The organism is Rahnella sp. PCH160, from assembly GCF_047784855.1.
GTDB lineage: Bacteria > Pseudomonadota > Gammaproteobacteria > Enterobacterales > Enterobacteriaceae > Rahnella.
The window spans coordinates 3,968,604-4,197,549 of record NZ_JBLOGT010000001.1 but is presented as its reverse complement, the minus strand read 5'-3'; the positions used below and the strand labels follow the sequence as shown (position 1 = coordinate 4,197,549).

Here is a 228,946-nt window from a genome sequence, read left to right as displayed (position 1 = left end):
GATATCAGGTAAATAAGAATTATTCCCGAAATCGTAGTGATAATTATATCCATCATGGGGTGTAAAACGGATTATTTAAATAGGAATGATTCTTTTTAATAACGCCCGGCATGTTAATGATTATCATTAATGTATATTTTGGTTTAAATAAAATACATATAATTCAATTGGTTAAATTATATTGTTGCCTGTTTGAATAATAATGTGAATCGGGTGTTTTTATTTTGTATCGATGCGGGCATAATGCGGATAAATATCCCTATTCATCTGCCTTGATTTATTTTATGGAGCCGCATCATGCTTAAAAAAGAAATGATCGACCAGCTTAACGAACAGCTGAATCTCGAATTTTACTCCGCCAATTTATATTTGCAGATGAGTGCATGGTGCAGCGATAAAGGCTATGAAGGCGCAGCGGCGTTTCTGAAGCAGCACTCCATGGAAGAAATGGATCACATGCATCGCCTGTTCAGATACGTCAGCGATACCGGCGCATTACCTTTGCTGGGCGCAATTGCGGCACCGCCAGTGGCGTTTGAATCCCTGACTGATTTGTTCAAACAAACTTATGAGCATGAGCAACTGATCACCCAGAAAATCAACGAACTGGCCGACCTGTCCATGACGCTGAAAGACTATTCTTCATTCAATTTCCTGCAATGGTATGTTGCTGAACAGCATGAAGAAGAAACGCTGTTCAAATCCGTTCTCGATAAACTGGCTCTGGTCAGCAACACCGGAAATGGCCTGTTCTTCGTGGATAAAGACCTGAAGAACATGGTGGCACAAGCACCTGCAGGCTAAATTTTCTGCCGTGCTGGTCCATAAAAACGCAGAGTGCTCAGGCCTCTGCGTTTTTTTATGTTTTTTTGACAAACGTTTTGGATCGGTTTGCGATAAAGTGACGGCGTTATAAATTCATCGTTAAGCAAGCCAAGGAATCATCGTGTTCAAAAAAACCACATCTCTTTGCCGTGCACTGGCAGTCTCAGCTGTTTTACTGGGCGGATTTATCTCACAGCAAGCTTTGGCCCATGCACATCTGAAAACACAAACTCCTGCCGCCGATACCGTTGTCACCGCCAGCCCGTCCGAATTGTCATTGGGTTTTAGCGAAGGCATCGAACCTAATTTCAGCAAAATCACGCTGGCCGATGCAGACAATAAACCGGTTAAAACCGGGGACATGACGCTCGCCGCGAATGACAAAACACAAGTGGTTCTCCCGCTTCCGGAAACCCTGAAACCGGGTAAATACCGGGTAACGTGGAGCGTTGTCTCCGTGGATGGTCATAAAACACACGGTCAGTACCGCTTCACCGTTAAATAAACGATGAGCCTGACTGCCATGTTTGTCTTGTGCCGGTTTGTCCATTTTGCCTCGCTGATGCAAATTTTTGGGTTGAGCGTCTTTTGCTCATTACTGGCACCGGAAGGCTTCTCCGCATTATTGCTGCGTAAAAATCAGTCGCTGATGATGTGGTCCGGCATTCTGGCGGCGGTGACATCGGTGGGGATGCTGGCGATTCAGGCCGCACTGATGGGAAACGGCTGGGGCGACGGGCTGAACCTGAACGTCTGGCTGCTGGTGCTCACGACGTCTTTTGGTGATGTCTGGCGCTGGCATTTGTTACTGACGGCGGCATTATTGCTGGTCATGCTGATGGAATGGCTGCCGGGGCGCAATTTGGTCATCTTCCTGTGCGCACTCGGTTTGCTGATGAGCCAGGCGCTGATCGGACATGCGGCCATGCATGACGGCGCGCTTGGGTTGTTGCAGCGAGCCAATCATGTCGTGCATTTACTCAGCGCGGCCTACTGGTTCGGGTGCTTACTCCCGCTGCTGACATGTATGTTGTATACGCGTTCGCCTGCGACAAGTCATTACGCAATTGCCACGCTCATCCGGTTTTCTGTCTGGGGCCATGCAGCGGTCGCACTGGTCATACTGACCGGCATCCTGAACACCGCCATTGTTTTGCAGCGCTGGCCTGTCGATATGACATCGCTTTACCAGCGCCTTTTGGTTATTAAAGTGGTGTCGGTCGGACTGATGTGCGGAATCGCTATTTTCAACCGTTACCGGCTGGTGCCGTTAATGAGCAAACAGCCGGAGATTGCCCGGCGTCGTTTCATCATGATGACATGGCTTGAATGGGGGCTCGCGCTAATGGTTTTACTGGCGGTAAGCTGGTTTGCTACCCTCGCGCCTGTCTGAAAGACTTGAAGAATTTACTGTTTACTGAGGAAGAATTATGAGGAAAACACTGCTTGCCTGTGTGTTGCTAACCTTATCGGCCAGTTGTTTGGCGGCACCGCAGGTGGAAACCATCAGCCGCCTGCAATATGGCAAAGCCTGGGCTTTTACGCGTGAAGAAGTCATGCTGCAATGCCGCCCCGGCAACGCGTTGTATGTCATTAACGACAGTACGCTGGCGCAATATCCTCTGAACGACGTGGCCAAAGAGCAGGTCAAAAACCATCAGGTTCAGGCCGTGCCTTTGGAAAAGATCTGGTTAGACGACCCGGCTAATCCGGGGCAAAAAATGAGCCTTGTTCCGTTTATTGCCAAAGCCAAGACACTTTGCTAAATCGCCGTGCAGCCGTTAACTGCCTGATGTTAATCCCATGTTTTGTGTATGTTGTCACACAATGAAAATAATACATCGTTGTTATTATCACTATGTTTCAAACTGGGTGGAAAATAGTCAGGCCTCGGCTACTCTTTAAGTTGTACGGCTTAACCGCCTGCATTAATGCCAACTTTTAGCGCACGGCTCTCTCCCAAGAGCCATTTCCCTAGACCGAATATAGGAATCGTATTCGGTCTTTTTTTTGCGTGTTTTTTAAATCCGTAACATATATTTTTCCGCATTCTTCCATCATCAGCGACCTGAGCTTTCCCCGACAGATTTCGCAATATCCAATATCATTCAAGCAGTTTCGCCCGCGTCCAGGGTTCTTTGCCTGTAATTTTCGTGGAGATATGCTCGATGAGCTGCTGCGTGGGCGCTTTCTTGCCAAGACCCATCAGTGAAAGAGGAAGAATCAGCAGGATAACTAACGGAGCGAATGTGAAATTGCGCATCTCGCGGTCGCGCTGCGTATATAAAAAGATTCCGCTGCATATACTGCCAAGAATTAACCCTGATATCACCTCGCTGACGGAATGAACATGCAACGCAAGCCTGCTGATACCCACCATGGCGGCAATGAAATACCCAACAGCAATTACCAATTTGTTCCTTTTGGGGCGAAAACGCTGGCCTATGAGCCAGAACATAACAGGCCATAAAGTGGCGGACATCGTGGTATGTCCGCTGAAGCCTGTAAAATTAACTGTACTGCTGCCAATCCCCCAGGCGAGAAACAACAGCTTTGAGATACTTATCGTAAGGCCAGAAATTCCCAGAGTAATCAGCCAGATTAATGCCGTAGCTGGGCTACTTGCTTTCCATAACATAAATAAAGCGAGGGTTATTCCGGTTGGAAATATGAGCATGCTGTCGCCGAAATAGGTCAGGAGATTCCAAAACAATGCTGAGCCCTCGATGATAAATAATAAAATCTTCAGAATAATCAATCAGAAAGTGTATCAGCAGGGTGTGCTCGAACGAACAGGATTATCTGGCCCAAGATCATTTTAGGACTGTAACCCGGTTTATGGGCTGGATTGCACAATTTGCAAAACTGAGAATACATTCATAATATATTGTATTACCTGAAATAATTGGATTTTTGTTGCCGTTATGAGATGACAGACCTAACTTTGTTATTCCGCCACAATGAGAGGAAAGGAAATGAAAGCTGCTGTTGTTAATAAAGATCATTCTGTTGATGTCGTTGAGAAAACTCTGCGCGCATTAGAACATGGTGAAGCACTTTTACAGATGGAGTGCTGTGGTGTTTGTCATACGGATTTACATGTAAAAAATGGGGATTTTGGTGACAAAACTGGCGTGATACTGGGCCATGAAGGCATTGGTATCGTTAAGAAAATTGGTCCGGGCGTCACTGCGCTGAAAGTGGGGGATCGTGCGAGCGTTGCCTGGTTCTTCAAAGGCTGCGGGCATTGCGAATACTGTACCACCGGCAATGAAACACTCTGTCGTCAGGTTATAAATGCGGGTTATACCGCTGACGGTGGTATGGCAGAAGAATGTATCGTTTCAGCTGATTATGCGGTGAAAGTTCCGGAAGGTCTGGAATCTGCTGCCGCCAGCAGCGTGACGTGCGCGGGTGTGACAACCTATAAAGCGGTCAAAGTGTCAGGCATCCAGCCAGGTAAATGGATTGCCATTTATGGTTTGGGTGGTCTGGGCAATCTGGCATTGCAGTATGCTAAGAATGTGTTCAATGCCAAAGTGATCGCTATTGATGTGAACGATCTGCAACTGGAATTTGCCGCTGAGATGGGCGCAGATCTGACCATCAATATGCTGAAAGAGGATGCTGCAAAAATCATTCAGGAAAAAGTGGGGGGTGCTCATGCAGCGGTTGTCACTGCAACGGCGAAATCGGCATTTAACTCTGCGGTTGATGCCATGCGTGCCGGTGGCCGTATCGTCGCTGTCGGTTTACCTCCTGAGTCTATGAGCCTGAACATTCCTCGTCTGGTGCTGGACGGCATTCAGGTTGTGGGTTCACTGGTGGGGACTCGTGAAGATCTGGCGGAAGCATTCCAGTTTGCCGCTGAAGGTAAAGTTGTACCAAAAGTCACTAAACGTCCATTGGGCGATATCAATGCTATTTTCCACGAAATGGAACAAGGTAAAATTAAAGGCAGAATGGTGATCGATTTTACTCACAAGTAAAATTTCTATCATGTGGGTGACGCTGCCGAAAAATACTCCGGCGTCACTCATGGCATATCACCAAAATAATGCCGATTAATCTGCTGATAAAAAAAAGCCCTCTCAGAGCGGGCTGAAAGGGGTAATGCGAGGGTCTTACATGCTATGAAGGACAGTTCATAGCGGACACAGGAGAAGAAATGTTTTCCTCGGAATTAAAGGTAACAAACTCAGTGTCGATTTATGTCAAACCTAAGTAAGTTTACTCCGCAACATGTAACAGTCCGGTCGGTTATTCATCGACTAAATAGCGTTCTGCCAGACGTGTCCAGTAAGCAGCACCGAAACTCAAACTTTCATCATTAAAGTTGTAGGCCGGGTTGTGCAGAACGGCGCTATCACCATTCCCGAGACGCAGGAAACAGCCGGGTTTTTGTTGCAGGAAATACGCAAAATCTTCGCTGCCGGAAATCGGTGCCAGATTTTCGACCACGTTTTCCTCACCGATTAGCTCTTTTGCTATCTCCAGTGCGAATGCTGTTTCTTTATCATGGTTAACCAGAACCGGATATCCCGGAACATAGTCAATCTCAGCACGTGCGCCATAACCCGCTGCATGATTAGATACCAGCGTGCGGATCCTTTCTTCCAAAATTTTACGAACGCCAGCGTCGAATGAACGTACGCTCATTTCCAGGCGCGCAGTTTCCGGGATTACGTTGGCCGCATGCCCTGAATGTAAAGAGCCGATAGTGACAACGGCGGTTTCATTAGGATCGATGTTGCGGGAAATGATGGATTGCAGTGCCACGACCAGGCTGCTGGCGACCAGAATCGGATCGACAGTCATATGAGGGCGCGCGGCATGTCCACCTTTGCCGTGAATAGTGATGTTAACTGTATCGCAGGCCGCCATGAACGGGCCTGAGCGGAACATCATTTTCCCGACCGGGTAACCGGGGTGATTATGGAGGCCGTAGACGGCGTCGCAAGGGAAGCGCTCGAACAGCTGTTCGGCCAGCATGCGCTCTGCGCCACTGTTAAAACCAATTTCTTCTGCGGGCTGGAAAATCAGGTTTACTGTCCCGGAGAAGTTTTTGCTGCGCGCCAGTTGCTCGGCGGCCCCCAACAACATGGCGGTATGGCCGTCATGCCCACAGGCGTGCATTTTCCCAGGTGACTGACTGGCATAGCTAACACCCGTGAGTTCAGTGATGGGCAGGGCATCCATATCTGCTCGGATGCCGATACTGCGCTTACCTGCTCCTATTTTCAGTGAACCGACGACGCCGTGGCCGCCCACGCCTGAAGTCACTTGATAGCCCAGTGCACGTAGCTTATCGGCGACTAAAGCGGCGGTGTCGGATTCTTCGTTGGAAAGCTCAGGATTCTGATGCAGGTGTTGACGAACTTCACGCAGCCCCGGAACAAGGTCGGCCACGTCAGCGATGGTGCAAAATGATTTATTATTCATTATAAGGATCTGTTTTTGCCTGGAAGATATCCGGCCTCTATGACCGGTGCGACGTCATTACTGGGGACAGAATGCAATGCGAAAACCCGGCTGGCAATCAATTAATCAGGGCAAGAACCGGCTTTTTTAAATTATGGAATGTTCAATTCAATCACGGTATGTAATTGATGTAACAGGCTAAAGTTTTTACGCGACGTTACGCAATTAATGATTTTGACTCTGGACGGTTTGACGACATGCCTATACCGTTGTGTTGCGCTATACCGGAACAGGCAATGTTCAGAAATATCAGGCAAATACTGTGCATCCGCCTGATATGACGTCTTCAGATATTAAGGATGACTTAGAGGAGATCGCGAGGACTATGCAGGCATGTAGCTAATGGAATGCTCCAGAGAATCACATTGTGAATCGATCAGTACATTCCAGATCCCTTTATAAGGTATGCCAACGTAGGCTGTATTCTGGTCGTTAACCGTCAGAATATCGCCGAAACCTGAGTGACGTCCATTTCGCTCAATATCATTTTCACACATCAAATGGATGTGGCATCTTTCTGAACAACGAATGACGACGGTGTCGCCACCAAACAGACTCAATCTGGCTCGAACGATAGGCATGACTTTCCCCCAATGAAAATAAAGCACCTGAAATACGCTGTAACCGGACACCACCAGGTTTTACGTCACCCAGACCGGGAGTGATTTTGGTCACATAACGCTCTTTACCCTATAAAACCAGAGTAAAGCAGGGGGAATAATGACTTTAATCAAAACTTGTTAGATTCTTCCGGAGATTAATTATTCGCCAGTCATGCATCTGTAAATGAAAACGATCATACTTTTGCTAATGCAGCGTGAATGTAGTTGCGCGGTTAATAACCGGTGAGTAATTATTTTGGATGGTAACATCTGAAGCTGATCTTTCTTTGCAGTGATGGAGTGTATTCATTCGTTACAGGGTAATAAAATAGCTGCTTTTTCTTTCACAAGCTGACACCCTATAGGTGTATTGCATATGCGTGCGCTTGAAATTGATTATTATCGGATTTTTACCGTCTCACGCGCGCACAATGCGGGTGATGAAAAAAAACGTGCGCTACACTTTCTTATTTTCTCCAGTTATAAGGGCATCGGATGATTTGCTCCGAAAAATTCAAACATCTCAGGAACTTCAGCGCATTAGCCCTGGTTCTGAATGCAACTTTTAGCCTGCCGGTACACGCGGATGACTCACAGTTACAGGCATGTGGCAATGCAAAAACAGCCAAAGAGTGCCAGTTACCTTTTCAAGAGGGACTTTCCGCTGTACAGGTAGGGTTATCACGTGAGCCGCAGTGGGGATATCTCGACACCTCCGGGCACATGGTAATCAAACCCGATTTCAGCGACGCCCGCGGATTTGTTAATGATGTCGCCGCTGTTAAGAAAGGCGATCAGTACGGCTATATCGATAAGAAAGGCCACTGGGTTATTGAACCTCGTTTTACCCAAGCAACCGATTTCAATGCACAGGGTACCGCGCTGGTTGTCACGGATAATCGTCTGGCATTAATTGATCGCAAAGGCGCAGTTGTGAAAACGCTGGCGTTTGCCGTTTCGCTTGATAGCCAGGGTTTCGCAGGCGAACAGGCGCTTGCCAGTGTAAAAACGCAGGTCACCCCGGCTTTGTGGAATGCTGCAACAGACCGTTCTCTTTCTCTGCCTGATGATGTTATGGCACTCGATTTGCCGCAGTCAGGGCTTATCCCGGCGAAAAAACGTGATTCAGCGAACGATGGCTACTGGGGATATCTGGACGAAAACGGTGACTGGGTAATTGACCCGATGATCCTGAAAACCCGCGATGAACCTCAGCTCAGCGGCGATGTGGTTGCTATCAGAACCAAAAATGTGTGGGGTTTTGTTGATCGGCAGGGCGTTTCTCTAAACAAAGAACAGTATAAATCGGTCCGTCCTCTCTCCTCCGGTAGCTGGCTGGTTACGGCCAACGATAATTCGAAGCAATTGCTTAGCAGCAAACTGGAAAAAATTCAGGATATTCCGGCCGATCAGTCTGAGAATATCATCGTCTGGGGCAAGGCAACTTTGGGAACGGGCAGTAAAGGTATAGTGATTGTTGGGGCCGATGACCAGGTTGTTTCCCTTAAAGTGAATAAGCCTCAATTCCTGCAACAGAGCAACCGACTGTGGATTATGCAGACAGAGAGCAAAGTACCGCAGGTTATTCAGGTTTATGACAACAATGGCGTTGCGTTGCTTAATGATGCCACCCTTGCAGCACTGAAAGATTATCAGATGAAGCCACTGGGTGCGGCGGTGCTGACAGATAATGTCGCAGCGTTGCCGGAGGCCACGGCAGATGCCACAAATACTCTGCCATGGGCAATTCTGACACCAACTGATACGGCAAAACCCCCGGCAATACTGACTTCGCAGGGCAATGTTCTTTCCGACCCTCAGTGGGCTGCTATTGATGGCGATGTCTCTCAGGCTCCGCTGATTATCCATACACAAACGCAAAAAGTGGGTGCAGTAGACGGTGCGGGTAGATGGGTTATCCAGCCGGTTTATCAGCAGATCAACGCGTTTAGCGGCGATTATACCTGGGCGGTAGAAAACAGTAATAATACCGACACCAAACGTTTAATTGACCGTAATGGCAACGCAACGGAAGTGCCTGCTGATATCTTGCAAAATGCCCAGAGTCTTTCCGGCGGACTGCTGTATTACACCGAAGGCATCAACGATGCCCGCCGCTGGGGTTTATGGGATATTGCGAGCAAGAGTATCAAAGCTGCGCCTCAGTTTACTCAACTCGAATCTTTCAATGAGGGATATGCTCTGGCGAAAGCTGATGCCGGATGGGGCGTCGTCGGAACCAACGGCACGTGGGCAATTGCTCCAGATGCGAGCCGCAGCGGGAAATTCCAATATGTCGGGCAGGGCGTTTTTACCTTATCTGATAATGATCAACCGGGCGAGCGCGGCGATCTTTCCAGTCATTACAGCCTATACAGCGCGAGCAGCGGTCAGGTTATTGCTGGCGATCTGCTCGCAAGACCGCAATCCGTCGGGAAGGGACACTGGCTGGTGCAACCTTCGGAAGGGGGCGTGGCACTGCTCGACAGCGCAGGTCGTTATCCTGTGAGCAAAGCCATTGCGGCTTCGTCGAATTCGGTGCAGGGCGATTGGGTGATGCTGAGTTTCTCCCCTCATGTTGGCGCGATTAACGCGCAGGGTGACTGGCAGATCCCACCTCTCTATACTGCAGAATTCAATTTCATTAAGCCATTGAACTGGAGTCGTGCGATCAGCGACGGCCATACCACGCTGATTAACGCTCACGGCGCTGTTCCGCTGGAAGGTTTTGAACAGGCATTACCGCTAAATTCGCTGGTGCGCCTGACCATGAATGATGAAGTGACCGGCGAAACCGTGCTTTATGACAATGAAGGCAATGAGATCCAGCGCTTCGCCGGGCTCGACAGCCTGCAGGCAGACAAAGCCAGCGCCGGGGTTATCCCGTTGCGCGATAACAAGGGGCTTTATGGATTTGTTGATCAACAAGGTAAGAAGCTGATCGGTTCTTATTTTGATCAGGTTGGCGCAATGAACAATAATTTTGCCACGGCCATGAAAAAATCGACTTACGGAAACCTGTTCGGTTATATCAGCACGACCGGCCGTTTCGCAATTTTACCTAAATTCGATTGGGCCGATGATTTCAGCGAGAAACACGCTTGGGCGGGCGGAAAAGGCGTCGTCAGCTTGCTGAACACGGAAGGTGCCGTTCAGGCGAAAATTCAGGTGCGTTGTAATCAGCGCGTAATCGTGGATGCAAAAGGCGCTTATCTCTGGCCTGCTAAAGCGCCTTCATGCGGTTCCGGGGGTAATTAATGATTGTCAGCAAACCTTCAAGGCTACGGATAGCACTTCTTTGCGCATTGAATACCAGTAGCGCACTGGCCTTATTGACGCTGACGGCTTCTGCAAATGGGGCTGAACCTTCCGGTTGCTTTGCACCGTTGCCTGCTTCGCAAAATGATGCACAACTGCGTAACGCACTGCCGATGGTGCAAAATCTGTGTATTCGTGATGTCCGCGAAGGGCGTGCCGCCTTGCTTCTGCCTGCTGCAGATGAAACCGCTGAGCGTTGGGGCTTTCTGGATAATCAGGGGCAACTGGTGATTAAACCTGCCTTTGAAGATGTCGGTGATTATCACTATGGCGTCGCTGCTGCTAAGCAACAAGGTAAGTGGGGATTTATTGATACCACCGGGAACTGGCTGATACAGCCCGCTTTCGATACGGTACAACCTTTTACTGAATCGGGTTTAGCCGCCGTGACTGTGGCTGGACAATCACAGATTATCGATCGTAAAGGCGCGCAGGTCGGTAAGGCACTTGATGATTTAGTAGACGAGGCCATTTTGAGCAATGGCGTTCCGGCTCGTTTACAGCTGTCGTTTAACAGCGTGCTGCTTTCCCCTGATGGCGTCCGTCATGTTGCAACAGACAAAATGGAAGTGGCAGAGCCTTTTGGTTCTCAGGGGTTATTCCTCGCCTTCGATGCCAGCAAAGGCTATGGCATTGTGGATGAAAATCTAACCTGGCGTGTCGCGCCACAGTACGCCGCAATGACTCTCGACCCGCGCAATCCAACCGTTGCACTCGCGAAGAATTCCGACGGAATTACGTTAATTCGGGCAGACGGCGTTCAGGATGAGCAAAAGTATTTATCCGTGAGTGAAGAGACCGGTGCTTACTGGCTGGCAAAAACGGCCGATGGCGTGAAGTTACTGGATAACGCCGCCGTTGTTATCGCAACGTTTAGCGATTCTGACGCCGCCGCTTTGCGGGTTTCGGGTGACTATGTCCTCCACCCAACGGCAAAAGATAACCTTACCGTATTCGTTCCTGGTCGCAAACAACCTTTGACATTACCTGCCACCAGCGAACCGTGGGGGCAGACTACCGGTGAGTTTTTGGTGACAACACGGGGCGAGCAGAAAAAAGTGAACGCCATCGTGGCACCTTCCGGTGGAGTGATTGGCGGCGCTCAGAATGTTGGCTGGCTGACGCAAGTTTCCAGTGCAGAAGTCATCAATCACCGTTTATGGCTGCGCAATGATCAGGGCGACGTCGTGAATGTTGTTGATGCGACCGGAAAGGCGCTGCTGAATCAGAAGACAATCAGCGCGCTTGAAAATAGCCGGATTGAACCGCTTAACGCCGGTGACGATAACGTTGCCGCTCAGTCGCCTCTGGCTCTGATTCGCCCTGAAGCCGGAACCAGTAAAACCGGTGCAGGTTTCCTCAAGCCGGACGGAACTCCGCAAATTGACAGCAAATGGCAGGATATTGAATCTGCTGACAGCCGTGCAGATATCGGGCAGTTTATCGTCAGAACCGCCGACGGTACCGGTGTGATTGATGCGCAGGGCAAAGTCATTATTCCTCTGACTGAAGACAACATTTCTCCGTTTGTTCAAGGCTATGCGCTGGATTATCTGGACGGTAAGCTGACGGCTCTCGACTATGCCGGTAAGCACTATAACCTGCCAGATATGTTCGATCTTGAGTCGATTGGCAACGGCTGGTTCCGCTATCATGAAACGGCGGCGGAAGGGGCATTGTGGGGAGTTTACGATGCCATCAATCAGAAAATGATTGTTCAACCTACCTATCTGAATGTGGGTGATTATGCCAGCAATCAGGTTGCGGTTCAGACGCCAAATGGCCTTTGGGGCATTCTCGACGGTCAGGACAAAACGAGGGTGGACGCCAAATATGCCAACGTTAAGCGCATCAATTCCGCTCTCTGGTTGCTGACACAGCCGGCAACGGCCGACCAGCCAGAATCCGGCGTAATTGCAGAAATTATCGGCAATGATACTAAAACCCGTATTGCCCCGACGGCCGGATTAGCGGTGAATCAGTTTAGCGACGGCCGTATTCTGGCGACTTCAGCGGCCGGACAATCCTGGCTTCTGGATGCGAAAGGTAACATCGAGCTTCATGAGCAGCAAACTCACATCAGTGCACTGGGTGACTGGGTGAAATTGTCCCGTCAGCCGCAGGAAGGTTATTTATCCGCACAGGGTGACTGGCAGATCCATCCCGCTATCGGCACGCAGGGATCGCGTTTTGCACAGGGACGCGCATTGCGTTCAACGTCTGCCGGCGCTGAGCTGATTGACGACAAAGGTGCCCGTGTCGCCGCGATGCCTGATGGGAAATGGAACCTTCCTCCGGACAGTACGTGGTCTGTTTCTTATGATCCGCAAAACGCTGCACCAGCGACCCGTTATGTTGATAATACCGGCAAACTGGTTCTGACTGTGGCAGGATTTGCCAGCCGCATGGTCGACGGACATGCAGTCCTGACGCGTGCGGATGGCTCAAAAACCTGGATTGACGGACAAGGGAAACCGGCTGACGCTGTCTCTTACGCCGATCTCGGTTTGCCTCAGGATGGCCTGGCGTTTGCTAAAGCAGATAATTCCTACGGCTTTGTGGATGCTCAGGGCAACTACGTGATCGCGCCTGTTTACAGCGCGGTTTCACCGTTCGACGGTGGGGTTGCTATTGTTTCGACACCGGCGATGTCGATGATGATCGACAAGACTGGCAAACCGCTTGCGCGTGTTGACAAAGAATGCGGTATTTCTGTTTTGTACGGCGCAGGCAGTTCGCGTCAGTGGCCGCAGAAAATGCCGGATAATTGTAAGCCCTGAGCCTGATGCTTTGCGTTCAAAACCCGCTACGGCGGGTTTTTTTGTGCTAATGTTTAACTGTAATGGCAGTGAACTATCTCAATTGAAAGGATAAATTATGATCCCGCAGATCCCGCTTAAATACAGGGACGCAGAACGCTGGTCGTTTGGTGATACTGAATCGTCAGCAGATGAACTGGCCAAGCGTGTCATGGCCGGTACTAAAACAGCGACCTGCTCAAATCTTGATGACGATCCGGAACCCGAACCAGGTGAAGTGTTTGTTGTGGTCGATGGCCGTAACAATCCGGTTTGTGCGGTACAACTGACCGAAGTAAAACAGGTTCCGTTTGATCAGGTGACCGAGCAGCATGCCTGGGAAGAAGGTGAAGGTGACCGAACGCTGGCTTACTGGCGTAAAGAACACCAGCGTTTTTTCGAAGAGTACGAAATGTTTGAGCCGACGATGCCTCTGTTGCTCATGAAGTTCCGGATGATCGAAAAGTTCTAATCTCATCATGTGGCCTGATAAGGAAAATCAGGCCAAAAAACCACAAGACATAAGATCTACCTGATGTTGTCGATCTGTCGTTCAGGAATGCGTCATGTCCGCCAATTCAGCAAACCCTCATCCGCTTTCACCCCTTTCAGGAATACCGTATTTCAGCCAATGGGAAGATCCGACCTGCGCGGCGGGGATTATCTCCGGTGATATTACGCTCAGCGATATCCGCCTCTGGCATCAGTCCGGCGCTGCTTCTCAGGAGGAATTTATAGAATGGGCTAACCATGTCTGCGGAATGTGTTGCCTGAAAATGGTTCTGGCGGCGGTTTCCGGGACCGTTGTGCCCATTCTTAAGCTGACTCAACGCAGTCTGGCGTACGGTGCTTATATCCGTGAAGGGAAAAATATTAAAGGGTTAATTTATGCTCCTTTTGTGGATTATGTTTCTCAGGAGTTAGGGCTGGCCGCACAGGTCAAAGTCGATATTTCTGCGCAAGACATTGGTTCGCAGCTGGATTTGCACCGGTTTTTCATCGCCTCGGTGCATCCGTCGATTCGTATCCCGGAATCTGTTCCGCCGGGTAAGGGCGGGCATCTGGTTCTGGTCACACAGGCTGATGCCGGATTTGTGACTTTCCATAACCCGTCGGGTCACGATATTACCACGCAGCAGGATGTGACTTTGTCGGTTGAAACTTTTGCCCGCTTTTTTGCCGGGCGAGGAATTGCTCTGGTGTCCAACTCAGACTGACCGCAAGCGGCATGGCGAACTCACTCCCGTTCGCCATGCGGTGTCACTCCAGTCGCATAATCCATTCATCGTTCTGCTTATCGTACTTTTCCTTGTACAACACAGAATGACGGCCATCGACAACCGCGGGTACGCTGGTAAGGTCATCCCAGGCATCAAGCTGCATACACAAATCAGGGTCTGATTTGCACGGAATATGCACTTTATCCCCGCCTTTTGCTTCCGGCGTTGAGAGGTGTGCATCGTCAATTTCATAACTGCCAATTCTGATACTCGATTTTACCATCAGGTACTCCTTGCCAGGCTGACGTCAGTGGTTTCAGTAACATCAGGTACGACCAGTTGGGCGCCCTGATCTGAGAATAGTAGACAGCACAAAAAGTGCCACTGGATTTTTCATGGCGGTGAAGAAGAGGAATTTCAGAAAACGGTAAACGAAAGGGGGAAGATTGGGAGCCGGTGTTTCAATTACGCACAGGCCCCTTACTCTGTCTTCAAAGCGGATTGAATCTGATGGAAACCGGCATTGCGTTGATCTGATTACGGCCATTGTTTTTGGACAGGTACAGCGCTTCATCCGCCGCACTGACAATATCCGACTGATCTTCAATATCAGGATCCTGATCCGGCCTGTATGTCGCGATGCCCTGACTGATCGTCACGCGGTTAAACTCGCTGAAACTGTGTTTGATACCCAGCGTTTCAATTGATTCCATGATGTGCTGAGCGACGATCCATGCACCTTTCAAATCGGTATCCGGCAAAATAGCTGCAAATTCTTCGCCGCCAAACCGTGTCACTACATCAGTGCTGCGTTTTAGCGATTTTCGTAATGTCCTTGCAACCAGACGCAGGCAGGCATCGCCTGAAAGGTGACCGTAATGATCGTTGAAATGTTTGAAATAATCGATGTCGATCATGACTACAGTCAGCGGAGTACGGTTACGTTTTGCGCGCATATATTCGTGGCTGAGCACTTTTTTAAATTCGCGGCGGTTCGGCAGCTTGGTCAATGAATCGGTGCGGGCCTGAATTTCGAGACGACGGTTAGCTTTAACCAGTTTCAGTTCCAGCAATTTACGTTCATGAACGTCTTCGGCGGTGCCGTACCAGCGCTGAATTGAGCCGTCCGGGGCATAACTTGCCGCAGCGCGGATACGCATCCAGTTCCAGCCTCGGTCAACGTGGCAGAAGCGGACTTCGATATCCAGAGGTGCGCCGGTTTTCAGGCATTGTTCCCAGGTCTGAACCGCAGCGCGGCGGTCTTCGACATGCATACTCTGGATCCATTTATCTGCCAGAATATCCTGACGTGTCATGCCGGTGATACGCTGAAAACGAGAACTGACGTCATTGAGCATACCACGCGGGTCGGCGGTCCACGGGATTTGCGGGTTCAGTTCCACCATATTGCGGTAATGCTCCTGACTTTCGCGCAGAGCCCGCTCCATACGTTTGAGACTGGTGATGTCCGTCATCGCCACAGAAAGCCCGTTCAGCTGGCTTTGTGCATCGCAGGCCGCCTTGATGCGCACGAAGAAAACCTGATTCTTGCCAGGGACAGAAAATTCCCGGTCAGGCGTGGTTTCATTTCGCTTCGCCAGTTCCAGTGCATTATTGAGAAGAGGCGAAAGGCCGGGCAGGAATACACCGATTTTGCGGCCAATAGCTTCATAGGGTTGCAGGCCTATAATATTGGCCATCGCATCATTTACGGTGACATAACGCATTTGTAAATCAATGAAACACAAGCCTACAGGGGCATTGGAATAAATGGTTTCGAGCTGAAAAAGTCGCTGTCCCGGAGACTGATCCAGGCTGGTCAGATTGCGATCAATGCCGCGATAGCCGCGAAAATTACCGTCATTATCAAACAACGGAACCCCGCTGGTTTCCAGAATAACTTCTGTGCCATCGGGGCGGATATTGCGGTTAAGCAATCCGCCAAAAGGGGCGCGACGTGCCACAATCGCAGCAAACTGTTCACCCACGCGTTTGGCTTCATCAGGCGGCATGAAGTCAAAAGGCGTTTTGCCTAAAACTTCTTCGGGCGGAATACCAAGAAACTCGATGCACTTATTGGAGGAAAAGACGTAACGTCCTTGGGCATCGACTTCCCAGATCCAGTCAGAATTGTTATCGATAATATCCCGCAAACTGGCCATTTGCTGTAAAAGCAGGCCATCTGCTGATTCGAGTTTCATTTCATCCGACATGATACTTCTCCGACTGGCAGGTCTTTACTCAACATCAGGCGCTATGATTTATATCTACAAATGATATATCACTGGCAATGTTATCTTGAGGGCAATAATACATGTCAGGCTAGGATTTTTCCTACTTATAATTGCATTCACCTTTCTGGATAAAATAAAAAGATATCCAATATATTCAGCATAAAATTTTTTACAGTCATTTGTTCTGTGCAGTTTGTCATTCCGATTTCACCTAAAAATGTGCCTGCACAGCATCGGCTTGAACGTGTCGCTGAATTATTTTTTGTGGAATTTAAGGAAGCGTAATTAGAATAATCTGCGCCAGCAGGAGGATCCTGTGGCACAGAAAATTACGAAAAGGGTTAAATTAATTAATCGTTCGATAGCGTCTGGTGTCGCGTTGCCCCATCTCTGACCAGTTCACGTGGGAGACTGTTTTTGATACGGCTGCCGATTTTTTTGGCAAGTCCCAGTGGCTGATTAGCCCACGTGACCAGACATTCATCAGTCGCTGGCGTGTTTTCAGGATAAATATCGACGCCTCGCAGCCAGTTTTGTGCCAGTTCGTCATCAATTTCAAAACGGTTGCTGGCGTCATTAACGCTGAAAGCGACCACGGCTTCGTGTTGCCAGCGGAAACCTTTTGGAAAGCGTTCGGCCAGGCGGATACCAATTCGTGAAAATCTGACTTTGCCGAATAAGGGTTCCAGCACGGCCGGGAAGATCCAGATTTCTTTGTCGCGCTGCCACAACGTGTATTGTTTTTCCGGCCATGAAAGCCCTGAACTTGCGGCAGCTTTGATTATTTCGGCGCTGTCCTGACGCGAAAGCGGCGAGAATGGGAAGCGGCCGACTTTATATCCGGGAACCGGCAAGCGTGTTACAGAGTCTGTTTTACGAAAACGGGCAACAAAGAAGCCTTCGCTGTCATAAATTTGAGGGAATACGTGGAGATAGCCTTCCTGCGTGACCGCTTTTTGCGCGCCATCGAATAAATCCCCAAGCGATTCCGTTTCCACGGCACCTGCATAAGTTTCCAGCAACCACTGGCAAACCTGCTGATTTTCCAGAGCATTGAGGGTGCAGGTTGAATACACCAGTACGCCACCCGGCTTTAATGCGTGAAACGCGCTGTCGATGAGTTCGCGCTGCGTAGCGGCAATTTCCGCCACGCTGGCTTCTGACCAGTTGCTCATGGCGTCAGGATCTTTTCGAATCACCCCTTCGCCGGAGCAGGGCGCATCCAGCAAAATCGCATCAAACGTTTCAGGCAAAGCTGCACCGAATACGCGTCCGTCGAAATGAGTCAGGGCGGTATTGCTCACGCCACAGCGGCTGATGTTGGCATGCAGCACTTTCACGCGGCTGGCCGAATATTCATTGGCAACGATGCCACCGCGATTTTCCATCTGCGCGGCAATCTGTGTGGTTTTCGATCCAGGCGCTGAGGCGATATCCATCACCAGCAAGGGGGGCGTGTCGTGTGCAAACAGGGCTGTCACCGGGAGCATGGAACTGGCTTCCTGAATGTAGAATAGCCCGGCCAGATGTGCCAGCGCGTTCCCTAAACGGGAATCGTCCAGCGCGTGACGGTTGATCCAAAAACCTTCCGCGCACCAAGGCACCGGCTCTAACGCCCACTGATAGCCTGACGCCATTTCAAGAAAATCCGCTACGCTGATTTTCAGGGTATTTACCCGCAGACTGGGGCGGAGAGGGCGCTGGCATATCGCAATAAAATCTTCCATGGTCAGGCTGGCTGGCATGATTGCGCGCGTGGCGTCCAGAAAGGCGGCGGGTAATTTATCAGCGAAATCGCTGGCAGTGGTGAGTTTTGACAAGAGTAGGGTTCCAGAACTGAAGGGGTTTTCAGCCGGGGAGTTTAGCATAGTTACACGCAGGGGAAGGCGCGCACGTTGCCCGGATGCCATGAAAAAGCCACCCGAAGGTGGCCTCTGAAAGGGGAAAAACTTTTAAGTTCTTGGGATCGCCGTACCCCATTTTTGCCAGTCTTTCGGCGCTTCCGGATTGAGCAGGAAGTGGTTGCCGTTGGCGGCTTTCGGTGCCAGTGGTGTGGTCGGTGGCGTTGCGAAGGCAATCCCGCCACGGATAAATTGCTGGAATGTTCCGCTTTTGAACATGCCACCGGTCAGGCCAAACTGTAAATCGTAGCCTGAGGCCAGCCAGAACACGGTGTTTTCACGTACCAGATATTGGTATTTCTTACTGATCCGTAATGTCACGTTCACGCGGTCGGCCATCGCGCCCAGATAGAAGCCTGAAACCGTACCCACTTCAATGCCACGGAACAGCACCGGCGTGCCGATTTGCAGTGAGCCAACTTCTGCTGCATCAACCACAATGCCCAGACCGTCGGTGTAACGCGAATCGGTAATCGTGGATTCCTGCAAATCAAAGTTACGTGCAGGAACGCCTTTACCGGCTTCGACGTTGATGTACGGCTGAAGCAAGGTATCAAGATTGCTGACACCACCGGCCGAAATTTCCGGTGAAACGATCGAGAAACGTGTGCCACGGCGAGCAAAATTGTCGACGTATTCCGGATACAGCACGGCTTTGGCGGAAACCTGATTAAGCTGAGGATCCAGTTTCAGGGATTCCACCTGGCCGATGGTGATCCCCAGATAACGGATTGGCATCCCCGCGGAAAGTTTGCTGGCATCGTAGGTATTGAGCGTGATCTGGCTGCCCACGGCGCGTGCGGAGGTTTCGGAATCATAAAGAATGCGCTTGGTGCCTTTACTGGTCAGCACGCCTTCAAAATTATCGAAGCTGATCGCCCCTTTAAGCGCGCGATCCAGCGGCGATGCCTGAACGGTCAGCCCGCTGCCGTTCAACTGAACTTTTGCGCCGCCTTCTGCCCAGAAAATAGTCTTTTCGGTCAGCAGATTGCGGTATTGCGGCTGGATGTAGACATCAACGTCAAACTCGTTGGCTTTCGGGCGCACGTTAACAATCTGGCCTACCTGGAATTTACGGTAAAGCACAATGGAACCGGCCTGAATATCTGGCAGACTTTTCGCCGTCAGCGTCAGTGTGGCGCCGGGCTGGTCGCCCTGAATGCCTTCAGCCGCTTTTTCCGCGTTGCTGTACAACGGATATTTCTGGAGTGACTCGCCTTTAGTGCCCGGAATAATGCGGATGCCACCGTCGACCCATTCCTGCGCGCTGGCCCCCAGCACTTCCATACCGTCGATACCCAGTTTCACGTCAACGCGGCTGTTCACCACAAACTTGCTGTCTTTGTGCAGTAAGTTTTTGTATTCCGGTTTGATGGCGACATTAAACAAGATACCTTCGTCTGTCAGCGTGCGGTCGATAATCTGGCCGACGGTAATGCCATACAGTTTGATTGGCTGGCCTGCATCGATGCCGTAGCTTTGCGGCGCGATCAACTGAATCTTGCTGGTGCCCGGATCCTGAAGCAGGCGCTGGTTACTGTCGAGAACGGTGAAGTGCTTCTGCGCATCGCCATCGCCTGGGATCAGTTCCAGCGTATTACCGGTCAGCAACTGGCTGATATTGGCATTATTCAGACTGAGTTTCGGGCTGTTCATTTCAATGCGCGTACCGGTGCGCATCATATCCAGCACGGAAGGATCGACGGTCAGTTTCCCGGTGACTTTATTATCGGGCTGCAAGGTGATTTTTGTGAGTGTTCCGACCTGTAAACCCTGATACATCAGCGGTGTCTGGCCTTCGGACAGGCCGTTGCCGTTCGGCAAATCAAGGTCGATTTCCACGCCGCGCTGGCTTTGCGCCAGATCAGGATAAAGTACGTAAGACTGATCGGCTTTGGCCGGATGCCCGTCATCCGGGGAATCCATCGAGATCGCGCCATTAACCAGTGCCGCCAGACTTTCCATCTGAACTTTTGCGCCGCTCAGACTGAAATCGCCCTTAAAGCCGGAGACATTCCAGAATCGGGTATTGTCTTTGACCAGACTGGCGAAGCGTTTGTCGATGAGTAAATCAATCGTTACGCCGTCATTGCCGCTTTCAATGTCGTAATCGTAGACTTTGCCGATCGGTATTTTACGGTAATACACCAGTGAACCGGTGCTCAGCGAGCCCAGATCTTTCGAATGCAGGTGAATCATCAGTTCGCCGGTATTCAGGCGAAATTTCGGCTGCGTATCCAGGGCGACAAAGTGATCTTTCTCATTGCCGGGGCCGGGCATCATACCGATGTAGTTACCGCCCACCAGCGCATCAAGGCCGGACACGCCCGCCAGCGACGCTTTTGGCGTGACCAGCCAGAATTGTGTCCCTTCACGCAGCGCATCAGACAAATCGCTTTTGATGCTGACCTTAACCTGAATGGTACGAAGATCTTTACTCAGGCTGATGGATTCGACTGATCCGACTTCAACGCCCTGATAACGCACCGGCGTCCGGCCCGCAACGATGCCCGCAGCAGACTGGAAATCAATAGTGACAGTCGTTCCGCGCTCCTGGAAGTTACTGTAAATCAGCCATCCGGCAATCAATAAAGCAATAAATGGCAGAAGCCAGAAGGGTGAAATCCGGCGCCTGTGTTTTATCCGTGCTTCAGTCGGTGTATTCGGCGTTTCCTGTTGCATGTGCATCCCAAATCAAGCGGCTATCAAGCCATTCAACGGCAAGAATGGTGAGGATCACGGCAGAACCAAAGTAAAAGGCAGCCGGTCCCATTGTAAACGACAAAAGCTGGTCACGATTTACCAGCGACATCATCAATGAAATAACAAACAAGTCGAGCATCGACCAGCGTCCGATCCAGGTCACCAGCCGTAAGAGACGAATACGCGTTTTCAATCCCTGAATCGCTTTGAAATGGATGCTGATCAGTAACGTCAGCATCACGATAACTTTTGTGAACGGTACCAGAACGCTGGCGATAAACACGATGGCAGCAATCGGCACATTACCTGATGTGGCCAGCGACACGACGCCGGTAAAAATGGTGTCTTTCAGCTGTTGCCCGTTGGCGTAAATAATCGAAATGGGCAGCAAGTTCGCGGGGATCAAAAAGATAATTGCTGCGATCAGCGCCGCCCAGGTTTTTTGCAAACTGTGCTTATAGCGCAGGCGCATCGGCACATGGCAACGCGGACAACGCCCCCGTACATCCGGTTGTCCGGTAAATTTACAGGCCAGACACAGGCGCAGCGAAGAGGGCACGCCTTTAGGCCGACGCTGCGGATAAAACTCTTCCCACAGTTGTTCGATATTGAGATTAATCATCGTCAAAGTGACCATAAGGGTCATCATCAGATAGGCCGCCAGCGCAATACCAACATTGATGTCGGCATATTCTTTGACTTTGATACTGGCGACGGCCATACCAATCAGATAAATATCGAGCATTACCCAGTCTTTAAGGCGGTCGAGCATCAGCAAAACCGGTCTCAGGTTCATCCCCAGTTTGCTGCCAAAATGGAGATAAAGAATGGAGAGTGCCAGCGTTAGCGGCGCGCCGATGGTACAGAATGCGACCATGCTGGCGGTGACCGGATCACCCTGTCGCGACATTTGCCAGATGCCTTCCAGCAGGCTGGCGTCAATGCGTGTGCCGAGCAGGCGGATGCTGATGAGCGGCTCGGTATAGGCGAACGGCATCAGCAATAATATGCTGATGGCGATAGTGATCAGTCGCGGCAAAGAACAAACCCGACCCTTTTCAACTTTGGCATTGCAGCGTGGGCAGTGCGCCGTTTGCGTCCGCAGCAGCGCGGGAAGCGCAAAAAGGTAGTCACATTCACTGCAGCGCTGGTAGCGAACGTGCGGCAGTTGGGCTGAAATTGTGTGTATTTTCATAGTACCTGGAATAGTAAAGAATACCTGTTGTTACAATTACGCATCCCCCGAGGGGGTCAGGCGAGGCCATTGTGCCAATATCAGCCAGGTTTTTTTGACAAAATAACGTATTATGCGGTCGGCAAACAGTTATTGTAGGTGAGTCTTTTTGATGTCACACAGGATTAACCTTGTTCATATGGGCATTTAATGCTTATTTTATAGAGGTTAAGCACACCAGAACGGCTCAGTGCCCTTAGGTTATTATTGGTTACTACATGAATAAAGAAGCATTCTACACGGAATTAAAACGTGATTTGAGCGCGTTGATCGCCGGAGAAAACAATTTTATTGCGACTCTGTCGAACGCCAGTGCCTTACTTTATGAACGTCTTGACGGCGTGAACTGGGTAGGTTTTTATCTGCTGGACGGCACTTCACTGGTGCTGGGGCCATTCCAGGGTAAAATTGCCTGCGTGCGTATTCCGGTAGGAAAAGGTGTTTGCGGTACCGCGGTAGCGGAAAATGCCGTACAGCGTGTCGGTGATGTTCATGCCTTCCCGGGCCACATCGCTTGTGACGCTGCAAGTAATGCCGAAATTGTCCTTCCCGTAACGGTGAAAGGCACAGTTATCGGCGTATTAGACATTGATAGCACCGTTTATCAACGCTTCGATGAAGCTGATGAACAGGGGCTGACAGAGTTAGTCAGCGGGCTTTGTCAGCATCTCGAAAACTGCGATGCTGAAAAATATGTCAATCTGATCGTAAGTTGATCGTCGGATAACGTGGCATTTAATAATGGCGTCATTATAATGGCGCCTGTTCATGCCTGCGCCGGTTGGCAAACCCGTTGTAATCAGGAAATTTCATGGAAAATCAACCTAAGTTGAACAGTAGTAAAGAAGTCATCGCCTTTTTGGCTGAGCGGTTCCCGCTCTGTTTTACCGCCGAAGGCGAAGCACGCCCATTAAAGATCGGTATCTTTGCGGATTTGGTCGAGCGCGTGCAAGGTGAAGAGAATCTGAGCAAAACTCAGTTACGCTCTGCTCTGCGTCTGTATACCTCAAGCTGGCGCTATCTGTACGGCGTTAAAGTTGGCGCTGAACGCGTTGACCTTGATGGTAACTCATGTGGCGTTCTCGAAGAGCAGCACGTCGAACATGCCCGTAAACAGTTGGAAGAAGCAAAAGCCCGCGTTCAGGCACAACGTGCAGAACAACAGGCTAAACGTCGTGAAGCCGGTGAAACCACTGAGCCGCGTCGTCCACGTCCGGCTGCTAAAAAACCTGCGCCGCGTCGTGAAAATGCGCCCGCAGCTGTGGCTGGTCAGGAAAATCGCAAACCACGTACACCTCGCCCACCGCGTGAGGAAAAACGTGAACCGCGTCAGGTGCCAGTAACAGACATTTCAAAACTGCAAATTGGCCAGGAAATCAAAGTCAGAGCAGGTCAGAGTGCGATGGATGCAACCGTTTTGGAAATTGCCAAAGACGGTGTTCGCGTTCAGCTCTCTTCGGGTCTGGCGATGATCGTGCGCGCAGAACACTTGCAGTTCTGATACGGAGGCCAACTCAGGCATGAACAAATTTGTCAGATTAAGCGTTATCGCGGGTCTGTTAATGGCAGGGGCAGGGCTGGTAAATACCAGCTTTGCAGCGAACGAGAGTGCACCGGTGACTCTCGCTCAACTCCCTAACTTAACGCAAGATCCGCAAGATGCAACGGTAAGCGAGCGTGTGACTGCACGCTTTACCCGTTCACATTATCGTCAGTTTGACCTTAATGCAGATTTCTCAGCGAAAATCTTCGACCGTTATCTCAACATGCTCGATTATGGCCATAACGTACTCATGGCTTCCGATGTGGCGCAGTTTACTGATAAACGAGCCACTTTGGGTGAGGAACTGAAATCCGGTCAGTTAACCACGCCTTATGCCTTATTCAATCTGGCGCAAAAACGTCGCTTTGAACGCTATGACTATGCGTTAAAAGTGCTTGAGCGTCCGATGGATTTCACTGGCAACGACACGATTGAACTTGATCGTAGTAAAGCACCGTGGCCGAAAGACCGCGCTGAGCTGGATAAATTGTGGGATGCCAAAGTCAAATATGACGAGCTGAACCTCAAACTGACCGGCAAAAACGATCAGGAAATCCGCGATGTGCTCTCCAAACGTTATCATTTTGCGATGAAACGTCTGACTCAGAGCAACAGCGAAGACGTGTTCCAGCTGGTGATGAATGCCTTTGCGCATGAAATCGACCCGCACACCAATTATCTCTCCCCTCGCAGCACTGAGCAGTTTAATACTGAAATGAGCTTGTCTCTGGAAGGTATTGGCGCGGTCTTGCAGGGTGATGATGATTATACCGTCATCAATTCAATGGTAGCTGGAGGCCCGGCGGCCAAGAGTAAAGCCATTGCTGTCGGTGACCGTATTGTCGGTGTGGGCCAGGTTCAGCCCGGTAAACCAACACCTATCGTTGATGTGATCGGCTGGCGTCTCGATGACGTTGTCGCGCTCATTAAAGGACCTAAAGGCAGCAAAGTGCGCCTGCAGATCCTGCCTGCGGGCAAAAATGCTAAAAACCACGTTATCACCCTGACTCGCGAAAAAATCCGTCTGGAAGATCGCGCGGTTAAAATGACCATCAAAAATGTCGGCGCTCAAAAAGTGGCCGTGATGGACATTCCGGGGTTCTACGTGGGGCTGACGGATGATGTCAAAGTCCAGTTGCAGAAAATGGCGAAGCAAAACGTGAACAGCCTGGTCATCGATCTGCGCACTAACGGCGGCGGAGCCCTGACTGAAGCGGTTTCACTGTCAGGTCTGTTTATCCCAAGTGGCCCTGTCGTTCAGGTTCGCGATAACAACGGTCGTATCCGTCAGGATAGCGATACCGATGGCGTCGTGTACTACAAAGGCCCGTTGGTGGTGCTGGTTGACCGCTTCAGTGCCTCTGCGTCAGAAATCTTTGCAGCCGCTATGCAGGATTATGGCCGTGCGCTGATTGTCGGTGAGCCGACATTCGGTAAAGGGACCGTACAGCAGTATCGTTCACTGAACCGCATCTATGATCAGATGCTGCGTCCGGAATGGCCTGCACTCGGTTCCGTACAGTACACCATTCAAAAATTCTATCGTATCAACGGCGGCAGCACTCAGCGTAAAGGGGTTACCCCGGATATTCTGATGCCAACCGGTATTGAATCGATTGAAACGGGTGAGAAATTCGAAGATAACGCGCTTCCGTGGGATAGCATCAACGCGGCGACTTACGGCAAATTGGGTGACATGAAACCGTTCCTGCCTGAATTGCTGAAAGATCATGAAGCCCGTATCGCGCAGGATCCTGAGTTCCAGTACATCCAGCAAGATATTGCCCGTTATAAAGCTCTGAAGGACAAACGTGATACCGCCTCCCTTAATTACGCCCAGCGTGATAAAGAGGACAAAGAGGACGATGCATTACGTCTGAGTCGCCTGAACGAACGCTTCAAGCGCGAAGGTAAGAAACCACTGAAATCCCTCGACGATTTGCCGAAAGATTACGTGGCGCCGGACCCTTATCTCGATGAAGCTGACCACATTGCCGTTGATCTGGGCAGTCTGGAAAAAGCTCAGGGCGACCAGGCCGCGGCGAAGTAATCCTTCACCCGGTGGTCAGATGAAGAAGCGCACTCCGGTGCGCTTTTTTTATGCGCCAAACCGGGAAGATAGATTCGACGGGCTGTGGAAACTCCAGAGACTTCAGTGATCATTGTGAAATAAAACGCTTCAAAATGTAAAGTATTGTGATTTTAGGCCTTTAGCGGGCAAGGACTCTTGAATCTGGGCAAGAAGCCCATAGGATCACTACAGCCGGGCAGGCTATGTGCCGGTGGTGTGACTCAATCAATAACAACGAAGTAACAATGAGGAAGTAAAATTTTATGATGCGTATCGCGTTGTTCCTGCTGACTAACCTGGCGGTTATGCTGGTCTTTGGGCTGATTTTAAGCCTGACGGGCATCCAGTCCAGCAGCGTGCCGGGGCTGATGATCATGGCCGGGCTGTTTGGCTTCGGTGGTGCTATTGTCTCGTTGCTGATGTCTAAGTGGATGGCGTTGCGTTCGGTGGGTGGTGAAGTTATTGAGCAACCACGAAATGAAACTGAGCGCTGGTTGATGGAAACCGTTCGTCGCCAGTCTCAGCAAGCAGGCATTGGCATGCCGCAGGTCGCGATTTATCACGCGCCAGATATTAACGCGTTCGCAACTGGCGCACGCCGCGACGCTTCTCTGGTGGCGGTGAGCACCGGTTTGCTGCAAAGTATGAATCAGGATGAAGCCGAAGCGGTTATTGCCCATGAAATCAGCCACATTGCTAACGGTGATATGGTGACCATGACGCTGATCCAGGGGATCGTGAACACCTTCGTGATCTTCATTTCTCGTCTGATAGCGCAGGTGGCTTCTGGTTTTCTGTCCGGTAACCGTGATGGCGAAGAAAGCAACGGCAACCCGATGATCTACTTTGCTGTCGCGACAGTGCTTGAGCTGGTCTTTGGTATTCTGGCGAGCATTATCACCATGTGGTTCTCGCGTCACCGTGAGTTCTATGCGGATGCCGGTTCGGCGAAACTTGTGGGGCGTGAAAAAATGATTGCTGCGTTGCAGCGCCTGAAAACCAGCCATGAACCGCAGGAAGCAGGCAGCATGATGGCGTTTTGTATCAACGGTAAATCGAAGTCTTTCAGTGAGCTGTTTATGTCTCACCCGCCGCTGGACAAACGTATTGAAGCGCTGCGCAGCGGTCAGTACATTAAATAAAAGACCGTGGGTTTATGCGTAAAAAAATGCCTGGCTTGTGCCAGGCATTTTGCTTTCCGGAGCTTACGGTTTAGAACTTTCAGCCGCTTTTTGGCTATTGGTTTTCTGCGTCATCCTCATCAGGCTGACCAGCGCCCCCGTACCGGCGAGCGTACCCGCCATAATTAACGAAGCGTGCGTCCCGTGTGACGGGAAGAGATTAAACATCAGGGCGACCATTGCCGCACCGGTCGTCTGGCCCAAAAGGCGGGCGGTTCCCAGCAGCCCGCTGGCGCCCCCGCTGCGGTTACGCGGTGCGGAAGTGATAATGGTGTGATTGTTGGGGGACTGGAATAAACCAAAGCCCGCGCCGCACAACAACATGCGCCAGATAATATCCAGATGAGAAGGTTCTGGTGGCAGCAAAGAGAGTGAAAACAGCCCGAACGAAAAGACAATCAACCCGATACCGCCGAGCATCCCCGGATGGAAACGTTCGACCAGACGGCCTGCAATCGGTGCCATCACCATCGTTGCCAGCGGCCATGGGGTCAGCAAAAGGCCGGTATCTACGGAGTTCAGCCCCAAAGTATTTTGCAGGAAGAAGGGCAGTGAAACGAACGCCAGCATTTGAGCACTGAAAGAGCACAGCGATGTGCCCAGAGACAGGCTGAAAATCGGGTTGCGCAGTAAATCTACCGGCAATAGCGGGAAGGGTTTCGACAACTGACGGCGTACAAAGAACCAGCCAATAATCAGCAACGCAATGACTTCGCCCAAAATCAGCATATGATTCAGACCTTGCGCAAATCCGCTGATTGCACTGATAAGCAGGCCAAATGTCAGCGCATTCATCACGCTGCTGGTGATATCAAATCGTTGCCCCTGGCTACGGGTTGAGTTGGCTGGAAGAAATTTCAGACCCAGGATCAGCGCCACAATACCTATCGGGACGTTAACAGCAAACAACCACTGCCACGACGCGACGGACAAGATCCCTGCGGCAATCGTCGGCCCTGCGGCGGAAGAAACGGCCACAATCAGCGCGTTAATTCCTACACCACGCCCCAGGAAACGTTGCGGGTAAATAATGCGTATCAGTGCGGTATTGACGCTCATGATCGCCGCCGCCCCGAACCCCTGCAACACGCGCGCGACGGTCAGCGTCAGCAGTGAATCGGAAAGGGCGCAAAACAACGAAGTCATGCTGAATACCAGCAGGCCGGTCTGATAGATACGGCGGTAGCCAAAAATATCACCCAAAGACGCCAGCGAGAGCAGCGAAATGGTGATTGCCAACTGGTAGGCATTCACGACCCAGATGGAGGCCGCCGGACTGGCATGAAAATCATTGGCAATAGTGGGCAACGCGACATTTGCGATTGCGCCGTCCAGCACCGAAACGGTAATACCCAGAGCGATCGCCAGTATTGCGCCGTAACGTTGTGGAACGGGAAGCCCGTCATTGGGTGTAGGAGTCATGAGTTATGTCAATGCGTAGTCATCAGAGAGGGGAATATTACTACGCTAATGAAGTTAAAGTGACAACTGTCATATGATGTAATGAATTTTTTAATGATATCGCCGTTATGAAACGGGTTTAACAGTTCTTACATTCTCAGGCTTCGGGCCGATTGCTTCTCCACGATGCTTGCCACTATAATAAAAACCACGTTCTATTTTTTTTGAAACAAAACTCACGCGAGCAGGTAATTCATCCTATGGCTATCGCAGATCTTGATAAGCAACCCGATTCTGTTTCTTCCGTTCTGAAGGTTTTTGGTATTTTGCAGGCGCTGGGCGAGGAGCGGGAGATTGGTATTACTGAACTTTCTCAGCGCGTTATGATGTCCAAAAGTACGGTTTATCGTTTTTTGCAGACAATGAAGTCTTTGGGATATGTCGCGCAGGAAGGGGAATCTGAAAAGTATTCGCTCACTCTGAAGTTATTCGAGTTAGGCGCGAAAGCGCTGCAAAATGTGGATCTGATCCGCAGTGCGGATATTCAGATGCGTGAATTGTCCCGCCTGACCCGCGAAACAATCCACCTGGGCGCGCTGGATGAAGACGGTATCGTCTACATCCATAAAATCGATTCGATGTACAACCTGCGCATGCATTCACGCATTGGCCGCCGCAATCCGCTGCACACAACTGCTATCGGTAAAGTGCTTCTGGCCTGGGGTGATAAAGCCGAAGTCAGCGCGCTGTTGCAGGAAATTGAGTTCACGCGTAGCACTGAAAACACCATCATGAATGTCGCTGATTTGCAGACAGCGCTCGATCAGGTGCGTGTGCAAGGTTACGGCGAAGATAATGAAGAGCAGGAACAGGGGCTTCGCTGCATCGCGGTTCCCGTGTTTGACCGTTTTGGCGTGGTGATCGCCGGCCTGAGTATTTCTTTCCCAACTATCCGTTTTTCAGAGGAAAGCAAAGCACACTACGTCGAAATGTTGCATACCGCTGCGCGCAATATCTCAGAGCAAATTGGTTTTAACGACTATCCGTTCTGAATTTTTGTATCAATAATGCAGGCATAAAAAAACCGAAGCCAGATGGCTTCGGTTTTTTGTTTTGAACGAACCGGGATCAGCGATGCGCCAGTTCGGCAGTTTCTTCAGAATCCATCACCGTTTTATCTGTCTGTTTCAGCAACTGGCTGGTGATTGTCCCGGCAGTCATTGAACCACTTACGTTCAGTGCTGTACGGCCCATATCAATCAGTGGCTCGACGGAAATCAACAGCGCAACCAACGTGACCGGCAGGCCCATTGCAGGCAACACAATAAGCGCTGCGAAAGTCGCGCCGCCGCCCACACCGGCAACACCGGCGGAACTCAGGGTGACAATCCCGACCAGTGTGGCAATCCAGACCGGATCAAACGGGTTGATGCCGACAGTCGGCGCGACCATGACGGCCAGCATTGTCGGGTATAGACCGGCACAACCATTCTGCCCGATAGTGGCACCAAAAGAGGCCGCGAAGCTGGCGATCGATTCGGGGATACCCAGGCGACGCGTTTGTGCTTCAACGCTTAGCGGAATAGTGGCTGCGCTGGAACGGCTGGTGAATGCGAAGGTCAGCACCGGCCAGACTTTATGGAAGAATTTCGCCGGGTTAACGCCGGTGAAAGACAGCAGTACAGCGTGGATCACGAACATAATGGCCAAACCGAGGTAAGACGCCACCACGAAACTGCCCAGCTTCATAATGTCCTGTATGTTGGAACCGGCAACCACTTTGGTCATCAGTGCCAGAACGCCATATGGGGTGAGCTTCATGACCAGGCGAACGAGTTTCATCACCCAGGCCTGCAAGGTATCGATGAATGCCAGAACGCGCGGGCCTTTCTCTGCATCATCTTTAACCAGCTGAAGCGCCGCAACGCCAACAAAGGCGGCGAAGATAACCACGCTGATGATGGACGTCGGGCTTGCACCGGTCAGATCAGCAAACGGGTTCTTAGGAATAAAGGAAAGAATCAGCTGAGGAACGCTCAGGTCAGCCACTTTGCCTACGTAGTTAGACTGGATTGCGGTCAGACGCGCGGTTTCCTGGGTTCCCTGTACCAGACCGTCCGCCGTCAGACCGAACAGACCGGTGACGAAAATACCCACCAGAGAGGCAATAAGCGTAGTAAACAGCAGTGTACCGATGGTCAGGAAACTGATTTTACCCAGCGAAGAGGCATTATGTAATTTCGCCACGGCGCTCAGAATCGAGACAAAGACCAGCGGCATAACAATCATTTGCAGCAGCTGAACGTAGCCGTTTCCGACGATGTTGAACCAGGTAATCGATGTTTTCAGAACAGGATCGTCAGAACCATAAATCAGTTGCAGCGCCAGCCCAAACAAAACACCCAGTGCCAGACCTGCTAAAACTTTTTTTGCCAGACTCCATTGCTTGTGGCGTGTTTGCCCCAGCAGCAAAAGGAGGGCAACGAAAACCACTACGTTAATCACGAGCGGAAAATTCATACCAGACTCCAAACTTATAATTTTGATCATTAAAACGGGTGTTCCCGCAAGGGGTTGCACCATCCCATAGCATTGGGGGGAAGAATATCAGTTGGGTGCCCGATCATTTATATCCAAAAGGAATGCTTTATAACTTTTCTTCTTTATTCGTATTAATTTTCGCCAAATAGCCGATATCTTATGCTACTCAGATAAAGAGTTTTAGAATATGGTTAAAAATTTCGGGATTTATTGCACCAATAATGGGCGTCCAGTCAGGCCAGAAAAGAGTCAGCCCGACCAGCATCAGACACAATGTGCGTTCCAGCTGATTGCCTTTTTGGCTATTAATGAGAGGCAGGCGGAAACGCCAGCGACACGGCCATAATAAAGGAACGCCCGCAGGCGTCAGCATATCGGCCAGGATATGGCTCAGATAGCCGATAATCATGGCGTGAAAGGCATCGATGGGGATCACCCAGTCTTGTGGGAAATGGGTGCGCAGCAGGAAAATCCCTCCGGCGACAGCCAGCAAGCTATGCGTGAATCCACGGTGGCCAAAAGCCCGCGCAATCGGGGCGGAAATCCATTTCAGGCGTTGGCCAATCAGGGATTTTGGATGGTCAATGTCGGGCAGCAGACAGGTGAGCAGCGACCCTGGAATAATATGCCACCAGTCACCGTGAGCCAGTTCCGGAGAAAGCTGTGCCTTTTTCGCAAATACTGCACAGGCAATTGAAAAAATGAGATGGCCTTCCGCCGTCATGACGCGTCCGAACTGGATAACTGTTATTTTATCCAGTATAAGTGAAACTGTCACAATCTTGGAAGAGACACCCTGTAACTAATTGTCAACGGCATGATAAAAAAGGAAAAGACGTATAAAAATACGCCTTTTGATTGTCACTTATTGACCTGTTACCGCGCCAGCCAGCCGCCATCAACGGCAATCGTATACCCGTTGACGTAATCAGAGGCTTTCGATGCCAGAAACACCACCGGCCCCATGACATCTTCCGGCAAACCCCAGCGCCCGGCGGGGATGCGATCAAGAATTTCCTTGCTGCGGTCTCCGTCAGCACGTAATTGCTCGGTGTTGTTAGTCGCCATATAACCTGGCGCAATGGCGTTAACATTGACGTTATGTTTCGCCCATTCGTTAGCCATCAGTCGTGTGATGCCCATGACGGCACTTTTTGATGCCGTATAGGAAGGAACGCGGATGCCGCCCTGATAGGAAAGCATAGAGGCGATGTTAATGATCTTACCGCCGGTACCTTGTTTGATGAACTGTTTTGCCACGGCCTGAGACATGAAAAACAGCGTCTTGCTGTTCACGTTCATGACGTCGTCCCAGTTTTTCTCGCTGAAATCGATAGCGTCTTCGCGGCGGATAATACCGGCATTGTTCACCAGAATATCGATATGACCAAACTTGCTGATTGCTTTTTCGATGAGTTCGGGAATGCCCGCAATACTGCTCAGGTCGGCGCGAAGATCGAGGAACCGGCGGCCGGTCGCTGTGACTTTTTCGGCCGTTTCGTTTGGCGCTGAAACATTGATGCCTACGATATCGCAACCGGCCTGTGCCAGTCCCTGCGCCATACCCTGACCCAGCCCGGTGTTACAGCCGGTCACGATAGCGACTTTACCGCTTAATTCAAACGCGTTGAGGATCATATTCAAAGTCTCTTTTGCACGGCACGTTGGCCATTAAAGGATAATTTGCTCCGCCGCCGTGCAGCTGAGCATGAGAGTTAGCGCAATTCACTGACTTTGACGTGATCCATGTCGTCAAAAACCTGATTTTCGCCGACCATGCCCCAGATGAAGGTATAGTTTTTCGTGCCCACACCGGCATGAATTGACCAGCTCGGGGAGATGACCGCTTGCTCGTTATGAACCAGCAGATGGCGTGTTTCCTGCGGCAGTCCCATCATGTGAAAAACGGCGGTTTCTTCTTCCATATTGAAGTAGAAATACACCTCCATACGACGCTCGTGGGTATGACAAGGCATGGTGTTCCACAGGCTGCCTTCTTCGAGCTTCGTTAATCCCATCGTCAGTTGGCAGGTTTCCAAAACGGCAGGCACGATAAATTTATTAATTGTGCGGCGGTTGCTGCTGGCCGCATCGCCAATGGTTTGTGGCGACGCTTCGGCCAGCGTGATCTTTTTGTTGGGGAATATTGTGTGTGCAGGGGCGCTGTTGTAATAAAACTTGGCGGGTCTCGCGGTATCAATGCTACTGAACTCAACGTGTTTAGCGCCTTTGCCGACGTACAACGCTTCTTCATGCCCAATTTCGTAAGTTGTTCCGTCCACCACGATAAGCCCCGGCTCGCCGATGTTGATCACCCCCAGTTCGCGGCGTTCGAGGAAATAGCTTACGCCCAGTTGCTTGCCGACTTCATCGCCCACCGAGACTGATTTTTCCACTGGCATCACGCCACCGACGATAATGCGGTCGATGTGGCTGTAGGTCATGGTGTAGGTGTTTTTCTCGAATATTTTCTCAATAAGAAATTCGCGGCGTAATTCTGCGGTATCAAGCGTTTTTGCGTGATCGCTGTGAATGCTTTGACGAACTTGCATGTAGGAGCCCCTGATAAGATTGCGATAAAGGAGAACTTGCCGGGCGAGTCTGACCGTTGCGTGGCAGTGACAGCGTACAGAAGCAGGAGAGCTCCCGGCTCGTCCTTGTTAAACAAAGCATAGGTTCATTGGTATGTGAATTCAATAAAAATGAAATAACGTTTTATTTATTTCATGAGACAGTTCAAGGTTCGTGAATTAAACGCGGGCTGGGGGAATGTGGCAGGGAATATGCGAAGTACGACGGGGACAGGCAACGGCGCAGAAGCGTGATATTTCTGCGCCGGTTTACCTGAGGCGAGTTATCAGAGGATATGTGCAGGCATTAAAGCTTCAAGCGTTGCCAGTTTCGTGTCAGCAAGCGCCCAGCGAGGATCGTCGCGGTACTCACTGGCGGGAACGACAATCGAACGCATGCGTGCAGCTTTCGTTGCGATCATTCCGTTGAAGGAATCTTCGAGGGTCACACAATTCAGAGGATCAACCTGTAATTCTCCGGCAGCAAGCAAATACACTTCGGGATGCGGTTTGCTGTACGGCAGGTTTTCTGCCGAGGTAATCACCTGGAAATAAGATTGCAGATTAAACATCTCCAGAACGGCCCTGAGCATAAATAATGGAGACGCGGAGGCGAGGCCAATCTTCAGCCCGCTGTCACGGCACAGCTCAAGCGCCTGGGTCACCCCCGGCAGTAAAGGGCGGCTTTGCTCCACCAGTTCGATGGTGCGGGCGATGATCATGCCGGACACGTCGTCCTGGGTCGGCCCCTTCCATGGCAGCGTCTGATACCACATTCTGACAACCTGATCGACACGCAACCCGAGCGTATCCGGGAGTAAATGCCGCTGGGAAATATCAACGCCCAGGCTACTGAAGACGTCCAGTTCTGCCTGAACCCAAAGGGGCTCAGAATCAATTAACAGACCATCCATATCGAAAATTGCTGCATTAACAGGGCGAACATAAGCCATGAAAGCGGACTCCGTAAAAAAGTGAATTGATGCTTTACTCTAACACCGCCGGTTCTGTGGGTGAAATCTGATATGGCGCGTCGAAAATACCCACAAACCCTATGTTTCTGACAGGCGGCACCAGTAACTGATTAAAACATTGGGCGCAAAATACTTTCTGTGGGTAAACTTACGTGTTGCTTTAGGTGTCCTAACAAGGGGAATTCATGACGTACCAACAAGCCGGACGGGTGGCAGTGATTAAACGGATTGCAGGATGGATTATTTTTATCCCTGCGCTGCTTTCAACACTGATTTCATTGCTTAATTTTATTAATGATCATACTAAGACTGAGCAAGGCATTAATGCCGTCATGCTGGATTTCGTTCACGTAATGGTTGATATGGTGAAGTTCAATACCTCATTTCTCAACGTCTTTTGGTACAACTCACCCGTGCCTGCTCTGGCGCAGGGAGTGACCAGCGCCAACGTCGTGTTTTTTATTATCTACTGGCTGATTTTTGTCGGTCTGGCATTGCAGGCTTCCGGCGCAAGAATGTCGCGTCAGGTGAAGCATATACGTGAAGGTATTCAGGACCAGTTGATCCTTGAGCAGGCGAAGGGCGCAGAAGGGCGCACCCGACCGCAGATTGAAGAACGGATTGTGATACCCAGACATACGATCCTGGTGCAGTATTTTCCGCTCTATATCCTGCCGATTGTAATCGCCGTGGTTGCCTATTTCGTTTTGAAATTATTAGGTTTAATTGCCGGGTGAACTGAGATTACTTTTTGTAAAATCTGACTTATCTTACTCATAAATAAGGCCTGAAATTTTTCATTATTCAGGCCTTATTTTTAACCATCAAAACATTCAGCAGACTAATTAATATCGTGGTGGAGAAGTCTTTCTACCGCGCGTTGTGCGACAACAAGATGTTGCCCGCCGAATAAATTACTGCGGTTCAATAGGTAATACAGCTGGTAGATAGGTTGCCTTGAAATGAAGTCATCAGGAAGCGGTGTTTTACTCTGATAACCGTCATATAATTGCGGCGGAACATTAGGGTACAGCGGAAGCATCGCCAGATCGCATTCCCTGTCGCCCCAGTAACAGGCAGGGTCGAAAATGACCGGTCCGTCTTCTGAAAGACCACAATTGTGAGGCCACAAATCGCCGTGTAATAAAGAAGGCTGAGGCTGATGGTTCTGTAAGCGGGCATGAACCATTGCGGTGATATCTTCGATATTGCCGAACGTCATTCCTTTTTCCGCCGCCAGTTGCAACTGCCACCCGATACGCTGCTCGGCAAAAAATGTCGCCCAGCGTCGCTGCCAGCTGTTGGGTTGCGGCAGGGTCGCCAGCTCATTATCGAAATCCAGGCCGAATTGCAGTTGCTCGCTCCACTGATGTAACGCGGCAAGTTGTTGCCCTAAAAGGAAAGCGTTATGGGCATCCAGAGGCTTTTGCGGGATATATTCAAGCAGCAGGAAACTGTAGTCACGATCACTACCAACGCCATACACCTCCGGTACGCGAACCGTCTGACTTCGGGCAAGCAGGGCGAGCTGATCCGCTTCCGCCGCAAAAATCGGTAGCATTTCGCGCGCATTACACTTCACAAATACATCCCTGTCGCCGTAGCTCAACCGCCAGGCAGGGTGAATCTCTCCTCCCGGCAGTTCAACACGTTCGCGGATTTCAGCACTGCCCAGGTGTTCACTCAACAAACGATTGACGGCTTGCCACATGGTATCACCCCTTCTGACTGGCCCGATAATTCATTAAGTTAGCGTTTTTTGTGGTTCAAAAACCCGATCCCGCGCACGGCTGAATCAGATGATGCTGTTAATTTATGCGAATTACGATGTGGTTGAACTGAGAGTGTAATCAATGAATCTATTAATTTCAGAATATGTGACGTAAAAGAGGTTTTATATGCAGAATTGTCTTATCGACATGTGTCTAACCCCCTTGTTTAACAAAACAATAATAATAATAGACTAAAAATATATTCAGGTGTGGGAAGAAGATGTATATGCTACTCCTCGTCCCAGTCGCGAGAGAGAAAACGTGAAACCAAAAATTCTTTATTTGATGGCCGCGCTTTTACTGGCGGGTTGCGCTAAAGAAACACCGGTTAAAACCACGCATTTTTTGAATCCATCGCCGCCGCCACAGAGCGAAACTTCATTAATGCATCCGGGGCCTTATGGTGATGTTATTCACCAGGCGGCAAATACTTACGGCGTTGACGAAACACTTGTTAAAGCAATCATTCAGGTTGAATCTGGATATAACCCAACCGTTGTCAGCAAATCGAATGCGATTGGGTTAATGCAGCTAAAGGCCTCAACGGCAGGACGCGATGCCTACCGGATGAAAGGACGTTACGGGCAGCCCAGCGCTCATGAACTGAAAGACCCGGCGATGAATATCGATTTGGGTACGGCTTATCTGAGCATCTTGCAACAGCAACTGGCAGGGATCACTAATCCGCAAACCCGTCGCTATGCAACAACGGTGGCCTATGTGAACGGGGCAGGGGCGTTACTGAGAACCTTCGCAAAAGATAAGACGTACGCGATCGCGAAAATTAACCTGATGACGCCGCAGGAGTTTTACCAGCATGTGCAGCAAAAACATCCGGCGCCTCAGGCTCCGCGTTATCTGTGGAAAGTGAATAGCGCCTATTTGGCGATGCGTTAAGTCCCGTTTTCCGCCAGTAGCCACTCAGGTCGCTGGCGGAAAATGAGTAATAATTTCAGTCACGCCGTTAATCACAAACTGCACGCCCATACAGACCAGCAAGAAACCCATCAGCCTTGAAATCGCCTCAATTCCGCTTTTCCCGACCAGACGCATAATCCCGCCCGCACTGCGCAATGTCAGCCACAGAATCAGGCTGACCAGAAAGAAAATCAGCACCGGTGCAACCATAATCACCCAGTGAGGAAAATCTGTGCCTTCTCTGATGGTCGATGCGCTACTGATAATCATCGCAATCGTACCCGGGCCTGCCGTGCTGGGCATCGCCAGCGGTACAAACGCGATATTGGGAGAATCCTGCCGCTTCATCTCTTCGGTTTTGTTTTCCATTAGCACTTTTTCTTCAACATGTGGCTGAGGGAAAAGCATTCGGAAACCAATAAATGTCACAATGAGGCCGCCCGCAATACGCAAGCCGGGAATCGAAATCCCAAAGGTATTCATGACCAGTTGCCCCGCGTAGTAGGCGACCATCATGATGATGAAAACGTATACCGAGGCCATCAGTGATTGCTGATTCCTCTCCTGTGCCGTCATATTTCCGGAAAGTCCCAGCAACAGGGCGACGGTGGTTAAGGGATTCGCCAGTGGGAGAATTACCACTAAACCCAATCCGATGGCTTGAAATAACAGGCTGACTTCTGACATAAATTTCCCTTTTGAAAAGCGTCTCTGTTTACCTTAGCGTGTCCGGAGGGGATTACACGAAAAATATCCGTCATAAGCAACACAGGTTGCTGGAAATTCGCACTTTACGGGTGGTAAACTCCTTGCCTGTTTTCACGTCGCATCCCGATACAATTACATGATGTATTCCAGGGTGCCTATATTTGGCAAAGTAAAGCTGAATAGCGTGAGTAACTACATGAATTTAAACTCAAATATTTTTCTAGATGTGCTCTGTCGTGTGGGGCACCACTGTAGATTAAGGAATTAACATGCCTGTCATTACTCTTCCTGACGGAAGCCAGCGCGTTTTTGATCGCCCCGTTTCACCTCTTGATGTTGCTCTCGATATCGGTCCTGGTCTGGCGAAAGCCTGTATCGCTGGTCGCGTTAACGGCGAACTGGTTGATGCGACCGATCTGATTGAAACTGACGCGCAACTGGCGATCATCACTGCTAAAGACGAAGCCGGTCTTGAAATCTTGCGTCACTCCTGTGCGCACCTTTTGGGTCATGCCATCAAGCAATTGTGGCCAGACACCAAAATGGCTATCGGTCCGGTTATCGATAATGGCTTCTACTATGACGTCGATTTAGATCGCACGCTCACTCAGGAAGACATCGAACTGCTTGAAAAGCGTATGCACGAACTGGCTGAAAAGAATTACGACGTTATCAAAAAGAAAGTCAGCTGGCAGGAAGCGCGCGATACGTTTGCAAGCCGTGGTGAAGAATACAAAGTGGCGATTTTGGATGAAAACATCAGTCATGATGATCGTCCGGGCCTTTATCATCACGAAGAGTATGTGGATATGTGCCGTGGTCCGCACGTACCGAATATGCGTTTCTGCCATCATTTCAAATTGCAGAAAACATCCGGTGCTTACTGGCGCGGTAACAGCGATAACAAAATGCTGCAACGTATCTACGGCACTGCCTGGGCAGATAAGAAGCAACTGAATGCTTACATTCAGCGTCTGGAAGAAGCCGGCAAGCGCGATCACCGCAAAATCGGTAAGCAACTCGACCTGTATCACATGCAGGAAGAAGCACCAGGTATGGTGTTTTGGCACAACGACGGCTGGACTATTTTCCGTGAGCTGGAGGCCTTTGTACGGATGAAACTGAAGTCTTATGACTATCAGGAAGTCAAAGGTCCGTTCATGATGGACCGCGTACTGTGGGAAAAAACCGGTCACTGGGAAAACTATAAGGAAGCGATGTTCACCACGTCTTCTGAGAACCGTGAATATTGCATCAAACCGATGAACTGCCCGGGGCATGTACAGATCTTCAACCAAGGTCTGAAATCCTACCGTGATCTGCCATTGCGTATGGCCGAGTTCGGCAGCTGCCACCGAAACGAGCCTTCAGGTGCATTGCATGGCCTGATGCGTGTTCGTGGTTTCACCCAGGACGACGCCCACATCTTCTGTACTGAAGAGCAGGTTCGTGACGAAGTGAACAGCTGTATCCGCATGGTCTATGACATGTACAGCACTTTTGGTTTCGAAAAGATTGTGGTGAAACTGTCAACCCGTCCTGAGAAACGCATTGGTACTGACGAAATGTGGACTAAGGCTGAAGACGACCTGGCCGCAGCGCTGACTGAAAACAAGATTGAATTCGAATATCAGCCGGGTGAAGGTGCGTTCTACGGTCCGAAAATTGAATTTACCTTGCATGATTGTTTGGATCGTGCGTGGCAGTGTGGTACCGTGCAGCTCGACTTTTCATTACCTGGTCGCTTGAACGCCTCTTATATTGGCGAAAGCAATGACCGTCAGGTTCCGGTAATGATTCACCGTGCTATCCTGGGTTCCATGGAGCGCTTCATCGGTATTTTGACCGAAGAATACGCCGGGTTCTTCCCGACCTGGATGGCGCCGGTACAAGTTGTGATCATGAACATCACTGATTCACAAGCACCGTATGTCGAAGAATTAACCAAAAAACTGCAAGATGCAGGCATTCGCGTTAAAGCCGACTTGAGAAATGAGAAGATTGGCTTTAAAATTCGCGAACACACGCTACGCCGTGTTCCTTACATGTTAGTTTGTGGCGATAAAGAGGTCGAATCAGGCAAAGTTGCTGTTCGTACCCGCCGCGGCAAAGACTTAGGAAGCATGGATGTTAGCGAAGTCGTTGACAAACTGCTGGCGGAAATCCGCAGCAGAAGTCTTCATCAACTGGAGGAATAAAGTATTAAAGGCGGAAAACGAGTTCAACCGGCGCGTCCTAATCGCATTAACAAAGAGATTCGCGCGCAAGAAGTTCGCCTCACCGGCGTCGATGGCGAGCAGATTGGTATTGTCAGTCTGAATGAAGCTCTTGAAAAAGCTGAGGAAGCGGGCGTCGATTTAGTAGAAATCAGTCCGAATGCCGAGCCGCCAGTTTGTCGAATCATGGATTACGGCAAATTCCTCTACGAGAAGAGCAAGTCGACCAAAGAGCAGAAAAAGAAACAAAAAGTTATTCAGGTTAAGGAAATCAAATTCCGACCTGGTACCGATGATGGCGACTATCAGGTCAAACTACGCAACCTGATTCGCTTTCTGGAAGATGGCGATAAAGCCAAAATCACCCTGCGGTTCCGTGGGCGTGAAATGGCGCACCAACAGATCGGTATGGAAGTGCTTAACCGCGTCCGTAAAGACCTGTGTGAAGATTCTGAACTGGCCGTTGTCGAATCCTTCCCTACGAAGATCGAAGGTCGTCAGATGATCATGGTGCTCGCACCTAAGAAGAAACAGTAAGGCTTCCAAGTAATCCTGCTGCGCGGTGTTCGCACCGCGCATGCTGGATTCGCCTTTCTGATTCATGTTAATAACAATGCGAAGTGGAATTTAAAATGCCTAAGATCAAAACAGTACGCGGCGCCGCTAAACGCTTCAAAAAAACCGCCAACGGTGGTTTTAAGCGTAAGCACGCAAACCTGCGTCATATTCTGACCAAAAAAGCTACTAAGCGTAAACGTCACTTGCGTCCAAAAGGCCTTGTATCCAAGAACGATTTGGCTATGGTCTCTGCATGTCTGCCGTACGCATAAATACACTTTTTTAATCTAGAATATAAAACTCAGGAGAGCATATGGCTCGCGTAAAACGTGGTGTGATTGCACGTGCACGTCACAAGAAAATTTTAAAACAGGCGAAAGGCTACTACGGTGCCCGTTCTCGCGTATATCGTGTTGCGTTCCAGGCTGTTATCAAAGCTGGTCAATACGCTTACCGTGACCGTCGTCAAAAGAAACGTCAGTTCCGTCAGCTGTGGATCGCGCGTATCAACGCAGCAGCTCGTCAGAATGACATGTCTTACAGCAAATTCATTAACGGCTTGAAAAAAGCTTCTATTGAAATTGACCGTAAGATCTTGGCTGACATCGCAGTATTCGACAAAGTGGTATTTGCCGCTCTGGTCGAAAAAGCGAAAGCAGCACTGGCGTAAGTCAGGTAAAAGAGGGAGCTTGCTCCCTCTTTTATATTTTGTGTTTAAAAACATGCTGATTCGTTGTTTAATACTGCCATTCCCGTTTACGTCTATGCACAAGACAGACAACCGATAAGGTAACGCAAGCATGAATGCTGCTATTTTCCGTTTCTTTTTTTACTTTAGCGCCTGATTCAGGAAGGCTTTCGCGCGTAAGAGAAGAAACGAAAAGTAGCGCCTAAGCCTCCCTCGTGGAGGCTTTTTTGTATCTGTGCTTTATACACTAAGGTTCAGGGTCAAAATCGCGCCCCTGATTAATCACGGTTATTTTACATCGGGCCATATTGGCCAGAAGAAGAGGAAAGCAATGCCACATCTCGCAGAGCTGGTTGCCAATGCCAAGGCAGCCGTAGAGAGTGCTCAGGATATCGCCACGCTCGATAACGTGCGTGTTGAGTATCTGGGTAAGAAAGGCCACCTGACGCTCCAGATGACGACCCTCCGTGAATTACCCGCGGAAGAACGTCCGGCAGCAGGCGCAGTGATCAACGAAGCGAAAACGCAGGTTCAGGAAGCTCTGAACGCGCGGAAAAACACGCTGGAATCTGCTGTGCTCAATGCGCGTCTCGCGGAAGAAACGATTGATGTTTCCCTGCCCGGCCGTCGTATCGAAAACGGCGGTTTGCATCCGGTGACCCGTACTATCGACCGCATTGAAACCTTCTTTGGTGAACTCGGTTTTACCGTGGAAACCGGTCCCGAAATCGAAGATGACTACCATAACTTCGACGCACTGAACATTCCGGGACATCACCCTGCGCGTGCCGATCACGATACTTTCTGGTTCGATGCTAAGCGCCTGCTGCGTACCCAGACGTCTGGCGTTCAGATCCGTACGATGCAGGGCCAGCAACCGCCTATCCGTATCATCGCACCGGGCCGCGTATACCGTAACGATTACGACCAAACGCATACCCCGATGTTCCATCAGATGGAAGGCCTGATTGTCGACAAAGACATCAGTTTCTCCAACCTGAAAGGCACGCTGCACGATTTCCTGAACAACTTCTTTGAAGCTGATTTGCAGATCCGTTTCCGTCCTTCCTATTTCCCGTTCACCGAACCTTCTGCGGAAGTTGACGTTATGGGTAAAAACGGTAAGTGGTTGGAAGTACTGGGTTGCGGCATGGTGCACCCGAACGTATTGCGTAACGTCGGTATTGATCCGGAAGTGTATTCCGGTTTTGCCTTCGGGATGGGGATGGAGCGTCTGACCATGTTGCGTTATGGCGTCACCGACCTGCGTGCTTTCTTCGAAAACGATCTGCGTTTCCTCAAACAGTTTAAGTAAGGCGGGAATATCACATGAAATTCAGTGAACTCTGGTTGCGTGAATGGGTAAACCCAGCCATCAGCAGCGAAGCATTATCAGACCAAATCACCATGGCCGGCCTGGAAGTGGACGGCGTTGAGCCTGTCGCAGGTGCATTTAACGGCGTCGTGGTCGGTGAAGTTGTCGAATGTGGTCAGCATCCAAACGCAGACAAACTGCGTGTCACGAAAGTGAACGTGGGTGGCGATCGCCTGCTGGACATCGTTTGTGGCGCACCAAACTGCCGTCAGGGCCTTAAAGTTGCCGTCGCCACAGTGGGTGCAGTATTGCCGGGTGATTTCAAAATCAAGGCAGCCAAACTGCGTGGCGAACCGTCTGAAGGCATGTTGTGCTCTTTCTCGGAGCTGGCGATTGCAGACGATCACGATGGCATTATCGAATTGCCGCAGGATGCCCCTGTGGGGACTGATATTCGTGAATTCCTGAAGCTGGACGACACGACGATCGAAATCAGCGTAACGCCAAACCGTGCGGATTGCCTGGGTATTCTGGGTGTGGCGCGTGACGTTGCCGTGATTAACCAGCTTCCGCTGGTTGAGCCGGAAATGAACCCGGTTAAAGCTACCATTGATACCGCAATTTCTATCGATGTTCAGGCACCGCAGGCTTGTCCGCGTTATCTGGGCCGTGTGATCAAAGGCATCAACGTGAAGGCACCGACGCCGTTGTGGATGCGTGAAAAACTGCGCCGCTGCGGTACGCGTTCCATTGATGCTGTTGTCGATATCACCAACTACGTACTGCTTGAACTCGGTCAGCCAATGCATGCCTTCGACCTGAACCGTATCCACGGCGGTATCGTTGTGCGCATGGCGAAAAAAGACGAAGCACTGACTTTGCTTGATGGCACCAAAGCTAAACTGAACGACGATACTCTGGTAATTGCTGACCACGAGAAAGCACTGGCGATGGCCGGTATTTTTGGTGGCGAGCATTCCGGTGTGAACGATGAAACTCAGGACGTGCTGCTGGAATCTGCGTTCTTTGCGCCGTTGTCGATCACTGGCCGCGCGCGCCGTCAGGGTCTGCACACCGATGCATCACACCGTTATGAGCGTGGTGTTGACCCGCAACTGCAATTCAAAGCTATCGAACGCGCAACCGCCTTGCTGCTGAGCATTTGTGGTGGCGAAGCCGGCCCGGTTATTGACGTAACGTCAGACGCTGACTTGCCGAAAGCCGCAACCATTACCTTGCGTCGCGAAAAACTGGATCGCCTGATTGGGCATCACGTTGAAGATGTGCAGGTGACCGATATTCTGACCCGTCTGGGCTGCCAGGTTCAGCATAAAGGCGATCATTGGGTGGCTGTGGCGCCAAGCTGGCGCTTCGACATGCAAATCGAAGAAGATCTGGTGGAAGAAGTTGCCCGTGTTTACGGTTACAACAACATCCCTGATGTGCCGGTGAAAGCCAGCCTGGTGATGACCAAACACCGTGAAGCGAATCTGTCACTGAAACGTGTGAAAAATCTTCTGGTTGACCGTGGTTTCCAGGAAGCAATCACCTACAGTTTCGTTGATCCCAAAGTGCAGGCATTGCTGCATCCGGGCGAAGAAGCGCTGATTTTGCCAAGCCCGATCTCCGTAGAAATGTCGGCAATGCGTCTTTCCCTGTGGTCTGGCCTGCTGACTGCGGTGGTAAATAATCAAAATCGTCAGCAAAGTCGCGTCCGTTTATTCGAAAGCGGCCTGCGCTTTGTGCCTGATACTCATGCTGATTTGGGTATCCGTCAGGACGTCATGCTGTCTGGTGTGATCTCCGGCATGAAAAATGAAGAGCATTGGGATCTGGCGCGTCAGGCAGTTGACTACTACGATTTGAAAGGTGATCTTGAGGCTATTCTTGAGCTTACCGGCAAAATGAACGATGTACAGTTCAAGGTCGAATCGAATCCTGCACTGCATCCAGGGCAGAGCGCAGCAATTTATTTACGCGGCGAACGTATTGGTTTCATTGGTGTAGTACACCCGGAACTGGAACGTAAACTGGATCTTAATGGTCGTACTGTCGTCTTCGAACTGCTGTGGAATAAGGTCGCAGACCGCGTACTGCCTGATGCGAAAGAGATTTCTCGCTTCCCGGCGAACCGTCGTGACATCGCTGTTGTTGTGGCTGAAAACGTGGCCGCAGACGATATTTTGGCAGAGTGCAAGAAAGTTGGCGCAAATCAGGTAGTTGGCGTAAACTTGTTTGATGTGTACCGTGGCAAGGGCGTAGCTGAGGGTTACAAGAGCCTGGCTATCAGTCTGGTGTTGCAGGATACCGCCCGTACACTGGAAGAAGAGGAGATCGCCGCTACCGTTGCAAAATGCGTAGAGGCTCTAAAACAGCGATTCCAAGCATCCTTGAGGGATTGAACCTATGGCGCTTACTAAAGCTGAAATGTCAGAACACCTGTTTGAGAAGCTCGGGCTGAGCAAACGGGATGCCAAAGACCTTGTTGAAATATTTTTCGAAGAAGTCCGTCGTGCTTTGGAAAATGGCGAGCAAGTTAAACTGTCTGGCTTTGGCAATTTTGATCTGCGTGACAAAAACCAACGTCCGGGACGTAACCCGAAAACCGGCGAAGATATTCCGATCACGGCGCGTCGTGTGGTGACTTTCCGTCCGGGACAGAAATTGAAAAGTCGTGTAGAGAATGCCACTCCGAAAGAATAAGTGAAATCATCAAAAAGGCCGCGAAAGCGGCCTTTTTTTTGCTCTTTTTTTGTGATCGTCTTCACGCATGCACGGACACGAATTTAACGCTTTTAAGTTATTAGCACAGAAAGTGAAAAGATAGTGTTAAAGGGGTGGGCGCTTCAGGATTAGTCTGATAGATTAAATTTCAAGGCCGAAAGAGATGTGTAATTATTATTTGATGTGTAAGCGATAATAATTAAAAAGGGGCCGGAGCCCCTAAGTTAAATAACTCAATGTGTTCAGGTTAAAATGTGCACACATTTATTCTCCAGACGAGTGGCCTGAAAACACTAGAGAGAAATTAGAAACTTAAATTAGTGGTCGTAGAACATACCTGGCCCACCAGGACCACCACCGCCGCCATGACCACCACCGTGACCGCCGCCACCACCAGGGCCCCAAAACGGCGGAAATAAACAGCCGCTGAGACTGACGACGACCAGAGCTACGCTAAATAAAGCTAAAATACGACGCATAAGAGACATCCTTTGTTTGAATAAACAAGGCGAGTATAAAGAGATTGCAATAACGTTGTTGTCAGACTTGCGTTAAGATTTGTTAGAGTCGTAATAAGAATTGAATAGATAATATTTTTCATCCTGTTGAGTTATTTCAATCAGGATATATTTGTATTTTTATTGTAAGGTCTCGGCAAGTTATCCGAAAATGCGCTTATTTCTCATGTTCACTTCTATTCCCCACTGATATAAAAAACACGTCATATAAAATAAAGAAGGCGTGACCATCGTGAAAAAATCTCTCTTATTGCTTTGTTGTGCACTGGCATTGCCTGTGATCGCGCAGGCAAATGTTTCTATTGATGTTAGCGTGCCTGGCGTAACGCTACACCTCGGGGATCAGGATCAGCGCGGTTACTACTGGGATGGCTATGACTGGCGTCCACCACAGTGGTGGCGCGAGCATCAGGGCCATCATTACGGTGATCGTAATGAACGTGGTATGTACTGGCATGGCAACCGCTGGGATTCCAGACCGCCGCAGCGCGGGCATTCGAATCCACCGCCAAGACCGCAACCTCAGCAGCACAATCAGGGCCGCCCAAACGGCGGTGATCATCGTGATAATAATGGTCATCCTGGCGGCAACGGCCAGCAGGGCGGTCATAACGAGCAACACGGAAAAGGTAACGGACAACCGATCCCGCCAGAGAATCAGCAGGGGCATTAATCCCCGACAGGTAAACATTCATTCTAAGCCGGTGCTCAGTCACCGGCTTTTTTCATTTCTGCGTACCTGTTGTGGAGCTAACTGTCTAATATCGGTAGGATAGTGAAATTCCAGCCACCGGTTTTAAGCCTCAGGGATCCGATATTCATGCCTGCCCCGCAGACCTTTTCTGCTCTCGAACATCAACAGAAGTCGCGCGACAGGCTCTGGTTGTCCGCGCTGGGTCTCTTGCTGCTACTTATTGCTGTACTCAGCCTGAGTGCGGGTGAACGCTGGATCTGGCCAGACGAGTGGCTGAGCAGTGAGGCACACCTTTTCATCTGGCAATTGCGTTTGCCCAGGGCTATAGCCGTCATTCTGGTCGGCGCAAGTCTGGCCGTTGCCGGAGCCGTTATGCAGTCGTTGTTTGAAAACCCGCTTGCGGAGCCGGGTTTGCTTGGTGTTGCAAACGGCGCGGGCGTTGCACTGGTCTTTTGCGTGATGCTCAGTCACGGTTTTTTGCCGGTGTGGGTGATGAGCATCGCGGCCGTTGCAGGCGCGCTGCTCGTCACGTCTTTTCTCTTGTATGTCGCCCGAAAGCGTCTGTTAACCAATGCGCGGATGCTGCTGGTCGGCGTCGCGATTGGCATTGTTTGCAGCGCCCTGATGACCTGGGCAATTTACTTCAGCGACAACCTCGATCTGCGTCAACTGATGTACTGGATGATGGGCGGATTTGGTGGCGTTGACTGGCACCAGATTTGGCTTGGCGCAATGTTACTGCCGGTTCTCCTGTGGCTACTCTTTCAGGGCACCACGCTCAATTTGCTGTCCCTGGGCACACAGCAGGCACAGCAGTTGGGGATTTCACTGAACGCCTGGCGCTTTATTTTGGTGCTTTCGGTTGGCTGGATGGTTGGGATCAGCGTTGCTCTGGCCGGAGTCATTGGTTTTATCGGGCTGGTTATTCCGCATATTCTCCGGCTTTGCGGTATTACCGATCAGCGCCGTTTGCTCCCGGCCTGCGCCCTGAGCGGGGCGGCGGTTCTGCTGCTGGCTGATGTGATCGCACGTATTGGTTTATATGCGGCAGAATTGCCCGTTGGGGTAGTGACTGCCACGCTCGGCGCGCCGGTTTTCATCTGGCTGCTGGTGAGAAACGGACAAATTCGCTGATCCTTTATGACGGGTCGGCTATGCTCATGCTTTACCAACCCACAAAACTCAGGATAAAACGATGAGTACGCCTATTTTTGATATCTCCCTGAAAACCATCGACGGTGAAAATACCACGCTTGGTGCATACAAAGGTTCGGTTCTTCTGGTCGTCAATGTAGCGTCGCAATGCGGTCTGACGAAGCAATACGAAGGGCTGGAAAGTCTTTATCAAACTTTGCATCCGGAAGGTTTTGAGGTGCTTGGGTTCCCGTGCAACGAGTTTGGCGCGCAGGAGCCGGGTACAGAAGATGAAATCAAAACTTTCTGCACCACCAATTTTGGTGTGAAATTCCCGATGTTCAGCAAAATTGACGTTAACGGTGAACATCGTCATCCGCTTTATTCTGCGCTGATCGCCGCCCGCCCTGAAGCCGTTAAACCTAAAGACAGCGCGTTTTACGAACGTCTGGCCAGCAAAGGGCGTGAGCCTGTTAAGCCGGAAAATATCTTGTGGAATTTTGAAAAATTCCTGATCGGCCGCGACGGCACTGTGCTCGGACGTTTTGCGCCGGACATGACGCCGGAAGATCCGCTGCTGGTGGATGCCATTAAAGCTGCACTGGCAAAGTAATCCGTTACTGATTAAAAGAGCAGGGAGCGCAGATGCTGGAATGTCGTGAGGTGAGCGTAAGCGGTCGTCTTCGTGCGTTTAGCGCGCGGGTTTCGCCCGGCAGCCGGATCCACCTTATCGGGCCGAACGGCGCGGGGAAAAGCACCCTGCTGGCCAGACTGGCGGGGATTTCCGGTACAGGCGGTGAAGTGTTGATCGGCAAGGAAAAACTGACGGCTATTTCGGGGCCGAGGCTGGCACGTCTGCGCGCCTGGCTTTGTCAGCAACTGACGCCTGCGACGCTGATGCCGGTGTTTCAATATCTGTCATTGCACCAGCCGCCCGGCGCTTCTCCCGTTCTTTTAGAAAATACGATTGGCCGGTTGTGTGATGTGTTACAGCTCAGCGATAAACTTTCGCGTCCTGTGACGCATCTTTCCGGCGGGGAATGGCAACGCGTCAGACTGGCAGCGGTGTTGCTGCAGGTCTGGCCGGCGGTGAATCCTGACAGCCAGCTGTTATTTCTCGATGAGCCTGCAAACAGTCTGGATGTCGCACAACAGCAGGCACTCGACCAGTTACTGACCGAGTTTTGTGCCGCTGGTCGTTCTGTTATCGTCAGCGATCATGATCTGAACCATACCTTGCATCACGCACATCAGGTCTGGTTGATGTCGGCGGGAAAAGTGGTTGCCGCAGGGGAATGTTCCGAGGTTATGCAGGCAGAGGCACTTTCTGCGGTATATAAAGTGGCCTTTCAGATACATGCTCTGGCGGGGCGTCGCTGGATAATGACAACACCGTCATTAATCTGAGTTTAATGAATAGCAGTTTAATTATATAATTAACGGGTTTTCAACATTCCCGGCGTGCTTATATTGTTCATAAAAAACACAATGTTCATTTTTTTTAAATAAAGTTCATTTTTTTAATGAAAGAATAAATAATCTAACTTTCTGTAATGGAAGGTTTTTTGTGTTTTCCTGCTGTTTATTTCCACTCCATTTACTTTCTGTTTAACTTCACAAAACTGGAAAATCCTTAAGGTTAAATTAAGCTTAAACCGACATGATAAGAGTGATAAATTCAGGGCGGCGTTTACTTACGGTTAAATAAATGCGGTCTAAAGTCGGTATGAGTTAATTACCTTTTGGGATAGCGTAATGGAAAACTTTTTGCCTTTCTCCCGCCCGTCGATGGGTGATGAAGAGATTGAGGCTGTGGGGCAGGTTTTGCGCTCCGGTTGGATCACCACCGGCCCGCAGACACACCAGCTCGAACAGGATTTTTCTGCAGCTTTCGGTTGTAAACACGCGATAGCAGTCAGTTCTGCAACCGGTGGAATGCACGTAACGTTGATGGCGCTGGGCATTGGCCCCGGCGATGAAGTGATCACCCCTTCCCAAACCTGGGTTTCCACCCTAAACATGATTGTTCTGCTGGGCGCTGAGCCCGTGATGATTGATGTGGATCCCGATACCCTGATGGTCAGCGCAGAAGATGTGGCTGCGGCCATCACGCCGAAAACCAAAGCGATTATTCCGGTTCACTACGCGGGCGCGCCTTTAGATCTTGATCCGATTTATGCTGTGGCAAACCAGCACGGCATTCAGGTTATTGAAGACGCTGCGCATGCCGCCGGCACGCGTTACCGTGACCGCTGGATTGGTTCGCAGGGCACCGCGATTTTCTCCTTCCACGCCATCAAAAATATGACCTGTGCAGAAGGCGGCCTGATCGCCACCGATGACGACGTGCTGGCCGATAAAGTGCGCGCACTCAAATTCCACGGTTTGGCTGTTGATGCGTTTGATCGTCAGGTTCAGGGGCGTAAACCGCAGGCGGAAGTCGTTGAGCCCGGTTTCAAATACAACCTTTCCGATATTCATGCCGCAATTGCCGTTGTGCAACTGAAGCGTTTGACACAAATTAATGCCCGCCGTACCGAGCTGGCGCAGCGTTATCTCGAAAAATTGCAGGGTTCTGCATTCCTTCCGATGGGCATTCCGGCGTATCCGCATCTGCACGCGTGGCATTTATTCATGATTCGCGTGGACAAAGAACGCTGCGGGATCACCCGTGATGCGCTGATGGAACGCCTGAAAGAGCAGGGCATCGGAACAGGTTTACATTTCCGTGCCGCTCATACTCAAAAATATTACCGCGAACGCTATCCTGACCTGAGTTTGCCTAACAGCGAATGGAATACCGATCGTTTATGCAGTCTGCCGCTGTTCCCGGATATGCAGGACAGCGACGTTGACCGTGTTGTCGCGGCTCTTTTTTCCCTTCTGGAGGCGCAGTAGTGGCGCAATATGAACCTATCCGTAAAGTCTCGGTAGTTATTCCGGTCTATAACGAAGAAGAAAGTCTGCCGGCGTTACTGTCCCGGACGCAGGCCGCGTGTCGGCAATTAACGCAGCAATACGAAATTATTCTGGTCGATGATGGCAGTGCGGATCGTTCTGCCGATATGCTCACAGCAGCGGCAGAAGAAGCCGGCAGTCACATTATTGCCGTTTTGCTGAACCGTAATTACGGTCAGCACTCCGCGATTATGGCCGGTTTCAGCCATGTCTCGGGTGATCTGGTGATTACGCTCGACGCCGACCTGCAAAACCCGCCGGAAGAAATTCCGCGCCTCGTGGCGAAAGCGGATGAAGGTTATGACGTTGTCGGCACTGTTCGCGCAAACCGCCGTGATTCCTGGTTCCGCAAAACCGCATCAAAAATGATCAACATGATGATCCAGCGCGCGACCGGGAAATCGATGGGTGATTACGGCTGTATGCTCCGTGCTTACCGTCGTCACATCATTGAAGCCATGTTGCACTGCCATGAGCGCAGCACGTTTATTCCCATTCTGGCGAATACCTTTGCGCGTAAAACGGTAGAAATTCCGGTTCAGCATTCCGAACGCGAATTTGGTGATTCCAAATACAGCCTGATGAAACTGATCAACCTGATGTATGACCTGATCACCTGTCTGACCACAACACCGCTGCGCATGCTCAGCGTGGTGGGCAGCGTAATTGCCATCTTCGGTTTCCTGCTGGCCGTATTCCTGATTTTAATGCGCCTTATCAACGGCCCTGCTTGGGCGGCGGAAGGTGTGTTCACGCTATTTGCATTGCTATTTATGTTTATCGGTGCGCAGTTTGTGGGTATGGGATTACTCGGTGAATACATCGGGCGTATCTACAACGATGTTCGTGCACGTCCCCGTTATTTCGTTCAAAAAGTCGTCGGCGTTCGTTCCGAAGAAAACAGTCAGGAAGAAGAGTGATGAAAGCGATAGTATTTGCCTACCATGATATCGGTTGCGTTGGTTTACAGGCTTTAGTTGATGCAGGCTACGACGTACAGGCAGTCTTTACCCATACTGATGCCCCGAATGAAAACCAGTTTTTCTCTTCAGTCGCCCGTGTGGGTGCTGATTTGGATCTGCCTGTTTATGCACCTGAAGATGTTAACCATCCGCTGTGGGTTGACCGCATTCGTGCCTTGCAGCCAGATGTGATTTTCTCTTTCTACTACCGCAACATGCTGAGCGAAGAGATTTTATCTCTCGCGCCGCGCGGTGGCTTCAACCTGCATGGTTCCCTGTTGCCACGCTATCGTGGCCGCGCTCCGGTAAACTGGGCGCTGCTGAATGGCGAAACGGAAACCGGCGTTACCTTGCACAAAATGGTGAAACGTCCTGATGCGGGCGATATTGTTGGCCAGCAGAAAGTCGCGATTACCGCGGATGATACGGCGCTGAAACTGCACACCAAAGTGCGTGAAGCGGCAAAAGAGTTGCTGACCAAACTGCTGCCGGAAATGAAAGCAGGCAAAATCACCCTGACGCCACAAGACGAAACGCAGGCGAGCTATTTTGGCCGTCGCACTGCGGCTGACGGTGAAATTCACTGGCACAAATCTGCAACCGAAATTCATAACCTGATCCGCGCCGTAACCGAACCTTATCCGGGGGCATTCTCGTTCCTGGGCCAGCGCAAACTGACTATCTGGCGTGCGCGTCCGCTGGCGACTCAGCATGACAAACTGCCGGGCACCGTGCTTTCTTCTGATCCGCTGACCATCGCCTGTGGCGAAGGCGCGCTGGAAGTGCTGGCCGGACAGAGCGAAAACGGCCTGTACGTACAGGGTTCCCGTCTGGCGCTTGAACTGGGCATTATGCCGGACATGCGCGTTGCCACGCTGCCAACGGCCGTGATGAAACGCCGTACCCGCGTTCTGATTTTGGGCGTGAACGGCTTTATCGGTAACCACCTGAGCGAACGTCTGCTGCGCGAAGATCGTTATGAAATTTACGGTCTGGATATCAGCTCTGACGCGGTCAGCCGCTTCATGGGCAATCCGCATTTCCATTTTGTCGAAGGCGATATCAGCATTCATTCCGAGTGGATTGAATATCACATCAAAAAATGTGACGTCGTGTTGCCGCTGGTGGCTATCGCAACGCCAATCGAATATACCCGTAACCCGTTACGCGTATTCGAACTGGATTTCGAAGAAAACCTGAAGATTGTCCGCGACTGCGTGAAATACAAAAAACGTATTATCTTCCCATCCACGTCTGAAGTTTATGGCATGTGCGATGACAAAGAATTTGATGAAGATAACTCACGTCTGATTGTCGGCCCGATCAACAAACAGCGCTGGATTTACTCCGTTTCCAAGCAACTGCTGGACCGCGTAATCTGGGCTTACGGCGCGAAAGAAGGGCTGAGATTTACCCTGTTCCGTCCGTTTAACTGGATGGGACCCCGCCTGGATAACCTGGACGCGGCACGTATCGGCAGCTCACGCGCTATCACTCAGTTGATCCTCAACCTGGTTGAAGGTTCTCCAATCAAACTGGTTGACGGCGGTGAGCAGAAACGATGCTTCACCGACATCAATGACGGTATCGAAGCGCTGTTCCGTATTATCGAAAACCGCGACAACCTGTGCGATGGTCAGATCATCAACATCGGTAACCCGACCAACGAAGCGAGTATTCGTGAACTGGCCGAAATGTTGCTGAGCAGTTTCGAAGCCCACCCGTTACGCGCACAGTTCCCGCCTTTTGCCGGTTTCAATCTGGTTGAAAGCAGTGCCTATTACGGTAAAGGTTATCAGGACGTTGAACACCGCACGCCGAGTATCAAAAATGCGCGCCGTCTGCTGAACTGGACACCTGAAATCGGCATGGATAAAACCGTTGCTGAAACGCTGGATTTCTTCCTGCGTTCTGTCAATCCTGATGCTGACAAAGCCTGAAACGGTGTCTGTGATGAAGAAAGTGGGTCTGCGCATTGATGTAGATACCTGGAGTGGCACCCGTGAGGGTGTCCCTCAGCTTCTGCAAGTCCTCTCGAAACATAACATTACCGCCAGTTTCTTCTTCAGCGTTGGGCCGGATAACATGGGGCGTCACTTGTGGCGCCTGCTTAAACCGCGCTTTTTGTGGAAGATGCTTCGCTCTAATGCCGCCTCGCTTTACGGCTGGGATATCCTGCTTGCCGGAACCGCATGGCCAGGGAAACTCATTGCCCGGGATCTGGGTTATCTGATGAAAGAAACGGCCAAACGCGGGCATGAAGTGGGTTTGCACGCTTGGGATCATCAGGGCTGGCAGGCCAAAGTCGGTAAATGGTCAGAGCAACAGCTCGAACAGCAAATCAAGCTGGGGCTGGATGCACTGGAAAAAAGCCTGGGTCACGACGTCGAATGTTCAGCCGTAGCAGGTTGGCGTGCCGATGAACGCGTGATTGAGGTGAAAGAGCGGTTCCATTTTTATTACAACAGCGACTGTCGCGGGAAATATCCTTTCCTGCCGGTGCTGGAAAACGGCACGCTGGGCACGGTGCAAATTCCGGTAACATTGCCCACTTACGATGAAGTCGCCGGTGGCGAAATTAATGCAGACAACTTCAATGATTTTATTCTCAATGCCATTATTGAGGATCAGGGTGTGCCGGTTTACACCATTCATGCAGAAGTTGAAGGCATGTCATTAGCTGCGCAGTTCGATGCGCTATTAATTCGTGCCGCCGCGCAGGGGATCCAGTTCTGTGCGTTAGGCGAATTGTTGCCTGAAGACCTAAGTGTGTTGCCAAAAGGCAAAGTGGTTCGCGCCAGTTTTCCGGGTCGGGAAGGCTGGTTAGGCTGTCAGCAAGAAGGTTTTTCCTGATGTCTAAATCCCTGAAAGGCGTATGGAGCACATTGATTTTAGTGTTCTTTGCGCTGGTTTACCTTGTACCTCTTAATTCCCGCCTGTTATGGCAGCCCGATGAAACCCGTTATGCAGAGATCAGCCACGAAATGTTACAGCGCGGCGACTGGGTTGTGCCGCATCTTCTGGGTTTACGTTATTTTGAAAAACCGGTGGCCGGTTACTGGTTTAACAACATCAGCCAGATGATTTTTGGCGACAGCAATTTCGCGGTTCGCTTTGGTTCTGTGTTCAGCACTTTACTGAGCGCATTGCTGGTCTTCTGGCTGGCGAACCTGATGTGGCGTAACCGCCAGACCGCCTGCATCGCAACACTGATTTATCTTTCCTTCACGCTGGTATTCAGTATCGGTACTTACAGTGTGATGGATCCGATGATTACCTTGTGGATGACTGCCGCGATGGTCGCCAGTTATTTCTGCCTGCGGGTTTCCCGTACACCGCAGAAAGCGCTGAGCTGGATTGTGCTGGGTCTGGCCTGCGGTATGGGCTTCATGACCAAAGGTTTTCTGGCGCTGGCATTACCGGTGATTGCGGTTCTGCCGATTGTCTGGCGTGAAAAACGTTTCAAAACCCTGTTTGGCTGGGGGCCGCTGGCGATTGTGGCTGCGGTTGTTATCAGCCTTCCGTGGGTGTTGGCTATCGCCCGTGAGGCACCGGATTTCTGGCGTTATTTCTTCTGGGTTGAGCATATTCAGCGTTTCGCCGAATCCAATGCGCAACATAAAGCGCCGTTCTGGTACTACGTGCCGGTCTTGTTGCTCGGGGCTTTGCCGTGGCTTGGGCTGCTGCCGGGAGCTTTACGCGATGGCTGGACGAAACGTGTGCTGCGACCGGAATTATTTTTCCTGCTGAGCTGGACGATTATGCCGCTGATTTTCTTCAGCGTGGCGAAGGGGAAATTGCCGACGTACATCTTGCCATGCTTCGCCCCTCTGGCACTGCTTATGGCCGATCATCTTGATCAGCTCCGTCAGTCCGGAAAATTGCGGGCGCTGAAAGCCAATGGCACCATTAATATCGCGTTTGGCGTGTTGATGGCGGTTGCGGTGCTGGTGATCTCCGGTATCTTGCCGATCCATGTTAAACCGGTATTCAGCCGTGGCGAATTGCCGCGTGCGCTGATTGGTATTCTGTGCTTTGCGGTGTGGGCACTTGCTGGCGCAATGTCCCTGACTGACGTGAAAAAACGCTGGTACTGGGCGGCGGTTTGTCCGCTGGTACTGGCGCTTCTGGTCGGGCAGGCGATTCCGCAAAAAGTGATGGACTCCAAACAGCCACAAGGATTCATCGGGCAAAATGCTGCGATGTTGCAGGACAGTCGTTTTGTGCTGTCGGATAATGTGGGGATTGCAACCGGCCTGGCCTGGGTGCTTAAGCGCGACGATATCATCATGTTTGGTGAAAAGGGCGAGCTGGAATATGGCCTGAGTTATCCGGATGCTGCGTCAAAATTTGTTGATTCCGCCGAATTCCCGGAGTGGTTACAAAAAGCGCGTCAGGAAGGAAACGTTTCTGTGATCCTCAGACTCGACAGAAATGCAGGTATCTCCGGCAAACTTCCGCCAGCCGACCAGACGGTACAGATAGAACGTCAGGCGCTGTTGTTCTACAAAAAACTTCCATGACAGGATTCCTTCTGGTTCTTGCCGTAAGCATCATCACCTGTGCCGGTCAGCTTTGTCAGAAGCAGGCCGCACAGGTCGCGGCTGACGGCCTTGCCCGTGTCTTACGCTGGCTAGGCCTGGCGGTATTGCTGCTCGGCATTGCGATGTTGTTATGGTTGCGTGTGTTGCAACTGCTGCCGCTGAGCCTGGCGTACCCGATGCTTAGTCTGAATTTTGTGCTGATCACACTCTGTGCCCGCTGGTTTTTCAAAGAATACGTTGATGCCCGCCACTGGTGTGGTGTGGCACTGATCATGACCGGTATCGCACTGATGAGTGTCAGTTTATGAAAGGATATTTGTGGGGCGGGGCGAGTGTTCTGCTGGTGACAGCGGCGCAATTGCTGATGAAATGGGGCATGGTGCAGATCCCGTTGTTTTCACTGGCGGAGCTCAACATTCCTTTTTTAGTCAGCTACTTAAGCCCGCTGATTGCTGTCTTTCTGGGGCTGTGTGGATATGCTTTTTCGATGGGATGCTGGTTCTTTGCATTACGCTATTTGCCGCTGAACCGGGCTTATACCTTGCTGAGTTTAAGCTATGCGCTGGTGTATATCGCGGCGGTGACACTGCCGTGGTTCAACGAAAGCTTCAGCTTAACCAAAACATTGGGCGGGCTGCTGATCTTGTCCGGTGTCTGGTTAATTCACAGCAAACCGGTAAAAAGCGTCCATTAAAAACAGCTTTAAACGATAAAAAACATTATTAAATATTGGATGACGGATAAAATAGCGCTAAATTCTATTAGTTCTTAGATAACGGCGACTTATCCGGTCCGCGCAAATCCCCGCGTCTGACCCTGCCGTGATGCAATTCAAGAAGGAATGCACTATGCGCTGGTCATCCGTATCCATGTATTCCCTGCTGGCTGTTGCTGCGTTAATTCTTAACGGCTGTAGCAGCCACGCGCCACCGCCAAGCGGGCGTTTTGCCGATTCAATTACTGTTGTTGCCGAACTGAATGACCAGCTCAGTCAGTGGCACGGCGCGCCTTATCGCTACGGCGGATTGCAGCCCAGCGGTGTCGACTGCTCCGGCTTTGTGTTTCGCACGTACCGTGATCGTTTTGGCGTGGTTTTACCACGAACAACGGCCGATCAAACCAAAATCGGAACCAAAGTTTCCCGCGACGAACTCCTCCCCGGTGACCTGGTTTTCTTTAAAACCGGCAGCGGTGAAAATGGATTACACGTCGGTATTTATGATACCGCCGACCAGTTTATTCACGCCTCGACCAGCCAGGGCGTAACGCGTTCTTCCCTGGATAATGTTTACTGGCGCAAAGTTTACTGGCAGGCACGACGCATCTGATGCCGTGCTGTAAAAGTATTCCCCCTGATTTCGCTGCGTATTTCATCCTGTTTTTTGCTGTTATTATCGGAGCAGACTTTTTCAGGATGAATATGCGATGAAACCTCTCAGATTATTACTTTCCGACTCTTACGATCCCTGGTTCAATCTGGCCGTGGAAGACTGTATTTTTCGCGAGATGACCACGCAGCGTGTCCTCTTTTTATGGAGGAATGCCGAAACCGTGGTGATCGGTCAGGCGCAAAACCCGTGGAAAGAATGCAATACCCGTGCAATGGAAGAAGACGGTATTCGTCTGGCGCGCCGCAGCAGCGGTGGCGGGGCGGTCTTTCACGATCTGGGCAATACATGTTTTACGTTTATGGCGGGCAAACCGGAATACGATAAAAGCGTCTCGACCGGCATTATCCTTAACGCCTTAAAAAACCTTGGCATTGATGCCAGTGCGTCAGGGCGCAACGATTTGGTGGTTCAGACTGCCGAAGGTGAAAGAAAAATATCCGGATCGGCTTATCGTGAAACCGCGGATCGCGGTTTCCATCATGGCACGTTGTTGCTCAACGCCGACCTGAGCCGCCTGGCAAACTACCTGAATCCCGATATCAAAAAACTTCAGGCGAAAGGCATCACGTCTGTGCGTTCTCGGGTGGCAAATCTCAATGAATTTGTCCCGGATATCCATCACGAGCAAATTTGTCAGGCCGTAACCGCCGCATTTTTCGAATGGTACGGTGCGAGTGTCGAACCTGAAATTATCTCTCCCGATGTCTTCCCCGATATTCCCGGTTTCGCTGAACGGTTTGCCAAACAAAGCAGTTGGGAATGGAACTTCGGCAAAGCGCCAGCTTTCAGTCATTTACTCAACGAACGTTTTGTCTGGGGCGGGGTAGATATCCACTTTGATGTCGAAAAAGGCACCATCAGCCGGGCGCAAATTTTCACTGACAGCCTGAATCCTGCGCCCCTGCTGGCGCTGGCCGATGCGCTGGTGGGTACGCGTTACCATGCACAGGACGTTGCGCTGACCTGTCAGGAAATCAGCGCGCAATTTCCGGCGATGCAGGCTGAACTCGATGAACTGCAAACCTGGCTGATTCGCAATATTTCATAAGCCACTATAACCATTAGCTAAAATTTCAGTGAAAGGCTTAACTGTGCGATTGCACAATGGGTAACCTAAATTTTGTCAAAATATGTCTGATAGCGTTCACAGACGAAGTTGCGCGTTTGCATCACTGACGATAAGATTAGTCCGAAAGCCCCTTTCTGACTGAAAGATGCCTCAAAACGAAGGCGCACAGGGGATATATATTCTTACACTTTTTGGTCTCACCGTCGTTCGCGAGATCAACGCTCTACCCTTGAAACCGGATAGGCTCTTTCTTGATATCAATTTCTCTAATATTTCGGTTACGCCTCGGGGCTCCGGTATCTTTATGATCTGATTGATAGTCAAAAAAGTTATTAATCAATTCGCAGTGCCGTTGATGTTTTGGACAAAAATGAAAATACAATTCGATACGGCCTTTAACAGCAGCTATCTGTGCCAGCCGGTTTACTCAATCGAAGGAAAATTACTCGCGATAGAATTACAGTGTCGTTTTTCCAGCGCAGACAGCAAGTTAATCATGCCAACAGAGCTGGTGCTGAACCTTCTAACTCCAGCGCAGCTTCAGCGTTTTCTTAATGAGCAAAAAACGTGGGCTAATGAACATGCCCGGTGGTTTTGCGATAACCAGGTAATTTTGAATATCGGTGTGGAAGAAAAACAGGTAGCGCTATTGCTCGAAGATGAAAATCTTCGCGATGCCTTTAAAGCTCACCCTTTTATTCATCTGAACCTGAGCGAATCATTTCCACAGCTGTCTGAGGGGCGGAAAAATTCGCAACTGATGGCGTTGAAACAATACTTCCCATTGTGGCTGGAAAATTTTGGCTCGGGAAATGTCACCATGGCACCGGTTTTCGATCATCTGTTTCAGTGGGTGAAGCTGGATAAAAATCTGTTCTGGCAGCTGTATGAGGGGGAGCATTTCTCCATTGTGATGCCCTCACTCCTGAGAAATGTGAACAGGTTCTGCCGGAACGTCGTGGTCGATGGCCTGGACAGCCAGGATTATTTTGATGCCCTGCGTAAAACCGATGTTCAGGGTGTCAAAGGGTTGCTCTGGCCGGGCGTTGAACCAGCAGCGCTCGACAAGCTGCTTGTCAGACCCGCCCAATTTCATTAATCGTTAATCTCAGCGCCGATGCCATTATCCCGGTCAGCCCCGCTGCTCCGGGATTTTTTATGTCCGGCGCGGGTAATCTCCCTGCTGTTACTCCGTGTTAATCCGCGCAATGCCACCCTACACTAAAGAAAAGGGGGATTTATGCCGAAATTCGAACACCATTACGCTGACCAACTGGCCGGGTTTTATACCGCGCTTCAGCCCACGCCGCTGAAAGGCGCGCGCCTTCTTTACCACAGTGAACCACTGGCGCACCAGCTTGGGCTGGAAGACACTCTCTTTGATGCTGACCATCGGGAATTCTGGTGTGGCGAGAAATTCTTTCCGGGCATGTTACCGCTGGCACAGGTTTACAGCGGTCATCAGTTCGGTCAATGGGCCGGGCAACTGGGCGATGGGCGCGGAATTTTGCTTGGTGAGCAGGTTTTGCCTTCCGGGCAACGCTTTGACTGGCATCTGAAAGGCGCAGGGCTGACGCCTTATTCGCGCATGGGCGATGGTCGCGCCGTATTGCGCTCGGTTGTCCGCGAGTTTCTGGCCTCTGAAGCGCTCCATCATTTATCTGTGCCGACCACCCGCGCGCTGACGATTGTCACCAGCGATGAACCGGTATTTCGCGAGCAACCTGAACGCGGCGCAATGCTGATCCGGGTGGCGGAAAGCCACATCCGTTTCGGCCACTTCGAACATTTCTATTACCGCAAACAGCCTGAACAGGTGAAACAGCTGGCAGATTACGTGATCGCCCATCACTGGCCGCAGTTGCTGGAAGGCGAGCCTGACGACGCGCGGCGTTATCAGCAATGGTTCTCAGACGTGGTGGAGAGAACCGCTGCGCTTATCGCTCAGTGGCAAAGCATCGGGTTTGCACACGGCGTGATGAACACGGACAACATGTCGATTCTCGGCCTGACCATTGATTTCGGCCCGTATGGTTTTCTGGACGACTATCAGCCGGGGTACATCTGCAATCATTCCGACCATCAGGGGCGTTACAGCTACGATAATCAGCCCGCAGTGGCGTTCTGGAACCTGCACCGGCTGGCGCAAACGCTGTCCGGCCTGATGAGCACCGGACAGTTACAGTCCGCGCTGAGCTGCTACGAACCAGCGCTGATGAAAGCCTACGGAACGCTGATGCGCGGCAAGCTGGGCTTCTTCACGGAGGATAAACGGGATAACGACTTGCTGACCGGACTGCTCAGCCTGATGGCGAAAGAGGGCAGGGATTTCACGCAGACTTTCCGGCTGCTCAGCCAAGTGGAACAGCAGCAGGCACAATCCCCGTTACGCGATAAATTCATCGACCGCGCGGCGTTTGACAGCTGGTACCAGTCTTATCGCGAGCGATTACAATCCGAAAATATTGATGATGCCACCCGTCAGCAGGCCATGAAGCAAAGTAATCCACGGATTATATTACGTAATTATCTGGCGCAACAGGCGATTGAAAAGGCCGAAAAAGACGATATCAGTGCGCTGACACAGCTGCATCAGGCACTTCGCGACCCTTACAGCGATGCTCCGCAATATGACGCGATGGCGGCATTACCGCCGGACTGGGGAAAACATCTGGAAATTTCCTGCTCCAGCTGAGCTGCATTTAAAAAATGCCACAAACCAGAAACGGTGTTGTGGCATTTTCTCATTCACGCTGCGTTTACTGACGCAGAAAAACCTGAGGTAAGGCGTTTTCCGGATGCGCGCAGACGTTCAGGTCGGCCTGATACCAGTGACTCAACGTCTCCTCACTCAGCACCTGAGCCGGTGTTCCGCTGGCCACAACCTTACCGCTGTGCAGCAAAATAATTCTGTCGGCATACAGCGCCGCCAGATTGAGATCGTGCAACACGCAGCAAACCGACAATGGCGTTTTCAGGGTCAGTTCGCGCAGCAGACGCAATGCGTGCTGCTGATGGTATAAATCCAGCGCCGACGTCGGTTCATCCAGAAACAACCAGCGCGGTGCAGGAGCCGGTTGCCAGAGCTGGATCAGTACGCGTGCAAGCTGCACCCGCTGCTGCTCACCGCCGGACAAATGCCGGTAATCGCGATCAGCCAGACTTGTACAGCCGGTTTGTGTCATCACTTCATTGAGCGCATGTTGCATATTTTGCTGGCCATGCGGCGAGCGCCCGAGCGTCAGCACTTCATGCACGCTGAAACCGAACGCCATCGTGCTGTTCTGGCGCATCACCGCGCGGGTGCGGGCCAGATCCTTCGATGTCCAGTCGGACAGTCGTTTTCCCTGCAAGGTACAGTGCCCCGATTGCGGTATCAGATAGCCGGTCAGCATTCGCATCAGCGTGGATTTCCCTGCGCCGTTTGGCCCGATCAGCGCGACCATTTCCCCGCTTTTCAGGTTCAGTGAGACGTCGTCAATTAAGCGGCGTCCCCCGGCGGAATAGGAGAGATTTTCCGCAACCAGCAATGAAGTATGTTCAGACATTGCGCGGCACTCCGGGACGTAAAATTAACCATAAGAAATACGGGCCGCCCAGCAGACTGGTCAGTAAACCTACCGGCATTTCTGCCGGCGCTACCAGCGTTCTTGCCAGCGTGTCGGCCAGTAATAGTAAACAGGCACCTGCCATGGCAGAACCAGGCAACAACCAGCGGTGGTCAGCGCCCAGCCGCATGCGTAGCAGGTGAGGGATGACCAGACCAATAAAACCGATGACACCGGAAACCGCGACCGCAGCGCCTACCAGCAGCGCGCTCAGAAGTAATAATTGCAACTGAGTGCGGCGGACGTTGACGCCAAGGTAATGTGCATCTTCCTCACCGAGTTGCAAAATATTCAGGCGACGTGCCATGAACAGCGTTGCCACGCAGGCAGGCAGAATTAACGAAGCGGCTACCGCAAGTGTCGGCCATTGCGCCTGCCCGAGGCTGCCCATGCTCCACAACGAGAACTGGCGCAATTGCTGGTCATCGCTGACGTATGTCAAAACGCCAACCGCCGCGCCGCACAAAGCGTTAATGGCGATTCCTGCGAGTAGCAAACGTGATAATCCACCCTGCCCCAAGCGGCTGAGTGCGAAGACAATCGCCGAAATCGCCAGACTTCCTGCAAAGGCGCTGATCATATGACCGTAGAGCGCCAGAACGGGAGGCAGCGACAACGGCATGACAATCGTCAGCGCCACGGCCAGCGCGGCGCCGCTGCTGATCCCGAGTAAACCCGGATCCGCCAGCGGATTGCGGAACAACCCCTGCATTACGGCACCGGAACAGGCCAGCGCACAACCGACCACCACGGCCAGCAGCACGCGGGGCAGGCGAACGGTCAGCCAGATTTGCCACAGTCCGTCGTCAAAAGGCCGTGCCAGCAACGTGCGCAGTGACAGCGCCATCGCGCCGGTATTGGCCGCCAGAATAGCGAGCACCAGCAGAGCACCACCGAGGCCGATCAGCGCCCAGACCGGGGAATGGCGACGGGACGGCATCGGAGGGCTCAGGCTGCTCATTTCGCTTGTTCCGCCGCCTGACGCAGTTGTGCCATCACTGCCGGTGTTTGCAGGCCAAAGCCTAGCAGGGACATATCATCAAGCACTAAAACACGCTTGTTTTTGCCTGCCGGCGTCATGGCAACACCCGGTAATTTCCAGACCTGATCCATGCCACCCAGCGTTTTCACGCCGTCGGAAGTCAGCAACAAAATATCCGGAGCGCTGGCAATGACGCCTTCCTGCGAAAGAGGGCGGTAACGGCTGAAACCCTGCATGGCATTCTTCGCGCCCACGGAGGTGATCATCGCATCAGCGGCGGTATTCTGGCCCGCAGCCATGGACGACATTCCGCCGTGGCTCATCACGAACAGAATTTTTACCGGTAACGCATCGTGAGGGATGGCTTCAAGCTGGGAACGGTAGGTGGCGATCAGTTTGGCACCTTCTGCCTGACGGTTGAGCGCGCCCGCGATCACGTCGATTTTTTTAGGCACGGTATCGACCGACGCCGTTCCCGGTACGCGAATCACCTTCACGCCGTTTTGAGCCAACTGCTGTAAAACCAGTGAAGGTTCTGCCAGTTCGCTGCTCAGCACCATCGACGGGTGCATGGACAAAATCCCTTCGGTATTAAGCTGGCGCATATAACCGACATCCGGCAACGTCTGAACCGCCTGCGGATGCAGACTGGTGCTGTCGCGGGCCACCATTTCATCGCCCGCGCCGAGTGCATAGACAATTTCGGTCACATCGCCGCCGATGCTGACCAACTTCTCTGCGGCGTGGAGCACGGGGGCAGACAATATTGCCGCAGCGGCAATCAGTGCTTTCAAAGATGTTTTCATGCGGCGACGCCTTCGCTGCTCAGTTGTGCCAACTGGTCGCGCCATTGCGCCTGTTCTGCCGTGCCTTCGGTGCGCTGGCCGTACAACTGGGCAATCTGTGTGCCGTCTGCGGCGAACAATTCCAGGCTGGTGACAAAGCCGTCTTTGGTTGGCTTGCGGGTGATCCAGCTTTCAGCGATGGCGCTTTCCACCAGATGAAGGGTGAAGCGTTCATTGAAAACGTTAATCCATTCGCCGTGCGGCATGACCTTTTCAATCTGACCGGTGAAAATTTGCACACAGCCTCGGTTGCCAACGAAAATCATAATTTCGTTCTGATCGTCTTTTGCGATGTTCAGAAGGCGGGTCAGTGAACCGTTTTCTACGCGCCATGCCAGATCGTCACCTACCGCTTTGAAAGCCTGCTGGCGGGTCACATCATGGCGTTTGAGAAGCTGGAAGAACTGATGAACGTCGGTCATTGCACGCCAGTCAGCATCGATACTGCCTGTATCAGAAACGTTTTCCGGAACAGCAGGAACGGCCGGTTCAATCTGCAGCGGGGGATTTACGTCACTTTTATACTGAGCGATCAGCGCATCCCACGCCGCCATGTCGGTTTCATCGGTGTTATAAACTTTATGGACTGCGTCGCCGTGCGCATCAAAGAACTGAACGCTGTGACGGACACCGCGCGCTGTATTTTCAGACATGCTGAAAATGTGCAGCCAGTGCTGAAGGAAAAGACGTAAATCCAGTGCGCGTGGATTCAGGATAAGACCCGCATGCCCGCTGAGGTGCTGGTTTTCGTAGCTGCCCTGTTGTTCGTGGACTGCATAATCGTTGCGGGTGATGGATTTGGTTCCGCCCACATTTTCCAGTGCGGCCAGCAATGTACGGGCATCAACATCCAGTTTCACTGCATCATGCGAAACGCGTAAAGACGTTAACTCGGCTTCACTGATACCTAAAATTTCCGCCAGATCGCGGGCGTATTTACCGGGATTGGCTTCTTTGGCCTGTAAATAGTCCTGATAGTGAACTGAATGCATTGCTGTCTCCTCGTTGTCTCAACGTTATCCGCCATCGGGCGGATAAAAATTCGCGTTGTTATGTGAATGATTTGTGAAGTATTGGGGCCAGAGACCAGCAAACCGCGCCACTGGTAATGGGAATTAATATCAATTTGATAATCATTATCAAATCATTACCCGAACACATCAAGAAGATTTTTGTTGATGGAATGTAATTATTCGCAGATAAACCTTTCATTTACTGAGGATAAACAGCACCGGAACGCGAAGGAAGCGCTTGAATGGGCGGAGAATTATCGGGGCGTCAGGCAGTAAAAAGGGCAACGGGTGTTGCCCTCAGGAAGATGATTTTAAAGCGATCAGAATCTTGAATCCGTCGCCTGTGCCAGCATCGACAGCAGCGTTTCAGTATCTTCCCAGCTCAGGCAAGGGTCAGTGATTGATTTCCCATAAACCAGCGGTTTGCCGGGAACGATAGGCTGGGTGCCTTCTGCCAGGAAACTTTCGGCCATGATGCCTGCAACGGCGGTTGAGCCGCTGCGTATTTGCTGGCAAATGTCTTCTGCGACGTCCAACTGGCGGCGATGTTGTTTCTGGCAATTACCGTGGCTGAAATCAACCACCAGACGCTGTGGAAGGTCAAACTCAGACAAGCTCAGGCAGGCCTGTTCCAGATCATCGGCATGATAATTGGGTTTCTTGCCGCCGCGCATAATCACATGACCGTAAGGGTTGCCCGCTGTACGGTAAATGGTCATCTGACCGTTCTTATCCGGCGACAGGAACATGTGACTGGTGCGCGAGGAACGGATCGCATCAATAGCGATACGGGTGTTGCCGTCAGTACCATTTTTAAAACCTACCGGGCATGACAGCGCCGACGCCATTTCACGGTGGATCTGGCTTTCGGTGGTGCGTGCGCCGATTGCGCCCCAGCTGATCAGGTCGGCGATGTACTGGCCGATAACCATATCCAGGAACTCAGTTGCTGTCGGAATTCCTAACTGATTGACGGCAAGCAAAACTTTACGCGCAAGCTCAATGCCGTCATTTACACGGCAGGAACCGTTAAGATCCGGATCAGAAATTAACCCTTTCCAGCCCACGACCGTACGCGGTTTTTCAAAATAGGTACGCATCACGATTTCAAGACGATCCTGATATTTTTCACGCAATACGTTGAGTTTACCTGCGTAATCAATCGCGGCTTCAATATCGTGAACAGAGCAGGGACCGACGATCACCAGCAGGCGTTGATCTTCTCCGCTGATGATTTTTTCAATACGTTTACGTGATTCCATCACATGCTGGGCGACCGACGGGGAGATTGGCAATTTGTCTGCCAGTGCCTGAGGCGTAATCAGGCTGTCGATGCGCGTCGTACGCAGTTCATCTGTTTGTGACATGGTGTTCTCGAAAAATTTGTGTCTTCGCTGCGGCAGGAATACCGGGAAGTGATGGTGATCACAATAACGTAAAAACGGATGATTTCAATCACTCTCGGCACGTTATGCCATCCAAATCATTAAATGAATCAGAACATGCGACGACTCATGCCAAAGCTGTCCATAATCTTCGCCGAAATTTCCTCAACAGAATAATTCGTGCTGTTGAGATAACGAATCTGGTTTTTGCGAAATAACGCTTCAACTTCAGAAACTTCCATCCGGCACTGGCGTAAAGACGCATACCGGCTGTTTTCCACCCGTTCCTGACGGATAGCAGTCAGCCTTTCCGGGTCGATCGTCAGCCCGAAAAGTTTGTGCATGTGTGGTTTCAACGCGGCAGGAAGCTGAATGTTATCCATATCGTCGGCGGTAAACGGATAGTTTGCCGCGCGGATCCCAAACTGTAGAGCGAGATAAAGGCTGGTGGGGGTTTTACCACAACGGGAAACGCCCAGCAAAATGACCTGCGCCTGATCGAGATTTCGCAGGGAAATGCCATCGTCGTGCGCCAGCGTGTAATCGATAGCTGCAATACGGGCATCATATTTGCTGATATTGCTGGCCGTCAGACCATGAGTCCGGTTGGCCACCGGTGTCGGCTCCACGCCCAGTTCATTTTGAAGCGGAGCGACCAGCGACTGAACAATGTCCTGACAGAATCCTTCGCTGCTTTCAATAATGTGACGGATGTTTGGCGCAATAATGGAGTAGAACACCAGCGGGCGTGCACCTGTCTTTTCGAAAATCTCATTGATCTGGTGGCAGACCGCTTTCGCCCGCTCCTCGCTTTCAACGAAAGGCAATGAGTAGGTTGTCGAGTTAACCGGGAATTGCGAGAGCACGGCATGACCTACCACTTCAGCAGTAATCGCAGTGCCATCGGAAATATAAAACACACATCTGTCCACACCTTGCTCCTGAATTTATATCGGTTAACTTTCCCTTGTCGGGACTCCGTAAGTAATAACCAGAATTTCAGGAAATAAAAAGAATAATTCTTCTTAACCGTTATCTTCTGTTAATCGCTGCGAGACAGTGCGCAAAATGGCTGTAATAAATGAAATGGCATTTTAAATTTTCCGCGATATCTCGCAGCTTTATGAATTGCTTCAGCACAACTTCAGCCAATTTGTTAAGGTTAATTTAGTTACGAAACTAATAGGGATTTCTTACTGATTCATAAGGATTTATGTGAATGGCGGGTTGCTGGCGAATTTAAGTGCTCTGGAATTTGCCCGAACTAAAATAGTTTAATTTGCTGGATCGATTCACCTGTCTGTGTCTTATGGATCATTATGCTAGTCTCGAAATGACAACGCTGCTTATTGGCGGTCTGGTGGCTCAGGCAGCGGTTGCGCAACAGGTTTACACTCCTACTGACTTTTACTGTGAACAAATTACGAAAGGATTGTTTCATGGCTCATCTCGATCCCGATTTACGCAATGTTATCTGGTACAACCAACTGGGTATGAACGACGTTGATAAAGTCGGGGGTAAGAACGCATCCCTCGGGGAAATGATCACGAATCTGTCTGATCTGGGCGTTTCCGTCCCTAACGGTTTCGCCACCACATCTCAGGCTTTTAATGATTTTCTTGATCAAAGCGGCGTTAACCATCGGATCCACGAATTACTGGATAAAACAGATGTGGATGATATCGGGCAACTGACCCAGGCGGGCGCGAAAATCCGCCAATGGGTCATTGATACGCCATTCCAGCCTGAGCTGGAACATTCCATACGTGAAGCTTATCAGCAGCTTTCTGAAGGCGAGCCTGACGCGTCCTTCGCTGTCCGTTCTTCTGCGACAGCAGAAGATATGCCCGATGCCTCCTTTGCCGGTCAGCAGGAAACCTTCCTGAATGTTCAGGGGTTTGATGCGGTTCTTATCGCCGTGAAACATGTCTACGCTTCCTTATTCAACGATCGCGCAATTTCTTATCGTGTTCATCAGGGCTACGACCACCGTGGCGTGGCGCTGTCTGCCGGCGTGCAACGTATGGTGCGCTCTGATCTCGCGGCAGCGGGCGTGATGTTTACCATCGATACGGAATCAGGTTTTGATCAGGTGGTCTTTATCACTTCAGCCTATGGCCTCGGCGAAATGGTGGTGCAGGGTGCGGTCAACCCGGATGAGTTTTATGTGCATAAACCGACGCTGGCCAAAAATAGACCTGCGATTGTGCGTCGTACCATGGGCTCGAAGAAAATCCGCATGGTTTATGCACCGAGCCAGGAACACGGCAAACAGGTACAGATTGAAGATGTGCCTGCTGAGCTCAATACCCGGTTCTCACTGACCGATGATGAAGTGCAGGCTCTGGCACGTCAGGCATTATTGATTGAAAAACACTATGGCCGCCCGATGGATATCGAATGGGCAAAAGATGGTCATAATGGCAAGTTATACATTGTGCAGGCGCGCCCTGAGACCGTGCGTTCAAACGGTCAGGTGATGGAGCGTTATCAGCTCAATGGCAGCAGCAAAGTTCTGGTGGAAGGCCGTGCAATCGGCCACCGCATCGGTGCCGGCCCAGTGAAAATCATACACAACATCAGCGAAATGCATCATGTCAAAGCGGGCGATATTCTGGTCACAGACATGACGGATCCAGACTGGGAGCCGATCATGAAAAAAGCTTCGGCCATTGTGACTAACCGAGGCGGGCGAACCTGCCATGCGGCCATTATTGCCCGTGAGTTGGGCATCCCTGCGGTTGTCGGTTGCGGCGATGCCACTGAGAAACTGAAAGAAAATCAGAAAGTGACGGTGTCCTGTTCCGAGGGCGATACTGGTTATGTTTATCAGGATGAGCTGGACTTCACCGTGCAAAGTTCTGAGGTCGATGAACTGCCAACGCTGCCGTTGAAAATCATGATGAATATCGGTAATCCGGACAGGGCTTTTGACTTTGCCTGCCTGCCGAATGAAGGCGTCGGGCTGGCGCGTCTTGAATTTATCATTAACCGCATGATTGGCGTGCATCCAAAAGCGTTACTGGAGTTCGATACTCAGTCGCCAGAATTACAGGAACAAATTAAGAAGATTATTCAGGGCTATGACAGTCCGCGTGAATATTACGTTGCCCGTCTGACAGAAGGGATTGCAACTCTGGGAGCGGCGTTCTGGCCAAAACGTGTGATTGTTCGTTTGTCCGATTTTAAATCGAACGAGTACGCCAACCTGGTCGGCGGCGAGAAGTATGAACCGCACGAAGAAAACCCAATGCTGGGCTTCCGTGGTGCCGGTCGATACGTTTCAGACAGCTTCCGCGATTGTTTTGCGCTGGAGTGCGAGGCAATGAAACGAGTTCGCAACGACATGGGGCTGACCAACGTTGAAGTAATGATCCCGTTTGTCAGAACCGTGGCTCAGGCTGAAGCGGTGGTTAAGGAGCTGGCCAATCAGGGGCTGAAGCGCGGAGAAAATGGTCTTAAGGTCATTATGATGTGCGAGATCCCATCGAATGCGTTACTTGCCGAACAATTCCTTGAGCACTTTGATGGCTTCTCAATCGGTTCAAATGACATGACCCAGCTTACGCTTGGGCTGGATCGCGATTCCGGCGTGGTGTCTGAACTCTTTGATGAGCGCAACGAGGCGGTTAAAGCCTTACTTTCAATGGCAATCAAAGCCGCGAAGAAACAAGGCAAGTATGTCGGCATTTGCGGACAGGGCCCGTCAGACCATCAGGATTTCGCTCAGTGGCTGATGGAAGAAGGCATTGACAGCTTGTCGCTGAATCCGGATACCGTCGTACAAACCTGGCTGGCATTAGCTGAAAGTAAATAACCGCGTCAGGGTTTGAGGAAAGGAAATAAAGGCCATCGCTTTCGGGTGATGGCCTTTTTTTAAGGCGTTTAAACGCGAAAGAAAGTGGTGAAATAATTAATAGCGGGAGGGGGTTATAATAAAAAAAAAGCCCGTCATTGGAGACAGGCAAAGACTACACACAGCAATTTGGGGTATACATGCTCAAGGGGAAGCCTGTATATAAATCAGTGAGTTGAAATGCGAACTGTTAATAATAGTAGGTTTCTCAAGATATTTAGTCTGTAAGAATCATCCTAATAGGTATTATTCTCATACTAATGGATGAGACCGAATGTTTGCGGTGGTTTCAAAATAGGAGGAAGTCATGAGGAATATAAAAGAAGAGGGCGTTGCCTGTTAAGAACCAAGGCAACGCCGGGATGCTAATTCGCGGAACAATTATTCATCGAGGGCTTTGAGTGCTTCTTCCGGATCGGTATCCGGCTCAGGCGCTTCGTTGACCCACAGTGAAATCAGGCGATAGGACACCGCGAGAACGACAGGTCCAATAAACAAGCCAATCATACCAAAGGCGAACAGACCACCAATAACACCGGATAAAATCAGCAGCATCGGCAAATCTGCACCCATGCGGATAAGCACCGGACGCAGAACGTTATCCAGCGAACCCACGACGCAGCTCCAGACCAGCAGCACCGTACCCCAGGTATTATCACCCGACCAGTAGAGCCAGATGATGGCCGGAATGAGCACCAGCAAAGGCCCGATTTGCGCGACGCAGCATACAAACATCACCACGGTTAATACTGTCGCATAAGGGATACCGGCGATGGCCAGCCCGATACCGCCGAGCACAGACTGAACGATTGCCGTCACCACGACCCCCAGGGCCACTGCACGAATTGCCTGTCCGGCAAGAATAACCGCCGCATCGCCGCGTTCCGCCGCCAGTCGAACAGCAAAGTGGCGGATCCCCATTGCGACCTGTTCACCACGGCTATAAAGAAGGGCGCTGAATAACAGCATCAGAGAACAGTGGACGATAAACCGGCCCAGATGCCCGGCCTGCGTGACAAACCAGGAAGCCGTCTGCCCGACATACGGCTGAACTTTACTCATCAGGGCATTGCCGCCGCCGTTGATGAGGGCATGCCAGCCGCTGTAAAGTTTATGGCCGACCAGCGGAATAGCGTTCAGCCAGTTGAAATCCGGCATATGCAATGTCGATGGGTTGGTGGCGATACCTACCAGCGGTGCGCCATTTTCAATCGCGCTGCTGACCAGCAAGGCAATTGGCAGTACAAACAACAATATCAGCAACAGGGTCATCACGATGACGGCCATAAAACGCCGTCCCCAGAGAATCCGCTGTAATTTGATCATCAGTGGCCAGGTCGCGATCACCACCATCCCGGCCCAGGCAAAGCCCAAAATAAAAGGCTGAACAATCCAGATACTGGCGATGGTCATCAGTGCAATAAACAGAACCCCGAACATAATCTGGGGCAAATCGTAACGTTTAATTGGGAGATTCATTCATGTTTCTCATTTGGATAAACGAAGTAAGGCACGCGCCTTGTGCCTTAAAACAAAAGTCACATCGGGAAAGCTATAAATAAGCATGGAACATCAGGCTGCTTTTGGATAGCGCCGCACACAATAAGTTGCAACACGTTGTTGCCAGACGTGCTTTTTGCGGCGTGGCATGAAACATATGCAACAAAGGTTAACCAGACGAAGCGCTTAAAAACGAAGTATGTTAGTTTTTATTCTGGATAAATAACAGGGTGGATCTGCCTCGCAGATCCGGCAGGTCGCCTCGGGCCCGCCAGGCATACAACAAAGACAGAGTCATAATTCAATGATCCCACAGATTTCTCAGGCGCCGGGTGTCATCCAGCTGGTGCTCGATTTTTTGGAAGCGCTTAAAAGCAACGGTTTTACCGGTGATGTCACGACGACGTATGCCGACCGTCTGACGATGGCAACTGATAACAGTGTTTATCAGCTGTTGCCGGATGCCGTCTTATTCCCTGTTGCCACGTCTGATGTTGCGCTGATTGCCCGTCTCGCCGGGCAGGAACGTTTTAAAACGCTGGTCTTCACACCACGCGGTGGCGGCACCGGCACTAACGGCCAGTCGCTGAACCGGGGAATTGTGGTTGATATGTCCCGTCATATGAACCGCATTCTGGATATCAACGTTAAACAAGGTTGGGTCAAGGTCGAAGCCGGCGTGATTAAAGACCAGCTCAATGATTATCTTCGTCCCTTGGGTTATTTCTTCTCTCCGGAGTTATCGACCAGTAACCGAGCAACGCTCGGCGGTATGATCAATACCGATGCGTCCGGACAAGGCTCGCTGGTTTACGGCAAAACGTCAGACCACGTTCTCGGTGTTCGTGCGATTGTGCTCGGCGGCGATATGCTCGATACCGTTGCGATGCCGGTTGCGCTGGCGGATAAACTCGGTGAAGAAGATTCCGTGATCGGGCGGATTTACCGCACCGTGCTGGATAGCTGCCGCGATAACCGGGCGTTGGTCATTGAAAAATTCCCGAAACTTAACCGTTTCCTGACGGGCTATGACTTACGCCATGTCCTGAGTGATGATCTGCAAACCTTCGATCTGACCCGAATCCTCACAGGCTCAGAGGGTTCGCTGGCTTTCATTACCGAAGCGCGCCTGAATATCACGCGAATTCCTAAAGTGCGGCGTCTGGTTAATATCAAATATGATTCCTTCAACTCCGCGCTGCGCAACGCACCTTTGATGGTGGAGGCCAAAGCGCTGTCGGTTGAAACCGTTGATTCTAAAGTCCTGAATCTGGCCCGTGAAGATATCGTCTGGCACAGCGTGCGTGATTACATCACCGACGTTGACGGCAAAGACATGCAGGGGCTCAATATTGTTGAGTTCGCGGGCGATGATGGAGACCTGATCGAAGATCAGGTGAGTGCATTATGCGAGCGGCTGGACGGGCTGATGAGCGACAAAGAAGGTGGCGTAATTGGCTATCAGATTTGTGCGGATCTGCCCGGTATTGAACGTATCTATAACATGCGCAAGAAAGCCGTCGGTTTGCTGGGCAATGCCAAAGGGCAGGCCAAACCGCTGCCCTTTGCTGAAGATACCTGTGTGCCTCCGCAACATCTGGCGGATTACATCGTTGAATTTCGCGCGTTGCTCGACAGCCATAACCTGAGTTATGGGATGTTTGGTCACGTTGACGCCGGTGTATTGCATGTCCGCCCGGCGCTGGACATGTGTGATCCGCAACAGGAAATGCTGCTGAAGCAGATTTCAGATGAAGTTGTTGCCCTGACGGCTAAATACGGTGGTTTGCTGTGGGGCGAGCACGGCAAAGGTTTTCGCGCCGAATACAGCCCGGCTTTCTTTGGTGACGCGTTATTTCATGAATTACGCCGAATTAAAACCGTCTTTGACCCGAACAACCGCCTGAACCCCGGCAAGATTTGTGCGCCTCTGGAATGCGATGAGCCCATGATGAAGGTCGATGCACCGAAACGCGGAACCCTTGACCGCCGGATCCCGCTGGAAGTGCGCCAGTCATTCCGCGGCGCTCTGGAGTGTAACGGGAACGGTTTGTGCTTTAACTTTGATGTGAAAAGCCCGATGTGTCCGTCGATGAAAATTACCGGCAGCCGGATCCATTCTCCGAAAGGGCGTGCGGGTCTGGTGCGTGAATGGCTGCGTTTACTTTCAGAGCAGGGCGTTGATCCGCTGGCGCTGGAAAATGCGTTGCCTGAAAAAGGCCTCAGCTTGCGCAGCCTGATCGACCGCACGCGTAATACCTGGCATGCCAACAAAGGGGAATACGACTTCTCCCATGAAGTAAAAGAAGCGATGTCGGGTTGTCTGGCTTGTAAGGCCTGCTCAACGCAATGCCCGATCAAGATTGATGTTCCCGGTTTCCGCTCGCGTTTCCTGCAGCTTTATCACACCCGCTATCTGCGCCCGGCGAGCGATCATTTCGTGGCAAGTGTCGAAAGCTATGCCCCGATCATGGCAAAAGCACCGAAGCTGTTTAACTTCTTCCTCAAACAGCCTTGGGTGCGGGAAATGAGCCGCAAAAGTATCGGCATGGTGGATTTACCTTTGCTGTCTTCTCCGACGTTACGAGAGCAGTTACTGGGGCATCGCGCCAGCAAGATGACACTCGAACAACTGGAAAAAATCCCTCCTGCTCAGCGTGGCGAATATGTTCTGGTTGTGCAGGATCCGTTCACCAGTTTCTATGATGCGCAGGTGGTGGCCGATTTTGTTCGATTGATTGAAAAGCTGGGCCTTAAACCGGTTCTGCTGCCTTTCTCGCCGAACGGAAAAGCGCAGCACATCAAAGGTTTCCTGACACGTTTTGCGAAAACGGCGCGCAAGACTTCGGTGTTTCTCAACCGTGTAGCGCAATTAGGCATGCCGCTGGTGGGTGTCGACCCGGCGCTGGTGCTGTGTTATCGCGATGAGTACAAAGAAATCCTCGGCGAATCACGAGGTTCGTTCCAGGTTCAGTTGGTACACGAATGGCTGGATAACTGGCTGGGCGAACGACCGGCGCAGCAGCAAAGCGGCGAATCCTGGTATCTGTTCGGCCATTGCACCGAAAGTACCGCGTTGCCAAACAGCAGCAAAGAGTGGGGAAACATCTTTGCCCGCTACGGTGCGAAGCTGGAAAATGTCAGTGTGGGATGTTGCGGAATGGCGGGCACGTACGGGCATGAAAGCAAAAACCTTGGGAATTCTTTGGGGATTTATGAACTGTCCTGGCATACCTCTTTACAGCGACTTCCGCGCCAGCGCTGTCTCGCGACAGGCTATTCATGCCGTAGTCAGGTAAAACGTATCGAAGGAAATGGCGTTCGCCATCCGTTGCAGGCCTTACTGGATATCATCCCTTAACCGATAAGGAAGTACGATGTCATTGTGGAAAAGGAGCACAAACCTTGAAGCGCTGAACCAGCGCAGTCAGGGATGCATGGTCGGGTATGTGGGAATTGTCTTTACTCAGATGGGTGACGATTTTCTCGAAGCGACCATGCCGGTGGATGCACGCACGACTCAGCCGTTTGGTCTGTTGCACGGCGGAGCGTCAGTGGTTCTGGCCGAAACCATGGGATCCATGGCCGGGTATCTTTGCACTGAAGGCCATCAGACTGTCGTCGGTGTCGAGATTAATGCCAGCCACATGAAATCGGCCAGGGAAGGGTTTGTTCGCGGGGTTTGTCGCGCACTACGAACCGGAAAACGCAGCCAGGTCTGGCAGATTGAAATATTCGACGAGCAGGGCGGTTTGTGCTGCGTTTCCAGGCTGACCACAATGGTCATTGATCATTAAGTTCAGACGATTAAGTCAGAGCATTTTTTCAGCGTCATAACAGTATACTGAATGTAAAAGGCGGACGCATATCAATGTGTTCGCCTTTTTATTTTCCTTAAGTCTTCACCTAACTGTTTGAAAACAAGTCAAAGCTGGAACGGAACCCGCTTGGCAAAGTCAGTTTGAAATGCCGTCGCTTTTTCCCAGATGCCCATCATGGCATAATACTGACAAATGAGTTTTAGCGTGTGCCGCGCAAAATGATAGCTCTGAACACGGAAGAGTTCACAACGCACAACGCTGTTGATCTCAAGGATCAGCCGGTTGTGGAGTTTACAAAGAGCATGAAGGTAGCTGTGGTCGTCTCCGTTTTGCAGGCAAAGATTGGCCATATCCAGGCAAATGCTGTTAAAGCGCTTGAGCTGGCAAAGATGCGCGTCCGGGCGTCGTAAGGCGGCATCTGCCATATAGAAATCCACGGTGGCATCGCGGACACTCGATTTGTAGTCGTCTATCTTGCCCTGCAACCACGCATTTACCGATTGAGCCATTCTCAGTATTCCGGGTTATCTTAATGATAATCATTATCAATGAATGGGTATCATATTGGCAAAAAATCGCTGGATCAACGTTTTCATCCGGTTTTTTTGATTTTGTTGCCCCAGAACAACTAAGCAAAAAGAGCTTTAATTATTTTGATTGTGGTGAATTCATAAATAGGCATTTCCGATGAATGTTTTATAATAGACACAATGAAAGCTATTAAGCCACACAAAATGCAAGGTTAATTTTAATTTTTAACAAAAAATTGACAACTTATTCAATCAGTTGATGGTTGCGGTGTTCAAGACCCGCCAGCGGCCGGATGTAAACCCGATGCACATTGAGCGACGTTCCTCGTGCGCAATCGCTATAACCTCTTAAAACAAGAGGTTGAAGTGATAAATCTTATCACTAGAATAGAGACAATAGGTCTTGTCTATGACCATAAAAATATGAGGTAAGACAGATGCAAACTGAAACTGTCGGCTCTTTCTCTTTAGACGACAACGTATGGCAAGGTGTGATCCTGACTGATTCTGCGGCCAAACAGGTGAAGAACCTGATGGAGCAGGATCCTGAAGTCAAGGGTCTCCAGCTCTCGGTTAAACAATCGGGCTGTGCGGGCTTTGGCTATGTTCTGGATTTAACTAAACAACCGGCCAGCGATGACCTGGTGTTTGAGCATGACGGCGCTTTGCTGTTTGTTCCGCTGAAGGCAATGCCTTTCATCGACGGAACCGAGGTGGATTTCGTCCGCGAAGGGCTGAATCAGATATTTAAATTCAATAATCCTAAAGCTCAGCATGCCTGCGGGTGTGGTGAAAGTTTCGGCCTTTAAGTCAGCGCCGGGCAAACAGTCATTACGATTATTGTAAACAAAGCGATGTAACCAACATGTCACGAAGCAACGTAGAAATTCCAGATGATGTGCAGTCTTGGGTCGGCGAGGAGACGAACTATAAGGAAGGGTTCTTCACTCAGCTGGCAACCGATGAATTAGCATCAGGCATCAACGAAGATGTCGTGCGTGCCATTTCCGCAAAGCGCAATGAGCCTGAGTGGATGCTGGAGTTCCGTCTGCAGGCTTATCATGCCTGGTTAAAAATGGAAGAGCCTCACTGGTTGAAAGCGTATTACACGCCTCTCGACTATCAGGATTACAGCTATTACTCCGCGCCTTCATGCGGCAGCTGTGATGATACCTGCGGTTCTCAACCTGGCGCTACGCAACAACCTCCTGAAAATTCTCACAGCACTCCTGCGCTTGAAGGTAAAAACTACCTGACCAGCGAAGTGGAAAAAGCGTTTGAACAGCTGGGTGTTCCTGTACGTGAAGGGAAAGAAGTGGCGGTCGATGCCATTTTTGATTCCGTTTCCGTTTCCACCACATACCGCGAAAAGCTGGCTGAATCGGGCGTTATTTTCTGCTCATTCGGCGAAGCGATCCATGAATACCCGGATCTGGTGCGCAAATACCTCGGTACCGTTGTGCCTGCACAGGATAACTTCTTCGCGGCGCTGAATGCGGCGGTCGCCTCCGACGGTACCTTCGTTTACGTGCCGAAAGGCGTGCGTTGCCCGATGGAACTCTCCACGTATTTCCGTATTAATGCGGCGAAAACCGGCCAGTTCGAACGTACCATTTTGATTGCTGATGAAGGCAGTTACGTCAGCTATATCGAAGGCTGTTCAGCGCCTGTACGTGATACCTATCAGCTTCACGCAGCCGTGGTTGAAGTCATTCTGCATAAAGATGCAGAAGTGAAATATTCCACCGTGCAGAACTGGTTCTCCGGCGGCAAAGACAGCAGCGGCGGGATCCTGAACTTCGTGACCAAACGTGCATTGTGCGAAGGCGCGGGTTCGAAGATGTCGTGGACCCAGTCTGAAACCGGCTCTGCGATTACCTGGAAATACCCGAGCGTTATCCTGAAAGGGGATAACTCCATCGGTGAATTTTTCTCAGTGGCACTGACCAGCGGGAAACAGCAGGCGGATACCGGCACCAAGATGATTCACATTGGTAAAAATACCAAATCGACCATCATCTCTAAAGGGATTTCCGCAGGCCATAGCCAGAACAGTTACCGTGGTCTGGTGAAGATCCTGCCAAGTGCCGAAAATGCCCGTAACTTTACGCAGTGTGACTCGATGCTGATTGGTCCGGACAGCGCCGCGCATACGTTCCCGTATGTCGAAGTGCGCAATAACACAGCGCAGCTGGAGCATGAAGCCACGACGTCAAAAATCGGCGATGACCAGCTGTTCTACTGTCTGCAACGTGGTATCAGCGAAGATGACGCGATATCCATGATTGTTAACGGTTTCTGTAAAGATGTCTTTTCCGAGCTGCCGCTGGAGTTTGCTGTCGAAGCACAGAAACTGCTGGCGATCAGCCTTGAACACAGCGTCGGTTAATCTTCCGCACGTTTTCCTCCCGCCGCCGCGTGGTGTGACGCTGGCGCCGGGCAGGTTTGAGTTCAGCACAGTCAAAGCATAAACAGAATTATGAGCGCGCAGGCGCAAACTCAAGGATACGTATGTTAAGCATCAAGAATTTGAAGGTCCGTGTCGAAGAAAAGGAAATTCTGAAAGGACTTGATCTGGAGATCAAACCGGGTGAAGTACACGCCATCATGGGCCCGAACGGCTCAGGCAAAAGTACGCTCTCCGCGACACTGGCTGGCCGTGAAGATTACGAAGTGACCGAAGGTTCCGTAATGTTCAATGGCAAAGATTTGCTGGATCTTGCCCCGGAAGATCGTGCCGGTGAAGGCGTGTTTATGGCTTTCCAGTACCCGGTAGAAATCCCTGGCGTGACCAACCATTTCTTCCTGCAAACTGCGGTGAACGCTGTGCGCAAGTACCGCGACCAGCCCCCGATGGATCGCTTTGATTTTGCCGATTTCATCGAAGAAAAAATTGCCATGCTGAAAATGCCTGCGGATTTGCTGACCCGTTCAGTGAACGTAGGCTTCTCCGGCGGTGAGAAAAAGCGTAACGACATTCTGCAAATGGCGGCCCTTGAGCCAAGCCTGTGCATTCTGGATGAAACCGACTCCGGTCTGGACATCGATGCGCTGAAAATCGTCTCTAACGGTGTTAACGCACTGCGCGACGGCAAACGTTCATTCGTTATTGTGACCCACTACCAGCGTATCCTCGACTACATCAAGCCTGACTACGTGCATGTTCTGTATCAGGGCCGCATTGTTAAATCCGGCGATTTCACCTTGGTTAAACAGTTAGAGGAGCAGGGTTATGGCTGGCTTACCGACGAAGAGTAATGCACCTGCGGCGGGCAGTTCGCACGCCATGCAGCAGCTTTACCGTCTTTTTGAAAGCCGTGGTGGTGAACACTCTGCTCACGCGCATGCGCACTGGCAACAGGTGCTCCGCCTTGGTTTTCCACATGCGAAACTGGAGGACTGGAAATATACGCCGGTTTCTTCATTACTGGGCAATCAGTTCTTCGCTCCGCAGCAGCAGGCGCTAACGGTTGAGAACGTTAAATCACTGGCATTGCCGCTTGAATGTTACCGTTTGGTTTTCGTAGATGGTCGTTTTGATGCGAACCTGAGTGACGAAAATACCGGCGCTTTTGAAATTGAAAAACTGAACGCGGCTGCGCAGCAAACGCTGCCGGATCCGATTCAGTCCGAAGTCTTTTTGCACCTGACGGAAAGTCTGGCGCAGGATTCTTTCGCTGTGCGTTTAGCTGCCGGAAAACTGGCTGATAAGCCGTTGTATTTACTGCACCTGAGCAGCGGCCGTGACCAGTCACGCGAAATGAATACGGTTCATCATCGTTACCATATCGAGATTGAAAACGGTGCCAACGCAGAAGTCATTGAACATTACCTGAGCCTTAACGATCACGGTCATTTCACCGGTGCGCGTTTGACGGTGAAAGTGGGCGATAATGCCGGTTTCACGCATTACAAACTGGCTTTCGAAAGCCAGGCCAGCTTCCACTTCTCGCACAATGATCTGGTTATCGGGCGCGATTCCCGTGTTTCCAGCCACAGTTTCCTGCTGGGCGCGGGCCTGACCCGTAATAACACCAGTGCGCAACTGAACGGCGAAAACAGCGATCTGAATATTAACAGTCTGGTGTTGCCTGTCGATTCTGAGATTGCCGATACCCGTACGTATCTGGAACACAACAAAGGCTATTGCAACAGCAATCAGCTGCACAAAGTGATTGTCAACGATCGTGCAAAAGCGATTTTCAACGGCATGATCAAAGTGGCGCAGCACGCTCTGAAAACCGACGGAAAAATGACCAACAACAACCTGTTGCTGGGCAAGCACACTGAAGTTGATACCAAACCTCAGCTTGAAATTTATGCCGATGACGTGAAATGCAGCCATGGTGCCACTGTGGGTCGTATCGACGACGAACAGCTTTTCTATCTGCGTACCCGTGGGATTAGCGGCAAGGATGCTCAGCAAATGATCATCTTTGCGTTTGCCGCTGAACTGACGGAAGCCATTGAGAATGAAACCCTGCGTGAAGTCGTGATTGCCCGTATTGCAGGCCGACTCAATCGAGGTGTGTAATGAGTTTTCCACTGGAAAGAGTACGTAGCGATTTCCCTGTGCTGAGCCGTGAAGTTAACGGCCAGCCGCTGGCCTATCTGGACAGTGCGGCCAGCGCACAGAAACCGCGTCAGGTTATCGACCGTGAGATGTCTTTCTTCGAACAGGGTTATGCTGCGGTTCACCGCGGCATTCATACCATGAGCGCAGAAGCGACTGAGCAGATGGAAAACGTCCGTGTTCAGGCGGCTCGCTTTATGAATGCGGCCTCAGCAGAAGAAATCGTCTTCGTAAAAGGGTCAACGGAAGCCATTAATCTGGTCGCCAACACCTATGGCCGTGCTTTATTGCAGCCGGGCGATCATATTATTCTGACTGAAATGGAGCATCACGCGAACATCGTTCCCTGGCAGATGCTGGCGAAAGAGCGCGACCTGCACATTGACGTCTGGCACCTCACTCCGGACGGTGAACTGGATTTATCCCAGCTTGAAAAGCTTATTACGCCCCGCACTAAACTGCTGACGCTGGCGCATGTGTCGAATGTGCTGGGCACTGTTAACCCGATCGAAAAAATCATTCCTCAGGCAAAAGCCGCCGGTCTGACCGTTCTGGTCGATGGCGCGCAGGCCGTCATGCACCATGCGGTGGATGTGCAGGCGTTGGGCTGTGATTTCTACGTCTGGTCAGGGCACAAGCTTTACGGACCAACAGGTATCGGTATTCTTTACGGTCGTAAAGAATTGCTCGACCAGATGCCGCCATGGGAAGGAGGCGGTTCAATGATTAAGCACGTCAGCCTGACCGAAGGCACGACCTTTGCAGCAGCGCCGTGGCGCTTTGAGGCGGGTACGCCAAACACCGGCGGTATCATGGGGTTGGGCGCAGCTATCGAGTATGTGACTGAACTGGGGCTGGAGAATATCCACGCTTACGAGCAGGAACTGATGCGCTATGCGCTTGAAGCGATGGCGCAGGTGCCTGACATCCAGATCTATGGCCCGGCAACACGCGCTGGCGTGATTGCGTTTAATCTCGGTAAACACCATGCCTACGACGTGGGCAGTTTCCTGGATCAATACGGTATTGCCATCCGCACCGGCCATCACTGCGCGATGCCATTAATGTCCTTCTACGGTGTTCCGGCTATGTGCCGCGCCTCGCTGGCGATGTACAATACCCGCGAAGAAGTCGACCGGTTGGTCGCAGGACTGCAACGTATTCACCGGCTGCTGGGTTAACCCTGACAGCCCTGAGCAGGATGTCGTTATGGCTTTGCCAGATAAAAATAAGTTAGTCAGAAATTTTGCCCGATGCCCGAATTGGGAAGAAAAGTATCTGTACGTGATTGAACTGGGCGGCCAGTTGGCGGCCTTGCCTGAAGAACATCGTCAGGATAAAAACCTGATTGCGGGCTGCCAGAGCCAGGTTTGGATCGTGATGAGCCTGGATGAAAACGGCGCGCTGACCTTTGAAGGCGACAGCGATGCCGCTATCGTTAAAGGTCTGGTGGCAATCGTATTCAGTCTGTATCAGGGTTTAACACCGCGCGATGTAGTGGAACTGGATGTGCGTCCGTTCTTCACGGAACTGGAACTCAGCCAGCATCTGACGCCTTCCCGCTCTCAGGGGCTGGAAGCCATGATTCGTTCTATTCGCGCAAAAGCGGCTGTATTGGCTTAACGCCAGTCTCTGCGATACACCTTTGCTCATTAGGAATTATCTGCTAATGAGCAAAGTCATTTATTCAGTTCTCCCCGTTTGAATCTATTTACTCCTGATTTTTCAACCCTCTATCTTCTGTGCATTTCATCACGTATCCGTAAGGTAACTTTCTGATTTTCTGTGGTTTGATTGCCACCCGATTCTGCGCTGCTAGTATTACCAGACGAGATAATTGTCTTGCTTCAGATGGTCTGAATGTGAGCCGAAAAAGGACTGAGTATGAGACGCGCATTACCCCTTCTGGCAATGTTGGTTGGCACGCTTTTGACAACGCATTCTATGACCGCAGGTGCAGCACAATATCCCTTGCCGCCGGAAAACAGCCGATTGATTGGCGAAAACACCACGTATGTGGTTCCTGACGACGGTAAGCCTTTAGAAGATGTGGCAGCCAAATACCAAATCGGGCTGATTGCAATGCTGGAAGCTAATCCGGGTACAGACCCGTACTTGCCAAAAGCGGGCACTGTGCTGACTATTCCTGCACAAATGCTGTTACCGGATACCAAGCGTGAAGGGATTGTGGTGAATCTCGCCGAACTGCGCCTGTATTACTATCCGAAGGGCGAGAATAAAGTCATTGTTTATCCGATTGGTATTGGCCAGTTAGGTCGTAATACGCCGGAAATGGTGACTTCTGTAAGCCAGAAGATCCCAAACCCGACGTGGACGCCTACTGCTAATATCCGTAAAGCCTATCTGAAAGACGGCATTACGCTGCCGGGTATGGTTCCTGCGGGGCCGGAGAACCCGATGGGGCTGTTTGCCATGCGGCTTTCAGCGGGTACTGGCCAGTATCTCATTCACGGGACGAATGCGAACTTTGGTATCGGTATGCGTGTCAGTTCGGGTTGTATTCGGCTGCGCCCGGATGACATCGAGGCGCTGTTTAATTCCGTGCCAAAAGGTACCCGTGTGCAGATAGTGAATCAGCCGATCAAGTTTGACGTCGAGCCGGACGGTAAACGTTATATCGAGGTGCATCAGCCGTTGTCACATACCGAGAAAGACGATCCGCAGACCAAACCTATTCCCCTGACTGCCGCGATGAAGAAATTCGTCAAAAATGATGATACCAATGCAGAAATCGTGAAAGAGGCCATTACGCGCCGTTCAGGAATGCCAGTAGTAGTGAGTGTCGGTGACAAAGCAACGGATATGCCTCCGGTGGCGAATACCCCGCAAACTGTTTCAACGGACGTGCCCGCAGTCACAACGGCAAGTACCCAATAACGCTTTACAGAAACGTTTAAGAAGCTATCTACCTAAAGGAGCCAAATACGGCTCCTTTATTGTTTCCGAAGCTCAGGAGGTGGCAGGGGAAGCGCAGGAAAGGCCAGAGGAAGAGGAAGGCAAGGGTAAGGAATCGGAACAGAGAATTGAAACACTCAATCACAGGCAAAAAAAATGGCGCACTGAGTGCGCCATTGAACTAGAGAAGTAAATATTACTTCTTGTAAGCGTGAGCTTGGTTGTCAAGACGTTGGTTAGCGCGAGCTGCATCGTCTTTAGCTGCTTGAACGTCAGAACGGATTGCGTTCACGTCGTTGCTCAGTTGGTCAACTTTAGAGTTCAGAGTAGAAACGTCTGAAGACAGTTGATCGATTTTAGCGTTGCTTGAACAACCAGCCAGCATAGTTGAAGCCAGGATTACAGCGCCCAGTACCAGTTTAGTGCGATTCATTATAAAACCCTCTAGATTAAGTTAATCTCCATGTAGCGTTACAAGTATTACACAAACTATTTTCTAATGAGAATAATTTTTTGCCGGTAAACGCTATATTTTGATCGTTCGCTCAAAGAAGCATCTTTTTTTACGAAAAAGTTAAAAATTGCAGCGAAAACAGCCTTATTCCATGGGACTTATCCCAATTTTGAAGCTACTGCTTTTCGCGCTTTTTAAGTAAAAAGAGCTTTTTTGAAGAAACAGACGCTGCATTATGCAACGTCCATTAATGCCTTTGGTCACGTTTTTAATTAAACAACATGCACCGAAGAAGTATTGGTTGTGCCGCTTTGTACCAGCGCGCCAGAAACCATCACGACGATATCACCTTTTTGAGCCAGACCGCTTTCGATCGCCGCTTCTTTACCGATACGGTAAAAATCATCAGTAGAGGCGATTTCACTTACCAACTGAGTGACAACACCTTTGGTGAGGATCAACTGACGTGCAGTGATTTCATTGGTGGTCAGAGCCAGGATAGTGGCGTGCGGGAAGTATTTACGCACAGCTATAGCAGATTTACCACCGCTAGTTGCAACAACGATCAACTGTGCATCCAGTTTTTCTGCGGTTTCTACCGCGCCACGGCAAACGGCTTCAGTGATACGCAGTTTACGGTTATCGTTCTGACCATCAATACGGCTTTGCATTACGCGGTCAGTACGGTCGCAGATTGTGGCCATGATGGTCACAGCTTCCAGTGGGTATTTACCTTTCGCACTTTCACCTGAAAGCATAACCGCATCGGTGCCGTCGATGATGGCGTTAGCAACGTCGCCAGCTTCTGCGCGGGTAGGGCGCGGGTTTTTGATCATTGAATCGAGCATTTGCGTCGCAGTGATGACGACTTTGCGTGCGCGGTTACATTTTTCAATCATCATTTTCTGCGCGAAGATAACTTCTTCGACAGGGATTTCAACACCGAGGTCACCACGAGCAACCATGATGCCGTCTGAAGCTTCGAGGATTTCGTCGAAGTTGTTCAGGCCTTCCTGGTTTTCGATTTTGGAGATGATCTGGATGTGGTCGCCACCGTTTGCTTTCAGGTGTTCACGAATTTCCAGAACGTCAGAACGTTTACGGATGAAAGAAGCCGCGACGAAATCAACGCCTTGCTCACAACCGAAAATCAGGTCACGTTTGTCTTTTTCAGCGAGCGCTGGCAGTGCAATAGAAACACCTGGCAGGTTGACACCTTTGTTTTCGCCCAGGTCGCCGTTATTCAGCACTTTACAGGTCACTTCAGTTTCAGTGACATTCGTGACTTCCATACCAATCAGGCCATCGTCGACCAGAATGGTGTTACCAATTTTGAGGTCAGCAGCGAAACCCTGATAGGTCACAGCAACACGTTCGGTGTTACCAATAACGCTCTGATCGGTGGTGAAGGTGTAGGTCTGGCCCGCAACCAGGGAAGCGTCTTTGCCGCCTTCCAGTTTCATTGTACGGATTTCAGGACCTTTGGTGTCCAGCAGGATTGCTGCTTTATGACCGGTTTTAGTCATAACGTTGCGGATATTCTGGATGCGCTGACCGTGCTCTTCGTAATCACCGTGAGAGAAGTTCAGACGCATAACGTTCATGCCTGCATCAAGCAGTTTGGTCAGCATTTCTTCGGATTCGGTTTTTGGCCCGATGGTACAAACAATTTTGGTCTTTTTCATGACGATTTTATCTACAAGTTGTGATGGATTGGAAAAGTGTTTGCCTGACAGCTTCGCTGCCCGCGCGGAATTGAGGTGTTGCCTGATTGAATCAAATCATTACTAAGCGTAGAAGACTGTGAAAGGAATGGTGTAGTAAGTTCAGCCAAAGCATAGCGATTTGTGCGATTTATCATCGCTACTGGAGTGGTCACGCTTTTATAAGTGCGATATCGACAGATCAAGGGGCTGAAACCATTCAATCGAAGAGACGATGCGTATTATAGAGGGGAACGGGGTGGGAAACCAAATAAAAAACGTGATGCTGCGCAAGCTTAGGGCAGATGACAGAGCTTTGTTGCGCAATTATCCAAAGCGGGCAGAGTAAAAACCAGAAGGCATAACAGTTTCGTCACGGTACCTTCGAAAATGCCACATTTGAGAAATAATCTTAAAAAAATACAAACGGATGACGTCAGCGCGATTTGAAAATCAGAAAAACGGACAGGCGTAAGAATGTCATCAGATTGATTCAGCTTTTGGAAATATTCAGGGAGGATTAAAAACTGGAAGAGAGAACGTTGCTTTGGTGCGTCCGAGTGGACTCGAACCACCGACCCCCACCATGTCAAGGTGGTGCTCTAACCAACTGAGCTACGGACGCACAATGTGCAACGGTAAAGCATTTGAAGAATGGTGCGTCCGAGTGGACTCGAACCACCGACCCCCACCATGTCAAGGTGGTGCTCTAACCAACTGAGCTACGGACGCATCGTTTTCTTCTTTGTCAGCCAGTGCTGGCGACGGGGACGAATATTAACGACCTCTCTGGAGGCTGGCAAGGGAAAAAAGACATTTTCCTGTCATATTGTGCGTGATCGCCGAGCTAATGCGCATTGCGTTGTTTTTTTAGACATAACGGCGAGCCGGATGACGAAATTTTCCGCGCCTTGCAGTCAATTTGCAGCACGCGGAATGTCAAACTGAAGGATTTAAAATTCGTTCAGCGGCCAGCTTTTTGCAAAAGAGTAAAAGAGGGTTGTTTTTGCAGCCAGCGCATACGGAATGTCATCATCACTGCGGCAAAAGTCAGCCCAAGGATAAATCCGCACCAGAATCCACTTGGCCCCATTTGTGGCACCAGCAGATCCGTCAACCCGAGAACATAGCCCACCGGCAATCCCAGCACCCAATACGCGACAAACGTTATATAGAAGATAGAACGCGTATCTTTGTATCCACGTAGTACGCCACTGCCAATCACCTGAACTGCATCAGAAATCTGAAACAGCGCGGCGAATATCAGCAGGTGAGACGCCAGCGTCACCACTTCCACATTGTCATTATAAAGTGACGCAATGTGTTCACGGAAAATGATAGCGGTCAGGCTTGTACAACAGGCCATCAAAATGCCGGTCATAATGCTGGTGTAAGCCGCCACTTTGGCACCTTCAACCGACGATTCGCCTAAGCGTGAGCCCACACGTATTGTTGCCGCCACGCCCAGCGAAAGCGGAATAACAAACATCAGCGAGCCGACGTTAAGCGCAATCTGGTGGCTGGCGACGGCCACAATGCCTAACGGCGAAACCAGCAGGGCGACGATAGCAAACAGTGTGACTTCGAAGAAAAGCGCCAGCGCAATCGGCATCCCGAGCTGGATCAAACGCCGCAGCGTTGGCCAGTCAGGTTTTGCAAAGCGCGAAGGGGCGACGATATCACGCATCGTATAATTGCGGCGCACGTAAAACCGCATCATGAAGAACATGACCCAGTAAACCGTGCCTGTTGCGACGCCACAGCCCACACCGCCCAGTGCAGGTGCACCGAATTTCCCGTAGATGAAGATGTAGTTAACCGGGATATTCACCAGTAACCCGATAAACCCAAAAATCATGCCGGGTTTGGTTTTTGACAGCCCTTCACACTGGTCGCGTAGTACCTGAAAGTAAAGGTAGCCCGGCGCGCCCCACATAATCGCGTGCAAATACCCGACGGCTTTCTCTTTTAGCTCAGGATCGATATTGTGCATCAGGCCAATAAGATGGTCGCATTGATACAAGACGGCGATGATCAGCACAGAAACACCGGAAGCCAGCCAAAATCCCTGCTGTACCTGATGGCCAATTTTATCCCGGCGTCCGGCACCGTTCAGATGCGCGATGGTTGGCGTCAGAGATAGCAATAAGCCATGGCCGAATAAAATCGCAGGCAGCCAGATTGAGGTGCCGACGGCAACTGCAGCCATATCTGTCGCGCTGACAGAACCTGCCATAATGGTATCCACTACGCCCATGGAAGTCTGGGCGACTTGTGCAAGGATGACCGGAATCGCAAGCGCTAATAACACCCGCGCCTCTGCAAGGTACTTCTGCACTGATACACCTTTTTTGTTGATTATATTGAATAAAAAATGCCACGCGCGGCGGCATTAGAGAGTAGAAAATAGCCACAAGATTGTACATCTTCAATATTTTTAAGCAAACAATGCTGTTAATGGCCGGTTAAATAATGAAATCCGTCAATACGAGACTATTTTTGGCCGCAGGGATTTGGCTTTCAATTAATTCTGCGGCAAACTGACCGGAGCGTCGTCTTAATACAGCAGATTTAAACATTGAGGAAAAGGCTATGTTTACCGGAATAGTTCAGGGAACCGGAACGGTTGTGTCCATTGACGAAAAACCGAATTTCCGTACCCATGTCGTTCGCTTGCCTGAGGATATGCTTGATAACCTCCAGTTGGGGGCTTCTGTCGCGCACAACGGTTGTTGTCTAACGGTAACTGAAGTGAAGGGAGATTTAGTCAGTTTCGATCTGATGAAAGAAACCCTGCGCCTGACCAATCTGGGCGATCTTAACGTCGGTGATCAGGTTAATCTGGAACGTGCCGCCCGTTTTAATGACGAAATTGGCGGGCATTTAATGTCCGGGCATATTATTTGTACTGCCGAAGTGGCGAAGATTTTGACGTCAGAAAATAACCGTCAAATCTGGTTCCGTATGCCGCATGAAGATTTAATGAAATATGTATTACATAAAGGGTATATCGGGATTGATGGTATCAGCCTGACCATTGGCGAAGTCACCCGCACCCGTTTTTGTGTGCATTTAATTCCTGAGACCCTGCAAAGAACCACTTTAGGCACTAAGCGTCTTGGAGATAAAATTAATATTGAAATTGATCCGCAAACACAGGCCATCGTTGATACGGTAGAACGCGTACTGGCCAGTCGCGAAGCTGCAATCGCCACTGCGCAGGCCATGATTGAAAAGTCTGAATAATTATTTCAGCAGCGGATTTATAAATAGAACGAAAGGAAAAACCGGACATGTGCGTCCGGTTTTTTGCTATTAGGGTACGGCGAAACAATTGCGCGAATTAACGCGGAACGCGTATCCCGCCATCCACACCTTCAGGGCTGAAGACAACTTGCCAGAGCTGGATGTCACGTGCTCTGAAAGCACCCGCACAGGCATTCAGGTAGTACGTGAACATACGGTGGAAACGGTCGCCGTAACGTTCTGCCAGTTCAGGCCAGTATTTTTGGAAACGTTCATTCCAGGCCATCAGGGTACGATCATAATCTGCACCGATATTGTGCCAGTCTTCCATGACAAACAATGATTCACTGGTTTGTGCGATTTGCTGAACAGACGGCAGACAACCATTCGGGAAGATGTACTTATCAATCCAGGGGTCAACGCTAAGATCTGTTTTGTTAGAACCGATGGTGTGCAGCAGGAAAATACCGTCAGGTTTGATATTGCGTCTGGCGACATTAAAGTAGGTCTGATAATTTTTGGGACCCACATGTTCGAACATACCCACCGAAACCACGCGGTCGAACTGATCGTTAAGGTCACGGTAATCTTTCAACAAAATGGTGACGTCCAACCCTTCACAGCGTGTCTGTGCCAGTTTCTGTTGCTCGGCAGAAATCGTGACACCCACGACGCTGACGCCATAGTTGCGGGCTGCAAACTCTGATAAGCCGCCCCAGCCACAGCCGATATCGAGTAAACGCTGGCCCGGCTTCAGTTGCAGTTTGTCGCAGATCATCCTGAGTTTAGCTTCTTGGGCTTCTTCAAGCGTTGTAGCGTCTTTCCAGTAGCCGCAGGAATATTGCATATAAGGGTCGAGCATCAGGGTGAATAAATCATTACCTAAATCGTAATGTTCTTTCCCGACGATCCACGCCCGCTTGCGGGATTGCAGATTGGTGAGGCGTGCTGCGGCGATACGCAGAGTGTCTTTGAAATGGTGGGGGAGTTTACTTTCCAAACCTGCACGGAGAACACGTTGGAAAAATATATCAAGGCGCTCGCATTCCCACCAACCATCCATATAACTTTCACCCAGACCCAAAGAACCTTCCTGTAAAACACGCTTGAAAAAGTCAGTGTTTTTTACTTTAAGGTCGAAAGGGCGACTACCGTTAACCTGGATGTCTGCCATAGCCAGCATTTCACTGACTATCCGATACCACTGATTGTCCTGAATGCTTTGGTCTTCTATACACGATGAACTCATAGCTTCTCCATCACTTTCTCTTCTGACTTATTAACCTGCCGGGAAAAGCAAAGGCAATTTGTGCAGGTCTTTATGAGAACAGACGACTTGCGCCACGTCCGATATTCGACACCAACAGAGGAAATTTAGAAGAACACCCGCAAACAAATGGTATGCAGGAAAATCATCCTTGAAAAACGTACCGGAAAAATAGTGTGACGCGATCCTCACGCCGACGCTAAGTAACTAATAAAAGTATTGTAAAAATGCTATTTTATTGGGTTACGTTGAGTATAGGCTCGCTCGCAGCCATTCTCAATAGTTAATCGCTTTGAAAGTAAGTGTCCATTAAGTGATTGTAACATATGGTCATTATTACTATTAATTTGCGTGCCGTGCCTGCCGTTTTTGCTCGGATTCATCCTTCCCGGATTGCGCTTCTTCCTGACGCATTGACAACCAGCGGCCCAAAACAACCAACAATAGTGTAGACAGCATCGTGGTCACTGTCGCCATTAGCGGTTGCACAATAAATGCGGAAACCAGCAGACTCGCGAGGAAACACAGCCCCAACTGCAGGGTATTTTGCAACGCAGCAGCCTTACCTGTATTAGCAGGAAATGGCATTAATGCGTTTGCGACAACAATCGGATATATCGCGCCATTCACCAGAGCCATCAGGCAGAAAGGAATTAACAGACTTATCAGCCCCGCATCGGTAAATATCGCCACGCCGAACAGACTCGCCACACTGACGCCATAACCTGCCAGCAGCCACGGCAGAATCTTATTGCCATCCGTTTTACTGATCAGTACGCGACACCCGAAACCGCCGAGCAGGAAGGCAATGGTCTGAGGAACATAGCTCAGGCCAATTACGCCCGGTGAGTACCCCATGTCACTGAGAATAAAGGGAGAACCGGTCAGCCACGCAAAAAATCCAGCAGAGCATGCGGCATAAATCATCACGTTACCGCTGTAAACCCGCGAGGCGAGAAGTTGCGCAAAACCGGCTTTATCAGCAGGAGCATGAACCTCTGGAGCCTTTTCACGCAGAGTGAACGTCGTGATAAGCAATATCACTGCCACGACGGTTAGCAGGACAAAAATCGCTTCCCAGTCGAAATGGTTGAGAACCCATGCGCCCAGCAACGGTGCCAGTGCGGGGGAAAGCGCAACCAGCGGCATGATGCTGGCAAAGGTTTTTTTAGCGACATCGGCAGAAAAGCGATCCACTACCAGCGCCTGCCAGGTCACGGCGGCGGCACACACGCCCATCGCCTGCAGGAAACGCAGCGCCAGCAGGGCGCGGACATTCTCAACCCACAGTACGCCCAGGCAACCGACGGCAAACAATGCTAATCCGATCAGCAATACCGGTTTGCGGCCAATCCGGTCAGACAGCGGCCCCCACAGCAACTGGCCAATGGCAAAGCCGCCCAGGAAAATACTCAGGCTGGCGCTGATCATGCCCGGGCTGGTCATCAGGCCGGTTTGCATGGCGCTGAAAGCCGGGAGATACATATCGGTCGCTAAAAAGCCGAGCATACTCAGCCCGGCGAGATAGAGCATAAATCCTGGGGAGGGTTTCATTATTGTCTCTTTAATTTATGTATTGCAGATGATTTGACGCAGAATTCGTATCGGATGCGGAGTTTAACGCTTTGATAACAGCCTTGTGAAACGCTAATATTTGCATTCTGGTATCAAAAAAATTGAAGGCTAAGTGATGTGGTCAGAATACGCCCTTGACGTGGTAGATGCCGTCGCCCGAACCGGCAGTTTCAGCGCTGCCGCGCAAGACTTGCACCGGGTGCCTTCTGCCATCAGCTATACCGTGCGTCAGCTCGAACAATGGCTGGCCGTTCCACTCTTTGAGCGCAGACATCGCGACGTAGTACTGACGCCTGCAGGGAAAGTTTTTGTTGATGAAGCGCGGATTCTGACAAAAAAAATGATAGCTACCCGACGTCAGTGTCAGCAGGTCGCGAACGGCTGGCGCGGAGAATTGCGGGTGGCCGTCGACCGTATCGTTAAACCTGCCCGGACGCGGCGACTGGTGCTGGATTTCTACCGGCATTTCCCGGACACCGAGCTCATCATTCATTCGGAAGTCTTCAACGGTGTCTGGGACGCCCTGGTTGACGGGCGGGCAGATGTTGCTATTGGCGCGACGCGAGCGATCCCCGTCGGAGGACGTTTCAGTTTCCGCGATATGGGGTTTATGGACTGGCATTGCGTGGTCAGCGCACAGCATCCGCTTGCGCAAAACACGGGTGTATTGACTGACGAACAGCTGCGACCTTATCCGGCGCTTTGTCTGGAAGACACGTCACGGACATTGCCAAAGCGCGATACCTGGACGCTGGATAACCAGCGAAGGTTGGTGGTTCCCGACTGGACGTGCGCGCTGGAATGTCTGAACGAAGGTTTATGCGTAGGGATGATGCCGGTTCACCGGGTGACACCCTGGATTGAACAGCAGAAATTGCGGGTTCTGGCGCTGGAAAATACTTTCCCTGATAGCCCGTGTTGCCTGACGTGGGATCAAAGCAATCCGTCGCCTTCACTGGCGTGGCTGCTGGATTATATGGGGGATATGGAGACGATGAACCGGGAGTGGTTGCGCGATTGATGAAAAAAACGCCTGCATCGCAGGCGTTCATTGAAAATTAACGGCGGTAGTCGCGGAACGGGCCGTCGGCGACGGAACGGCGTTCAACCAGTTTCGGATGCACTTCAATAGTCTGCGATTCTTCGCGCTTACTGATAATTCTGTCCAGCAGCATGGTAAAGGCCATTTCACCCAGACGTTCTTTCGGCTGGTGAACCGTCGTCAGCGCAGGCGAGAAATAACGCGCATTACGCACGTTGTCATAACCAATCACGGAAATATCCTGCGGTACGCGCAGACCAAGCTCATCGGCAGCACAAATTGCGCCCATCGCCATCACGTCTCCGCCACAGAACACAGCCGTCGGGCGGTGTTTCTGCATCAGAATTTTGTGCATGGCCTGATACCCTGATTCCGGCTCAAAATCGCCCTGAACCACCCATTCTTCACGAAGAGGGATATTGGCTTCCGTCAGCGCTTTAACAAAACCCTGGAAGCGGCCGCCGCCGGTGTTTCGCGCCAGTTGCCCCGGAATGACGCCGATATCGCGATGACCGCGCTCAATCAGATAACGTCCGGCCATATAGCCGCCTTCGAACGCGTTATCGATGATACTGTCGGTGAAATTCTTACGCGCTTCGCCCCAGTCCATCACGACCATCGGGATGGAACGGTATTCTTCGAGCATATTCAGCAATTCGTCCGGATATTCCGCGCACATCACCAGTAAACCATCGACGCGTTTTTGCGCCAGCATTTGCAGGTAGGCCTGCTGTTTCTCCAGATTATTGTGTGAGTTACACAAAATCAGCGTATAGCCTTTTGAGAAACAGCTGTTTTCCACGGCCTCGATCACTTCGGCGAAGTAGGGCGCTTCGCTGGATGTTGCCAGCAGACCGATAGTTTTGGTGTTATTGACCTTCAGACTGCGTGCCACGGCGCTGGGAGAATAGTGCAACTCTTTGATTGCAAGGAGAACCGCGGCTCGGGTTTCTTCGGCGACGAAACGGGTTTTATTGATGACGTGCGACACGGTTGTGGTGGAAACGCCAGCGCGCTTTGCGACATCTTTAATCGTTGCCATGTAAAAAATGACTCCTGTGCTCACGTGTATCAGCACGTTAGCATTATGTTAATCGTTTGCTTGCGTGGATTTGACTGCTGACTTAGAAAAGGGCAGTGAAATCGTTGGGTGGATTCTTCAGGATGAGGCGTGAAATGCTCTCGGGTGAAATCGACCGGCACACAGGCGTGGTAACCGACAATTTTCACTTATAATGCAGGAAAGTGGAAGTAAAATTGTCATGAGCCTGTTGTTATTCAGCACAAGATTTTAAATGTGAATTATGAGAAAATGCGTTGGCACACATTTAGTGTGGCTAAATGAACGCCACAATTTGATCCGTAAGGGGGTTTGATGGACAGCAACCTGAAATTTTCTTTGATCACTACGATCTGCGCTTTGCTTATGATTATGGCTTTCAGCTTCACCGCAATCATGAATTGATCTGCGCGAAAGCCGCAATAAAAAAGGGCGATACCTATAACAGGAATCGCCCTTTTCAATTTTACGCAGTGGCCCTTTGCGCCGATACTCTTCCCTGCAGAAACTCTTCGTTAAATGCTATTCAATGGCTGATTAGCGAAACTTCAGACTTAACGAATTGTTTATTATCGGATCGTCTTAGGGGTCATTACCCGTCGTGCGCCAACATAATGGTCTTGCCAGTAATCTTCACCCAGTGAGGTGATTTTAATGTCTTCGCCGGTACGTGGTGACTGGATAAACTTCCCGTTTCCAACGTAAACACCAACATGGTCGGCGGCACCGCGGTTATTAATTCGGAAGAACACCAAATCGCCGGATTCTAATTCACCCCGTTTGACCGGAGCCGCATCGCGCAAGTGGTACATTTCATTGGCTGTGCGAGGCATTTTTATTCGGATCAGATCTTTGTAGGCGTAGTAAACCAGTCCGCTGCAATCAAAACCTGTATTCGGTGAGGTCCCGCCCCAGCGATAAGGTTTGCCGACCTGGTGCATCAGTTTTGTCATGGCAGTTTGCTGTGCGTGCTGATAACGTTTTTTGTGCGTTGCGCTGAGCGTTATCGGTTTACTGTCTTCTTCATGCAACTTCTTGCCTTTGCGGTGACGGCCATAGGCTTCTTTTTTGCTGACCTTTTTACTGCTGTTTTTAGCGAGAGAGCGGGTTTCCGTTTCTTTTTCTGCTTTCGCCCCGGCCCGCGTTGTCTTGAGTGTTTTTTCTTTTTTACTTTCTACTTTACTCTCGGCCCGCGTCGTTTTTACTGTTTTTTCTGAAGATGTCTTTCGCTTAACCAGTTCGGTGCTTTTGACTTTCTTCTTCGAAATTTTTTCCTGAGTTTTAGGTTCTGAAACCGGCGCGACTTTGGTTTTCTTACTGGTTTTCGCAGCCACGGTTTTTCGCTTTCGACGCTCTTCCGGTGCGACCTGGTTGACATGACTCTTTCGCTGATCGGCAGCGGCACGATTCTGTGGCGACGCATGGGCCATATTCAGAAACAGCTGGGTAAAGAGCAGCACAAAAAGCGTGAACAGTAAGCGCATAGCTTCGTTACCATGAGTGGTAGGGTTAAACATCAGGGATGTCAGAGTATTGCCTAAAAGAACCCGACAAAAAAGCACGAATTGCATCGATTCTAGATCATATTGTGAGAAAAAGTTAATAGCTTTTTTTATGTCGAAATAACCGCCATTTTTAGTCAAAAAAATAACCACTTTTCATGGTGTTAATATTTGAGTTAAAGAATGGAATTTAGCAGATCTGACATTATCGTGGAACGGCAAAAATGTTATTCTCGATGAATCTTTAATTATGTGAGCCTGAACGCAAGCGCCGAAAATTGTTTAGCTAAATGCCAGTATTGAGAAAGACCCCACAAAAATTGGCGTTTTTATCTGGTGCCTGCCATCGTTACAATAGAAGGCATTGTGATTGCGCACCGTCTCTGTGTGCTGCGCGTGAAGAGTAATGACCGTGACAGCCTGTACCGGCTTGAGGAAGCAAGAAATGACCACTCCAACGATTGAAAAAATTCAGAAGCAAGTTTCTGAAAACCCGATTCTGCTTTACATGAAAGGTTCTCCAAAACTGCCAAGCTGCGGTTTCTCTGCACAGGCCGTTCAGGCGCTGTCTGCGTGCGGCGAGCGTTTCGCATACGTTGATATCCTGCAGAACCCGGATATTCGTGCTGAGATGCCAAAATTTGCTAACTGGCCTACGTTCCCGCAGCTGTGGGTTGACGGTGAGCTGGTCGGCGGTTGTGACATCGTGGTTGAAATGTTCCAGCGCGGTGAACTGCAACAGCTAATCAAAGAAACGGCTGAGAAGTACAAATCTTCTGAAGAGTAATTCAGAGCGATTCAACGCTATTCACTGTTAACTGGCAGCCTCCCGTGGTTGTCAGTAAAAAAAGAGCGACATTATGTCGCTCTTTTTATTTGTTTTTTTGCTCAGAAAGCCGGAACAGTTTATCGCTGATTTTCTTCCGGTGTTTCTTCCGCTTCGTTTTCATCGGAAGAGATCGCCAGCGGCCATCCGCCAAGACGTTTCCAGCGATTCACCAGCTCACAGAACAGTTCTGCCGTGCGTTCAGTGTCGTAAAGCGCTGAGTGTGCCTGGCTGCTGTCAAACACGATACCGGCGCTGATACAGGCCTTTGCCAGCACCGTTTGCCCGAGAACCAGCCCGCTCAACGCGGCGGTGTCAAAGGTTGCAAACGGGTGGAACGGATTGCGTTTAAGCCCCGCGCGTTCGGCGGCGGCCATCAGGAAACTGTGGTCGAAATTGGCGTTGTGCGCCACGATAATCGCCCGGTTACAGTTCTGCTCTTTCATCCCTTTGCGGATAACTTTGAAAATCCCGTGCAGCGCTTCATATTCACTGACAGCACCGCGTAACGGGTTACTCGGGTCGATGCCGTTGAACGCCAGCGCTTCCGGCACCAGCACCGAACCTTCGAAAGGTTCGACGTGGAAATGTACGGTCTCGTCGCTTTGCAGCCAGCCGTCCTCATCCATTTTCAGCGTAATCGCGGCAATTTCCAGCAGCGCGTCCGTTTTGGCATTAAATCCGGCGGTTTCCACATCAATCACCACGGGATAAAAACCACGAAAACGACCTTTCAGGGCGTTAATGTCACTATTCTCGGCCATTAGTTTCTTATCTTCATCGAATTCAGCGCGCATTATGACAAATTTTGTCTCCCGTTGCAGGGGCACGGAGAAATTGCCAATAAAAAAGGGCGCGTCTGCGCCCCTGTCAGTGCTTAAGGCCTTTATTGTTCGGGATTAATTTCCCAGACCCTGACCGGCATGTTTGGATTCGATGAGCTCAATTTTATAGCCATCCGGATCTTCCACAAACGCGATGATGGTCGAGCCGCCTTTCACCGGACCCGCTTCACGCGTCACTTTGCCGCCTGCGTTACGAATGTCGTCGCAGGTTTGTGCCACGTTATCTACGCCCAGCGCAATGTGACCATACGCGGTTCCGATGTCGTAGCTGTCAACGCCCCAGTTGTAGGTCAGTTCGATCACTGCGCCTTCACTTTCATCGGTATAACCGACAAATGCCAGAGAATATTTATACTCAGTGTTTTCGCTGGTACGCAGCAGGCGCATGCCTAAAACGTCAGTGTAAAAACGGATTGAACGCTGCATATCGCCAACGCGAAGCATGGTATGGAGTAAGCGCATAATTTCCTCTTTATTTGCAGGATGATGATTTTTGGTTCAAGCCTAACTGATAGTGACCGTTTTGTCCTTAAAACGACAATCTGTTGCTGAATGATGAGCAAAAAAAGCGGCAACCGGAGGGCATCGGCTGCCGCAAATAAGACGTAAAAATTTATTATTGATTACAGAGTGGGGTAATCGGTATAGCCCTGAGCACCGCCGCCGTAGAAGGTTTCAGGTTTAGGTTCATTGAGCGGCGCGTGTGACTTCAGACGCTCAACCAGATCTGGGTTGGCAATATAGGTGCGGCCAAAGGCCACGGCGTCGATGTAACCTTTTTTGATCAGCTCTTCGCCTTTCTCCGCGGTATACGCGCCGGCACCGACAATCACGCCCTGATAATGCGCACGGATCACTTCACGGAATTCCGTGGTGTAAGGTTTGCCACCCGCCCAGTCAGGTTCTGAAATGTGCAGGTAGGCCAGTTTGCGTTTGTTCAGCTCATCCAGCAGATAGATTGCGGCTTCTTCCTGATCCTGACCGTTGTCCAGGCCGTTGAACGGGCCCATCGGCGAAATACGGATACCGACGCGGTCAGCGCCGATGGCGTCAATGGCGGCGTCTACCACTTCGAGCGTCAGGCGCGTGCGGTTTTGAATGCTGCCGCCGTAGTTGTCTTCACGCAGGTTAGAAGCCGGAGACATGAACTGGTGCAACAGATAGCCGTGAGCCGCGTGCAGTTCGATGTAATCGAAACCAGCTTCTGCCGAACAGGCTGCCGCGTGGCGGAAATCATTCACGATGCCGGGAATTTCACTCAGCTCAAGCGCGCGCGGCGTCGGGCAATCGACGCGAATTGCGTGGCCTTGCTCATCACGCAGACTGGTGCGCGTATTAGGATTGACCGCTGACGGCGCCACCGGTGTCTGGTTATCCGGCTGAACGCTGTTGTGTGAGATGCGGCCGGTGTGCCAGAGCTGCACGGCGATGTGACCGTTTTTCTGATGCACGCCAGCAACAATTTTTTTCCACGCTGCAACCTGTTCCGGTGTATGAAGGCCGGGTGCACCCGCATAACCTTTTGCCTGGAAGGAAACTTGCGTCGCTTCGGTGATGATCAGCCCGGAACTGTGACGCTGTGCGTAATATTCGCCCATCAGCGGCGTCGGGATATCGCCTGGCTCAATGCTGCGCAGACGCGTCAGAGGTGCCATAAATACGCGGTTGTGTAGCGTGTTTTTACCAACTACAAGAGGGGTGAAAAGCTGGGTCATTTTGAGTAACTCCGGGATTAATAGGTTGATCGGTATGACTTTAAGGAGCGAGCTCCCGGCATACGACCGTTTCTTCATCGCTCTTTCTATCGTATCCGGGGGGCTTCTGACTACGCGCAAGGTGCCTTTTCAAAAAAAACTTACCCTGCGTAGTATCACTGTACGGGCGAAAAAAGAGCCGGCGGGTGCCGGCTGAGGTGAGGGCAAACATCTGTTTTCTTGTTTACAGCGCGGGAAACAGTAGGGCTGTTTTCAGACAGTTCAAACAGCTATGCGTAAGTTATCAGCACCGTGTTGCAGTTATTTGAAAATAGAAACATCGGGTGATAAATCATCTTGCGGGATGGCGGAAAAACGTCTTGAATAAAAGTTCACCGTTATTAGCGGAGGGCGCGTGGCCCAGCAGCTTGAGTTTTTCGACATCCCCAGTCCGTGCCGTGGAATTTGTCAGGCCGATGAACGGGGTTATTGCCGTGGTTGTCTGCGCAGCCGGGACGAACGTTTTGGCTGGATAAAAATGACTGACACGGAAAAACGCCATGTGCTGCGCTTATGTCAGCAACGTTTAGCGCGCCTGCAACGTGCCGGAAAGCCGCCGGACGAACCGCTGCCGGAACAACCCGAACTGTTCTGATTATATTACGCAAATTGTCAGGGTCGTGATGGCGGTCTGCTTCTTTGCAATTCTTCCGCTTCGCATCAATACAGGGTCACAGACGTTGTGTATTCTGTCGCTTGAAAATACGAAAAACTTAAGGGAATCATAATGGAAGCACGCACCCCGATTTCGCCGCAAGGCCCGGTTTTCTCGAAACTGATTTGCGGTTACTGGCGTCTGATGGAATGGAACATGACGCCGCAGCAGGTTCTGACGTTTATGGAACAGCATATCGAACTGGGTATCACGACCGCCGATCATGCGGATATTTATGGCGATTATCAGTGTGAAGCGGCGTTTGGCGCGGCTCTGCGTCTGAAGCCGTCGTTGCGCGAAAAAATGCAACTGGTGAGCAAATGCGGTATCGCCACCAAAGCGGATCCTGACAACAAGATTGGTCATTACATTACCGATCATAAATACATCGTTCAGCGCGCCGAGAAATCCCTGAGCAATCTGCACACGGATTTTCTGGATTTACTGCTGATCCATCGTCCTGATCCGCTGATGGACGCCGATGAAGTGGCAGAAGCGTTCACGCAACTGCACAAAAGCGGCAAAGTGAAACATTTCGGTGTATCTAATTTCACGCCTGCACAGTTCAGCCTCTTGCAGTCGCGCCTGCCGTTTTCACTGGTGACCAATCAGGTGGAAATCTCACCGATTCATCAGCCTGCGATCCTGGATGGAACCTTAGATCTCTGCCAGCAATTACGCATCAAACCGATGGCGTGGTCCTGTCTGGGCGGCGGTCGTTTGTTCAGCGAGGCAGAATTCCAGCCGCTGCGTGATGAACTTCAGGCCGTGGCTGATGAAATTGGTGCGGACACCATTGAACAGGTGGTTTATGCGTGGGTGATGCGTCTGCCATCGCAGCCGCTGCCGATTATCGGTTCGGGTAAAATCGAACGTGTGGCTTCTGCTTTGAAATCTTTATCTCTTGAGATGACGCGTCAGCAGTGGTTCCGCATTCGCAAAGCTGCACTGGGTTACGACGTTCCGTAACCCGTTTTGCGTCTTAACGGTCAGGCGGGTTTTGTGGCAGTGAGCACAGGACTCGCCTGGCCGTCATCCGTTGAAATCGCCTGTTGCAGCTGTGACAGTGAGCAATATAAACGCCAGATGACTCCCGCCAGTTCACGCGCCGCCGGTTCAGGGTGATGCGCCAGTGATTCACTCATACGGAGTAATTCAACCAGCGTAGCATCCAGATTGGCATGGCTGACGCCGCGCTCGGTCATCACCCCTTTCAGACAATGAATACACACGTCACGCACCGCAGAAAGCGGATCCGAGCGCGTTTCCCATTCACGTAACTGCCAGACGATATGGCTGCAATTGAGCAACACCACGCCCCAGCGCAACAGCCAGGTCCGCGAGAGTTGATCCTTACTTTGGTTCAGCTGATTCATACGATGGTAAATCAGCGATTCAAACTGGAAATGACTCAGTGAAGGCTTACGGCTGAGCTGATCCATAAAGTCCCGGCGCAGTGCGCGAATAATACGGCGGCTTTTCCGTTTATCTGAACTCGGGCGTAAAACCTGGAACGCGATCCCCGCCAGCATGACGCCCGCAATTTTGGCGACGCCGTCATTCATAAACGATCCGTAATCGAAGTCCGGCGGGTTGGTGACAGCCAAAAACGAACCCATAAACACAATCATCTGGCCCCACAATCCGGCGTACCGTTTGTATTGCAGCTTCATCATCTGCATGGTCACCAGCATCGGCAGGAAGAATGCGCAGAATACCCAGAAATTATCGATCTGCACCATCAGACCAAATTTCAGCAGGAAACAGCCTATAAACAGCAAACCGAGCGATTTAATTAACAGCGTGATGCTGCCGATAGGTGATGCCGTCGAGGAATAAAGTACGCAACTGACGGCGGTCAGCGCCACGGCACCGGCACCGGAATCCCACTGTGTGGTCATCCAGAATGCACAGCCGATGACGATACACAGGAATGTCCGCAGGCCGTTATATGCGGCTTCAACAGTGTCAGTGTGCTGCGCGAGATGAGTGATTTTCGGCGGTTGCAGCGTTTCTGCTTCCGCCGCACTGGCGTTTTCTACCCGGCGTAACCAGCGTTCACTGCGCAGATACAACCAGCAAAAGTCACGCAGCCGCTTCCAGAATGCCTGATGGCGAAAATCTGCGGTGTCATGTGGCTGAATGTGCTGAAGGATTTTCGACAGCGTATATTTATCGGTGTCAGGTTTGCGGAGTTCATCGAGCAAAACCGACAGCACGGCGGCCAGATTCTCCGGCGGATTGGGCCAGTTCAGCAGCATTCGGCGGAGGCTGGAAATGTAGCTGGTCATCCGCAATTGCTGATGCAGCAAATAATTGAGCACGTTGTTCTGGCGGCGAAGACGGTAATGGCTCCACACAGCCTGGATACGCAGCAGATTCAGGGTCAGGATCTGCCCGATCAATCCTTCATGCGAAGTGCGGATCTGTTCAGTGATTTCGGCGCGCCACAGCAATTGCGCGTGCTCGAGCAACTGCGTGTGCATTTTGCGCAGGGAAGTGAGCAGGGCATCGCCGTCCGAGGTGCTCGGTAAAACCATCATCATGAACCCGCCGCACAGGATACCGGTGATCACTTCCCCGACGCGCGCCTGAGCGATATCAAAAATCTGCGTTGTGTCGGTTACATCGACCGTCGAAAACGCGATGATCGCCGCTGTGTAACCGGCAAGCGCGAACGCATATGAAACGTTATTTTGGTAGTGATTGGAAATATACGTACAAACGCCCAGCCAGGCGGCGATAGAGAACGTAAACAGCCACGGCTCGTTCAGGCAGTGTCCGGCGATAAATACCGCGCCCACCGCGCCCAGCAGGCTGCCAATAATACGCCCGATGCTTTTACTGATCACGCCGCCGACGGTGGGGAAACTCACGACCGCCGCCGACGTCAGCGCCCAGTAAGGCTCATCCATCTGGAATTCAAAGGCGATATACAGTGCCAGGATCATGGCGATGGAGTTGCGCAATGCATATCGCCATTGGCCGCCGGTCGCTTTGCCCCACGGCGTATTTTTCCACTCTAGCCAGGAAAGGTTCACGGCAGGGCCTTAATTACGGATTGAAATGGTGCAGGTTGTGCCTGCAACCAGAACGACATGTTCCGGGACATTTTCCAGTTTAATCCGCACCGGCACGCGTTGCGCAAGGCGAACCCACGGCACGTTGGGTTTTACGTTCATCAGGAGATCCGATGGAGTATCCAGACTCTGATCGTAAATGGCGCGACCAATACTTTCGACCCGTCCCTGAAGCGGAATATTCCCGTTAAATAAGGTGATGTCGGCCTGACTGCCCTCGCGGATATTTTTCAGTTTTGTCTCTTCAAAATAGCCGAGCACGTAGAACGAATGAATATCGACCAGACCGACCAGCGGCGTACCCGTGGTGGCGTAATTCCCTTTGCGGGTTTGAAGATTGGTTATATAACCGTCAGTCGGCGCGACAATATTGGTTTTACTCAGATTCCATTTTGCCTGTTCTAAAGACGCCTGCGCAGCCTGATATGCCGCCTGCATGGCTTTGGCGCTGATATTGGATTCATCCAGTGATTCAGCAGAAATAACGTTGGTGCCCAAACCCCGACGGCGCGCCGCCTCATGGTTGGCTTTGGCTAAGTCCGCCGCGGCTTTCGCCAGATCGGCCTCTGCATTATCGACAGCGATTTTAAACGGCACCGGATCCAGGCTGAACAGCGGATCGCCGCTTTTTATAAATTGATTATCATGGACGTTTATATCGATAATCCGCCCGGAAACTTCAGGTGTGATGTTCACAATTTCAGCGCGAACTTTGCCGTCACGCGTCCACGGTGATTGCATATAGTAATTCCACATCCACCAGCCGGCACATATTGCGACCGCTAAAACCAGCACGGTGGAGAAATATTTGAGTGTCTTAAATTTCATTTTTAGATGTTCACCATAAGCATCAATGCGGCACAAATAGAAATCACAAAAAGTGATAAATCCATCAGGGTGGGATGCCAGACTTCACCAGAATAAATCCAGTCACGCAGAACCCGGTGTATCAGCAGCCAGAATACCAGCCCCAGTAAAAATGCTTTGAACATCGGGGGAAAATAAAGTGAGGCACCCAGGACCAGATCCGGTAGGGGGAAGCCTGAGTGAAACATTTGCGCATTCACAATATTAATCTCTGCCAGTGATTGTGTTATAAACAAGTTTACCTTTGGGAGCAGACGGCCTGCTTCCGGACGCAATAGTACCTATCATTATATATAGAATTGTAATTTCTCGATTAAAGTTCCAAGAACTAAGCTAAACTCTGGGGAGTTATCTTAGCATGCTAATTATAAGGAGGGGATAATTGGAATCGAATCTGGGGTCAGATCTAGCACGATTAGTTCGTGCCTGGCGTGCGTTGATTGACGATCGGCTAAAACCATTGGAACTCACGCAAACACATTGGGTAACACTGCATAATATCAATATGTTACCTCCTGAACAGTCTCAAATTCAGCTGGCGAAAGCCATTGGGATTGAACAACCTTCTCTGGTTCGCACACTGGATCAGCTTGAAGAAAAGAAACTGATCACCCGTCAGACTTGTGCCAGCGATCGCCGTGCTAAACGCATCAAGCTGACTGAAGAAGCGGAACCGATCATCAGTGAAATGGAATCGGTGATTGATTCCACGCGCAAAGAAATTTTGTCCGGCATGTCACCTGCAGAAATTGAACAACTGGGCGGAATGCTCTCCCGGTTGGAAAAAAATATCGCTTCCCTGCAAAGCAAAACATAAGAATTGCGTTTTTTTGTCACACAGCGTTGTATTTGTTCTGCCGAAAAGCCGAACGCATAAAAAAACCGAAGCCATTGGCTTCGGTTTTTTGTTTTCAGGCTGAAAGGATCAGGCGCCCGGAGAGACAGTAATGGTGCTGCCGCTGCTGGCCATACTGACACGCTGGCCCACGCTGAATTTGGTCGGGCCTGCTTTCTGAACAACCTGAATTGTGGTGCCATCATCACGACGAATTTGCAGTTCTACACCGTTCGAACGGTTAAGTGAACTTTGCACGCCCTGACCCGCTACGCCACCGGCGACTGCACCTGCGGCGGTTGCCAGGCTGCGACCCGTACCGCCGCCGACTGTATTCCCCAGGAAACCACCGAGCACCGCACCGCCCAGAGCGCCGACGATGTTGGAATCATCCCCGCCCTGAATTTGAACTGCACGCGCGGAAACGATAGTCCCGTAGGTCACTTGTTGAATTTGCTTAGCCTGAGATGCGGAGTAAACATCGCCAGACAGAGAATTATCGTTGACGCAGCCAGCGAGGGTTGCACCGGCAAGGGCGACGACGAGTAAACGCTTAATCATAAAGAGCTCCTTTTTTATGCTACTGCACATCTTTCAGAGTAGCGACAGCAACAGAGAAAAAACAGTACACATTTCAACATCAGTGTCGAGGGTGTCTTAACACATATTCACTTCACTATCTTCAGTATACAGGAGAGGGACTCAACTAATAATAAACGCAGGTTTAAGTTTTAGACAGCCATCTGTTCAATCAAAATTCCTGCACTTAATGTTGTTGTTGATGGTTATTGCAGCGCACCTATTTTTAAAGAATAAAAATCGTAACAAGAAAAACACGGAGTCATCACACCGTGTAATAAAAAATCAGTAACTCGTGGCGTTGCTCTCTAAATACCGATTACTCTGTGGCTATTACATTGTCGGACACTTTTCCTGAGGAGTTGGGATGATATCTATGAAGTCAGGTCGCTATATCGGGGTCATGTCCGGCACAAGCCTTGATGGTGTTGACGTTGTGCTGGCCGCTATCGACGAACGCATGGTGGCGCAGCAGGCGAGCTATTCTCATCCTATTCCCCTGGTGTTAAAAAACGCCATTTTGGGTATGTGCCAGGGGCAGCAGGTCACGCTTGAACAGGTTGGCGAACTCGACACACAACTTGGGATTTTATTCGGTGAAGCCGTTTTGGGCCTGCTCAAAAGCGCTAATATCTCGGCGGACGACGTCACGGCCATCGGCTGCCACGGTCAGACCGTCTGGCATCAGCCTAAAGGTAACACCCCCTTTTCGATGCAGCTTGGGGACAACAACCGCATCGCGGCGATGACCGGCATTACCACCGTGGGGGATTTCCGTCGCCGCGATATGGCGTGGGGCGGGCAGGGCGCGCCGCTGGTTCCGGCGTTCCATCAGGCATTATTGTCTGACGCGGCAGAACGCAGAATGATCCTCAATATTGGCGGCATTGCGAATCTCTCGATGCTGCTGCCGGGGCAACCGGTGCGCGGGTATGACACCGGGCCTGGCAATATGCTGATGGATGCGTGGATCTGGCGTCATACCGGCGAGCCGTATGATAAAGGTGCGGAGTGGGCAGGTCAGGGACGGGTGAATTTGCGCCTGCTCCAGCAAATGCTCGCGGATCCGTATTTTGCGGAGCCAGCGCCGAAAAGCACCGGGCGCGAGTATTTCAATATGGCGTGGCTCGAAAAACAGCTTACGCGTTCACCTGACATTGCAGCAGTGGATGTTCAGACCACGCTGGCCGAACTGACGGCGGTAAGCATCGCCGAGCAGGTACAACTGGCGGGCGGTTGCGATCGCCTGATGGTGTGCGGCGGCGGAGCGCGTAATCCGTTGCTGATGGCGCGGCTTTCGGCGATGTTGCCGGGCACCGAAGTCTGTACCACGGATGCCTGTGGTATCAGTGGTGATGATATGGAAGCGCTGGCGTTTGCGTGGCTGGCATTCAGAACGTTATCCGGCCAGCCGGGGAATCTGCCGTCCGTGACCGGAGCCAGCCGCGAAACCGTCCTCGGCGCGATATATCCGGTGGTTTCAAGCCGTCCCTGATGCGTTCTCGGTTTTATCTCAATGTGCTGCGCCCTCTGGCGTGGTACATAACGGAGGTAAACCAGAACCTACAGGGAGCACCACATGAAAAAGGCGATTATCGCGTCGTTAGCCGGATTAACGCTGGCAGGATGCAGCCAGTTTAGTCATCAGGCTGAAAGCCCGACGGAAGAGTTACATTATCAGTGCGGCACCCTGCCGCTGACCGTCACGCTGGATAAACCGGCACAGCAGGTGAGCATGGTGCTTGATGGCGAACAGCTGAAACTGAAACAGGTCGAAGCTGCCTCCGGAACCCGTTACAGCGACGGCCGTTACACCTTCTGGTCAAAAGGCAATCAGGCCTTTGTCCAGCGCGGGGATAACGTCATTATCGACGATTGCGTCCAGAAATAATCACCCCGTCATATACCCGGATTATACAGGGGTGAAGTGAGCCTTTCCGCTTTCCAAAACCCTGCGTCAGGAACGTTGAGATCCTGACGCGTCGGGTGCACAATGCGTTTTACCTTCCTCACAGACGCATTTGAATCCATATGGCTGATAACAAAGAATTTGATATTGCAGACTCGCGCCGTGAATACACGCGTGGCGGGCTGCGTCGCGCTGATTTAACTCCCGAACCGCTTCCTTTGTTTGAGCACTGGCTGAAACAGGCCTGCGATGCGCGCCTTGCGGATCCGACGGCAATGGTTGTGGCGACCGTTGATGAACGCGGGCAACCGTTCCAGCGTATCGTTCTGTTAAAGCACTATGATGAAAAAGGACTGGTGTTCTACACCAATCTGGGCAGCCGTAAAGCGCAGCAGCTGGCGAACAATTCACGCATCAGCCTGCTGTTCCCGTGGCATATGCTCGACCGGCAGGTCATCGTCCTCGGCCAGGCAGAGCGCCTCTCGACGCTGGAAGTGATGAAGTACTTCACCAGCCGCCCGAAAGACAGCCAGATCGGTGCGTGGGTTTCGCAGCAGTCGAGCCGTATTTCGGCGCGCGGCGTGCTGGAAAGTAAATTCCTCGAACTCAAACAAAAATTCAGCAACGGCGAAGTGCCGCTTCCCAGCTTCTGGGGCGGTTTCCGCGTGAAAGTGGATTCGATGGAATTCTGGCAGGGCGGTGAACATCGTCTGCACGACCGGTTTATCTATCAGCGTGATGAAGCAGAAACAGAAACTGGCTGGAAAATAGACCGCCTCGCACCCTAACCACGAAAAAAAACGCGATTCCCTAGCGCTCGGACGACGAGCGCTTTATTCTATGTCGTTCCCCGTAAAGGTGAGAGAAAGGCACATGCGCGGCATGATGTCAGACATGAATCTGCACACATTCAGTACATAATTTCCAGTACATACAAACGGAGTCTTTGATGGCGAGCAGCAACCTGATTAAACAATTGCAAGAGCGGGGCCTCGTTGCCCAGGTAACGGATGAAGACGCGTTAGCTGAGCAACTGGCGCAAGGGCCAATTGCACTCTATTGCGGTTTCGATCCTACCGCAGACAGCTTGCATTTGGGTCATCTGGTGCCATTGCTGTGCCTGAAACGCTTCCAGCTGAACGGCCACAAACCTGTTGCGCTGGTCGGCGGTGCGACCGGCCTGATCGGTGATCCGAGCTTTAAAGCCACTGAACGTAAACTGAATACCAACGAAACGGTCAACGAGTGGGTTGAGAAAATCCGCCAGCAGGTTTCTCCGTTCCTGGATTTCAACTGTGGCGAAAACAGCGCCATTACCGCGAACAACTACGACTGGTTTGGCGGCATGAACGTGCTGACTTTCCTGCGTGATATCGGTAAACACTTCTCCGTTAATCAGATGATCAACAAAGAAGCGGTAAAACAGCGTCTGAACCGTGATGACAGCGGTATCTCCTTCACCGAATTCTCTTACAACCTGCTGCAGGGTTACGATTTCTCCGAGCTGTATAACCGCCATCAGGTGGTCTTGCAGATTGGCGGTTCTGACCAGTGGGGCAACATTACGTCCGGTATCGATTTAACCCGCCGTATCCACCAGAAACAGGTCTTTGGCCTGACTGTTCCGTTGATCACTAAAGCTGACGGCACGAAATTCGGTAAAACCGAAGGCGGCGCTGTCTGGCTGGATCCGAAGAAAACCAGCCCGTACAAATTCTACCAGTTCTGGATCAACACAGCGGATGCCGACGTTTACCGCTTCCTTAAATTCTTCACCTTTATGAGCATTGAAGATATCAATGCGCTGGAAGAAGAAGATAAAAACAGCGGTAAAGCACCGCGCGCGCAATACGTTCTGGCCGAAGAAGTGACCAGCATGGTGCATGGCGCAGACGGTCTGGCTGCCGCAAAACGCATCACGCAGAGCCTGTTCTCCGGTTCCCTGAGCGAAATGACCGAAGTCGATTTCGGCCAGCTGGCGCAGGACGGTCTGGAGCTGTTTGAAGTGCCGCGTGATACCGACCTGCAACAGGCGCTGGTGATCGCCGGTATGGCCCCGTCTAAAGGTCAGGCGCGTACCATGATTTCGTCAAACGCCGTGTCCGTTAACGGTGAAAAGCAGACTGACACCGAGTACAGTTTCACTGACGGTGACCGCCTGTTCGGACGTTACACCCTGCTGCGTCGCGGTAAAAAGAACTATACCCTGTTGCTCTGGGCATAAGTTTTAAGACCGGTATGACGGGGAGCGGAAATGCTCCCCGTTTTGACCTGTGATCTCAGCTATTCCGCCATCCACCGATGACGCTGCTATCGGAAATTCCTCATGAAAAGCATTCTTTCTATCCAGTCACATACTGTTTTTGGGCACGCCGGCAACAGCGCGGCAGAGTTCCCTATGCGTCGCATGGGCGCAAACGTTTGGCCGCTGAATACTGTTCAGTTTTCCAACCACACCCAGTACGGACACTGGACCGGCTGCGTGATGCCCGCCAGCCATCTGACCGAAATTGCGCAGGGTATTGCTGAAATCGATCGCCTGAAAGATTGCGACGCGGTGCTGAGCGGTTATATCGGCTCACCGGAGCAGGGGCAGAGCATTCTGGAGATTGTCCGGAAGGTGAAAGCGGCGAATCCGAATGCCTGGTATTTTTGCGATCCGGTCATGGGGCACCCTGAGAAAGGCTGCATCGTGGCGCCGGGCGTGGCGGAGTTCCACTGCAATCAGGCGCTGGTGAACTGCGATATCGTTGCGCCAAACCTGCTGGAGCTCGAACTGCTGAGCGGCCATGCGGTGGCCAGCGTTGAAGAAGCGGTCGCCACAGCCCGTGAGCTGATCGCCAAAGGCCCGAAGATTGTGCTGGTGAAACATTTAAGCCGCGCGGGATATCACAGCGATCGTTTTGAAATGCTGCTGGTGACGGCGGATGAAGCCTGGCACATCGACCGCCCGCTGGTCGATTTCGGTGTTCGTCAGCCGGTGGGCGTCGGCGACCTGACCAGCGGTTTGCTGCTGGTGAATCTGCTGAAAGGTGAAGTGCTGGATAAAGCGCTGGAACATGTGACCGCCGCCGTTTACGAAGTAATGCTGACCACCCATGCGATGGGCGAGTACGAGCTGCAAATTGTGGCTGCGCAGGACAAAATGGTTAAACCGGAACATCATTTCCCGGCGGTCAAACTGTAATCCTTGCAAAAATCTGCGTTGCGCAAAACATCGCGTAACGCTTCAATAAAAATGCCCCGGACTGAACATTCAGCCGGGGCATTTTTTTAATCAATGAAAAGCTTATTTCAGCCCTTCAGCCTTCATGGCCGCGTCAACCGCCGGACGCGCTGCAACGCGATCCAGATAAGTGCTCAGCTCGGTCAGCGCAGTGAAATCAAACTTCAACGCTTTCGCCCAGCCCATCACGGTGAACAGATACGCATCCGCCACACTGAAACGTGCGCCCAGCAGGAAGGTGTGGCCTTTCAGCGATTCATTTACATACGCAAATTTCTTGCTCATCGCCTCGCGGGTCAGCACTTTGAATTCCTCAGGCGTTTTCGGGTTGAACAGCGGGGAGAAACCTTTGTGTAGCTCCGTCGCAATATAGTTCAGCCATTCCAGCGCATGATAGCGGGCCAGCGTGCCTTGTTCAGGCATCAGCTGGCGGTCAGGTTTCTGATCAGCCAGATACTGAACGATAGCCACTCCTTCGGTCAGAATACTGCCATCGTTGAGCAGCAGCGTCGGGATTTGCCCTTTAGGATTGACGGCCAGGAAGTCATCACCGGTTTCAGTTTTCTTGGTCGCCAGATCGACTTTCTCGATACTGAAGTCCAGACCCGCTTCACGCAGAACGATATGTGGAGAGAGGGAACAGGCACCGGATTTGTAATACAGTTTCATAAACACTCCATTGGATGAGCAACCAGTCTGTGCACGCGAAACATGTGTGTTCGGGGAACAGTTGCATGGCTATATAAGGTCTGCTTCTATCCTAGAACCGGCGGGAGCAAAAGTCAGTGATTTAATTGTGACGGGGCGTTCAATTACTCACTTTATAACGAAGGGGATGACGGACGTTTTGCCCGTCATCCGGTGAAATCAGCGGGAACGCTGATTCAGGAAGTCGCGAATGGCGAGTTCGACATTTTCCGGCGCAGGCAGCATCGGAGAACGCAGTTCGTTGTCCATCAGCCCGTCGAGCGATAAGGCGCATTTAATTGCTGCCGGGTTGGGGCGGAGAACATCAGACGGATCATCGGCAGAAGGCCGAAAAATGTTTTGCGGGCGGCCACAATATCCTGTTCTTTGAACTGGTTAATCAGCGTAACGAACTCCTCCGTGAGGATATGTGAGGATGCAGCAATCGCGCCAGCGCCACCCAGACTTAAAGTCGAGAAGATCTGCACATCTTCGCCACACAGCACATCCAGTTCGCCGTCTGCGATCAGCGAAAGCGTCAGATCAATGCTGCCACCGCAATCTTTTACTGCGGTAATCTGCGGGTGTTTGGCCAGCTGGCGCAGGGTTTCCAGTTCCATATGTACGCCGGTGCGGTAAGGGATGTTGTACACCACCACCGGTACCGTTGAATGATCAGCAATTTCGGTAAACCAGGTCAACAGTGCGTCCTGAGAAGGACGGATATAGTAAGGCGCGGGGATGAGCAGGCCGGCGACAGGGCGCTCTAAAATGGCATCCTGCATGGCGCGGATCACCGGCATGTGGGTGCCGGAAAGCCCCATGATCACTTGCTGTCCGGGAACGACTTCCAGCACGGCGTCCAGCACCTGAAGTTGTTCTTCTTTGGTGAGCATTGGCGCTTCGCCGGTAGTCCCACAGACGACGACGCCGTCCACACCCCGTTTGAGGAACCGGGCGCATAGTGACTTGAGTGCAGCAAAGTCGATCTCACCCTGATGGAAAGGCGTGACCAGCGGGACCCAGATACCTGAAAACGATGACATGTTGTGATTCCTTAAACGGCGTGATTTATCAGCCTCGGATCATGTCAGTAAAACAGGGACGAGCGCCAATTGAATGAATTAATAAGGTGTTTTGAGTTATCTATCGTGCTTATGGTGGCGGGTTTTATGTACTGGCTAACATATCCATTTCATTACTCAACAAACTTTTTAACACTTCGACGGTGACAGGGCGGGAAAAGAGATATCCCTGCAAATGCGAGCAACCCGCTGAAACCAGGAAAGATTTTTGCAGCTGATTTTCTACGCCTTCCGCAATCACGTTGAGATGCATTTTATTGCCGAGCTGGGAAACCGCCGTGACGATGGCGGCAGTATCATTCACTTCTGTGACGTACTGCACAAACGAACGGTCGATTTTCACGCTGTCTACCGAGATATCTTTTAGCAAACTCAGGCTGGAATAGCCGGTACCGAAATCATCCAGAGAGATTTTGACACCCAATTTACGCAGTTTTGCCAGTTGACTGAGGCTGGTCGGATTGGCGTTCATGACCGAGGTTTCGGTCAGTTCCAGCTCAAGCCGGGAAGGCGGGAAATTTTCTTGTTCCAGCACGGTCAGAAAACGCGGGCCGAAATCCGGTTCGCCAAGTTGCACGGCGGAGACGTTGATCGCCAGATTAAGCTGTTCAAAGTTTTTGATATCACGGCATGCCTGACGCAGGACAATTTCACCCAGCTGGATAACCAGCCCGGTTTCTTCGGCAAGTGCAATAAACTGAACCGGAGAAACCTGCCCGAGCACGCCGTGGTTCCAGCGGGCGAGGGCTTCGACGCACACCACTTTTTCATCACTGCTGCGCAAAATAGGCTGATAAACGCAGGATAAATCCCCGTCTTTTGCCAGTGATTCGGCGAGCGCTTTCACCATTATGCGTTTACTGACGCTGCTGGCATCGAGCAATTCTGAATAGAAAGAGAACATATTTTTGCCGCGCTGCTTGGCTTCCAGCAAGGCGGTGTTACCCCGTCGCATAATTTCACCGGCGGTAATATTTTCAGCACCGAACATCACAATCCCGAAAGAGATTGTGATCATCGGATTGGCGCGGGTCAGTGTAAAAGGCTGGCGCATCATCACCAGAATTTCGAGGGCCAGATTATTGGCCATTTCGCTGGTCGGGCTGTCACGCAAAATGATGGAGAATTCGTCGCCGCCAATACGCGATACGGTACCGTTATTGCCCACTTCGTTACGCAAACGCTGACCAAACTCACATAAAATGGCGTCACCGGCCTGATAGCCGTAGGTATCGTTGATGTAGTTAAAGTCGTTAAGATTCAGCAGGAAAAGGGAATAAGGCTCTGGGCGGTACATGCGCTGCGCAGCAATCTGACTGAGTTCTTCACTCAATGCGGTCCGGTTTGGCAGGCCGGTTAAGACATCATGCCGCGCAAGGTAACGGATTTGGGCTTCTGAACTGCGCAACAGCGAGATATCCATGATGGATGTCAGAATAAAATAGCGCGTCTCCAGCGTAACGCGTGACTTACGTACCAGAACATTGCGACGCTTACCGGAAGGATCGACCAGCGTTTCTTCATTCACCGTTTTATCGCCGGTCGCCAGCACTTCATCATCACGGTCACGCTGACGGGCTGCCTGCTCAGGATCGGTAAAAAACGAGACATCCTGACCTATCAGCTCATCCCATGTACGGCCATAAAACTCACTGGCTTTTTGATTCAAAAATACCAGTTTGCGTTGATCGTCTTTGAGTACCGTCGCTTCGGGAAGAGCATCAAGAACTGCCTGGCATATCGCAATATCAGTAAGCATGAGTTAATACCCCGAGCAGGGAATGAGTGTGTCCTGACGCCATTTTTTAGCCAGTAAACCCATCAGGTTGTTTTTGCAATTATTACTCACATTTGGATGAGATTATTACCCTTGTTATTAAATTTTAAAATTCAATTGGTTATCACGCCCTAAGTAATGTATTCGCTATAATGTTCGGGTGAATAACGATCAATTCAGCGCAATTAGGGTCTTACCCGCAAATTTAGCCCGATACAAAGCATGATCTGCCTGGATTAATAAGTGAGAAATTGTGTCCTGATTAAGTTTGCTGAACAACGTGCCCAGGCGGCGGGTAACAACGGCGTCAGCATAATCAACCGGGAAAGGTTTTGATAAACACCAGAAGGCATAAATTACAGGCGTTGTTATTTTCGGGTATGCCAGATGTTATTTTGGCCGATTATCACGTTCGAACAGAAATACTTTCGTGAAAAATAGGAATTTCTTTATGAAATGATTGAGGGAAGGACAGAGAAAGCCGGGGAACAGGGCTCAGAGGTGTTTTTTTGTACCGAACTTTTCATCCCACTCGCGGCGATAGCCGCGTGATTGTTTTCTGCCTTTCAGCCACAAATAGGTACAGACCACGCAAACGCACGCGGAGAAAACGATATTACGCATATCCTGATCATAGAAAATGACCAGCACGCAGTCGAGAGCCGCCACGATGGCAAACCATTTATACATATGCAACTGTCTGCGGGTTTCCGCATTCAGGCGCTTGAGCTGACGCCCTTCATTCAGGACTTTTCCTTTATCCATCGCTATTTCCTGGTGGGTTGTGTGAAAAGTGGGGTTGCAGTCTTTAAAAGGATAGCAAATCACAAAAGTGAAAAACGTAAAGGGGATAGTAACCGATTATAAATTTATTATCGCGGACTAAACGCGCAATCAATCCGATGAATAACCCTGCTTATTGACTGATTTCACAGCCTTTTAAACGGGCTGGCCGGACGTGGAAAATAGTCATTTTAGGTGAAAAAGTATTACCAATTGCTGCTGAGGATTGATTTCTCAGTATGACGTAGATTATCGTTTAAGAATAATCTTAATTTCCGGTGAGATAATGAGCGATTCATCTTCAAGAAAGATCGTTGACGGTGCCAACATTTACCAGGACTTCGAAACCCGTTTTTACGAATGGGAAGACGGGATGTCGAGCGCCGGATTTAAACTGGAATTGCCTGACCGTCACCGCGAAGAATTTGACTGGGGCGTCACCGGCTATAACTTTGGCCGCGTTATCGGCGGCGTGCTGACGGTCAGCGAACACGATATCAGCCGTCAATATGGCAACCTGTTTTCGATGCCTGATCATATTGTGATTTTTATCATGGTCGTCGGCGGAATGTCATGCCAGTGTTTTGGGGAAGATTTCGTGCTCAGTCAGGGGGATATCCTGATACAGGATATGTCGCAGCCGATCAAAATCCACGTCTATCCCGGTGAAAGCAAACCGCGTCTGGGCTCCTACCAGTACATCATTATGCCCAAGCACAGCCTGAATTTTAATGTTGATATTGCCTCGCTGCACGGCAAACGTATCCCGGCAACTTCGCCGGTGAACATCATTTTGCGCACCCACTTTGCCACAATGGTACAGGTCTTTGACCAGATGACCGAGCAGGAAGTCCTCAGCACAGGCGAGGGCGCTGCTTCGGTGTTTTTACAAACACTGCATCTGGTGGCGGGTAAAAAAGTTGAGCATCCGTTTGAGCAAAGTGCGCGGCTGGAAAGGATTTGTTTGTACATTGAGAAACATCTTAGCAAGCCTGTCAGCATCGACATTTTGTGCAAAAACTTCGCGATATCGCGTTCCGGACTGTACCGGTTATTCGAACCGTTGGGCGGGATTGCGCAATTTATCCGCAGCCGTCGGCTGTTGCTGGCAAAACGGCTATTACGGACATCTTCGATGTCAGACCAAAGTCTGGCGGTCATCGCGCGTCATTGCGGCCTTGAACTGAGCGCGCTACGCCGGCATTTCCATGAGTTTTATGGTACCACCCCCTCGGAAATGCGGGAGAAATACCGCCGTGACGCAGAACAATCCGATCAGGCTGATGCCACACATGTGAACTGGGTCAGTTCGCTTTAATGGTTGATTTGCCGAAGTTTGTACGTTTTTTGTTAAATTCATAAGCATTTCGTGATCTGTCACTATTCTGATTTTTGCCTCTGGCGGGCGGAATCAGCGCCGTTTTTCCGGTTAAACGCAGTAGACTTGGTGGAATCTTCACCAGTAATCATTGAGAGTGCATTATGTTAGTCCCTCAACAGGCAGTTGATGAACAAGCTCGTCTTGCCATACTGGCTTCTCTGGGCATAGTAGATTCCCCAGAATTGAGGAAATCGACCGCATTACCCGGATGGCAGCCCGCCAGTTTCAGGCAAAGGCGGTCGTTGTTTCACTGATAGATTCGGAACGGCAATGGTTTTTGTCCCATACCGGCGTTGATATCAACCAGTCTCCCCGCGATACCTCGTTCTGCGGTCACACGATCCTCCAGTCAAGCCCGCTTATCATCAGAGATGCCCGGCTGGATTTGCGATTTCACGATAATCCGCTGGTTTCCGGCGATCCTCACATCGTTTTCTACGCAGGCTGCGCGCTGTACTCAAAAGAGGGTGTCGCGCTGGGGGCGTTGTGCCTGATTGATGACCGCACGCGGGCGTGGAGCGATGAAGATCAGCAGACCTTACTGGACATGACCGCGCTGGTGCAAAGCTATATTTTTCATCTCGAAAATCGCCAGTACACCGCGCGCGTGGAAGACAACCTCGCAAAAAGCGAAGCATTATTCGAGCAGACGTTTGCCCACGCGGCGGTCGGTTTTTCTCTGGTGGCGCTCGACTGGCGCTGGTTACGTATCAACCCTCAGGTTTGCAATATGTTGGGTTACGGCGAACATCAGTTGCGCACTTGCCTGCTGCATGACGTGACGCACCCGGACGATCTTTACGCTGAAAATATTCTGGTTCCGCGTCTCCTATCCGGTGAAATCAACAGTTTCAGTGTTGAAAAATTGTTGCAACGCGCCGACGGCGGCACGCTTTGGGTCACGCTCACGGCGTCTCTGGTGCGTAATGCCACCGGTGACGCCCACCACTATATTGTGGTCATCAGCGACATCACGGAACGTAAACATATCGAACAGGCGCTGTATTCCTTGCAGGAAGATCTGGAGCGTCGTGTGGCTGCCCGCACGCATGAACTTCAGATGGCGATGGATCAGCTCCATCAGGAGATAGCGCAGCGCCTGACGCGCGAACGTGAACTGACCGAAAGCAAAAATCGCCTCAGGGCCATCACCGACAACATTCCTGCCCTGATTTGCCATGTGGATGCCAATGAGCAATATACGTTCGTGAACCATTTCCACGCGAACTGGTACGGCGTGGAAGAAAACAAAGTGAACGGTCAGCAGGTCAGGGATGTGGTCGGGTATGAGAGTTACGAAAAAATTCAGCCCTATATCCGGCAGGTTTTGCAGGGTATGACGGTCAGCTACGAAATAGAATTGCCCGAAGATTCCCGTCACGGAAAAGGCGGCGTTCTGCACACTACGCTGATCCCGTGCGACGACCTCCGCAACGGTTACTACGGCCTTTCAACCGATATCAGCGAAATTAAAGAACTTCAGGCGCAGCTTGAGTTCGAGGCCAACCACGATTCACTGACCGGATTACCAAACCGGCGTGCGTTTCAGCAGTCACTGATTTATGCCGCAAAACAACAAGAAAAAGCAGATAAAGACATCGCATTACTCTTTTTAGATATTGATAATTTTAAAGCTTACAACGACACCTACGGGCACGAGTTTGGCGATTTGATCCTCAAGTTTTTTGGTCATACCTTACGGGATAATCTGCGGTCACAGGACATTGTGGCGCGACTGGCGGGCGATGAATTTACGGTGTTGCTCGGACATCTGGTGAATACCGAAAATGATGTCAGCCGGATTTGTATCAGCCTGATGAGCGCGCTGCACTCGGTTGAACGCGTGGCCGGTGTGCCGGTGGCATTGTCGGCGAGTATCGGAGTGGCCGTGGGGCGTGCGCGTCAGCCGTTATTGCCGGATACGCTGATGGCCCGTGCCGATGCAGCCATGTACCGGGCGAAGCAGAGCGGGAAGGGGCGCTATTATCTGGGGTGAAGAGTGATGCAGGTCCGGGCATTGAGCACAAAAAAACGCTTCCCGGAGGAAGCGTTCATCGGCACTGAAAAACATTTTGTGATTACTGAGCAGAAGCCAGTTCAGGTTGTTTTTCGTCAGTTTCGCGGTCAAGCGTCATGCGGTGCAGTTTAGATGCGGTAACCAGCATCAGGACTGCAATCACAGCGGTCGCGATACCAATTTGCAGGAACACGTGGCTATAGATTGCCAGTGAAGCGTGTGCATCATCGATATCAGCAGGAACCGCGGTCAGGTTCGCAACATAGCCCGCGATAATCGCAGCCGCAGCGGTGGTCAGGAACCATGCGCCCATGATGAAGCCCATCAGGCGTTGTGGAACCAGTTGTGCCACCATCGCCAGGCCCAGACCAGAAATCATCAGCTCACCGATACTCTGCAACGCATAGCTCAGCACCAGCCAGTTAACAGACACGATCCCGTGTTCGTTAGCGAGGCTTGCACCCCACGGCAGTACCAGGAACGCACCTGAACACAGCACCATACCGATCGCAAATTTATGCGGCATTGGCATGCGGTCGCCCACTTTGGTGTAAACCGCCGCCAGAACCGGGCTGGCAACCATGATCCAGAACGGGTTCAGCGCCTGGAACTGCTCAGGCTGGAAGCTGATACCCAGCAGATCATGCCCCACGTTGTGAATAGCGAAGAAGTTCAGAGACGTTGGCATCTGACTGTACAGCACGAAGAACACCACCGCCTCCATCATCAGCAGGAACGCAACAATCATCTTCCGGCGTGCGATGCCTTGCATGGCGAAGGTTTCTTTTGCAAACACAATGATAATACCGACAGAAACCACGCCCAGAACCAGTCGTGCGATGGTTTGGTTATGCAGCAACCAGCTGGAAATGAACACCAGTGCCACAACGCCGACCAGTACCATCAACAGCTTTTGGAACTGCAACGGCGCGAAGTCTGGTTTTGAACCCTGGCGTTTTACCCATTTGCGGCAGAACAGGAAGTTCACGATGGTGATCAGCATACCGACGACACTCAGGGAGAATGCGACGCTCCAGCCATACTTCGCTGCCAGCCATGGCGTGGCGAGCATAGAGAAGAATGAACCGATGTTCACCGACATGTAATACATAGTGAATGCGCCATCAAGACGCGGGTCATCTTTTTCGTAGCAGGTAGAAAGCAATGAGGATGGATTTGCTTTAAACAGGCCACTGCCGACGGCGATGGTCGCCATACCCAGATAAACCCAGAAGACTTCGTGGTTGGAATACGCAACGAAGGAATAACCTAATGCCAGCACAATCGCGCCCAGCACGATGACGCGTTTGGAACCCAGCACTTTATCGCCCAGCCAGCCACCGATAGCCACGAAGCCGTAGACCAGCGCACTAAAGGATGAGAACAGGGTGATCGATTCGGCTTCACTCAGGCCAAGTTGCTTGACCAGGTAAACTGCCATGATCCCTTGCAGGCCGTAATAACCAAAACGTTCCCACAATTCGATGGAGAAAATCAGGTAAAACGCTTTTGGCTGTTTGAAGGCGTTCAGACTCACGCTTTCGTTGTTAGGTGTTTTGTTTGCAGTTGACACTCGTACCTCTGTTTATTCCTTCCGGCCGTATGGCGGAAACGCATAAGTGGCGCGAAATAAGCACCCTTTGCATTGTTATAAGATGGGATGACGGCAGGTAATGTTCACTATCTTCGTAAATGAGGCAAGGAGTTTGAAATATATCGTTACATTTAACCTATCCGTCCTGATTAAACTATGTTCGAAATGTTATGCAGAATTAACGTTTATGTTTTCTAAATAGACAATGTGAATATGTTGTATGAATAATAATCCGCAGGAATGATTTGTTTTTATTTTTCATGAAAAGTTTTATACGGATTCTTTTGCTGATAAAGCGTGAATACGCAGTGAATATCTCTGGTTTGTTGTGGTTTTTGTGGGGTTTTATGAATCATGGTGTGGCGGGAAAAGATGTGACCAGAGCGGGAAATAACCTGATGTGATCTGCCTCTCGTTTTAACACTAAATTTCCGATTGAAAATAAGATTAGTACGACTTATGGCGGTTAGGCGGCGGAGGCATTTACATTTGATGGATTCGGCAGGCGAATATCCTGCCGAAAAGAAGGGGGAAAGCATGAATGAAAAACGTGACGGGACTTACTTGTTGAGTGTATCGCCCAGCGTCTGAATCAGACGGTTTGACCAGCTGAACAGCGCGGCGGTCAGCAGGATATCCAGAGATTGCGTGGCACTGTAACCTGCGTCAGATAAACCGTGCAGGCGGCGAGCGTCAAAACGTTCCGGTGTACGGGTTAAGGTAATCACAGCTTCCAGCAACGCCGCTTCTTTCGCGTCGGCCCGCTTTTGTGAGACATAATCGACAGCGTCATCACGATGGTTTTCTTTAAACAATTCATCGATCAGCGTTTCATCTCCCCCTGCTTCCAGATAAAGACGTCCGTGGATCCCCGCGCAATACAGACATCCGTTTAACTGCGACGTCGTCACCGCCGACAGCTCACGCCACCCGGCTTTCGGGCGCTCCCCGGCTTGCATAATATTATTAAACACAGCCGAAAATTCGCTCAGCGCATCCGCGTCATGTACCAGCAACGTATAGAAAGAAGAAGAACGGGCATCGGGCGCGATCAAATCCAGCACATCCTGCTGATGACGGCTGGCTGTTTCCGGCACCACTTCCGGCAGGCGCGACGTCCAGTGCAACATGGCCAGCGAGAAACCTTTTTGCTCGCAGCCTTCCGGCGACGGGAATCCGGGCAATACGGCTGCCGCGCGTCCCCGCAAACCATTGAGCACAGCCAGCACGCGCGCCTGATAACTGACAAACCCAATGAGCTGCGTGAAAGTCACAATATCCCGGGTACTCAGCCCCACGTCGTAAAGCTGATTGAGCATCGGCGCGGTAATTAATGTCGGCTGAGTGGCGAGCAGGCGGGCGAACTGGGTGATGTGGGTCTGGCGGATGTTACTTTCGCGGGAGGCATCAGGGCTGGAAAGCGGGGCGAGTCGGGCAGCGTAATGGCTACAAAGACATTGCACGCCGCTCACCTGCGCCACGGTCAATGCGCTGCTGAGACGGTCATATAAAGATAACGTTTCGGTGCGCGAGATGCTCAGGCTATCCGGAAACAAGGTGTCATAACAGGCACGGGAAGCGCGCAGCAAACCATGACGATCGTTAATCAGCTGGCGAAGCGTCGGGTCGAGCTGGTTTTCCAGCCCGAGTAAAAATCTGTCCTGAATCAACGCGGCATGAGGATCGAGTGGCAGGTGACCCTGCTGGCTGGATTGTGTTTCGTGATACCAGCCGCTGTGCGCGGCCTTGCGTTGTTGTTCCATGATCGGGTCCTTTGCTTCAAGCCTGTTACTCAGGCAAATTTTCAGACCCTATCCTTGCTGATACTGTTGTCGAGATAAAATAATGTTAAGTGATAAATCATAGCGAAATGGAATAGAAGACCGTGAATATTCCAGCTGAACGGATTTAGACAGACGTTTTATCGACATTTGGCGTAATTACAGCCATAAAAAAACCGGCTCAGGTTACTGATGCCGGTTTTCATGCCAGACAGGTTCCGGGATTTCTAAATCAGTTACCGTCGCGACGCCAGGCGTCAGCGGTTAAAGCCTCGCCAAAATGACTGGAGATCAGCCTTTTGGTGAGATCATGCAGCGGTGCGGCGAGAACTTCAGCCGTGTTTCCGCGCTCAACCACTTCGCCTTCGTGCATCACCAGCACCTGATCGCTTATGTGCTTCATCATGCCCAAATGCTGAGTCACGTAAATGTAGGAAATGCCCTGTTTTTCCTGCAACTCGAGCATCATGTTGATGATTTGCGAGCGCATGGACATATCGAGCGAAGCCAGCGCTTCATCGGCAACAATCACTTTCGGTTGCAGAATCAGGGCACGCGCTAACGCGACGCGCTGCTTTTGCCCGGAGGCCAGCATATGCGGGTAATAAAACGCGTGATCCGGCAACATGCCCACCAGCCGTAATGTCTGGTTGATACGCTGCTCGCGTTGCTGGGCATCCATCTCGCCATTCAGGCGCAGCGGGGCTTCAAGCAACTGACCAATACGCTGGCGCGGATTCAGAGACGTACTCGGATCCTGAAAAATCATGCGGATCTGCTGGCTGCGGAAGCGGTAATCGCGAAATTCCAGCGGATGATCATCAATCAGAATCTCCCCGCCGCTTGGCTCTATCATTCCCGACAGCATTTTCGCCAGCGTGGATTTACCCGAACCGTTCTCACCGATAATTGCCAGCGTTTGTTTTTCACGCAACGTGAAACTGACAGGTTTCACGGCATCAAGATCCATTTTACGGAACAGGCCGGTGCGGTAACGGAACGTTTTGCTCAGGTTGCGGACTTCAAGCAAGGTCTCGCCCATTATTGCTCCTCCATGTTCAGCGGGAAGTGGCAGGCAAACGCGTGAGTTTTTGCCAGACGAAGGCGCGGCGTTTCAATGCATTTTTTCTGTGCGTAAGGGCAGCGGGGCCCCAGACGACAGCCAATCGGCAAATGTTCCAGTGAAGGAATTGCACCCGGCAGCGTATTCAGGCGGCTTTTATGTGGCAGCGAACGGCCAAAGTCCGGCATCGCGCGGATCAGCGCCTGCGTATAAGGATGATGCGGCGCGGCCAGCAAGTCTTCGCAAACCGCACTTTCGACGGTTTGCCCGCAATACAGCACGTTAATCCGGTTGGCCCATTTACTCATCATTTGCAGGTCATGGCTGATGAGCAAAATGGTGGTGTTATTGTTTTGATTGAGCCGCGCCAGAAGGCGGAAAATCTGCGCCTGCGTGGTGGGCTCCATGGCGTTGGTCGGCTCATCCGCAATCAGCAGGCGCGGCTGATTGGCCAGCGCGATGGCAATCATCACTTTCTGACATTCGCCTTCGGTCAGCTCATACGGATAGCTGGCCATAATGTCTTTATGATCTTTAATCCCGACGCGGTGCAGCAGCTCAATGGCGCGTTTTTTTCGCCATTTCCAGCGCTGATACCAGCGGCCTTTATACGTCCAGCCGGGAATGGCCTGAATCAGCTGACGACCAATATTTTCTGACGGGTCCAGACAGGATTGCGGCTCCTGAAAAATCATCGATACGTTCTGGCCGACCAGCTTGCGGCGTTCACGCGGGGTCAGCGTCAGCAGATCAATATCATCAAAACGCATCCGGTCAGCGGTAACGCGCCAATTGTCTTTGGTGACGCCGCAGATAGCTTTGGCAATCAGGCTTTTACCTGAACCGGATTCGCCCACCAGCCCGCGAACTTCACCGGCATTGAGCGTAATACTAACGCGGTCAACGGCTTTCACCGGCCCGTCGGCGGTCATAAATTCGATTGTCAGGTTACGGATATCAAGTAACGGCATTATTCCACCCCTGCATTAATCGCCCGACGCACACCATCGCCCAGCAGATTGATGAGCAGCACGCTGATAAGGATTGCGGCACCCGGCAGCATCACCGTCCAGGGCGCAACGTACACCAGTTCCAGAGAATCGCCGAGCATCGCTCCCCACTCCGGTGACGGAAGCTGCGCGCCTAAATCGAGAAAACCTAACGCGGCGATATCCAGAATGGCCATCGACAACGCGCGGGTAAACTCAGTCGCCAGGACCGCCACAATATTTGGCAGCACGGCATAACGCAGAATTTGCCATGTGGATGCCCCGTCCAGACGCACGGCCACCACGTACTCTTTTTCCAGTTCGTCATGCACGGCGCTGTAAATCGTACGGGAAATACGTGGCAACAACGCCAGCCAGACGGCCAGCATGGCGTGCTCAAGTTTCGGGCCAATAAATGCCACGACCACAATCGCCAGCAGCAGGGAAGGGATGGACAGCAGCGTGTCGAGAATATGGTTCAGGATCGCCGATTTCAGCCCGCGCGTAATGCCCGCCAGCACGCCGATAACCACGCCGCACAACGACGCCGCGAGGGTAATCACCAGTGCGCCACCGATAGTCGGTGCTGCGCCGGTTAACATCCTGCTGAGTAAATCACGGCCCAAATCGTCAGTACCGAGGAAGAACGACACATTCCCGTAGCGCGACCACGACGGCGGCAGCAACTGATAACCGAGGAATTGCTGGTCGAGCGCATACGGTGCCAGCAGATGCCCGAAAACGCACAGGAACAGCAACCCCAGTACACCGTAGAAGCCGATCATCGACAGCGTATCGCGATAGAAAATCCCCCACGTATGACGCAGCGGGCTGGGAACCTGTTTTTCACGGTATACGTTATCGAAGGGCATATGCTTCTACTTGAGTTCTTTTGATTGTGGTTTGCTTTGATTTTTTTTCATTAATCATTTCATTGCCTTAAATCGCATTCATGCTTTGTTCTGCTTTATCATGCTTTAGTTTATGTGGCTTCAATTTATGACTTTTGTGTACACTCTTGTGTATATGAAAAGGAGTGTACACATTGCTTACAGATACCAAACTAAGAAAGTCACTTGGAAAGCGCCGAGACAAAGTAGAGGTAATTTCTGATGCGCATGGACTGAACGTCAGGCTTTCAATTTCCGGGGCAATAACCTTCTTTTATCGCTACCGCTGGGATGATAAGCCCGTACAGCTAAGCATAGGTGATTATCCTTCTATAACACTGTCACAGGCAAGGGAACGTAGACAGCAATTTCGCGCTTGGATTACTGAAGGTTACGATCCCCGCCGCCAGGTTAAGTTGGAGAGACAACAAAAAACCGAAGCTCTCACTGTGGAAGAGGCATTTACCTATTGGGAGACCTATTACTGTAAACCGGAAGGGATTGTTAAAATAAAGGTAAATCGCCAAAATTTCGAGAACCATGTCAAACCTGCCCTTGGAAATATGATAGTCAATCAGACAACCAAATCACACTGGCTCAGTTTGTTTGATCAGATGGGAAGACGAGTTGTGACAGGTGATGTGCTGGGTTTAATGCAGAGGGCTTTCCGATTTTGCTCGAACCGGGATGTTATAGAGAGCAACCCGCTTGAATCGTTGAAGCGTTCTGACGTAGGTTTAACGGCGGCGATGAAAGACAGAAAACTATCAGATGATGAAATCAAGGTTCTCTGGTATGCACTGGAAGGAATGCCCGCATCGCAGCAGTTAGTTATTCGTTTTCTTTTAATGACAGGCTGCAGGACCACTGAGATAAGAACAGCTAAATGGGAATGGTTCGACTACAAAGAAAAGACTTGGACGATCCCTGCTGACGATTATAAAACAGGTAAAACCGTTCGCCGGGCTTTGCCGGACAGTGCTATTTTCCTGTTGAAACAGTATCAAAACTGGTCAGTCACTAAGCATGTCCTGACGCCACCTCATTTTAAAAACCGAGAAGATAAGCCGCCATCACAACCAAGAGTTGCAGCTTACTCTGCGCAGGTGATCAAAAAGACAGGCATGAAGAATTGGTCTCTTCATGATTTAAGGAGAACGGTTGCGACACGCCTATCAGAACTTGGCGCGCCGCCCCACGTTATCGAGAAACTACTCGGCCACCAGATGGGGGGCGTTATGGCTCGTTATAACCTTCACGACTATTTGCCAGATCAACATCAGTGGCTGAAGGTTTGGCTTGAGCACTTGGAGAAGGTTGTTGGTCAACCACTAACGCCGCATTAACTTCATCTTCCCACTTCAGCAACTCAGATTTTCTCCAGCGCTTCGGACTGCCGCCAATAGTTGGTAGCGGAAAGGGGCGCTGGAAACTGGCTGGCATTCGAGCTGGCGTGCTCCAGAAGTAAAGAGTGCTACGCGATATTTTATAACGAGCCAGAACATCGCTGGTCAGCATGATTTCATCAGAGGCTGCATTATTGGTGTTGAAGTCATTCATCTTATACAGCTCCTATTGCTTTCTGGACTACCCGATAACCCCGTTTCCGGGGTTTTTTAATTGGCTCAATCTTCACCGGCGCTACTCGTGGCCGCGCCGGTTCTGGTTCATAAATGCCGGTGCGCATTCGATACTTCTCGCGCATTTTCCACGCGTTCCAGGCTGTCCAGTCGCAACCGTCATCAATTTTCACAGTCGCCTGAATCAGGGTATCGTTGACATCAACCAGTTTCGATTTTGATAGCCTGCGCAGCGTTGGCATCAATTAGGATCCTCCGATTTCAGAGCCTCTACTCTCAGCTTTGCCCGATGGTCACACGCCATAAATGCCGCACGTGGGAAGTAGCGCTTCATTTCTTCAATCAGGAACTCTGTATGAGCATCTCTGCCTTTCTCTTTGGACTCTTTCTCGCGCTGACGTAGAAGGGCAAGTCGAGCCGTAATGCTACGACGCGTGCCTTTCCATGATGCAAGTGCATGATTTGCGCGGTTACGCCATCCAGAATCATTATCGATAGCAGCCTTCAGTTGGCGCTCTATATCGATGATCGAATCTTCAGCATTAATCAGCGCCGCAAGATGGTCTGCGATGGTAATGAGTTCTTCAAATTTTACGTGTGGATTTTTCATCGTCTGCCCTCCTGCTTGCAGAGTTTCATCGCAGCTTCCCATCCCAATTCTTGAACCATGTCGCCCAACTGGTCGAAGCAGCAATCAATCCACCGGATCCCTCTTTGCTTCAATGTTGGCAGGTTCCCCCAATGAATAAACCCGCCTTTTTTTCAGCTAACATCGCGTCAAAATCCAGGATGTGCACATACCAGTTCAATCGTTGCTCCGTATTACGACCAGAATCCTCCAAGTGGGAGTCCAAGAACCCGATTATTGAGGGCTGACTCAGGAAAATGTCGCCAAACCGATGGCGATAGACGGGGCGACGATGCATGCTAATTAAGTGAAAGAGATAAGCGTCAGCCACTTGAACTAAAGCTCTTTCATGAAGCGCCTTGATATCCCGGCGTTGCGCCGGGGTCCTCGCATTGGAATTCATCATCTTTCTCCTTAAAAAGGCTTGTTGCTGAGCAGTTCGGCGTACTGCTGTTTAATTTCTTCATGCTTCTCTTGCCACTTTGCGATTGCCCGTTTGTGAGCCAATAGCAAACGAATACGGCGTATGCAGCGGTAATGAGCAGCGAAATATGAAGCGGTGTGTTCACCCATCTGGTGGATCAGAACACCATCGCGCATAACTGGTGTGTCCTCTTCATGCGTAGGCCAGCCCGAGCGGCGAAACGTCTTTGTCACCATGTAATGCGCAAGGTTGTTAAGTGCTGCGCTACGGCTCAGGCAGCGCTTACGCCAGCCGTGACGGGTCACGACAAAGACAGGTGATTGCACTGTTTTGAAAGATTCATCAATCGCACGTTGTTGTTTTGGTACCAGTTTCATTGCGTCTCCTTAATGGATCGTTTGTTCGCCGCCAAGGCCTTGCTCTTTCGCCATCATCACGGTCTGTTTGATCAGGTCGTTCATGAATGCGTTTCCAGCTTCGGTGAGCTTGTCGCCGTGTTTGGTTAAATTGTTGCTGTAGAGCTGGATGATTAGTTCTTCGGCCTCAGCCCTGCTATATTCGCCATAAGCCACGCCTTCGAAATATTTGAGGGCGTCCAGTAGGGATTGCTGACTTAACTCAACTGTCGCTAAAGTTCCGTCGGGCAGATTGACCAGAACGCAGTTGCTCCCGGTTTTCTGGATCATCGCTTCATAACGCGCAGCTGCCTGGCGCTGGCGATACCTTTCAATCTTTTGCTGTGGTGATATTTTTTCGTTAATACTCATCGCAAATACTCCGATGCTGGCCTTTAGGATGCGGATTTCCCCGACCGTTAGGCTGTAATTAAATTTCGTATTTACTTATGTCGCTTTGCGTATCCGGTGTTACCTAATATCAGTGTTTTCTTTCTGACAGGCTGAGTACTACTCGACCAATAATCACGAGATTACAATCTCCTGAAGGTTCAATTTTCCAATCTAGATAATGTTTATTATTGGGAAGAACCAAAATTCCATCAGGTAAAAATTGAAGGCGCTTAACCATGAATATTCCGTCAGCGAAGAACGCAAATATTCCATCCTCTAAGTATTTTCGTGGTTGATTATCGATAATAATAGTAGCCCGACATTCTATTTCTCCGTCCATTGTGTCGTCAGGCATCGTTGCTATTAATCGCCCTTGCGAGTCGCTAGGAAAATTAGTAACCATGTTAATATTAGGCGCTACCTGCACAGAAGAATTTGGCGTCATTTTTTATACTCCTTCTTTATTAAATCAGCCTGCTCCTCAATCAACCATGCCGCAACATTACCTGTAAGGCGTTTCAATAAAGAAACAATCGCCAATAACTCACTGTCTTCTAATTTATGCGGGTAACACTCCAAAATCATGAGGATAACTTCCGCTTGTGATGCGCGTTCCGCGGCTTGCTCTAAAGTGATATCACGCGACATTTTTCTTTTGCCCCGCCGCGGCTGTTTGTGAAATAACATCGAGAATCCCAAGCATCAAAGACAGTTGCTCTTTGTTTGTATCTAAATAACCTGCTGCTGTTGCCAGGGCTTCTATTTTTGCCAGTGCATCGGCAGCGTCAATCGGGTCGATGTTAGCCATGATGCACCTCATTTACTGGTAGGCGAGCAGCAAGCGAAATAACATATTTCTGCACCAGTTCGCGACGTGCTTCATGCTCAGAACATGCCACGATACGGATCATGACAGGTTTTGCCTTTGAATCAGAACGCTTAACCGATGCAAAAAGAAATACACTTGTGCTAATATCAGCATCAGCCTTATTAACTAATCCGCTGGTGCAGGTTTGTTTTAAGGTCAGGCTCTGGGCTTTAACGGGCGTTGAACCCAGAGCTGAATAATTACTGTTCGTTATCATCTTTATTTCCTTCTTTCAGGTTGTACAAGGCACTGGATTCGACTTCGAGCATTCTTTCTAAGAACTTAGCGTTGGCTTCAATCAGCATTCCTAAATTCTGCATATCAACTTTTACCATTTGGCCGTCGTAATCACTGTTGCCAGCCGCCCAAAACATCAGGGAGCCAATTGATTTCATCCCGCAAAGTACATAATCAATTCCAGCAGCAGCATTGTTTGCTATTTTTTGATACTCAGAAGTTGTTAGTTTTTTTTCATCAGTATCAATAATCAGGTCTGCAATATTTATCATTTTGAATACTCCATAAGACCCTGGAATGACTTTCTGAGTTTTTCAGAGTTTTTGATAATTTCTTTAGCTTCACTATTTATTTCTTTTGCTTCTGAAAAAGCGCAGACAAGTATCTCAAAATCACCCGCTTTCTTATAAATTGCGAAGATAGGAGAATCAAAGCACAGGTGTGTTACTAATCTGTATTTGAAGTCCTCGTTAGTTTTTCGGAAATGATGAAATAATTTTTTATTATCGACCACCATAAATGACTGGTATTCACCAGCTGAAATGCGAAGTGAAAAAGAATCGCATTCTATTAAGTCATAAACTTGATGTGCCATATCTACGCTCCGTTTCATGCCGTTGAAATGAGAATACTCATTTCGTTGTATTATGTAAACCACGAAAGTAGTTTTATTTGTTGTAATTAATATAATTCATTGTATTTAAACATTAATTAATTTCAAAGAGAGGTGTTTTATGGCGCGGTCTAGGGATTTATTAGCTTGAATGGCTGGAAAATAACCAATAAAAAAGCCCCCAGATAGGGAGCTTATGTTTTAGTTTTACTGCAAACTCAGTTTTAAAGGAGTCGCAATTTCGTTTCTACAGCTACACCAATGATCTTACAGTTCCCGTTGATTGGTACTAAAGGCCATGCCGGGTTAAGGCCTTTAAGATAGCGTTGACCACCGTCGATTATCAATTTTTTGAATGTAGCTTCGTTAGAATCAGTTAGTTTCGCAATAACCAAATTTCCGTTAGCAGGATCTCGGCCAGTATCAAATAAGACAAACGTACCTTCAGGAATGCTCAAGCCAACTGGGGCTGTCATCGAATCACCATCTACTTCAAGCCAGAAGGCAGCACCTTGGATATGTGCATCGGATTCCAACCATAAATCTATGTCTTTCAGTGTATAGGCTTCAATAGCTTCGTTCCAGCAACCAGCCTGAACCTTACTCAAAACTGGGTATCGCTGACCAGGGACATAGCTTCCGGCAAAGGAAACATTTCCAGCTTCTCTACCAGAAATTAGGTACTCAGGATCGCACTGAAGTGCCTTGGCTAATTCATGTAGGTAGCGTGGCCTTTTGGTTCTTCCTGATTCAACGGACACTATTCCTTGCTGGGTTGTACCAGTAAGTTCGGCTAACTCAACTTGAGTCAGTCCCAGTTCCAGCCGACGCTTCTTGATCCTGTCTGCCAATTGCATTTTCACACCCCACATAAATTTGTCCCAAACAGCATACAACAATCATTGTAATTGACAAACAACTAAATGTGTACTCAAATACTACAAACGTTGTATATGGAGATTGTTACATGACTATTTCGAACCGCTTGAAAGAACGGCGATTGAAGTTGGGGCTGACGCAAAAGCAACTGGCAATTATGGCCGGAATTAAACAACAGACAATTCAGAGGATTGAGGCAGGGACATCTCATCGCCCCCGCCATCTCCTTGAAATATCAGAGGCTCTTAACTGTTCGCCGCACTGGCTTTTAAACGGCATCAAAGACCATGCCTAGTTCAGACGAAAATCAGTAGGAATTCTGTGATGAATAGTGCAATCAAAACTTTCGACTTCAAATCTGATGCGGGTGAATTGCTGGCATCGGTGCGCACGGTGCTGATAGATAGTTCTCCGTGGTTTTTCGCGGTGGATGTCTGCGAAGCGTTGGGACTTTCCCATACCCATAAAGCGCTACTGGCAGTTGATGACGAAGATAAATGCGAACAGGAACAGTATTCCGGTTCGGGGCGCAAACCAATGTTGGTCAATGAATCCGGTTTATACACACTGATTCTCAAAAGCCGCAAACCACAGGCAAAACGTTTCAAGCGCTGGATCACCGCCGATGTACTGCCATCCATTCGTGCCACAGGTTCTTATGGTCTGGAGCCAGTTTCGGCAATGCCTGATTTTTCTGATGAGGTAGCCGCGGCGCGCGCGTGGGCCGATGAACGCGAACAGCGTCGCATTTCAGAAGGCTATGTCCAGCGTCAGGCCAAATACATTTCTCATCTGGAAAATCTGTTTCAGCCGGGCATGACTCCCTTCCAGTTCTGTAAGCAGCTTAATGGCGTCAATGTCAGCCAGATTAATGCCTTCCTGGAAAAGAACGAATGGCTTTACGACGAACGCCCGGATTCACGTCATGCCAGCTGGCGCGTTAAGTCCTACGCCCGTGATTTGTACCTTCGCGAAAGACACAACCGCGTGGATCCTTGTGATACGGAAAGCTTCGATACATGGAAGCCTATCCTGTTGCGTAAGGGAGCCGTTTGGCTTTATCGCCATTACCTCAAGGGCAACCTGCCCATGAAAAAAAGCTGGGACGGCAAATATTCCCACGATACCGATTTGGCAGGTGCCGCATGAGTATGGGGCTGATGGTTCAGGCAATGAAAATCAGGGTCGGTAACCCGCTGCGCAAGCTCGTTCTGCTTAAGCTGGCTGATAACGCCAGTGACAAAGGCGAATGCTGGCCGAGTCTTCAGCACATCGCCGATCAGTGTGAGATAAGCCGCCGTTCTGTCATCAATCACATCGACTCCCTTTGCGAACTTGGTCTGCTGAAAAAAGAACTGCGTCCCGGTGTAAAAGGGAATTCCAGCAATCTCTATTACCTGACTTTAGATGGTGCAGGAGATTCACTAGGGGATAGTGCAGGAGATTCACCACATAGTGCAGCACGTTCACCATATGGTGCAGGAGATTCACTAAGGGGTAGTGCAGGAGATTCACCCAGAATCAGTCACTCTTTTGAATCAGTCAATGAACCAGTCATTGAATCTAAAACACTTGGTGCATCTGGCGATGAACCACCTGCCAAGAAAAATAAAGACGCTTATCCAGAAGAATTCGAAAAGGCGTGGAAGGCATATCCGGCCCGAGAAGGCAGCAATCCCAAAAACTCCGCCTATAGCGCATGGAATGCCAGAAAACGTGAAGGCGTTGAGCCCGAGGCAATGCTGGCAGGCGTGATCCGCTATGCCACCTTCTGTCAGTCCAAGGGGCAGACTGGGACAACGTACGTGATGCAGGGGCAGCGGTTCTTTGGCAAAGCCCGTGAATTCGAAAATACATGGATTGTTGCCGGTCAGTCGCTACGTGCTGGTCGGACAGATACCCACAGCGGCTTTGATAACCTTGATTACGGCGATTCACAGATCAATTTTTAGGAGTGCACATGAGCAATTTTTACTTCCCAAGCCAGTACCAAACCAAATTTAACGACTTGTCCGCACGCCTGCGTGAGCTGGATTCGGCACTTGAACTCTCCAATGGTGTTATCTCCATTGATAATCGTTGGTACATCGGTCGCGAGCAAAAAACTGTGGCGTGTGAACATCACGGCGAATTTAACCAGACCATCCTGTCTCAGGAAGTGCGCGGGCGAATTCACACAGTGGAATCACGCTGTCCGGCCTGCGTTGCTGCTGAAATTGAGTCTGTAAAAAACGAGCAGAAACAGTTGCAGGTTGAACGCATGATGGATGATGCAGGTATTGCCCCGCGTTTTCAGCACTGCGAATTCAGCAACTACGAAGTGGTCAACAAGGCGGCCAGAACTAATTTAAACGCCTGCCAGAGCTACGCGAAATCCTTCCCAGAGCTTTCTAAAAAGGGGACCGGCCTGATCCTGATTGGCAAATGCGGTACCGGTAAAAATCATCTGGCCGTGGCATTGGCGAAGGAAGTTATCCGCCAGCATCAGGAGTCAGTCCGCCTGACTGATGTTATGCGCATTATCCGCGCTGTGAAGAGCACTTGGGGTAAGAATTCAGAACGTACTGAGAGTGACGTTATCGACTATTACGCTTCGCTGGGGCTGCTGATCATCGATGAGGTAGGAGTGCAATACGGGTCTGATGCTGAAAAAATCATTTTGTTCCAGATTATCAATGATCGTTACGAAAACATGCTTCCGACCATTCTGATTAGCAATCTGACCATGTCCCAGTTGTCAGAATCTATCGGCGAGCGACTGACCGACAGAATGAGCGAAGGCGGCGGTTCGGTGCTGGCGTTCAACTGGGAGAGTTATCGCCAGTCTGGAGTGAAAGCATGACCTACGAAGAAGCCGAACAAGCTGTAATCGGCGGATTGCTGCTGCGCCAGCTCGACGCGACAGTTTTTGAGGTATTTGGTTTGCTGCCTGCGGATGCTTTCTCGATCCGGCAGTACCGCGAAATCTATTTAGAAATCAAGCGCCAGTCCTTAGACGGGAAGAATACAGATCCCTTCCTGGTGGCTGACGCGCTGGGTGATGGCTATGAAGCGCTAACGGTCGCGGCGACAGGCTTAGCTTGGGCCGCAGCTGGTCTGAAGCACTACGCCGAGATGGTCAAGCGTAATCACTTCCTGCGCGACGCTGAGACAATGATGACTGGCGCTTTGGATAAGTTCGATTCTGCCCGTAATGCCGATGAAAAAATGGCAGTGATAAAGCTTCTACAAAGTGGCATCCAGCGTCTGAGTTTCAGCGATGACAGCCGTGCACCGGTTCACATCGACGAACTGCTGTCAGGAATGGCAGAAAAGCTTGAATCCAGAATGGAAGGGCGCGAAGAAAGCCGCACCATTCTCACCGGGATTGAGGAACTGGATCAGCTTACAGGTGGTTTTGATTTAACAGACCTCATCCTGCTGGCTGCCAGACCGTCGATGGGGAAAACCGAGTTTGCGTTAAACCTTATCGACAAAATAACTGAGCAGGGTAGCGGCGCATTATTTTTCAGCATGGAAATGTCAGGCGCCCAGATTGCTGAGCGTCAGGTTGCTGGCGCGGGGGGATTCTCAACCTCGAAATTGAAATCTCCACGTGCATTACATGACGAAGACTGGGCGCGGATCGGAATGGGCATTCAAAGCATGACTGGACGCCCGATTTGGATTGATGACGCCAGTACATTAGACGTGAACCAAATCGCTGAAGCAGCAGAACGCCACGCATTGGAACACCCAGAGCTTGCGATCATCTTTGTTGATTACCTCGGACTTATCGAACTCTCAAGCAGCCAGCGGCACGATATTGCAGTGGGTGAAGTTTCGCGCGGACTCAAGGCGCTGGCGAAACGGATCAGACGTCCGGTTGTTGCGCTCAGTCAGTTATCACGCGGAGTAGAACAGCGCACAAACAAACGGCCAGTAAATGCCGACCTGAAGGACTCAGGAAGCATTGAGGCTGATGCAGACCTGATCATGATGCTTTACCGCGATGAGGTGTACGACGAGAACAGTCCGGCGAAAGGGCTCGCAGAAATCAACGTGACCAAAAACCGTAACGGCCCACTGGGAACTGTTTACCGTCAGTTCAAATATGGGCATTTCCTGCCAATCGATCAGGCCGAAGCGGCGAACCGTTGCCGTCAGCAGGTCGAAGTACTATCACGCCGTTATTCAAAGCGCTAATAATTTAGGGGAATCCGATGAAACTCGAAAACGCACTGAAGCAGTTCAACCCTAAAACCCAAACGTTCACCAACGTGCCGCCAGCGACAGCCTCAGATTCTCTGACGGGACCAGACCTCGCCGCCTGTTTGGGCATGGCAGAATCTCAGGCATCTTTCGGTATGGGCGCTTTCCTTGGTAAAAATGGCATCAGCAAAGAGGACGGTCAGCGCACCATTGAACGGCTTTCTGTCTACGCCATGAAGAACGCCGGTAAGCACGTCGGTAAAGCAGCGGGCCGCCGGATGGCACAATGCATGGTGATACTCGCGAAGATGGCCTACGCAGAATATTGCAAATCAGCGGGGAGCGTGAGTACCTGCACAGATTGTGCTGGCGCTGGGTTCCTGATGGTAGAACGCGAAGTTGTGAAATATGCCGGTTACATTGGGGCTGATGGTGAGATGAAGATTCCAGAGGTAACTGAAACCCAAGCGGTGAAAGTGCTCTGCCAGTCCTGCCACGGAAAGGGGACGATTTCGCATCGCTGCCGCTGTAATGGTACCGGCCGCGTGCGTGACCTGGAAAAATCAAACCTTCTCGGAGTGCCTGTCGATAAGACTTGTGATCGGTGCGCGGGCAGGGGATTCAAACGGACACCCGGCACAACGGCCTTCAAAGCGATTATGGCGCTGCTGCCGGAGTTGCAGGAAAGAACATGGAATCGCAACTGGCGGCCGCTGTATGAATCGCTGGTGACCAAATGTGAGCAGGAAGAGAACCACGCCGACGCTGTATTCCAGAAAATCACCAGCAGATAGCGTGATCGGGGATCATAAAGACATATTTCATATTAAGTCTTGCGTTTTGTCCGAACTTGGCGTAATTTCTCTAAATCATGGGCGTTTCTGTAGATGAGCGCTAAGAAGAATCAAATGAAACCTCGCTTCGGCGGGGTTTTGTACTTTAGAAGGTTCAGTTTTTATTCTTATCGACCGAAGATGCATATGATTGAGACAGTACAAATTCGATAAAAATGCTAATACCCTTCTTTTCTTCCTCTGAAAGCAATGAATATTTATTGAAATCAATTAATAACGCTCTCGGATCGTTGCGGTCTAACAAGAGTTCAAATGGAGAAAGGCCAAAGGCGCGAGCAATTGAAGATATGTTGCTTATTGATGCGCTAGTTTCCATGTTAATTATTCTATGAATAGTAGATTGACTGACTTCAGCGGCGCGGGCTAACTTAGCCTCTGTAGAAAACGCCGGAGTTTTTGACATCAAGTTAGCAATATTTTCTGAAACCACCCTTACACACAGATCTTTATTTTCCCTGGCAAGTATCTTTTCTGTCCCGTGTGGGTTGTCCATCCAGTTTATGGGCTTGCCAGATATACTTTCCAACTTTCGGCAGAAACTACCTCCAATTTTCTTTTCCGATGAACGGCTTAAAAGGCGAGATATGTAATTGGGGCGTATACCTAAAGCCTCAGCCAGTTTTACTTGCTTTCCATCATAAAACTCATCGATTAGTTGTTGGAGATTTGATCTTCTAATTTCTTCTATGTTCATGTGAGGCCTTGGGAATATCAGTTAACTTTAGGAAATATTATCAAACCTCCTCCTTGAATAGCACCCAACACTTTAATTCTTCACAATGTGACTCAATTCACTCTGTTCTAGCCGCCAATTAAGCGGCTTTTTTTATTGCTCCTATTACCACTTACCCAACCGGCTGACCGGAGGGGGAGAACAATGAAAATGGACCAAAGCTCAGGAAACATCGTCACGCAGTTCTTTGCGTGGTTCGCTGCGATAGCGGCCGCCTGCGGTTTCACCACTCAAGACATGGTTTACATGCTGTTTGGCCTCATCGGTGTGATCATTTCCTTTGCGTCGTATGTCAGTGGTCGCCTGGACGCCCGCAAGGCACGAAAAGAAAATGAAAAGCGCACAAAAATCGTCAGCGATTACCTTGATGATGCACGCGCAAAACCCGCCCATGAGACACCCGCTGCAGCAAAGGTGATCAGTGAGGCGCTTTCAAAAGCGGAAGTCTGACATGGCAAATATCAAAACCAAACTCAGCGCGGCAATGTTGGCACTGATAGCTGCTGGCGCTTCTGCGCCCACTCTGATGGATCAGTTTCAGCAAGAGAAAGAAGGCACAAGCCTCACAGCTTACGCGGATCAAGGCGGTGTCTGGACAATCTGTGGTGGAGTCACCCGTGTTTATGGCAGGCCGGTCGTAAAAGGTTTGAAATTAACTCGAACCCAGTGCGACACCATCGACAAAACCGAGCAGGCCAAAGCGCTGGCATGGGTTGAGAAAAATATTCATATCCCGCTGACCGCACCCCAGAAAGTTGGGATTGCGTCATTCTGTCCCTGGAACATCGGCCCGGCTAAATGCTTCCCCTCGACGTTCTACCGCAAAATTAACGCCGGTGATCGCCTCGGTGCGTGTGCAGAGATTAAACGCTGGATCTGGGACGGCGGGAAAGACTGCCGAATTCGCTCGAATAACTGTGCGGGTCAGGTCATCAGGCGTGATCAGGAAAGCGAACTGACATGCTGGGGGATCGGACAATGAACTGGCTCCGAGTTGCCTTGACTGCATTCGCAGCCGGTTTTATCTCGCTGATGATATTTTTGGCATTTCATTTTTACGGAAAATCCGTAGAGGCAAAAGGGCAGGTGAGTCAGCTTCAGTCTGATAACGCGCTCCAGTCTGAAACCATTTCAACCCAGGAGTTTAATTTCCAGCGTGCAAATCAGATTGCCGGCGCCGCGCAGCTGTATGCGGTGCAAATCGTCGGAAAGAGCCAGGAGAGAGAAGTTGAATACCGAACAATTATCAAAAATGACCCGGCCAGCGGCAAGTGTGTTGATTCTTCTGTTGCTGACCGCCTGCTCGAGTACACAAACAGTCTACGTGCCAGCGCAATGCACCCCGATACCGGCCAGCCTGCTGCAAAAAGTAGCGCCGCCACTTCCACCGGCTGCAGATTGACGTACGGGCAGGCTGTTTACTGGATTGACCCGTTGCTTACGGCGATTGACCAGCTAAACAACCAACTCGACGGCATCAAACAGGCAGAGGAGGTCAGACAGAAATGATTAGCAGGTGTGAGAGTTTAATCATTGGGAGGAATGAAAAAATCTTTGATGTAAATGGTGAAGAATTTCTCACCCTTTTTGATTTTAGCTCCTCGCTCACACCAGTCTGTTGCAATGGTGAAAAACTCGTCCGTTGAAATATTGAAAGCCAATTCAACTTCAATTTTTTCCCCGGTGGAAAGGTGATTTTCTGCTTCTTGGAGGCTTGTAGCTGTGACTTTTTTCATGAGTGACTTCCTGAACATATAAATGAAAAGGCGATTTACTCTATGCGCACACTCATAGCGACTTCAAGAAATATTTAGATGCCTAATGAGGCTCAAGGGGCCAGACAGATGATTAAGCGTTTTTTTGCATGGCTGAAAAGCATCTACTTCCACTCAGTCGAACCGACTGAATCACAACCTAAGGAAAATACCGTGAAATTAGCACTCGTTTCGATTATCACCAGCATGCTGGCCAATGGCGCGGCTGCAAACACCGTTCAGGTAACTCTGACCGATAATGCCGATACAATTCAGCCCGGCGCTGTGGTGAGTTTTACTGCGGATAATGGCGCAACCGTCACCCCAACCAGCGCACTGACTGACGCAAATGGTCAGATCATTGTGAGCCTGGTCAGCTCGACCGTTGGCGCTTCGACGTTAACAGCAACAGCCGCTGACGGCACCACGGCCAGCATTCAGGTTTACTTTGTCGCAGTTCCCGCACCAGTGATTGATGTAGCAGAACCAGCGCCAGCAGCGGATGCTGTGCCTGTTGTTTTATCCCCACTGGAAGCCTTGAAAGTAGATTTCTTTAACGTGGTTGCATTCATCGAGCACGGTATCGAGGTTCTCGGTAAAGACGCAGAGGCCGATCTGGTCGCCCTGAAAAATAAATTCCTGGTCTAAGTTGGCATTATCACAGGCATTCACTGAGTGCCTGTGATAATGCAAAAAAACATTTTTGAGATAACCCTTTTGTAGGAGAATGTTACCCCACACAAACAGGAGGTTTTATGTTGAAAGGTATTAATGCTTTAGATAAATGGCTTGTACGCTCTACTTGGCATACAGGGCATTCTATCGACTTGGAAATATTCTTTCGGGCAGTAAAAGAGATTATTGCCCAAAATCCAGACGCTCTTCTGCACGAATCAGAGATTGCTGCTTATATCAAAAGCTCACAAACCGGAAAGCTACCTGCTAGTGAACTTGAACGCTTAGCAGAGGAATATTCGCAAAAAGCAGAGTTAATTTCTGAGTACGTAATACTAACTAAGTAATTCGTTTTAATTCTTATCTCGCCACTGGCATTTGCTGGTGGCTTTTTTATTGGAGCAACTATGCAGGTCACTATTGATGGTGTCCCGTATGCGCCTGCGTGCAATTCAGGTTCTCGGATTGGAATTGCCATAACTACACACAACCGGCCAGCAGTTCTGGCAAAGACGATTGAGCAGCATCTGAAGCACTTCCCGGCTGGCGCTAAATTGATCGTGATTGATGATGGTTCCGCGCCAGCAGCTATCGCTGCCGGTATTGAAATAATCAGGCATGAGAAATCACTCGGGATCGTTGCTTCAAAGAACCGGAGCCTCGAGGCGCTGATTGATGCGGGGTGTGAGCACTTGTTCCTGTGGGACGATGACGCCTATCCGATCAGCGATAACTGGCACGTTCCATACGTCGATTCACCTGAGCCTCATCTGTCATATCAGTTTCTTGATCTGGCTGGTCCTCAAAAAATTAAAGACCTGGCAATCCTGTTTAGGGATGAAAGGCATATCGCATACACAGGGCAGCGCGGGGTAATGCTGTACTACCATCGTTCAGCAATAGAACGGGTCGGCGGGTTTGATCAAATCTATGGACGTGGCATGTATGAGCATGGCGATCTGGCAATGCGAATTAATAACGCCGATCTGTCTTCATGGGCTTTTGCTGATGTAGTCAGCTCTGAAAAACTGATTCACTCATTGGATGAACACTGCGCCGTTGCTCGATCAATCCCTCCCGCAGACCGGGATGCACTGGAAAAGCACAATCGAAAAATTTTTGAATCTCGTCGGGATTCAGATTACAGCGGTTATTCAGAGTACCGCCGCAAAACCAACGTGGTGATAACAAGCCTCATTACCGCGCAGGTTGACCCTCAGCGTGGCAGCAGAATGAAAGCTGATGAACAGGTTCTTCAGAAGTGGGCAAACTCCATTAAAGATGCCAAAGCGGTTGTTCTGGCAGATGAGCTTATAAACCCACCTGCAGGTACTGAAATTGTCAGGGTGTGTGACGCTGGTATGAGTCCGTATTTCAGTCGCTGGCTTCATCTGTATCAGTATCTTCGAGCGCATCAGGAATATCACTTTGTGTGGTTCACCGATGGTACCGATGTAGAAATGCTTCGGGCACCTTGGGAAGACATGAAGCCAGGCACTGTCTATGTCGGTTCTGAACCGAGAACGTATGCCGAAAAATGGATGCATGATAATCATCACGGTAAATTTTATGCCGAGTTCCTTCATGAAAACCGTAACTGCACCTTACTAAACTCGGGTTTGTTAGGTGGCTTGCGTGAGGACGTAATGGCATTTGTTCACCGGATGATCCGCCTCTATTACTGGATAGAAAGCCATCGCTTTTGGAAAACCGAAACAGCACCGGCAACCGTTGTTGAAATGGGCGCTTTCGGTGTTGCTGCAAAAGAGTTTGGCGACCGCATTGTTACTGGTCCTCTGGTGCATACGGTATTCAAAACAGATGGAATCGGGAAGGAGCATGCCTGGTGGAAGCACAAATAAAGGTTGTGGTGGTCGGCCATCATTCCCGGCGGCATCAGGCCTGCCAACTTGCGCACCTGCTTGATGCTCACCTGCTGATGGATGAAGGGGACAATGGCGCCAACTGGAATCACCGCCGCGCTATCGAGTGGGCCGACCAGCAGGCATGCCGCGTAGTGATACTGGAAGATGATGCGCTTCTGTTGCCTGGCTTCACTGATTCAGTACGTGAATGGGTGACCCGGTTCCCCGATAACCTCATCAGTTTCTATTTGGGTACCGGCCGCCCCCCACAGTATCAGCAGCAGATAGCGGCCAGCCTGATTGATGCCGATAGGCGCCGTGGTGATTACATCACGATGGACCGCCTGATTCATGGAGTCTGCTACAGCCCGCCGGTCAGCGGACTAACCCGCATCATGCAGAACTGGAACCGTACCAAGGCAGCTGACTATGCAGTCGGTGATGCGCTGGGCGGAAAGGTCATCTATCCGTGTTACTCGCTGGTGGATCATGCAGATGGTGTCACAGTCGAACGGCATCACGATAACGAACCAAGGAACGAGCGTCGGCGTGCTTGGCGTCTTGCAATGACCCACCAACCATAAGTGAGGCAACATGAAACATATCCAATTAGCCAAGCTGTATCGGACAGGACAATTCATCGGGTTTGGTCTGGCTGTTGATGGCGAGCTTCTTGAGCAGCAGGTCGATACGAATATAAGCACCGAACCGAGCAAGTTGCCATATATCACTGCCAACTTCTACCTCAAGGAGCAGCAGGCTGAGAACCCAATCATCATTCATCTGGATTAATGCGAGACGGAATGAAAGAACCTCGGGTATACGGCAGTAGGTGGAACAAAGCCCGGCTGTCATTTCTTCAGGATCACCCTCTGTGCAGTATGTGCCAGGAGCAACACCGCATAGTGGCCGCGACAGTCGTTGACCATATCGAACCCCATAAGCTGAGCGATGCAATTCAGTCAGGTAATCCGCTGGCAATAGCGAAGGCGCAGAAGCTGTTCTGGGATAAAAAAAACTGGCAGCCGCTGTGCAAAGCCCATCACGATTCAACCAAGCAGAGAATGGAGAAGAGCGGAGCCGTCATCGGTTGCGATGCTAATGGCTATCCTCTTGACCCTAACTCGCACTGGAGCAAGTAATGACTCAAGACCAGCAAACCGTGTTGATGTTCAAAGGCCTGATTGCCTCACTGCCTGAAGAAAGCCAGGTGAAAGTGAAGGAGGCAGAGAAGAGACTCCGCGATGTGTTGCGCGACTACCCAGAAGGAGAGGCAACAGTTGCCTTTGGCCTCATAGGTGCAGAGTTTCAGGTCGGTGATATTGAAATGGTCACAAAATGAAATGATTGCATTTGCAATGATATTCGTTCTCATCTGGGCGGGGGAGGGTAAATCTTCAAAACGTTTGCCCCTGAAGACCGCTGCCAAAGTTTTATTTTAACGCTAACCCGATTTTTTTAGTTTTAAGGTGTTGACATATGGCAGAAAAAAGAACCCGTTCCGACAGTTCGTCGGCGGCAATTCAAGCCATGCAAAATGCAACAGTGGACACCATCCAGCCCCCAGCACATGCGGGTTTGGAGAAAAAAGCCGAACCATTTTGGCATGACAATATCAGATCAAAGGCTCTGGACAGCTGGACACCAGCTGACCTTCTGGTCGCAGCAGAACTCGCAAATAATCAGCTCTATATCACCGTTTTGCGTAAGGATTTGCGCAAGGAAGAACGCATGCGCGGTGAAGGGCGTGATGAGGGGTTAATCAAAGACTACCGCAAGCAAATTGTGGAACTTCAACGCACGATTCTGGCACAACGCCGGGACCTTCAGATTCATTCGCACGCCACTAATGGTGAGAGTCGCGATCAGAAAAAACGGAATCAGAACGATCAGAGTGCGAGAAAGACCACTCAACAACACAAAGAAGATGACAACAACCTGATCGCCTTCCCCAAACACGGATAATTTCTTATGACGCGAGGTGAGCGTGTTATAGCGTTCATCGAACGCTTTTGCGTAGTTCCTGAAGGGAAACTTATCGGGCAGCCGATGAGGTTAGACCCGTTCCAGAAGTTATTTATTCTGGATATCTATGACAATCCCGTCGGTACCGACATGGCGATCCTGAGCATCGCTCGAAAGAATGGCAAAACAGGCCTGATTGCAGGGATTCTTCTCGCACACTTAGTCGGCCCTGAGGCGGTACAAAACTCACAGATTGTCAGTGGTGCGCTAAGTCGTGAACAGGCATCCATTGTGTTCAACCTGGCTGTGAAGATGGTCAACCTTAATCCTGATTTACAGGAAATTGTCCATATAACGCCCAGCGGCAAGAAGCTTCTTGGCCTGCCGTGCAATGTTGAATATAAGGCTCTGTCAGCCGAAGGCAAAACGACACACGGCCTGTCTCCAATTCTCGCTATTTTGGATGAAACCGGTCAGGTACGCGGATCACAAGATGATTTCATAGATGCGATCACTACCGCACAGGGCGCGCATGAAAATCCGTTACTGATTGTAATCAGCACTCAGGCCGCCAATGATGCCGACCTGCTCAGTATCTGGATTGATGACGCTCAGAAATCGAAAGACCCGCATATTGTCTGCCACGTTTACGAAGCACCAAAAGATGCAGATATCAGTAAGCGCGAAACCTGGCTTGCGGCAAACCCAGCGCTTGGGACATTCCGGTCAGAGAAAGATATGGCGCGTCAGTCCGAAAAAGCGGGACGAATGCCGAGTTTTGAAAACACTTACCGTAACCTGAATCTCAATCAACGGGTTTCCACGGTATCACCATTTATTTCCCGAAGTGTCTGGGAGTCTTGCGGCGCACTTCCAGTAAACACAACGCGTAAATGGTATGCCGGTCTGGATTTGTCAGCGCGTAATGACTTAACGGCTCTGGTTATCGCTGGTGAGTCGGAAGACGGAATTTGGGATGTATTCCCATTTTTCTGGACACCCGAAAAAACACTCATTGAACGAGCTAAAACCGACCGCGCGCCTTATGACGTATGGGCAAAGCAGGGACTATTGCGTACCACTCCGGGGGCATCAGTCGATTATGAATTCGTCGTGAGAGATGTTGGTGAAATTCTCAGTGAGTTTGATATCACGCTCATGGCGTTTGACCGCTGGCGCATAGAGCAATTTAGAAAAGACGCTGAGAACATCGGACTCACTCTTCCCCTCGTTGAATTCGGTCAGGGCTTCAAAGATATGGGGCCCGCAGTAGATACCCTCGAATCTCTCATGTTGAACGGCCGGATCAGACACGGCATGCATCCCGTACTGACGATGTGCGCAGTAAACGCGGTAGTGGTTAAAGATGCTGCCGGAAACCGTAAGTTAGATAAATCGAAAGCTACAGGCCGCATTGACGGCATGGTCGCCATGACGATGTCTGTCGGTGCGGCAAACGGGGAGGTCACTGTACAAGGTGGTGACTTTGACGATTTCATATTTAAACCACTGAGCATGTAATGGAAGAACCTAAATACAGCATCGATCTCCGAACGAATCGCGGCTGGTGGGCTCGGGCGGCATCGTGGTTTGTCGGTGGCCGACTGGTGACACCAGAAAATGGATCACAAACCGGCCCCGTCTCAGCCAGTGGCCACCTTGGCGACTCAGTGATATCTGATGAAAGAATCCTTCAGATATCTACTGTGTGGCGGTGTGTCAGCCTGATCTCAACACTCACTTCTACGCTTCCGCTTGATGTCTTCGAAACCGACAAAAACAACAACCGAAGCAAAGTCGGAATGGATAACCCGCTTGCCAGGTTATTGCAGTTTTCACCAAATCAGTACATGACAGCCCAAGATTTTCGGGAAGCCATGACGATGCAATTATGTTTCTACGGCAACGCCTACGCACTGGTTGAGAGAAATGGTGCTGGTGATGTAATCAGTTTGCTGCCGCTTCAATCCGCCAATATGGATGTGAAGCTGGTTGGTAAGAGGTTGGTTTATCGGTATCAGCGCGACAGCGAATTCGCAGACTTCTCCCAGAAAGAAATTTTCCATCTGAAGGGATTTGGTTTTACCGGTCTGGTCGGTCTTTCGCCAATTGCCTTTGCCTGTAAATCAGCAGGTGTGGCGGTGGCAATGGAAGATCAGCAGCGTGATTTCTTTGCCAATGGCGCAAAGTCTCCGCAAATACTCTCAACCGGAGAAAAGGTGCTTACTGAACAGCAGCGAACGCAGGTTGAAGGGAATTTCAAAGAGATCGCTGGCGGGCCGGTAAGAAAACGACTTTGGATTCTGGAAGCAGGGTTTACCACTTCGGCAATTGGTGTAACTCCGCAAGATGCAGAAATGATGGCGTCGCGAAAGTTTCAGGTTAGCGAACTTGCACGTTTCTTTGGCGTTCCGCCTCATCTAGTCGGCGATGTTGAGAAATCCACCAGTTGGGGTTCGGGTATCGAACAGCAGAATCTCGGTTTCCTTCAATATACACTCCAGCCGTACATCTCCCGCTGGGAAAACTGTATACAGCGTTGGCTGCTTAAGCCTGACCAGGTTGGCGTTCTACATGCAGAACATAATCTTGATGGTCTCCTGCGTGGTGACTCAGCCTCTCGTGCAGCGTATATGAAATCGATGGGTGAGGCCGGTCTCCGTACCATTAATGAAATGCGACGGATCGATAACCAGCCTCCTTTGCCGGGCGGAGATGTCGCCTTCAGGCAGGCGCAGTATGTACCAATCACTCAACTGGGCAACAACAACGAGACTCGCGAAAGCGGGTCTTAGTTTTTATGGGGGCTATGATGCCAGAAATTAATAAAACGCTTTCCTTCGACCAGACCGAAATCAAATTCACCGGCGATGGTAAGCAGGGGATTTTCGAAGGTTACGCATCTGTCTTTAACAACACAGACTCCGATGGCGACATCATTCTCCCAGGCGCATTCAAAAATGCACTCGCCAATCAAACCCGCAAAGTTGCCATGTTCTTCAACCACAAAACGTGGGACCTGCCGGTTGGTAAATGGGATGCACTGGAGGAAGACAGCAAAGGTCTTCTCGTTCGTGGACAACTGACGCCTGGTCACAGCGGAGCATCCGACCTTAAAGCCGCCATGCAGCACGGAACTGTGGAAGGAATGTCGGTGGGTTTCTCTGTCAACAAAGATGATTACTCCATCGGTACCTCAGGCCGAATCTTCAAAAATGTATCTGCTCTGCGAGAGATTAGCGTTTGCACCTTCCCGGCTAACGAGCTGGCAGGGGTATCTGCGATGAAAAGCGCGGAAGGAATCGAAACAATTCGCGACGTTGAAAACTGGCTGAGGGATTCAGTCGGATTATCGAAGTCGCAGGCAGTGGGCATGATTGCCCGGTTTAAGTCTGCAATTCGGAGCGAGTCCGAGGGCGACCAAGACAAAACAGAAATAGCAGCTCTCATTGAGAGCATCCAATCTTTCCCTCGTAAATTAGGAATTCAATAATGTCCGAGTTAGCCACCATTCAGAAAGCCATCGAAGACTCGCAGAACAACATGCAGCAGCTTTTCGATGCACAGAAAAAAGAAATCGAAAGCACCGGTCAGGTTTCCAAGCAGCTTCAGGATGATCTGATGAAGGTTCAGGAAGAGCTGAAGAAATCCGGCGCCCGTCTTTTTGATATCGAGCAGAAATTCGCAGCTGGCCCTGAAAACCCCGCAGAGAAAAAATCATTCTCTGAACGTGCTGCCGAAGAACTGTCGAAGTCTTGGGACGGGAAAACTTCCCGCTTTGAGGCACAAACTTTCAACAAATCACTGGGCAGTGATACGGGTTCCGCTGGCTCGCTTATCCAGCCAATGCAGGTTCCTGGCATTGTTATACCGGGTCTGCGTCGTCTGACTATTCGTGACTTGCTGGCACAGGGTCGAATTTCCAGTAATTCACTGGAGTACGTTCGCGAAGAGCTTTTCACGAATAATGCAGACATTGTTGCCGAGAAGGCGCTGAAACCTGAGTCAGATATTACCTTCAGCAAACAAACGGCCAATGTCAAAACTGTCGCTCACTGGATCCAGGCATCACGCCAGGTCATGGACGATGCGCCAATGTTGCAGTCCTACGTGAATAACCGCCTGATGTATGGTCTGGCGCTGAAAGAAGAAGGTCAATTGCTGAACGGCGATGGCACTGGCGACGATCTGGAAGGTATCAACCATGTCGCCACTGCTTACGATTCTGCTCTGAACGCTACCGGTGATACTCGTGCAGACCTGATCGCGCACGCGATTTATCAGGTTACCGAGTCAGAGTTCAGCGCTTCCGGTATCATTTTGAACCCGCGTGACTGGCACGGCATCGCGCTGTTGAAAGATAACGAAGGCCGTTATCTCTTCGGTGGACCTCAGGCATTCACCAGCAATGTAATGTGGGGTCTGCCGGTAGTTTCAACCCAAGCACAGGCTCAGGGTACGTTCACTGTCGGTGGTTTCGATATGGCTTCGCAGGTGTGGGATCGTATGGATGCAAGCATTGAGGTTAGCCGCGAAGACCGCGACAACTTCGTTAAAAACATGCTGACCATTCTCTGTGAAGAACGTCTGGCGCTGGCGCACTACCGCCCGAAAGCCTTGATCAAAGGTACTTTTGAATCTGGCTCATGATAAGACGGAGCGGGGCGGGGAAACCCGCCCTGATTTCACATGACGATTGTAGTCACTGACGTCGTACCTATCGAAGAGCTTCGCCAGCATATTGAATTTGAGGGTGATGACCGTGATGCGCTGATTGTCCGCTATGCCCAAAGCGCGCTGGATCAGTGTCTACTTTGGTGCGACGAGCCTAAGTGGAAAGTGGCAGCTGATATTCCTTCACCGGTTATTACTGCGATGCTTCTGATTTTCGGCGATCTGTTCGAACACAGAACCAGCCAGACGGAAGTCCAGCTTTATGTAAACCGCGCCGCTGAGAGCCTGATGTGGAATTGCCGCAACTGGAGCAATTCCACGCCAACAGAGGAAACATCCTGATGGAACCCGGACGCTTCAGACACAGGGTCACCCTGCAAAACTTCACCACAACTAAATTGCCTTCTGGTCAGCCTCAGAAACAGTGGTTCGATGTTGCCACGAAAATTCCGGCCGAATGCAAGGCTGTCAGCTCTCGTGAACTCATGACCTCAGGGGCAGAAAAGGCTGAAGCCACAATAAGAGTCTGGATGCGTTATCGTGGTGATGTTTCGGCTGCCTCAAGGCTGTTGTGTGAGACTGGGCCTTTTAAAGGAATGACGCTGGAAGTCACAGGGAATCCTTTACCTGACGCAAAAATGTCCCGGCTCGAGATACTATGTAAACAGGGGGTGAAGGCGTGATCGACACAAAACTCGATTTCTCTGACCTTCTGGATCTCTCGGATGACCTGAACGCGCTGAGTAAAGCCGAGAACAGGAAAGTGATGCGTGACGCCACGCGTGCCGCAGCCACCATCTTTAAAGATGAGGCGGTAAAGCGTGCGCCGGAACGTACCGGAAAGCTGAAGAAGAACATTGTCGTAATGACCCAGCGAGATCGAAACGGCGATATATCGTCAGGCGTTCACGTTCGGGGAACAAACCCACGCACTGGCAATAGCGACAACAAGATGAAATCCAGCAATAGGCGGAATGCTTTCTACTGGCGATTTGTCGAGTTGGGGACTTCAAATATGCCTGCAATTCCGTTCATTCGACCCGCCTATGATGCACGTCAGGACGAGGCAACGAATGCGGCATTTGCCACTGCAAACCGGGCTATTGATGAGGCGCTATCAAAATGACGGAAGCTGACGTTTTTGCACTCATAGGTACGTTGGCCGGTGGGCAGGTTTATCCCTACGTTGCACCGCTCAATGCTGAAGGTCAAACCGCTGTCAGCGCCCCGTGGATAGTCTTCAGCATTGTTAGCGAAAACTTTGGTGATACTTTCTGCGGGCCCGCAGAGGAAACCGATTCCGTTCAGGTCGATGTTTATGCCAAGTCACCAGATGAAGCCCGCGCTATTCGTGAGCTGGTACAGACCGCGCTGGCACCACTGAATTTCACGCAACTCAACCGAACAAACGGATACGAATCAGAAACGGGGCTCTACCGTGCCATGCTGGAAATTCAGAACCAGCAATAACCCATCACCTCACCAATAGCCGCCTACGGGCGGTTTTTTTATGTCCGGAGATCACATGTCGAGTAAATACGAAGTCACAAAGGGTATGACGTTCGCCGTCACCGACGCGCCGGTTTCTGCCGCTGATTTCACTGCACCTGGCTTTCCAGGTGTTGGGATCACCTGGCTGGAAGCCGCATGCGCAACGAAAGAAATCACCTATACCGGTGGCCAGAAAGGCGACATTGATGTCACCACACTGTGCTCAGTCGAACAGGAGCAGACCAACGGCCTCGCAGCACCGGCAGAAATGTCTATCACCCGTAACTGGGTTGGCGATGAAGAAGCACAGGGCGCATTGCAGACGGCATATGAGAATGACGAATTGCGAGCGCTGCGGGTGAAATTTGCGTCAGGCAACGGCTACTACATTCTTGTCGAAGTTCGTCAGAGCTCATGGTCAGCGGCTACGTCTTCCGTCGTCGGCGCGACGTATTCACTGCGCGTACGTGGCAAGCCGATCGCTATCATCCAGGCAACCTCTTAAGCGGCTTAGGCCGCTTTTTTTTACCCTGAATTCCTTCACTTTTAGAGAACCCAACAATGAAGAAACCGGCACTCTCTGCCTCATTACGTGATCTGGCTTTGGCCCCGTCTGGCGCATATCGCACAAAGGAAGTTTCGGTACTGGAATGGGGAGGCATCAAGGTCACGCTGCGCGAACCCTCTGGTCAAGCCTGGGTTGATTTCCGCGCCTTACTTTCTCCTGAACTGCCGGAAGGTACAGAACCGCCAAAACTGACCCCGACTGAAACCTTCATCCGTAACCGTGACGCTGATGTGATCCTGTTTATCGATGTGCTGCTGGATGAGTCCGGCGCAAAAGTGTTTTCACCTGAAGATAGAGAGCAGGTCTCAAAAATTTACGGGCCAGTCCATGTGCGATTGTTGCAACAGGCGCTGGCGTTAGGCCTGAGCCAGGAATCTGCTGAAAAAAAGTAAAAGAGCCGCTGACCTTCTTCCTTTTCTCACTGGCGCTCCGCCTGGGGCGCACCGTTCACGAACTCCGCCAAACCCTTACCGCCAGTGAATTGAAAATGTGGATCGCCTATGACCGGCTTAGTCCAATTGGTGACTGGCGAGGTGATGTTCAGGCTGCGCAGGTCGCGACCGCAACTATCAATGCACAGGGCGGAAAACTCAGCTTAAACGATGTGCTGCTGAAGTGGGGCCAGACGGATGAAGAGAAAGAAATTAGTGATTTTGAAGAATTTTTAGGCGGTCTTTGATACCCGCGCAGGCGGGGTTTATAGGGTGAAATATGGCTACGCTGCGCGAACTTATTATCAAAATTTCAGCGAACTCCAGTTCATTTCAATCTGAAATTTCCCGAGCTTCCCGAATGGGGGCCGATTATTACAAAACGATGGAGCAGGGCGGGAAGAAGGCAGCGGCTGCCACCCGTGAAACACAGCGCGCAATCAGCGATTTGAGCGGTGAACTGGCGTCTGTTAAGTCATCGGCTGCCGGGCTGGCCGGTGCGTTTGCTGGCGCGTTTGCAACTCACCAGCTTATAGAATTTGCCGACACCTGGAACCAGTTGAGCGGTCGGCTGCGTTTGGCTTCCACCTCTACCGACGACTATGCGACTTCTCAACGCACCTTGATGGAAATCAGCCAGCGGACGGGTACTTCGCTTCAGGCAAACAGCAACCTTTACGCACGTATTGCGCAATCAATGCGTTCTGCGGGTTTTGCTTCTGCCGATGTAGCAAAAGTTACTGAGACGGTCGCTACATCTCTCAAATTATCAGGCGCAAGTACCGAAGAGGCCAGCTCCGTTATTACTCAGCTGAGTCAGGCGCTCGCCTCTGGTGTTCTGCGTGGGGAAGAATTCAACTCCATCATGGAAAATGGGGGCGACTGGTAAAACTGCTGGCTGATGGTCTGGGCACCACTGTTGGCGGTCTTCGCAATATGGCGAATAACGGCCAGTTGACCACGGATAAAATTGTTCCGCTGCTGACCAACGTTCAGGTATTGAGAAAAGAGTTTGAAACACTCCCAGCGTCGATCAGCGGTTCTGCGCAGAAAGTGCAAAACGCCTTTCTAGCATGGGTGGGCGGCGCGAATGACGCCGTCGGTGCGTCATCCAGTCTGTCTGGAGTTTTAGACGGTCTGGCGAAAAATATTGATACCGTAGCGAATGTTACCGGCGCGTTGGTCGGGCTGGGTATTGCACGCTACTTCGGAAACATGGTGGGTAGCGTTGCGCAATCGACGGTGGCGGTCATCTCAAACACCGCCGCTGAAGTGGCGCTGGCACAGGCTCAGGTTCGTGGCGCACAAGTCAGCGTAGCCGCTGCCCGGCAGACGGTTTATCGGGCCCAGCAGGCGAGAGCCGCCGCGACGTCCATCGAGGCGCAAATACTTGCGGAGCGGAACTTAGCTGCCGCTCAGACATCACTGAATAGTGCTATCAGTGGCCGTTCTGCGGCGATGAGCCAGCTTAATAACACGGCGTCAGTGATGAACCGTTTGGGCGGCGGTGTTCTCGGCCTGCTCGGTGGATGGCCGGGCGTTATTATTGCGGCCGGAACGGCGATGTATGGCTTGTACCAGCATACACAGCAAGTCCATCAGGAAGCCGTGGGCTTCGCCAATAATCTCGATGAGATAAACGGCAAGCTTCAGACAATGTCAGTACTCGGCCTGAAGGCTACCGCCGGTGACGCACGCTCTTCTCTGTCCGCACAGAAAAGCGACCTCGCAGATCTGGATGTTCAGATTGCCAAAGTGAAAGATAGCCTGAAAGGTCTGGATCAGATCCAGCAGGACTACAACGCGCACCCCACAACAACCTGGTTGAACACGTTCATGGATCAGGCAGACATTACCGCCAAGAACATCGAACTGACTGACAAACTGAACAAACTGGAATACGAACGGGAAAATGCTGCCGCAAAAGTTGCCAGCACTCAGAAGTTGGTCAATGACGCCAGCGATCTGGCAACTAAAAAGGCTATCGAACAGGCAGGCGCTGTCTCCATCCTGAAAGGCGCATATGACCTGCTTAACCGGTCAATGTCAGCGACAGCCGGCGCAACACCGCCGCAATATGCTGGCCCCGTGGTTTCAATGGCAAATGCCACACCACAGCAGTCAACCGCAGTAGAAAAAGCTCGACGTGAAAATGAGTTAGCCAGCCTTTCAGGTCTTGAAAAATTGCACCGACAGTATCAATACGAAGCCGAAGATTTGCAGCTGAATGGAGCGTTATATACAAAATACGTTTATGACAAAGACCAGGCTGCAAAAAAAGACGCCGCAGCGGCGCAGGCGAAAAAGGACGGCACTGCTGCAACCAATGCGCAGAATAAAGCGGAGCGTGAAGCGGCGACAGTTGCTGAGCAGTACAGCCGCAAAATGGCCGATCTGACGGTCGCGATCGAGGTTCAAAAAGTCAGGGCTACGGAAGGTGAAAAAGCTTCTGAGCTTTACGCAGCGTCGCATCAGGCCGGTACCAAATGGACGGATGAGCAGCGCAAAGCAATTCAGGCTTCCTCTGCTGAGTTGGCTAAGTGGAATCAGCGTGCAGACGAAACTGTCAGAAAGCAACGCGAACAGGCTGATGCGCTGAAAGATTTAACGGACGCTGCCCGGAAATACCGGGATGAAACAACGCTGACGACGGAAACAGCCGGACTGAGTGACCGGCAGCGTACGCGGCTTGATGAAACCCAACAGGTTAACAGGGTGTTCTCTAAAACCGACCAGGGTGCACAGGCCATTGCTGCGCGTGATGCCGCTCTGACTGAACTGGATAAGAAATATAAAGCCACTGCGGCGGCAGAAGCTGACTGGATGTCAGGCGCGTCGAAGGGATACAGCAACTGGCTTGAAGAAATCAGCAATGTTTCAGGTACGGTTTCTGACGGCGTAAAAACCACGATGGACAGCGCCTTCACGAACGTCACTTCAATGCTGGAAGGCAACAAAGTGAGCTGGAAATCATGGGGTGTATCGGTTCTGCAAATTATCGAAAAAGTGGCCTTGCAGATGGCGGTCGTCAGCGCGATGGGTGGCGGTTCTTCGTCATCATCCGGTTTATTCGGTTCTCTGATCGGTGGCGTGGCGAGTTATTTCGGTGGCTCTGCTGCATCTGGCGCGGCGTCGTCCAGTTCTTTCTCTTCTGGTGCGTACAGCAATCTTAGCTTTAACGCCAAAGGCGGCGTCTATGATTCACCGTCCCTGAATTCATTCAGCGGTGGCGTTTATAACTCGCCAACCATGTTTGCATTTGCGCAGGGGGCCGGTGTGTTTGGAGAGGCTGGGCCGGAAGCCATTATGCCACTTACCCGGGCGGCTGACGGGTCGCTGGGCGTGAGAGCTGTGGGTGGGAGTAATTCCTCTGGTAGTTCCGGCGGCGCACCGCAGGTTTACATCACGATCGACGGCAATGGAAATTCCAGTTCGCAGTCCTCTGATGGCTGGGAGCAGTTCGGCACGCAAATTGCCAATTATGTAAACCAGCTTTATCAGCAGAACAAAATGAAGGATTTGCGCCCTGGTGGAGATATCTGGAACGCAATGAAAAGCAGGTGATAAATGGCTATTCAAACATTTACATGGTGTCCGCGAATAAACGCGGAAGCGGATACCACACTCCGCGTTCGGAAAGCACAGTTTGGCGATGGGTACACTCAGGTTGCAGGTGATGGGCTAAATGCCAAAAGTCAGGAGTGGACGCTAAGTTTCACCGGCAACGAGCCTTACATTTCAACAATCAAAAATTTCCTCGATTCACACGGCGGCACAAAAGCATTTCTGTGGACGCCACCGCTTGAACCCATTGGATTATTCCGCTGCGAAAAATATAAACCGACCGCGCTCGGGAATGGGAAATATAACCTTGATGTGACTTTCTTGCAGGCGTTTAAACCATGATAAACAGTGATTATCAGAAATTGGAACCGGGCGACCCTGTCCGGATTTTTGAAGTGGATGGCACTGCTTTTGGCACGGGCGATGTGCTTCGGTTTCACAATTACAATCTTGCGCACACCGAGGCTGAAATCGTGGCAGCCGGTGGTGATGAATCAAAGCTGCCGGCGAAATCCATCTGGTGGCAGGGTAACGAATATTCAGCATGGCCGGTTCAGATCGAGGGGATCGAGGCGTCCACCAGCGGCAGCAGCGCGCAGCCGAAACTGACCGTGGCAAACCTTGACGGCTCGATCACCGCGTTGTGCCTGGCATATGACGACATGCTTCAGGCCGTGGTGACTATTCACGACACGCTGGCGCAGTACCTTGATGCCCGGAACTTCGCGGGTGGGAATACGACCGCTGACGCGACGCAGGAAAAGTTGCAGGTTTTCTACATCGACAGCAAGAGCATGGAAACCAACATCTCTGTTGAGTTCACGCTGAGCAGCCCGATGGATTTACAGGGATTGATGATCCCGACGCGGCAGCTCCATTCTCTTTGCACCTGGTGCATACGTGGCAAGTACCGGTCAGGGGATGGCTGTGATTATGCCGGTACCAACTATTTCGATAAGCACGGCAACCCGGTTGATGATCCCTCTCTCGATGTCTGCAACGGCACGCTGAATACAGGCTGCAAACTCCGCTTCGGAGCAAACAACGAATTGCCGTTCGGCGGCTTCCCGGGCACTTCACTGATTAAGAGCTGATTATGCGTGATAAAACCCAGCAGGCTATTTTCGAACATGCCCGGCAGTGTTATCCGCACGAATGCTGTGGCGTGGTGGCGCAGAAAAGTCGGGTTGAACGCTATTTCCCCTGTGCCAATCTGGCTGCCAATCCAACGGAAGACTTTCACCTTGACCCCGCTGGTTATGCAGACGCTGAGGACTGGGGAACGGTGATTTCCATCGTTCACAGCCATCCGGATGCGACGACACAGCCGAGCGAACTGGATAAAGCACAGTGCGACGCAACAGAATTACCCTGGCACATTGTGAGCTGGCCGGAGGGGGATTTTCGAACTATCCAGCCACGGGGCGAATTGCCATTACTCGAGCGACCGTTTGTACTCGGGCACACCGATTGCTGGGGGCTGGTGATGAGCTATTACCGGCAGACGCACGGTATTGAGCTGACCGATTACCGGGTTGACTATCCGTGGTGGGAAGATGAACACCCGGATAACTTTTATCAAGACTGCTGGTATGAATGCGGGTTCCGTGAATTCAGTGGTCCTGCAATGCCCGGCGATATGGTGATCATGCAGGTTCAGTCCAAAAAGTGGAATCACGCCGGGATCCTGCTCGATGGCAACATGCTCCTGCACCACCTGTACGGCATGCTCAGTAACCGGGTTCCTTACGGTGGGTACTGGCAGGAACGGACCATGAAAATTGTCAGACACAAAGATCTGATGCCAGTGGAGATAACATGCAAGAATTAATGACACAAATCGAACTTGGTGGAACCCTGGGTAAAACATTCGGGAAAACTCATCATCGGCTCGTTAGAACTAAAGCTGAAGCGGTGAATGCTCTGTGTAAGACGATCAACAATTTTGAAAGGTTCCTCAATACCAGTAAGTTGCGCGGCCTTACTTACGCAGTATTTGTTGGGAAAAAAAATATTGGTGTCGACGATTTAGGTTATCCGGTGAATCAGGAGGTTATCAAAATAGTCCCTGTGGTTATCGGTAGTAAGCGCGCTGGTATGCTTCAAACTATCGTTGGTGCCGTACTGGTCGTTGTCGGTGCAATAGGCGCGTTTACTCCGTTTGGACAGGCATTCGGTGGTGCGGCGTGGGGCCCCGCGATGATGAAAATCGGTGCTGCAATGGCCCTTGGAGGTGTCATTCAGATGATCTCCCCTCAAACCGCCGGGCTAGCCAGCAAACAGGATGCCGATAACCAGGCTTCCTATGCCTTCGGCGGCGTTACGAATACGGCCGCACAGGGGTATCCAGTACCCATTCTATACGGCAAGCGCCGGATCGGTGGCGCGATTATTTCCGCCGGGATTTATGTCGAAGACCAACAATAGCTATTTTTTCATTATTTACTCAAGAACGAACTGAGTGAATTGCTTAGCAAAATCTACAAGGCCAAAGCCATTTAACTCCAGAATAATATTTTCTCGTTGGTCTAATGGCATTTTGGCAATAAGCAGGCCAATAACCATCTTTAACTGCACCACTTCTTTTTCTACATCTTTTAGATCTTCGAATTTACAGTTGAGATGAATGTTTCTATTAACAAGCGGCATTTTATCCTCACTAAGTATTTTCTGGTCAGTACGTTGGGCACGCGCTGAGCATGTGATTTCTCAAACATAACATAGCCTCATCAGCAAATTCGCAACATCCTGATATTCGATCAGTCCTTCAACTCCAGCCGCCTCAGTGCGGCTTTTTTTATGGGCGCAATATGGCAACAGCTACCAAAATAAAAGGCCGCAAAGGCGGCAGTTCTTCATCCCGCACGCCTGTAGAACAACCAGATGACCTTCAGTCTATCGCAAAAGCGAAACTGCTTATTGCTCTGGGGGAGGGGGAATTCGGCGGTGGCCTGACAGGCCAATCCATTTTTCTGGACGGAACGCCGCTTCTGAATAGTGACGGGTCGAGCAATTTCAGCGGGGTGGCGTGGGAGTTCCGCGCTGGAACGCAGGCACAATCCTACATTCAGGGTTTGCCGGGCACTGAAAACGAAATAAGCGTCGGCACTGAGGTCAAAAGTGCCGTCGCCTGGACGCATACTTTCACCAATACCCAACTTTCAGCCATTCGCCTGCGCCTGAAATGGCCGTCACTCTTCAAACAAGAGGACGACGGGGATCTGGTTGGGTACTCGATCAATTACACCATTGAAATGCAAACAGACGGCGGCGCGTTTCAGACTGTCGTTAATACGGCGGTTACCGGTAAAACCACATCAGGATATGAGCGCAGCCACCGTATTGATTTACCACAGGCCGGGTCAACGTGGACGATCCGCCTGCGTAAAATCACCACTGATGCCAACAGCGCCAAAATTGGCGACGCAATGACGATCCAGAGTTACACCGAAGTTATTGATGCAAAATTGCGGTATCCAAATACCGCGCTGCTATACATCGAATTTGATTCCAGCCAGTTCAACGGATCTATCCCACAGATTTCATGCGAACCGCAGGGACGCGTCATTCGCGTGCCTGATAACTACGACCCGATAACGCGCACCTACAGCGGGACATGGACCGGCGCTTTTAAATGGGCATGGTCAGATAACCCTGCATGGATTTTCTATGATGTTGTGGTGACGGATCGCTTTGGTCTGGGTAACCGGCTTACCGCGGCTAACATCGATAAATGGGAGTTGTATCAGGTCTCGCAGTATTGCGACCAGATGGTTCCTGACGGCAAGGGCGGCAGCGGCACAGAACCGCGTTATGTTTGCAATGTATACGTGCAAAGCCGGAATGATGCCTATACGGTTCTGCGGGATTTCGCGGCCATCTTTCGTGGCATGACATATTGGGGCGGCAATCAGATTGTTGCCCTGGCGGACATGCCGCGCGATATCGATTACAGCTACACCCGTGCGAACGTCATCGATGGTCAGTTCAGTTACTCCAGCAGCACCACCAAAACCCGATACACGACGGCTCTGGTGTCATGGTCTGATCCGGACAATGCCTACGCTGACGCGATGGAACCCGTCTTTGAACAGGACCTGGTCACCCGCTACGGCTTCAACCAGTTAGAGCTGACGGCAATCGGCTGCACCCGTCAGTCAGAGGCGAACAGGAAAGGGCGCTGGGGTATTATGACCAATAACAAAGACCGGGTGATTACCTTCTCGGTCGGTCTGGATGGCATGATCCCGCAGCCGGGTTACATCATTGCTGTTGCTGACGAAATGCTGTCAGGTAAAGTGACGGGCGGCCGCATTAGCTCAGTGAACGGCAGGGCTATTACGCTGGACCGCGTGCCGGATGCTGTAGCCGGTGGCCGGCTGATTTTAAACCTTCCTTCTGGCGCCGCACAGACACGCACGATCCAGTCAGCCTCCGGGAAGGTCGTCACCGTGACCGCCGCCTATGGCGAAACGCCAGAGGCTGAAAGCGTCTGGGTTGTTGAATCTGACGAGCTGTATGCGCAGCAATACCGCGTGCTCAGCGTCGCTGACAACAATGACAACACGTTCACCATTTCTGCGGCGTATCACGATCCGGATAAATACGCGCGCATTGATACCGGCGCGATTATCGACGAACGTCCGATCAGTGTTATCCCGCCGGGCAGCCAGTCGGCACCGGCCAACATTCAGATCGGGTCCTTTTCCGTGGTCAACCAGGGGATCAGCGTTCAAACCATGCGGGCCACGTGGGACACGACGGCGAACGCAATCGCTTATGAGGCGCAGTGGCGTCGGAATGATGGCAACTGGGTAAATGTGCCGCGCAGCTCTACCACGTCTTTTGAAGTGCCCGGCATTTACGCTGGCCGCTACCTTGTGCGCGTGCGGGCTATCAATGCGGCGGAGATATCCAGCGGCTGGGGATACTCGGAAGAAATCACCCTGACAGGGAAAGAGGGGAATCCGCCGAAGCCAGTTGGCTTTGCGGCCACCGACAATGTGGTATTTGGTATTGAGCTTAATTGGGGATTTCCGGAAAATACTGGCGACACCCTGAAAACTGAGATTCAGTACAGCACAACCCCGGCGGGTGATGACCCGATGCTGCTCTCCGATGTGCCCTATCCTCAGCGTAAGTACCAACAACTGGGGCTGCGTGCAGGTCAAACATTCTGGTACCGCGCACAGTTGGTCGATAAAACGGGTAATGAATCTGGTTACACCGATTGGGTCATGGGGCAAGCATCAACGGATGCTGAAGCTATTCTGTCTTACCTAACCGGAAAAATTAACGAGACCCAACTGGCTCAGGACTTGCTGACCAAAATCAACAACGCAATCACCGAAGAGGAGTTGGCAGATATCCGAGGTGATATTGGCGAAACGAAAGGGCGTCTTGGCTCAATTGCAGAAGGTGTTCTTAACAACGTCATTGCCATCAGGGATAACGATGAGCTGATTCACCAACTATCGGCCCAAACTGGTCAGAATGTGGCAACTATCTTCCAGAAGTTGCAGGTACTTACGACGGCTGACAGCGCGTTTGCTCAGCAACTGGATGTTATTGGCGTGCAAATGGCGGGTAATACAGCCGCTATCACCACTGAGCAGACGGCTCGGGCGGAGGCAGACGACGCTTTGTCCTCACGCATCACGCTGCTGAATGCCTCCGTCGGTGATAACAGAGCAGCTATTCTGGCAGAGCAAACCGCCAGGGCGGATGGTGATTCAGCCAACGCTCAAGCGATCACAGACCTCTCGACAACCGTTGGGCAAAACACTGCCCAGATCACCAATCTCAGCGAAGTGGTTAGCGATATCAGCGGTTCGGTGGCCACGCAGTTGGAAGGCGTGAATGCGTCAAATCACAACAATGCCGAGGCCAATCTTTTCCAGGCTGTCTCTGAGGTATTGGCGGACGCCAGCGTTACTTCTCTCACTAAGGTCGTTGCGAATAATGATATCGCCTCTGCACAGAAAATTGAGACGCTGACGGCGCAGGTCAATGACACGAAAGCACAGGTTCAAACCACCGCGTCTGCGGTTACCACTCTTTCCGGGAAGGTCACCGCAAGCTACAACATCAAGGTTGGGGTGACTTCGGGGGGGCTTATTACGGAGCAGGGATGGCTATTGGTCTTAGTAATGAAACAGGAGCCGTGCAGTCACAGGTACTCTTTACCGCAGACCGTTTCGCGATTCTCCCTGGCTCAACGGGAAGCGCGAGCAGCGCGGTGGCGCCATTTATTGTGGATGGTGGACAGGTGATCATGAACTCGGCGGTGATAAAAGACGGATTTATCACTAATGCCATGATTGGTGCTTTCGTTCAGTCGAATAACTACGATGGCTCAACGCAGGGGTGGCAGTTGAATAAGTCTGGTACGTTCATCAACCTCGGAAATGCCGGAGGTGCTGGTGCGATGAAGCAGACGAATACAACAATCAGTGCCAAAGATGATAACAGTGTTCTTCGCGTTCAGGTTGGCCTGATAACCGGAGTTTGGTGATGGCTAACTGGGGGATTCAGACGTGGGACGCAAGCGGGAACCCGAACAACACCGGTATTGTACCGGTGCTTGTTGTGGGAACCGTATATTTAAGTGCCGGACAAGTTTCCGGCACTTATTCATATACAGTGCCATCTGGGTTTAAAGTTGCGGCCATTCAGTCGCCGATTACGGGAGATGCGTATTCCGGATCACGCCGAAAAATAACTGGTGCTGGAGGTACCATCTCAATTAGTGATGCTTCTGGTGATTATTCCGCCGGGACTTACACTGCTGAGGAGTGCTGGATGGTCATTTATTTGGTGAAAGTATAATGGCAACGTGGGGCGCATTATTCACTGATCAGTACGGAAACCCCTGGATTACACCAGACACTACTCCCATGTGTCTGGTACAGAAGGTTGTTTTAACACCTTCAACGGGGGAAACATACAATTTACCGGTCAATTCATCCTCACCGTTTATTATCGCTTGCCATGCGACTGTAAATAACGTCATTTTTTTTATAAACAAAGTGGGTTCCACTTATACGTTGAGCTACCAGGTGGCGGGAATTGGCGGAAGTCCTGGGGCCGTGACAATTTATATTTTCGGATATGTCATCCCTCAGCCGTTACCGAAATGGGGGGTAGCAATTTGGAACGCCGCAGGGCAATGCATATTGACGAACGAAACGAAAGTGATGAATCCACCAGTGGGGTACGGGACTATTGGCTCCACAACTGATATTGGTTATCTCGTTGATAAGACTGTTTCTGGTAAATGGGCAGTTCTGCCGAGAGTGATGGGCATTGTGACCGGCGTCTATTCAGGCTCTCAGGCTCGCCCGTATTCATCACCCATTGACACGCTCGCTTATTATGATGGCAACTCAACGCGGTTGTCTGCTGGTACCCGTGTTGCACCTGGTGGCTCAATAATAAACGTGGGGTACGCAAATTCACGTGACCAGATATTCGCAATTGAAGTTTCTCGTTATTAATCAATCAGTAAAGCGAACGATCGTTTAAAACGATCAATATTAAATAATTGATCTGTATAACCAATTATCCGTAAGCAATTTTCATTGTTAATGTCCACGCATCTACGTTAACAGGGACATAAACATGAGAAATATTTTGATGGTTCTTGCCATTGTTCTGTCGGCTTCCGGCTGTGCCGGCGTGCTTGAAAAGCAGGCACCCGTCTGTTCTGGCACCGCGCTGATCGCAGGGCAGGAAACCACTGTACAGATTTATGGCGTGCGCAAGGTTGCAAATCAAACCCAGTATAAAGCGGGTGACCCCTTCGGCTGGCGCTGGGTCAGCAAGACAAACTTCAGCCGCACAACGTGCGATAAATAACCCCACCAATTCATATAAACCCGCTCCGGCGGGTTTTTTTATGCCCGGAGAAAATTAATGGGACTTTATAAAGCAGGAACTATTGCAATCACAACCGCAGGCGCGGCTACAGGCACAGGTACCTCCTGGACAACTGCAGGGAATGGAATTCGCACCGGTCAAACCATCCTGCTCAACACCAACCCAGCGCAGCAGGTTACCATTCAGGCAATTAACGGCGCGACCAGCCTTACGGTCACGCCTGTGCCTGCTGCGGCTATTCCTGCCGGGACTACTTACGCTATCCTGACCACTGATGCTTTGTCGGTTGATGGTCTTGCCTCGCAAGTCTCAGAGGCAATCACTTACTTTAAAAACTCACTGGGTGGACGTGCTGCCTCAGGCGCTAATGGAGACATCACATCCCTGACCGGTCTTACAACTGCATTAAGCATCGCGCAGGGTGGTACCGGTGCAACAACTGCAGCGGCAGCTCGCACTGCGTTGGGGGCAGCAGCCACAGGTAGTAACACCTTTACTGGTACACAAACAATGCCAGCAATAGAGATATCTGGAGTAACGAATCCCTTTATTGATTTCCATTATTCTAATGACGCAAGTGACTACACTTCCCGAATAATCATGAACGACGCTAACGCACTTACAGTAATGGGCAAGCCCCTCGATGGCGCTAATAGCTTCCGATGCCGCAGGGGGATCGGGGGCGCGACTTTAAACACAAACCCATTCAATTTTTATTGGAACGACGCCAATCTCGAAGCCTGGATACAGACGACTCAAGTCGGAAACGTCACGCTGGCCGCCGTATCTGATAAGGCTTTAAAAAGTGATATCGCTTATATGGACGAAAATCATGATATGAGCGGTGTGGCATTAGCAGAGGTTCTGCAATGGAGAACGGCGACATTCAAATATAAAGCGCGTGGGGTGCTGGAGGAGTCTGATACTCAGCTTGGCTTTATTGCGAACGATTTAGTTCTGGTTTCGCCAGAATGCGTTAAAGGGAAGGGACTGAAGGATGGATGGGATGAAAACAATCCGGAAGATGCCTACTACCTTAATGAGATCGCGTTGATTGCGAAACTGACCGACGCTTTGCAAACTCAACAAAAGCAAATTGAAGCGCTACAGCGTGATGTAATGATCCTGACGCAACCACAAGAACAGGCATCATAACTTTCTTCCCTTGCTGATCATCAATGATGCGACGACGGATGAATTTGATGACATTCCGTGCATTTAAAAGTACGGGTAGGTAGTGTGCTAATCTTTGGGAAAAACTACCTGAGGTTAATATGCAATCAGAAGAAGAAAATCAATTAGTCAGAAGAGAAATTGGCGAAGCAGTATTGGCTGTGCTCGGGCAGGGTAAGATCGTGAGTGTCGAGAACATAATTACTTATCTCGAAAGGCAGCATCAAGAAGTTACCCATCTTCAATACAAGAACAGATATCGGCATGCAATAGGCTTACTCATAAAGAACTCATAAAAAAAGCCCGCTAGGACAGCGGGCGAAGTATCAAAGATATCAACATTACTTAGTTTGGAAGGTAGTCAGACCATCCACTGTTAATCTTAGTTTATGATAGGGCAAAAGCTATTTTTTAAGCAAAGAATACCCCATCTAAACGGTGGGGTATTCAAGGATAAGTAAATTTATGATCTTGGCAGACTCGCAGCTATTGCGTCAGCTAATGATAGGTTAGACGTTATTGGGCACTACTTGTTAATTTTTCTAAAGTAAAAATCCTAAGGCTAATTTTCAGTTACTCTGACGATGTGTTTTTGCAGATCGTCGAGAGGTTCTCATGGATAATTCAAATCCAGTTTTTGAGGAAGCGTGCAGGCTAATTGGGGAGTGCTGCGTGATGTTTGCGCAGAATGGGGAAGAAATCAGCCGAAAACGGGTAGCATTGAGGCTTGAGCGAGTTCAAGAATCGGCGATAACGATAACTGGTAAGCCGAATGATGCATTGTGTAAGGCGATAGACAAACTTAAGGGAATGTAAATTACAGGCACAAAAAACCCGGCTCGGTGGCCGGGTTAAAGAGTTAAATCCAGAGTTTACTTGTTGTTTCTTTAGCTTGTTGGGCGGCTTCTTTAACTTGTATTTCAAGTTCTTTTACATGTCGGAATTGCTCAACAATTTTATTTTGCACTTCTATTGGGGGAATTGGAATATCAATGTTAAGGAACATTTCATCAGGTATTACTCTACGCCTTTCAACACTCCCTTGCATTTTACTCTTATAGACTTTTCTCATTGAATCTGAACGGAGAATGAAATCTAAAAAGTTAATATTAATCTCTACACCTGATTTTATTTTCCATATTTTATATGCAGGGCTTACTGCGGCAACGTCATGAATTTTTTGAAATCCAAGAACGCCTTCATCGATCGGAAAACCAACAACTAGTTCATTTCTAAATACTTTCTTGTAACCTGAAATATCCTGGCTAGCAATTCTTTTTTTGAATTTTTCAGACTGGTTCACAAGACCATTTTCCATTGTAATGCTCATGATTGGGGGTAATTCACTCCCGACCTTGCCTTTGCCAGATGCCTCGATTATTTGTTTAAGCTTTAATGTGGGATAGTTTGATTTTACTCCACTATCAGCATATTGAGAGTAGTTAAAAATATAATCATTAATTATGATATTTTCATGCTCTACAGTTGTAAAGCCTAAATCGTTAATTATCTCATCGACATTCTTCTTGCCAAAGTCAACATAATCAATGATTTTGAGATCGTTTTCCAAAGTTTTCCTACGGTGATTGTCAAGACTAAATCCATCATTTTCAACGTTAAAATAATACGTTTTATTATCCTGCTTTGGTTTGTCATGACAATTTACGAAGTATAGTATATCCGTTTTAACTTTTGCGTATGGCAAGAAAACTTCTTTTGGTAAAGATATGACACTTTTCAATGTGGCATTCTGAAATAGGTATTTACGCACAGCTTTGAGATTTTCTCTAAATAGAAAACCTTCAGGAACAACAAGCGCCATTCGGCCACCTTTTTTTACTGCTTTGAAACAATGCAGTACACAAACACCATCTCCGCTGTTTTTTGCTAATTTATTCTCATATAAATGCGAAAAGATAGTCTTTTGCGAGAATGGCATGTTAGTAATGACAACGTCATACTCATTAATAATTGGATTAGCAAGGGAGTCCATTTTTTCAACTCCGCTATGTCCATCACCATGAAGGATCATGTTCATTTTTGCCAATCTGGCATTAGATGTTATTTCTCTGCCAAATACAGTATTTTGCTTTAATATTTTTTTATCTGCATCATTGTCAATAATAGTGTTGCTTTTCACATGATTAAATGATTCAGTAAGAAAGCCACCAGTACCGCAAAATGGGTCGTAAACCGTTTCTTTGAACTTTGGGTTGACAAGATTTACGATAGTTTTTGTAATGTGACGAGGTGTGAAGTATTCACCAAGATCATTACTTGTTGCTGTGGCTTGCTGTAAGAAATATTCGAATGCATCACCCTTTATGTCAGAATCAATTGTAGATAGCTTCAATTTATCTAAACGATTTATTATATCCTTGAGTGTCTCAGGTTTTTTAATCTGAAGGTTAGAAAAAACAGAAGCGCCGTATTTTTTTTCTATTTCTTTCAAAACACCATTTACAGTGCCAATGAGTAAGTCATTATGACTATTTTTGATAGAATTCCAGATCCCAAGATCCCTATTTTCAGCGTATAGTTTCAAGAATAATATATTTGCGAATTCAGATAGTCTCTCGATTCCCGCTCTTAAACCTTCACCTCTAAGAGTATTATTAAGGTTTTTAAATATGTTTATTAATTCATGGCGAGAAACCAAAACTTCTTTTGGTGTGATGTAAATCTCATTGGAGTTTTGGTTAATAAACTCAATTGCGTCTCTTTGTCTTACAAGTTCGTTTACTTCTTGTTCATCAATAAACAAAGGCTTATTTGTATATAAATGACGAGTTTCACAGTAGCTATTATTCATAGCAAAGACTAATGGAGCATCAAGTATCTCTGCGTAATCCATAGCTTGATCAAGTGCCTTATCAAGGTTTTGACCGCCTGATTTCGCCTCGATTATTGCGATAGGTTTACGAGAAATATTATCAATTAGTACGTAATCAGGTCTTTTTTTTGTTTTTTTTAACAATGGATTATCTATGATTCGTAAAATATCGGACTCAAAGAAGACATTTTTCGACGGATTACCAATGTCAAGAATCCATCCTCTGTTGGTTAAGTTACTATCAATAATGAAGCGCGTATCTTGTTCAATAACTGACATTTTTCCAGCCTGATAATTATGTTAAATTTTGAGTACTCATATGAGTCTCAGTCCACATGTATCTAACTTACCAAATCAGCGAGGAAGCTGCAAATTTTACATTTCTCCATTATTTATAAATTTCAATCGGTTAAGTAATATTTTCTTTCGGAAATGGCTAAGTTAATGGGAGCAAAACCATAAGGCACTGTAATTTCGATTAAATGATTATGCTATCCTGATAAAAAAAATGGCTATTCGGCTATTCACTTGTTCTCACATCTATCCACGAGGCCTCTGACCAGCTGCTGTCATGACAGAAGAAATATAATTTTGGGCGATTTTGTTGTTAAGAGAGGTATCAGTACTTCACTGATCCGGCTGAAACCAGTCATCCGCGCTTTCCCACGTTTCCTGAAGCATCACATCAATCACTTCTCTATCGTGAGTCGATCCGCCCAATACCGACATCCCATCATTGCCAGCCCGGCGAACGCTGAACGTTGCATCTGGGTAACTCCTTTCGAGCCTCTTCTGAAACTCCGCTCTAAATGCTTCGACTGCACTGGCGGCCAACTGCTTGGTTTTATCGATAGTCACTTCTACACGCATAAATCCCCCTTATTCCACACTGAGCCAGTTACCGGCATCATCGAACATCTCTTCAACTATTCCGGCCAGAATCGCTTTCTGCGCTTTGCTGGCGTCCGTGTTGATGCTGCTGAGTGTCACCATTGGTTTAACCTTCACGTCAGCATCAGGGAAGGTGCCATGAACCCGTTTGGTCAGTTCTGCCAGGATCAGCGCATTGGCGTTCGGCACGCCAGCCATATTTCTTTTGTCGAAAATCAGCTCAACAAACATAAATCACCTCAATCTAAAAAAGTGGAACTGGTACCGGCATCTTCGATACCGGCCTCGATGTACTGGACCCGTTTCTGCAATTCAGAGATAAGTGCTTTTGCTTCTTTGAGGCGGATCATCACTTGCTGATCTGGATAAGTTTCAGCCTTGAAATCTGCAATGCCTGACAACGTATCCACGAAAGAGGATTTGAGAAGTACAAACTCACCGAAGGCGCTATGTGCTGTTTGAAAGTCAGCCAGCAAACGCATGCCACCGAACTCGTCTTGGTTTTTCATGTGATGATCGCTCATGCAAATATACTGTGTATAAATACAGTATATCTACATGAGGAAACGGTCAAAGAATTATGCGGGGTTTACAAACGCACTGTGTACATGAATGTGTGCTTTAACGGTGTTTTTTGATTATTAACATTAATAACTACATGATTTATAAATGATATTTAAAAATTAAGAATCACCTATCGAAGGGCATACCATTCCTTATGTTTCAATGGATTCATCAGAGCACCGAGAATATCCGAAAGCACGTTGACGACAATCACCAGCGAGCCGACCACCATCACACCGGCGGAAATCGCGGCGTAATCTTGCTGGCGAATGGCGTTTATCAGCCAGCGGCCAATGCCCGGCCAGTTAAAGACCACTTCTGTAATCATCGCCAGCGTGAGCATGGTAGAAAATTGCAGGCCCAGTTTGGGAATAATGGGCGGCAGTGCATTGCGTAAAACATGGCGGCGGATAATGGTAAAGCGTGACAACCCGCGCGTGGCGGCGGCTTTCACGTAGTTTTTTGCCAGCACGTCGTCAGTCGAAATACGCATCAGGCGGATCACTTCAGTCGTCGGCGCAACAGCCAGTGCAGCTATCGGCAAAATCATGTGGCGGATGGCGCTGATGATCATTTCGTGGCGATATGGCGAATGTGATAGCCAGGCATCCACCAGCGTCAGACCGGTCACGGTTTTCAGTTGATACAATAAATCAAGACGGCCGGAAACCGGTAGCCAGCCGAGCTGTAGTGAGAAGAACAGCATCAGCAGAACGGCCAGCCAGAAAACAGGGATGGAGAAACCGAGAAGCGCCAGGCTGCTGATGGCTACATCGGGCCATTTCCCGCGCATTACGCCCGCCAGAATCCCCAGAGGGATCCCAACGAACAGTGCCAGCGCGAAGGCCAGAACGCACAGTTCCATCGTGGCCGGGAACACCGCTTTCAGCTGATAAGTAATGCTTTCGCCGTTGATGCTGGAGACGCCAAAATCAAACTGGCACAGCCCCATAAAATAGAAGCGATAGGCGTCCCACAAAGACGCACCGTGCAACGGCGCATTCGGCGTGAAATAGCTCAGGCTGAACGCTACCAGACTAAGGAAAAACAGCGTGACCAGCAGCAATAAAATGCGGCGTAACGAGAAGATAATCATGGTGCTTTCCTTCCTTCGTCATCACGGAAGACGCCTGCGAATGAAGAGTTACCGAACGGACTCAGGACCAGCCCTTTGATGTCGTAACGGTAAGCCTGAAGACGCAGAGAGGAAGCCAGCGGCAGCACCGGTAATTCCTGTTCGAGGATTTTTTGCGCCTGCTGATAAAACTCAATGCGCTGCGAAAGTTGCTGTGACAACAGGCCCTGACGCAGTAATTCATCAAACGCCGGATCACACCAGTGAGCATAGTTGGTCTGCGAATGAATCGCTGCACAACTGAGCATCGGGCGGAAGAAACTGTCCGGGTCATTACTGTCCGTCGACCAGCCGGTCAGCGTCAGGTCGTGATTCATTTCCATCAGCTTGGCTTCCTGGAAACGGCCTTCAACCGGCACAATCGTCACTTTAATCCCCACCTGTGCTAAATCCGCCTGTATAAGCTCGGCGGTTTTCAGCGGGCTCGGGTTAAACGACTGCGACGCCGTGGGTACCCACAGATGCAGGTTCAGTTTGTCCTGCCCGAGATCTTTGAGGATTTTTCTGGCTTTGGCCGGATTGTATTCCGTTACCTGCGCATTACTGTCATACGCCCACGAAGCGCGCGGCAAAATTGACGCCGCCGTTTCTGCCGTGCCGTAATAAATCGACTGCATCAGACGCTGGTTATTAATAGAAAGCGCAACCGCCTGACGGATACGCGGATCGTTGAGCGGCGCTTTATTGGTATTAAACGCCAGATAGGCGACGTTCATGCCCGGACGCAGCGAAAGGCGAAGACGCGGATCTTCGCGCAGAATCGACAGCTGGCTGGCCGCCGGATACGCCAGGACATCGCATTCGCCGGTGAGTAATTTGGACAAACGTCCGGTACCGCCGACGCCCATGTCGATCACAATCTGCGCCATGCGCGGTGTACCTTTCCAGTATTGCCCGTTGCGTTCAAGACGCACGTACTGGCCGGCGCGGTACTCGCCCAACTGGAACGGACCGGTGCCAACAGGCTGGCGGTCTATTTCTTCTTCATTACCTGACTTCGTCAGATTGGCCGCGTATTCAGCGGAAAGTACCGGTGCGTAGTGGGTCGCCAGATGCCAGAGGAAAGAGGCATCAGGATTATTCAGTCGAAATTCGACCGTATAGTCATCGAGCTTTTTAATGCTTTTGACGGCTTTGGCAAATTGCAGGCTGTCGAAATACGGGTACTCTTCGCCGTTAACGCCGTGGAAATGGTTATTGGGATCAATGATGCGCTGGAAGCTGAACACCACGTCATCGGCGTTCATTTTACGTGTGGGCGCAAACCCGCTGGTTTTCTGAAAAGGCACGTCTTTGCGCAGATGGAAACGGTAGGTCGCACCGTCGTCGAGCACTTCCCAGCTTTGCGCCAGTTCAGGGATCAGCCGATAGGTATACGGGTCAACGTCCAGCAACCGGTCGTACAGTTGTGCGGCGAGCGTATCGATAATCAGCCCGCTGCTGGCCTTTTGCGGATTGAAGGTATTGACCATTCCGTTGACGCAATAGACAAAGCCGCTCTGGCGGATATCTTTATCCGTTGCGCTGGCAACCGTCGGGCTGGCGTGTGTTGGAGCAGTCTCAGCAAAAACTGCTGTGGACAAACTGCTCAGTAAAAGCATCCACAAAGTTAGACGACGCATAAAGGCTTCAAAGTTAAGGTGCAATGCCTTAAGTGTACCGTACTCTGCGAGGTACCCCAATCCATTGCACAAAACAGGGTGAAATCCTGCGGCCCTTCGCGCAGATTTTATTCGTTCCTTCAGAAAACCCTTGAAATTACGCCGACATTGATATGTTATATTATAACAATAGTTGCAGGCGAAGTATTTTGCCTGCGCGGTCTTCTGATTCGAGGTTAACGATGTCTTTACTGCCCGTCACCGTGCTTTCCGGCTTCCTGGGCGCGGGGAAAACGACCGTGCTGAACCATATTCTGAATAACCGTCAGGGTATGCGCGTCGCGGTGATCGTCAATGATATGAGTGAAGTGAATATTGATGCGGCGCTGGTCTCCAACGAAATCACGCTCGACCGCCAGCAGGAAAAACTGGTGGAAATGAGCAACGGTTGCATCTGCTGCACACTGCGGGAAGATTTACTGATTTCCGTGCGTGAACTGGCGCAGGCGGGGCGGTTTGATTATCTGCTGATTGAATCGAGCGGGATTTCAGAGCCGCTGCCGGTGGCGGAAACCTTTACGTTTGAAGATGAAAACGGGGAAAGCCTTTCGCAGTTTGCGCGGCTCGATACGCTGGTCACCGTTGTGGATGGTGTCAATTTCATGCAGCAATATCAGGAAGCCCGCAGCGTACAGGAAGCGGGTGAAAATCTGGGCGAGGACGATGCGCGCAGCGTGACCGATCTCCTGATCGACCAGATCGAATTTTGTAACGTGCTGCTGGTGAGTAAAACGGATTTGCTCGACAGCCAGCAACAGCGGGAGGTTATCGCATTACTCAAAAGCCTGAACCCGGAAGCGCATATCATTCCTATATCACCGGGAAGCCTGCCGCTGGAAAACGTGCTCAATACCAGCCTTTTCGATTTCGCCAAAGCGCAGCAGGCACCGGGCTGGCTGAAGGAATTGCGCGGTCAGCATACGCCGGAAACCGAAGAGTACGGCATCAGCAGTTTTGTCTACACTGCGCGCTGGCCTTTCGATCCGGATAAATTCTACCGCGTGGTGCACGGTGACTGGGGCGGCGGGACGCTGTTACGCTCGAAAGGTTTTTTCTGGCTGGCGACGCGACCGCGTTTTGCCGGGCAGTGGAGTCAGGCGGGCGGCATCGCACGTTATGGCATGGCGGGAATTTTCTGGCGCGCATTGCCCGAAAATGACTGGCCGCAGGATGAAGAAACCCGGCAGCAAATCATGGAAAAGTGGGTTGAGCCGTTTGGGGACATGCGTCAGGAGCTGGTGTTCATCGGTCAGCATCTGGATAAAGAAGAGATTATTCACCGGCTGGATGCGTGTCTGCTGAGCGAGCAACAGATGGCAGAAGGGATCGAAAGCTGGATGGCGATGGCCGATCCTTTCCCTGAGTGGTAGACCGTAATGACGTTAAGGTTGTTCAAAAAGTGGCCGTAAAAACAGTGTGGTAATGAGAAATATTCTCAACAAAACACTTTACAGACGATACTGAGAACCATTATCATTCTTTTTACCGGACGAGAGGTGTCCCGCCAGGGGCGTTAATCGCGAGGTACGACATTGCTCACATTGCTTCCAGTATTACTTAGCCAGCTCGGGTGCTGGCTTTTTTTTGCCTGTCATTCAGTCACTTTCCTGCGCATTTACCTGTATTTCGTGTTTTTTCAGCATCCCGCGTAACTGGTGATACGTCACGCTTAGCAGCTCAGCGGCTTTGCGCTGGTTGAAACGCGCCTGCCGCAGAGCCAGCTCAATCAGATTTTTTTCCTGTCCGGTAACCCACTGTTTCAGATCCAGCGGCAACGCCGGTAACGAAACACTCTCACGCGGTTCCTCCGGTGCGGAATACGCCGTCCGCTGAGCAAACGGATTCAGAATAATGTTAGCCAGCGGGAAATCGCTGGTGCCGTGCCGGTACATCGAACGTTCCACGACGTTTTTAAGTTCGCGGATATTGCCCGGCCAGCGGTAGCGCATCAGCGTTTCGCGGGCATGGTCGGTAAAACCGGGGAACAGCGGCAGAGAAAGTTCGCGGCACATCTGGATGGCAAAATGCTCAGCCAGCAACATGATGTCCTGCTGGCGCTCACGCAGCGGCGGAAGCTGAACGACGTCAAACGCCAGCCGGTCGAGCAAATCCGCGCGGAATTTTCCGGCGGCGGCCAGTGCCGGCAGATCATCATTCGTCGCGCACACCAGCCGCACATCGACCTGTAACGGCTGGCTGCCGCCGACGCGTTCCAGATGTCCGTATTCGATCACGCGCAATAATTTTTCCTGCACCAGCATCGGCGCGGTCGCCAGCTCATCAAGAAATAATGTGCCGCCGTCTGCCCGTTCGAAGCGCCCGAAATGACGCTTTTGTGCGCCGGTAAACGCCCCGGCTTCGTGGCCGAAAAGCTCGGAATCCAGCAGATTTTCATTGAGCGCGGCGCAATTGAGCGAGATGAACGGCCCCTGCCAGCGCGGTGACAGATAATGCAGACGGTGTGCGATGAGTTCCTTCCCGCTGCCGCGTTCACCGGTTACCAGCACCGGTTTATTCAGCTTCGCCAGCTGCGAAACCTGTTCCAGCACTTCGATAAACGCATTCGCTTCGCCGAGTAAATTATCTGTGTTATCAGTCATGAGGCCTTCCTTGTGTGGTGAAACACACTAACTCTTAGTGAAAATAATCATCTTGGAAATTAAGCATAGCAGAGACGAAAATAAAAAATTCAATTTATTCATGAGGATAATGATTTTAAAAAGTTGGCACGGATCCTGATATGTATTTATCGCCGAGGATGAAAATTTTCCTGCGGCTTTAACCGGTAAACAATTGGCCGGAAACCATACAGAATCAAAGAGGAATTTCGATTATGGGTATTTTTTCTCGCTTCGCTGACATCATTAACGCCAACATCAACACCTTGCTGGATAAAGCAGAAGATCCGCAAAAACTGGTTCGTCTGATGATTCAGGAAATGGAAGACACGCTGGTGGAGCTGCGTTCAACGTCCGCCCGCGCGCTGGCAGAAAAGAAACAGCTGATCCGCCGCATTGATCAGGGCGAAGCCCAGCAGACTGAATGGCAGGACAAAGCTGAACTGGCCCTGCGCAAAGACAAAGACGATCTGGCGCGTGCGGCGCTGATTGAAAAACAGAAATTGTCCGAGCTGGTGACGACGTTAAAAAACGAAGTGTCCGTGGTGGGTGAAACACTGGATCGCATGAAATCAGAAATTGGTGAGCTGGAAAGCAAACTGACTGAAACCCGTGCCCGCCAGCAGGCGCTGACTTTACGCCATCAGGCGGCAGCTTCTTCTCGTGACGTTCGCCGTCAGCTCGACAGCGGTAAAATTGATGAAGCGATGGCGCGTTTCGAACAGTTCGAACGCCGTATCGATCACATGGAAGCAGAAGCGGAAAGCGTCAGCATCGGCAAAAAGAAATCACTGGATCAGCAGTTTGCTGAGCTAAAAGCAGACGATGAAATCAGCGCACAAATCGCTGCCCTGAAAGCCAAAATGAACGGTAACCAGGACGCATAATTTTGCGGATAAACCTGCCTGTTCGCAGGCAGGTTATGCAGGATTAACGCACCCATAAGACTCATCAGAATTAAGGATAAATAATGAGCTTCCTGTTTTTAGCTATCCCGCTGACCATTTTCGTATTATTCGTGGCGCCTGTCTGGTTATGGCTTCACTACAGCAATCGCCAGCAAAATGGCAGCCAGCTCAGTCAGCATGAGATGCAAAATCTCTCGAGCCTGACCCATGAAGCGCAACGTATGCGCGAACGTATTCAGGCGCTGGAAGAAATTCTGGATGCCGAACATCCGGGCTGGAGGCAATCATAATGGCGACGCGCTTATCTGAGAAAAAGTTGTACCGCGTGCCGGAAGAGGGCGTGGTGAAAGGCGTGCTGGCCGGGCTGTCGCACTATCTTGGTGTGCCTGTAAAACTGTTACGCATCATGGCGGTGTTGTCGGTGTTCTTCGGCCTGTTCATGTTCACGCTGGTGGCTTACATCATTCTGAGTTACGTGCTGGATCCGGTTCCGGCCAGTGAATATGACGAAGACACCGCGCCGACGCCGCGCAGTTTACTGGAAGAAGCCGACCGCGAGCTGAAAGCCAGCGAGCAGCGTTTGCGCCAGGTTGAACGTTACGTCACCTCAGAAACTTTTGGCGTACGCAGCCGCTTCCGCCAGCTTTAGCCCAATTCTTCACTACGCCTCTGGCCGCCGGACATCGCTCCGGCTGCTATTTTTTCCCTCACGTCCGCTTAAGGAAACCTTATGGCCCGTTACCTGAATTCCCCGCTGCCGGGTAAGCGCAGCGGGTTTTCCAAAATTCTCAGCGTGGTCATCACGCTGGCGCTGACCTTTGGCCCGGCCGGGCTGGCAGCGCGTGTGCTCGGCGTGGTGGGAAAAGGTCCACTCCGGTACGTTTTGGCACTACTATTAGAACCGTTATTTAAACGAATTTTGACCGCGCTGTTTGGGCGCTACGCCAGGGAGAGCAATGAAAAGACTACAAAACGACTTTAGTTCACTGATCAATCGCGGCATGGACCGGCATCTGCGGCTGGCCGTCACTGGTTTAAGCCGTAGCGGAAAAACAGCCTTTATCACCGCATTCGTTAACCAGCTTTTACATATGCACAGTGGCGCACGTCTGCCGCTGTTTTCGGCTGCGCGGGAAGAGCGTCTGCTCGGCGTGAAACGCGTTCCGCAGCGTGATCTGGGCGTATCGCGTTTTGCTTATGATGAAGGTCTGGCGTCACTTTATGGCACGCCGCCCGCGTGGCCGACGCCTACGCGCGGTGTCAGTGAAATCCGGCTGGCGCTGCGTTACCGCTCCAACGATTCCCTGCTTCGCCACTTCAAAGACACCTCGACGCTGTATCTGGAAATTGTCGATTATCCGGGCGAATGGCTGCTGGATTTGCCGATGCTGGAGCAAAATTATCTCGACTGGTCACGCCAGATGGCGGGGCTGTTGCAGGGCGATCGCGCTGAATGGGCGAAGCCGTGGCTGGATCTGTGCCAGCAATGTGACCCGCTGGCACCTGCCGATGAAAATCTGCTGGGTGCGATTGCGCTGGCGTATACCAATTACCTGATCCGCTGCAAAACCGAAGGTCTGCATTTCATCCAGCCGGGGCGTTTTGTTCTGCCGGGCGATTTAGCCGGTGCGCCCGCATTGCAGTTTTTCCCGTGGCCGGAAATGCATCAGTACAGCGACGCTCAGCTGGCGCAGGCGGACAAAAACAGCAATCTCGGCATGCTGCGCGCGCGTTTTGATTATTACTGCCAGAACATTGTGAAAGGTTTCTATAAAGAACACTTTGTCCGGTTTGACCGCCAGATTGTGCTGGTGGATTGCCTGCAACCGTTGAACCGCGGGCCGCAGGCGTTTAACGACATGCGTCTGGCGCTGACCCAACTGATGCAAAGTTTCCACTACGGCAAACGCACGCTGTTCCGCCGCCTGTTTAATCCGTGCATCGATAAACTGATGTTTGCGGCCACCAAAGCCGACCACATCACCGGCGATCAGCATGCGAATCTGGTTTCGCTTTTACAGCAACTGGTGCAGGAAGCCTGGCAGAACGCGGCGTTCGAAGGCATTAGCATGGACTGTGCCGGGCTGGCTTCCGTGCAGGCGACAGAAACCGGCAGGGTGGAATATCAGGGGCAAAGCCTGCCCGCGCTGAAAGGCCACCGTTTGCAGGATGGCACACCGCTGACGGTATTCCCCGGCGAAGTACCTGCACGCTTACCGGGCGCGGCGTTCTGGCAAAAACAGGGCTTTCATTTTGACGAGTTTCGTCCGCGTGAAATGAGCGTGGACACGCCGTTGCCGCACATCCGTCTGGATGCGGTGATGGAGTTTTTACTGGGAGATAAAATGCGATGAGCGAACCGTTAAAACCGCGTATCGATTTTGAAACGGAATTAAAAGCGCCTGCGGATCCGATGATCAAACCGGCTCAGGCCTTTGACGAGATGATTTCAGAACGCTTTATTCCGGTGACCGCCGAAACCGATGAACAGCAGGAAGAGGGCGAAGCCGAAGCCGTACTCAGCCGCGCGCTCAAACCGCGCCGCAGTTTATGGAGCAGAATTGTGCGGCTTGGCGTTGCGGTGCTGGGCATCAGCGTCCTGGCGCAGGGCGTGCAATGGGTGCATCAGGCGTGGATTCAGCAGGACTGGGTTGCGCTCGGGGCCTGCACGGCGGGCGGCCTGATTATCGTCGCGGGCGTGGGCTCCGTGGCGACCGAATGGCGACGTCTGTATCGCCTGCGTCAGCGTGCCGACGAGCGTGACAAGGCGCGGGATTTACTGCACAGCCACGGGCTGGGGCAGGGGCGTGCATTCTGTGAAAAACTGGCCGCGCAGGCGGGGCTGGACAACAGCCATCCGGCATTGCAGCGCTGGCAGGCATCGTTGCATGAAACGCAAAACGACCGGGAAGTGGTTGAGCTTTATGCCCGGCTAGTCCAGCCGGTTCTGGACGCGCAGGCGCGCCGGGAAATCAGCCATTCTGCGGCGGAGTCTGCGCTGATGATCGCCGTCAGCCCGCTGGCGCTGGTGGATATGGCCTTTATCGCCTGGCGAAACCTGCGTCTGGTGAACCGCATTGCGGTGCTCTACGGCATTGAACTGGGCTACTACAGCCGCATCCGGTTATTCCGTCTGGTGCTGCTCAATATGGCATTTGCCGGAGCGTCCGAACTGGTACGCGAAGTGGGCATGGACTGGATGTCGCAGGATCTGGCGGCGCGTCTTTCGGCCAGAGCCGCACAAGGGATCGGTGCCGGTTTGCTGACCGCACGTCTGGGTATCAAAACCATGGAACTGTGCCGCCCGCTGCCGTGGCTGGAAGGTGACAAACCTAAACTCGGCGATTTCCGTAAGGAACTGGTCGGTAAGCTGAAAAACAGCATGGTGAAAACGGATAAAACGAAATCCGGTGTTTGACCATTGTGATATAAAAAAGCCCCGCGAGAGCGGGGCCTGGATTACGCTGAATAACCTTTAATCACTAGGTTGTCAGATAGTTCTGTGCTTTAGCAAGACCATCGGAAATTTGTGAATACACCTTGTTCACCGCATTACTGGTGTCACTCACCGCGTCCTGACCAAAGTTTGAGAGGCGATCGGCAACTTTATTCACATCTTCCGACCAACCCGCACCATTAACCATTTCAATATCATGTTCTGTTAATTGTTTCATCTTAGGCCTTCCTTTTAATCTGTTAAAGCAAGTCCCCGATACTCCGGGGGCGATGAAAACATTGAGTAATGCTATGGAGATAATTTCTACGCAATGTCTTCACGGGGATTAAGCCTAGAACACCACGACTGAAATTTGACTAGGAATAATCTCCTAAATGATAAAATGTAGTTAACCCGTTGTTTTAAAATTAAATTAATAGTCTTGTGCGTCTGAGTTTTTTATTTTTAGAACAAAAATCAGGCTTATTCACTTTCATTATTAATAATTCCGCACGACTGAAATGCTATCTGCCTGATAATTTACAGAGGTGAAAATTTCATCACGAAAATAAAGGATTATCCTGTTTCAGAGTAATCGCGGTGGCAGGCGGTTTTGTGGCTGCTATCTTTTCGGGATTCTGTTTTTCCGGATCATAAAATATGCTTTTTCGCAAAGAGGTGAATGATCATCAGCAAAATCACTGGGCGGGTAAAGCTTTATTACTCGCCGGCTGGCCTTTATGGATTGTGACTTCACTGACAGCCATTTTTATATTGGCATTACTGATATTCCTAATCTTCGCAAACTACACCCGACGGATTAATGTCAGCGGTGAAATTATTACTCAGCCGCACAGCATCAATTTATTCAGCCCGGAACAGGGCGTAGTTACCGGTTTGTATGTCGATACCGGAAAACCGGTTAAAAAAGGCCAGCCGCTGTATGAAATCGACGTCAGCCGGGTAACGCAAGCAGGGAATGTCAGCACCACCACGCTGGCTGCCATCAAAAAACAGCGCGAGCAAATCGACGCCATTATTGTGCAGCTTCAGCACAATAAGCAGGAAACGCTGGAGAATCTGCAACAGCAGTTGGACCAGTATCAGAAGGCGCATCAGGTCTCGCAAAGCATGGTGGATTCGGCGCAGGAAGGGCTGGATGCCATGAAAAAAAGCATGCAGAACTACGGCGCATATCAGAAAAAAGGGCTGATCAATACCGACCAGCTGAACAACCAGCGGTACTTGTTTTATCAGCAACAAACCTCGTTCCAGAGCCTGAACACGCAGGCGATTCAGGAAGCCTTACAGATAACCAATCTGCGCAGCGAGCTGGTTACGCGCGCCGCCGAATTTGACAATCAGATTTCACAATACGGTTATCAGCGCAACGATCTGGAACGTCAGCTGGCACAGGCCGATGCGAAAGGTTCTTTGCTGATCACCGCCCCGACGTCCGGCAAAATTTCCTCCCTGAGCGTCACGCCGGGTCAGATGGTTAACGCCGGTGACAGCCTGGCGCAGCTGGTGCCGGCCAAAAACTCCCCGTTCTTTCTGGTCGCGTGGCTGCCGAATGAAAGCGTGCCTTACGTGAAAGCCGGTGAACATATCAACATTCGCTACGAAGCCTATCCGTTTGAAAAATATGGCCAGTTCCCCGGAAAAGTGGAATCCATTTCTTCTGCCCCCGTTTCCGAACAGGAGCTGAATACCTACGCCAGCGCGCCGCGCACGGCCAACGGCACGGTCAGCGGCCCCTATTACAAAGTGATTGTTTCACTGGATAAAAAAGCCATGAACTGGCACGGCGAATCGCTGAATTTATCCAGCGGTATGAAAGCTGAATCAACCCTATTCCTGGAGAAAAGGCCGCTGTATCAGTGGATGTTGTCTCCGTATTACAGCATGAAGAAAAGTGTGGTGGGGCCAATCAATGAATCTCGATAACGTACGCGAGCTGGCTGACAGCCTGCATTTCAGCTGGCGCCACCGGGTGCCGCAAATCATTCAAACCGAAGCCGCCGAATGCGGTCTGGCCTGTCTGGCGATGGTGTGTGGCTATCACGGCAAACATGTCGATTTGCAAAGCCTGCGTCAGCGTTATGGCATTTCATCACGCGGTGCAACGTTGCGCATGCTGATGGATATTGCCACCGCCAATGAACTGAAATCCCGCGCGCTGAAGCTGGATATCGACGAGCTTAGCGCCCTTAAAACGCCGTGCATTTTACACTGGGATCTCAACCACTTCGTGGTGCTGGTCGGCGTCAGGCAGGGCAAAGTGATTATTCATGACCCTGCATTCGGGCGGCGTTCGCTGGGCATACGTGAGGTTTCGGAGCACTTCACCGGCGTTGCGCTGGAGCTGTGGCCGGACAACGGTTTCACCCGTGAAAAACCGCGCGTCCGGTTAGATCTGCGAAAAATGATCGGTAACGTCAGCGGCCTGATGCCTGCGCTGACCAAGATTTTCTGCCTGTCGCTGATGATCGAGTCCGTCAACCTGCTGCTGCCGGTCGGGATGCAGCTGGTCATGGACCACGTGATCCCGGCGAAAGACCCGGATCTGCTGACGCTGATTTGCCTGGGTCTGTTGTTCTTCATTATTTTCCGCACCGGCGTCAGTCTGTTGCGCGCCTGGACCTCGCTGGTCATGAGCACGCTGATTGACGTGCAGTGGAAAGCGCGGCTGTTTGACCACCTGCTGAAACTGCCGCTCGACTACTTCGAAAAGCGTAAACTCGGCGATATTCAGTCGCGCTTTGCCTCGCTCGATACCTTGCGTACCACGCTGACCACCAACGTCGTGAACAGCATTATCGACGGCATTATGTCGGTCGGGCTGATCGTCATGATGGTGCTGTACGGCGGCTGGCTGATCTGGGTGATCCTCGGGTTTACCGCCGTTTACGTGGTGTTCCGCCTCACGACGTACAACGCGTATCGTCAGGTTTCGGAAGAACAAATCGTGAAAGGCGCGCGCGCCGGTTCGCATTTTATGGAAACGTTGTACGGCATCAGCACGCTGAAAGCGCTCGGATTATCGAAAGCGCGTGCCAACTTCTGGCTCAATCTGAACATTGATAACGCCAATGCAACGGTGCGTAAAACCAAATTTGAAATGATGTTTACCGGCGGGAACACGCTGATCGCCACGCTCGATCAGGTCGCGCTGCTGTGGCTCGGCGCAACGCAGGTGATCGACGGGCACATGACGCTCGGGATGTTCGTGGCGTTCAACACCTACCGCGGGCAATTTTCCGAACGTGCGGCGAACCTGCTCAACATGGTGTTACAGCTGCGGATGCTTTCGCTGCACCGCGACCGTATCGCGGATATTGCGCTGACGGATACCGAGAAATCCCTGCCGGAGCGTGAGTTGTTGCGGGCGGGCGAAGCGGCGTCGCTGGACGTGCGGGATCTGGTCTTTCAGTACGACAGCCTTTCCGCGCCGCTGATTAATGGCCTGAACCTGTCGGTGGCGGCGGGAGAAAGTGTGGCGATCACCGGGCCATCGGGGCAGGGGAAGACCACGCTGATGAAAATTATGACCGGTTTACTCTCGCCGACCGAAGGCCGCATTCTGATCAACGGCATGGATATCACCTCCGCCGGGCTGAACAATTACCGCAACTGCATCGCCTGTGTGTTGCAGGATGATACGCTGTTCGCCGGTTCTATCGCCGGGAACATCGCCAGCTTTGACGAGGCAAAAGATGAAGAGCGGATCATCGATTGCGCGCGCCGCTGCAACATCCATGACGACATCGAACGTATGCCGATGGGCTACGAAACGCTGATCAGCGAACTGGGCGGCAGCTTGTCCGGCGGCCAGAAACAGCGGCTGCTGATTGCCCGCGCGTTGTATCGCCGTCCTGCCATTTTGTTCCTCGATGAAGCCACCAGTCATCTGGATCTCGACAATGAAGCGCGTATCAATCAGGCAATAAGCGAACTGGATATCACGCGGATATTCATCGCGCACCGGCCATCGACGATTGCCTCAGCCGATCGTGAGATTAAACTCGGCTAAATCCTCTCTCCGGCGATCCCTTTAATTGGGATCGCCTTTCCAAAAATGCGGCCTCTGTTACATCTCCTCACGGAAAGTTCATCATTTGTTTAAAAGTTATTATAAAATGCGGGCTTCATCGTCTGACGGCGCTGCATTGCCTCCTGCCGTCTGAACTGTCTGCGCTCCTGTTTCTAAAAAATATCAGCGCAACAGATTAATTTTTAGGAGTTTTCATGTCGAATCAGTTCCCGAGCTCACGCCTTCGCCGCCTGAGACAGTCCGAATCCCTGCGCACTCTTTTTCAGGAAACTGAATTCAGCGTCAACGATCTGGTACTGCCGATTTTCGTAGAAGAAGAGACCTCTGAATACGTACCCATCGAAGCCATGCCCGGCGTTTTACGCATTCCCGAATCGCGTCTGGCGTTTGAAATTGAACGCTACGCCCGCGCCGGTATCCGCTCGGTGATGACTTTCGGTATTTCGCATCACATGGATGCGACCGGCAGCGACACCTGGAATGAAAAAGGTCTGGTCGCCCGCATGGCGCGTATCTGTAAAGACACCGTGCCTGAAATGATCGTGATGTCCGACACCTGTTTCTGCGAATACACCTCGCACGGCCACTGTGGCGTATTGCACGATCACGGCGTGGATAACGACGCGACGCTCATTAATCTGGGCAAACAGGCCGTCGTTGCCGCTGCTGCCGGTGCTGATTTTATCGCGCCTTCCGCCGCACAGGACGGTCAGGTGCAGGCCATCCGCAGCGCGCTGGACGCAGCCGGTTTTATTGATACATCAATCATGGCGTACTCAACCAAATTCGCGTCCTCATTGTACGGGCCATTCCGCGAAGCGGGCGGCAGCGTGCTGAAAGGCAACCGCAAGCAATACCAGATGAACCCGATGAACCGCCGCGAAGCGGTGCGCGAGTCACTGCTGGATGAGCAGGAAGGCGCCGATGCGCTGATGGTGAAACCGGCGGGCGCGTATCTGGACGTGATCCGCGATATCCGCGAAGCCTCCCGTCTGCCGCTGGCGGCGTATCAGGTCAGCGGTGAATACGCGATGATCAAATTCGCCGCGCAGGCCGGTGCCATCGACGAACGTGCCGTTGTACGTGAAAGCCTCGGCGCGATCAAACGTGCGGGCGCAGATATTATCCTGACGTACTTTGCGATGGATATTGCTGAAAACGGGATTTAATTCCAGGTGAACTGATAAAGTTCAATGACGGGGCTAAACGCCGGTATCAAAGGGGATCATGTTAAACATGAACCCCTTTTTTTGGAGCTATTCAGCGCAGAAATAGTTCATGTAAAACTACCTCTGATTTCGTATTTCATATCTTAAATTGCCAGGCGTAGAGTGATATCCCGATTTCATTTATTTAAATGAAAATAAAAGGACATTCACTATGGCAAAGGGATTTTTTCTTAGAATCGGCGATAAAACGACATGTGGCGGCGAGATTATCAGCGGGAGCGCTACGCTGCGGTTTCACGGTATGCCCGGAGCACGCATTGGCGATAAAGTCACCTACGGTAAATTTCCAGGAAAGTTTGAAATCGTCGGCGGATTGCCCAAACGACGCAATGAAGGTTTATTGCTTGCGGGAACGTTGCACAGCAACAGCTCTTGTCCCTGCGGGTCGACCTTTATTCCTTCCATCGAAAATGGTTATGAAAAGAAATCGGTAATACTGCCTGAAACAGACGGCTTTGCTGGCTGGCAAAACCCACGCCCCGACGACAGCGAAGAACCCGACCAACATGCGCAGTCCGCCAGACGCAATAAACAAACGCAACCTAACTCTCAACCTTCCCAATTTAAAAACACTCCTGAACAGTCATCGCCATCTGACGAAAAGCCGAAACGTGAAATCACGCTGACGATAGGCGTGTTTTTCGACGGCACGGGCAATAACGCGGTCAATACCGAAAACATGCTGAAAGCCTGCAACAGTGAACATTTTAATTTAAATGATAAAGATGCTCAGTCGGTATTAGCGCAATGCGGGAAAAGGCAAATGGGGTTTTCCGGTTCTGGTGCCACCAGTTACACCGGGTATTACACCAACGTGCATTGGTTGAATACGTTGTATCAACAAAACTTCTCAGCAGAGAGTGCGCACGTTCAAAGAGCAATTTATGTTGAGGGGATTGGCACAAAAGCGGGCAGCCCGGACAGCACCGTGGGTCTGGGCTTGGGAATATCAGATACCGGGGTGGTCGCGAAAACGGATGACGCAGTAGCAAATTTAGCGCAGGCAATTATTGCCGCCAAAGATAATATCCCCGGATATGAAGATATTGTTGTAAAAACTCTACAGTTCGATATTTTCGGCTTCAGCCGCGGAGCCGCCGCCGCCCGGCATTTCGCTAACCGGGTCTTCTCTGAAGACGCTGCAATCGTGACGGCTATTCGTCAGGGGATCGGTGAGGTGGAATATCACGGTATGCCTGCCGGGAAAAACCGTTTTATCGGCCTCTTCGATACCGTCGCGGCCATTGGTACGCCTGCTAATGGCCTGAATCCGCACACAGCCGATACCGGTGAGGTCAATATTGTTCTGCGGCCCGGGATCGCAGAGAAAGTGTTCCAGATTACGGCGCAGAACGAATGCCGCTTTAACTTTGCTTCCAACAGCATAAAAGAGGCGTGGCCGGAGCTGGCGTTACCCGGCGTACATTCGGATATCGGTGGTGGTTATCTGCCTCAGGAACAGGAAAATATCTACCTGAGCCGCCCGCGGGTGGAGACCGTAAAACTGCAAACACCGGGAGATCAGACACAGGTTTACAGGCAGGCAATCGACGACCGGGAAATCCTGGGGGTTGCCCCCACAGTGGCCCCCATCGTATGCACAAACTCAGTGTCACCTGAAACCTGGTATGACGACCGGATGCCGCAGGACCGTTACGGAAACTTTCAAAAACGCAGTTTTGCTGCACTGACAATGCGCGGAAGGGTGGTGAAAAATGACTGGTCGAAGGTGGTGCTGAGAGTCATGCTCGATGCCGCTCAGGAGGCCGGGGCATTTTTGAGGAAATTCAGGACGATGATGATTTGACGCTCCCAAGTGAACTGATTTCGTTTTGCACCAAGGCTATTGCATTTGGCAAGGCAACTCGCCTTGGCCCAACTCCGAACGGCTTTACTCCTCATGAAATTGACCTGATCGCCAGAGATTATATTCACTGCTCGGCGAACTGGAACGCTGTCGTCACAAATGCAGATGGTGTCGTGCAGGGCGGAGCATCACCGGCAGAACTCATCAGTTTTACCAACCGGCCTGACGAGAAGTGGGCCCGCACGGTATACAACATGGACGGCAAAAAACTATGGTCTTAAAAGGGATTTCCTCTCTGCTATTCGTGTTGAGCCTTACTGGCTGTCACTCGCTGGCAGCACAACATACACCGGGTCGCTCAGCACCGGTTGCAGAAGGTGACTGGTCACTGCCTTACGGGAAATGGGAGTTTGCTTTTTTGACTCCTGAGGCATTACCGGCGACGGTGACGCACGTGCGTATTGTCGATACTGCCGGTTATCTGAATACATTCAATATGCTGGATGGAACTCATCAAGACCCCAATATTGTGGGGCGCTGGAGCGATAAAAGCCGGAGTGGAACCGTGAATTACAACAAAGCCAGCCATCCTCCGCAATATATGGTGTTCTGCTGGGATTCTATTATCGACATGAAAACCTACGAAACCAGCCTGTTTTTCCCGCAGGAAGTGTGGGAGAAAATGCGGACTCCAGCCGGCCACAAAGCCCGCTCAGGCAATACGGTCTGGTATAAAACGATGTTATTCGGGCTGGCACCGGAAGGAAAAGTCAGAGTCTGGTTGCAGGACGTCGGTGATTATCCCAATCACCCGGTACACGTAATTAAGCTGCAAACGCTCTCGGGCGATAAGTTGGATGTGTGCAAAGGGATTACCCGGCATTCTAAAGGATATAGTTATACCCAAAAGACTCAGGACTTCATCAAAGGGAAAACATACCCTTACGGCGAATGGTGAATTTGACACACGGTATACAACATGGACGGTAAAAAACTATGGTCTTAAAAGGGATTTTCTCTCTGCTATTCGTGTTGAGCCTTACCGGCTGTCACTTGCAGGCAGCACAACAAACACAGGGTCGCTCGGCACCGGTCGCTGAGGGAGACTGGTCACTGCCTTACGGGAAATGGGGTTTTGCATTCTTTACCCCAGAGGCTCTTCCCGCAACCGTGACTCATGTAAGGATTGTCGACACTGCTGGCTACCTGAATATGTTTAACACCTTGGACGGAACGCAAAGTAATCCTTACAGCGTGGGAAAATGGTTCGATAAAGTTCAACGTGGTACTCATTTCAACAAAGCCAGCCATCCTCCGCAATATATGGTGTTCTGCTGGGACTCCATTATTGACATGAAAACCTACGAAACCAGCCTGTTTTTCCCGCAGGAAGTGTGGGAGAAAATGCGGATTTCTAACGGTAAGGACATGTTCGGCAACACGGCCTGGTATGACACGATGTTATTCGGCTTGGCACCGGAAGGAAAAGTCAGAGTCTGGCTGCAAAACAGCGCGGGTGGGGTCAATTATCCGGTTCCCGTAATTAAGCTGCAAACGCTCTCGGGCGATAAGTTGGATGTGTGCAAAGGGATAACAAAAAGTGATTTCACTTACGGCTACGATCAGGACATCAAAGATTTCATTAAAGGAAAAACCTATCCCTATGGGGCGTGGTGAATACTCAGAGCCGGTCACAACTGGCACTGCCCCGAAAATTGCAGGTATAATCCCTGAAATTATTCAACGGGTTTAGAAACGAAAATGACAAAACTGTCCTTACAAGAGCAATTGCTTAAAGCGGGTTTAGTGACCAGCAAAAAAATGGCCAAAGTCGAAAAAACGGCTAAAAAATCACGAGTTCAGGCTCGTGAAGCCAGAGCGGCTGTGGAAGAAAATAAAAAGGCACAGCTTGAGCGCGATAAGCTGCTCAACGAACAGCAAAAACAAGCGGCGTTATCGAAAGAATATAAAGCGCAGGTGAAGCAGCTTATTGAAATGAACAAAATTGATATTGCAAAAGGTGATATCGGTTTTAACTTCACCGACAATAATTTAATCAAAAAGATATTTGTGGATAAGACGACGCAGGCTCAGCTGATCAGCGGGCGTCTTGCTATTGCGCGTCTGATTGCGGAGAAAACGGGTGAAAGTGAATACGCGATTATTCCCGCCATCGTGGCCGATAAAATTGCCCAGCGGGATGCCAACAGTATCGTATTAAACAGTGCGCTGAGTCAGGAAGAGCAGGATGAAGAAGATCCGTATGCTGACTTTAAAGTGCCTGATGATTTGATGTGGTAAGGGTTGATTTACGTTTGTTTATGTAATCAATAGCATGTTCAGAACGGGCTGTTACACCGCGCGTTGACCGGTTCTCCGCTGACGGGATGAATAAAATCCAGCTCGCTGGCGTGGAGCATCAGTCGGGGCGTGTGTTCTGTCCCCGCCAACAGACGGCCGCCATACAGATCGCAGCCCAAAATAGGGTGCCCCAGATGCTGGCAGTGAATGCGTAACTGATGGGTGCGCCCGGTTTCCGGGGTGAGCTGCACCCGCGTCAACTGCAGTAACGTCCCGTCTTCTAACCTTTGCTCAAAGCGTTCAATGACCTGATAGCGCGATTGCGCGGGCTTGCCGGTGAGCGCACAAATCGACATCAGCGGGAACAGCGCCGGATCTTTGGCAATCGCCGCGTCGATCACCCCTTCGTTGTCGTTCAGATGCCCGCAGAGCAGTGCGCTGTACATTTTTGTCACGGTGCGCTGGCTGAACTGGTGACAGAGAGCAGCGTTAATCGCCTTGTTGCGGGCAATCACCATCAGCCCGGAAGTGCCGAAATCCAGACGATGAATCAGGGTGCAGCCGGGGAATATCTTAACCAGCCGGTAATGCACCGAATCGAGATTTTGCGGATTTTTACCCGAGAGGCTGAGCAGCCCGGAGGGTTTATTGATGAGCACCAGATGCTCATCCTGGAAGAGAATTGCAATCTCGTCATGGCACGGCGGGGCAATAAAAGTATCGATAATCGCAGACATCAGGCAGCCCGGCTGGAAAGTGGGGGAAGATGATAACGAATTTTCAGCCGACTGCCAGAATTAGCGCAGATCTCTGCTTCTCATCACGTAAACCGCAGCGCCTATTTTTTCACAATGCCCGCAATATCATTGGTATTCATCAGATGATAATCGCCGTTCATGTCAGTGTAACTGGTCATGCCGGTATCGCGATCGCGGTCAGGTTCGCCGTGGGCAAAAAGTTGATCACCGGATTTGGTGTTGATCACATAGTCTCTGGCGCAACCGGTTAAGGTCATCGCCACAACTATCGCCGTCAGGCAGGATAATATCTTCATTGTTCAGTCGTTTCCCGTTGCAATCATCTGCCCGCATTACAAAACAACCCGCCGTAAGAAGCAAAGGATAAAAATGTCACCACGCGTAATTGTGTGAACTGAGTGACTGATTTATCAAGGTTCATTTTGGTGCATAGGCTTTCGCTATCTTCTTTTTCACCTGTTTCTCAGCACCAGCGCAGTGCGGTGTGATCCCGTCGTCGTTTCTGTGAGTTGCCCGTAACGCGGGCTGAGCGCTATCTATACTCACAGAGCCCGACACATTATCAGCGGTTTGGAAACACTGGCAGATATTTTGCTTAAGTTTCTATTCGTTGATTCAACCTCGGGAAACTTTTCGTCTTTTGGCAACGGCTTTGAATTTCAAAATTAAGCTTCAGAATTTTCTTTTTAGTTCAGGTTTCTACTCAAACACAGTGCTAAGGATCATGACGATGTCGATGAAATTTATGAGAAGTCCGCTCTCTTTGTTGCTGGCTGGTTGTCTGGTGACCGCTTTCTCCGCGCGTGCGGATATTGTGATTGGCGTCGCGGGTCCGTTTACCGGGCCGAATGCGACTTACGGTGATCAGTACTGGCATGGGGCCACGCAGGCTGCCGAAGACATTAATGCCGCAGGCGGGATTAATGGCGAAAAAATTAAACTGGTGCAGGGTGATGACGCCTGCGAACCGAAACAGGCGGTGGCGGTGGCCAACCGTTTAGTCGATCAGGATAAAGTGCAGGCCGTGGTCGGGCATTTCTGTTCTTCCTCCACCATGCCCGCCTCCGAGGTGTATAACGACGCCGGAATTATTGCCATCACGCCGGGATCCACCAACCCGCAAATCACCGAACGCGGCATGAGTGACATGTTCCGCATGTGTGGCCGCGACGATCAGCAGGGGTTAGTGGCCAGCGATTACATCATCGACAAACTGAAAGCCAAAAAAGTGGTCATCATCCACGACAAAGACACCTACGGGCAGGGGCTGGCGGACGCCACCAAAGCGGCGCTCAACAAACGTGGCGTGAAAGAGGTGATGTACGAAGGGTTGTCTCGCGGTGAAAAAGATTTCAACGCGCTGGTGACCAAAATCAGTGCGCAAAAACCGGATGTGGTGTTCTTCGGCGGCTGCCATCCGGAAGCCGGTCCGTTAGTACGTCAGATGCGTGAACAGGGCGTTCAGGCGACCTTCTTCTCCGGCGACTGTATCGTCAACGAGGAAATGGTGACCGCTGCCGGTGGCCCGCAATACACCAACGGCATTCTGATGACCTTCGGCAAAGACCCGCGCCTGATCCCGGACGGTAAGGCCGTTATCGATAAATTCCGCGCCAGCAAATTCGAGCCGGAAGGTTACACCCTTTATTCCTACGCGTCGGTTCAGGCCATTGCCGCCGCATTCAAAGCCACTGGTGGGACGGATTCCGCCAAAGCCAGCGCCTGGCTGAAAGCCAACAGCGTCGATACCGTCATGGGCAAGAAAGCCTGGGACAGCAAAGGCGATCTCAAAGTTTCCGACTATGTCGTTTATAAGTGGGATGACAAAGGCAAATACCAGGAAGTGAAAGAATAAAACCATATCAGACAAAGACCGCGTTCCGGCGAACGCGGTCGCAAAAAGAGACTGCGTATTTATGGATTCATTCTTTCTGCAACAACTGTTTAATGGCATCACGCTCGGCGCTGTCTACGGTTTGATCGCCATCGGCTACACCATGGTTTACGGCATTATTGGCATGATTAACTTCGCCCACGGCGAGGTTTACATGATTTCTGCGTACCTGTGCGCCATCGCATTGGCGCTACTTTCCTTCTTCGGATTGCACTCCTTTCCGCTGCTGATCCTCGGCACGCTGGTGTTCACCATTGTGGTGACCGGCGTTTATGGCTGGGCGATTGAACGCATCGCCTACAAACCGTTGCGAAACTCTACCCGCCTCGCGCCGCTGATCTCCGCCATCGGGATGTCGCTCATCCTGCAAAACTACGCTCAAATCAGCCAGGGCCCGAGGCAGCAGGGGATCCCGACGATGTTTGATGGCGCGCTGCGTTTCCATATTGGCGACAGTTTCGTGCAAATGACGTACACCAAGCTGTTCATTCTGCTGGCTTCCTTCGTCGGGATGCTGGTGCTGTCGTGGATTATCAGTAATACCAAGCTCGGGCGGATGTGTCGCGCCGTGCAGCAGGACCGCAAAATGGCGTCGATTCTGGGTATCAATACCGACCGTATCATTTCGCTGGTCTTTATGATTGGCGCGGCGATGGCCGGGCTGGCGGGCGTGCTGGTCACCATGAATTACGGCACGTTTGATTTTTACGCCGGATTCATCATCGGTATCAAAGCATTTACGGCGGCAGTGTTGGGCGGCATTGGTTCGTTGCCCGGCGCGATGCTGGGCGGGTTGATTCTGGGGATCGCCGAGGCGCAGTTCTCGGGCATGGTGAACTCGGATTATAAAGATGTCTTTTCGTTTGGATTGCTGGTGGTGATCCTCATTTTCCGCCCTCAGGGCCTGCTGGGTCGTCCGGTCGTGACGAAAGTGTGAGGGGAAAAAATGACGTCACAAACTGAGGTGAGGAGCGGTTTTTCGCTCAAACGTTGTGTGCTCGATGCCATTTTTGCCGGGCTGGTTGCGCTGATTATTTTCGGCCCGGTGGTGGGCGTGGTACTTGATGGCTACAGTTTTACATTCCACAGCCAGCGGCTGGTGTGGATTATCGCCGCGGTGATGCTCGGACGTTTCCTGCTCAGCGCTTTTTTGGAAACGCCGTCAGGGCAGAAAATGCGTGCGCGGTTCGAGGCGGACAGCGCGGGAGTGTATGTGCGTCCGCCGGATTACAAAAGTCACTTGCGCTGGGTCATTCCGCTGATTCTGGTGCTGGCAATTTTCTTCCCGTTCGTGGCCACGAAATACATTTTGACCGTCGCGATTTTAGGGCTGATTTACGTCCTTCTGGGCCTCGGGCTCAATATCGTGGTCGGGCTGGCGGGGTTGTTAGATCTCGGATACGTGGCTTTTTACGCGATTGGCGCGTACGGGCTGGCGCTGGGGTATCAGTATCTTGGCCTCGGGTTCTGGTCGATGCTGCCGCTGGCGGCGCTCATGGCTGCACTGGCGGGCGCGCTGCTGGGTTTCCCGGTGCTGCGTATGCACGGCGATTATCTGGCGATCGTGACGCTCGGTTTCGGGGAAATCATCCGTCTGGTGCTGACCAACTGGCTGTCGTTTACCGGCGGGCCGAACGGCGTGTCCGCGCCGCCGCCCACCTTTTTTGGGCTGGAATTCGGCAGGCACGCGAAAGAGGGCGGCGTGCCGTTTCATGAGTTTTTCCATCTGACCTACAACCCGAACATGAAGTTTATTTTCATCTACGCGGTGCTGGTTCTGGTGGTGTTGCTGGTGCTGTTTATCAAACATCGTCTGACCCGGATGCCGATTGGCCGCGCGTGGGAAGCGCTGCGCGAGGACGAAATCGCCTGCCGCGCTATGGGACTGAACCATGTGCTGGTAAAACTTTCGGCGTTTACGCTTGGCGCATCAACCGCCGGCATTGCCGGGGTATTTTTTGCCACCTATCAGGGATTCGTTAACCCGACGTCATTCACCTTTTTTGAATCCGCGCTGATCCTCGCCATTGTGGTGCTCGGCGGTATGGGCTCGACCCTCGGCGTGGTGCTGGCGGCGTTTGTTCTTACCGTAGCGCCGGAGTTGTTGCGCAGCTTTGCGGAATACCGCGTGCTGCTGTTTGGCGTGCTGATGGTGTTGATGATGATCTGGCGGCCGCGCGGGTTAATCCGTATCAGCCGCAGCGGGTTTACCGTGCGTAAAGGCGTCGCGCCATGAGTGAGACTCTGAATCATGACAACATTCTCAGCGTGCAACATCTGATGATGCATTTTGGCGGGATCAGGGCGCTCAATGACGTCAATCTGGACGTGAAACGCGGCTCAATCACCGCATTAATCGGCCCGAACGGCGCGGGGAAAACCACGGTATTTAACTGTCTGACCGGGTTTTACAAGGCGACCGGCGGCAATATTTTACTCAATACGCAGCGCCGCACGACCAATGTGATTCAGGTGCTCGGGCAGAAATTCCAGGCCAGTGACTGGGTCAAACCGGCCCAGCTCGGGCAGCGGATTTTCTACAAAATGTTCGGCGGAACACATCTGGTGAACCGCGCCGGGCTGGCGCGGACGTTCCAGAACATCCGTCTGTTCCGCGAAATGTCCGTCGTCGAAAACCTGCTGGTGGCACAGCATATGCAAACTAACCGCAATCTGATTGCCGGTGTGCTGAATACGCCGGGCTATCGCCGTGCGGAAAATCAGGCGCTGGATCGTGCATTTTACTGGCTGGAAGTGGTGGAGCTGGTGGACTGCGCTAACCGGCTGGCGGGGGAAATGTCGTACGGGCAACAGCGGCGTCTGGAAATCGCCCGGGCGATGTGTACCGCGCCGGAAATGATTTGCCTCGATGAACCCGCGGCGGGGCTGAACCCGGTTGAAACGCGCACGCTGAGCAAAATCATCCGTTTTCTGCGCGATCATCATGACATCACCGTGCTGCTGATCGAACACGATATGGGTATGGTGATGGAGATTTCCGATCACATCATCGTACTCGACCACGGCGACGTGATTGCCGAGGGCATTCCGCAGGCTATTCAGAACGATGAAAAAGTGATCGCCGCTTATCTCGGCGCTGATGAAGACGATGAGGTCAGCTTATGAGCGATACGATGCTGGAGTTTCGTGAGGTCGATGTTTTTTACGGTGCGATCCAGGCGCTGCAAAACGTGTCGTTGCAGGTTGACGAGGGTGAAACGGTGGCGCTGATCGGCGCAAACGGCGCAGGCAAATCGACGCTGCTGATGTCAATTTTCGGGCAGCCGCGCGTGCAGAACGGGCAAATTCTGTTTCGCGGGGAAGATATCAGCCGTAAGTCCACGCACTTTGTGGCGTCGGCCGGGATTGCGCAATCGCCGGAAGGGCGGCGGGTTTTCCCCGACATGACCGTCGAAGAGAACCTGCTGATGGGCACCATTCCGGTGGGCAATAAATACGCGGCGGAAGATTTGCAGACGATGTTTGATTTATTCCCCCGTCTGAAAGAGCGCCGGAAACAGCGGGCGATGACCATGTCCGGCGGTGAGCAGCAAATGCTGGCGATAGCGCGTGCGCTGATGAGCCGTCCGAAATTGCTATTGCTGGATGAACCGAGCCTCGGGCTGGCACCCATCGTCGTCAAACAGATTTTCCAGACGCTGCGGGAGCTGGCGCGCAACGGCATGACTATTTTCCTGGTGGAACAGAATGCACATCATGCCCTGAAGCTTTCCGACCGGGGTTACGTGATGGTTAACGGGCAGATACGTCTGAGCGGAACCGGGGACGAATTGCTACACAATCAGGAGGTCAGAAAAGCCTATTTAGGCGGCATTTAATCCTCTTTTGCCTTGCTGCCACGCCACATATTTCGCGGTGGCCAGCAAGGCATTTCCCATAAGGTTTATTCTGAATTTCTCAATTTCAAACCCCCCTCCACATTTTTCTCACAGTATTCCGTTATCATGCAATTCTTACAAATTGGTGACCAGAAAGTTAAATTTCTGAGTTATCATGCAGAGTTAACCTTCAAAAATTTGTTAAAGATGAGTTTTTTAGGACGAATCAATGACCTGACGCAGCGTTAAAACGTTGACCCCCAGTGGACAACGGGCTATATAACGCTGTCCGTTTTTGGCATGAATTTTCCTGTCTCAAGGATCAAGGATGAAGTGAATGGCGAAGGGCCATTCATTCGATGCGTTGAACCGTCGGCGCTGCTCGTAAAACAGCAGAAATGGGTCGTAGCGTTTATTGTTTAATCAGACAGGGTGCTGAAATGGCTTCTGAGATAATTTCTTTTGTTTTATTTCTTTCCTCTATCTTTTTGTACGTCACCCGTGCGTCGGCCAGCCGTGTCTGGTTTTCGCTGGTTCTGTTTTTCCTCGGCCTTTACGTCATCCTTAACGTCATTCTGATTGGCAGTAACTATTTTACCGGCGAAGGCATTACCGACGCGGTGCTCTACACCGTGACCAGCAGCCTGAAAGGCGCCGGGCTGAACAAATATATTCTGCCGTTCCTGGGGTTACTTGCGGGCCTGATTGCCGTATTTGCGGTGCTGGCATGGGCGCTGAAACAGCGTCGCGCCAAAAACAGCAGCGCGGCGTACAGCGTTCTGGCGGTGGTGCTGGCGGTGTTTTCGGTCGGATCCACGCAGGCTTTCCAAAATATTTCCCGTCTGGTAAAAACGCAGATCTCCGGCAATGGCGCGGACTTCGACACGTATTACAAAGTGCCGGAAAAAGTGGTGAAAGGCGCGAAAAAGCCAAACCTGGTTTACATCTATGGCGAAAGTCTGGAACGCACTTATTTTGATGAAAAAGTGTTCCCGGGGCTGACCACCGAATTAAGCCGCCATAAAGCGCAAAGCATTGATTTTACCAATACCAAACAGGTTCCCGGCACCGGCTATACCATCGCCGGTATGGTGGCTTCACAGTGCGGTATCCCGCTGTTTGCCCCGTTTGATGGCAATGCGTCCAGCGCGCTCGCCACGTTCTATCCGGAAAACGTCTGTCTCGGCGATGTACTGAAAGGCGCGGGTTACACCAACTATTTCTATCAGGGTGCGGAACTGGCGTTTGCCGGTAAAGGCACGTTTCTGAAATCTCACGGTTTTGATCATCTGTATGGCTACAACGAACTGCGTCCGACCGTGGCTGACCCGTCATATAAAAACGACTGGGGCTGGTATGACGACACGCTGCTCGACGAGGTTTATAAGAAATTCATTACGCTGAGCAAAGAGGGTAAACCTTTCTCGCTGTTTGCGCTGACGGTCGATACGCATCACCCGGACGGCTTTATTTCCCGGGGTTGCACCCGCAAAGACTATAAAGTAAACGGGAAATCCAATCAGTCCCTGAGCGCGGTATCCTGTAGTCAGGAGCTGATTTCAGCGTTTATCGACAAAATTAAAGCGTCCGGTTATTTCGATAACACCCTCATTGTGGTGTCTTCCGACCATCTGGCGATGAACAACACCGCGTATAACATTCTGACCAAGCAAAACCGCAAGGACTTGTTCTTCGTGCTCGATGGCCGTAAACCAGTTGGCGATCTGAACGCGGCGAAACGTAGCACCCTTGATAACGGTGCCACGGTGCTTGATATCATGGGCGGCGATAACTACATCGGCCTGGGGCGCAGCGGTTTTTCCGCGACATCCATGACCGCGCAGTTCCTCAATATTGATGACAAAGTGAATGCCTGGAAACCGGCGGTTATCAAACAATGGGGCTTCCCGAACAGCATCAAGAATTACACGGTCAACAACAAAGACAGCAGCTTCACGTTCTCCGGGATGACCATCAAGACGCCGTTCATCCTGAAAGTGACTGGCGAAAAAATCGAGCCGATGTTTGATGTGTATCTGTCGACGCCGCTCAAGAAACAGCTTGCCGGTCTGGCCACCAGCGATAACTTCGTCTGGGTTGATAAATGCTACGAAATGGGCCGCGTCTGGGCACCGGAGTTGTCGCTCAATACCGGTCTTTGTGTGGCATCCGGCAACCTTGGTGCGAAGCCGTCCATCGTTCAGGTCAGTGGCGATATGTTCAAAGGCAAAGTCGACTTTGCCAAGGATACGTCGGGCAGCAATGCGATTTACCAGAAAACCCTGACGGCGCTGAACATTGATGACGAAGCAACAACGTATCAGTCGCCGTCGATTGCGTTTATGGTGCCTGGATTACCCGAGCAGGTGAAAGCGATTACGGGCGTTTCTTCGGTTGAAAACTGGGGACGCTGGTCGGATGCCAATCTGGCGCCGTCGGTAAAAATCGATTTTGTCAAACCGCTGCCTGAGACCTTTGATGTCGTGATCCGTGCCAGAGCCTACGGAAATAACATCGACAAACCGGTTTCCGTGCGCGTCGGCGATCAGGAACAGTTTGTAACCTTCGGCGATCAGGACGGTATTGTGAAGTTGCAGTTCACCAACCCGGAAGCGGCGCAAAGTATCGTGATTACGCCACCGGCACCGACCGAACCGACCGAAGGCACCAGCGGGGGGTTCCAGCCGCGAAAACTCGGCATCGGCATGGTATCGCTGGAAGTTCAGCCGGTCGACCCGCAGTCATAGCCGTCATAAATATACTGGTGTCAGGAATCAGGAAAACCCGCTGCGGCGGGTTTTTTTATGGGTGCGGCACGCGGTTTTCCCTACTACTGCAAGGTTAGCTTTTTTATCGATTTGCTATCCTATTTCACATATTCGTTTCAGGAATATGAATCTCTTAAACAATCTTATAAAGAAATAAGCCTATGGGTATACTCGCCAAATTCCTGCACGGAAACTCAGCTCTGCGCAGGCTTCTCATCTACTTTTTGGGGATACTCCATGCAAGCAATGTTCAACAAAACCAAGACCCGCCTTAAACGCACTATTTTACTGGCTGCCACCTCTGCGGTTGTGATTTCCGGCAGCGTTCTGGCACCGCTTGCGACAGCGCACGCAGCAGATAAAACCACCATCAAAGTCGGCATCATGAGTGGCGAAGACGAAGACGTCTGGCGCGAAGTGATCAAACAGGCTGCGGCAAAAGGACTGACGGTAAAACCTGTTGTTTTCAATGATTACAACCAGCCAAACGAAGCGCTGCAAAACGGTGAAGTTGACGCCAACGCGTTCCAGCATCAGCCGTTCCTCGATAACCAAATCAAAGTGAATCACTACGATATCGTTCGTGTCGGTTATACCGCCGTCTGGCCAATCGGTTTGTACTCCAAAAAAGTGAAAACCGCCGCTGAACTGAAAGATGGCGCAGTGATCGGTGTGCCTAACGATCCGGCGAACGAAGCGCGTGGGCTGGTTCTGCTCGAACAATCGGGTGTGATCAAACTGAAACCGGGCGCAGGGATTTCTGCGACAACCGCAGACATCACGGAAAACCCGCGCCACGTAAAAATCAAAGAGCTGGATTCCGGGATTATCGGCCGCTCCGTGCCTGATCTGGACGCCGCAATCGTTAACACCGACTGGGCGCTGAAAAGTGGCCTGACCCCGGCAGACCGTATCGCACAGGAACCGGTGAAAGGTAACCCGTACAACAACTTCATCGCTGTTAAAACAGCGGATGTGAACGCTCCGTGGGTGAAAACGCTGGTGAGTTCTTATCAGAATGACGCCGTCAAGCAAGTGTTTGATAAGGTTTACAAAGGTACTGGCGTAACGGCCTGGTAAGGAAGTAAAGCATGACAATAATCACTGAGACCGGGGCGCATTTTACCGCCACGCCCCCGGATAAGGACATTGCCCGCCGCAAACAGGCGGGCACACCGGCACAGGCTGACGGGATCGCCGACACGGACGTTGCGAAAAACGTGGTGCGGTTGCATCAGGTCAGCCGTCGCTTCGGAGCGACGCAGGCTCTGAACGGCGTGTCATTAACGGTAAAACGGGGCGAAATTCTCGGGATTATTGGCCGCAGCGGGGCAGGGAAATCCACCCTGATCCGTTGTCTCAACGGGCTGGAGCAGCCGGATGAAGGCGTGATCGAAATTGAAGGTCACGCCATCACCGGACTGAGTGAGAAACAATGGCAATCGGTGCGCAGCCGCGTCGGGATGGTATTTCAGCATTTTAATTTGCTGTCTGCCAAAACCGTCGAACAGAACGTGGCGTTGCCGCTGAAAATTGCCGGTTTTGATAAGGCTCGTCGTCAGGCGCGGGTGGCCGAATTACTGGCGCTGGTCGGGCTGGAAGACAAAGCCAAAAGTTATCCGGCGGCGTTGTCCGGCGGGCAAAAACAGCGTGTCGGGATTGCCCGCGCGCTGGCTGCCAGCCCGGCATTGTTGCTGTGTGATGAAGCTACGTCGGCACTTGACCCCGAAACCACCCGCTCAATTCTCGCGCTTCTTCAGTCGCTGAATCAGAAACTGGGCATCACGATTTTGCTGATCACCCATGAGATGGAAGTGATCAAGAAAATCGCCCATCGCGTTGCTGTGATTAACGCCGGTGAAATCATTGAAGAAGGGCCGGTGTGGCAGGTGTTTGCCCATCCGCAATCCCAGCTTACCCGCACATTGTTACAGGGCTTGCTGCCGCAACTTCCGGAAGCGCTGGCCGATGAACTGACGACGGAACGTCAGGGGCAGGCGATTTACAGCGTGCAGTATGCCGGGCAGGGTAGCCAGGGTGAAATTATCACTCAGATGGCGGCGGAATTACCGGGCAAGTTCCGGCTCATTCAGGGCGGTGTGGATCATATTCAGCATTACGCTATCGTGCGCTTTTTCTTCTCGGTTCCGGTGGCTGACGCCGCGTCCGAGCAGGCCGTTTTACACTGGCTGCAACAGCGCCAGGCAACTGTGGAGCTGACGGGCTATGTCTCCGGTAATGCTTGATCTGTTATTTAATGCCGTCCAGGAAACGCTGCTGATGACGGCGGTTTCGGGTTTATTTTCACTGGTTGCAGGTCTGCCGCTCGGATTGATTCTGGTGATGAGCAGCCCCGGTGGTATTGCTGAAAACCACTGGGTTAACCGTTCGCTCGGGCTGGTTATCAATGGCTTCCGTTCGCTGCCGTTCATCATTTTGCTGGTGGCGCTGATCCCTGTGACCCGATTTCTGGTGGGGACGTCGCTGGGTACCTGGGCGGCGATTGTTCCGCTTTCCATTACCGCAACGCCGTATTTTGCCCGTGTGGCAGAAGTATCGCTGCGCGATGTCGATCGCGGGCTGATTGACGCCGTGCGCGCCATGGGCGCAAGTAAGCTGCGCATCGTCTGGGATGTCCTGATCCCGGAAGCGCTGCCGGGAATTTTGTCCGGATTTGTCGTGACGCTGGTGGCGCTGATTGGTGCCTCAGCGATGGCGGGGGCAATCGGTGCGGGCGGGCTGGGGGATCTGGCCATCCGTTACGGTTATCAGCGGTTTGAAACGGTAGTGATGGTGGAAGTGATTGTGGTACTGATCGTCATTGTCTGCGGCATTCAGTGGCTGGGCGACCGTATCGTGGCGCGCGTGGATAAACGTCATTAAAAAAGCCGGTCGTCTTCGGGCGACCGGCTGTAGCCGGGTTCTAAATCTCGCTGCGTGAACGCCAGCGTTCGCGGGCCATAAAACTTTTCACCCCCACATCCAGGAACGGGCGCGGCGGCAGATAATTGGCGCGTCCGACCGATTCCATATCAGCCAGCAGCGGATTGTCTTCGCCCAGCGCATGTTCTGCCAGCAACCGGCCAAACGCGCTTTGCTTTGAACTGCCCGAGCCATTACACCCAGCCGATGAATACACGTTCTCCGACAAATTCCCCCACACCGGTGCGCCATTGCGCGTAATGCTGATCAGCCCTGACCACGTATACGCCATATTAACATCCTGCAACTGCGGATAAATGCGTGCAAAAAGTTGCTGATGGCGGCGCGCATGGCGGCCAGTTTCAACCGCATTCGTTACCAGACCCGGCGCAAAATTTACGTGCTCGCGGATAAGGAAACGGTGATCAGCGGTATAACGCAGCGTTGCGCCTGCCAGCGCATTCACCGGCGTCGAACCCCACGGAGATATATCGCCAATAAGACGGCGTTGTTCAGGCGTCAGCGGCTCGGTGAGGGTGGCAAATGTCGACATGGCGAATACGTTACCTTTGAACAACGGCAGCCCGCGGGCGGCACCGTTAATCGCCAGCATCAGCTTACGTGCGCGTACTTCACCGTGCGGCGTTTCGGCGCGGATCGTACCCTGCGTATCGATTTGCAAAGCAGGGGAATTGGCATAAACCGTGACGTTTTCCGGCAATGTCGCCACTAAACCGCTGATCAGCGCCGCCGGATTGACCAGAATGCAGTTCGGCGTATAGACAGCGCTGCGATAGAAGCCGGTGCCCAGACGCAGTTTCAGGTCGGCGTTCTCCAGATATTCGAAGCTTTCGCCGAGCGTGGTCAGCTCTTTCTGATAATGCGCAATCTCGCCGTCAAACTGTTCGCTCACGGCGCAATGGTATTTCCCCGAATTCAACCAGTCACACTCAATTCCGTACCGATCAACCGTGTCTTTCAGATGATGAAGCCCGTACTGCAACAGGCGCCGGTAGGTATTAGCATGTTCCAGTTCAGCCGACGTGCTGCCGACGGTGTGGGGTAAATCAATGACAAAGCCGGAGTTGCGCGCCGAAGCGTTATCGGCAACGTCGAGTGCTTCAAGCACCACGACGTGTTCCTGCGGGCGAAGCTCTGCAATCCGGCGGGCAAAAGCCAGCCCGGCAAATCCTGCGCCGATCACCAGCCAGTCGGCAACTATTTTGCCATGCAATGCCGGATGACGCGGCTTATCGCCACGCAGCGCCGCCCAGCCGTTGATATTCTGGTCGAGTGGTAAGTTTTTAATTTTCATTTGTGACATCAAATTGTTATCCCGGGTGGTGCGATCCTAATTTATGGACGTTTAGATGTCTAATGCACAATGATGATAAACATATATTCATCTCACGGCAGGGCGAGCGGGCAGGCGAAAATTAGGACAAAGTGAATATTAAGTAATCAGATGGCAGGAAGGTTAACTTGCTAGAATGCGTGCGGGTGCTTGAGGCTTATTGGTCTTGAGCAGTGTTGTTCAAGGTGTAATAAGAAGAAAGCCCCGAGTTAATTATTCAATCAACCCGAGGCTACCAACGACGCCTAGACAACGTCAGGATAGCCTCATAGATGCAGAAATGCAACGGAGGTTAAGATGGCGCGAAAGCTGATTTTGTACGGGCTCATGGTGATTTGTTTCACGTTATTGGCCTGGACCTGGATGGTGCGTGATTCGCTGTGCGAGTTGCATATTAAGCAGGGAAATACGGAAATTGCGGCAGTCTTAAGCTACGAAATTAACGGCTAACCGTAAGGTGGGGTTCGCCCCACCTTTTCGGATGTTGCCAAAGCGCGTTGGCCTCAGGCACCCGTTTGCAGAAAACGTAAAAACAAAAAGGCCCGAATTTTCATTCGGGCCTTCTCGTATTGTGTGGTGGAGAGAGAGGGGTTCGAACCCTCGATACGATTTCTCATATACACACTTTCCAGGCGTGCTCCTTCAGCCACTCAGACACCTCTCCAGTCGTCAGCTGCACCGCAGTGCTGCTGACCGGCGCTAATGTAGGGAAATCCGCGTTCAGCGTCAACCTTCTTTTTGCAGGTTCTGTGCTGTTTAGACAAAATTAGAGCAATTTGCTGATTTACAGACCAAAAACTGTATTAAGGATGACCAGCTTGGGGTAAGTCACGCAGCGTCATTAATTCTGCTTATCACTGTGAATAGATAAGTAGAATAACTGCGTAAAAGCGCGATTAAGCAACAAACACTTCCCGTAATGGTTAAATAGCAAAATATGTTGTGAAAATCGTCAGTTACGAAGGTATAACAATGGATTCCAAAAAAAGCTTCATATAAAAACTGGGCTAGTTAAAACCAGAAGCAGAAACAATTCACACGAACAGGACAGGGGTTCCACTTGAGTCAGTCAAATAACGCGACCGTGTCGCAGCAGCGCACGGCTATTCCCGCCGGCGCGGGCACATTATTCTTCGTTCAGACTTTCGCGACGCTCGGCTTCGCGGTGCTATATTCCACTCTGGTGCTGTACGCCACAAAAAAACTGGGTTTCAGCGAAGATAACGCCAACGCCATCATGGGCGTGTTCGGCGCGTTCAACTATGGCCTGCATATGTTTGGCGGTTATCTCGGTGGCCGTTATCTGAGTAACCGAAACCTGTTTGTTCTGGGCATGGTATTACAGGTCTTCGGTTGTGCGCTGATTGCGCTGGAAGGCGTGACCGGTCTTTACTGGGGGCTGGCGATGTTCCTGACCGGCAGCGGGCTGAACGTGACTTGCCTGAATATGATGCTGACGCAGCGTTTTGCACCGGATGATGACCGTCGTGAATCGGCCTTCCTGTGGAATTATGCCGGGATGAATCTGGGCTTCTTTATTGGCTTCGCCGTGGCCGGTTATTTCCAGCTGAGCGAAAACTACCGCGCGCTGTTCCTGTTTGCCACGCTGGGTAATGTGGCGGCGGTGGTGGTGACGCTGTCTCGCTGGTCGATTCTGGCCGACATCAGCACGCCGCTTAAAGAAGCTAGCCGCGGCCAGTTACTGCGCCGTATGGCTGTCGGCATTGCCATTTTAATCGTCCTCGTGCCGGTCATTCGACTGTTGCTGACCCACGCGGAGTTCAGCAGTTACTTTGTGGTCGCGCTGGGTATTATCATTTTTGCGCTGATGACACTGGTGACTTACCGCCACCGGCAGGCCGATGAACGTCGCCGCATGAAAGCCTATTTGCTGCTGGCGCTGGGTTCGCTGGTGTTCTGGACGCTGTATCAGCTGGCCCCGATGGGGCTGATGCTGTTCTCGGAAAACAACATTAACCTGAATGTTTACGGCATCCGCGTGGCACCGCAGTGGATCCAGAATATTAATACCATTGTGATTGTTATTGGCGGGCCGCTGATGGCACTGTGGTTCAACAAATTACGTCAGCGCGGCTGGAATATTGATGTTCCGGCGCAGTTCTCGGCCTCTTTATTCTGTATGGGGCTGGGAATGCTGGTTCTGCCGCTGGGGATCCATCTGGCGGGCGGCGACGGGCTGGTGGCATTTAAATGGATTGCCGTCAGCTATCTGCTGCAAAGCATCGGCGAACTGCTGATTTCCCCAATTGGTTACGCGATGATCGGTAAACTGGCTCCGGCGCGCTATCAGGGCGTGATGATGGGCTGCTGGATGATGGTAACCGGCGTGGCCTCGGTGCTCGCCAGCTACATTTCCGGCCTGATGCCGCAAAACGAAGGCAGTACACCGGTGATGACCAATCCGGGTTACAGCGAAGTCTTTAACGTGCTTGGCTGGGGTTCCGTTATCACCGGTGTGGTTCTGCTGGTTCTGATCCCGCTTTTACGCCGGATGATCCGCCGTGAACCTGCCGCTGCCTGACCTTAGCGCAGACTCCGTCAGTGAATCTTCAGGCCCCGAATTTCGGGGCTTTTTCTTTTTTCGGCCTCAGGGTTGCATCCTGATGATATTCAGGGAAATCTATCCGTTCACAGGAGGCGTCCCCCATGAACATTATTTTTTACCACCCTACATTTGATGCAAAACCCTGGATTGACGGAATAACAAAACGCATACCGCAGGCCAGAATGCGCGTGTGGAATACGGCGGACAACCAGCCCGCCGACTACGCGCTGGTCTGGCGGCCACCGCACGCCATGCTTGCGCCGCGCACGATGCTGAAGGGTATTTTTGCTCTTGGCGCAGGCGTGGATGCCATTCTCACGCAGGAACAGCGTCAGCCCGGCACATTACCTGCCGGGGTGCCGCTTATTCGTCTCGAAGACACGGGCATGTCCTTGCAGATGCAGGAATACGCGCTGGCCAGCGTATTGCGGTATTTCCGTCGTATGGACGAATACCAACTATTCCAGCAACAAAAACAGTGGCGGCCGCTGGCACCGCATTCACGCAGTGAATTTACTGTCGGTATTCTTGGCGCCGGCGTGCTGGGCAGCAGCGTGGCGAAAGCGCTGGTGGATATGCAATTCATTGTGCGCACCTGGAGCCGCAGCGAGAAATCTCAGGACGGCGTGCAAAGCTTTTACGGAGACGATCAACTGGCGGCATTTGCGTCCGGCTGCAAGGTACTGATCAATCTGCTGCCGAATACGCCATACACCGCCGGCATTCTCAATCATCAACTGTTCACAAATCTGCAGCATAATGCTTATCTGATTAACCTCGGACGCGGCGGGCATCTGGTAGAAGGTGATTTGCTGCGCGCGCTCGACAGCGGACAGATAGCCGCCGCTACGCTCGACGTTTTTGCCGAAGAACCGTTGCCGGGCATGCACCCGTTCTGGTCGCATCCGCGCGTCAGTATCACGCCTCACATTGGCGCAGATACGTTGCCGGAAGAAGCCATGGACAGCATTGCGGCAAATATTCTGGCCATCGAAGCAGGGCGGGAACCGGCAGGACGTGTCTGCCTCGACCGGGGTTATTGACGTTCATCTGCTAAAATCATTAACGTGGCGGCCATGCAGTCGCCACGGGACCACTTAAGGAGATCACATGCCGTACCCCGTTGATTTGCATATGCATACTGTTGCCAGCACGCATGCCTACAGCACATTACATGATTACATTGATGAGGCAGCGGAAAAGGGCATTAAGCTGTTTGCCATTACCGACCACGGCCCCGATATGGCCGATGCCCCGCACTACTGGCACTTTATGAATATGCGCGTCTGGCCGCGTCTGGTGAACGGAATCGGCATCCTGCGCGGTATCGAATCGAACATTAAAAACATTCAGGGCGACATTGACTGCACCGGCCCGATGCTCGATGAAATTGATGTGATTATTGCCGGTTTCCATGAGCCGGTGATGCAGCCGGTGGATGAAGAAACGCACACCGCTGCTGTGATTGCCGCGATGGCAGGCGGTGAGGTGCATATTATTTCGCATCCGGGTAACCCGAAATACCCGATTGATATTCCTGCCGTTGCGGCGGCGGCGGCGAAATATAACGTGGCGCTGGAGCTGAATAACTCCTCTTTCATCCATTCGCGTAAAGGCAGTGAACCGAATTGCCGGGCGATTGCGCTGGCCGTGAAAGAAGCCGGTGGCTGGCTGGCGCTGGGATCGGATTCGCACATTGCGTATTCACTCGGCGGGTTTGAGCATTGCGAACGTATTTTGCGTGAAGTTGATTTTCCTGAAGACCGTATTCTGAATGTCAGCCCGCGCCGTTTCCTGGATTTTCTGGAGAAACGCGGGCGCGCACCAATTGCAGAATTAAGCGAACTGTGACATTGTCGCGGCCAATTTGCAGGGGATTCCCCCTTTTATCCGACTGATCAGGTTATTGCTATGAATGAATTTTCGATTGTCTGCCGCATTCTGGGCACATTGTTTTACCGCCAGCCGCAGGATCCGTTGCTGGTTCCGCTCTTTGGCCTGATTCAGGACGGGAAATTGCGTGAACATTGGCCGCTGGAGCAGGATGCGTTGCTGAGACGCTTACAGGAAAGCGCCGATCCTCAGGCGCTGGCCGCTGAGTTTAACCGGTTATTTGTCGGCTCAGAAGCCGCGGTGTCGCCGTTGCGCAGCGCCTACGTTGATGGCGCAAATGAAATGGATATCCGCACTTTCCTGCAACAGCGTGGAATGCCGTTAGGCGAAACGCCTGCCGATCATTTTGGCACGATGTTGCTTGCGGCATCATGGCTGGAAGATCAGTCGCAGGAGGATGAAGTGGCCGCGCAAATAACGTTGTTTGATGATTACCTGTTCCCGTGGTGCGGGAAGTTTCTCGGTAAAGTTGAGGCGCACGCCACCAGCGGTTTCTACCGCACGCTGGCTGAAATCAGCCGCGAAGCGTTGCAGGTAATGCGTGATGAGCTGGAAGAACAGTTGCCGCCGGATCTGGATAACGACGAAGAAGACGATCAGTAAATCTCTTATTTGACAGAAATAAAAATCCCGGGTCATGAAAATGTCGCCGGGATTTTTTTATCGGTTTTATGTGATCCGGCTAGTCAGTAAACGGGATCACCAGTTCACCCGGTTTCACTTCAATGCCTTTGGCCAGTTTTTTCGCCATGGCTTCGCCTTTGCTGCGATCGCCATTCAGTACGTAGGCCGGGCGTTGATCAAAGTAAGTTTTCAGCGAATTGTTCAGATAAGGCATCAGGCCTTTCATCACGCTGTCCATTTTTTCCGGCTGAATGGTGTAATCCACCACCTGCATATCTTTCAGGAAAATCGCGCCTTTATCCTTGTCGTAAGAGGGATTGGCTTTGAGCGTCAGGTGCATATCGGCTTTCTGCGGGCCAAATAATGACGAGATATCAACATGCGCATCGCCGGTCAGCGTCACGACGCCCGGTTCGGCGCGGCCAATCTGGCTGCTAAGATTGGTCAGCACTAATTTCGCATCCACCAGCCCCGGCACACCGAGCTGCTTCTCGAAATTATTGTTCTTATTCAGATAGTCATTAACCTGCTGCTCGCTGATGGTGTACTGCGTTAGCTGGTTACACCCGGCCAGCAGGCTGGCGCACATCAGAACTGCTGCACCTAAAAGTCGCTTAGTCATTCTTCCCTCATTACGTAAAAACTATTTTGTCAGCATGACCGCTAAACGGCATGGCTCCAATCAGACAACGCTGATTAGCCTAAGTGCTGGAGAAGGGGAAGAAAAGGAAAAAGAGCCAAAAACATCAGCCCTGAATAATTCCCGTTGCAGGAAGGCGACTAAGCGTAGCCAACGCATCTGCAACGGGAAGTCTGACGGGGCTTAGCTTGCGAGGCGGGTAAACAGATTAACCTGCGTCTGTTTTGCCATGTTGTCGCGATAAGCCTGAACACGGGACGGCCACTCAATCCCCTGAACGATGGTCAGGGAACGCAGCACTGGCCAAAGATTGATGTCATCTTCAGAAAGCTCGCCGTTAACGGCATTGGGTTCAACAATCAGCTTATCGAGCGCGCGTAAATCCTGGCTTATTTTTTTCACCAGGCCTTCTGAGTGTTTCAGATGCTCCCGAAAATCACCGCTGGCGGCCTGTTTTTTGTCGGAGAAGTATTTCCGCGCTTCCGGCGTGGAGAATTCTTCAAGCGGCGCGGCAGCGAAGCGGGGCAGGAGCAGACGGCCCGTATATTCAGAAACATGACGCAGCCAGGTGGCAATTGAGGCATTCAGCGGGCCGGTCAGCAGCGGTTTGCCGTCGCTTTTGTCCACGTAATGCACGATGTCCATGCTTTCCGGCATAAAACCGCCGTCCTGTTTTTGCAGGATAGGGACCATCTTCTTACCGACCATCGAAATCGGGGTTTTCTCGTCATCATTGAGCAGAACTTTGATTTCAACCGGAATGTTTTTCAGACCAAAAATCATGCGTGCTTTGACGCAAAAAGGGCAATGCTCGTAAACGTAAAGTCTCATGGTTCATAGCTCCTGTTGTCGCCGGCGGTGACCTGTAGGGTGCGTGTAAACTGCCGGATGTAGGTTCGGAATTTATCGATACGCTTAAACCAGTATGGGTAAATGAGGAGGGGAGATCAAACATACACGTCATGTTTGCCGCTTTGTTACAACGCCAGTCATTTTGTGTATTTGCCGATGTCAGCCTCCGCTTAGCATCGCCGGTTCGATGCGGCGCAGATTGAACTGCCAGTACAAACCGGTGAGGGTGATGAAACCGACAATACCCAGCAAAAACCACGGTAATTCAGGCAGTTCAAGTGCGCGGCCGGTGTCATACATCCAGCCGCCGCCGGTATAACCAATGATCCCCCCCAGCGCCAGCCCGAGGCGGCTGAAGCCCATGTAACTGCCCCGTGCCCGGGAATCTGCCAGCGAGGCGCTCAGCGTTTCGCGTGCAGGTTCGGCAATGATTGAGCCGATGTAGAAGAACCCGATGAGCAGCAACAGTGGGTTGATCGACGTCACCAGCCCGACGGGCAGCAGGCTGAGCGTCATGATCAGCAGGCCAAACATGAGACGCTGTTCAAGGCGGAAACGTTTTTCGCTCCAGCGCGCAATCGGGTACAGCATCGTCAGGGAAAGCACCGCTTCAATTGCATACATCCATTTCACCGCCGCCGGGCTGCCCGCGACGTCATTGACCGCAATCGGCAACATCAGCATGACCTGCACGGTCAGCATGTAATAACCGGTCAGCGTCAGTACATACGCCAAAAAACGGCGATCGCGCAGCACGCGCATCATGCCTTCACGCATCGGCGTGCGCATAGTGGAAATACGGTAAGCGGGCAAAAACCAGGCGTTACAGGCGGCGGCCAGCACAAAGATGCCCGCACCGGCCCAGCAAACGTAATGGAAATCATATTGCAGCAACCAGCTGCCGATGAGCGCACCGATAACGGCTCCGGCGCTGTCTTGCATCATCATCAGGGAGAAGAAACGGCTGCGTTCGTGCGGACGGGTCAGCTTGATCACCAGCGCGGTACGCGGCGGGTCAAACAAGGTGCCGCCAAGGCCGGAGAGAATACAGGAGCAGACTAAAATCCACGGTTCGTCTGCCATTGCCATGGTGGCGAATCCGGCGGCGCGTAAAAGCATGCCGGTAATAATCATCGGTTTTGCACCTAAACGGTCAGCGATAGCGCCACCGAAAATGCCTAATCCCTGTTGCGTGAGCTGGCGGACACCCAGCGCCAGACCGACGGCCATCGCGGCCCAGCCGAGCTGATCGACAAATCGGATCGAGATCAACGGAAAAACCACGAAAAAGCCTAAAATAACCAGCGCGTTGTCTAATAACAGAAAATATTTACCCAAGCTCCGAGCTTGTGATACCAGAGACATGCTTCACCATGAGCGATTATTTGTACCCTGTCCGGCAGATACAGAAAGGAAGAAAAGACCAATCCAGTCTGAACTGGAATCAGGCAATTAGATAGGGCGCTATTGATAATATTTTTTTATCGTCAAGCCACGTTCTGACTGGCAGAATTGGCGATGATCAGGTGTTTCCTATAAATTCTATTCATCGACCCGTGCGGGATGTGGAGGAAGGGATGTTTGGCTATAAATCTGCCGTGCCGAAAGTGCGGCTTACCTCTGACCGGATGGTTTTGCGGCTGGTTCATGACCGCGATGCGCACCGGCTGGCGGAATACTATGCGGAGAACCGGGTGTTTCTGAAACCCTGGGAACCGGTCAGGGATGAAAGCCATTGTTATCCTTCCGGATGGCAGGCGCGTCTGGGATTAATTTCTGAAATGCAGAAACAGGGCAGCGCGTATTATTTTATCCTGCTCGACCCCGATGAAACGCGCGTAATGGGCGTGGCGAATTTCAGCAATGTCCTGCGTGGCTCATTCCATGCCTGTTTTCTCGGTTATTCACTCGGTCAGGAATGGCAGGGAAAAGGACTGATGCACGAAGCGCTGCAAACTTTAATCCGTTATATGCAGCGCCAGCAAAAAATGCACCGGATTATGGCCAATTACATGCCGCACAATAAACGCAGCGGGCAATTGCTCGAGCGTCTGGGTTTCGAGCGTGAAGGCTATGCGAAGGATTATTTACTGATTGATGGCAAATGGCAGGATCACGTGCTGACGGCGTTGACCTGGCAAGAATGGACGCCCCCGTCCCGATAAGGAGAGCAGCATGAAACATGAACTCAGTGACCGGGAAGCCCGGGTCGTCGGCTGTTTGCTGGAAAAGCAGCTCACCACGCCGGAACAGTATCCGATGACGCTCAACGGATTAACCACCGCTTGCAATCAGAAAACCAACCGTGAGCCGGTGATGGAACTCAGCGAAAGTGACGTTCAGCAAACGCTGGATTTGCTGCTGCGTAAACACATCATCCGCACCCTCAGCGGTTCCCGCACCATGAAGTACGAGCATCGTTTTTGTAATTCTGAATTCGGTAATCTCAAATTTTCCCCGCAGGAAGTGGCAGTCGTCACCACGCTGCTGCTGCGCGGCGCGCAAACGCCGGGCGAATTACGCACCCGAACCAACCGCCTGCACGATTTCTCTGACGTGGCCGAAGTCGAACAGACCCTGACGGATCTTTCTCACCGTGAAGATGGTCCGTTCTGCGTGCGTCTGGCACGAGAGCCAGGCAAGCGGGAGAGCCGTTTTATGCACCTGTTTAGCGGTGAAGTCAGCCAGGCTGTCAGTGCTGCGGAAGAGCCGTTTTTCAGCACCGCCGCGCCGGACGCCAGTCTTGTTGTGCGCGTGGAAACGCTCGAGGCAGAAGTGGCCGAACTGAAACAACGTCTGGAAAGCCTGCTGCAACATTTGGGTGATTAAAAGGAAAACGTCGTGAGTAAACTTCGGATAGGCGTTATCGGGCTGGGCGGGATCGCGCAAAAAGCGTATCTGCCGGTTCTCAGTCATGCTGAAAAGTGGACGCTGGTCGGCGGTTTTTCCCCGAATCAGCAAAAAGCGCAGGCCGTTTGTGACAGCTACCGGATGGCCTGTTTTTCCCGCATGGATGAACTTGCCAGCCAGTGTGACGCCGTTTTTGTCCACAGCAGCACGGCCAGCCATTTCGACGTAGTCGGGCAATTGCTGGCGCAGGGCGTGCATGTGTATGTCGATAAACCGCTGGCTGCTGAATGGGATCAGGCTGAACAACTGGTTGAACAGGCGAACCGTGCAGGCAAAGCCTTAATGGTTGGGTTTAACCGCCGCTTTGCGCCGTTGTATCGTCAGTTGAAAGAGAAGATGCAGCAACCCGCGTCTTTGCGTATGGATAAGCACCGGACGAACAGTGTCGGGCCACAGGATCTGCGTTTTACCCTGCTGGATGATTATCTGCATGTCGTGGATACAGCGTTGTGGCTGGCGGGCGGCAATGCCAGCCTGGAAAGCGGGCTGGTTCAGATTAATGAGGCGGACCAGATGCTTTACGGCGAGCATCATTTCCTGTGCGGAGAAACGCTGGTGACAACGTCAATGCATCGCCGCGCCGGAACGTTCCGTGAAAGCGTGCAGGCAGTCACCGAAGGTGCTGTTTATCAGCTGGATGATATGCGTATCTGGCGCGATGAACGCGATGACATTCTGACGCAGCAACCTGTCGCTGGCTGGCAAAGTACATTGGCGCAGCGCGGTTTTGTCGGCGCGATTGAACATTTTGTCGATTGCGTCTCGAACCAGACCGCGCCTGAAACCAGCGGCGATCAGGCGATTTATGCACAGGCTATGATCGAAAAAATTCTGCAAAATTAAGGGAAAGCCGCACAGGGAGGTGCGGGTAACAATCTATAACAACTGCCGTTGGCTATTGCTTGGCGGATGCGTAGACTAAGCGCATCTTTGAGCCATGCCGGGTCATCTTTCACGCCTGCTGATGCAGGCGTGGTTGTTTAACCTGTTGATCAACATTGATTTACAGACAGGCCACCGGCAAACAAGAAAAGTGACATGAATCTACTTAAATCTTTGGCAGCCGTCAGTTCAATGACGATGTTTTCACGAGTATTAGGCTTTGCCCGCGACGCCATTGTGGCCCGCGTTTTTGGTGCCGGAATGGTCACTGACGCCTTTTTTGTGGCGTTCAAACTGCCTAACTTATTACGCCGTATTTTCGCTGAGGGCGCATTCTCTCAGGCTTTCGTGCCCATTCTGGCCGAGTACAAAGCACAGCAGGGTGAGGAAGCCACACGGACGTTCATTGCTTACGTTTCGGGCCTGCTGACGCTGGTTCTGGCGATTGTGACCGTGATCGGCATGATCGCCGCGCCGTGGGTGATTTATATCACCGCACCCGGTTTTGTGGATTCGCCGGACAAATTTGCCCTGACCAGTTCGCTGCTGCGTATTACGTTTCCGTATATCCTGCTGATATCGCTGGCCTCGCTGGCCGGGGCGATACTCAACACCTGGAACCGCTTCTCCATACCCGCGTTTGCGCCGACGTTTCTGAACGTCAGTATGATCGGCTTTGCGTTGTTTGCGGCGCCTTATTTCCACCCGCCGGTGCTTGCGCTGGCCTGGGCGGTGGTGGCGGGCGGATTGCTGCAACTGGGTTATCAGCTTCCGCACCTGAAGAAAATCGGCATGCTGGTTCTGCCGCGTCTGAACCTGAAAGATGCCGGCGTCTGGCGCGTTATGCGTCAGATGGGTCCGGCAATTTTGGGTGTTTCGGTCAGCCAGATTTCCCTGATTATCAATACCATTTTTGCGTCATTCCTGGTTTCAGGTTCTGTTTCGTGGATGTATTACGCCGACCGTCTGATGGAGTTCCCGTCCGGCGTGCTGGGCGTGGCGCTGGGGACAATCCTGCTGCCTTCACTGGCGCGGAGTTTCTCCAGCGGTAATCATACCGAATACAACCGCCTGATGGACTGGGGCCTGCGCCTGTGTTTCCTGCTCGCGCTGCCAAGTTCTGTCGCGCTGGGCATTCTGGCGAAACCGCTGACCGTTGCGCTGTTCCAGTACGGTAAATTCAGCGCCTTTGATGCGTCAATGACGCAGCGCGCGCTGGTTGCGTATTCCGTCGGCCTGATGGGACTGATTGTGGTGAAAGTGCTGGCACCGGGCTTCTATTCACGTCAGGACATCAAAACGCCGGTCAAAATTGCCATTGTCACATTGCTGATGACGCAGGTGATGAACCTCGTGTTTATCGGGCCGCTGAAACATGCTGGTCTTTCGTTGTCGATTGGTCTTGCTGCGTGCCTGAACGCATCGCTGCTTTACTGGCAACTGCGTAAACAAGATATCTTCCAGCCGCAACCGGGCTGGAAAGTGTTCCTGATCAAACTGTTTGTCGCAGTGGTCGCGATGTCTGCGGCGTTGCTCGGCATGATGTGGTTTATGCCTGCCTGGGATGTCGGCGGAATGGCGTATCGTCTGGCGCGTCTGGCAGCCGTTGTCGCGGTGGGCGTAGTGGCGTATTTCGCCGTGCTCGGCCTGTTAGGGTTCCGCGTGAAAGAATTTGCCCGGCATTAATACGGCGTTCAGCCGGTAAAACGCAGATACAGAAAAGGCCTCGGAAGAGGTAATGCCAGTCAGTTAAGCAACTGACTGGCTTTTTTCCTGTGCTTTTGGATACTTCCGGGGTCTTTCCTTCACCACTCTAGGAAAGGCCCTTTCTCTTCTTATCGGCAGCTTCACCATCTGCGCCATACTCTCCAGATTACGCAACAGTTCGGGGATCCGGCCCGGAGATGCGCCCTGAAGCGTCATTAACATCCTCATCACCAGACTGCACGAGTCTGAGAAGCTTAGCTGATTCGGCCAGTAACCCTTTAGGTTTTTAGACATCTTAATCATCTGATAACGAACAAGATTATAGGCTAGTAATACCCCCATAACTCCTGCTCGACAAGTTCTGGTTTTTTACTTCTCAGCGTTAACCGACTCAGTAACATCGTCTGCTTAATTTCACGATAACCCAGTTCGATTTCCCAACGGTGGCCGTAGAGATCGGCCATTTCCCCACCCGGGTACCGCATGGCATCTGTCATTGAGGTCAGCAGATGGCAGACTTTGCCTTTACGGGTAAACGTCAGAAGGCGAGCCGTCATTTCCTCCCCCAGATCAGGCCACTTTTTCCGGGCCTGAGGACTGGTTTTCATCCTTATCAGATGATCGCCTTTACCGAGTTTTCGCACCTCTTCGTACTGCGCTCCTTTTTTCAACGGGATCATCCAGTGGCGGCTCTCTCCCGCCTGATGCCAGGCATTCAGCAGTCCCAGAGAATAATAACCTTTATCGAGTAAAGTCAGTGTGTTATCGCCTGTTTGTTCTATCAGTTTTTCTGCCAGCGTATATTCGCTTTCTTTCATCGTACCGAAGGCGGCAGCCGTAAGCAGGTGGCTGGTCAGTTCCATCTGGCAGACCATTTTCACCTGCGGATAAAGCCCCGGTTGCCCGGCATAGGTCTGTCGCGGGAAAGCCACATCATTTTCTGGTGTATCCTGGGTTCGCCAGACGACACCGTCCACCGCCAGTAATGTCAGACCACACCAGTGTGGATGGGTGACGGAGTTGTGCCACACCTGTGCCGTTTGGGTAAACACGCGGCGAACGGCATCACTTCCCAGGCGCTGGCGGGCCTGGATAACGGCGCTTGGGGCAACGAAGGGCCGGTTGCCGGGGAGCATAATATCCAGCCGGTTCACGATTTGGTGGAGGGGTTCTTCGCGTTCGAGCGCCATGCCAATGATGCACCAGACCATCATTTCCAACGGGAGACGGCGTTTACGCAGCGTGACGGAACCTGACTCGGCCAGACAGCGGGAGACAAGGTCGGGATCCAGAACATCACCGAGAGAAGTCAGAGGGTTACGGGTAGAGTCGTAGCAGGAAACGAGCTCAAGAGCCTGAGCAATGCGCATAAAAAAAATCCAGAAACGAAGAACGTTTCTGGATTTTTACACAGCCACTGGATCGTTCAACTGATCCTTAACTGATCGGCATTACCTCGGAAGAGGCCTTTTTAATGTTTGTATGAATATGAATTACATACGTTCTACGGTTTCGATACCCAGCGTATCCAGACCGGTTTTCAGCGTGCGCTGCGTTAACAGTGCCAGTTTCAGGCGGCTGTTACGGCTGGTTTCGTCCTCTGCGTTCAGGATCGGGCAATGTTCGTAGAAGCTGGAGAACAGACCGGCAACGTCGTAGAGATAAGCACACATTGTGTGTGGCGTGCCTTCGCGGGCAACAACGGTCAGCACTTCTTCAAATTGCAGCAATCGGGTAGCCAGTGCCGCTTCACGTTCTTCGCTCAGCACAACCGGCTGGGTCAGGCTGTTAACGTCGATTTCTGCACGCTTGAAGATTGACGCCACGCGGGTGTAAGCATATTGCATGTACGGCGCGGTGTTACCTTCAAAGGCCAGCATGTTGTCCCAGTCGAAGATGTAATCGGTGGTGCGGCTTTTCGACAGATCAGCGTATTTGATTGCGCCAATACCGACGGCGTTGACCAGTTTTTCCAGTTCTTCCGCATCTTTAAGCTCAGGATTCTTTTCTGTGATGAGCTTGCGTGCGCGTTCAATCGCTTCGTCCAGCAAATCAGACAGTTTCACCGTGCCGCCTGAGCGGGTTTTGAACGGTTTTCCATCTTTACCCAGCATCATGCCAAACATGTGGTGTTCAAGCGCAACGGAATCAGGAACATAACCGGCTTTGCGTGCGATAGTCCAGGCCTGCATCAGGTGCTGGTGCTGGCGGGAGTCGATGTAATAAAGCACACGATCGGCCCCCAGCGTTTCGTAGCGGTATTTTGCGCAGGCGATGTCAGTGGTGGTGTACAAATAGCCGCCATCTTTTTTACGGATGATGACGCCCATCGGGTCGCCTTCTTTATTCTTGTACTCGTCAAGGTAAACCACGACGGCACCTTCGCTGTCGACGGCCAGACCTTTCGATTGCAAGTCTGCCACGATCCCCGGCAGCATGCTGTTATAAAGGCTTTCACCCATGACGTCGTCTTCGGTCAGGGTGACGTTCAGGCGGTTATAGGTCAGCTGGTTTTGCTTCATGGTCACATCGACCAGTTTGCGCCACATTTGCAAACAGTATTCGTCACCGCCCTGCAACTTCACCACGTAACCACGTGCGCGTTCTGCAAAGGCTTCGTCTTCGTCGTAATTCTTTTTCGCAGCGCGGTAGAATTCTTCCAAATCCGCCAGATTCATGTCACCGGCGTTCTCGTTTTGAATTTTTTCGAGATAAGCAATCAGCATCCCGAACTGTGTGCCCCAGTCGCCCACGTGGTTGGCGCGGATCACTTTGTGGCCGAGCAGTTCATTGGTTCGCACAGCGGCGTCGCCGATGATGGTGGAACGGATGTGGCCAACGTGCATTTCTTTCGCCACGTTTGGCGCAGAATAGTCGATGACGATAGTTTGCGGTTCAACCGGCGCGATGCCCAGTTTTTCGTCATTCAGCGCGTTGTCGACGTGTGCGCCGACAAACGCCGGATCCAGGAAAATATTGATGAAGCCAGGACCGGCAATTTCAACTTTGCTAGCGATGCCGCTCAGATCCAACAGTTCAACCACTTTCTCGGCCAGTTGTCGTGGCGGCATACCCATTTTTTTCGCCACGGACATGACGCCATTAGCCTGATAGTCACCAAACTGAGCCTTGGCGGACTGACGGACCTGCGCTTCGCTGTCGGCGGATGCGCCTGCTGCGATCAGCGCCTGGCTGACTTTATATGAAAGAAGTGCCTGAATATTCACCGGATTACCTTTAGTCGATATCCCCGTCATCTTTCGGCAGCACAGTTTTTCTGCAACACGAATGATTTAGGGTGGGAATGTGGTTGTTAACGCGTCCCCCCTGCGGGAGAACTGAAAAATGATGCGTGTTTATATCATATTAGCCCTGCGGAGTCAGTATTGCCGCACGTCCGGGCTGCATGAAAGCGCAATTCTGCGGCATGTCTCTGGCAACCGGATGAAAGGCTGTGTAAATTACCCGACCCTGAAGATCTGCAAACTGAAAAGAGATAGGATGCCCGCCATGAAACATGTCCCCGAGTTAAAGGATTTAGTTGACGATATGCCGCGATTTTCCGACGTATTGACGACATTCGCTGCCAAATTGCAGATCAATCTGGGTGAATTTCATGCCGATCATATTTCTGTGCGCTGTCATCAGAACACAACGGCAGAACGCTGGAGAGCAGGACTGGCAAAGTGCGGCAGCCTGCTCAATGAAACCCTGATTAACGGGCGACCAATCTGCCTGTTTACGCTCGATGAGCCGCTGACGGTCGGGCCGCTGAGCATTGATCTGGTGGAATTACCGTATCCGGGTGATAAGCGTTATCCGCATGAAGGCTGGGAGCATATTGAGATTGTGCTGGCGGGCGCAGAAGAAGAGTTGTCTGCGCGGGCGCTGGCACTGATTGCTGATGAAGCGCTGATGACGCCCGGTATAAAACTGAAGCAGAGTGCGCCGAAAGGGGAAAATGAGCGGTTACCTAACCCAACGTTGGCGGTCACTGACGGATCAGTGACCATTAAATTCCACCCGCACAGCCTGCGTGAAATTGTTGCCAGCGAAAGGGAAGAGGGTTAACGTCCGCATTTTTCCAGCGCAGTTTCCATGCGATCCAGCGCTTTCTCCAGTAAGGCGCGCTGACAACCGAAATTGAGGCGTACGCACATGGGCGCACCAAATTCGGCTCCACCGGAAAAACCGACGCCTGCTTCCACAAAGAAACGGTATGGATCGTCCACCGGTAATGCGCTGGCATCAATCCAGCCAAGATAGGTGCCTTCGGGTGTCAGCATGCGTAAGCCCGGCATGGCGTTGATGCGTGAAGTCACTACATTACGATTTTCACGCAAATAGTCGAGCTGCGCATTTAGCCACGCTTCGCCGTCGCGGTAGGCTGCGGTCGCCGCGACATACGCCAGAATATTGACGTGCGGCACGATGCCTTTGCTGGTGTTTAAAAATGTCCGACGCAGTTCAGGGTTCGGGATGATCGCCATCGACGCGCCCAGCCCGGCCAGATTGAATGTTTTCGACGGTGCCATCAGCGTAATCGAGCGTTGTTCTGCATCCGCATTGAGTGAGGCAAAAGGAATGTGCTTCAGGCCCGGCTCCAGAATCAGATCGCAATGGATTTCATCGGAACACACCACCAGATTGTGACGTCTGGCGAATGCCTGTTGTTGCAGCAATTCGTCGCGACGATAAACGGTACCGCCCGGATTATACGGATTGCACAGCATCAGCAGCCTTTCGCTGCCATCAAGCTGATTTTCGACTGTGGCAAAATCTGCCAGCCAGCGCTGTTGCAGTTCCTTGACAGGAATGGATTTAAATTGCCGGCCTTCGGATTGTGCTGCCTGCATAAAAGGCGGGTAAATTGGCATCGGCATCAGGCTGCTTTCGTGCGGTGCAACGTTGGCGCGCACGGCCACGTTCAGGCCACACACCAGACCCGGCAACCAGACAATCCATTCCGGCTTAATCGCCCAGTCATAAAGGGCAGCCAACCGTTTAACCACAATATCAATCAGTTCCGGCGGTGTAATGCCGTACCCGAAGACACCTTCGGCCACACGTTGTTGCAGTTCTTTAATTACCTGAGGCGGAGACGTGAAGTCAGTATCGGCGACCCAAAGTGGAATCACATCCTGTTGATCATATTTATTCCACTTAACGCTATCACTGTGACTGCGGTCTACCCACAAATCAAAATTGAGTGCCATAGTTAGCTTTCCTAAGCAGGCAGTTGGGCGGGAATGCCCATGTCAAAGCCTACGCGACATGGCCGGTTACAGACAAGTGTTGTAGCATAATGCCGTAATCAGGAGAGGTCACATGACTAAATTAGAAGTGTGTTGTTACAGCGTGGATTGTGCGTTAACAGCAGAACAAGCCGGAGCAGATCGCGTCGAATTATGCGCGAGCCAGGCAGATGGCGGGATTACGCCGAGTTACGGTACCCTCAAACTGGCGAGGGAAAAAGTGACAATCCCTGTACATCCGATTGTACGCCCGAGGGGGGTGACTTTTGCTATAGCCAAAGCGAATTTGATGTTTTGAAAAGTGACATCGCGATGATCCGCGATCTTGGTTATCCCGGTCTGGTGCTCGGCATGCTCGACGGTGAAGGGCACATTGATATGCCAAGAATGTGGGAAGTGATGGCGTTATGCGGCGATATGGCCGTGACATTTCACCGTGCTTTCGACATGTGCCTGAACCCGAAGATCGCGCTTGAGCAGTTGACTCAGTTAGGCGTGGCGCGCATTCTGACTTCAGGGCAGCAGCAAAATGCGGAAGTCGGTTTACCGATGCTTCGGGAACTGAATCAGCTAACGCGTGGTCCTATTATTATGGCAGGCGCAGGTGTGCGTCTGACGAATCTGCAAAAATTTGTCGATATTGGGCTGACCGAATTACACAGCTCAGCAGGGCGTCAGGTTCCCTCTTCTATGCGCTACCGCAAAGCCGGTGTCACCATGAGTTCCGATACCGATTTTGATGAATTCAGTCGTTATTGCGTGGACGGTGATATTGTTGCCGCAATGAAAAGTACATTGCAGTTTGACGATCAAATATCCCGCACGGCGTAATAATCTCAAAATTTAACCGGGTCACACGACCCTTATTGCGTCGCCCTGCGCAAGTACCAGGCCCCGTCATTTTGGCGGGGCTTTTTTTATTCTGAATTCCGGCTTTTAGCGGGTTTTGCCGCTGTTTCAATCAGGGTTACAAGGTGTTCAATGGCGTCATTTGTCGGAGTCGGATTATCGCTGTCGGCTACATTGCGGCGCAAAGATTCCACAACTTCTGTTTTTACATCAGGAAGGCTAATTGAAATAGACGCAATGCTGAATGCAATTGCGGCCTCCAGAGCCTGTGCTGTGCGCAGAAGAACGTCCGGATTATCGTGGGAGTCAGACATTTCATAACCTTGTTATTTTAATGGTTATGAAGAGTAGCATTTCTTTTACATTAAAAAAGGTTATCGGGATTACAAAACAGACAAGTGTGATGATTTAGTGAGGAAAGCGTCAGCCCCAGGTGAGATATGCCACACCAAACATGCCGGCCTTAACCACCAGACACATAACAAAAAGGCCTAAAACAATGACTGCACGATCAAAAAGGAATCGGATTCTTCGGCGCATACGCTTCTCCGCGACAGGTTCGCGTTCTGATGAATAACTTTGGCCGAATTTATACACGAAATAGTATGAATCAATCCAATGATAAAACATCAAAACAGGAAGCTTTACAAAGGCCTGGCGCGCAATGCCCGTCAGCCCTGATAGTAAGGCCAGAATAGAGTAATAAATTCGGGAGGTTTATGTCAGTCAGGGGTGTGCTGGCTACTTTTCGTAGAAGTTTTTTATTTTGATGGCGACGTCAATATTGGCCCAGTGCAATTCGTTTTCCTGATGCAGGCTGCTGCTGCCATCTTCCCAGGAAACATAATACGACACGATTTCCTTGTCGGACTCAAACGTATTCATCACGGTGCCTTTGATATCGCCGGATCTGTGTTGAACGATACTGCCTTTAGGGAATTTCATACATCCTCCCAGAACGTTAACCCCGATCTCTGTCAGAACAAACAGATAGCCATTCCGAAAGGTTAGACCTTTTTAATCCTGAATGTACAGCGTGACGAGGCAGAAAGCTGGATAAAAATTCGGGGGAATGTTTCCGCCAGACAGTGCGTCCGGCGGAGAAACCGGCATTAAGGTTTACGTGCGATAAGCAACGCGCGACGCGGTGCCGGGTAACCTTCGACAGTTTTGGTCGGATCGTTCGGATCGAGGAATTCGGCCAGCGACTCACTGGTCATCCAGTCGGTACGGCGCTGTTCTTCAACCGTAGTAACGCTGACGTCCGCGATGCGAACATCCACAAATCCGCATTTAATCAGCCAGTCCTTCAGTGCTTCGGCGGAGGGAATGAAGTAGATATTTCCCATCTGCGCGTAACGGTCGCCCGGCACCAGCACCTGCTGACTGTCGCCTTCGACCACCAGCGTTTCCAGCACCAGTTCACCTTCACTGACCAGCTGGTTTTTCAACTGATAAAGATGATCCAGCGGCGAGCGGCGGTGATAAAGCACGCCCATCGAGAATACGGTGTCAAAAGCATTCAGTTCAGGTAACTGTTCAATACCCAGCGGCAATAAATGTGCACGCTGATCGCCGCCCAGCAATTTACGCACGGCTTCGAACTGACACAGGAAAAGCTGCATTGGATCGATACCGACAGCCAGATGTGCGCCCGCGCCAATCATGCGCCACATGTGATAACCGCTGCCGCACCCGACATCTAAAATTGTACGGCCCGCCAGAGAAGAGATATGCGGCAGTACGCGATCCCATTTCCAGTCAGAACGCCATTCTGTATTTATTTCAACGTCATACAGCGAAAAAGGCCCTTTGCGCCACGGCATCATATTGCGCAGCAGGTTTTCGATACCTTCGCGCTGACCGGCGGGCAGAGGGATTTCCATATTAGCCGAAACGCTGTGCAGCAAATCCAGACGCTCCGGTTGTAAAAGCGGCAGGCGGTCCACCGAGTTAAACCACAGTTTAAATTTGCCGTGCAGCGACTCTTTCTGCCATGCGGTCAGTTGCGAAGGCAAAGTGTTAAGCCACGGGCTCAGCGGGCCTTTGGCAATCACGCGGTAAAAATCACCAAAATCAATCATTTTGCTTCTCCGGCTTTCACGGCAATCAGTGAGCCAAAGTTGAAGCACTGGAACCAGAGTTCTGTGTGCTGGAAACCGGCCTGATGCAGGCGCCCTTTGTGGGTTTCAACAGAATCGGTCAGCATCACGTTTTCCAGCATGCTGCGTTTCTGGCTGATTTCCAGTTCGCTGTAACCGTTCGCACGTTTGAAATCATGATGCATATTGAAGAGCAGTTCGCCGACGTCTTTGTCCGCGAAATTGAATTTTTCTGACAGCACCAGCGCCGCACCCGGCCGCATTCCCTGATAAACCTGATTCAGCAAGCGCTGACGATCGTCCGGTTCAAGGAATTGCAGGGTGAAATTGAGCACCACCATCGAGGCATTTTTGAGTTCGATATCCAGAATATCGGCTTCGATAACGTTAACCGGCGTATCGGCGCGGAAAGCGTCGATGTGGCGACGGCAGCGTTCCACCATGGCGGGGGAATTATCGACAGCAATGATTTCGCATCCCGAGACCTTGATATTGCGACGCATCGACAGCGTAGCCGCACCAAGCGAGCAACCCAGATCGTAGACATTCGTGTCGGGCTTAACAAAGCGCTCGGCGAGCATGCCAATCATCGAAATAATGTTGGAATAACCCGGTACAGAACGTTGGATCATATCGGGGAAAACTTCAGCAACGCGTTCATCGAACGTCCAGTCGCCCAGCTTATCTATCGGTGCAGAAAACAGCGTATCGTGCTTTGCCATAAGGATGAGTCGAACCAAAAAATTGAAAGGGCAGAATTTTGAGGCAGAATTTTAGCAGATACTGAGGCAGGCAGATACCTGTGCGCGGCGCTGCCCGTAAAAAACGGCGGAAAAGTTAGTCAAATGCCAGAAACTGGGACCACGGCAGATAGACGATATTTGCGATAACCATCAATACCAGTGAGATGTAAGTGGCGGCCATGCCGCTGCGGCGCCAGGCGAATTCACGATTTTTTAAACCGTAGTAGTGGAACAGACGACCAATAATCAACAGCAATCCGCAGGCGTGGATCATCCAGACGCCGGCACCGTTCATTTCCATGAACAGCAGCAATAAACAACCGATTGGCAGGTATTCGACGGCGTTGCCGTGGACACGGATGGCGGTTTGTAATTCGTAGGATCCGCCGTCGCCAGTGGCAATCCGATATTGCATTCTCAGACGTACCACATCAAAAGAGAGTTTGATCAAAAGTATGGCGGCAAGCACGACATATAACGCGCTAATCATGATGACTTCCTTGGTTATTCCCTGTGATCCTATTGGGCAATGACCTGCTTCACTGCGCCACTATGATAGCGGTAAGACGCAAAACTGTCGCCAGACAATCATGCAATTTTTAGAATAGCGCGTCCTGTTCCGGCCAGTCTGGCGCAGGCTGAATGCCAGGGATTTGCGCCCGCAGCAGGGGCCAGAGACTGCGCGCCTGCTGGGGCGCGTCGGTGCAATCCGGCGTGTGAATAAACAAATAAGGAGAAAGCCCCTGCGTTTCCCACATCGCCAGTTTGGCTGCCCACTGGGCGAAGAGCGGTTTGTTATCTTCCAGAATATCGCCCCCGATAAAACGCACGATTGGGCGCGATGCGGTCATCACAGCGTGCAGCGGCAGAATCGGTTTTTTACGTTTTGCGTCGAGCACGGCTTCAGTTTGTGATTTCGAACTGTGAACCGGGCGGCTGTCGAGAATGGTGCGGTTAATGCCGCGCTGATGTAATCCCTGATTCAGCGCGCGTTCGGCATCGCCCTTGGCGAAAAAATCAGAATGGCGTACTTCAACGCCGTAATCAAAACCGGCGGGCAGGGCATCCAGAAACTGCCATAAACGCTCAAGATGTGCGGGTGCGAAAGCGGGAGGAAGCTGTAACCAGAGCTGCCCGATGCGTTCGCCAAGCGGCTCCAGCGTGCGGTAAAACGTATCGACATCTTCCTGACAGTTTGCCAGTGCGGCTTTGTGGCTGATCGCCGACGGGAATTTGAAACAAAACCGGAAGGATTCGGGCGTCATGTCGCGCCAGCGCATCACCACGTCCTGTTTCGGCAACGCATAAAACGTGGTATTGCCTTCGACACAATTGAAATACCGGGCGTAATCCGCCAGATCGCGAAGCCCGATGCGAGCCCATGCACTGTGGTGCCATTGCGGTAAACCAATATACATGCCGCGTTTCCTTTGATTTTCCATAATAAAACGCCGCCTGTGCGGGCGGCGTCAGGGATATTCCGGCAGGGTAACGTTACTGCGCCAACGCGGCAAGTACTTCGGCGGTTGAGCGCACGCGGCTGATGCGCGGGAAAATAAACTGCACACTGGACTGGTGATGATCGTTGTTGTGCGCGCTGCACGCATCTTCAGCGATCACCAGTTCATAGCCGTGTTCCCAGGCGTTACGGGCGGTGGATTCCACACCGATATTGGTGGAAATACCGGCCAGCACGATGCTTTTAATGCCACGGCGGCGCAGTTGTAAATCCAGATCCGTACCGTAGAACGCGCCCCACTGGCGTTTAACCACCAGCAGGTCTTTATCGGTGACGCCCAGTTGTTCCGGGAATTCCCACCAGCTTGCCGGTAAACCGCCTTCCGGCGCAGCAGAGGGCACGTCAACCGGCTGTTTCAGCGCTTCGTCAAAAGAGTCGGACCAGCCCACGCGCACCATTACAACCGGCGAGCCCAGTTTACGGAAACGGTTTGCCAGTTCAGTGGCGTTATCCAGAACCTGCTGCGCGGTGTGCGGACCTCCCGCAAACGGCAGAATGCCTTTCTGTAAGTCGATCAGCACCAAAGCGGTCGTTTTAGGGTCAAGTTTCATGGCGTTTAGCTCCCGGTTATCAAAGTGGGTAAATACAGGAAGGAAGAATGAACGGCGTGTACAAAGGGGATAGCGGGAGTCTATGCTAACGCGTGGGTCGAAATGGGGATAATTTTGTTAAATTATGTGTAGCAAGCAACATGCGCGAATTTCCGCGCCAGCCTTGATGTGTTCGCACTTATCCTGCGGCGGAAATTCCTTTATAATAGCCGCCTTTTTTCGAACCAAATAAAACCCATTCCGCGCGCTGCACAGTTTTGCGGCGGGCGACCAGAGTGAATAACCGTTTCTGTACCTGTGCGCCATGAGGCCGGGTAGTGGGATCAAAAGGATACCGTTATGCGTACTGTATATTGTGGAAAGCTGAATGCGTCCAATGTGGGCCAGGAAGTGACATTGTGTGGCTGGGTTAACCGTCGCCGCGATTTGGGTGGTTTGATTTTCATTGATATGCGTGACCGCGAAGGTATCGTTCAGGTCTTCTTCGACCCGGATCAGGCAGACGCCTACAAACTGGCTTCTGAACTGCGTAACGAGTTTTGCATTCAGCTCACCGGCACCGTGCGTGCGCGTCCTGAAAGCCAGTTCAACAAAGACATGGCGACCGGTGAAGTGGAAGTGTTTGCCAGCCAGCTGAACATCATCAACCGTTCAGAAGCGCTGCCGCTGGACTCCAACCACGTCAACACCGAAGAAGCGCGCCTGAAATACCGCTATCTGGATTTGCGTCGTCCTGAGATGGCTAACCGACTGAAAGCGCGCGCAAAAATCACCAGCTTCGTGCGTCGTTTCATGGACAGCCATGACTTCCTCGACATCGAAACTCCGATGCTGACCAAAGCCACGCCGGAAGGTGCGCGTGACTATCTGGTGCCAAGCCGTGTGCATAAAGGCAAGTTCTACGCATTGCCGCAGTCCCCGCAGCTGTTCAAACAGTTGCTGATGATGTCCGGTTTTGACCGTTACTATCAGATTGTTAAATGCTTCCGTGACGAAGATTTACGTGCCGACCGTCAGCCAGAATTTACCCAGATCGACGTGGAAACCTCTTTCATGAGCGCTGAGCAAGTGCTCGAAGTGATGGAGAAACTGGCCCGCGAACTGTGGCAGGAAATCAAAGGCGTAGATCTGGGCGATTTCCCGATCATGACCTATGCAGAGGCAATGCGTCGTTTCGGTTCAGACAAACCAGACCTGCGTAACCCGATGGAAATGGTTGATGTTGCTGACCTGATGAAAAACATCGAGTTCAAAGTGTTCGCTGATCCGGCAAACGATCCGAAAGGACGTGTGGCCGCATTGCGCGTTCCGGGCGGCGCACAGCTGAGCCGTAAGCAAATCGACGAGTACGCGAAATTCATCGAAATTTACGGCGCGAAAGGTCTGGCTTACATCAAAGTCAACGACGTGGCCAAAGGTCTGGAAGGGATTCAGAGCCCGGTGGCGAAGTTCCTCAATGCGGATTTGCTGTCAGCACTGATTGAACGTACCGGCGCGCAAGACGGCGACATGATCTTCTTCGGCGCAGCCAGCGCGAAGATTGTCACCGACGCTATCGGCGCACTGCGTCTGAAAGTGGGCCGCGACCTGAAAATCACCCGCGAAGACATGTGGGCTCCGCTGTGGGTTATCGACTTCCCGATGTTTGAAGACACCGACGAAGGCGGCCTGAGCGCCATGCACCACCCGTTCACCGCACCGAAAGAGATGACGGCGCAGGAACTGGCGGCGAACCCGGTTTCCGCTATCGCGAACGCGTACGACATGGTCATCAACGGCTACGAAGTGGGCGGTGGTTCCGTGCGTATTCACCGCAGCGAAATGCAGCAGACCGTGTTCAGCATTCTGGGCATTAACGAACATGAACAGCGCGAGAAATTTGGCTTCCTGCTCGACGCCCTGAAATACGGCACACCGCCACATGCCGGTCTGGCATTTGGTCTGGATCGCCTGGTCATGCTCCTGACCGGTACAGATAACATCCGTGATGTGATCGCCTTCCCGAAAACCACGGCCGCGGCCTGTCTGATGACCGAAGCCCCAAGCTTCGCGAATCCGGCGTCTTTGCTGGAACTCGGTATTGCGGTTGTCGCGAAAAAAGAAGTGACACCAGACACAAATACAGAGAATAACTAATGAGCTATAAGCGTCCTGAGTCGATACTGTGCGTCATCTACGCCAGAAACACCGGCAGGGTGCTGATGCTCCAGCGAAAGGATGACCCGAATTTCTGGCAGTCGGTGACCGGCAGTCTGGAAGGCGGGGAATCCCCGAGTCAAACCACGCAGCGTGAAGTGATGGAAGAGATCGGCATCGACATCGCAGGTGAAAACCTGCCTCTTCATGATTGTGACCGCTGCGAGGAGTTTGAAATATTTGCGCATTTGCGCCATCGCTATGCTCCCGGCGTAACCCGTAATAAAGAACATTGGTTCTGTCTGGCGTTACCCGACGAGCGTGATGTGGTTCTTACCGAACATCACGCGTACCGGTGGCTGGGAAAAGCGGAAGCGGCAGCGCTGACCGTCTCCCCGAGCAACCAGCAGGCGATTGAAGAATTTGTAAACTATTCGGTCTGTTAAGACTTTAGACTTTTTGGAGATATTTATGGCAGGTCACAGTAAGTGGGCCAACACCAAGCACCGCAAAGCGGCGCAAGATTCTAAACGTGGCAAAATTTTCACCAAAATCATTCGTGAGCTGGTTACCGCTGCACGTCTGGGCGGCGGCGATGCGGGTTCAAACCCACGTCTGCGCGCTGCAATTGATAAAGCACTGTCCAACAACATGACCCGCGATACCCTGAACCGTGCCATTGCGCGTGGCATCGGGGGTGACGAAGACACCAACATGGAAACCATCATTTATGAAGGTTACGGCCCGGGTGGTTCTGCAATCATGGTGGAATGTCTGAGTGACAACCGCAACCGTACCGTGGCAGAAGTGCGTCACGCCTTCAACAAAACCGGTGGCAATCTGGGCACCGACGGTTCCGTTTCTTACCTCTTCTCCAAAAAAGGCGTCATTACGTTTGCACCGGGCCTGGATGAGGATGTGCTGATGGAAGCCGCACTGGAAGCGGGCGCAGAAGACATCGTTTCTTACGACGATGGTGCCATCGACGTGTTTACTGCCTGGGAAAGTCTGGGTGACGTGAAAGACGCGCTGGAAGCGGCCGGTTACAAAGCTGACTCCGCCGAAGTCACCATGATCCCATCGACCAAAGCCGATATGGATGCAGATACTGCACCTAAACTGTTGCGCCTGATCGACATGCTGGAAGATTGTGACGACGTACAAGAGGTTTACCACAACGGTGAAATCTCCGACGAGATCGCAGAAACTCTGTAATCTCACCGCAGCCGGTGGTCTCCACCGGCTGGCTATTCTCAAATCCCTCAGCAGTTTATACTGTCCCCCACTTTCTCAAAAAAACGACAACACAAGGCGTTGAGCGGCTATGGCTATTATTCTGGGGATCGACCCCGGTTCACGCATCACCGGCTATGGCATTATCCGCCAGACAGGGCGCCAGCTCAGCTATCTGGGCAGCGGCTGTATCCGTACCGTCGTTGACGATATGCCGGGGCGTTTGAAGTTAATTTATGCCGGCGTTTCGGAAATTATCACGCAGTTTCAGCCTGACTTTTTTGCCATCGAATCGGTGTTTATGGCGAAAAACGCGGACTCCGCGTTAAAGCTCGGTCAGGCGCGCGGGGCGGCTATTGTGGCCGCCGTGAACCAGGATTTACCGGTGTTTGAATATGCCGCGAGGCAGGTTAAACAGACGGTTGTCGGCACAGGCGCGGCCGAAAAATCGCAGGTACAGCACATGGTGCGTTCAATCCTGAAACTGCCCGCCAATCCACAGGCCGATGCCGCCGATGCGCTGGCAATTGCGATTACCCACTGCCACATGAGCCAGAATGCGATTCGGTTGAGTTCTGATAAATTGCAGATGGCGCGCGGGCGTATGCGATAGACGCCGCAAGTTCATTAGGCTGGATATCCATCCAGCCTTTTTTATGATATAAACATTTCTGCTTTTGACCTGATAAGGAAAATGAACGTGATAGGCAGACTTCGAGGCATTATTCTGGAAAAACAGCCACCTCTGGTGCTGTTGGAAATCAACGGCGTGGGCTATGAAGTTCAGTTGCCGATGACCTGTTTTTACGAATTGCCCGAACTGGGTCAGGAAGCCATCATCTTCACGCAATTTATCGTTCGCGAAGATGCCCAACTGCTCTACGGGTTCAATGACAAACAGGAACGTGCGCTGTTTCGCGAGCTGATTAAAGTTAACGGCGTCGGGCCAAAGCTGGCACTGGCAATCTTGTCAGGCATGTCGGCACAGCAGTTTGTCAGCGCAGTGGAAAAGGAAGAAATCACTGCCTTAATTAAGTTACCTGGCGTCGGTAAGAAAACCGCAGAACGCCTGGTCGTCGAAATGAAAGACCGGTTTAAAGGATTAAACGGTGATCTATTTAACAATCATACTGATATCACGCTACCTGCATCGGCGTCGAAAGCGAAAGAATCTGATGCCGAAGGTGAAGCAGTCGCTGCCCTGATATCCCTCGGATACAAGCCGCCGGAAGCCAGCCGCATGATCAGTAAAGTGGCGAAGCCGGGTGCGGAATCCGAAACGTTGATTAGAGAAGCGCTGCGCGCGGCGCTGTGAGGTAAACGATGATTGAAGCTGACCGCCTGATTTCTTCTGAAGTTTTCGGTGAAGAGGAAGTCATTGACCGTGCGATCCGCCCGAAGCTGCTCAGCGAATACGTTGGGCAGCCTCACGTGCGCTCGCAGATGGAAATCTTTATTCAGGCGGCAAAGCAACGCAAAGACGCACTCGATCACCTGCTGATTTTCGGGCCGCCGGGGCTGGGTAAAACCACGCTGGCGAACATCGTTGCCAACGAAATGGGCGTGAATCTGCGCACGACTTCCGGGCCGGTGCTGGAAAAAGCCGGTGATCTTGCTGCGATGCTGACCAATCTCGAACCTCACGATGTTTTGTTCATCGACGAAATCCACCGTCTCTCGCCGGTTGTCGAAGAAATTCTGTATCCGGCGATGGAAGATTATCAGCTGGATATCATGATTGGTGAAGGCCCGGCGGCGCGTTCCATCAAACTCGATTTACCCCCGTTTACCCTGATTGGTGCCACGACGCGTGCCGGTTCCCTGACGTCTCCGCTGCGTGACCGTTTCGGTATTGTCCAACGTCTGGAGTTCTATCAGGTCGCCGATTTACAGCACATCGTCGGGCGCAGTGCGTCCTGTCTCGGGCTGCAACTGTCGGAAGAAGGTGCGCATCAGATTGCCCGCCGTTCGCGTGGTACGCCACGTATCGCCAACCGTTTATTGCGCCGCGTGCGTGACTTTGCCGAAGTGAAAGGCGACGGCACGATCAACGGTGACGTGGCAAACGGCGCGCTGGACATGCTGGATGTCGATGCGGAAGGTTTCGATTATATGGACCGCAAACTGCTGCTGGCGATTATTGATAAATTCATGGGCGGGCCGGTGGGGCTGGATAACTTAGCCGCCGCGATTGGTGAAGAACGCGAAACGATAGAAGACGTGATCGAACCGTTCCTTATCCAGCAGGGCTTTATCCAGCGCACGCCGCGCGGACGTATGGCAACCAATCATGCGTATAAGCATTTCGGCATCACGCGGGAAACTGAATAACCGCAGTTTTATGCCTGTGAAAACAAGCGACCTGCGAAAACGAACAACCTGTAAAAACGGACGCTGAGGCGTCCGTTTTGCTTTCTGATGCCCTGCCACCTGTGAATAGCCGTTACTGATTCACCTCGCACCGGCTGACCATCCGCCAGTTGCGCGGCAGTTCCCGCACATCTCCGGCCAGGGTCACTTTACCGCTGGCACGAATATCGGCGCTGGAAGCCCCGACCTGCACGTCGATAACGCCAGGTTCAACGATGCGTTTATGCGCTGCGTTGGTGAAATTCAGCATGTCGGTTGGAATACTGAAATTCAGCGTGGCGGTTTCTCCGGTGTTCAGTGCTACGCGCTGGAACGCTTTAAGCTCATGTACCGGTCTAACCAGAGAAGCCACGCAGTCGCGCAGATAAACCTGAACCACTTCACTGCCTGCCTGCGAACCGGAATTGGTCACCTGAATCTGTAAGAAAATTTCGCCGTTTTCGATGGCAACTGGCTGCCGATTTAACTGTAAATCGTGATACCTGAACGCGGTGCCGCTTAGCCCGTAACCGAACGGATATTTCGCGCCGAAGTGGAACGCAATGGGCGTCCCGCCACTTTTCAGTTTGTGGTTGTAGTAATACGGCATCGCGCCCGCACTTTTCGGTACGGAAACCACCAGCCGCCCGGATGGCGCTTCTTTGCCACTTAACACATCGGCAATTGCCCGTCCGCCTTCCTGTCCGGGCGCGAACGCCATCAGGAACCCGGCCACTTCTTCCTCCAGTCCGCCCAGTGAATAGGGGCGTCCACCGGTCATGATCACAATCGTCGGTTTACCGGTCGCCACAACCTGCTCAAGCAATTGTTGCTGAACGCCGGGCAACTGAAGGCTGTCGGTATCAGAACCTTCGCCAACGGTGCCGCTCTGGAACAAACCAGCCAGATCGCCGACAAACACCAGCGCAACGTCACTTTCCTGCGCCAGTTTTACCGCGCTGGCAATCTGCGTGGTGTCCGGTGAAATGGGTGGGTTTTGCATCGGCTTGCCTGCATCACCGGGGAATACCGGCGCACCGGCTGTACGTTTTTCGAGAATAT

Annotated in this window: 225 protein-coding genes, 3 tRNA genes, 1 other RNA gene, 5 pseudogenes and 1 other annotated feature (1 of these 235 running past the window's edge); of the genes and pseudogenes, 143 read left to right on the top strand and 91 right to left on the bottom strand. The window is 51.2% G+C overall.

Annotated elements, in window-relative coordinates:
* Positions 1-297 precede the first annotated feature (297 nt).
* The 4 genes from ftnA to ACM5QY_RS19470 all read left to right on the top strand — a co-directional run bounded on the left by ftnA (position 298) and on the right by ACM5QY_RS19470 (position 2,591).
* The gene (ftnA, locus tag ACM5QY_RS19485; RefSeq protein ID WP_416122298.1) at positions 298-804 is read left to right on the top strand and encodes a non-heme ferritin; all 507 of its coding nucleotides are present in this window, start codon (positions 298-300) and stop codon (positions 802-804) included.
* 139 nt (positions 805-943) lie between these two features.
* A complete protein-coding gene (gene copC / locus ACM5QY_RS19480) occupies positions 944-1,330 on the top strand; it encodes a copper homeostasis periplasmic binding protein CopC (protein ID WP_416122936.1) in 387 nt (128 codons plus the stop codon).
* A 3-nt stretch (positions 1,331-1,333) separates the two neighbouring features.
* Positions 1,334-2,218, top strand: a complete 885-nt coding sequence (copD, locus tag ACM5QY_RS19475; protein ID WP_416122297.1) for a copper homeostasis membrane protein CopD — start codon at positions 1,334-1,336, stop codon at positions 2,216-2,218.
* 37 nt (positions 2,219-2,255) lie between these two features.
* Positions 2,256-2,591, top strand: coding sequence for a YebY family protein (locus ACM5QY_RS19470; RefSeq protein ID WP_416122296.1), 336 nt, complete (start codon positions 2,256-2,258; stop codon positions 2,589-2,591).
* Between the two features lie 338 nt (positions 2,592-2,929).
* Here the strand turns inward: ACM5QY_RS19470 and ACM5QY_RS19465 are convergent, their stop codons facing one another.
* Entirely contained in the window at positions 2,930-3,583 is a 654-nt protein-coding gene (locus tag ACM5QY_RS19465; protein WP_416122295.1) for a phosphatase PAP2 family protein, read from the bottom strand.
* A gap of 217 nt (positions 3,584-3,800) precedes the next feature.
* Here ACM5QY_RS19465 and adhP point away from each other — a divergent pair, with 217 nt between their 5' ends.
* Positions 3,801-4,814, top strand: coding sequence for an alcohol dehydrogenase AdhP (adhP, locus tag ACM5QY_RS19460; RefSeq protein ID WP_416122294.1), 1,014 nt, complete (start codon positions 3,801-3,803; stop codon positions 4,812-4,814).
* A 271-nt stretch (positions 4,815-5,085) separates the two neighbouring features.
* On the opposite strand, the gene ACM5QY_RS19455 is transcribed toward adhP, so the two are convergent.
* Positions 5,086-6,267 carry a M20 aminoacylase family protein gene (locus ACM5QY_RS19455; protein WP_416122293.1) on the bottom strand — a complete coding sequence of 394 codons (1,182 nt, stop codon included), beginning with the start codon at positions 6,265-6,267 and terminating at the stop codon, positions 5,086-5,088.
* Between the two features lie 362 nt (positions 6,268-6,629).
* Positions 6,630-6,887, bottom strand: a complete 258-nt coding sequence (locus ACM5QY_RS19450; protein WP_416122292.1) for a DUF1883 domain-containing protein — start codon at positions 6,885-6,887, stop codon at positions 6,630-6,632.
* Between the two features lie 516 nt (positions 6,888-7,403).
* Here ACM5QY_RS19450 and ACM5QY_RS19445 point away from each other — a divergent pair.
* The 4 genes from ACM5QY_RS19445 (at position 7,404) to ACM5QY_RS19430 (ending at position 14,241) form a co-directional block, all read left to right on the top strand.
* Positions 7,404-10,166 (top strand): WG repeat-containing protein, encoded by a 2,763-nt coding sequence (locus tag ACM5QY_RS19445; protein ID WP_416122291.1) that lies wholly within the window; start codon positions 7,404-7,406, stop codon positions 10,164-10,166.
* Positions 10,166-13,006: a WG repeat-containing protein gene (locus ACM5QY_RS19440; protein ID WP_416122290.1), complete on the top strand. Its 2,841-nt coding sequence runs from the start codon at positions 10,166-10,168 to the stop codon at positions 13,004-13,006. Before ACM5QY_RS19445 ends, ACM5QY_RS19440 begins: the two co-directional genes overlap by 1 nt.
* A 97-nt stretch (positions 13,007-13,103) precedes the next feature.
* On the top strand, positions 13,104-13,496 hold the full coding sequence (locus ACM5QY_RS19435) for an ASCH domain-containing protein (RefSeq protein ID WP_165056871.1): 393 nt from the start codon (positions 13,104-13,106) through the stop codon (positions 13,494-13,496).
* A 94-nt stretch (positions 13,497-13,590) separates the two neighbouring features.
* Positions 13,591-14,241 carry a cysteine peptidase family C39 domain-containing protein gene (locus ACM5QY_RS19430; RefSeq protein WP_416122289.1) on the top strand — a complete coding sequence of 217 codons (651 nt, stop codon included), beginning with the start codon at positions 13,591-13,593 and terminating at the stop codon, positions 14,239-14,241.
* Positions 14,242-14,284: 43 nt separating this feature from the next.
* On the opposite strand, the gene ACM5QY_RS19425 is transcribed toward ACM5QY_RS19430, so the two are convergent.
* The 5 genes from ACM5QY_RS19425 to yebS all read right to left on the bottom strand — a co-directional run bounded on the left by ACM5QY_RS19425 (position 14,285) and on the right by yebS (position 22,277).
* The gene (locus ACM5QY_RS19425; protein WP_416122288.1) at positions 14,285-14,527 is read right to left on the bottom strand and encodes a DUF1480 family protein; all 243 of its coding nucleotides are present in this window, start codon (positions 14,525-14,527) and stop codon (positions 14,285-14,287) included.
* A gap of 208 nt (positions 14,528-14,735) precedes the next feature.
* On the bottom strand, positions 14,736-16,457 hold the full coding sequence (locus ACM5QY_RS19420) for a sensor domain-containing diguanylate cyclase (RefSeq protein ID WP_416122287.1): 1,722 nt from the start codon (positions 16,455-16,457) through the stop codon (positions 14,736-14,738).
* Between the two features lie 371 nt (positions 16,458-16,828).
* On the bottom strand, positions 16,829-18,346 hold the full coding sequence (rsmF, locus tag ACM5QY_RS19415; protein WP_416122935.1) for a 16S rRNA (cytosine(1407)-C(5))-methyltransferase RsmF: 1,518 nt from the start codon (positions 18,344-18,346) through the stop codon (positions 16,829-16,831).
* A gap of 84 nt (positions 18,347-18,430) precedes the next feature.
* Positions 18,431-21,061: a PqiB family protein gene (locus ACM5QY_RS19410; protein WP_416122286.1), complete on the bottom strand. Its 2,631-nt coding sequence runs from the start codon at positions 21,059-21,061 to the stop codon at positions 18,431-18,433.
* Positions 21,030-22,277, bottom strand: a complete 1,248-nt coding sequence (yebS, locus tag ACM5QY_RS19405; protein ID WP_416122285.1) for a membrane integrity lipid transport subunit YebS — start codon at positions 22,275-22,277, stop codon at positions 21,030-21,032. Before yebS ends, ACM5QY_RS19410 begins: the two co-directional genes overlap by 32 nt.
* Before the next feature lie 257 nt (positions 22,278-22,534).
* On the opposite strand from yebS, the gene ACM5QY_RS19400 reads away from it, so the two are divergent.
* The 4 genes from ACM5QY_RS19400 (at position 22,535) to htpX (ending at position 27,072) form a co-directional block, all read left to right on the top strand.
* Positions 22,535-23,032, top strand: a complete 498-nt coding sequence (locus ACM5QY_RS19400) for a GAF domain-containing protein (protein WP_416122284.1) — start codon at positions 22,535-22,537, stop codon at positions 23,030-23,032.
* A gap of 95 nt (positions 23,033-23,127) precedes the next feature.
* On the top strand, positions 23,128-23,817 hold the full coding sequence (gene proQ / locus ACM5QY_RS19395; protein ID WP_104922581.1) for an RNA chaperone ProQ: 690 nt from the start codon (positions 23,128-23,130) through the stop codon (positions 23,815-23,817).
* 19 nt (positions 23,818-23,836) lie between these two features.
* Entirely contained in the window at positions 23,837-25,909 is a 2,073-nt protein-coding gene (gene prc / locus ACM5QY_RS19390) for a carboxy terminal-processing peptidase (protein ID WP_416122283.1), read from the top strand.
* Positions 25,910-26,193: 284 nt separating this feature from the next.
* Entirely contained in the window at positions 26,194-27,072 is an 879-nt protein-coding gene (gene htpX, locus ACM5QY_RS19385; protein ID WP_416122282.1) for a protease HtpX, read from the top strand.
* A gap of 63 nt (positions 27,073-27,135) precedes the next feature.
* On the opposite strand, the gene ACM5QY_RS19380 is transcribed toward htpX, so the two are convergent.
* Complete coding sequence (locus ACM5QY_RS19380; protein WP_416122281.1) at positions 27,136-28,533, bottom strand: MFS transporter; 1,398 nt, start codon at positions 28,531-28,533, stop codon at positions 27,136-27,138.
* A 239-nt stretch (positions 28,534-28,772) separates the two neighbouring features.
* On the opposite strand from ACM5QY_RS19380, the gene kdgR reads away from it, so the two are divergent.
* Positions 28,773-29,564 carry a DNA-binding transcriptional regulator KdgR gene (gene kdgR, locus ACM5QY_RS19375; protein ID WP_416122280.1) on the top strand — a complete coding sequence of 264 codons (792 nt, stop codon included), beginning with the start codon at positions 28,773-28,775 and terminating at the stop codon, positions 29,562-29,564.
* Positions 29,565-29,640: 76 nt separating this feature from the next.
* On the opposite strand, the gene ACM5QY_RS19370 is transcribed toward kdgR, so the two are convergent.
* From ACM5QY_RS19370 to hxpB, 5 genes are all read right to left on the bottom strand, one after another.
* Positions 29,641-31,032 carry an L-cystine transporter gene (locus ACM5QY_RS19370; RefSeq protein WP_416122279.1) on the bottom strand — a complete coding sequence of 464 codons (1,392 nt, stop codon included), beginning with the start codon at positions 31,030-31,032 and terminating at the stop codon, positions 29,641-29,643.
* 187 nt (positions 31,033-31,219) lie between these two features.
* Positions 31,220-31,777 carry a metal-dependent hydrolase gene (locus ACM5QY_RS19365; RefSeq protein WP_416122934.1) on the bottom strand — a complete coding sequence of 186 codons (558 nt, stop codon included), beginning with the start codon at positions 31,775-31,777 and terminating at the stop codon, positions 31,220-31,222.
* A gap of 152 nt (positions 31,778-31,929) precedes the next feature.
* The gene (kduD, locus tag ACM5QY_RS19360; RefSeq protein WP_416122278.1) at positions 31,930-32,691 is read right to left on the bottom strand and encodes a 2-dehydro-3-deoxy-D-gluconate 5-dehydrogenase KduD; all 762 of its coding nucleotides are present in this window, start codon (positions 32,689-32,691) and stop codon (positions 31,930-31,932) included.
* Between the two features lie 77 nt (positions 32,692-32,768).
* Positions 32,769-33,605 (bottom strand): 5-dehydro-4-deoxy-D-glucuronate isomerase, encoded by an 837-nt coding sequence (kduI, locus tag ACM5QY_RS19355; RefSeq protein WP_416122277.1) that lies wholly within the window; start codon positions 33,603-33,605, stop codon positions 32,769-32,771.
* 305 nt (positions 33,606-33,910) lie between these two features.
* On the bottom strand, positions 33,911-34,576 hold the full coding sequence (hxpB, locus tag ACM5QY_RS19350; RefSeq protein ID WP_416122276.1) for a hexitol phosphatase HxpB: 666 nt from the start codon (positions 34,574-34,576) through the stop codon (positions 33,911-33,913).
* A gap of 206 nt (positions 34,577-34,782) precedes the next feature.
* Between hxpB and ACM5QY_RS19345 the strand changes: the two genes are divergently transcribed.
* Positions 34,783-35,334, top strand: coding sequence for a YniB family protein (locus tag ACM5QY_RS19345; protein ID WP_416122275.1), 552 nt, complete (start codon positions 34,783-34,785; stop codon positions 35,332-35,334).
* Between the two features lie 104 nt (positions 35,335-35,438).
* Here the strand turns inward: ACM5QY_RS19345 and ACM5QY_RS19340 are convergent, their stop codons facing one another.
* A complete protein-coding gene (locus ACM5QY_RS19340; protein WP_416122274.1) occupies positions 35,439-36,308 on the bottom strand; it encodes a fructosamine kinase family protein in 870 nt (289 codons plus the stop codon).
* A 322-nt stretch (positions 36,309-36,630) separates the two neighbouring features.
* Between ACM5QY_RS19340 and ACM5QY_RS19335 the strand changes: the two genes are divergently transcribed.
* A complete protein-coding gene (locus ACM5QY_RS19335) occupies positions 36,631-37,266 on the top strand; it encodes a transglycosylase SLT domain-containing protein (RefSeq protein ID WP_416122273.1) in 636 nt (211 codons plus the stop codon).
* A 24-nt stretch (positions 37,267-37,290) separates the two neighbouring features.
* On the opposite strand, the gene ACM5QY_RS19330 is transcribed toward ACM5QY_RS19335, so the two are convergent.
* A complete protein-coding gene (locus ACM5QY_RS19330) occupies positions 37,291-37,974 on the bottom strand; it encodes a MarC family NAAT transporter (RefSeq protein ID WP_416122272.1) in 684 nt (227 codons plus the stop codon).
* Positions 37,975-38,264: 290 nt separating this feature from the next.
* Between ACM5QY_RS19330 and thrS the strand changes: the two genes are divergently transcribed.
* From thrS to ACM5QY_RS19215, 23 genes are all read left to right on the top strand, one after another.
* Positions 38,265-40,193 carry a threonine--tRNA ligase gene (gene thrS / locus ACM5QY_RS19325; RefSeq protein WP_101077102.1) on the top strand — a complete coding sequence of 643 codons (1,929 nt, stop codon included), beginning with the start codon at positions 38,265-38,267 and terminating at the stop codon, positions 40,191-40,193.
* Positions 40,194-40,196: 3 nt separating this feature from the next.
* On the top strand, positions 40,197-40,748 hold the full coding sequence (gene infC / locus ACM5QY_RS19320) for a translation initiation factor IF-3 (protein ID WP_013576136.1): 552 nt from the start codon (positions 40,197-40,199) through the stop codon (positions 40,746-40,748).
* 95 nt (positions 40,749-40,843) lie between these two features.
* The gene (gene rpmI, locus ACM5QY_RS19315; RefSeq protein ID WP_104922566.1) at positions 40,844-41,041 is read left to right on the top strand and encodes a 50S ribosomal protein L35; all 198 of its coding nucleotides are present in this window, start codon (positions 40,844-40,846) and stop codon (positions 41,039-41,041) included.
* 41 nt (positions 41,042-41,082) lie between these two features.
* Positions 41,083-41,439: a 50S ribosomal protein L20 gene (rplT, locus tag ACM5QY_RS19310; protein WP_056773451.1), complete on the top strand. Its 357-nt coding sequence runs from the start codon at positions 41,083-41,085 to the stop codon at positions 41,437-41,439.
* A gap of 125 nt (positions 41,440-41,564) precedes the next feature.
* Positions 41,565-41,689: a sequence feature (Phe leader region), on the top strand.
* Positions 41,570-41,614 carry a pheST operon leader peptide PheM gene (pheM, locus tag ACM5QY_RS19305; RefSeq protein WP_106120997.1) on the top strand — a complete coding sequence of 15 codons (45 nt, stop codon included), beginning with the start codon at positions 41,570-41,572 and terminating at the stop codon, positions 41,612-41,614. Its footprint overlaps the feature before it by 45 nt.
* Positions 41,690-41,788: 99 nt before the next feature.
* Positions 41,789-42,772, top strand: a complete 984-nt coding sequence (gene pheS, locus ACM5QY_RS19300) for a phenylalanine--tRNA ligase subunit alpha (protein ID WP_416122271.1) — start codon at positions 41,789-41,791, stop codon at positions 42,770-42,772.
* Positions 42,773-42,786: 14 nt separating this feature from the next.
* The gene (gene pheT, locus ACM5QY_RS19295; RefSeq protein ID WP_416122270.1) at positions 42,787-45,174 is read left to right on the top strand and encodes a phenylalanine--tRNA ligase subunit beta; all 2,388 of its coding nucleotides are present in this window, start codon (positions 42,787-42,789) and stop codon (positions 45,172-45,174) included.
* Between the two features lie 4 nt (positions 45,175-45,178).
* Positions 45,179-45,475 carry an integration host factor subunit alpha gene (gene ihfA / locus ACM5QY_RS19290; RefSeq protein ID WP_004089944.1) on the top strand — a complete coding sequence of 99 codons (297 nt, stop codon included), beginning with the start codon at positions 45,179-45,181 and terminating at the stop codon, positions 45,473-45,475.
* Positions 45,476-46,246: 771 nt separating this feature from the next.
* The gene (locus tag ACM5QY_RS19285) at positions 46,247-46,687 is read left to right on the top strand and encodes a DUF2502 domain-containing protein (RefSeq protein WP_416122269.1); all 441 of its coding nucleotides are present in this window, start codon (positions 46,247-46,249) and stop codon (positions 46,685-46,687) included.
* A 147-nt stretch (positions 46,688-46,834) separates the two neighbouring features.
* The gene (gene btuC, locus ACM5QY_RS19280) at positions 46,835-47,842 is read left to right on the top strand and encodes a vitamin B12 ABC transporter permease BtuC (RefSeq protein WP_416122268.1); all 1,008 of its coding nucleotides are present in this window, start codon (positions 46,835-46,837) and stop codon (positions 47,840-47,842) included.
* A gap of 61 nt (positions 47,843-47,903) precedes the next feature.
* Positions 47,904-48,455, top strand: coding sequence for a glutathione peroxidase (locus tag ACM5QY_RS19275; RefSeq protein ID WP_416122267.1), 552 nt, complete (start codon positions 47,904-47,906; stop codon positions 48,453-48,455).
* A gap of 32 nt (positions 48,456-48,487) precedes the next feature.
* Positions 48,488-49,249 (top strand): vitamin B12 ABC transporter ATP-binding protein BtuD, encoded by a 762-nt coding sequence (gene btuD, locus ACM5QY_RS19270; RefSeq protein ID WP_416122266.1) that lies wholly within the window; start codon positions 48,488-48,490, stop codon positions 49,247-49,249.
* Between the two features lie 348 nt (positions 49,250-49,597).
* Positions 49,598-50,740, top strand: a complete 1,143-nt coding sequence (arnB, locus tag ACM5QY_RS19265) for a UDP-4-amino-4-deoxy-L-arabinose aminotransferase (protein WP_416122265.1) — start codon at positions 49,598-49,600, stop codon at positions 50,738-50,740.
* Positions 50,740-51,720, top strand: coding sequence for an undecaprenyl-phosphate 4-deoxy-4-formamido-L-arabinose transferase (arnC, locus tag ACM5QY_RS19260; RefSeq protein WP_416122264.1), 981 nt, complete (start codon positions 50,740-50,742; stop codon positions 51,718-51,720). Before arnB ends, arnC begins: the two co-directional genes overlap by 1 nt.
* Positions 51,720-53,702, top strand: coding sequence for a bifunctional UDP-4-amino-4-deoxy-L-arabinose formyltransferase/UDP-glucuronic acid oxidase ArnA (arnA, locus tag ACM5QY_RS19255; protein WP_416122263.1), 1,983 nt, complete (start codon positions 51,720-51,722; stop codon positions 53,700-53,702). Before arnC ends, arnA begins: the two co-directional genes overlap by 1 nt.
* 13 nt (positions 53,703-53,715) lie before the next feature.
* Positions 53,716-54,615 (top strand): 4-deoxy-4-formamido-L-arabinose-phosphoundecaprenol deformylase, encoded by a 900-nt coding sequence (gene arnD, locus ACM5QY_RS19250; RefSeq protein ID WP_416122262.1) that lies wholly within the window; start codon positions 53,716-53,718, stop codon positions 54,613-54,615.
* Positions 54,615-56,285, top strand: coding sequence for a lipid IV(A) 4-amino-4-deoxy-L-arabinosyltransferase (gene arnT / locus ACM5QY_RS19245; protein ID WP_416122261.1), 1,671 nt, complete (start codon positions 54,615-54,617; stop codon positions 56,283-56,285). The genes arnD and arnT overlap by 1 nt, the downstream gene beginning before the upstream one ends.
* Positions 56,282-56,614 carry a 4-amino-4-deoxy-L-arabinose-phosphoundecaprenol flippase subunit ArnE gene (gene arnE / locus ACM5QY_RS19240; RefSeq protein ID WP_416122260.1) on the top strand — a complete coding sequence of 111 codons (333 nt, stop codon included), beginning with the start codon at positions 56,282-56,284 and terminating at the stop codon, positions 56,612-56,614. Before arnT ends, arnE begins: the two co-directional genes overlap by 4 nt.
* Positions 56,611-57,000, top strand: coding sequence for a 4-amino-4-deoxy-L-arabinose-phosphoundecaprenol flippase subunit ArnF (gene arnF / locus ACM5QY_RS19235; RefSeq protein ID WP_416122259.1), 390 nt, complete (start codon positions 56,611-56,613; stop codon positions 56,998-57,000). The genes arnE and arnF overlap by 4 nt, the downstream gene beginning before the upstream one ends.
* 154 nt (positions 57,001-57,154) lie before the next feature.
* Positions 57,155-57,634: an NlpC/P60 family protein gene (locus tag ACM5QY_RS19230; protein ID WP_082465713.1), complete on the top strand. Its 480-nt coding sequence runs from the start codon at positions 57,155-57,157 to the stop codon at positions 57,632-57,634.
* A 97-nt stretch (positions 57,635-57,731) separates the two neighbouring features.
* Positions 57,732-58,745 (top strand): lipoate--protein ligase A, encoded by a 1,014-nt coding sequence (locus ACM5QY_RS19225; RefSeq protein WP_416122258.1) that lies wholly within the window; start codon positions 57,732-57,734, stop codon positions 58,743-58,745.
* A gap of 334 nt (positions 58,746-59,079) precedes the next feature.
* Positions 59,080-59,865: an EAL domain-containing protein gene (locus tag ACM5QY_RS19220; protein WP_416122257.1), complete on the top strand. Its 786-nt coding sequence runs from the start codon at positions 59,080-59,082 to the stop codon at positions 59,863-59,865.
* A 141-nt stretch (positions 59,866-60,006) separates the two neighbouring features.
* A complete protein-coding gene (locus ACM5QY_RS19215) occupies positions 60,007-61,461 on the top strand; it encodes a protein adenylyltransferase SelO (RefSeq protein WP_416122256.1) in 1,455 nt (484 codons plus the stop codon).
* 64 nt (positions 61,462-61,525) lie between these two features.
* On the opposite strand, the gene ACM5QY_RS19210 is transcribed toward ACM5QY_RS19215, so the two are convergent.
* The 6 genes from ACM5QY_RS19210 to ppsR form a co-directional block, all read right to left on the bottom strand.
* Entirely contained in the window at positions 61,526-62,314 is a 789-nt protein-coding gene (locus ACM5QY_RS19210) for a heme ABC transporter ATP-binding protein (protein ID WP_416122255.1), read from the bottom strand.
* Positions 62,307-63,314, bottom strand: coding sequence for a FecCD family ABC transporter permease (locus ACM5QY_RS19205; protein ID WP_416122933.1), 1,008 nt, complete (start codon positions 63,312-63,314; stop codon positions 62,307-62,309). Before ACM5QY_RS19205 ends, ACM5QY_RS19210 begins: the two co-directional genes overlap by 8 nt.
* Positions 63,315-63,331: 17 nt before the next feature.
* Positions 63,332-64,162: a heme/hemin ABC transporter substrate-binding protein gene (locus ACM5QY_RS19200; RefSeq protein WP_416122254.1), complete on the bottom strand. Its 831-nt coding sequence runs from the start codon at positions 64,160-64,162 to the stop codon at positions 63,332-63,334.
* Positions 64,159-65,193, bottom strand: a complete 1,035-nt coding sequence (locus tag ACM5QY_RS19195; protein ID WP_416122253.1) for a hemin-degrading factor — start codon at positions 65,191-65,193, stop codon at positions 64,159-64,161. The genes ACM5QY_RS19200 and ACM5QY_RS19195 overlap by 4 nt, the downstream gene beginning before the upstream one ends.
* Before the next feature lie 341 nt (positions 65,194-65,534).
* The gene (locus ACM5QY_RS19190) at positions 65,535-66,581 is read right to left on the bottom strand and encodes a 3-deoxy-7-phosphoheptulonate synthase (RefSeq protein WP_416122252.1); all 1,047 of its coding nucleotides are present in this window, start codon (positions 66,579-66,581) and stop codon (positions 65,535-65,537) included.
* Positions 66,582-66,709: 128 nt separating this feature from the next.
* The gene (gene ppsR, locus ACM5QY_RS19185; RefSeq protein ID WP_416122251.1) at positions 66,710-67,531 is read right to left on the bottom strand and encodes a posphoenolpyruvate synthetase regulatory kinase/phosphorylase PpsR; all 822 of its coding nucleotides are present in this window, start codon (positions 67,529-67,531) and stop codon (positions 66,710-66,712) included.
* Positions 67,532-68,038: 507 nt separating this feature from the next.
* Between ppsR and ppsA the strand changes: the two genes are divergently transcribed.
* Entirely contained in the window at positions 68,039-70,417 is a 2,379-nt protein-coding gene (gene ppsA, locus ACM5QY_RS19180) for a phosphoenolpyruvate synthase (RefSeq protein ID WP_416122250.1), read from the top strand.
* 119 nt (positions 70,418-70,536) lie between these two features.
* Here the strand turns inward: ppsA and rprA are convergent.
* Positions 70,537-70,647: antisense sRNA RprA (gene rprA / locus ACM5QY_RS19175), an RNA gene on the bottom strand.
* A gap of 190 nt (positions 70,648-70,837) precedes the next feature.
* Complete coding sequence (ydiK, locus tag ACM5QY_RS19170) at positions 70,838-71,935, bottom strand: AI-2E family transporter YdiK (protein WP_416122249.1); 1,098 nt, start codon at positions 71,933-71,935, stop codon at positions 70,838-70,840.
* Between the two features lie 325 nt (positions 71,936-72,260).
* Between ydiK and ydiJ the strand changes: the two genes are divergently transcribed.
* Complete coding sequence (gene ydiJ / locus ACM5QY_RS19165; protein WP_416122248.1) at positions 72,261-75,317, top strand: D-2-hydroxyglutarate dehydrogenase YdiJ; 3,057 nt, start codon at positions 72,261-72,263, stop codon at positions 75,315-75,317.
* A gap of 16 nt (positions 75,318-75,333) precedes the next feature.
* Positions 75,334-75,753 carry a hotdog fold thioesterase gene (locus tag ACM5QY_RS19160; RefSeq protein WP_416122247.1) on the top strand — a complete coding sequence of 140 codons (420 nt, stop codon included), beginning with the start codon at positions 75,334-75,336 and terminating at the stop codon, positions 75,751-75,753.
* A 128-nt stretch (positions 75,754-75,881) separates the two neighbouring features.
* On the opposite strand, the gene ACM5QY_RS19155 is transcribed toward ACM5QY_RS19160, so the two are convergent.
* A complete protein-coding gene (locus tag ACM5QY_RS19155; protein WP_152325715.1) occupies positions 75,882-76,286 on the bottom strand; it encodes a hypothetical protein in 405 nt (134 codons plus the stop codon).
* A gap of 458 nt (positions 76,287-76,744) precedes the next feature.
* Here ACM5QY_RS19155 and sufA point away from each other — a divergent pair, with 458 nt between their 5' ends.
* The 7 genes from sufA (at position 76,745) to ACM5QY_RS19120 (ending at position 83,778) form a co-directional block, all read left to right on the top strand.
* Complete coding sequence (gene sufA, locus ACM5QY_RS19150) at positions 76,745-77,116, top strand: Fe-S cluster assembly scaffold SufA (protein WP_104922540.1); 372 nt, start codon at positions 76,745-76,747, stop codon at positions 77,114-77,116.
* Between the two features lie 56 nt (positions 77,117-77,172).
* Complete coding sequence (gene sufB, locus ACM5QY_RS19145) at positions 77,173-78,696, top strand: Fe-S cluster assembly protein SufB (RefSeq protein WP_416122246.1); 1,524 nt, start codon at positions 77,173-77,175, stop codon at positions 78,694-78,696.
* A 122-nt stretch (positions 78,697-78,818) separates the two neighbouring features.
* Positions 78,819-79,565 carry a Fe-S cluster assembly ATPase SufC gene (gene sufC / locus ACM5QY_RS19140; RefSeq protein WP_416122245.1) on the top strand — a complete coding sequence of 249 codons (747 nt, stop codon included), beginning with the start codon at positions 78,819-78,821 and terminating at the stop codon, positions 79,563-79,565.
* The gene (gene sufD / locus ACM5QY_RS19135) at positions 79,540-80,841 is read left to right on the top strand and encodes a Fe-S cluster assembly protein SufD (protein WP_416122244.1); all 1,302 of its coding nucleotides are present in this window, start codon (positions 79,540-79,542) and stop codon (positions 80,839-80,841) included. The genes sufC and sufD overlap by 26 nt, the downstream gene beginning before the upstream one ends.
* Positions 80,841-82,061: a cysteine desulfurase SufS gene (gene sufS, locus ACM5QY_RS19130; RefSeq protein ID WP_416122243.1), complete on the top strand. Its 1,221-nt coding sequence runs from the start codon at positions 80,841-80,843 to the stop codon at positions 82,059-82,061. Before sufD ends, sufS begins: the two co-directional genes overlap by 1 nt.
* 28 nt (positions 82,062-82,089) lie before the next feature.
* On the top strand, positions 82,090-82,503 hold the full coding sequence (gene sufE, locus ACM5QY_RS19125) for a cysteine desulfuration protein SufE (protein WP_416122242.1): 414 nt from the start codon (positions 82,090-82,092) through the stop codon (positions 82,501-82,503).
* A gap of 261 nt (positions 82,504-82,764) precedes the next feature.
* Positions 82,765-83,778 carry a L,D-transpeptidase family protein gene (locus tag ACM5QY_RS19120; protein ID WP_416122241.1) on the top strand — a complete coding sequence of 338 codons (1,014 nt, stop codon included), beginning with the start codon at positions 82,765-82,767 and terminating at the stop codon, positions 83,776-83,778.
* 214 nt (positions 83,779-83,992) lie between these two features.
* On the opposite strand, the gene ACM5QY_RS19115 is transcribed toward ACM5QY_RS19120, so the two are convergent.
* The 5 genes from ACM5QY_RS19115 to ACM5QY_RS19095 all read right to left on the bottom strand — a co-directional run bounded on the left by ACM5QY_RS19115 (position 83,993) and on the right by ACM5QY_RS19095 (position 88,291).
* Positions 83,993-84,229: a major outer membrane lipoprotein gene (locus tag ACM5QY_RS19115; protein WP_013576093.1), complete on the bottom strand. Its 237-nt coding sequence runs from the start codon at positions 84,227-84,229 to the stop codon at positions 83,993-83,995.
* A 293-nt stretch (positions 84,230-84,522) separates the two neighbouring features.
* Positions 84,523-85,935 (bottom strand): pyruvate kinase PykF, encoded by a 1,413-nt coding sequence (gene pykF / locus ACM5QY_RS19110; protein WP_416122240.1) that lies wholly within the window; start codon positions 85,933-85,935, stop codon positions 84,523-84,525.
* 566 nt (positions 85,936-86,501) lie between these two features.
* Positions 86,502-86,578: transfer RNA gene (locus ACM5QY_RS19105), tRNA-Val, on the bottom strand.
* Positions 86,579-86,608: 30 nt separating this feature from the next.
* Positions 86,609-86,685 (bottom strand) — tRNA-Val (locus tag ACM5QY_RS19100).
* A gap of 232 nt (positions 86,686-86,917) precedes the next feature.
* Positions 86,918-88,291 carry an MATE family efflux transporter gene (locus tag ACM5QY_RS19095; protein ID WP_416122239.1) on the bottom strand — a complete coding sequence of 458 codons (1,374 nt, stop codon included), beginning with the start codon at positions 88,289-88,291 and terminating at the stop codon, positions 86,918-86,920.
* Between the two features lie 254 nt (positions 88,292-88,545).
* On the opposite strand from ACM5QY_RS19095, the gene ACM5QY_RS19090 reads away from it, so the two are divergent.
* Complete coding sequence (locus ACM5QY_RS19090; RefSeq protein WP_416122238.1) at positions 88,546-89,199, top strand: riboflavin synthase subunit alpha; 654 nt, start codon at positions 88,546-88,548, stop codon at positions 89,197-89,199.
* 97 nt (positions 89,200-89,296) lie between these two features.
* On the opposite strand, the gene cfa is transcribed toward ACM5QY_RS19090, so the two are convergent.
* Positions 89,297-90,448, bottom strand: coding sequence for a cyclopropane fatty acyl phospholipid synthase (gene cfa, locus ACM5QY_RS19085; protein WP_416122237.1), 1,152 nt, complete (start codon positions 90,446-90,448; stop codon positions 89,297-89,299).
* 360 nt (positions 90,449-90,808) lie between these two features.
* Positions 90,809-92,020: a purine nucleoside transporter PunC gene (gene punC, locus ACM5QY_RS19080; protein WP_416122236.1), complete on the bottom strand. Its 1,212-nt coding sequence runs from the start codon at positions 92,018-92,020 to the stop codon at positions 90,809-90,811.
* Between the two features lie 136 nt (positions 92,021-92,156).
* Here punC and punR point away from each other — a divergent pair, with 136 nt between their 5' ends.
* Complete coding sequence (gene punR, locus ACM5QY_RS19075; RefSeq protein ID WP_416122235.1) at positions 92,157-93,062, top strand: DNA-binding transcriptional activator PunR; 906 nt, start codon at positions 92,157-92,159, stop codon at positions 93,060-93,062.
* A 37-nt stretch (positions 93,063-93,099) separates the two neighbouring features.
* Here punR and purR read toward each other — a convergent pair whose 3' ends face one another.
* A complete protein-coding gene (gene purR, locus ACM5QY_RS19070) occupies positions 93,100-94,125 on the bottom strand; it encodes an HTH-type transcriptional repressor PurR (RefSeq protein WP_416122234.1) in 1,026 nt (341 codons plus the stop codon).
* A gap of 333 nt (positions 94,126-94,458) precedes the next feature.
* Here purR and cydH point away from each other — a divergent pair, with 333 nt between their 5' ends.
* The gene (gene cydH, locus ACM5QY_RS19065) at positions 94,459-94,548 is read left to right on the top strand and encodes a cytochrome bd-I oxidase subunit CydH (RefSeq protein WP_101077060.1); all 90 of its coding nucleotides are present in this window, start codon (positions 94,459-94,461) and stop codon (positions 94,546-94,548) included.
* 164 nt (positions 94,549-94,712) lie between these two features.
* Here the strand turns inward: cydH and ACM5QY_RS19060 are convergent, their stop codons facing one another.
* On the bottom strand, positions 94,713-95,627 hold the full coding sequence (locus ACM5QY_RS19060; RefSeq protein WP_416122932.1) for an NlpC/P60 family protein: 915 nt from the start codon (positions 95,625-95,627) through the stop codon (positions 94,713-94,715).
* 463 nt (positions 95,628-96,090) lie between these two features.
* On the opposite strand from ACM5QY_RS19060, the gene ACM5QY_RS19055 reads away from it, so the two are divergent.
* Positions 96,091-96,432: a Grx4 family monothiol glutaredoxin gene (locus tag ACM5QY_RS19055; RefSeq protein WP_015697793.1), complete on the top strand. Its 342-nt coding sequence runs from the start codon at positions 96,091-96,093 to the stop codon at positions 96,430-96,432.
* Between the two features lie 119 nt (positions 96,433-96,551).
* On the opposite strand, the gene rnt is transcribed toward ACM5QY_RS19055, so the two are convergent.
* The 3 genes from rnt to nemA form a co-directional block, all read right to left on the bottom strand.
* Positions 96,552-97,268 carry a ribonuclease T gene (gene rnt, locus ACM5QY_RS19050; RefSeq protein ID WP_416122233.1) on the bottom strand — a complete coding sequence of 239 codons (717 nt, stop codon included), beginning with the start codon at positions 97,266-97,268 and terminating at the stop codon, positions 96,552-96,554.
* A 102-nt stretch (positions 97,269-97,370) separates the two neighbouring features.
* Positions 97,371-97,778 carry a lactoylglutathione lyase gene (gene gloA / locus ACM5QY_RS19045; RefSeq protein ID WP_416122232.1) on the bottom strand — a complete coding sequence of 136 codons (408 nt, stop codon included), beginning with the start codon at positions 97,776-97,778 and terminating at the stop codon, positions 97,371-97,373.
* A 161-nt stretch (positions 97,779-97,939) separates the two neighbouring features.
* Positions 97,940-99,031, bottom strand: a complete 1,092-nt coding sequence (gene nemA / locus ACM5QY_RS19040; protein ID WP_416122231.1) for an alkene reductase — start codon at positions 99,029-99,031, stop codon at positions 97,940-97,942.
* Between the two features lie 394 nt (positions 99,032-99,425).
* Here nemA and ACM5QY_RS19035 point away from each other — a divergent pair, with 394 nt between their 5' ends.
* On the top strand, positions 99,426-99,665 hold the full coding sequence (locus ACM5QY_RS19035) for a DUF1289 domain-containing protein (protein WP_416122230.1): 240 nt from the start codon (positions 99,426-99,428) through the stop codon (positions 99,663-99,665).
* 132 nt (positions 99,666-99,797) lie between these two features.
* Complete coding sequence (locus ACM5QY_RS19030) at positions 99,798-100,694, top strand: aldo/keto reductase (RefSeq protein WP_416122229.1); 897 nt, start codon at positions 99,798-99,800, stop codon at positions 100,692-100,694.
* 20 nt (positions 100,695-100,714) lie between these two features.
* On the opposite strand, the gene ACM5QY_RS19025 is transcribed toward ACM5QY_RS19030, so the two are convergent.
* The 3 genes from ACM5QY_RS19025 to ACM5QY_RS19015 are packed head-to-tail and all read right to left on the bottom strand — an operon-like array spanning position 100,715 to position 103,860.
* Positions 100,715-102,766 (bottom strand): FUSC family protein, encoded by a 2,052-nt coding sequence (locus ACM5QY_RS19025; protein ID WP_416122228.1) that lies wholly within the window; start codon positions 102,764-102,766, stop codon positions 100,715-100,717.
* Between the two features lie 9 nt (positions 102,767-102,775).
* Positions 102,776-103,633 carry an efflux RND transporter periplasmic adaptor subunit gene (locus tag ACM5QY_RS19020; protein ID WP_416122227.1) on the bottom strand — a complete coding sequence of 286 codons (858 nt, stop codon included), beginning with the start codon at positions 103,631-103,633 and terminating at the stop codon, positions 102,776-102,778.
* A gap of 2 nt (positions 103,634-103,635) precedes the next feature.
* Positions 103,636-103,860: a DUF1656 domain-containing protein gene (locus tag ACM5QY_RS19015; RefSeq protein ID WP_152326335.1), complete on the bottom strand. Its 225-nt coding sequence runs from the start codon at positions 103,858-103,860 to the stop codon at positions 103,636-103,638.
* Positions 103,861-104,054: 194 nt separating this feature from the next.
* Here ACM5QY_RS19015 and slyA point away from each other — a divergent pair, with 194 nt between their 5' ends.
* Positions 104,055-104,489: a transcriptional regulator SlyA gene (gene slyA, locus ACM5QY_RS19010; protein WP_416122226.1), complete on the top strand. Its 435-nt coding sequence runs from the start codon at positions 104,055-104,057 to the stop codon at positions 104,487-104,489.
* 108 nt (positions 104,490-104,597) lie between these two features.
* Here the strand turns inward: slyA and ACM5QY_RS19005 are convergent, their stop codons facing one another.
* On the bottom strand, positions 104,598-105,068 hold the full coding sequence (locus ACM5QY_RS19005; protein WP_410150358.1) for an outer membrane lipoprotein: 471 nt from the start codon (positions 105,066-105,068) through the stop codon (positions 104,598-104,600).
* A gap of 394 nt (positions 105,069-105,462) precedes the next feature.
* Here ACM5QY_RS19005 and anmK point away from each other — a divergent pair, with 394 nt between their 5' ends.
* The 5 genes from anmK to pdxY all read left to right on the top strand — a co-directional run bounded on the left by anmK (position 105,463) and on the right by pdxY (position 110,182).
* Positions 105,463-106,581 carry an anhydro-N-acetylmuramic acid kinase gene (anmK, locus tag ACM5QY_RS19000; protein ID WP_416122931.1) on the top strand — a complete coding sequence of 373 codons (1,119 nt, stop codon included), beginning with the start codon at positions 105,463-105,465 and terminating at the stop codon, positions 106,579-106,581.
* A gap of 84 nt (positions 106,582-106,665) precedes the next feature.
* On the top strand, positions 106,666-106,977 hold the full coding sequence (locus tag ACM5QY_RS18995) for an MliC family protein (protein WP_152325736.1): 312 nt from the start codon (positions 106,666-106,668) through the stop codon (positions 106,975-106,977).
* Positions 106,978-107,117: 140 nt separating this feature from the next.
* Positions 107,118-107,783, top strand: a complete 666-nt coding sequence (gene pdxH, locus ACM5QY_RS18990; RefSeq protein ID WP_152325737.1) for a pyridoxamine 5'-phosphate oxidase — start codon at positions 107,118-107,120, stop codon at positions 107,781-107,783.
* 161 nt (positions 107,784-107,944) lie between these two features.
* Positions 107,945-109,219 (top strand): tyrosine--tRNA ligase, encoded by a 1,275-nt coding sequence (gene tyrS / locus ACM5QY_RS18985; protein ID WP_416122225.1) that lies wholly within the window; start codon positions 107,945-107,947, stop codon positions 109,217-109,219.
* A gap of 102 nt (positions 109,220-109,321) precedes the next feature.
* Complete coding sequence (pdxY, locus tag ACM5QY_RS18980) at positions 109,322-110,182, top strand: pyridoxal kinase PdxY (protein ID WP_416122224.1); 861 nt, start codon at positions 109,322-109,324, stop codon at positions 110,180-110,182.
* A 102-nt stretch (positions 110,183-110,284) separates the two neighbouring features.
* Here the strand turns inward: pdxY and gstA are convergent, their stop codons facing one another.
* The 4 genes and pseudogenes from gstA to ACM5QY_RS18960 form a co-directional block, all read right to left on the bottom strand.
* Positions 110,285-110,890, bottom strand: a complete 606-nt coding sequence (gstA, locus tag ACM5QY_RS18975; RefSeq protein WP_416122223.1) for a glutathione transferase GstA — start codon at positions 110,888-110,890, stop codon at positions 110,285-110,287.
* A gap of 198 nt (positions 110,891-111,088) precedes the next feature.
* A pseudogene (gene dapA / locus ACM5QY_RS18970) lies at positions 111,089-111,954 on the bottom strand (4-hydroxy-tetrahydrodipicolinate synthase).
* 124 nt (positions 111,955-112,078) lie between these two features.
* Complete coding sequence (locus ACM5QY_RS18965; RefSeq protein ID WP_416122222.1) at positions 112,079-113,752, bottom strand: sensor domain-containing protein; 1,674 nt, start codon at positions 113,750-113,752, stop codon at positions 112,079-112,081.
* A gap of 513 nt (positions 113,753-114,265) precedes the next feature.
* The gene (locus tag ACM5QY_RS18960; RefSeq protein ID WP_416122221.1) at positions 114,266-114,535 is read right to left on the bottom strand and encodes a hypothetical protein; all 270 of its coding nucleotides are present in this window, start codon (positions 114,533-114,535) and stop codon (positions 114,266-114,268) included.
* Between the two features lie 304 nt (positions 114,536-114,839).
* Here ACM5QY_RS18960 and ACM5QY_RS18955 point away from each other — a divergent pair, with 304 nt between their 5' ends.
* Together ACM5QY_RS18955 and ACM5QY_RS18950 are read left to right on the top strand one after the other, a co-directional pair.
* Positions 114,840-115,871 carry a helix-turn-helix domain-containing protein gene (locus ACM5QY_RS18955; RefSeq protein ID WP_416122220.1) on the top strand — a complete coding sequence of 344 codons (1,032 nt, stop codon included), beginning with the start codon at positions 114,840-114,842 and terminating at the stop codon, positions 115,869-115,871.
* A 271-nt stretch (positions 115,872-116,142) separates the two neighbouring features.
* On the top strand, positions 116,143-117,930 hold the full coding sequence (locus ACM5QY_RS18950; RefSeq protein ID WP_416122219.1) for a diguanylate cyclase domain-containing protein: 1,788 nt from the start codon (positions 116,143-116,145) through the stop codon (positions 117,928-117,930).
* Positions 117,931-118,012: 82 nt separating this feature from the next.
* Here the strand turns inward: ACM5QY_RS18950 and dtpA are convergent, their stop codons facing one another.
* The 5 genes from dtpA to sapC all read right to left on the bottom strand — a co-directional run bounded on the left by dtpA (position 118,013) and on the right by sapC (position 124,250).
* Positions 118,013-119,524 carry a dipeptide/tripeptide permease DtpA gene (dtpA, locus tag ACM5QY_RS18945; RefSeq protein WP_416122218.1) on the bottom strand — a complete coding sequence of 504 codons (1,512 nt, stop codon included), beginning with the start codon at positions 119,522-119,524 and terminating at the stop codon, positions 118,013-118,015.
* A gap of 581 nt (positions 119,525-120,105) precedes the next feature.
* Positions 120,106-121,308: a CMD domain-containing protein gene (locus ACM5QY_RS18940; protein ID WP_416122217.1), complete on the bottom strand. Its 1,203-nt coding sequence runs from the start codon at positions 121,306-121,308 to the stop codon at positions 120,106-120,108.
* 250 nt (positions 121,309-121,558) lie between these two features.
* A complete protein-coding gene (gene sapF / locus ACM5QY_RS18935) occupies positions 121,559-122,368 on the bottom strand; it encodes a putrescine export ABC transporter ATP-binding protein SapF (protein WP_416122216.1) in 810 nt (269 codons plus the stop codon).
* Entirely contained in the window at positions 122,368-123,360 is a 993-nt protein-coding gene (sapD, locus tag ACM5QY_RS18930) for a putrescine export ABC transporter ATP-binding protein SapD (protein WP_416122215.1), read from the bottom strand. Before sapD ends, sapF begins: the two co-directional genes overlap by 1 nt.
* Positions 123,360-124,250, bottom strand: a complete 891-nt coding sequence (sapC, locus tag ACM5QY_RS18925; protein ID WP_416122214.1) for a putrescine export ABC transporter permease SapC — start codon at positions 124,248-124,250, stop codon at positions 123,360-123,362. The genes sapD and sapC overlap by 1 nt, the downstream gene beginning before the upstream one ends.
* 173 nt (positions 124,251-124,423) lie before the next feature.
* Here sapC and ACM5QY_RS18920 point away from each other — a divergent pair, with 173 nt between their 5' ends.
* A complete protein-coding gene (locus ACM5QY_RS18920; protein ID WP_416122213.1) occupies positions 124,424-125,614 on the top strand; it encodes a tyrosine-type recombinase/integrase in 1,191 nt (396 codons plus the stop codon).
* A gap of 215 nt (positions 125,615-125,829) precedes the next feature.
* Here ACM5QY_RS18920 and ACM5QY_RS18915 read toward each other — a convergent pair whose 3' ends face one another.
* The 12 genes from ACM5QY_RS18915 to ACM5QY_RS18860 form a co-directional block, all read right to left on the bottom strand.
* Positions 125,830-126,090: a hypothetical protein gene (locus tag ACM5QY_RS18915; protein ID WP_416122212.1), complete on the bottom strand. Its 261-nt coding sequence runs from the start codon at positions 126,088-126,090 to the stop codon at positions 125,830-125,832.
* Positions 126,090-126,458 (bottom strand): hypothetical protein, encoded by a 369-nt coding sequence (locus ACM5QY_RS18910; RefSeq protein ID WP_416122211.1) that lies wholly within the window; start codon positions 126,456-126,458, stop codon positions 126,090-126,092. Before ACM5QY_RS18910 ends, ACM5QY_RS18915 begins: the two co-directional genes overlap by 1 nt.
* Before the next feature lie 109 nt (positions 126,459-126,567).
* Positions 126,568-126,882 carry a hypothetical protein gene (locus ACM5QY_RS18905; protein WP_416122210.1) on the bottom strand — a complete coding sequence of 105 codons (315 nt, stop codon included), beginning with the start codon at positions 126,880-126,882 and terminating at the stop codon, positions 126,568-126,570.
* An 8-nt stretch (positions 126,883-126,890) separates the two neighbouring features.
* Entirely contained in the window at positions 126,891-127,277 is a 387-nt protein-coding gene (locus tag ACM5QY_RS18900; RefSeq protein WP_416122209.1) for a hypothetical protein, read from the bottom strand.
* A 9-nt stretch (positions 127,278-127,286) separates the two neighbouring features.
* Complete coding sequence (locus tag ACM5QY_RS18895) at positions 127,287-127,667, bottom strand: hypothetical protein (RefSeq protein WP_416122208.1); 381 nt, start codon at positions 127,665-127,667, stop codon at positions 127,287-127,289.
* A gap of 109 nt (positions 127,668-127,776) precedes the next feature.
* Entirely contained in the window at positions 127,777-128,133 is a 357-nt protein-coding gene (locus ACM5QY_RS18890) for a S24 family peptidase (RefSeq protein WP_416122207.1), read from the bottom strand.
* Positions 128,130-128,336 carry a hypothetical protein gene (locus ACM5QY_RS18885; protein WP_416122206.1) on the bottom strand — a complete coding sequence of 69 codons (207 nt, stop codon included), beginning with the start codon at positions 128,334-128,336 and terminating at the stop codon, positions 128,130-128,132. The genes ACM5QY_RS18890 and ACM5QY_RS18885 overlap by 4 nt, the downstream gene beginning before the upstream one ends.
* On the bottom strand, positions 128,326-128,496 hold the full coding sequence (locus tag ACM5QY_RS18880; RefSeq protein WP_416122205.1) for a hypothetical protein: 171 nt from the start codon (positions 128,494-128,496) through the stop codon (positions 128,326-128,328). The genes ACM5QY_RS18885 and ACM5QY_RS18880 overlap by 11 nt, the downstream gene beginning before the upstream one ends.
* On the bottom strand, positions 128,489-128,773 hold the full coding sequence (locus ACM5QY_RS18875) for a host cell division inhibitor Icd-like protein (RefSeq protein ID WP_416122204.1): 285 nt from the start codon (positions 128,771-128,773) through the stop codon (positions 128,489-128,491). The genes ACM5QY_RS18880 and ACM5QY_RS18875 overlap by 8 nt, the downstream gene beginning before the upstream one ends.
* Complete coding sequence (locus tag ACM5QY_RS18870) at positions 128,757-129,065, bottom strand: hypothetical protein (protein WP_416122203.1); 309 nt, start codon at positions 129,063-129,065, stop codon at positions 128,757-128,759. The genes ACM5QY_RS18875 and ACM5QY_RS18870 overlap by 17 nt, the downstream gene beginning before the upstream one ends.
* A complete protein-coding gene (locus ACM5QY_RS18865; protein ID WP_416122202.1) occupies positions 129,062-129,388 on the bottom strand; it encodes a hypothetical protein in 327 nt (108 codons plus the stop codon). Before ACM5QY_RS18865 ends, ACM5QY_RS18870 begins: the two co-directional genes overlap by 4 nt.
* A gap of 242 nt (positions 129,389-129,630) precedes the next feature.
* On the bottom strand, positions 129,631-130,263 hold the full coding sequence (locus ACM5QY_RS18860) for a LexA family protein (RefSeq protein ID WP_416122201.1): 633 nt from the start codon (positions 130,261-130,263) through the stop codon (positions 129,631-129,633).
* 110 nt (positions 130,264-130,373) lie between these two features.
* Here ACM5QY_RS18860 and ACM5QY_RS18855 point away from each other — a divergent pair, with 110 nt between their 5' ends.
* From ACM5QY_RS18855 to ACM5QY_RS18830, 6 genes are read left to right on the top strand one after another with little or no spacing between them, the layout of a single operon-like run.
* Complete coding sequence (locus ACM5QY_RS18855) at positions 130,374-130,580, top strand: helix-turn-helix domain-containing protein (RefSeq protein WP_095921510.1); 207 nt, start codon at positions 130,374-130,376, stop codon at positions 130,578-130,580.
* Positions 130,581-130,609: 29 nt separating this feature from the next.
* Positions 130,610-131,434 carry a BRO-N domain-containing protein gene (locus ACM5QY_RS18850; RefSeq protein ID WP_416122200.1) on the top strand — a complete coding sequence of 275 codons (825 nt, stop codon included), beginning with the start codon at positions 130,610-130,612 and terminating at the stop codon, positions 131,432-131,434.
* Positions 131,431-132,237: a helix-turn-helix domain-containing protein gene (locus ACM5QY_RS18845; RefSeq protein ID WP_416122199.1), complete on the top strand. Its 807-nt coding sequence runs from the start codon at positions 131,431-131,433 to the stop codon at positions 132,235-132,237. Before ACM5QY_RS18850 ends, ACM5QY_RS18845 begins: the two co-directional genes overlap by 4 nt.
* An 8-nt stretch (positions 132,238-132,245) precedes the next feature.
* Positions 132,246-133,127, top strand: a complete 882-nt coding sequence (locus ACM5QY_RS18840) for an ATP-binding protein (RefSeq protein WP_416122198.1) — start codon at positions 132,246-132,248, stop codon at positions 133,125-133,127.
* Entirely contained in the window at positions 133,124-134,470 is a 1,347-nt protein-coding gene (locus ACM5QY_RS18835) for a replicative DNA helicase (protein WP_416122197.1), read from the top strand. The genes ACM5QY_RS18840 and ACM5QY_RS18835 overlap by 4 nt, the downstream gene beginning before the upstream one ends.
* Positions 134,471-134,487: 17 nt before the next feature.
* Positions 134,488-135,270 (top strand): antitermination protein Q, encoded by a 783-nt coding sequence (locus ACM5QY_RS18830; protein WP_416122196.1) that lies wholly within the window; start codon positions 134,488-134,490, stop codon positions 135,268-135,270.
* A gap of 154 nt (positions 135,271-135,424) precedes the next feature.
* Here ACM5QY_RS18830 and ACM5QY_RS18825 read toward each other — a convergent pair whose 3' ends face one another.
* Positions 135,425-136,024, bottom strand: coding sequence for a helix-turn-helix domain-containing protein (locus ACM5QY_RS18825; protein WP_416122195.1), 600 nt, complete (start codon positions 136,022-136,024; stop codon positions 135,425-135,427).
* 183 nt (positions 136,025-136,207) lie between these two features.
* Here ACM5QY_RS18825 and ACM5QY_RS18820 point away from each other — a divergent pair, with 183 nt between their 5' ends.
* Genes ACM5QY_RS18820 through ACM5QY_RS18810 form a run of 3 tightly spaced genes read left to right on the top strand, consistent with a single transcriptional unit; the run spans position 136,208 to position 137,572 of the window.
* Entirely contained in the window at positions 136,208-136,513 is a 306-nt protein-coding gene (locus ACM5QY_RS18820) for a hypothetical protein (RefSeq protein WP_416122194.1), read from the top strand.
* A gap of 1 nt (position 136,514) precedes the next feature.
* On the top strand, positions 136,515-137,045 hold the full coding sequence (locus ACM5QY_RS18815) for a lysozyme (protein WP_416122193.1): 531 nt from the start codon (positions 136,515-136,517) through the stop codon (positions 137,043-137,045).
* Positions 137,042-137,572, top strand: a complete 531-nt coding sequence (locus tag ACM5QY_RS18810) for a hypothetical protein (protein WP_416122192.1) — start codon at positions 137,042-137,044, stop codon at positions 137,570-137,572. Before ACM5QY_RS18815 ends, ACM5QY_RS18810 begins: the two co-directional genes overlap by 4 nt.
* A gap of 17 nt (positions 137,573-137,589) precedes the next feature.
* On the opposite strand, the gene ACM5QY_RS18805 is transcribed toward ACM5QY_RS18810, so the two are convergent.
* Entirely contained in the window at positions 137,590-137,799 is a 210-nt protein-coding gene (locus ACM5QY_RS18805) for a hypothetical protein (RefSeq protein WP_416122191.1), read from the bottom strand.
* Between the two features lie 192 nt (positions 137,800-137,991).
* Here ACM5QY_RS18805 and ACM5QY_RS18800 point away from each other — a divergent pair, with 192 nt between their 5' ends.
* From ACM5QY_RS18800 to ACM5QY_RS18685, 24 genes and pseudogenes are all read left to right on the top strand, one after another.
* Entirely contained in the window at positions 137,992-138,465 is a 474-nt protein-coding gene (locus ACM5QY_RS18800) for an Ig-like domain-containing protein (RefSeq protein WP_416122190.1), read from the top strand.
* Positions 138,466-138,572: 107 nt separating this feature from the next.
* Complete coding sequence (locus ACM5QY_RS18795) at positions 138,573-138,839, top strand: hypothetical protein (RefSeq protein WP_416122189.1); 267 nt, start codon at positions 138,573-138,575, stop codon at positions 138,837-138,839.
* Between the two features lie 60 nt (positions 138,840-138,899).
* Positions 138,900-140,354, top strand: a complete 1,455-nt coding sequence (locus ACM5QY_RS18790; RefSeq protein WP_416122188.1) for a glycosyltransferase family 2 protein — start codon at positions 138,900-138,902, stop codon at positions 140,352-140,354.
* On the top strand, positions 140,336-140,941 hold the full coding sequence (locus tag ACM5QY_RS18785) for a hypothetical protein (protein ID WP_416122930.1): 606 nt from the start codon (positions 140,336-140,338) through the stop codon (positions 140,939-140,941). The genes ACM5QY_RS18790 and ACM5QY_RS18785 overlap by 19 nt, the downstream gene beginning before the upstream one ends.
* A 10-nt stretch (positions 140,942-140,951) precedes the next feature.
* The gene (locus tag ACM5QY_RS18780; protein ID WP_416122187.1) at positions 140,952-141,149 is read left to right on the top strand and encodes a hypothetical protein; all 198 of its coding nucleotides are present in this window, start codon (positions 140,952-140,954) and stop codon (positions 141,147-141,149) included.
* The gene (locus ACM5QY_RS18775) at positions 141,149-141,499 is read left to right on the top strand and encodes an HNH endonuclease signature motif containing protein (protein ID WP_416122186.1); all 351 of its coding nucleotides are present in this window, start codon (positions 141,149-141,151) and stop codon (positions 141,497-141,499) included. The genes ACM5QY_RS18780 and ACM5QY_RS18775 overlap by 1 nt, the downstream gene beginning before the upstream one ends.
* A complete protein-coding gene (locus tag ACM5QY_RS18770) occupies positions 141,499-141,699 on the top strand; it encodes a hypothetical protein (protein WP_416122185.1) in 201 nt (66 codons plus the stop codon). Before ACM5QY_RS18775 ends, ACM5QY_RS18770 begins: the two co-directional genes overlap by 1 nt.
* 137 nt (positions 141,700-141,836) lie before the next feature.
* Positions 141,837-142,322 (top strand): terminase, encoded by a 486-nt coding sequence (locus ACM5QY_RS18765; protein ID WP_416122184.1) that lies wholly within the window; start codon positions 141,837-141,839, stop codon positions 142,320-142,322.
* A 6-nt stretch (positions 142,323-142,328) separates the two neighbouring features.
* Entirely contained in the window at positions 142,329-143,843 is a 1,515-nt protein-coding gene (locus tag ACM5QY_RS18760; RefSeq protein ID WP_416122183.1) for a terminase large subunit, read from the top strand.
* Complete coding sequence (locus tag ACM5QY_RS18755; RefSeq protein ID WP_416122182.1) at positions 143,843-145,117, top strand: phage portal protein; 1,275 nt, start codon at positions 143,843-143,845, stop codon at positions 145,115-145,117. The genes ACM5QY_RS18760 and ACM5QY_RS18755 overlap by 1 nt, the downstream gene beginning before the upstream one ends.
* Before the next feature lie 17 nt (positions 145,118-145,134).
* Positions 145,135-145,815: an HK97 family phage prohead protease gene (locus tag ACM5QY_RS18750; protein ID WP_416122929.1), complete on the top strand. Its 681-nt coding sequence runs from the start codon at positions 145,135-145,137 to the stop codon at positions 145,813-145,815.
* Positions 145,815-146,972 carry a phage major capsid protein gene (locus ACM5QY_RS18745; RefSeq protein ID WP_416122181.1) on the top strand — a complete coding sequence of 386 codons (1,158 nt, stop codon included), beginning with the start codon at positions 145,815-145,817 and terminating at the stop codon, positions 146,970-146,972. The genes ACM5QY_RS18750 and ACM5QY_RS18745 overlap by 1 nt, the downstream gene beginning before the upstream one ends.
* A 39-nt stretch (positions 146,973-147,011) precedes the next feature.
* Positions 147,012-147,338: a head-tail connector protein gene (locus ACM5QY_RS18740; RefSeq protein ID WP_416122180.1), complete on the top strand. Its 327-nt coding sequence runs from the start codon at positions 147,012-147,014 to the stop codon at positions 147,336-147,338.
* Positions 147,338-147,679 (top strand): phage head closure protein, encoded by a 342-nt coding sequence (locus tag ACM5QY_RS18735; protein ID WP_416122179.1) that lies wholly within the window; start codon positions 147,338-147,340, stop codon positions 147,677-147,679. The genes ACM5QY_RS18740 and ACM5QY_RS18735 overlap by 1 nt, the downstream gene beginning before the upstream one ends.
* Complete coding sequence (locus tag ACM5QY_RS18730) at positions 147,676-148,122, top strand: HK97-gp10 family putative phage morphogenesis protein (protein WP_416122178.1); 447 nt, start codon at positions 147,676-147,678, stop codon at positions 148,120-148,122. The genes ACM5QY_RS18735 and ACM5QY_RS18730 overlap by 4 nt, the downstream gene beginning before the upstream one ends.
* On the top strand, positions 148,119-148,466 hold the full coding sequence (gene gp17, locus ACM5QY_RS18725) for a tail completion protein gp17 (protein WP_416122177.1): 348 nt from the start codon (positions 148,119-148,121) through the stop codon (positions 148,464-148,466). The genes ACM5QY_RS18730 and gp17 overlap by 4 nt, the downstream gene beginning before the upstream one ends.
* Before the next feature lie 55 nt (positions 148,467-148,521).
* A complete protein-coding gene (locus ACM5QY_RS18720; RefSeq protein ID WP_416122176.1) occupies positions 148,522-148,992 on the top strand; it encodes a phage tail protein in 471 nt (156 codons plus the stop codon).
* 56 nt (positions 148,993-149,048) lie between these two features.
* Positions 149,049-149,447, top strand: coding sequence for a phage tail assembly chaperone (locus ACM5QY_RS18715; RefSeq protein ID WP_416122175.1), 399 nt, complete (start codon positions 149,049-149,051; stop codon positions 149,445-149,447).
* 8 nt (positions 149,448-149,455) lie between these two features.
* The gene (locus ACM5QY_RS18710) at positions 149,456-149,734 is read left to right on the top strand and encodes a phage tail assembly protein T (RefSeq protein WP_416122928.1); all 279 of its coding nucleotides are present in this window, start codon (positions 149,456-149,458) and stop codon (positions 149,732-149,734) included.
* A gap of 32 nt (positions 149,735-149,766) precedes the next feature.
* Positions 149,767-153,050 (top strand): annotated as a pseudogene (locus ACM5QY_RS18705) (phage tail tape measure protein).
* Between the two features lie 3 nt (positions 153,051-153,053).
* Complete coding sequence (locus tag ACM5QY_RS18700) at positions 153,054-153,392, top strand: phage tail protein (RefSeq protein ID WP_416122174.1); 339 nt, start codon at positions 153,054-153,056, stop codon at positions 153,390-153,392.
* On the top strand, positions 153,389-154,144 hold the full coding sequence (locus ACM5QY_RS18695; RefSeq protein WP_416122173.1) for a phage minor tail protein L: 756 nt from the start codon (positions 153,389-153,391) through the stop codon (positions 154,142-154,144). Before ACM5QY_RS18700 ends, ACM5QY_RS18695 begins: the two co-directional genes overlap by 4 nt.
* Before the next feature lie 2 nt (positions 154,145-154,146).
* Positions 154,147-154,881, top strand: coding sequence for a C40 family peptidase (locus ACM5QY_RS18690; protein ID WP_416122172.1), 735 nt, complete (start codon positions 154,147-154,149; stop codon positions 154,879-154,881).
* Positions 154,869-155,477: a tail assembly protein gene (locus ACM5QY_RS18685; RefSeq protein ID WP_416122171.1), complete on the top strand. Its 609-nt coding sequence runs from the start codon at positions 154,869-154,871 to the stop codon at positions 155,475-155,477. Before ACM5QY_RS18690 ends, ACM5QY_RS18685 begins: the two co-directional genes overlap by 13 nt.
* Before the next feature lie 15 nt (positions 155,478-155,492).
* On the opposite strand, the gene ACM5QY_RS18680 is transcribed toward ACM5QY_RS18685, so the two are convergent.
* The gene (locus ACM5QY_RS18680) at positions 155,493-155,699 is read right to left on the bottom strand and encodes a hypothetical protein (RefSeq protein ID WP_416122012.1); all 207 of its coding nucleotides are present in this window, start codon (positions 155,697-155,699) and stop codon (positions 155,493-155,495) included.
* Positions 155,700-155,860: 161 nt separating this feature from the next.
* On the opposite strand from ACM5QY_RS18680, the gene ACM5QY_RS18675 reads away from it, so the two are divergent.
* From ACM5QY_RS18675 to ACM5QY_RS18650, 6 genes are all read left to right on the top strand, one after another.
* Positions 155,861-159,322, top strand: coding sequence for a TipJ family phage tail tip protein (locus ACM5QY_RS18675; protein ID WP_416122170.1), 3,462 nt, complete (start codon positions 155,861-155,863; stop codon positions 159,320-159,322).
* On the top strand, positions 159,214-159,564 hold the full coding sequence (locus ACM5QY_RS18670; protein ID WP_416122169.1) for a phage tail tip fiber protein: 351 nt from the start codon (positions 159,214-159,216) through the stop codon (positions 159,562-159,564). Before ACM5QY_RS18675 ends, ACM5QY_RS18670 begins: the two co-directional genes overlap by 109 nt.
* On the top strand, positions 159,564-159,878 hold the full coding sequence (locus ACM5QY_RS18665) for a hypothetical protein (RefSeq protein ID WP_416122168.1): 315 nt from the start codon (positions 159,564-159,566) through the stop codon (positions 159,876-159,878). The genes ACM5QY_RS18670 and ACM5QY_RS18665 overlap by 1 nt, the downstream gene beginning before the upstream one ends.
* A complete protein-coding gene (locus tag ACM5QY_RS18660) occupies positions 159,878-160,546 on the top strand; it encodes a hypothetical protein (protein WP_416122167.1) in 669 nt (222 codons plus the stop codon). The genes ACM5QY_RS18665 and ACM5QY_RS18660 overlap by 1 nt, the downstream gene beginning before the upstream one ends.
* Before the next feature lie 124 nt (positions 160,547-160,670).
* Positions 160,671-160,907: a phage exclusion lipoprotein Cor gene (gene cor, locus ACM5QY_RS18655; RefSeq protein ID WP_416122166.1), complete on the top strand. Its 237-nt coding sequence runs from the start codon at positions 160,671-160,673 to the stop codon at positions 160,905-160,907.
* A gap of 57 nt (positions 160,908-160,964) precedes the next feature.
* Entirely contained in the window at positions 160,965-162,083 is a 1,119-nt protein-coding gene (locus ACM5QY_RS18650; RefSeq protein WP_416122165.1) for a tail fiber domain-containing protein, read from the top strand.
* Positions 162,084-162,960: 877 nt separating this feature from the next.
* On the opposite strand, the gene ACM5QY_RS18645 is transcribed toward ACM5QY_RS18650, so the two are convergent.
* From ACM5QY_RS18645 to sapA, 6 genes are all read right to left on the bottom strand, one after another.
* On the bottom strand, positions 162,961-165,213 hold the full coding sequence (locus ACM5QY_RS18645) for an N-6 DNA methylase (protein ID WP_416122164.1): 2,253 nt from the start codon (positions 165,211-165,213) through the stop codon (positions 162,961-162,963).
* Positions 165,214-165,561: 348 nt separating this feature from the next.
* Positions 165,562-165,804, bottom strand: coding sequence for a DinI-like family protein (locus ACM5QY_RS18640; protein ID WP_416122163.1), 243 nt, complete (start codon positions 165,802-165,804; stop codon positions 165,562-165,564).
* Between the two features lie 9 nt (positions 165,805-165,813).
* Entirely contained in the window at positions 165,814-166,056 is a 243-nt protein-coding gene (locus tag ACM5QY_RS18635) for a DinI-like family protein (RefSeq protein WP_416122162.1), read from the bottom strand.
* Positions 166,057-166,064: 8 nt separating this feature from the next.
* Positions 166,065-166,334, bottom strand: a complete 270-nt coding sequence (locus ACM5QY_RS18630) for a hypothetical protein (protein WP_416122161.1) — start codon at positions 166,332-166,334, stop codon at positions 166,065-166,067.
* A gap of 185 nt (positions 166,335-166,519) precedes the next feature.
* The gene (gene sapB / locus ACM5QY_RS18625) at positions 166,520-167,485 is read right to left on the bottom strand and encodes a putrescine export ABC transporter permease SapB (RefSeq protein WP_416122160.1); all 966 of its coding nucleotides are present in this window, start codon (positions 167,483-167,485) and stop codon (positions 166,520-166,522) included.
* Positions 167,482-169,146: an ABC transporter substrate-binding protein SapA gene (sapA, locus tag ACM5QY_RS18620; RefSeq protein ID WP_416122159.1), complete on the bottom strand. Its 1,665-nt coding sequence runs from the start codon at positions 169,144-169,146 to the stop codon at positions 167,482-167,484. Before sapA ends, sapB begins: the two co-directional genes overlap by 4 nt.
* 221 nt (positions 169,147-169,367) lie before the next feature.
* Between sapA and zigA the strand changes: the two genes are divergently transcribed.
* Positions 169,368-170,555 (top strand): zinc metallochaperone GTPase ZigA, encoded by a 1,188-nt coding sequence (gene zigA, locus ACM5QY_RS18615; protein ID WP_416122158.1) that lies wholly within the window; start codon positions 169,368-169,370, stop codon positions 170,553-170,555.
* A gap of 225 nt (positions 170,556-170,780) precedes the next feature.
* Here zigA and pspF read toward each other — a convergent pair whose 3' ends face one another.
* Positions 170,781-171,785: a phage shock protein operon transcriptional activator gene (gene pspF, locus ACM5QY_RS18610; RefSeq protein WP_416122157.1), complete on the bottom strand. Its 1,005-nt coding sequence runs from the start codon at positions 171,783-171,785 to the stop codon at positions 170,781-170,783.
* A 233-nt stretch (positions 171,786-172,018) separates the two neighbouring features.
* Between pspF and pspA the strand changes: the two genes are divergently transcribed.
* The 6 genes from pspA (at position 172,019) to ACM5QY_RS18580 (ending at position 176,129) form a co-directional block, all read left to right on the top strand.
* Positions 172,019-172,690: a phage shock protein PspA gene (pspA, locus tag ACM5QY_RS18605; RefSeq protein ID WP_416122156.1), complete on the top strand. Its 672-nt coding sequence runs from the start codon at positions 172,019-172,021 to the stop codon at positions 172,688-172,690.
* A gap of 83 nt (positions 172,691-172,773) precedes the next feature.
* Positions 172,774-173,001 carry an envelope stress response membrane protein PspB gene (gene pspB, locus ACM5QY_RS18600; protein WP_129990422.1) on the top strand — a complete coding sequence of 76 codons (228 nt, stop codon included), beginning with the start codon at positions 172,774-172,776 and terminating at the stop codon, positions 172,999-173,001.
* The gene (gene pspC / locus ACM5QY_RS18595) at positions 173,001-173,360 is read left to right on the top strand and encodes an envelope stress response membrane protein PspC (RefSeq protein WP_416122155.1); all 360 of its coding nucleotides are present in this window, start codon (positions 173,001-173,003) and stop codon (positions 173,358-173,360) included. Before pspB ends, pspC begins: the two co-directional genes overlap by 1 nt.
* Positions 173,361-173,441: 81 nt before the next feature.
* Complete coding sequence (locus ACM5QY_RS18590; RefSeq protein WP_416122154.1) at positions 173,442-173,693, top strand: phage shock protein PspD; 252 nt, start codon at positions 173,442-173,444, stop codon at positions 173,691-173,693.
* Positions 173,668-175,065, top strand: coding sequence for a YcjX family GTP-binding protein (locus ACM5QY_RS18585; protein WP_416122153.1), 1,398 nt, complete (start codon positions 173,668-173,670; stop codon positions 175,063-175,065). Before ACM5QY_RS18590 ends, ACM5QY_RS18585 begins: the two co-directional genes overlap by 26 nt.
* Positions 175,062-176,129 (top strand): TIGR01620 family protein, encoded by a 1,068-nt coding sequence (locus tag ACM5QY_RS18580; protein ID WP_416122152.1) that lies wholly within the window; start codon positions 175,062-175,064, stop codon positions 176,127-176,129. The genes ACM5QY_RS18585 and ACM5QY_RS18580 overlap by 4 nt, the downstream gene beginning before the upstream one ends.
* A 64-nt stretch (positions 176,130-176,193) precedes the next feature.
* Here ACM5QY_RS18580 and ACM5QY_RS18575 read toward each other — a convergent pair whose 3' ends face one another.
* Positions 176,194-176,385 (bottom strand): chemotaxis protein, encoded by a 192-nt coding sequence (locus tag ACM5QY_RS18575; protein WP_416122151.1) that lies wholly within the window; start codon positions 176,383-176,385, stop codon positions 176,194-176,196.
* Between the two features lie 422 nt (positions 176,386-176,807).
* Here ACM5QY_RS18575 and ACM5QY_RS18570 point away from each other — a divergent pair, with 422 nt between their 5' ends.
* From ACM5QY_RS18570 to ACM5QY_RS18540, 7 genes and pseudogenes are all read left to right on the top strand, one after another.
* Positions 176,808-178,094: an HlyD family secretion protein gene (locus ACM5QY_RS18570; protein WP_416122150.1), complete on the top strand. Its 1,287-nt coding sequence runs from the start codon at positions 176,808-176,810 to the stop codon at positions 178,092-178,094.
* On the top strand, positions 178,081-180,180 hold the full coding sequence (locus tag ACM5QY_RS18565) for a peptidase domain-containing ABC transporter (protein ID WP_416122149.1): 2,100 nt from the start codon (positions 178,081-178,083) through the stop codon (positions 180,178-180,180). Before ACM5QY_RS18570 ends, ACM5QY_RS18565 begins: the two co-directional genes overlap by 14 nt.
* A gap of 215 nt (positions 180,181-180,395) precedes the next feature.
* Positions 180,396-181,370: a porphobilinogen synthase gene (hemB, locus tag ACM5QY_RS18560; protein WP_416122148.1), complete on the top strand. Its 975-nt coding sequence runs from the start codon at positions 180,396-180,398 to the stop codon at positions 181,368-181,370.
* Positions 181,371-181,581: 211 nt separating this feature from the next.
* Positions 181,582-183,518, top strand: a pseudogene (locus tag ACM5QY_RS18555) (phospholipase effector Tle1 domain-containing protein).
* Positions 183,509-184,195, top strand: coding sequence for a DUF2931 family protein (locus ACM5QY_RS18550; RefSeq protein WP_416122147.1), 687 nt, complete (start codon positions 183,509-183,511; stop codon positions 184,193-184,195). The pseudogene ACM5QY_RS18555 and the gene ACM5QY_RS18550 overlap by 10 nt, the downstream one beginning before the upstream one ends.
* A gap of 38 nt (positions 184,196-184,233) precedes the next feature.
* Complete coding sequence (locus ACM5QY_RS18545; protein ID WP_416122146.1) at positions 184,234-184,914, top strand: DUF2931 family protein; 681 nt, start codon at positions 184,234-184,236, stop codon at positions 184,912-184,914.
* 84 nt (positions 184,915-184,998) lie between these two features.
* Positions 184,999-185,538 carry a DUF2058 domain-containing protein gene (locus ACM5QY_RS18540; RefSeq protein ID WP_104922483.1) on the top strand — a complete coding sequence of 180 codons (540 nt, stop codon included), beginning with the start codon at positions 184,999-185,001 and terminating at the stop codon, positions 185,536-185,538.
* A gap of 38 nt (positions 185,539-185,576) precedes the next feature.
* Here the strand turns inward: ACM5QY_RS18540 and ACM5QY_RS18535 are convergent, their stop codons facing one another.
* Together ACM5QY_RS18535 and ACM5QY_RS18530 are read right to left on the bottom strand one after the other, a co-directional pair.
* On the bottom strand, positions 185,577-186,275 hold the full coding sequence (locus ACM5QY_RS18535) for an RluA family pseudouridine synthase (protein ID WP_416122145.1): 699 nt from the start codon (positions 186,273-186,275) through the stop codon (positions 185,577-185,579).
* A gap of 101 nt (positions 186,276-186,376) precedes the next feature.
* Positions 186,377-186,592 (bottom strand): YgdI/YgdR family lipoprotein, encoded by a 216-nt coding sequence (locus ACM5QY_RS18530; RefSeq protein ID WP_416122144.1) that lies wholly within the window; start codon positions 186,590-186,592, stop codon positions 186,377-186,379.
* Between the two features lie 434 nt (positions 186,593-187,026).
* Between ACM5QY_RS18530 and ACM5QY_RS18525 the strand changes: the two genes are divergently transcribed.
* The 9 genes from ACM5QY_RS18525 (at position 187,027) to ACM5QY_RS18485 (ending at position 197,680) form a co-directional block, all read left to right on the top strand.
* Positions 187,027-188,151, top strand: a complete 1,125-nt coding sequence (locus ACM5QY_RS18525) for a branched-chain amino acid ABC transporter substrate-binding protein (protein ID WP_416122143.1) — start codon at positions 187,027-187,029, stop codon at positions 188,149-188,151.
* 61 nt (positions 188,152-188,212) lie between these two features.
* Positions 188,213-189,127 (top strand): ABC transporter permease subunit, encoded by a 915-nt coding sequence (locus ACM5QY_RS18520; protein ID WP_416122142.1) that lies wholly within the window; start codon positions 188,213-188,215, stop codon positions 189,125-189,127.
* Positions 189,128-189,136: 9 nt separating this feature from the next.
* On the top strand, positions 189,137-190,426 hold the full coding sequence (livM, locus tag ACM5QY_RS18515) for a high-affinity branched-chain amino acid ABC transporter permease LivM (RefSeq protein WP_416122141.1): 1,290 nt from the start codon (positions 189,137-189,139) through the stop codon (positions 190,424-190,426).
* Positions 190,423-191,316, top strand: coding sequence for an ABC transporter ATP-binding protein (locus ACM5QY_RS18510; protein ID WP_416122140.1), 894 nt, complete (start codon positions 190,423-190,425; stop codon positions 191,314-191,316). The genes livM and ACM5QY_RS18510 overlap by 4 nt, the downstream gene beginning before the upstream one ends.
* Positions 191,313-192,029, top strand: coding sequence for an ABC transporter ATP-binding protein (locus tag ACM5QY_RS18505; RefSeq protein ID WP_416122139.1), 717 nt, complete (start codon positions 191,313-191,315; stop codon positions 192,027-192,029). Before ACM5QY_RS18510 ends, ACM5QY_RS18505 begins: the two co-directional genes overlap by 4 nt.
* 440 nt (positions 192,030-192,469) lie before the next feature.
* Positions 192,470-194,776, top strand: a complete 2,307-nt coding sequence (gene opgB, locus ACM5QY_RS18500) for a phosphatidylglycerol--membrane-oligosaccharide glycerophosphotransferase (RefSeq protein WP_416122138.1) — start codon at positions 192,470-192,472, stop codon at positions 194,774-194,776.
* A 258-nt stretch (positions 194,777-195,034) separates the two neighbouring features.
* Complete coding sequence (locus ACM5QY_RS18495) at positions 195,035-195,877, top strand: MetQ/NlpA family ABC transporter substrate-binding protein (RefSeq protein WP_416122137.1); 843 nt, start codon at positions 195,035-195,037, stop codon at positions 195,875-195,877.
* A gap of 11 nt (positions 195,878-195,888) precedes the next feature.
* Positions 195,889-197,043, top strand: a complete 1,155-nt coding sequence (locus ACM5QY_RS18490) for a methionine ABC transporter ATP-binding protein (protein WP_416122136.1) — start codon at positions 195,889-195,891, stop codon at positions 197,041-197,043.
* Complete coding sequence (locus ACM5QY_RS18485) at positions 197,024-197,680, top strand: methionine ABC transporter permease (RefSeq protein WP_195814502.1); 657 nt, start codon at positions 197,024-197,026, stop codon at positions 197,678-197,680. Before ACM5QY_RS18490 ends, ACM5QY_RS18485 begins: the two co-directional genes overlap by 20 nt.
* A gap of 40 nt (positions 197,681-197,720) precedes the next feature.
* Here the strand turns inward: ACM5QY_RS18485 and ACM5QY_RS18480 are convergent, their stop codons facing one another.
* On the bottom strand, positions 197,721-199,034 hold the full coding sequence (locus ACM5QY_RS18480; protein ID WP_416122927.1) for an NAD(P)/FAD-dependent oxidoreductase: 1,314 nt from the start codon (positions 199,032-199,034) through the stop codon (positions 197,721-197,723).
* A gap of 336 nt (positions 199,035-199,370) precedes the next feature.
* Between ACM5QY_RS18480 and ACM5QY_RS18475 the strand changes: the two genes are divergently transcribed.
* The gene (locus ACM5QY_RS18475) at positions 199,371-199,523 is read left to right on the top strand and encodes a Hok/Gef family protein (protein ID WP_195814503.1); all 153 of its coding nucleotides are present in this window, start codon (positions 199,371-199,373) and stop codon (positions 199,521-199,523) included.
* Positions 199,524-199,647: 124 nt separating this feature from the next.
* On the opposite strand, the gene ACM5QY_RS18470 is transcribed toward ACM5QY_RS18475, so the two are convergent.
* Positions 199,648-199,737: transfer RNA gene (locus tag ACM5QY_RS18470), tRNA-Ser, on the bottom strand.
* A gap of 396 nt (positions 199,738-200,133) precedes the next feature.
* Between ACM5QY_RS18470 and ACM5QY_RS18465 the strand changes: the two genes are divergently transcribed.
* The 4 genes from ACM5QY_RS18465 (at position 200,134) to ACM5QY_RS18450 (ending at position 204,135) form a co-directional block, all read left to right on the top strand.
* Positions 200,134-201,615, top strand: a complete 1,482-nt coding sequence (locus tag ACM5QY_RS18465) for a peptide MFS transporter (RefSeq protein WP_416122135.1) — start codon at positions 200,134-200,136, stop codon at positions 201,613-201,615.
* 125 nt (positions 201,616-201,740) lie between these two features.
* Positions 201,741-202,682 carry a glyoxylate/hydroxypyruvate reductase GhrA gene (gene ghrA, locus ACM5QY_RS18460; RefSeq protein ID WP_416122134.1) on the top strand — a complete coding sequence of 314 codons (942 nt, stop codon included), beginning with the start codon at positions 201,741-201,743 and terminating at the stop codon, positions 202,680-202,682.
* Between the two features lie 67 nt (positions 202,683-202,749).
* Positions 202,750-203,490, top strand: a complete 741-nt coding sequence (locus ACM5QY_RS18455) for a phosphatase (RefSeq protein ID WP_416122133.1) — start codon at positions 202,750-202,752, stop codon at positions 203,488-203,490.
* Between the two features lie 60 nt (positions 203,491-203,550).
* Positions 203,551-204,135, top strand: coding sequence for a TorD/DmsD family molecular chaperone (locus ACM5QY_RS18450; RefSeq protein WP_416122132.1), 585 nt, complete (start codon positions 203,551-203,553; stop codon positions 204,133-204,135).
* A gap of 79 nt (positions 204,136-204,214) precedes the next feature.
* On the opposite strand, the gene ACM5QY_RS18445 is transcribed toward ACM5QY_RS18450, so the two are convergent.
* The 3 genes from ACM5QY_RS18445 to mdtH form a co-directional block, all read right to left on the bottom strand.
* Positions 204,215-204,778, bottom strand: coding sequence for a lipoprotein (locus ACM5QY_RS18445; protein WP_416122131.1), 564 nt, complete (start codon positions 204,776-204,778; stop codon positions 204,215-204,217).
* Positions 204,779-204,979: 201 nt separating this feature from the next.
* A complete protein-coding gene (grxB, locus tag ACM5QY_RS18440) occupies positions 204,980-205,627 on the bottom strand; it encodes a glutaredoxin 2 (RefSeq protein WP_416122130.1) in 648 nt (215 codons plus the stop codon).
* A 180-nt stretch (positions 205,628-205,807) separates the two neighbouring features.
* Positions 205,808-207,013 (bottom strand): multidrug efflux MFS transporter MdtH, encoded by a 1,206-nt coding sequence (gene mdtH / locus ACM5QY_RS18435; RefSeq protein ID WP_416122129.1) that lies wholly within the window; start codon positions 207,011-207,013, stop codon positions 205,808-205,810.
* A 212-nt stretch (positions 207,014-207,225) separates the two neighbouring features.
* Between mdtH and rimJ the strand changes: the two genes are divergently transcribed.
* The 4 genes from rimJ to murJ all read left to right on the top strand — a co-directional run bounded on the left by rimJ (position 207,226) and on the right by murJ (position 211,126).
* Positions 207,226-207,813 (top strand): ribosomal protein S5-alanine N-acetyltransferase, encoded by a 588-nt coding sequence (gene rimJ, locus ACM5QY_RS18430; protein WP_416122128.1) that lies wholly within the window; start codon positions 207,226-207,228, stop codon positions 207,811-207,813.
* 10 nt (positions 207,814-207,823) lie between these two features.
* The gene (locus ACM5QY_RS18425) at positions 207,824-208,477 is read left to right on the top strand and encodes a YceH family protein (RefSeq protein ID WP_416122127.1); all 654 of its coding nucleotides are present in this window, start codon (positions 207,824-207,826) and stop codon (positions 208,475-208,477) included.
* Positions 208,478-208,489: 12 nt separating this feature from the next.
* The gene (locus ACM5QY_RS18420; protein WP_416122126.1) at positions 208,490-209,401 is read left to right on the top strand and encodes a Gfo/Idh/MocA family protein; all 912 of its coding nucleotides are present in this window, start codon (positions 208,490-208,492) and stop codon (positions 209,399-209,401) included.
* A 195-nt stretch (positions 209,402-209,596) separates the two neighbouring features.
* Positions 209,597-211,126: a murein biosynthesis integral membrane protein MurJ gene (gene murJ, locus ACM5QY_RS18415; protein WP_416122125.1), complete on the top strand. Its 1,530-nt coding sequence runs from the start codon at positions 209,597-209,599 to the stop codon at positions 211,124-211,126.
* Between the two features lie 63 nt (positions 211,127-211,189).
* On the opposite strand, the pseudogene ACM5QY_RS18410 reads toward murJ, so the two are convergent.
* Together ACM5QY_RS18410 and argS are read right to left on the bottom strand one after the other, a co-directional pair.
* A pseudogene (locus tag ACM5QY_RS18410) lies at positions 211,190-212,517 on the bottom strand (IS4 family transposase).
* A gap of 123 nt (positions 212,518-212,640) precedes the next feature.
* Positions 212,641-214,374 (bottom strand): arginine--tRNA ligase, encoded by a 1,734-nt coding sequence (gene argS, locus ACM5QY_RS18405; protein ID WP_416122124.1) that lies wholly within the window; start codon positions 214,372-214,374, stop codon positions 212,641-212,643.
* Between the two features lie 283 nt (positions 214,375-214,657).
* On the opposite strand from argS, the gene ACM5QY_RS18400 reads away from it, so the two are divergent.
* Positions 214,658-215,218 carry a VOC family protein gene (locus tag ACM5QY_RS18400; protein WP_416122123.1) on the top strand — a complete coding sequence of 187 codons (561 nt, stop codon included), beginning with the start codon at positions 214,658-214,660 and terminating at the stop codon, positions 215,216-215,218.
* Here ACM5QY_RS18400 and ACM5QY_RS18395 read toward each other — a convergent pair.
* Positions 215,215-216,363: a MalY/PatB family protein gene (locus ACM5QY_RS18395; RefSeq protein WP_416122122.1), complete on the bottom strand. Its 1,149-nt coding sequence runs from the start codon at positions 216,361-216,363 to the stop codon at positions 215,215-215,217. The two genes, ACM5QY_RS18400 and ACM5QY_RS18395, sit on opposite strands and share 4 nt — an antisense overlap.
* Positions 216,364-216,475: 112 nt before the next feature.
* Between ACM5QY_RS18395 and cutC the strand changes: the two are divergent.
* Positions 216,476-217,233 (top strand): annotated as a pseudogene (gene cutC / locus ACM5QY_RS18390) (copper homeostasis protein CutC).
* 86 nt (positions 217,234-217,319) lie between these two features.
* Here the strand turns inward: cutC and ACM5QY_RS18385 are convergent.
* The 7 genes from ACM5QY_RS18385 to ACM5QY_RS18355 form a co-directional block, all read right to left on the bottom strand.
* Positions 217,320-217,565, bottom strand: coding sequence for a hypothetical protein (locus ACM5QY_RS18385; protein ID WP_416122121.1), 246 nt, complete (start codon positions 217,563-217,565; stop codon positions 217,320-217,322).
* 427 nt (positions 217,566-217,992) lie between these two features.
* Positions 217,993-218,196 carry a hypothetical protein gene (locus ACM5QY_RS18380; protein ID WP_104922452.1) on the bottom strand — a complete coding sequence of 68 codons (204 nt, stop codon included), beginning with the start codon at positions 218,194-218,196 and terminating at the stop codon, positions 217,993-217,995.
* 167 nt (positions 218,197-218,363) lie between these two features.
* Positions 218,364-219,335 carry a tRNA 5-methoxyuridine(34)/uridine 5-oxyacetic acid(34) synthase CmoB gene (cmoB, locus tag ACM5QY_RS18375; RefSeq protein ID WP_416122120.1) on the bottom strand — a complete coding sequence of 324 codons (972 nt, stop codon included), beginning with the start codon at positions 219,333-219,335 and terminating at the stop codon, positions 218,364-218,366.
* A complete protein-coding gene (gene cmoA / locus ACM5QY_RS18370) occupies positions 219,332-220,075 on the bottom strand; it encodes a carboxy-S-adenosyl-L-methionine synthase CmoA (protein ID WP_416122119.1) in 744 nt (247 codons plus the stop codon). Before cmoA ends, cmoB begins: the two co-directional genes overlap by 4 nt.
* Before the next feature lie 115 nt (positions 220,076-220,190).
* Entirely contained in the window at positions 220,191-220,586 is a 396-nt protein-coding gene (locus tag ACM5QY_RS18365; RefSeq protein ID WP_416122118.1) for an MAPEG family protein, read from the bottom strand.
* A gap of 109 nt (positions 220,587-220,695) precedes the next feature.
* Positions 220,696-221,514, bottom strand: coding sequence for a DUF72 domain-containing protein (locus ACM5QY_RS18360; protein WP_416122117.1), 819 nt, complete (start codon positions 221,512-221,514; stop codon positions 220,696-220,698).
* 76 nt (positions 221,515-221,590) lie between these two features.
* Positions 221,591-222,166 (bottom strand): hydrolase, encoded by a 576-nt coding sequence (locus tag ACM5QY_RS18355; protein ID WP_416122116.1) that lies wholly within the window; start codon positions 222,164-222,166, stop codon positions 221,591-221,593.
* A gap of 339 nt (positions 222,167-222,505) precedes the next feature.
* Here ACM5QY_RS18355 and aspS point away from each other — a divergent pair, with 339 nt between their 5' ends.
* From aspS to ruvB, 6 genes are all read left to right on the top strand, one after another.
* Positions 222,506-224,302, top strand: a complete 1,797-nt coding sequence (gene aspS / locus ACM5QY_RS18350; RefSeq protein WP_416122115.1) for an aspartate--tRNA ligase — start codon at positions 222,506-222,508, stop codon at positions 224,300-224,302.
* Positions 224,302-224,748, top strand: coding sequence for a dihydroneopterin triphosphate diphosphatase (gene nudB, locus ACM5QY_RS18345; protein ID WP_416122114.1), 447 nt, complete (start codon positions 224,302-224,304; stop codon positions 224,746-224,748). The genes aspS and nudB overlap by 1 nt, the downstream gene beginning before the upstream one ends.
* 25 nt (positions 224,749-224,773) lie before the next feature.
* Positions 224,774-225,517: a YebC/PmpR family DNA-binding transcriptional regulator gene (locus ACM5QY_RS18340; RefSeq protein ID WP_416122113.1), complete on the top strand. Its 744-nt coding sequence runs from the start codon at positions 224,774-224,776 to the stop codon at positions 225,515-225,517.
* Between the two features lie 109 nt (positions 225,518-225,626).
* Complete coding sequence (ruvC, locus tag ACM5QY_RS18335; protein ID WP_015696865.1) at positions 225,627-226,148, top strand: crossover junction endodeoxyribonuclease RuvC; 522 nt, start codon at positions 225,627-225,629, stop codon at positions 226,146-226,148.
* Positions 226,149-226,235: 87 nt separating this feature from the next.
* Positions 226,236-226,850 (top strand): Holliday junction branch migration protein RuvA, encoded by a 615-nt coding sequence (gene ruvA / locus ACM5QY_RS18330; RefSeq protein WP_416122112.1) that lies wholly within the window; start codon positions 226,236-226,238, stop codon positions 226,848-226,850.
* An 8-nt stretch (positions 226,851-226,858) separates the two neighbouring features.
* Complete coding sequence (gene ruvB / locus ACM5QY_RS18325; protein ID WP_416122111.1) at positions 226,859-227,866, top strand: Holliday junction branch migration DNA helicase RuvB; 1,008 nt, start codon at positions 226,859-226,861, stop codon at positions 227,864-227,866.
* A 112-nt stretch (positions 227,867-227,978) separates the two neighbouring features.
* Here ruvB and ACM5QY_RS18320 read toward each other — a convergent pair whose 3' ends face one another.
* A protein-coding gene (locus tag ACM5QY_RS18320; protein ID WP_416122110.1) for a glycoside hydrolase family 3 N-terminal domain-containing protein crosses the window boundary here: on the bottom strand, positions 227,979-228,946 show its end. It continues 1,411 nt past the right edge of the window; the window shows 968 of its 2,379 coding nt (coding positions 1,412-2,379); the start codon falls outside the window, past its right edge; the stop codon is at positions 227,979-227,981.

Coding starts and splice junctions, on each gene's coding strand:
- ACM5QY_RS19215 (WP_416122256.1), top strand. CDS start 60,007: ATGCCGAAATTCGAACACCATTACGCTGACCAACTGGCCGGGTTTTAT.
- ACM5QY_RS18910 (WP_416122211.1), bottom strand. CDS start 126,458: ATGAAAAATCCACACGTAAAATTTGAAGAACTCATTACCATCGCAGAC.
- purR (WP_416122234.1), bottom strand. CDS start 94,125: ATGGCAACGATTAAAGATGTCGCAAAGCGCGCTGGCGTTTCCACCACA.
- proQ (WP_104922581.1), top strand. CDS start 23,128: ATGGAAAATCAACCTAAGTTGAACAGTAGTAAAGAAGTCATCGCCTTT.
- ppsA (WP_416122250.1), top strand. CDS start 68,039: ATGGCTCATCTCGATCCCGATTTACGCAATGTTATCTGGTACAACCAA.
- ACM5QY_RS19275 (WP_416122267.1), top strand. CDS start 47,904: ATGAGTACGCCTATTTTTGATATCTCCCTGAAAACCATCGACGGTGAA.
- ACM5QY_RS18815 (WP_416122193.1), top strand. CDS start 136,515: ATGGCAAATATCAAAACCAAACTCAGCGCGGCAATGTTGGCACTGATA.
- grxB (WP_416122130.1), bottom strand. CDS start 205,627: ATGAGACTTTACGTTTACGAGCATTGCCCTTTTTGCGTCAAAGCACGC.
- rpmI (WP_104922566.1), top strand. CDS start 40,844: ATGCCTAAGATCAAAACAGTACGCGGCGCCGCTAAACGCTTCAAAAAA.
- ACM5QY_RS18340 (WP_416122113.1), top strand. CDS start 224,774: ATGGCAGGTCACAGTAAGTGGGCCAACACCAAGCACCGCAAAGCGGCG.
- ACM5QY_RS18830 (WP_416122196.1), top strand. CDS start 134,488: ATGAAACTCGAAAACGCACTGAAGCAGTTCAACCCTAAAACCCAAACG.
- pspB (WP_129990422.1), top strand. CDS start 172,774: ATGAGCTTCCTGTTTTTAGCTATCCCGCTGACCATTTTCGTATTATTC.
- thrS (WP_101077102.1), top strand. CDS start 38,265: ATGCCTGTCATTACTCTTCCTGACGGAAGCCAGCGCGTTTTTGATCGC.
- yebS (WP_416122285.1), bottom strand. CDS start 22,277: ATGAAAATACACACAATTTCAGCCCAACTGCCGCACGTTCGCTACCAG.
- ACM5QY_RS18425 (WP_416122127.1), top strand. CDS start 207,824: ATGAAACATGAACTCAGTGACCGGGAAGCCCGGGTCGTCGGCTGTTTG.
- ACM5QY_RS18525 (WP_416122143.1), top strand. CDS start 187,027: ATGTCGATGAAATTTATGAGAAGTCCGCTCTCTTTGTTGCTGGCTGGT.
- copD (WP_416122297.1), top strand. CDS start 1,334: ATGAGCCTGACTGCCATGTTTGTCTTGTGCCGGTTTGTCCATTTTGCC.
- ftnA (WP_416122298.1), top strand. CDS start 298: ATGCTTAAAAAAGAAATGATCGACCAGCTTAACGAACAGCTGAATCTC.
- ACM5QY_RS18790 (WP_416122188.1), top strand. CDS start 138,900: ATGCAGGTCACTATTGATGGTGTCCCGTATGCGCCTGCGTGCAATTCA.
- anmK (WP_416122931.1), top strand. CDS start 105,463: ATGAAGTCAGGTCGCTATATCGGGGTCATGTCCGGCACAAGCCTTGAT.
- sufA (WP_104922540.1), top strand. CDS start 76,745: ATGCAAACTGAAACTGTCGGCTCTTTCTCTTTAGACGACAACGTATGG.
- ACM5QY_RS18720 (WP_416122176.1), top strand. CDS start 148,522: ATGTCGAGTAAATACGAAGTCACAAAGGGTATGACGTTCGCCGTCACC.
- zigA (WP_416122158.1), top strand. CDS start 169,368: ATGTCTTTACTGCCCGTCACCGTGCTTTCCGGCTTCCTGGGCGCGGGG.
- sapA (WP_416122159.1), bottom strand. CDS start 169,146: ATGCGTCGTCTAACTTTGTGGATGCTTTTACTGAGCAGTTTGTCCACA.
- ACM5QY_RS18735 (WP_416122179.1), top strand. CDS start 147,338: ATGGAACCCGGACGCTTCAGACACAGGGTCACCCTGCAAAACTTCACC.
- ACM5QY_RS18715 (WP_416122175.1), top strand. CDS start 149,049: ATGAAGAAACCGGCACTCTCTGCCTCATTACGTGATCTGGCTTTGGCC.
- mdtH (WP_416122129.1), bottom strand. CDS start 207,013: ATGTCTCTGGTATCACAAGCTCGGAGCTTGGGTAAATATTTTCTGTTA.
- ACM5QY_RS19005 (WP_410150358.1), bottom strand. CDS start 105,068: ATGATTAAGCGTTTACTCGTCGTCGCCCTTGCCGGTGCAACCCTCGCT.
- ACM5QY_RS18770 (WP_416122185.1), top strand. CDS start 141,499: ATGACTCAAGACCAGCAAACCGTGTTGATGTTCAAAGGCCTGATTGCC.
- ACM5QY_RS19195 (WP_416122253.1), bottom strand. CDS start 65,193: ATGCATTCAGTTCACTATCAGGACTATTTACAGGCCAAAGAAGCCAAT.
- ACM5QY_RS18850 (WP_416122200.1), top strand. CDS start 130,610: ATGAATAGTGCAATCAAAACTTTCGACTTCAAATCTGATGCGGGTGAA.
- ACM5QY_RS19430 (WP_416122289.1), top strand. CDS start 13,591: ATGTCCGCCAATTCAGCAAACCCTCATCCGCTTTCACCCCTTTCAGGA.
- ACM5QY_RS18775 (WP_416122186.1), top strand. CDS start 141,149: ATGCGAGACGGAATGAAAGAACCTCGGGTATACGGCAGTAGGTGGAAC.
- gstA (WP_416122223.1), bottom strand. CDS start 110,890: ATGAAACTGTATTACAAATCCGGTGCCTGTTCCCTCTCTCCACATATC.
- cor (WP_416122166.1), top strand. CDS start 160,671: ATGAGAAATATTTTGATGGTTCTTGCCATTGTTCTGTCGGCTTCCGGC.
- ACM5QY_RS19225 (WP_416122258.1), top strand. CDS start 57,732: ATGAAACCTCTCAGATTATTACTTTCCGACTCTTACGATCCCTGGTTC.
- ACM5QY_RS19370 (WP_416122279.1), bottom strand. CDS start 31,032: ATGAATTTTCCGCTCGTGATTAACGTAGTGGTTTTCGTTGCCCTCCTT.
- ACM5QY_RS18950 (WP_416122219.1), top strand. CDS start 116,143: ATGGCAGCCCGCCAGTTTCAGGCAAAGGCGGTCGTTGTTTCACTGATA.
- ACM5QY_RS18745 (WP_416122181.1), top strand. CDS start 145,815: ATGTCCGAGTTAGCCACCATTCAGAAAGCCATCGAAGACTCGCAGAAC.
- cmoB (WP_416122120.1), bottom strand. CDS start 219,335: ATGATTGATTTTGGTGATTTTTACCGCGTGATTGCCAAAGGCCCGCTG.
- ACM5QY_RS18960 (WP_416122221.1), bottom strand. CDS start 114,535: ATGGATAAAGGAAAAGTCCTGAATGAAGGGCGTCAGCTCAAGCGCCTG.
- ACM5QY_RS18360 (WP_416122117.1), bottom strand. CDS start 221,514: ATGTATATTGGTTTACCGCAATGGCACCACAGTGCATGGGCTCGCATC.
- ACM5QY_RS18755 (WP_416122182.1), top strand. CDS start 143,843: ATGGAAGAACCTAAATACAGCATCGATCTCCGAACGAATCGCGGCTGG.
- ACM5QY_RS18995 (WP_152325736.1), top strand. CDS start 106,666: ATGAAAAAGGCGATTATCGCGTCGTTAGCCGGATTAACGCTGGCAGGA.
- ACM5QY_RS18835 (WP_416122197.1), top strand. CDS start 133,124: ATGACCTACGAAGAAGCCGAACAAGCTGTAATCGGCGGATTGCTGCTG.
- ACM5QY_RS18565 (WP_416122149.1), top strand. CDS start 178,081: ATGAATCTCGATAACGTACGCGAGCTGGCTGACAGCCTGCATTTCAGC.
- ACM5QY_RS19205 (WP_416122933.1), bottom strand. CDS start 63,314: ATGCCGTCCCGTCGCCATTCCCCGGTCTGGGCGCTGATCGGCCTCGGT.
- ACM5QY_RS19340 (WP_416122274.1), bottom strand. CDS start 36,308: ATGTGGCAAGCCGTCAATCGTTTGTTGAGTGAACACCTGGGCAGTGCT.
- sapF (WP_416122216.1), bottom strand. CDS start 122,368: ATGGGCGAGACCTTGCTTGAAGTCCGCAACCTGAGCAAAACGTTCCGT.
- ACM5QY_RS19455 (WP_416122293.1), bottom strand. CDS start 6,267: ATGAATAATAAATCATTTTGCACCATCGCTGACGTGGCCGACCTTGTT.
- ACM5QY_RS18870 (WP_416122203.1), bottom strand. CDS start 129,065: ATGATAAATATTGCAGACCTGATTATTGATACTGATGAAAAAAAACTA.
- livM (WP_416122141.1), top strand. CDS start 189,137: ATGACGTCACAAACTGAGGTGAGGAGCGGTTTTTCGCTCAAACGTTGT.
- ACM5QY_RS18510 (WP_416122140.1), top strand. CDS start 190,423: ATGAGTGAGACTCTGAATCATGACAACATTCTCAGCGTGCAACATCTG.
- ACM5QY_RS18485 (WP_195814502.1), top strand. CDS start 197,024: ATGTCTCCGGTAATGCTTGATCTGTTATTTAATGCCGTCCAGGAAACG.
- ACM5QY_RS19020 (WP_416122227.1), bottom strand. CDS start 103,633: ATGAAATTTAAGACACTCAAATATTTCTCCACCGTGCTGGTTTTAGCG.
- ACM5QY_RS19400 (WP_416122284.1), top strand. CDS start 22,535: ATGAATAAAGAAGCATTCTACACGGAATTAAAACGTGATTTGAGCGCG.
- pdxY (WP_416122224.1), top strand. CDS start 109,322: ATGAAAAGCATTCTTTCTATCCAGTCACATACTGTTTTTGGGCACGCC.
- ACM5QY_RS18820 (WP_416122194.1), top strand. CDS start 136,208: ATGAAAATGGACCAAAGCTCAGGAAACATCGTCACGCAGTTCTTTGCG.
- ACM5QY_RS18365 (WP_416122118.1), bottom strand. CDS start 220,586: ATGATTAGCGCGTTATATGTCGTGCTTGCCGCCATACTTTTGATCAAA.
- ihfA (WP_004089944.1), top strand. CDS start 45,179: ATGGCGCTTACTAAAGCTGAAATGTCAGAACACCTGTTTGAGAAGCTC.
- ACM5QY_RS18640 (WP_416122163.1), bottom strand. CDS start 165,804: ATGCGTGTAGAAGTGACTATCGATAAAACCAAGCAGTTGGCCGCCAGT.
- ACM5QY_RS18445 (WP_416122131.1), bottom strand. CDS start 204,778: ATGACTAAGCGACTTTTAGGTGCAGCAGTTCTGATGTGCGCCAGCCTG.
- ACM5QY_RS19160 (WP_416122247.1), top strand. CDS start 75,334: ATGTCATTGTGGAAAAGGAGCACAAACCTTGAAGCGCTGAACCAGCGC.
- ACM5QY_RS18700 (WP_416122174.1), top strand. CDS start 153,054: ATGGCTATTCAAACATTTACATGGTGTCCGCGAATAAACGCGGAAGCG.
- gp17 (WP_416122177.1), top strand. CDS start 148,119: ATGACGGAAGCTGACGTTTTTGCACTCATAGGTACGTTGGCCGGTGGG.
- ACM5QY_RS19120 (WP_416122241.1), top strand. CDS start 82,765: ATGAGACGCGCATTACCCCTTCTGGCAATGTTGGTTGGCACGCTTTTG.
- ghrA (WP_416122134.1), top strand. CDS start 201,741: ATGAACATTATTTTTTACCACCCTACATTTGATGCAAAACCCTGGATT.
- ACM5QY_RS18965 (WP_416122222.1), bottom strand. CDS start 113,752: ATGCTTACTGATATTGCGATATGCCAGGCAGTTCTTGATGCTCTTCCC.
- ACM5QY_RS19060 (WP_416122932.1), bottom strand. CDS start 95,627: ATGCGCTTACTGTTCACGCTTTTTGTGCTGCTCTTTACCCAGCTGTTT.
- ACM5QY_RS18665 (WP_416122168.1), top strand. CDS start 159,564: ATGGCTAACTGGGGGATTCAGACGTGGGACGCAAGCGGGAACCCGAAC.
- arnA (WP_416122263.1), top strand. CDS start 51,720: ATGAAAGCGATAGTATTTGCCTACCATGATATCGGTTGCGTTGGTTTA.
- ACM5QY_RS18955 (WP_416122220.1), top strand. CDS start 114,840: ATGAGCGATTCATCTTCAAGAAAGATCGTTGACGGTGCCAACATTTAC.
- nemA (WP_416122231.1), bottom strand. CDS start 99,031: ATGACCCAGCTTTTCACCCCTCTTGTAGTTGGTAAAAACACGCTACAC.
- aspS (WP_416122115.1), top strand. CDS start 222,506: ATGCGTACTGTATATTGTGGAAAGCTGAATGCGTCCAATGTGGGCCAG.
- ACM5QY_RS18380 (WP_104922452.1), bottom strand. CDS start 218,196: ATGAAATTCCCTAAAGGCAGTATCGTTCAACACAGATCCGGCGATATC.
- sufS (WP_416122243.1), top strand. CDS start 80,841: ATGAGTTTTCCACTGGAAAGAGTACGTAGCGATTTCCCTGTGCTGAGC.
- ACM5QY_RS18650 (WP_416122165.1), top strand. CDS start 160,965: ATGGGACTTTATAAAGCAGGAACTATTGCAATCACAACCGCAGGCGCG.
- ACM5QY_RS19055 (WP_015697793.1), top strand. CDS start 96,091: ATGACCACTCCAACGATTGAAAAAATTCAGAAGCAAGTTTCTGAAAAC.
- ACM5QY_RS18645 (WP_416122164.1), bottom strand. CDS start 165,213: ATGTCAGTTATTGAACAAGATACGCGCTTCATTATTGATAGTAACTTA.
- ACM5QY_RS18780 (WP_416122187.1), top strand. CDS start 140,952: ATGAAACATATCCAATTAGCCAAGCTGTATCGGACAGGACAATTCATC.
- ACM5QY_RS19435 (WP_165056871.1), top strand. CDS start 13,104: ATGATCCCGCAGATCCCGCTTAAATACAGGGACGCAGAACGCTGGTCG.
- ACM5QY_RS19365 (WP_416122934.1), bottom strand. CDS start 31,777: ATGACGGCGGAAGGCCATCTCATTTTTTCAATTGCCTGTGCAGTATTT.
- ACM5QY_RS18660 (WP_416122167.1), top strand. CDS start 159,878: ATGGCAACGTGGGGCGCATTATTCACTGATCAGTACGGAAACCCCTGG.
- rimJ (WP_416122128.1), top strand. CDS start 207,226: ATGTTTGGCTATAAATCTGCCGTGCCGAAAGTGCGGCTTACCTCTGAC.
- ACM5QY_RS18750 (WP_416122929.1), top strand. CDS start 145,135: ATGCCAGAAATTAATAAAACGCTTTCCTTCGACCAGACCGAAATCAAA.
- ACM5QY_RS18810 (WP_416122192.1), top strand. CDS start 137,042: ATGAACTGGCTCCGAGTTGCCTTGACTGCATTCGCAGCCGGTTTTATC.
- tyrS (WP_416122225.1), top strand. CDS start 107,945: ATGGCGAGCAGCAACCTGATTAAACAATTGCAAGAGCGGGGCCTCGTT.
- arnT (WP_416122261.1), top strand. CDS start 54,615: ATGTCTAAATCCCTGAAAGGCGTATGGAGCACATTGATTTTAGTGTTC.
- ACM5QY_RS19090 (WP_416122238.1), top strand. CDS start 88,546: ATGTTTACCGGAATAGTTCAGGGAACCGGAACGGTTGTGTCCATTGAC.
- btuC (WP_416122268.1), top strand. CDS start 46,835: ATGCCTGCCCCGCAGACCTTTTCTGCTCTCGAACATCAACAGAAGTCG.
- hxpB (WP_416122276.1), bottom strand. CDS start 34,576: ATGGCTTATGTTCGCCCTGTTAATGCAGCAATTTTCGATATGGATGGT.
- ACM5QY_RS18355 (WP_416122116.1), bottom strand. CDS start 222,166: ATGAAACTTGACCCTAAAACGACCGCTTTGGTGCTGATCGACTTACAG.
- ACM5QY_RS19470 (WP_416122296.1), top strand. CDS start 2,256: ATGAGGAAAACACTGCTTGCCTGTGTGTTGCTAACCTTATCGGCCAGT.
- ACM5QY_RS18450 (WP_416122132.1), top strand. CDS start 203,551: ATGAATGAATTTTCGATTGTCTGCCGCATTCTGGGCACATTGTTTTAC.
- ACM5QY_RS18630 (WP_416122161.1), bottom strand. CDS start 166,334: ATGAAAAACCAAGACGAGTTCGGTGGCATGCGTTTGCTGGCTGACTTT.
- ACM5QY_RS18580 (WP_416122152.1), top strand. CDS start 175,062: ATGAGCGAACCGTTAAAACCGCGTATCGATTTTGAAACGGAATTAAAA.
- ruvB (WP_416122111.1), top strand. CDS start 226,859: ATGATTGAAGCTGACCGCCTGATTTCTTCTGAAGTTTTCGGTGAAGAG.
- sufC (WP_416122245.1), top strand. CDS start 78,819: ATGTTAAGCATCAAGAATTTGAAGGTCCGTGTCGAAGAAAAGGAAATT.
- ydiJ (WP_416122248.1), top strand. CDS start 72,261: ATGATCCCACAGATTTCTCAGGCGCCGGGTGTCATCCAGCTGGTGCTC.
- ACM5QY_RS19450 (WP_416122292.1), bottom strand. CDS start 6,887: ATGCCTATCGTTCGAGCCAGATTGAGTCTGTTTGGTGGCGACACCGTC.
- ACM5QY_RS18480 (WP_416122927.1), bottom strand. CDS start 199,034: ATGAAAATTAAAAACTTACCACTCGACCAGAATATCAACGGCTGGGCG.
- nudB (WP_416122114.1), top strand. CDS start 224,302: ATGAGCTATAAGCGTCCTGAGTCGATACTGTGCGTCATCTACGCCAGA.
- cfa (WP_416122237.1), bottom strand. CDS start 90,448: ATGAGTTCATCGTGTATAGAAGACCAAAGCATTCAGGACAATCAGTGG.
- ACM5QY_RS18695 (WP_416122173.1), top strand. CDS start 153,389: ATGATAAACAGTGATTATCAGAAATTGGAACCGGGCGACCCTGTCCGG.
- sufB (WP_416122246.1), top strand. CDS start 77,173: ATGTCACGAAGCAACGTAGAAATTCCAGATGATGTGCAGTCTTGGGTC.
- ACM5QY_RS18900 (WP_416122209.1), bottom strand. CDS start 127,277: ATGAAACTGGTACCAAAACAACAACGTGCGATTGATGAATCTTTCAAA.
- ACM5QY_RS18570 (WP_416122150.1), top strand. CDS start 176,808: ATGCTTTTTCGCAAAGAGGTGAATGATCATCAGCAAAATCACTGGGCG.
- ACM5QY_RS18865 (WP_416122202.1), bottom strand. CDS start 129,388: ATGGCACATCAAGTTTATGACTTAATAGAATGCGATTCTTTTTCACTT.
- hemB (WP_416122148.1), top strand. CDS start 180,396: ATGTCGAATCAGTTCCCGAGCTCACGCCTTCGCCGCCTGAGACAGTCC.
- pspC (WP_416122155.1), top strand. CDS start 173,001: ATGGCGACGCGCTTATCTGAGAAAAAGTTGTACCGCGTGCCGGAAGAG.
- ACM5QY_RS18680 (WP_416122012.1), bottom strand. CDS start 155,699: ATGCCGCTTGTTAATAGAAACATTCATCTCAACTGTAAATTCGAAGAT.
- ACM5QY_RS18845 (WP_416122199.1), top strand. CDS start 131,431: ATGAGTATGGGGCTGATGGTTCAGGCAATGAAAATCAGGGTCGGTAAC.
- ACM5QY_RS18840 (WP_416122198.1), top strand. CDS start 132,246: ATGAGCAATTTTTACTTCCCAAGCCAGTACCAAACCAAATTTAACGAC.
- ACM5QY_RS19440 (WP_416122290.1), top strand. CDS start 10,166: ATGATTGTCAGCAAACCTTCAAGGCTACGGATAGCACTTCTTTGCGCA.
- ACM5QY_RS18535 (WP_416122145.1), bottom strand. CDS start 186,275: ATGTCTGCGATTATCGATACTTTTATTGCCCCGCCGTGCCATGACGAG.
- ACM5QY_RS19210 (WP_416122255.1), bottom strand. CDS start 62,314: ATGTCTGAACATACTTCATTGCTGGTTGCGGAAAATCTCTCCTATTCC.
- ACM5QY_RS18885 (WP_416122206.1), bottom strand. CDS start 128,336: ATGTCGCGTGATATCACTTTAGAGCAAGCCGCGGAACGCGCATCACAA.
- pspA (WP_416122156.1), top strand. CDS start 172,019: ATGGGTATTTTTTCTCGCTTCGCTGACATCATTAACGCCAACATCAAC.
- ACM5QY_RS19425 (WP_416122288.1), bottom strand. CDS start 14,527: ATGGTAAAATCGAGTATCAGAATTGGCAGTTATGAAATTGACGATGCA.
- ACM5QY_RS19420 (WP_416122287.1), bottom strand. CDS start 16,457: ATGTCGGATGAAATGAAACTCGAATCAGCAGATGGCCTGCTTTTACAG.
- ACM5QY_RS18690 (WP_416122172.1), top strand. CDS start 154,147: ATGCGTGATAAAACCCAGCAGGCTATTTTCGAACATGCCCGGCAGTGT.
- ACM5QY_RS19345 (WP_416122275.1), top strand. CDS start 34,783: ATGACGTACCAACAAGCCGGACGGGTGGCAGTGATTAAACGGATTGCA.
- ACM5QY_RS18890 (WP_416122207.1), bottom strand. CDS start 128,133: ATGACGCCAAATTCTTCTGTGCAGGTAGCGCCTAATATTAACATGGTT.
- pheS (WP_416122271.1), top strand. CDS start 41,789: ATGCCACATCTCGCAGAGCTGGTTGCCAATGCCAAGGCAGCCGTAGAG.
- ACM5QY_RS18385 (WP_416122121.1), bottom strand. CDS start 217,565: ATGTCTGACTCCCACGATAATCCGGACGTTCTTCTGCGCACAGCACAG.
- ACM5QY_RS18530 (WP_416122144.1), bottom strand. CDS start 186,592: ATGAAGATATTATCCTGCCTGACGGCGATAGTTGTGGCGATGACCTTA.
- opgB (WP_416122138.1), top strand. CDS start 192,470: ATGGCTTCTGAGATAATTTCTTTTGTTTTATTTCTTTCCTCTATCTTT.
- sapC (WP_416122214.1), bottom strand. CDS start 124,250: ATGCCCTTCGATAACGTATACCGTGAAAAACAGGTTCCCAGCCCGCTG.
- sapD (WP_416122215.1), bottom strand. CDS start 123,360: ATGCCGTTACTTGATATCCGTAACCTGACAATCGAATTTATGACCGCC.
- ACM5QY_RS18940 (WP_416122217.1), bottom strand. CDS start 121,308: ATGGAACAACAACGCAAGGCCGCGCACAGCGGCTGGTATCACGAAACA.
- ACM5QY_RS18875 (WP_416122204.1), bottom strand. CDS start 128,773: ATGATAACGAACAGTAATTATTCAGCTCTGGGTTCAACGCCCGTTAAA.
- kduD (WP_416122278.1), bottom strand. CDS start 32,691: ATGATCCTCAACGCGTTTGAATTAAGCGGTAAAGTCGCTATCGTGACC.
- pheT (WP_416122270.1), top strand. CDS start 42,787: ATGAAATTCAGTGAACTCTGGTTGCGTGAATGGGTAAACCCAGCCATC.
- ACM5QY_RS18795 (WP_416122189.1), top strand. CDS start 138,573: ATGTTGAAAGGTATTAATGCTTTAGATAAATGGCTTGTACGCTCTACT.
- arnE (WP_416122260.1), top strand. CDS start 56,282: ATGACAGGATTCCTTCTGGTTCTTGCCGTAAGCATCATCACCTGTGCC.
- btuD (WP_416122266.1), top strand. CDS start 48,488: ATGCTGGAATGTCGTGAGGTGAGCGTAAGCGGTCGTCTTCGTGCGTTT.
- ACM5QY_RS19190 (WP_416122252.1), bottom strand. CDS start 66,581: ATGTCACAAACAGATGAACTGCGTACGACGCGCATCGACAGCCTGATT.
- pspF (WP_416122157.1), bottom strand. CDS start 171,785: ATGACTGATAACACAGATAATTTACTCGGCGAAGCGAATGCGTTTATC.
- ACM5QY_RS18915 (WP_416122212.1), bottom strand. CDS start 126,090: ATGCCAACGCTGCGCAGGCTATCAAAATCGAAACTGGTTGATGTCAAC.
- ACM5QY_RS18550 (WP_416122147.1), top strand. CDS start 183,509: ATGGTCTTAAAAGGGATTTCCTCTCTGCTATTCGTGTTGAGCCTTACT.
- ACM5QY_RS18895 (WP_416122208.1), bottom strand. CDS start 127,667: ATGAGTATTAACGAAAAAATATCACCACAGCAAAAGATTGAAAGGTAT.
- ACM5QY_RS18590 (WP_416122154.1), top strand. CDS start 173,442: ATGGCCCGTTACCTGAATTCCCCGCTGCCGGGTAAGCGCAGCGGGTTT.
- ACM5QY_RS18685 (WP_416122171.1), top strand. CDS start 154,869: ATGCAAGAATTAATGACACAAATCGAACTTGGTGGAACCCTGGGTAAA.
- ACM5QY_RS18455 (WP_416122133.1), top strand. CDS start 202,750: ATGCCGTACCCCGTTGATTTGCATATGCATACTGTTGCCAGCACGCAT.
- pdxH (WP_152325737.1), top strand. CDS start 107,118: ATGGCTGATAACAAAGAATTTGATATTGCAGACTCGCGCCGTGAATAC.
- ACM5QY_RS18575 (WP_416122151.1), bottom strand. CDS start 176,385: ATGAAACAATTAACAGAACATGATATTGAAATGGTTAATGGTGCGGGT.
- kdgR (WP_416122280.1), top strand. CDS start 28,773: ATGGCTATCGCAGATCTTGATAAGCAACCCGATTCTGTTTCTTCCGTT.
- cmoA (WP_416122119.1), bottom strand. CDS start 220,075: ATGGCAAAGCACGATACGCTGTTTTCTGCACCGATAGATAAGCTGGGC.
- ACM5QY_RS18540 (WP_104922483.1), top strand. CDS start 184,999: ATGACAAAACTGTCCTTACAAGAGCAATTGCTTAAAGCGGGTTTAGTG.
- ACM5QY_RS19230 (WP_082465713.1), top strand. CDS start 57,155: ATGCGCTGGTCATCCGTATCCATGTATTCCCTGCTGGCTGTTGCTGCG.
- sufE (WP_416122242.1), top strand. CDS start 82,090: ATGGCTTTGCCAGATAAAAATAAGTTAGTCAGAAATTTTGCCCGATGC.
- ACM5QY_RS19015 (WP_152326335.1), bottom strand. CDS start 103,860: ATGTTTCACTCAGGCTTCCCCCTACCGGATCTGGTCCTGGGTGCCTCA.
- adhP (WP_416122294.1), top strand. CDS start 3,801: ATGAAAGCTGCTGTTGTTAATAAAGATCATTCTGTTGATGTCGTTGAG.
- rsmF (WP_416122935.1), bottom strand. CDS start 18,346: ATGCTAAACTCCCCGGCTGAAAACCCCTTCAGTTCTGGAACCCTACTC.
- ACM5QY_RS18505 (WP_416122139.1), top strand. CDS start 191,313: ATGAGCGATACGATGCTGGAGTTTCGTGAGGTCGATGTTTTTTACGGT.
- kduI (WP_416122277.1), bottom strand. CDS start 33,605: ATGCAAGTTCGTCAAAGCATTCACAGCGATCACGCAAAAACGCTTGAT.
- htpX (WP_416122282.1), top strand. CDS start 26,194: ATGATGCGTATCGCGTTGTTCCTGCTGACTAACCTGGCGGTTATGCTG.
- rnt (WP_416122233.1), bottom strand. CDS start 97,268: ATGCGCGCTGAATTCGATGAAGATAAGAAACTAATGGCCGAGAATAGT.
- ACM5QY_RS18545 (WP_416122146.1), top strand. CDS start 184,234: ATGGTCTTAAAAGGGATTTTCTCTCTGCTATTCGTGTTGAGCCTTACC.
- ACM5QY_RS19155 (WP_152325715.1), bottom strand. CDS start 76,286: ATGGCTCAATCGGTAAATGCGTGGTTGCAGGGCAAGATAGACGACTAC.
- ACM5QY_RS18400 (WP_416122123.1), top strand. CDS start 214,658: ATGAAACATGTCCCCGAGTTAAAGGATTTAGTTGACGATATGCCGCGA.
- ACM5QY_RS19115 (WP_013576093.1), bottom strand. CDS start 84,229: ATGAATCGCACTAAACTGGTACTGGGCGCTGTAATCCTGGCTTCAACT.
- ACM5QY_RS18490 (WP_416122136.1), top strand. CDS start 195,889: ATGACAATAATCACTGAGACCGGGGCGCATTTTACCGCCACGCCCCCG.
- arnF (WP_416122259.1), top strand. CDS start 56,611: ATGAAAGGATATTTGTGGGGCGGGGCGAGTGTTCTGCTGGTGACAGCG.
- ACM5QY_RS18585 (WP_416122153.1), top strand. CDS start 173,668: ATGAAAAGACTACAAAACGACTTTAGTTCACTGATCAATCGCGGCATG.
- ACM5QY_RS18880 (WP_416122205.1), bottom strand. CDS start 128,496: ATGGCTAACATCGACCCGATTGACGCTGCCGATGCACTGGCAAAAATA.
- ACM5QY_RS19410 (WP_416122286.1), bottom strand. CDS start 21,061: ATGCAACAGGAAACGCCGAATACACCGACTGAAGCACGGATAAAACAC.
- arnD (WP_416122262.1), top strand. CDS start 53,716: ATGAAGAAAGTGGGTCTGCGCATTGATGTAGATACCTGGAGTGGCACC.
- ACM5QY_RS18740 (WP_416122180.1), top strand. CDS start 147,012: ATGACGATTGTAGTCACTGACGTCGTACCTATCGAAGAGCTTCGCCAG.
- ACM5QY_RS18395 (WP_416122122.1), bottom strand. CDS start 216,363: ATGGCACTCAATTTTGATTTGTGGGTAGACCGCAGTCACAGTGATAGC.
- ACM5QY_RS18520 (WP_416122142.1), top strand. CDS start 188,213: ATGGATTCATTCTTTCTGCAACAACTGTTTAATGGCATCACGCTCGGC.
- sufD (WP_416122244.1), top strand. CDS start 79,540: ATGGCTGGCTTACCGACGAAGAGTAATGCACCTGCGGCGGGCAGTTCG.
- ruvC (WP_015696865.1), top strand. CDS start 225,627: ATGGCTATTATTCTGGGGATCGACCCCGGTTCACGCATCACCGGCTAT.
- ACM5QY_RS19030 (WP_416122229.1), top strand. CDS start 99,798: ATGGAAGCACGCACCCCGATTTCGCCGCAAGGCCCGGTTTTCTCGAAA.
- gloA (WP_416122232.1), bottom strand. CDS start 97,778: ATGCGCTTACTCCATACCATGCTTCGCGTTGGCGATATGCAGCGTTCA.
- ACM5QY_RS18495 (WP_416122137.1), top strand. CDS start 195,035: ATGCAAGCAATGTTCAACAAAACCAAGACCCGCCTTAAACGCACTATT.
- ACM5QY_RS19380 (WP_416122281.1), bottom strand. CDS start 28,533: ATGACTCCTACACCCAATGACGGGCTTCCCGTTCCACAACGTTACGGC.
- ACM5QY_RS18675 (WP_416122170.1), top strand. CDS start 155,861: ATGGCAACAGCTACCAAAATAAAAGGCCGCAAAGGCGGCAGTTCTTCA.
- ACM5QY_RS18475 (WP_195814503.1), top strand. CDS start 199,371: ATGGCGCGAAAGCTGATTTTGTACGGGCTCATGGTGATTTGTTTCACG.
- ACM5QY_RS18905 (WP_416122210.1), bottom strand. CDS start 126,882: ATGATGAATTCCAATGCGAGGACCCCGGCGCAACGCCGGGATATCAAG.
- ACM5QY_RS18635 (WP_416122162.1), bottom strand. CDS start 166,056: ATGTTTGTTGAGCTGATTTTCGACAAAAGAAATATGGCTGGCGTGCCG.
- cydH (WP_101077060.1), top strand. CDS start 94,459: ATGGACAGCAACCTGAAATTTTCTTTGATCACTACGATCTGCGCTTTG.
- ACM5QY_RS19200 (WP_416122254.1), bottom strand. CDS start 64,162: ATGAAAACATCTTTGAAAGCACTGATTGCCGCTGCGGCAATATTGTCT.
- murJ (WP_416122125.1), top strand. CDS start 209,597: ATGAATCTACTTAAATCTTTGGCAGCCGTCAGTTCAATGACGATGTTT.
- arnB (WP_416122265.1), top strand. CDS start 49,598: ATGGAAAACTTTTTGCCTTTCTCCCGCCCGTCGATGGGTGATGAAGAG.
- ACM5QY_RS18825 (WP_416122195.1), bottom strand. CDS start 136,024: ATGAACATAGAAGAAATTAGAAGATCAAATCTCCAACAACTAATCGAT.
- ACM5QY_RS18760 (WP_416122183.1), top strand. CDS start 142,329: ATGACGCGAGGTGAGCGTGTTATAGCGTTCATCGAACGCTTTTGCGTA.
- ACM5QY_RS18855 (WP_095921510.1), top strand. CDS start 130,374: ATGACTATTTCGAACCGCTTGAAAGAACGGCGATTGAAGTTGGGGCTG.
- sapB (WP_416122160.1), bottom strand. CDS start 167,485: ATGATTATCTTCTCGTTACGCCGCATTTTATTGCTGCTGGTCACGCTG.
- ACM5QY_RS19445 (WP_416122291.1), top strand. CDS start 7,404: ATGATTTGCTCCGAAAAATTCAAACATCTCAGGAACTTCAGCGCATTA.
- pykF (WP_416122240.1), bottom strand. CDS start 85,935: ATGAAAAAGACCAAAATTGTTTGTACCATCGGGCCAAAAACCGAATCC.
- rplT (WP_056773451.1), top strand. CDS start 41,083: ATGGCTCGCGTAAAACGTGGTGTGATTGCACGTGCACGTCACAAGAAA.
- ACM5QY_RS18860 (WP_416122201.1), bottom strand. CDS start 130,263: ATGCAATTGGCAGACAGGATCAAGAAGCGTCGGCTGGAACTGGGACTG.
- ACM5QY_RS18765 (WP_416122184.1), top strand. CDS start 141,837: ATGGCAGAAAAAAGAACCCGTTCCGACAGTTCGTCGGCGGCAATTCAA.
- punR (WP_416122235.1), top strand. CDS start 92,157: ATGTGGTCAGAATACGCCCTTGACGTGGTAGATGCCGTCGCCCGAACC.
- ACM5QY_RS19330 (WP_416122272.1), bottom strand. CDS start 37,974: ATGTCAGAAGTCAGCCTGTTATTTCAAGCCATCGGATTGGGTTTAGTG.
- punC (WP_416122236.1), bottom strand. CDS start 92,020: ATGAAACCCTCCCCAGGATTTATGCTCTATCTCGCCGGGCTGAGTATG.
- ACM5QY_RS18805 (WP_416122191.1), bottom strand. CDS start 137,799: ATGAAAAAAGTCACAGCTACAAGCCTCCAAGAAGCAGAAAATCACCTT.
- ydiK (WP_416122249.1), bottom strand. CDS start 71,935: ATGAATCTCCCAATTAAACGTTACGATTTGCCCCAGATTATGTTCGGG.
- prc (WP_416122283.1), top strand. CDS start 23,837: ATGAACAAATTTGTCAGATTAAGCGTTATCGCGGGTCTGTTAATGGCA.